The sequence below is a fragment of the Serratia rhizosphaerae genome, from assembly GCF_009817885.1.
Classification (GTDB): domain Bacteria; phylum Pseudomonadota; class Gammaproteobacteria; order Enterobacterales; family Enterobacteriaceae; genus Serratia_B; species Serratia_B rhizosphaerae.
The window spans coordinates 1,890,938-2,121,623 of record NZ_CP041764.1; the positions used below are offsets into that span (position 1 = coordinate 1,890,938).

At 59.6% G+C, this 230,686-nt stretch carries 179 protein-coding genes, 6 tRNA genes, 1 other RNA gene and 5 pseudogenes (2 of these 191 cut by a window edge); 58 read left to right on the plus strand and 133 right to left on the minus strand.

What is annotated here, in order from left to right:
- The 4 genes from rpoH to ftsY all read right to left on the minus strand — a co-directional run.
- Positions 1–618, minus strand: partial view of an RNA polymerase sigma factor RpoH gene (gene rpoH / locus FO014_RS08905; protein WP_105229375.1) — the 5' portion only. It extends 240 nt beyond the left edge of the window; the window shows 618 of its 858 coding nt (coding positions 1–618); the start codon lies at positions 616–618; its stop codon lies off the left edge, out of view.
- 393 nt (positions 619–1,011) lie between these two features.
- Positions 1,012–1,965, minus strand: coding sequence for a permease-like cell division protein FtsX (gene ftsX, locus FO014_RS08910; protein WP_160029087.1), 954 nt, complete (start codon positions 1,963–1,965; stop codon positions 1,012–1,014).
- Positions 1,955–2,626: a cell division ATP-binding protein FtsE gene (gene ftsE, locus FO014_RS08915; RefSeq protein ID WP_105229373.1), complete on the minus strand. Its 672-nt coding sequence runs from the start codon at positions 2,624–2,626 to the stop codon at positions 1,955–1,957. The genes ftsX and ftsE overlap by 11 nt, the downstream gene beginning before the upstream one ends.
- Positions 2,627–2,631: 5 nt before the next feature.
- On the minus strand, positions 2,632–4,398 hold the full coding sequence (gene ftsY / locus FO014_RS08920) for a signal recognition particle-docking protein FtsY (protein WP_160029089.1): 1,767 nt from the start codon (positions 4,396–4,398) through the stop codon (positions 2,632–2,634).
- A gap of 254 nt (positions 4,399–4,652) precedes the next feature.
- Here ftsY and rsmD point away from each other — a divergent pair, with 254 nt between their 5' ends.
- Positions 4,653–5,276, plus strand: coding sequence for a 16S rRNA (guanine(966)-N(2))-methyltransferase (gene rsmD, locus FO014_RS08925; protein ID WP_160029091.1), 624 nt, complete (start codon positions 4,653–4,655; stop codon positions 5,274–5,276).
- On the plus strand, positions 5,266–5,538 hold the full coding sequence (locus FO014_RS08930) for a DUF1145 family protein (protein ID WP_105229370.1): 273 nt from the start codon (positions 5,266–5,268) through the stop codon (positions 5,536–5,538). The genes rsmD and FO014_RS08930 overlap by 11 nt, the downstream gene beginning before the upstream one ends.
- Before the next feature lie 10 nt (positions 5,539–5,548).
- Here FO014_RS08930 and FO014_RS08935 read toward each other — a convergent pair whose 3' ends face one another.
- Positions 5,549–5,905, minus strand: a complete 357-nt coding sequence (locus tag FO014_RS08935) for a DUF2500 domain-containing protein (RefSeq protein ID WP_160029093.1) — start codon at positions 5,903–5,905, stop codon at positions 5,549–5,551.
- 197 nt (positions 5,906–6,102) lie between these two features.
- On the opposite strand from FO014_RS08935, the gene FO014_RS08940 reads away from it, so the two are divergent.
- Positions 6,103–6,729: a lysoplasmalogenase gene (locus FO014_RS08940; protein WP_160029095.1), complete on the plus strand. Its 627-nt coding sequence runs from the start codon at positions 6,103–6,105 to the stop codon at positions 6,727–6,729.
- Between the two features lie 31 nt (positions 6,730–6,760).
- On the opposite strand, the gene FO014_RS08945 is transcribed toward FO014_RS08940, so the two are convergent.
- Together FO014_RS08945 and FO014_RS08950 are read right to left on the minus strand one after the other, a co-directional pair.
- Positions 6,761–7,075, minus strand: coding sequence for an AprI/Inh family metalloprotease inhibitor (locus FO014_RS08945; RefSeq protein ID WP_232251578.1), 315 nt, complete (start codon positions 7,073–7,075; stop codon positions 6,761–6,763).
- 158 nt (positions 7,076–7,233) lie between these two features.
- Positions 7,234–8,676 (minus strand): serralysin family metalloprotease, encoded by a 1,443-nt coding sequence (locus FO014_RS08950; protein WP_160029097.1) that lies wholly within the window; start codon positions 8,674–8,676, stop codon positions 7,234–7,236.
- A 668-nt stretch (positions 8,677–9,344) separates the two neighbouring features.
- On the opposite strand from FO014_RS08950, the gene FO014_RS08955 reads away from it, so the two are divergent.
- The 4 genes from FO014_RS08955 (at position 9,345) to FO014_RS08970 (ending at position 15,140) form a co-directional block, all read left to right on the plus strand.
- On the plus strand, positions 9,345–11,660 hold the full coding sequence (locus FO014_RS08955; RefSeq protein ID WP_160029099.1) for a zinc/cadmium/mercury/lead-transporting ATPase: 2,316 nt from the start codon (positions 9,345–9,347) through the stop codon (positions 11,658–11,660).
- Positions 11,661–11,803: 143 nt separating this feature from the next.
- Positions 11,804–12,892: a hypothetical protein gene (locus tag FO014_RS08960; protein ID WP_160031385.1), complete on the plus strand. Its 1,089-nt coding sequence runs from the start codon at positions 11,804–11,806 to the stop codon at positions 12,890–12,892.
- The gene (locus FO014_RS08965) at positions 12,892–14,019 is read left to right on the plus strand and encodes a BamA/TamA family outer membrane protein (RefSeq protein ID WP_160029101.1); all 1,128 of its coding nucleotides are present in this window, start codon (positions 12,892–12,894) and stop codon (positions 14,017–14,019) included. Before FO014_RS08960 ends, FO014_RS08965 begins: the two co-directional genes overlap by 1 nt.
- Before the next feature lie 26 nt (positions 14,020–14,045).
- Positions 14,046–15,140, plus strand: coding sequence for a DUF4056 domain-containing protein (locus FO014_RS08970; protein WP_246168104.1), 1,095 nt, complete (start codon positions 14,046–14,048; stop codon positions 15,138–15,140).
- Positions 15,141–15,157: 17 nt separating this feature from the next.
- Here the strand turns inward: FO014_RS08970 and tusA are convergent, their stop codons facing one another.
- On the minus strand, positions 15,158–15,412 hold the full coding sequence (gene tusA / locus FO014_RS08975) for a sulfurtransferase TusA (protein WP_015344163.1): 255 nt from the start codon (positions 15,410–15,412) through the stop codon (positions 15,158–15,160).
- Positions 15,413–15,680: 268 nt separating this feature from the next.
- On the opposite strand from tusA, the gene FO014_RS08980 reads away from it, so the two are divergent.
- From FO014_RS08980 to FO014_RS08990, 3 genes are all read left to right on the plus strand, one after another.
- Entirely contained in the window at positions 15,681–16,346 is a 666-nt protein-coding gene (locus FO014_RS08980) for a 7-cyano-7-deazaguanine/7-aminomethyl-7-deazaguanine transporter (protein ID WP_160029105.1), read from the plus strand.
- A 39-nt stretch (positions 16,347–16,385) separates the two neighbouring features.
- Positions 16,386–16,817 (plus strand): GNAT family N-acetyltransferase, encoded by a 432-nt coding sequence (locus FO014_RS08985; RefSeq protein WP_160029107.1) that lies wholly within the window; start codon positions 16,386–16,388, stop codon positions 16,815–16,817.
- A 156-nt stretch (positions 16,818–16,973) separates the two neighbouring features.
- Entirely contained in the window at positions 16,974–17,537 is a 564-nt protein-coding gene (locus FO014_RS08990) for a DcrB family lipoprotein (RefSeq protein WP_160029109.1), read from the plus strand.
- A gap of 40 nt (positions 17,538–17,577) precedes the next feature.
- Here FO014_RS08990 and glpC read toward each other — a convergent pair whose 3' ends face one another.
- Genes glpC through glpA form a run of 3 tightly spaced genes read right to left on the minus strand, consistent with a single transcriptional unit; the run spans position 17,578 to position 21,684 of the window.
- The gene (gene glpC / locus FO014_RS08995) at positions 17,578–18,777 is read right to left on the minus strand and encodes an anaerobic glycerol-3-phosphate dehydrogenase subunit GlpC (RefSeq protein ID WP_160029111.1); all 1,200 of its coding nucleotides are present in this window, start codon (positions 18,775–18,777) and stop codon (positions 17,578–17,580) included.
- A complete protein-coding gene (gene glpB, locus FO014_RS09000; protein WP_160031386.1) occupies positions 18,774–20,045 on the minus strand; it encodes a glycerol-3-phosphate dehydrogenase subunit GlpB in 1,272 nt (423 codons plus the stop codon). The genes glpC and glpB overlap by 4 nt, the downstream gene beginning before the upstream one ends.
- Positions 20,035–21,684: an anaerobic glycerol-3-phosphate dehydrogenase subunit A gene (glpA, locus tag FO014_RS09005; protein WP_160029113.1), complete on the minus strand. Its 1,650-nt coding sequence runs from the start codon at positions 21,682–21,684 to the stop codon at positions 20,035–20,037. The genes glpB and glpA overlap by 11 nt, the downstream gene beginning before the upstream one ends.
- A gap of 360 nt (positions 21,685–22,044) precedes the next feature.
- On the opposite strand from glpA, the gene glpT reads away from it, so the two are divergent.
- Together glpT and glpQ are read left to right on the plus strand one after the other, a co-directional pair.
- The gene (gene glpT, locus FO014_RS09010; RefSeq protein WP_160029115.1) at positions 22,045–23,397 is read left to right on the plus strand and encodes a glycerol-3-phosphate transporter; all 1,353 of its coding nucleotides are present in this window, start codon (positions 22,045–22,047) and stop codon (positions 23,395–23,397) included.
- A gap of 235 nt (positions 23,398–23,632) precedes the next feature.
- On the plus strand, positions 23,633–24,712 hold the full coding sequence (gene glpQ, locus FO014_RS09015) for a glycerophosphodiester phosphodiesterase (protein ID WP_160029117.1): 1,080 nt from the start codon (positions 23,633–23,635) through the stop codon (positions 24,710–24,712).
- Positions 24,713–24,779: 67 nt separating this feature from the next.
- Here glpQ and yigL read toward each other — a convergent pair whose 3' ends face one another.
- From yigL to pldA, 5 genes are all read right to left on the minus strand, one after another.
- Positions 24,780–25,580, minus strand: coding sequence for a sugar/pyridoxal phosphate phosphatase YigL (gene yigL / locus FO014_RS09020; RefSeq protein WP_160029119.1), 801 nt, complete (start codon positions 25,578–25,580; stop codon positions 24,780–24,782).
- An 8-nt stretch (positions 25,581–25,588) separates the two neighbouring features.
- On the minus strand, positions 25,589–26,629 hold the full coding sequence (gene pldB, locus FO014_RS09025; RefSeq protein WP_160029121.1) for a lysophospholipase L2: 1,041 nt from the start codon (positions 26,627–26,629) through the stop codon (positions 25,589–25,591).
- A 31-nt stretch (positions 26,630–26,660) separates the two neighbouring features.
- Positions 26,661–27,290, minus strand: a complete 630-nt coding sequence (gene rhtC, locus FO014_RS09030; protein WP_105229356.1) for a threonine export protein RhtC — start codon at positions 27,288–27,290, stop codon at positions 26,661–26,663.
- 2 nt (positions 27,291–27,292) lie between these two features.
- A complete protein-coding gene (gene recQ / locus FO014_RS09035; protein ID WP_160029123.1) occupies positions 27,293–29,125 on the minus strand; it encodes an ATP-dependent DNA helicase RecQ in 1,833 nt (610 codons plus the stop codon).
- A gap of 85 nt (positions 29,126–29,210) precedes the next feature.
- A complete protein-coding gene (gene pldA / locus FO014_RS09040) occupies positions 29,211–30,089 on the minus strand; it encodes a phospholipase A (protein ID WP_105229354.1) in 879 nt (292 codons plus the stop codon).
- A gap of 202 nt (positions 30,090–30,291) precedes the next feature.
- On the opposite strand from pldA, the gene FO014_RS09045 reads away from it, so the two are divergent.
- Both FO014_RS09045 and rarD read left to right on the plus strand, forming a co-directional pair.
- Positions 30,292–30,762, plus strand: a complete 471-nt coding sequence (locus FO014_RS09045; protein WP_160029125.1) for a thioesterase family protein — start codon at positions 30,292–30,294, stop codon at positions 30,760–30,762.
- Between the two features lie 63 nt (positions 30,763–30,825).
- The gene (gene rarD / locus FO014_RS09050) at positions 30,826–31,713 is read left to right on the plus strand and encodes an EamA family transporter RarD (protein ID WP_105229352.1); all 888 of its coding nucleotides are present in this window, start codon (positions 30,826–30,828) and stop codon (positions 31,711–31,713) included.
- Here rarD and FO014_RS09055 read toward each other — a convergent pair.
- A complete protein-coding gene (locus FO014_RS09055; RefSeq protein WP_160029127.1) occupies positions 31,705–32,769 on the minus strand; it encodes an AbrB family transcriptional regulator in 1,065 nt (354 codons plus the stop codon). The genes rarD and FO014_RS09055 overlap by 9 nt on opposite strands.
- A 131-nt stretch (positions 32,770–32,900) precedes the next feature.
- Complete coding sequence (corA, locus tag FO014_RS09060) at positions 32,901–33,851, minus strand: magnesium/cobalt transporter CorA (RefSeq protein WP_160029129.1); 951 nt, start codon at positions 33,849–33,851, stop codon at positions 32,901–32,903.
- A gap of 512 nt (positions 33,852–34,363) precedes the next feature.
- Here corA and FO014_RS09065 point away from each other — a divergent pair.
- Positions 34,364–34,837 carry a WbuC family cupin fold metalloprotein gene (locus FO014_RS09065; RefSeq protein WP_160029131.1) on the plus strand — a complete coding sequence of 158 codons (474 nt, stop codon included), beginning with the start codon at positions 34,364–34,366 and terminating at the stop codon, positions 34,835–34,837.
- 19 nt (positions 34,838–34,856) lie between these two features.
- Here FO014_RS09065 and uvrD read toward each other — a convergent pair whose 3' ends face one another.
- The 6 genes from uvrD to lptM form a co-directional block, all read right to left on the minus strand.
- Positions 34,857–37,019 (minus strand): DNA helicase II, encoded by a 2,163-nt coding sequence (uvrD, locus tag FO014_RS09070; protein ID WP_105229347.1) that lies wholly within the window; start codon positions 37,017–37,019, stop codon positions 34,857–34,859.
- A 75-nt stretch (positions 37,020–37,094) separates the two neighbouring features.
- Positions 37,095–37,811, minus strand: coding sequence for a 5-amino-6-(5-phospho-D-ribitylamino)uracil phosphatase YigB (gene yigB / locus FO014_RS09075; RefSeq protein WP_160029133.1), 717 nt, complete (start codon positions 37,809–37,811; stop codon positions 37,095–37,097).
- Entirely contained in the window at positions 37,811–38,722 is a 912-nt protein-coding gene (gene xerC / locus FO014_RS09080) for a tyrosine recombinase XerC (protein WP_160029135.1), read from the minus strand. The genes yigB and xerC overlap by 1 nt, the downstream gene beginning before the upstream one ends.
- The gene (locus tag FO014_RS09085) at positions 38,719–39,423 is read right to left on the minus strand and encodes a DUF484 domain-containing protein (protein ID WP_105229344.1); all 705 of its coding nucleotides are present in this window, start codon (positions 39,421–39,423) and stop codon (positions 38,719–38,721) included. Before FO014_RS09085 ends, xerC begins: the two co-directional genes overlap by 4 nt.
- Positions 39,420–40,244 carry a diaminopimelate epimerase gene (dapF, locus tag FO014_RS09090; RefSeq protein ID WP_105229343.1) on the minus strand — a complete coding sequence of 275 codons (825 nt, stop codon included), beginning with the start codon at positions 40,242–40,244 and terminating at the stop codon, positions 39,420–39,422. Before dapF ends, FO014_RS09085 begins: the two co-directional genes overlap by 4 nt.
- 72 nt (positions 40,245–40,316) lie before the next feature.
- On the minus strand, positions 40,317–40,517 hold the full coding sequence (gene lptM / locus FO014_RS09095; RefSeq protein WP_281354970.1) for an LPS translocon maturation chaperone LptM: 201 nt from the start codon (positions 40,515–40,517) through the stop codon (positions 40,317–40,319).
- 127 nt (positions 40,518–40,644) lie between these two features.
- On the opposite strand from lptM, the gene cyaY reads away from it, so the two are divergent.
- The gene (gene cyaY, locus FO014_RS09100) at positions 40,645–40,965 is read left to right on the plus strand and encodes an iron donor protein CyaY (protein WP_160029137.1); all 321 of its coding nucleotides are present in this window, start codon (positions 40,645–40,647) and stop codon (positions 40,963–40,965) included.
- Between the two features lie 37 nt (positions 40,966–41,002).
- Here the strand turns inward: cyaY and FO014_RS09105 are convergent, their stop codons facing one another.
- Positions 41,003–43,558, minus strand: coding sequence for a class I adenylate cyclase (locus FO014_RS09105; protein ID WP_160029139.1), 2,556 nt, complete (start codon positions 43,556–43,558; stop codon positions 41,003–41,005).
- Between the two features lie 316 nt (positions 43,559–43,874).
- On the opposite strand from FO014_RS09105, the gene hemC reads away from it, so the two are divergent.
- Genes hemC through hemY form a run of 4 tightly spaced genes read left to right on the plus strand, consistent with a single transcriptional unit; the run spans position 43,875 to position 47,901 of the window.
- The gene (hemC, locus tag FO014_RS09110; RefSeq protein ID WP_160029141.1) at positions 43,875–44,816 is read left to right on the plus strand and encodes a hydroxymethylbilane synthase; all 942 of its coding nucleotides are present in this window, start codon (positions 43,875–43,877) and stop codon (positions 44,814–44,816) included.
- On the plus strand, positions 44,813–45,553 hold the full coding sequence (gene hemD, locus FO014_RS09115; RefSeq protein WP_160029143.1) for a uroporphyrinogen-III synthase: 741 nt from the start codon (positions 44,813–44,815) through the stop codon (positions 45,551–45,553). Before hemC ends, hemD begins: the two co-directional genes overlap by 4 nt.
- 23 nt (positions 45,554–45,576) lie before the next feature.
- Entirely contained in the window at positions 45,577–46,704 is a 1,128-nt protein-coding gene (gene hemX, locus FO014_RS09120) for a uroporphyrinogen-III C-methyltransferase (RefSeq protein ID WP_160029145.1), read from the plus strand.
- 3 nt (positions 46,705–46,707) lie between these two features.
- Positions 46,708–47,901 (plus strand): protoheme IX biogenesis protein HemY, encoded by a 1,194-nt coding sequence (hemY, locus tag FO014_RS09125; protein WP_105229335.1) that lies wholly within the window; start codon positions 46,708–46,710, stop codon positions 47,899–47,901.
- A gap of 836 nt (positions 47,902–48,737) precedes the next feature.
- On the opposite strand, the gene FO014_RS09130 is transcribed toward hemY, so the two are convergent.
- The 18 genes and pseudogenes from FO014_RS09130 to trxA form a co-directional block, all read right to left on the minus strand.
- Positions 48,738–48,866: non-coding RNA, RtT sRNA (locus FO014_RS09130), on the minus strand.
- 35 nt (positions 48,867–48,901) lie between these two features.
- Positions 48,902–48,978, minus strand: a tRNA-Pro gene (locus FO014_RS09135).
- Positions 48,979–49,053: 75 nt separating this feature from the next.
- A tRNA-Leu gene (locus tag FO014_RS09140) sits at positions 49,054–49,140 on the minus strand.
- Positions 49,141–49,188: 48 nt separating this feature from the next.
- A tRNA-His gene (locus tag FO014_RS09145) sits at positions 49,189–49,264 on the minus strand.
- 59 nt (positions 49,265–49,323) lie between these two features.
- Positions 49,324–49,400 (minus strand) — tRNA-Arg (locus FO014_RS09150).
- A gap of 135 nt (positions 49,401–49,535) precedes the next feature.
- Positions 49,536–50,939, minus strand: a complete 1,404-nt coding sequence (gene thrP / locus FO014_RS09155; RefSeq protein WP_160029147.1) for a bifunctional threonine/serine APC transporter ThrP — start codon at positions 50,937–50,939, stop codon at positions 49,536–49,538.
- Between the two features lie 359 nt (positions 50,940–51,298).
- Positions 51,299–52,039: a lipopolysaccharide N-acetylmannosaminouronosyltransferase gene (gene wecG / locus FO014_RS09160; protein WP_160029149.1), complete on the minus strand. Its 741-nt coding sequence runs from the start codon at positions 52,037–52,039 to the stop codon at positions 51,299–51,301.
- Positions 52,040–52,047: 8 nt separating this feature from the next.
- Positions 52,048–53,429: pseudogene (gene wzyE / locus FO014_RS09165) on the minus strand (ECA oligosaccharide polymerase).
- Positions 53,426–54,511: a TDP-N-acetylfucosamine:lipid II N-acetylfucosaminyltransferase gene (locus FO014_RS09170; protein WP_160029151.1), complete on the minus strand. Its 1,086-nt coding sequence runs from the start codon at positions 54,509–54,511 to the stop codon at positions 53,426–53,428. The pseudogene wzyE and the gene FO014_RS09170 overlap by 4 nt, the downstream one beginning before the upstream one ends.
- Complete coding sequence (wzxE, locus tag FO014_RS09175; protein WP_160029153.1) at positions 54,508–55,758, minus strand: lipid III flippase WzxE; 1,251 nt, start codon at positions 55,756–55,758, stop codon at positions 54,508–54,510. Before wzxE ends, FO014_RS09170 begins: the two co-directional genes overlap by 4 nt.
- Position 55,759: 1 nt before the next feature.
- Positions 55,760–56,890 (minus strand): dTDP-4-amino-4,6-dideoxygalactose transaminase, encoded by a 1,131-nt coding sequence (gene rffA / locus FO014_RS09180; RefSeq protein ID WP_160029155.1) that lies wholly within the window; start codon positions 56,888–56,890, stop codon positions 55,760–55,762.
- Entirely contained in the window at positions 56,877–57,599 is a 723-nt protein-coding gene (gene rffC / locus FO014_RS09185) for a dTDP-4-amino-4,6-dideoxy-D-galactose acyltransferase (protein ID WP_160029157.1), read from the minus strand. Before rffC ends, rffA begins: the two co-directional genes overlap by 14 nt.
- An 85-nt stretch (positions 57,600–57,684) precedes the next feature.
- Complete coding sequence (gene wecC / locus FO014_RS09190) at positions 57,685–58,947, minus strand: UDP-N-acetyl-D-mannosamine dehydrogenase (RefSeq protein ID WP_160029159.1); 1,263 nt, start codon at positions 58,945–58,947, stop codon at positions 57,685–57,687.
- Entirely contained in the window at positions 58,944–60,074 is a 1,131-nt protein-coding gene (gene wecB, locus FO014_RS09195) for a non-hydrolyzing UDP-N-acetylglucosamine 2-epimerase (protein WP_160029161.1), read from the minus strand. The genes wecC and wecB overlap by 4 nt, the downstream gene beginning before the upstream one ends.
- Before the next feature lie 84 nt (positions 60,075–60,158).
- Positions 60,159–61,211, minus strand: coding sequence for an ECA polysaccharide chain length modulation protein (wzzE, locus tag FO014_RS09200; RefSeq protein ID WP_160029163.1), 1,053 nt, complete (start codon positions 61,209–61,211; stop codon positions 60,159–60,161).
- Positions 61,212–61,232: 21 nt separating this feature from the next.
- Positions 61,233–62,315, minus strand: a complete 1,083-nt coding sequence (wecA, locus tag FO014_RS09205) for a UDP-N-acetylglucosamine--undecaprenyl-phosphate N-acetylglucosaminephosphotransferase (RefSeq protein WP_160029165.1) — start codon at positions 62,313–62,315, stop codon at positions 61,233–61,235.
- A 304-nt stretch (positions 62,316–62,619) separates the two neighbouring features.
- Entirely contained in the window at positions 62,620–63,879 is a 1,260-nt protein-coding gene (gene rho / locus FO014_RS09210; RefSeq protein WP_015344121.1) for a transcription termination factor Rho, read from the minus strand.
- A 539-nt stretch (positions 63,880–64,418) separates the two neighbouring features.
- Positions 64,419–64,745, minus strand: coding sequence for a thioredoxin TrxA (gene trxA, locus FO014_RS09215; RefSeq protein WP_105229322.1), 327 nt, complete (start codon positions 64,743–64,745; stop codon positions 64,419–64,421).
- A gap of 132 nt (positions 64,746–64,877) precedes the next feature.
- Here trxA and rhlB point away from each other — a divergent pair, with 132 nt between their 5' ends.
- Together rhlB and ppx are read left to right on the plus strand one after the other, a co-directional pair.
- A complete protein-coding gene (rhlB, locus tag FO014_RS09220; RefSeq protein WP_105229321.1) occupies positions 64,878–66,167 on the plus strand; it encodes an ATP-dependent RNA helicase RhlB in 1,290 nt (429 codons plus the stop codon).
- 4 nt (positions 66,168–66,171) lie between these two features.
- The gene (gene ppx / locus FO014_RS09225; RefSeq protein WP_160029167.1) at positions 66,172–67,671 is read left to right on the plus strand and encodes an exopolyphosphatase; all 1,500 of its coding nucleotides are present in this window, start codon (positions 66,172–66,174) and stop codon (positions 67,669–67,671) included.
- Positions 67,672–67,721: 50 nt separating this feature from the next.
- On the opposite strand, the gene rep is transcribed toward ppx, so the two are convergent.
- On the minus strand, positions 67,722–69,746 hold the full coding sequence (gene rep / locus FO014_RS09230) for a DNA helicase Rep (RefSeq protein ID WP_160029169.1): 2,025 nt from the start codon (positions 69,744–69,746) through the stop codon (positions 67,722–67,724).
- Between the two features lie 146 nt (positions 69,747–69,892).
- Here rep and ppiC point away from each other — a divergent pair, with 146 nt between their 5' ends.
- Positions 69,893–70,174 (plus strand): peptidylprolyl isomerase PpiC, encoded by a 282-nt coding sequence (ppiC, locus tag FO014_RS09235; protein WP_160029171.1) that lies wholly within the window; start codon positions 69,893–69,895, stop codon positions 70,172–70,174.
- Between the two features lie 36 nt (positions 70,175–70,210).
- Here the strand turns inward: ppiC and FO014_RS09240 are convergent, their stop codons facing one another.
- From FO014_RS09240 to bcsR, 10 genes are all read right to left on the minus strand, one after another.
- Positions 70,211–71,698: a M16 family metallopeptidase gene (locus FO014_RS09240; protein WP_160029173.1), complete on the minus strand. Its 1,488-nt coding sequence runs from the start codon at positions 71,696–71,698 to the stop codon at positions 70,211–70,213.
- Between the two features lie 253 nt (positions 71,699–71,951).
- Positions 71,952–73,244, minus strand: coding sequence for a dicarboxylate/amino acid:cation symporter (locus FO014_RS09245; protein WP_105229316.1), 1,293 nt, complete (start codon positions 73,242–73,244; stop codon positions 71,952–71,954).
- A gap of 277 nt (positions 73,245–73,521) precedes the next feature.
- Positions 73,522–74,901, minus strand: a complete 1,380-nt coding sequence (locus tag FO014_RS09250) for an SLC13 family permease (protein WP_160029175.1) — start codon at positions 74,899–74,901, stop codon at positions 73,522–73,524.
- A 156-nt stretch (positions 74,902–75,057) separates the two neighbouring features.
- On the minus strand, positions 75,058–77,067 hold the full coding sequence (gene hmsP, locus FO014_RS09255) for a biofilm formation regulator HmsP (protein WP_160029177.1): 2,010 nt from the start codon (positions 77,065–77,067) through the stop codon (positions 75,058–75,060).
- Positions 77,068–77,357: 290 nt separating this feature from the next.
- Positions 77,358–80,828 carry a cellulose synthase complex outer membrane protein BcsC gene (bcsC, locus tag FO014_RS09260; RefSeq protein ID WP_160029179.1) on the minus strand — a complete coding sequence of 1,157 codons (3,471 nt, stop codon included), beginning with the start codon at positions 80,826–80,828 and terminating at the stop codon, positions 77,358–77,360.
- The gene (bcsZ, locus tag FO014_RS09265; protein WP_160029181.1) at positions 80,810–81,919 is read right to left on the minus strand and encodes a cellulose synthase complex periplasmic endoglucanase BcsZ; all 1,110 of its coding nucleotides are present in this window, start codon (positions 81,917–81,919) and stop codon (positions 80,810–80,812) included. The genes bcsC and bcsZ overlap by 19 nt, the downstream gene beginning before the upstream one ends.
- Before the next feature lie 4 nt (positions 81,920–81,923).
- Positions 81,924–84,221 carry a cellulose biosynthesis cyclic di-GMP-binding regulatory protein BcsB gene (gene bcsB / locus FO014_RS09270; RefSeq protein WP_160029183.1) on the minus strand — a complete coding sequence of 766 codons (2,298 nt, stop codon included), beginning with the start codon at positions 84,219–84,221 and terminating at the stop codon, positions 81,924–81,926.
- 57 nt (positions 84,222–84,278) lie between these two features.
- Positions 84,279–86,882 (minus strand): UDP-forming cellulose synthase catalytic subunit, encoded by a 2,604-nt coding sequence (bcsA, locus tag FO014_RS09275; protein ID WP_160029185.1) that lies wholly within the window; start codon positions 86,880–86,882, stop codon positions 84,279–84,281.
- Positions 86,879–87,604 (minus strand): cellulose biosynthesis protein BcsQ, encoded by a 726-nt coding sequence (gene bcsQ / locus FO014_RS09280; RefSeq protein ID WP_160029187.1) that lies wholly within the window; start codon positions 87,602–87,604, stop codon positions 86,879–86,881. Before bcsQ ends, bcsA begins: the two co-directional genes overlap by 4 nt.
- A gap of 3 nt (positions 87,605–87,607) precedes the next feature.
- Positions 87,608–87,799 carry a cellulose biosynthesis protein BcsR gene (gene bcsR, locus FO014_RS09285; RefSeq protein ID WP_105229309.1) on the minus strand — a complete coding sequence of 64 codons (192 nt, stop codon included), beginning with the start codon at positions 87,797–87,799 and terminating at the stop codon, positions 87,608–87,610.
- Between the two features lie 202 nt (positions 87,800–88,001).
- Here bcsR and bcsE point away from each other — a divergent pair, with 202 nt between their 5' ends.
- Genes bcsE through bcsG form a run of 3 tightly spaced genes read left to right on the plus strand, consistent with a single transcriptional unit; the run spans position 88,002 to position 91,416 of the window.
- On the plus strand, positions 88,002–89,558 hold the full coding sequence (bcsE, locus tag FO014_RS09290) for a cellulose biosynthesis protein BcsE (protein WP_160029189.1): 1,557 nt from the start codon (positions 88,002–88,004) through the stop codon (positions 89,556–89,558).
- Entirely contained in the window at positions 89,555–89,758 is a 204-nt protein-coding gene (gene bcsF / locus FO014_RS09295) for a cellulose biosynthesis protein BcsF (RefSeq protein WP_160029191.1), read from the plus strand. The genes bcsE and bcsF overlap by 4 nt, the downstream gene beginning before the upstream one ends.
- Positions 89,755–91,416 carry a cellulose biosynthesis protein BcsG gene (bcsG, locus tag FO014_RS09300; RefSeq protein ID WP_160029193.1) on the plus strand — a complete coding sequence of 554 codons (1,662 nt, stop codon included), beginning with the start codon at positions 89,755–89,757 and terminating at the stop codon, positions 91,414–91,416. The genes bcsF and bcsG overlap by 4 nt, the downstream gene beginning before the upstream one ends.
- 306 nt (positions 91,417–91,722) lie before the next feature.
- Here bcsG and dppF read toward each other — a convergent pair whose 3' ends face one another.
- From dppF to FO014_RS09345, 9 genes are all read right to left on the minus strand, one after another.
- Entirely contained in the window at positions 91,723–92,709 is a 987-nt protein-coding gene (dppF, locus tag FO014_RS09305; protein WP_105229305.1) for a dipeptide ABC transporter ATP-binding subunit DppF, read from the minus strand.
- Positions 92,706–93,686, minus strand: coding sequence for a dipeptide ABC transporter ATP-binding protein (gene dppD / locus FO014_RS09310; RefSeq protein ID WP_105229304.1), 981 nt, complete (start codon positions 93,684–93,686; stop codon positions 92,706–92,708). Before dppD ends, dppF begins: the two co-directional genes overlap by 4 nt.
- A gap of 14 nt (positions 93,687–93,700) precedes the next feature.
- Positions 93,701–94,603, minus strand: a complete 903-nt coding sequence (gene dppC / locus FO014_RS09315; RefSeq protein WP_111736199.1) for a dipeptide ABC transporter permease DppC — start codon at positions 94,601–94,603, stop codon at positions 93,701–93,703.
- Positions 94,604–94,614: 11 nt separating this feature from the next.
- Positions 94,615–95,634, minus strand: a complete 1,020-nt coding sequence (gene dppB, locus FO014_RS09320; protein ID WP_105229302.1) for a dipeptide ABC transporter permease DppB — start codon at positions 95,632–95,634, stop codon at positions 94,615–94,617.
- A 176-nt stretch (positions 95,635–95,810) separates the two neighbouring features.
- Positions 95,811–97,418 carry a dipeptide ABC transporter periplasmic-binding protein DppA gene (gene dppA / locus FO014_RS09325; protein WP_160029195.1) on the minus strand — a complete coding sequence of 536 codons (1,608 nt, stop codon included), beginning with the start codon at positions 97,416–97,418 and terminating at the stop codon, positions 95,811–95,813.
- Between the two features lie 738 nt (positions 97,419–98,156).
- A tRNA-Pro gene (locus FO014_RS09330) sits at positions 98,157–98,233 on the minus strand.
- A 123-nt stretch (positions 98,234–98,356) separates the two neighbouring features.
- Complete coding sequence (gene eptB / locus FO014_RS09335) at positions 98,357–100,096, minus strand: kdo(2)-lipid A phosphoethanolamine 7''-transferase (RefSeq protein ID WP_105229300.1); 1,740 nt, start codon at positions 100,094–100,096, stop codon at positions 98,357–98,359.
- Positions 100,097–100,316: 220 nt separating this feature from the next.
- Positions 100,317–100,742, minus strand: coding sequence for an organic hydroperoxide resistance protein (locus FO014_RS09340; protein ID WP_105229299.1), 426 nt, complete (start codon positions 100,740–100,742; stop codon positions 100,317–100,319).
- A gap of 158 nt (positions 100,743–100,900) precedes the next feature.
- Positions 100,901–101,359 carry a MarR family winged helix-turn-helix transcriptional regulator gene (locus tag FO014_RS09345; protein WP_105229298.1) on the minus strand — a complete coding sequence of 153 codons (459 nt, stop codon included), beginning with the start codon at positions 101,357–101,359 and terminating at the stop codon, positions 100,901–100,903.
- 111 nt (positions 101,360–101,470) lie between these two features.
- On the opposite strand from FO014_RS09345, the gene FO014_RS09350 reads away from it, so the two are divergent.
- Both FO014_RS09350 and FO014_RS09355 read left to right on the plus strand, forming a co-directional pair.
- On the plus strand, positions 101,471–102,076 hold the full coding sequence (locus tag FO014_RS09350) for an HD domain-containing protein (protein ID WP_105229297.1): 606 nt from the start codon (positions 101,471–101,473) through the stop codon (positions 102,074–102,076).
- Between the two features lie 301 nt (positions 102,077–102,377).
- A complete protein-coding gene (locus FO014_RS09355; RefSeq protein WP_105229296.1) occupies positions 102,378–103,127 on the plus strand; it encodes an NAD-dependent epimerase/dehydratase family protein in 750 nt (249 codons plus the stop codon).
- A gap of 7 nt (positions 103,128–103,134) precedes the next feature.
- Here the strand turns inward: FO014_RS09355 and FO014_RS09360 are convergent, their stop codons facing one another.
- Together FO014_RS09360 and FO014_RS09365 are read right to left on the minus strand one after the other, a co-directional pair.
- Positions 103,135–103,758, minus strand: coding sequence for a histidine phosphatase family protein (locus FO014_RS09360; RefSeq protein ID WP_105229295.1), 624 nt, complete (start codon positions 103,756–103,758; stop codon positions 103,135–103,137).
- 119 nt (positions 103,759–103,877) lie between these two features.
- A complete protein-coding gene (locus tag FO014_RS09365; RefSeq protein WP_105229294.1) occupies positions 103,878–104,486 on the minus strand; it encodes a helix-turn-helix domain-containing protein in 609 nt (202 codons plus the stop codon).
- A gap of 43 nt (positions 104,487–104,529) precedes the next feature.
- Here FO014_RS09365 and FO014_RS09370 point away from each other — a divergent pair, with 43 nt between their 5' ends.
- Positions 104,530–105,222 carry a B3/B4 domain-containing protein gene (locus tag FO014_RS09370; RefSeq protein WP_160029198.1) on the plus strand — a complete coding sequence of 231 codons (693 nt, stop codon included), beginning with the start codon at positions 104,530–104,532 and terminating at the stop codon, positions 105,220–105,222.
- 72 nt (positions 105,223–105,294) lie between these two features.
- Positions 105,295–105,897 carry a hypothetical protein gene (locus FO014_RS23935; protein WP_246168162.1) on the plus strand — a complete coding sequence of 201 codons (603 nt, stop codon included), beginning with the start codon at positions 105,295–105,297 and terminating at the stop codon, positions 105,895–105,897.
- A 44-nt stretch (positions 105,898–105,941) separates the two neighbouring features.
- On the opposite strand, the pseudogene FO014_RS23940 reads toward FO014_RS23935, so the two are convergent.
- A pseudogene (locus FO014_RS23940) lies at positions 105,942–105,992 on the minus strand (hypothetical protein); the annotation flags it as partial.
- A gap of 127 nt (positions 105,993–106,119) precedes the next feature.
- On the opposite strand from FO014_RS23940, the pseudogene FO014_RS09380 reads away from it, so the two are divergent.
- A pseudogene (locus FO014_RS09380) lies at positions 106,120–107,208 on the plus strand (IS3 family transposase).
- A gap of 16 nt (positions 107,209–107,224) precedes the next feature.
- Here FO014_RS09380 and FO014_RS24270 read toward each other — a convergent pair.
- From FO014_RS24270 to FO014_RS09430, 9 genes and pseudogenes are all read right to left on the minus strand, one after another.
- Positions 107,225–107,398 (minus strand): annotated as a pseudogene (locus tag FO014_RS24270) (hemagglutinin repeat-containing protein); the annotation flags it as partial.
- A gap of 205 nt (positions 107,399–107,603) precedes the next feature.
- Positions 107,604–107,882, minus strand: coding sequence for a hypothetical protein (locus FO014_RS09395; RefSeq protein ID WP_246168108.1), 279 nt, complete (start codon positions 107,880–107,882; stop codon positions 107,604–107,606).
- A gap of 14 nt (positions 107,883–107,896) precedes the next feature.
- Positions 107,897–109,942 (minus strand): annotated as a pseudogene (locus tag FO014_RS09400) (VENN motif pre-toxin domain-containing protein); the annotation flags it as partial.
- A gap of 91 nt (positions 109,943–110,033) precedes the next feature.
- The gene (locus FO014_RS09405; RefSeq protein ID WP_160029206.1) at positions 110,034–110,396 is read right to left on the minus strand and encodes a hypothetical protein; all 363 of its coding nucleotides are present in this window, start codon (positions 110,394–110,396) and stop codon (positions 110,034–110,036) included.
- A gap of 9 nt (positions 110,397–110,405) precedes the next feature.
- Positions 110,406–120,410: a hemagglutinin repeat-containing protein gene (locus tag FO014_RS23950; RefSeq protein ID WP_160029208.1), complete on the minus strand. Its 10,005-nt coding sequence runs from the start codon at positions 120,408–120,410 to the stop codon at positions 110,406–110,408.
- Between the two features lie 56 nt (positions 120,411–120,466).
- On the minus strand, positions 120,467–122,200 hold the full coding sequence (locus tag FO014_RS09415) for a ShlB/FhaC/HecB family hemolysin secretion/activation protein (protein ID WP_160029210.1): 1,734 nt from the start codon (positions 122,198–122,200) through the stop codon (positions 120,467–120,469).
- A 369-nt stretch (positions 122,201–122,569) separates the two neighbouring features.
- Entirely contained in the window at positions 122,570–123,811 is a 1,242-nt protein-coding gene (locus FO014_RS09420) for an O-antigen ligase family protein (protein ID WP_160029212.1), read from the minus strand.
- Positions 123,812–123,884: 73 nt separating this feature from the next.
- Positions 123,885–125,048, minus strand: coding sequence for a putative lipopolysaccharide heptosyltransferase III (gene rfaQ, locus FO014_RS09425; RefSeq protein ID WP_160029214.1), 1,164 nt, complete (start codon positions 125,046–125,048; stop codon positions 123,885–123,887).
- Positions 125,049–125,572: 524 nt separating this feature from the next.
- Positions 125,573–126,478, minus strand: coding sequence for a LysR family transcriptional regulator (locus tag FO014_RS09430; protein ID WP_160031389.1), 906 nt, complete (start codon positions 126,476–126,478; stop codon positions 125,573–125,575).
- 151 nt (positions 126,479–126,629) lie between these two features.
- Between FO014_RS09430 and FO014_RS09435 the strand changes: the two genes are divergently transcribed.
- A complete protein-coding gene (locus tag FO014_RS09435; protein WP_160031388.1) occupies positions 126,630–127,631 on the plus strand; it encodes a zinc-binding alcohol dehydrogenase family protein in 1,002 nt (333 codons plus the stop codon).
- A 216-nt stretch (positions 127,632–127,847) separates the two neighbouring features.
- Here the strand turns inward: FO014_RS09435 and FO014_RS09440 are convergent, their stop codons facing one another.
- Together FO014_RS09440 and FO014_RS09445 are read right to left on the minus strand one after the other, a co-directional pair.
- Entirely contained in the window at positions 127,848–129,341 is a 1,494-nt protein-coding gene (locus FO014_RS09440) for an alanine/glycine:cation symporter family protein (RefSeq protein WP_160029216.1), read from the minus strand.
- A 690-nt stretch (positions 129,342–130,031) separates the two neighbouring features.
- A complete protein-coding gene (locus FO014_RS09445) occupies positions 130,032–130,799 on the minus strand; it encodes an AraC family transcriptional regulator (protein WP_160029218.1) in 768 nt (255 codons plus the stop codon).
- A 100-nt stretch (positions 130,800–130,899) separates the two neighbouring features.
- Here FO014_RS09445 and FO014_RS09450 point away from each other — a divergent pair, with 100 nt between their 5' ends.
- Complete coding sequence (locus tag FO014_RS09450; RefSeq protein ID WP_128144051.1) at positions 130,900–132,063, plus strand: multidrug effflux MFS transporter; 1,164 nt, start codon at positions 130,900–130,902, stop codon at positions 132,061–132,063.
- Between the two features lie 3 nt (positions 132,064–132,066).
- Here FO014_RS09450 and FO014_RS09455 read toward each other — a convergent pair whose 3' ends face one another.
- The 6 genes from FO014_RS09455 to FO014_RS09480 all read right to left on the minus strand — a co-directional run bounded on the left by FO014_RS09455 (position 132,067) and on the right by FO014_RS09480 (position 141,441).
- Entirely contained in the window at positions 132,067–132,834 is a 768-nt protein-coding gene (locus FO014_RS09455) for a thioesterase II family protein (RefSeq protein WP_160029220.1), read from the minus strand.
- Positions 132,835–132,899: 65 nt separating this feature from the next.
- Positions 132,900–133,637 carry a tryptophan 2,3-dioxygenase family protein gene (locus FO014_RS09460; RefSeq protein ID WP_061321754.1) on the minus strand — a complete coding sequence of 246 codons (738 nt, stop codon included), beginning with the start codon at positions 133,635–133,637 and terminating at the stop codon, positions 132,900–132,902.
- Positions 133,634–134,446 (minus strand): cyclase family protein, encoded by an 813-nt coding sequence (locus FO014_RS09465; protein ID WP_160029222.1) that lies wholly within the window; start codon positions 134,444–134,446, stop codon positions 133,634–133,636. Before FO014_RS09465 ends, FO014_RS09460 begins: the two co-directional genes overlap by 4 nt.
- On the minus strand, positions 134,433–140,141 hold the full coding sequence (locus tag FO014_RS09470) for a non-ribosomal peptide synthetase (RefSeq protein WP_160029224.1): 5,709 nt from the start codon (positions 140,139–140,141) through the stop codon (positions 134,433–134,435). Before FO014_RS09470 ends, FO014_RS09465 begins: the two co-directional genes overlap by 14 nt.
- A gap of 67 nt (positions 140,142–140,208) precedes the next feature.
- Positions 140,209–141,144, minus strand: a complete 936-nt coding sequence (locus FO014_RS09475; protein ID WP_160029226.1) for a diiron oxygenase — start codon at positions 141,142–141,144, stop codon at positions 140,209–140,211.
- A gap of 12 nt (positions 141,145–141,156) precedes the next feature.
- Complete coding sequence (locus FO014_RS09480) at positions 141,157–141,441, minus strand: 2Fe-2S iron-sulfur cluster-binding protein (RefSeq protein WP_160029228.1); 285 nt, start codon at positions 141,439–141,441, stop codon at positions 141,157–141,159.
- 355 nt (positions 141,442–141,796) lie between these two features.
- Here FO014_RS09480 and dacB point away from each other — a divergent pair, with 355 nt between their 5' ends.
- Positions 141,797–143,263 (plus strand): D-alanyl-D-alanine carboxypeptidase/D-alanyl-D-alanine endopeptidase, encoded by a 1,467-nt coding sequence (gene dacB, locus FO014_RS09485; RefSeq protein ID WP_160029230.1) that lies wholly within the window; start codon positions 141,797–141,799, stop codon positions 143,261–143,263.
- 135 nt (positions 143,264–143,398) lie between these two features.
- Here the strand turns inward: dacB and FO014_RS09490 are convergent.
- The 11 genes from FO014_RS09490 to FO014_RS09540 form a co-directional block, all read right to left on the minus strand.
- A tRNA-Sec gene (locus FO014_RS09490) sits at positions 143,399–143,493 on the minus strand.
- A gap of 76 nt (positions 143,494–143,569) precedes the next feature.
- Positions 143,570–144,202, minus strand: coding sequence for a LuxR family transcriptional regulator (locus FO014_RS09495; protein WP_160029232.1), 633 nt, complete (start codon positions 144,200–144,202; stop codon positions 143,570–143,572).
- 39 nt (positions 144,203–144,241) lie between these two features.
- Positions 144,242–145,471 carry an FKBP-type peptidyl-prolyl cis-trans isomerase N-terminal domain-containing protein gene (locus FO014_RS09500; RefSeq protein ID WP_160029234.1) on the minus strand — a complete coding sequence of 410 codons (1,230 nt, stop codon included), beginning with the start codon at positions 145,469–145,471 and terminating at the stop codon, positions 144,242–144,244.
- A complete protein-coding gene (locus FO014_RS09505) occupies positions 145,468–145,875 on the minus strand; it encodes a hypothetical protein (RefSeq protein ID WP_160029236.1) in 408 nt (135 codons plus the stop codon). Before FO014_RS09505 ends, FO014_RS09500 begins: the two co-directional genes overlap by 4 nt.
- Positions 145,865–147,631 (minus strand): PglL family O-oligosaccharyltransferase, encoded by a 1,767-nt coding sequence (locus FO014_RS09510; protein ID WP_343039576.1) that lies wholly within the window; start codon positions 147,629–147,631, stop codon positions 145,865–145,867. The genes FO014_RS09505 and FO014_RS09510 overlap by 11 nt, the downstream gene beginning before the upstream one ends.
- Positions 147,597–148,148, minus strand: a complete 552-nt coding sequence (locus tag FO014_RS09515; protein ID WP_160029238.1) for a fimbrial protein — start codon at positions 148,146–148,148, stop codon at positions 147,597–147,599. The genes FO014_RS09510 and FO014_RS09515 overlap by 35 nt, the downstream gene beginning before the upstream one ends.
- A gap of 52 nt (positions 148,149–148,200) precedes the next feature.
- Positions 148,201–148,857 carry a fimbrial protein gene (locus FO014_RS09520; protein ID WP_160029240.1) on the minus strand — a complete coding sequence of 219 codons (657 nt, stop codon included), beginning with the start codon at positions 148,855–148,857 and terminating at the stop codon, positions 148,201–148,203.
- 32 nt (positions 148,858–148,889) lie between these two features.
- On the minus strand, positions 148,890–149,651 hold the full coding sequence (locus tag FO014_RS09525; RefSeq protein ID WP_160031391.1) for a fimbria/pilus periplasmic chaperone: 762 nt from the start codon (positions 149,649–149,651) through the stop codon (positions 148,890–148,892).
- Positions 149,652–149,676: 25 nt separating this feature from the next.
- Entirely contained in the window at positions 149,677–152,241 is a 2,565-nt protein-coding gene (locus tag FO014_RS09530; protein WP_160029242.1) for an outer membrane usher protein, read from the minus strand.
- A gap of 46 nt (positions 152,242–152,287) precedes the next feature.
- Entirely contained in the window at positions 152,288–152,833 is a 546-nt protein-coding gene (locus FO014_RS09535) for a fimbrial protein (protein WP_160029244.1), read from the minus strand.
- 63 nt (positions 152,834–152,896) lie between these two features.
- A complete protein-coding gene (locus FO014_RS09540; protein ID WP_160029246.1) occupies positions 152,897–153,418 on the minus strand; it encodes a fimbrial protein in 522 nt (173 codons plus the stop codon).
- 653 nt (positions 153,419–154,071) lie between these two features.
- On the opposite strand from FO014_RS09540, the gene FO014_RS09545 reads away from it, so the two are divergent.
- From FO014_RS09545 to FO014_RS09555, 3 genes are read left to right on the plus strand one after another with little or no spacing between them, the layout of a single operon-like run.
- On the plus strand, positions 154,072–154,392 hold the full coding sequence (locus FO014_RS09545; RefSeq protein WP_160029248.1) for a hypothetical protein: 321 nt from the start codon (positions 154,072–154,074) through the stop codon (positions 154,390–154,392).
- A 24-nt stretch (positions 154,393–154,416) separates the two neighbouring features.
- The gene (locus FO014_RS09550) at positions 154,417–155,376 is read left to right on the plus strand and encodes a fimbrial protein (protein WP_246168110.1); all 960 of its coding nucleotides are present in this window, start codon (positions 154,417–154,419) and stop codon (positions 155,374–155,376) included.
- Between the two features lie 13 nt (positions 155,377–155,389).
- Positions 155,390–155,884, plus strand: coding sequence for a fimbrial protein (locus FO014_RS09555; RefSeq protein WP_160029250.1), 495 nt, complete (start codon positions 155,390–155,392; stop codon positions 155,882–155,884).
- Positions 155,885–155,904: 20 nt separating this feature from the next.
- Here the strand turns inward: FO014_RS09555 and FO014_RS09560 are convergent, their stop codons facing one another.
- Entirely contained in the window at positions 155,905–157,245 is a 1,341-nt protein-coding gene (locus tag FO014_RS09560; protein WP_160031393.1) for an esterase-like activity of phytase family protein, read from the minus strand.
- Positions 157,246–157,336: 91 nt separating this feature from the next.
- Positions 157,337–158,449: a cyanate transporter gene (locus FO014_RS09565; protein ID WP_281354974.1), complete on the minus strand. Its 1,113-nt coding sequence runs from the start codon at positions 158,447–158,449 to the stop codon at positions 157,337–157,339.
- Positions 158,450–158,667: 218 nt separating this feature from the next.
- Here FO014_RS09565 and FO014_RS09570 point away from each other — a divergent pair, with 218 nt between their 5' ends.
- Complete coding sequence (locus FO014_RS09570) at positions 158,668–159,522, plus strand: LysR family transcriptional regulator (RefSeq protein ID WP_160029254.1); 855 nt, start codon at positions 158,668–158,670, stop codon at positions 159,520–159,522.
- A 6-nt stretch (positions 159,523–159,528) separates the two neighbouring features.
- Here the strand turns inward: FO014_RS09570 and xylR are convergent, their stop codons facing one another.
- The 4 genes from xylR to xylF all read right to left on the minus strand — a co-directional run bounded on the left by xylR (position 159,529) and on the right by xylF (position 164,521).
- Positions 159,529–160,707: a D-xylose utilization transcriptional activator XylR gene (gene xylR / locus FO014_RS09575; RefSeq protein ID WP_160029256.1), complete on the minus strand. Its 1,179-nt coding sequence runs from the start codon at positions 160,705–160,707 to the stop codon at positions 159,529–159,531.
- Between the two features lie 89 nt (positions 160,708–160,796).
- Positions 160,797–161,981 carry a xylose ABC transporter permease XylH gene (gene xylH / locus FO014_RS09580; protein ID WP_160029258.1) on the minus strand — a complete coding sequence of 395 codons (1,185 nt, stop codon included), beginning with the start codon at positions 161,979–161,981 and terminating at the stop codon, positions 160,797–160,799.
- Positions 161,959–163,500: a xylose ABC transporter ATP-binding protein gene (locus tag FO014_RS09585; RefSeq protein WP_160029260.1), complete on the minus strand. Its 1,542-nt coding sequence runs from the start codon at positions 163,498–163,500 to the stop codon at positions 161,959–161,961. Before FO014_RS09585 ends, xylH begins: the two co-directional genes overlap by 23 nt.
- Before the next feature lie 22 nt (positions 163,501–163,522).
- Positions 163,523–164,521, minus strand: coding sequence for a D-xylose ABC transporter substrate-binding protein (xylF, locus tag FO014_RS09590; protein WP_160029262.1), 999 nt, complete (start codon positions 164,519–164,521; stop codon positions 163,523–163,525).
- Positions 164,522–164,895: 374 nt separating this feature from the next.
- On the opposite strand from xylF, the gene xylA reads away from it, so the two are divergent.
- Together xylA and xylB are read left to right on the plus strand one after the other, a co-directional pair.
- Complete coding sequence (xylA, locus tag FO014_RS09595; protein WP_160029264.1) at positions 164,896–166,215, plus strand: xylose isomerase; 1,320 nt, start codon at positions 164,896–164,898, stop codon at positions 166,213–166,215.
- A 70-nt stretch (positions 166,216–166,285) separates the two neighbouring features.
- Entirely contained in the window at positions 166,286–167,737 is a 1,452-nt protein-coding gene (gene xylB, locus FO014_RS09600) for a xylulokinase (protein WP_160029266.1), read from the plus strand.
- 150 nt (positions 167,738–167,887) lie between these two features.
- Here xylB and FO014_RS09605 read toward each other — a convergent pair whose 3' ends face one another.
- The 3 genes from FO014_RS09605 to FO014_RS09615 all read right to left on the minus strand — a co-directional run bounded on the left by FO014_RS09605 (position 167,888) and on the right by FO014_RS09615 (position 172,480).
- The gene (locus tag FO014_RS09605) at positions 167,888–169,246 is read right to left on the minus strand and encodes an amino acid permease (RefSeq protein WP_160029268.1); all 1,359 of its coding nucleotides are present in this window, start codon (positions 169,244–169,246) and stop codon (positions 167,888–167,890) included.
- A 76-nt stretch (positions 169,247–169,322) separates the two neighbouring features.
- Entirely contained in the window at positions 169,323–171,668 is a 2,346-nt protein-coding gene (locus tag FO014_RS09610; protein ID WP_160029270.1) for an Orn/Lys/Arg family decarboxylase, read from the minus strand.
- A 119-nt stretch (positions 171,669–171,787) separates the two neighbouring features.
- Positions 171,788–172,480, minus strand: coding sequence for a helix-turn-helix transcriptional regulator (locus tag FO014_RS09615; protein ID WP_160029272.1), 693 nt, complete (start codon positions 172,478–172,480; stop codon positions 171,788–171,790).
- Positions 172,481–173,008: 528 nt separating this feature from the next.
- Here FO014_RS09615 and FO014_RS09620 point away from each other — a divergent pair.
- On the plus strand, positions 173,009–174,406 hold the full coding sequence (locus FO014_RS09620; protein ID WP_160029274.1) for an amidohydrolase family protein: 1,398 nt from the start codon (positions 173,009–173,011) through the stop codon (positions 174,404–174,406).
- Positions 174,407–174,443: 37 nt separating this feature from the next.
- Here FO014_RS09620 and FO014_RS09625 read toward each other — a convergent pair whose 3' ends face one another.
- The 11 genes from FO014_RS09625 to fdnG all read right to left on the minus strand — a co-directional run bounded on the left by FO014_RS09625 (position 174,444) and on the right by fdnG (position 188,693).
- Positions 174,444–175,436, minus strand: coding sequence for an acyltransferase (locus FO014_RS09625; protein ID WP_105229244.1), 993 nt, complete (start codon positions 175,434–175,436; stop codon positions 174,444–174,446).
- 98 nt (positions 175,437–175,534) lie between these two features.
- On the minus strand, positions 175,535–175,864 hold the full coding sequence (locus FO014_RS09630; RefSeq protein ID WP_105229243.1) for a hypothetical protein: 330 nt from the start codon (positions 175,862–175,864) through the stop codon (positions 175,535–175,537).
- Positions 175,865–175,875: 11 nt separating this feature from the next.
- Entirely contained in the window at positions 175,876–178,185 is a 2,310-nt protein-coding gene (locus tag FO014_RS09635; RefSeq protein WP_160029276.1) for a type VI secretion system Vgr family protein, read from the minus strand.
- Between the two features lie 257 nt (positions 178,186–178,442).
- Complete coding sequence (gene selB / locus FO014_RS09640; RefSeq protein WP_105229241.1) at positions 178,443–180,284, minus strand: selenocysteine-specific translation elongation factor; 1,842 nt, start codon at positions 180,282–180,284, stop codon at positions 178,443–178,445.
- A complete protein-coding gene (gene selA, locus FO014_RS09645) occupies positions 180,281–181,672 on the minus strand; it encodes an L-seryl-tRNA(Sec) selenium transferase (protein WP_105229240.1) in 1,392 nt (463 codons plus the stop codon). Before selA ends, selB begins: the two co-directional genes overlap by 4 nt.
- Positions 181,673–181,746: 74 nt before the next feature.
- Positions 181,747–182,352, minus strand: a complete 606-nt coding sequence (locus FO014_RS09650; RefSeq protein WP_105229239.1) for a glutathione S-transferase — start codon at positions 182,350–182,352, stop codon at positions 181,747–181,749.
- Positions 182,353–182,387: 35 nt separating this feature from the next.
- Positions 182,388–183,023 carry a DcrB-related protein gene (locus tag FO014_RS09655; protein ID WP_160031394.1) on the minus strand — a complete coding sequence of 212 codons (636 nt, stop codon included), beginning with the start codon at positions 183,021–183,023 and terminating at the stop codon, positions 182,388–182,390.
- Positions 183,024–183,166: 143 nt separating this feature from the next.
- A complete protein-coding gene (gene fdhE / locus FO014_RS09660) occupies positions 183,167–184,096 on the minus strand; it encodes a formate dehydrogenase accessory protein FdhE (protein WP_160029278.1) in 930 nt (309 codons plus the stop codon).
- Positions 184,096–184,731: a formate dehydrogenase cytochrome b556 subunit gene (fdoI, locus tag FO014_RS09665; RefSeq protein ID WP_160029279.1), complete on the minus strand. Its 636-nt coding sequence runs from the start codon at positions 184,729–184,731 to the stop codon at positions 184,096–184,098. The genes fdhE and fdoI overlap by 1 nt, the downstream gene beginning before the upstream one ends.
- Positions 184,728–185,633, minus strand: coding sequence for a formate dehydrogenase subunit beta (gene fdxH, locus FO014_RS09670; protein ID WP_160029280.1), 906 nt, complete (start codon positions 185,631–185,633; stop codon positions 184,728–184,730). The genes fdoI and fdxH overlap by 4 nt, the downstream gene beginning before the upstream one ends.
- A 12-nt stretch (positions 185,634–185,645) precedes the next feature.
- Positions 185,646–188,693: a formate dehydrogenase-N subunit alpha gene (gene fdnG, locus FO014_RS09675; protein WP_160029281.1), complete on the minus strand. Its 3,048-nt coding sequence runs from the start codon at positions 188,691–188,693 to the stop codon at positions 185,646–185,648.
- A gap of 345 nt (positions 188,694–189,038) precedes the next feature.
- On the opposite strand from fdnG, the gene sodA reads away from it, so the two are divergent.
- The 3 genes from sodA to yiiM all read left to right on the plus strand — a co-directional run bounded on the left by sodA (position 189,039) and on the right by yiiM (position 192,475).
- The gene (gene sodA / locus FO014_RS09680) at positions 189,039–189,662 is read left to right on the plus strand and encodes a superoxide dismutase [Mn] (protein WP_105229234.1); all 624 of its coding nucleotides are present in this window, start codon (positions 189,039–189,041) and stop codon (positions 189,660–189,662) included.
- Between the two features lie 121 nt (positions 189,663–189,783).
- Positions 189,784–191,712 (plus strand): methyl-accepting chemotaxis protein, encoded by a 1,929-nt coding sequence (locus FO014_RS09685; RefSeq protein WP_160029282.1) that lies wholly within the window; start codon positions 189,784–189,786, stop codon positions 191,710–191,712.
- 91 nt (positions 191,713–191,803) lie between these two features.
- Positions 191,804–192,475, plus strand: a complete 672-nt coding sequence (gene yiiM, locus FO014_RS09690; protein ID WP_160029283.1) for a 6-hydroxyaminopurine reductase — start codon at positions 191,804–191,806, stop codon at positions 192,473–192,475.
- Between the two features lie 69 nt (positions 192,476–192,544).
- On the opposite strand, the gene FO014_RS09695 is transcribed toward yiiM, so the two are convergent.
- The 4 genes from FO014_RS09695 to FO014_RS09710 form a co-directional block, all read right to left on the minus strand.
- Entirely contained in the window at positions 192,545–192,907 is a 363-nt protein-coding gene (locus tag FO014_RS09695) for a YibL family ribosome-associated protein (RefSeq protein WP_160029284.1), read from the minus strand.
- 99 nt (positions 192,908–193,006) lie between these two features.
- Positions 193,007–193,558 carry an MltR family transcriptional regulator gene (locus tag FO014_RS09700; RefSeq protein WP_234008661.1) on the minus strand — a complete coding sequence of 184 codons (552 nt, stop codon included), beginning with the start codon at positions 193,556–193,558 and terminating at the stop codon, positions 193,007–193,009.
- A 93-nt stretch (positions 193,559–193,651) separates the two neighbouring features.
- Positions 193,652–194,803: a mannitol-1-phosphate 5-dehydrogenase gene (locus tag FO014_RS09705; protein ID WP_160029285.1), complete on the minus strand. Its 1,152-nt coding sequence runs from the start codon at positions 194,801–194,803 to the stop codon at positions 193,652–193,654.
- Between the two features lie 58 nt (positions 194,804–194,861).
- Positions 194,862–196,781, minus strand: a complete 1,920-nt coding sequence (locus FO014_RS09710; protein ID WP_160029286.1) for a PTS mannitol transporter subunit IICBA — start codon at positions 196,779–196,781, stop codon at positions 194,862–194,864.
- A gap of 1,134 nt (positions 196,782–197,915) precedes the next feature.
- On the opposite strand from FO014_RS09710, the gene adhE reads away from it, so the two are divergent.
- Entirely contained in the window at positions 197,916–200,588 is a 2,673-nt protein-coding gene (gene adhE, locus FO014_RS09715) for a bifunctional acetaldehyde-CoA/alcohol dehydrogenase (protein WP_160029287.1), read from the plus strand.
- A 42-nt stretch (positions 200,589–200,630) separates the two neighbouring features.
- Here the strand turns inward: adhE and FO014_RS09720 are convergent, their stop codons facing one another.
- The 3 genes from FO014_RS09720 to glyQ form a co-directional block, all read right to left on the minus strand.
- On the minus strand, positions 200,631–201,350 hold the full coding sequence (locus tag FO014_RS09720; protein ID WP_160029289.1) for a DUF3053 domain-containing protein: 720 nt from the start codon (positions 201,348–201,350) through the stop codon (positions 200,631–200,633).
- A gap of 177 nt (positions 201,351–201,527) precedes the next feature.
- Positions 201,528–203,597: a glycine--tRNA ligase subunit beta gene (gene glyS / locus FO014_RS09725; RefSeq protein WP_160029290.1), complete on the minus strand. Its 2,070-nt coding sequence runs from the start codon at positions 203,595–203,597 to the stop codon at positions 201,528–201,530.
- A 9-nt stretch (positions 203,598–203,606) separates the two neighbouring features.
- The gene (gene glyQ, locus FO014_RS09730; protein ID WP_015344023.1) at positions 203,607–204,521 is read right to left on the minus strand and encodes a glycine--tRNA ligase subunit alpha; all 915 of its coding nucleotides are present in this window, start codon (positions 204,519–204,521) and stop codon (positions 203,607–203,609) included.
- A gap of 277 nt (positions 204,522–204,798) precedes the next feature.
- Here glyQ and FO014_RS09735 point away from each other — a divergent pair, with 277 nt between their 5' ends.
- Positions 204,799–206,124, plus strand: coding sequence for an MFS transporter (locus FO014_RS09735; RefSeq protein ID WP_160029292.1), 1,326 nt, complete (start codon positions 204,799–204,801; stop codon positions 206,122–206,124).
- Positions 206,125–206,160: 36 nt separating this feature from the next.
- On the opposite strand, the gene FO014_RS09740 is transcribed toward FO014_RS09735, so the two are convergent.
- Complete coding sequence (locus FO014_RS09740) at positions 206,161–208,149, minus strand: autotransporter outer membrane beta-barrel domain-containing protein (protein WP_160029294.1); 1,989 nt, start codon at positions 208,147–208,149, stop codon at positions 206,161–206,163.
- 199 nt (positions 208,150–208,348) lie between these two features.
- On the opposite strand from FO014_RS09740, the gene FO014_RS09745 reads away from it, so the two are divergent.
- The 8 genes from FO014_RS09745 to FO014_RS09780 all read left to right on the plus strand — a co-directional run bounded on the left by FO014_RS09745 (position 208,349) and on the right by FO014_RS09780 (position 216,822).
- Complete coding sequence (locus FO014_RS09745; protein ID WP_160029296.1) at positions 208,349–208,915, plus strand: DNA-3-methyladenine glycosylase I; 567 nt, start codon at positions 208,349–208,351, stop codon at positions 208,913–208,915.
- 247 nt (positions 208,916–209,162) lie between these two features.
- Positions 209,163–209,825 (plus strand): OmpA family lipoprotein, encoded by a 663-nt coding sequence (locus FO014_RS09750; RefSeq protein ID WP_105229222.1) that lies wholly within the window; start codon positions 209,163–209,165, stop codon positions 209,823–209,825.
- A 148-nt stretch (positions 209,826–209,973) separates the two neighbouring features.
- Positions 209,974–211,011, plus strand: a complete 1,038-nt coding sequence (locus tag FO014_RS09755; RefSeq protein WP_105229221.1) for a LacI family DNA-binding transcriptional regulator — start codon at positions 209,974–209,976, stop codon at positions 211,009–211,011.
- Positions 211,012–211,164: 153 nt separating this feature from the next.
- Complete coding sequence (locus FO014_RS09760; RefSeq protein WP_160029298.1) at positions 211,165–211,917, plus strand: sugar phosphate isomerase/epimerase family protein; 753 nt, start codon at positions 211,165–211,167, stop codon at positions 211,915–211,917.
- Between the two features lie 5 nt (positions 211,918–211,922).
- The gene (locus tag FO014_RS09765; protein WP_105229219.1) at positions 211,923–212,882 is read left to right on the plus strand and encodes a sugar kinase; all 960 of its coding nucleotides are present in this window, start codon (positions 211,923–211,925) and stop codon (positions 212,880–212,882) included.
- 187 nt (positions 212,883–213,069) lie between these two features.
- Positions 213,070–214,338 carry an MFS transporter gene (locus FO014_RS09770; RefSeq protein WP_105229218.1) on the plus strand — a complete coding sequence of 423 codons (1,269 nt, stop codon included), beginning with the start codon at positions 213,070–213,072 and terminating at the stop codon, positions 214,336–214,338.
- 87 nt (positions 214,339–214,425) lie between these two features.
- The gene (gene ghrB, locus FO014_RS09775; protein WP_111736165.1) at positions 214,426–215,400 is read left to right on the plus strand and encodes a glyoxylate/hydroxypyruvate reductase GhrB; all 975 of its coding nucleotides are present in this window, start codon (positions 214,426–214,428) and stop codon (positions 215,398–215,400) included.
- A gap of 168 nt (positions 215,401–215,568) precedes the next feature.
- The gene (locus FO014_RS09780; protein WP_160029300.1) at positions 215,569–216,822 is read left to right on the plus strand and encodes a valine--pyruvate transaminase; all 1,254 of its coding nucleotides are present in this window, start codon (positions 215,569–215,571) and stop codon (positions 216,820–216,822) included.
- Positions 216,823–216,895: 73 nt separating this feature from the next.
- Here the strand turns inward: FO014_RS09780 and ibpB are convergent, their stop codons facing one another.
- Entirely contained in the window at positions 216,896–217,324 is a 429-nt protein-coding gene (gene ibpB, locus FO014_RS09785; protein ID WP_105229215.1) for a small heat shock chaperone IbpB, read from the minus strand.
- 103 nt (positions 217,325–217,427) lie between these two features.
- Positions 217,428–217,838, minus strand: a complete 411-nt coding sequence (gene ibpA, locus FO014_RS09790; protein ID WP_160029302.1) for a small heat shock chaperone IbpA — start codon at positions 217,836–217,838, stop codon at positions 217,428–217,430.
- A 302-nt stretch (positions 217,839–218,140) separates the two neighbouring features.
- Between ibpA and FO014_RS09795 the strand changes: the two genes are divergently transcribed.
- On the plus strand, positions 218,141–218,479 hold the full coding sequence (locus FO014_RS09795; protein WP_160029304.1) for a YceK/YidQ family lipoprotein: 339 nt from the start codon (positions 218,141–218,143) through the stop codon (positions 218,477–218,479).
- Positions 218,480–218,514: 35 nt separating this feature from the next.
- On the opposite strand, the gene FO014_RS09800 is transcribed toward FO014_RS09795, so the two are convergent.
- From FO014_RS09800 to dgoR, 7 genes are all read right to left on the minus strand, one after another.
- Positions 218,515–219,795 carry a YidR family protein gene (locus tag FO014_RS09800; RefSeq protein ID WP_160029306.1) on the minus strand — a complete coding sequence of 427 codons (1,281 nt, stop codon included), beginning with the start codon at positions 219,793–219,795 and terminating at the stop codon, positions 218,515–218,517.
- 46 nt (positions 219,796–219,841) lie between these two features.
- Complete coding sequence (locus FO014_RS09805) at positions 219,842–221,134, minus strand: MFS transporter (RefSeq protein WP_160029308.1); 1,293 nt, start codon at positions 221,132–221,134, stop codon at positions 219,842–219,844.
- A gap of 74 nt (positions 221,135–221,208) precedes the next feature.
- Positions 221,209–222,525 carry an MFS transporter gene (locus FO014_RS09810; RefSeq protein ID WP_160029310.1) on the minus strand — a complete coding sequence of 439 codons (1,317 nt, stop codon included), beginning with the start codon at positions 222,523–222,525 and terminating at the stop codon, positions 221,209–221,211.
- Positions 222,526–222,643: 118 nt separating this feature from the next.
- Positions 222,644–223,792 carry a galactonate dehydratase gene (dgoD, locus tag FO014_RS09815; protein WP_160029312.1) on the minus strand — a complete coding sequence of 383 codons (1,149 nt, stop codon included), beginning with the start codon at positions 223,790–223,792 and terminating at the stop codon, positions 222,644–222,646.
- Positions 223,789–224,406, minus strand: a complete 618-nt coding sequence (locus tag FO014_RS09820; RefSeq protein ID WP_160029314.1) for a 2-dehydro-3-deoxy-6-phosphogalactonate aldolase — start codon at positions 224,404–224,406, stop codon at positions 223,789–223,791. The genes dgoD and FO014_RS09820 overlap by 4 nt, the downstream gene beginning before the upstream one ends.
- Entirely contained in the window at positions 224,390–225,283 is an 894-nt protein-coding gene (locus tag FO014_RS09825) for a 2-dehydro-3-deoxygalactonokinase (RefSeq protein WP_160029316.1), read from the minus strand. Before FO014_RS09825 ends, FO014_RS09820 begins: the two co-directional genes overlap by 17 nt.
- A complete protein-coding gene (gene dgoR, locus FO014_RS09830) occupies positions 225,280–225,975 on the minus strand; it encodes a D-galactonate utilization transcriptional regulator DgoR (RefSeq protein WP_160029318.1) in 696 nt (231 codons plus the stop codon). The genes FO014_RS09825 and dgoR overlap by 4 nt, the downstream gene beginning before the upstream one ends.
- 253 nt (positions 225,976–226,228) lie before the next feature.
- On the opposite strand from dgoR, the gene FO014_RS09835 reads away from it, so the two are divergent.
- The 3 genes from FO014_RS09835 to FO014_RS09845 are packed head-to-tail and all read left to right on the plus strand — an operon-like array spanning position 226,229 to position 228,727.
- The gene (locus FO014_RS09835; RefSeq protein WP_160029320.1) at positions 226,229–226,834 is read left to right on the plus strand and encodes a helix-turn-helix transcriptional regulator; all 606 of its coding nucleotides are present in this window, start codon (positions 226,229–226,231) and stop codon (positions 226,832–226,834) included.
- Positions 226,831–227,799: a threonine/serine dehydratase gene (locus FO014_RS09840; protein ID WP_160029322.1), complete on the plus strand. Its 969-nt coding sequence runs from the start codon at positions 226,831–226,833 to the stop codon at positions 227,797–227,799. The genes FO014_RS09835 and FO014_RS09840 overlap by 4 nt, the downstream gene beginning before the upstream one ends.
- Entirely contained in the window at positions 227,786–228,727 is a 942-nt protein-coding gene (locus FO014_RS09845) for an ornithine cyclodeaminase family protein (RefSeq protein ID WP_160029324.1), read from the plus strand. Before FO014_RS09840 ends, FO014_RS09845 begins: the two co-directional genes overlap by 14 nt.
- A 25-nt stretch (positions 228,728–228,752) precedes the next feature.
- On the opposite strand, the gene yidA is transcribed toward FO014_RS09845, so the two are convergent.
- Together yidA and gyrB are read right to left on the minus strand one after the other, a co-directional pair.
- Positions 228,753–229,568, minus strand: coding sequence for a sugar-phosphatase (yidA, locus tag FO014_RS09850; RefSeq protein WP_160029326.1), 816 nt, complete (start codon positions 229,566–229,568; stop codon positions 228,753–228,755).
- Between the two features lie 121 nt (positions 229,569–229,689).
- Positions 229,690–230,686 carry the 3' end of a DNA topoisomerase (ATP-hydrolyzing) subunit B gene (gene gyrB / locus FO014_RS09855; RefSeq protein ID WP_160029328.1) on the minus strand. The gene runs 1,418 nt beyond the window's last position, so the window shows 997 of its 2,415 coding nt (coding positions 1,419–2,415); its start codon lies beyond the right edge, outside the window — the gene reads right to left on this strand; its stop codon occupies positions 229,690–229,692.

A 230,686-nucleotide genomic window follows, 5' to 3' on the forward strand; every position in this document is an offset into this window, starting at 1 on the left:
CGTTTTGTCCTGCAGGTACAGCACCGGCGCCATCGACTGGCCGTCGCGCGCTTCGTCGTCCGGCGTCGGGTCGAAGGTCATGTCCTGCGCCGCCATGCGGGATTCCATCTCGCGCACGTCTTTGCTGGATACGCCCAGCTCACGCGCCACCAGCTCGACTTCGTCCTGGTTGAACCAGCCCAGACGCTGCTTGGTTTTACGCAGGTTAAAGAACAGCTTGCGCTGCGCCTTGGTAGTAGCGACTTTGACGATACGCCAGTTACGCAGTACGTATTCGTGAATTTCTGCCTTGATCCAATGCACCGCAAAGGAAACCAGACGCACGCCAACTTCCGGATTAAAACGGCGCACAGCTTTCATCAGGCCGATATTACCTTCCTGGATCAGGTCCGCCTGCGGCAGGCCGTAACCCGAGTAATTACGGGCAATATGAGCGACAAAGCGCAGGTGAGACAGGATCAGCTGCTTGGCCGCATCCAAATCGCCCTGGTAATGCAGCCGTTCAGCCAGCTCCCGCTCTTCCTCTGCCGTAAGCATCGGATAGGCGTTGGCGGCCCGAACATAGGCTTCCAAGCTGCCTTGGGGTACTAAGGCTAAAGTTTGCATTTCTTTGGTCATTCAAACCCTCTCTCTAATAAAACCGATCGTACAGGTGACGATACTGCTGCTGCACATCACAACGCTGTTGCTGCCAAGCCTCTGTAAGGAGGTTTGTCGGTTGCCGATTGAGCCTGTTGAGTATCTGTTTGGCGGGGAGTCATTGATTTACGGTGATCATTGCAAAACGGTTCCACACGCCGGGCACCTTAACATTTGCTGCAATTTTTGACCGTGCTCTACCCTAAAAGTTCACCGTTTTTCGATCGCAATGTTCATGACAATACGCGATGAACTGACGGCCAGATAGGGAATTCGTGCGCTTGAGCAGAGGCGGGATCCCAGAAGATCCGAGATGGCTCTTCTCCTGCAACACGGCAAACGCAGCAGGAGAAGAGTATATCAAAAAATTTTTTACTGTGGTGTAAATCGGCGTAAATGTTGCACGGTGGCCAACCAGGCGGCAATCCAGCCGATCATCGCAGAGATGATCAACAGCAGTAATGCCTCGTCCCAACCCAGCCCGTGCAGCGTAAAGGTGGTGCCGAACACCTTCGCCACGCCGGCCACCACCGACTCCAGCTGCCACACCAGCGCGCCGGACAGAATCAGCGACAGCAGCGCGCCGAAGAAGCCCAGCATCGCGCCGCCGTTAAGAAACGGCCGCAGAATAAAGCCGTCGGTCGCGCCGATAAGCTTCATCACGTTGATGGTGTCGCGCCGGCTGAAGATGCTCAGACGCACGCTGTTGCCGATCACCAGGAACACCGCCACCACCATCAGAATGCCGATAATGGCCGCCACCTGACCCACCAGCCCGGTCAACGCCGCCAGGCGGGCAAACCAGCTGTCGTCCATACGCACTTCATCCACGCCCTGCACCGCCGTTACGCGCTCGCGCAGCGTATTCAGGGTGTCTGAACTCTGGAAGTCCATTTTCGGCGTGATAATCGCCACCGCCGGCAGCGGGTTCTCTTCCAGCATATCCAGCGCCCCGCCGAAGCCGGACCAGTTGCGGAACTCGCCGAGCGCTTCTTCGCGCGACAGGTAGTTCACCTTCTCGACGCCCGCTTCGGCCTTGATGGCGTCCAGCACCTTGACCGCAGCGTCATCGTCGAGCGATTTATCGAGATACACCGTCAGCTGCGGTGTCGGATACCATTGGGTTGCCGCCGTGCTGACGTTTTTCCACACGATGTAGCACACGCTCGGCAGCGTCAGAGAGATGGCGATCACCATCACCGTCAGCAACGTCGCCAGCGGCTGACGCAGCATGTCTTTGATCGCATTCATCCACGCATAGCGCCACTGTTCGCGCCAGCCGCCGCGCAGCGCCTTGCTCTTGGCGGTTTTTTTACTATTCGCCATGCTGCGCTCCTCCTATCATGCGGCCCTGGCTGAGCGTCAGAATACGGTAATTACGGCGGGCGATCAGCCCGGTGTCGTGGGTCGCCATCAGGACGGTTACCCCAACGCGGTTAAACTCTTCAAACAGGCGTAGGATGCCTTCCGACAGCGCGTCGTCCAGGTTGCCGGTCGGTTCATCCGCCAGCAGCACCGCCGGTTTGTTCACCACCGCACGGGCGATGCCCACGCGCTGCTGTTCACCGCCGGACAGCTGGATCGGAAAGTTCTTCGCTTTGTCCAGCAGGCCTACCTTGTCCAGCGCCGCCGACACGCGACGGCGGATATCTTCGCTGCTGGCGCCGGCGATAATCAGCGGCATCGCCACGTTGTCATACACCGTGCGGTCCAGCAGCAGATGGTGATCCTGGAAAATCATGCCGATCTGGCGGCGCAGGAACGGCACCTCGCTGTTTCTCAGCCGGCTGATGTCATGACCGGCGAACCAGATATGGCCGGCGCTCGGCCGTTCGATGCCGCATATCAGCTTCAGCAGGGTACTCTTACCCGCCCCGGAATGGCCGGTCAGAAACGCCATTTCTGCCGGGCGCAGATGAAAATCCACCCCCTGCAACGCCTGACGCCCGCCCAGATAAGCTTTACTGACCTGTTCAAAGCGAATCATCCGTATTAATCCTCTCGGGCAAAAAGTGCCTCAATAAAATCGTCAGCCTTAAACGGCCGCAAATCTTCGATGCCTTCGCCAACGCCGATATAGCGAATCGGAATGCCGAACTGATCGGCAATGGCGAAGATCACCCCGCCCTTGGCGGTACCGTCCAGTTTAGTCAGCGTGATGCCGGTTAACCCTACGGCTTCATTAAATAATTTCGCCTGGCTGACCGCATTTTGACCGGTACTGGCGTCCAGCGTCAGCATAACCTCATGGGGGGCGTCCTCGTCCAGTTTTTTCATTACCCGGACGATCTTCTTCAACTCTTCCATCAGGTGGGCTTTATTCTGCAAACGTCCGGCGGTATCGGCAATCAGTACGTCGACGCCGCGCGCCTTGGCCGCCTGCACCGCATCGAAAATCACCGAGGCGGAATCAGCGCCGGTATGCTGCGCCACCACCGGAATGTGATTACGTTCGCCCCACACCTGCAGCTGCTCTACCGCTGCGGCGCGGAAGGTATCCCCCGCCGCCAGCATCACCGATTTACCCTCGGCCTGGAACTGACGCGCCAGTTTACCGATAGTGGTGGTTTTGCCGACGCCGTTAACACCCACCATCAGAATGACATACGGCGTTTTACCACCGACATCCAGCGGTTGATCAACCTTGGCCAGAATTTCGGACATTTCCTCCTTCAGCTTGCCGTACAGCGCTTCAGCGTCTTTCAGCTGTTTACGGCTGGCGTGCTGAGTGAGGGAACTGATGATTTTACTGGTGGTTTCCACGCCAACGTCGGCGATCAGCAGCTGTTCTTCCAGCTCTTCAAACAGATCGTCGTCGATCTTCTTGCCGCGGAACAGGCCGACAAAACCGGACCCTAGGTTCTGTTTGGTCTTAACCAGGCTGCGTTTCAAGCGGGCGAAGAAGCCTTCTTTGGTCGGCCGCTCCTGTTCCTGCGACGCCGCCGGCGCTACCGCCACGACCTCCGGTTCAGCTTCCGCAACCGGTTCAACTTCGACAACCGGCTCAGCTTCCGCAACCGGCTCAGCTTCCGCAACCGGCTCAGCTTCCGCAACCGGCTCAGCTTCCGCAACCGGCTCAGCTTCCGCAACCGGCTCGGCTTCCGCAACCGGTTCAGCTTCTACAACCGGTTCAGCTTCTACAACCGGTTCAGCTTCTGCAACCGGTTCAGCTTCCGCAACCGGTTCAACTTCCGCAACCGGCTCAGCTTCCGCAACCGGTTCAACTTCTGCAACCGGCTCAGCTTCCGCTTCCGGTATGGCGCGTTCGGGCTGCGGCGCATGTTCCGGCGCAGCGTCCTTCTTCACCAGCAGCTCGGCGATGTCCGGCGCGGCCGTGTCGATGCTCTCGGCAGGTTTGGCATCGCTTGCCGTCATATCATCGACCTGCGGCGCATCCGCTTCCGCCTGCGGCATCACCGCCTCAACGATCTCGTCCTGCGTATACACCGGCGCGGCGCTTTCCGACGCCGCCTCGGCGTCTTCTTCCTGCGCTTCTGCCGCCGGCGTAGCGTGCGCCGTGATATCCGGCACATTTTCGGCAACCTGTTCGGTGCTGCCGTCCCATTCACCCGGCAGATCGACAGAAGCAGCAGGCTCGGACTCCTGCGCGGGGAGCTTATCATCCAGCGTGGTCGCCGGCGCAGGTTCTACCGCCGGCGCTTCAGATTCGGCCTGTTCTGCCTGCGGTTCCGGCTGTTTCTCTTCTTTTTGGCCGAAACCCAGCCAGGAGAAAAACCCACGTTTCTTTTCTTTTGCCATGCTGTGACCCTAACTCCGTACCAATGGCTGAATAACGAAAATAATTTAACCCCCGAGTCTATCACTTTCCCTCGCGGAGCAACACGCATCCGGCAGGTGAAAATCCGCCAATGGCCGTTGTTCGACGCCTCTTCGCCGGCACATCCCGCCGCATAAACCGCAAATTGCCAGACAGCGCGCTATTTCCCCGGGGCGTTCTCCCCGTTAGAATAGCGTTAACTTTTCTCGATCTGCGAAATACATTAAGACTTTTTATGGCAAGACTATCGTCGCGGCCCGCGCCCCGCAAAGCACAGGCGGCGGCTGCCGGACAAATCCGCATTATCGGCGGCCAGTGGCGCGGACGTAAATTACCGGTGCCGAACAGCGCCGGGCTGCGGCCTACCACCGATCGGGTGCGTGAGACGCTGTTTAACTGGCTGGCGCCGGTGATTCAGGGCGCGCGCTGCCTGGACTGTTTTGCCGGCAGCGGCGCGCTGGGGCTGGAAGCGCTGTCACGCTACGCCGGCAGCGCCACGCTGCTGGAATTCGAACGCCCGGTTGCCCAACAGCTGGAAAAAAATCTGGCACTGCTTAACGGCAACGGCCAGGTGATCAATACCAATGCGCTGAGCTGGCTGGCCAACGCCGGCGCAGCCTATGACGTCGTATTCCTCGATCCGCCGTTCCGCAAGGGGCTGCTGGCGCAAACCGTCACCCTGCTGGAGCAGCAAGGCTGGCTGGCCGATGAGGCCTGGGTATACGTGGAGGCCGAGGCCGAAAGCGCCGCGGCCGACGTGCCGGCCAACTGGGCGCTGCACCGTGAAAAGGTCGCCGGACAGGTGGCCTATCGTCTTTATATTCGTTCCGCCAAAGAGAAAACTGAAAATGCTGATTAATCTGGGTCGCCTGCTGATGTTATGCGTATGGGGCTTCCTGCTGACCAACCTGATTCACCCGTTCCCCAAGCCGCTGAAGTACTTTATCGACGTGGCGCTGTTCTTTATGGTGATAATGCACGGGTTTCAGGTGATGCTGTTGAAATCCACCCAGCCGAAGGATCAGCCCATCAGCTACTGGCAGGAAGCCAAAATCTTTATTTTCGGCGTGTTTGAGCTGCTGGCCTGGCAGAAAAAACAGCCGCCGCTGAAGAAGAAGTAACCTTCCGCATTTACCGCTGCGCGGTAAAAGAGATAAAGCGCGTGCCCTGCATCTTCAGGGTGCCGTGCGCACCGGGCGTTATCGGGTCATACTGCGGCTGCTTCAGCCGCACCACAATATTTTCACCACCGCGCTGCGGCTGAAAGGTCACCTCATAGCGCATCGCCTCATTGACGATATGCTCACGCTGGCGCGAGCGGTTGGTGCTGGCCGCAAAGGCGCGCTTGTCGCCCACCACAACCTGTGTGGCGCGCACCGGCTCGCGGTCGTTCGCCGCCTCCTGCTTACGCTGGCTGAAGTAACGCTGCGTTGCCAGTATGGCAATCAGCGCCACCACGGCGATAAAAATCAGCGGTGGTTTACTCATCTCTTTCCCATTCCCTTCGCTGCTAAAAGCGGGTAAACATAGCACTCAGTGAAAAACCTTACCGCACCGCAACGTGCTTCTCTATAGCCGGACAAATAACATCGCGGTCCTGATTCCAGGTATACACTGAAGAAGTGACGCAGGTGACATTTTTCGCGCCGCCCGATTATGGCGCTGATGACTAATAAGGAAGATATATGAGTTGGCCATTCCTTGCCGTATTCTTTTCCGGTTGGTTATACGTTGACGCCGCCTATCGCGGCCCGGGCTGGCAGCGCTGGGTGTTCAAACCCGTCACGCTGCTGCTATTGCTGCTGCTCGCCTGGCAGGCGCCGGTGCTCGGCGCCGCCGGTTATCTGATCGTCTTTGGCCTGCTGGCAACCCTGGCGGGCGATGCCTTGCTGCAGTTGCCCCGCCAGCAGATACTGTACGCCCTGGGCGCATTCTTCCTTGCTCATCTGTTGTATGCCCTCAGCTTCGCCAGCCAGATGACCTTCAGCCTGTTCTGGCCACTGCCGCTGGCGCTGCTGATTATCGGCGTACTGCTGCTGGCGGCGCTGTGGACGCGCATTACCGAACAGCGCTGGGCGGTCGTTGCCTACGTCGGCATGACGCTGCTGATGGTCTGGCTGGCCGGGGAACAATATTTCCTGCGCAGCACCGACTACGGTTTCTCGTTGCTGACCGGCACCTCGTTACTGCTGCTGGCAAGCATTGTCTGGCTGGTGAGCCATTATCGCACCAAGTTTCGCGCCGCCGACGCTATCGTCGCCTTCTGTTATTTTGTCGGCCACTTCCTGATCGTGCGTTCGCTCTATCTGTAAGCTTACGGGTTCGCAGCCGCGAACCCGCCATTCAGTCCAGCGCCTTCAGCGTCAGGCCGTCCTCATCGCCGATGCGGTGGCGATAAATATCGCCGTCACGTGAAAAAAACGCCAGCGTGCTGCCGTCGGCCTGCAGCAGCGCGATACCGTCCGGTGCGGGACGCCAGCCGGCCGCCGGCGCGCTCAGCAGCGTCTGCAGACACTGCTGCGCATCCTGCAGCTGATAACCGTTGGCAGCCGGCTGTTTGTCCGCCCGCAACGCAACCCGGCACTGTGTGTCGCCCTTGGCGACCTGCCACTCACCCGCCAGCGACTGCGCGGAAGGAAGAACCAAACTGCTGGCCATAGCGGCTCCTGTCGTTATGCAATATGTCATCATCGCGGCCACCACCAGGGTGGCGCGCATCCGTCGTTTGCTCATGGTCTGTTCACCGTAAACGTGGCGGGCGCGGCACAAGGGCCGCACCCGTCCTGCCGGTCAACCGGCAACTGCCTGATTACTGCCTAGACGATAAAATCGGTGGCGACATCCGCCTGCCCAACGATTTTCACCAGGAAATCCGGCGTGCTATGCCCGCCGAAGTCCACCGCCAAATCGCTGACATTGTTGGCGGCATCATAAGTCAGCAGAGCCTCACCCGCCGCGCCGCTGAACTGGTCGACAAAGTGAATCGCATCACCGCCCTTGTTAAAGTATGACAGATCGATTTTATCGATACCCTTCTGGAAGTCACGGATCCAGTCCGGCGCATCCGAGGTGGAGTCACCGACGGCAGAGAACACAAAGGTGTCATTGCCGGCGCCGCCCCACAGTTCATCGGCACCGCCGCCGCCGAACAGCACGTCATTGCCCGCACCGCCTTTCAGCACGTTGTCGGCTTGGTTGCCGACCAGCACGTCGTTGCCGGAGCCGCCGATGGCGTTCTCAATGGTCACGCCGGCCGCAATCGACACGTTGCCCTTCAGCCCGCCAACGTCGGAGAATGACGTCTCGTTCAGGTTGATGCGCTGGTCAGCGCTATAGCCGGAGAAGTCAAAGGTATCGTTACCGCCGGCATCCCACACGGAGAAGATCACTTTTTCCGCGTTGCTGCTGGTGCTGAAAAAGTCGCGATCGGTGTTGGAGTTAAAGCCGTATACCGTATCACCAGTGCGGGTGCTCATATTGGCGCCGTACAGGTGCTGGATCGCCGAAATGTCATCCAGCAGCGGCCCGGCGGCATAATGGCCGCCGTTGTCGCCGCCGGTGTTGCTTTCGCTCCAGTAGCTCATCAGGCTGAACATGCGGCTGTCTTCCGCATAGCTGGCGTCGCGATAGGAAGGGTTGCCCTGGCCGGCATTGTAGTCGCCAGGGTGGCTCAGCCCTAAGGCATGACCGATTTCATGGGTAAAGGTCTGACGGCCGTAATCTTCAGAGGCCGGATGCTGAATATTGGACTGGTTAATGTTGTACCAGCTTTGACCAGAGACGCTGCCGGAGCCCGGCAGCCAGGCGTAGGCCTGGGTGTCATAGTCGGTCTGGCCGTACTGATCCTGGCTGTAGTTGCCGAAGGTAATGTTGGCTTTCTGCGTGCCGGACACCTCGGTAAAAGTGATATTGGCCACATCAGACCAGGACTGCAGCGACAGTTTGGCCTGCTGCTGCTGTTCAGCGCTGAACTTGCTTAACCCGCGATCGCCGCCGTCATTGGCGGAATTGAACTGATAGTCGGGAAATGAGAAAGTCAGTTTTACCGGGGTATCAAATACGCCTTTTCCATTCCAGGTTTGGTTAGTTCGGGTAATATATAACCCGGCCTCTTCAGTAGAAAATGAGTCCTTGCCATTAACTTGAATTCCATTACCGCGTTGGTGATAATGCAGTAAATCATTAACGGCATCATAACCAGTTTTGGTCGCCGCCAGGCTGGATTCATTCACTTCTATCGCTTTTTTCTTCGATTGCATTGGTTCGATTCCACGCATTATTTGATCGTTAACGATCAAATAGATAAACATAACCTTCCCTGTTACTGCGTAAGTACATCCCGCAGATCTCTGGGAAGACGCGTATGCGCCAGTGATGGCTTGAATAGATAAGGAATTAATACATAACAATCAGTAAATAAGATCACCATCCCAAATGGTAATCGTTTCCAAGTATAGATAGCGATATTGAATGAATCGCAGAATTAAAAACTTTTTAAAATGATTTCGAAAGTATTTTTATCTAAAAAAACAGGAAACATACACATATGAAACACAAAAATCACAACAAGAAAGAGATAAAGCCCAATAGGAACGCCACATTGGGCGACGAGTGTTTCATGCTGGTACTTTTAATATTGCCTGAAGTTTTATTTCATCAAATGATAAATTGATCACAAATATTATTTTGAACACAAATTAAATAGCCGCAGCGAACATATTCGACGTGATTAAAATTAAATATAGAAAGCGAAATAATGACTAAATCAATAATAAAAACCTCTGGGTTGAGTTTCATATTATTAGCATGCTAAACAAACCCGACCTGATTAATTAATCACTCGCCGATTGTATTTCCCTTGACTCTGGAGTTGGCTCCAAGGTGTAAAGTTTGCCACGATAATGATCGTTAACTGCCTGGGGGCGTTATGCATACTCATCAAGAACATCAGCACCACGAACACAACCACCATGACGGCGGCTGCGGTTGCAACCACAGCCACGCCAAAACCCAACACGGCTGCAGCAGTGAAAAACCGGCTGACGCCGCTGGTCACGCCTGCGGCGACGGGCACCAGCATCAGCACGGCGCAAGCTGCTGCGACAGCGGCGACCCGGATGAGGAAAGCGATAGGTTAACCGCCGCTCCCCCAGCCGGCAGCCAGCGTTTTAGTTGGAAGGTCAACGGCATGGATTGCCCAAGCTGCGCCAAAAAAATCGAGAATGCCGTCACCGCCATTCCCGGTGTCAACAACGCGCGCGTACTGTTCGCCACCGAGAAATTAGTGGTGGATGCGCAGAGCGATATCAGACAACGCGTTCAGGATGCGGTCGCGCAGGCCGGCTTTACTCTGCTTGGCATCGGCGGCCCGCCGCAGCCGGCGTCGGAAAGCGAATCGCGCTTTGCGCCCTACTATCCTTTACTTCTGCTGACGGCGCTGATGCTCCTCAGTGTGGTGCTAGACCGCATCAACCCGCAATGGGGCAACATCGCCTTTATCGCCACCACGCTGGTCGGGCTCGCACCGATCGCGCGCAAAGCGCTGCGTTTAATCCGTTCCGGTACGCCGTTCGCCATTGAAACCCTGATGAGCGTCGCCGCCATCGGCGCGCTGTTTATCGGCGCCACCGCCGAAGCGGCCATGGTGCTGTTGCTGTTTATGGTCGGCGAACTGCTGGAATCCTACGCCGCCAACCGGGCGCGACGCGGCGTCACCGCGCTGATGGCGCTGGTGCCGGAAGAGGCGGTGCTGCTGAACGGCAGCCAGCGCCGGCGTGTACCGGTCAGCAGCCTGCGGCCGGGCGATGTGATTGAAATCGCCCCCGGCGCCCGGCTGCCGGCCGATGCCGAGCTGATCGACCCGTTCGCCAGCTTTGACGAAAGTGCACTGACCGGCGAGTCCGTACCGGTGGAACGCCAGCAGGGAGAAAAAGTGGCGGCGGGCAGCCTGTCGGTCGATCAGTCGGTGCAGATGAAAGTGGTCTCCGAGCCGGGCAAGAATGCCATCGACCGCATCCTGCAGCTGATTGAAGAGGCGGAAGAACGCCGCGCGCCGATTGAGCGCTTCCTTGACCGCTTCAGCCGCTACTACACGCCGGCGATCATGCTGCTGTCGCTGGCCGTCATTCTGCTGCCGCCGCTGCTGTTTGCCCAGCCATGGGAAACCTGGATTTATCGTGGCCTGACGCTGTTACTGATCGGTTGCCCGTGCGCGCTGGTGATTTCAACGCCGGCGGCCATCACCTCCGGCCTGGCGGCGGCCACCCGCCGCGGCTCATTGATTAAAGGCGGCGCCGCCCTGGAACAGTTGGGACAGGTGCAAACCATCGCGTTTGATAAAACCGGCACCTTGACCGAAGGTAAACCCACGGTCACCGACGTGCTGCCAATCGGCGCACTGAGCGAACAGCAACTGCTGACGCTGGCGGCCGCGGTCGAGGCCGGTTCGCATCATCCGCTAGCGCAGGCGATCGTTCGTCGGGCCGAACAATATGGTGCACCGCTGCCGCTGGCCGACAACCGTCGCGCGCTGGCCGGCGTGGGCATCGAGGGGCAGCTTGACGGCAAAACGGTGCGCATCAGCGCACCGGCCAAACTGACGCCGGGGCTGCTGGACATTACCTGGCAAACGCGTCTGGAACAGTTGGAAAGCGAAGGGAAAACCGTAGTGGTTGCGCTGGAGGATAATCAGCCCGTCGGCCTGCTGGCCCTGCGCGATACGCTGCGCAGCGATGCGCGACAGGCGATAGCCGCGCTCAGCCAAATGGGCATTAGCGGCGTCATGCTGACCGGCGATAACCCACGCGCGGCGGCCGCCATCGCCCGTGAGCTGGGCATCGACTACCGCGCCGGGCTGCTGCCGGAAGATAAGGTCACGGCGGTGACGGAACTGAGCCGGCAACGGCCGACGGCGATGCTCGGCGACGGCATCAACGATGCGCCGGCAATGAAAGCCGCCAGCATCGGTATTGCCATGGGCAGCGGCACCGACGTCGCGCTGGAGACCGCCGATGCGGCGCTGACGCACAACCGCCTGCTGGGTATCGCCGAAATGGTGCACATCTCGCGCGCCACCCACGCCAATATCCGGCAAAACATCACCATTGCGCTGGGGCTGAAAGGGATATTCCTGATTACCAGCCTGCTGGGCATCACCGGCCTGTGGCTGGCGGTGCTGGCCGACTCCGGCGCCACCGCGCTGGTGACGCTGAATGCAATCCGACTGTTAAAAGTCCGTCAGTGATCTTATTGTGCTCCGCGCGCAGCGCGGAGCACAATAGGCGCATTAAATGTGCGTACACCCTTGCTTTATTTATTATACCCTTACGCTCTTACCATAAGAATACTCCGCTTTTTTCGCGTATTCCCATGCAAAGAGCCTGAATGATGAAACCCTTTAACTATAAAAACGTTATTTTCGTTCCCGTAGCGCTGTTTTCAGCGGTAACATTTGCGCAACAACCCACTACTGAAGACACCGAGCGGCTGATTGACAACGCCCAGCGCCCCGCTTTTTCCCAAGGCGCATTGCCGGCGGCCAGCCAGCAGGACGTCACGCCGGCGCTGGCCGAACCCGCCGCCGCGCCACTGTCACAGTCACAACACCACATGCTGCCTTTCTGGGGCGATGAAGCGCGCGCGCGCGGCTACGATCTGCCGGAAACCTTCGGTATCGGCATTAACCATATGAATATGCGGCAGAATATTGAGGTCAGCAGTATCGCCTTCTCCGGGTTGGGTTGGGACACCTTCCAGATGCCGGGCGATCTGTTTAATATCAAAGCCGAAAACAGCCGCGAGAAAAGTAAAACCGAAACGATGCGTCTCGACGCCTGGGTGTTACCGTTCCTGAACGTCTACGGCATCGTCGGCCATACCCGTGGCAGCTCCCATTCGATCGTTTCCGTCGATGCCGACCCAAGCCAATACACCGGTCTGATGGAAAGGATCATCGCCTCAGCCGTGCACCAAATGAACAAAAGCGGTCAGCTGAAAGATCTGGATTTTAATCTGGATTTTAAGGGCACCACCTACGGTGCCGGCTTTACGCTGGCCGGCGGCTATGAAAACTGGTTCACCACACTGGACACCAACTACACCCGCACCGACTTCAACATTCTCGACGGGCAAATTTCGGCGCTCACCGTGACGCCGCGCGTCGGCTATCGTTTCCAGATGCCGGGCATCAGCGGCACCAGCCATCTGAACCTGTGGGTCGGCAGCATGTATCAGGACGTACAGCAAGAGTTTAAAGGCAGCCTGGGAGATCTGAATATGCCGGCCGCTCTGCAGCCGCTGATCGCTATCGCCAACCAGCGCGGTGAAGGGCGCTTCCGGGTCAAGCAACACCTGCAGTCACCGTGGAACGTGCTGGTCGGCGCGCAATATGAGATCACCCGGAACTTCAACGTGATGACGGAAATCGGCTTTAGCGAGCGCAACAGTGCGATGGTTTCCGCTGAATATCGCTTCTGATGTTACGCTGGCTTCCCCTTCTGCTGTTGACGGTGCAAACGGCGGCCTGCGCCGTGCTGCCCAGCCGGCAGCAGATTGACGACCTGCTGCGCCCGCTGGGCGCAGACAACCATTTTGACCACCGTAAGACCATCGACTGGGGCGTACTGCCGGGGCCGTTCTATACCCCGGAACTGGGCCTGGGCATTGGCACTGCCGTGGTCGGCATGTATCGCCCGGACAGCAGCGACAGCGTCAGTCAAAACTCTACGCTGGCGCTCAAAGGCTTTTTCAGTTCGACCGGCGCATTCGGCATGGGTTTTGAAAACTACAGCTTCTTCGCCAACGACCAATGGCGCTTTTTCACCACCGGCAGCATGAAAAATATGCCCACCTATTACTGGGGCACCGGCTATCAGGCCGGCCGGCATGATAGCAACAAGGAAAAATATACCCAGCAGTCGCTGCAGGTCGCGCCTGTCGTGATGTACCGCATTGCCGATGCTACCTACCTGGGACTCGGCTGGGATTTCTCCTCGACCCACGCCGACGATCCGGACAACGGCGACCACAGCCTGTTTCTGTCGGAAGCGGCCGGGCCGTCTTCGATCAGTTCCGGCGTCAGCGCGCATTTCAGTTACGATACGCGGGACTTTGTCGCCAACGCCAGTCGCGGACAGTACTTCAACCTGACCTACACCCATTTCGCCCCTGAGCTAGGCAGCGACAGCCGGTTCGAAACGCTGGAATCGCAGTACAATCTGTACCATAGTCTGAGCGCCAAAAGCGTACTGGCGCTCGATCTCTACGGCCGTTTTGCCAGCGGCGAAGTGCCATGGGATCGCCTGTCGGAGTTGGGCAACGATAACCGTATGCGTGGTTACTATCAGGGGCGCTACCGCGATCGCAACGCCTTCAGCGGACAGATCGAATACCGCCGCAAGCTCAACTGGCGGCATGGCTATGTGCTGTGGGCCGGCACCGGCACCATGAGCCGCAGCGCCGGCGATCTGGGGAGCGGCAACTGGCTGCCGACCGTCGGCGCCGGCTACCGTTTTGAGTTTAAACCGCGGATGAACGTACGCCTCGACTTCGGCGTCGGACGTCAGAGCAGCGGGTTCTATTTTCAAGTGGGAGAAGCTTTTTAATGCGTTATAGTGCGCTGATATTCATCATGTTTCTGAATACGGCACAGGCCGTCGCGGCGACGGAAACCACTATCACAGCACAGCCGACCCGCGCCACGCGCATCGCCTGGCCGGTGGCGCCCCCGCTGTCCGCGCCGGACGGGCTGCGCCCGTGCTGCGCCTTTGGCTTCGATCTCAAGGTACAGGCGCTGGGCATTCCGGTGCCCTTTTACCAATTAGGCAACGTGGTGGACGCCAATCAGCTTGGCCACCACCGCTATAACGACAGCGCCTTCGGCGCCGTCAGCAATGTGCTGGGGCTGAGCAGCGAGCGGGACGGTCTGCTGTACACCCGCCGCGGCGGGTTTATTGATATCGCCCACGTACGCGACACCGCCGACAACACCCTGTACCTCTTCAGCCAGATCCTGCCACGGCTCGGCCAACGCTGGCAGCTCTCCCTGGGGGAGGAGCTGGCGCAGCGGCGGATTCAGCTCAACGCCTTTACGCCGCCGGCAGACGCGGCGCAGCGCTATACGCTGGCGGCCTATCTGGCAGGGAAACTGGCATACCAGCTGGCCGCCTGGCATGAAATCGCCCAGTGGTACGGTTACCAGTCCGTACCCGGTTTTTCCGAGGAGATCTCCGCCTTTTCGCCGGAAGATCTCTACTCCAACCTGCTGGGCGCGCGGCTGGCGATCGATGTAATTTTACAGGGCGGCGCGGTTTCGGTCGGCAGCTATAACCGGGCGATGGAAAGCCTGCTGCCTGCGGCGCTTAATCAGCTTGGCGCGGTATCCGCCACGCAGACCCGGCGGCAACTGGCCGCTATCGACGGCGACTGGTGGGACAGCCACCGGCGGGTGCCGGAAAAGTTTTTGGTGTTGAAACGCAACTATGACACCGGCGACAACCGTCTGCCGACGCCGGTGCCGTTCGAACGCACCGCGCCGCAGCGTCTGATGCTGCCGCAGCAGCGCTACGGCATTCCGTTGGATGATATCGGAGAGTTACAGCTCTGGCCGGGCAGTTCCCCGCGTCATCTGCTGCCGCCGTCGCCCTACTATACGGCGAAAGACTTCAGCGCCCTGGCGCTGCACGCCCGGGCCGAAGACGCCCGGCAGATACTGGAAAAGCGTTGACGGACGGCGCGCCGGCCTCAGGCAGCAGCGGTGCCCTTACGCAGCAAATAGCGGTAAGGGGTCTGCTCAGTCTCCTGCGCCACCAGCGTATGCTCCATAAAACGGCAGAAGCCGGGGATATCGCGGGTGGTGGCCGGATCGTCGGCAATGATCAGCAGCGTTTGGCCATTGTCCATATGGCGTACGGTTTTACGCACCATCATCACCGGTTCTGGACAGCGCAGGCCAAGCGCATCGAGCGTTTGGTCTGCCTGGGAAAAGATGTCACTCATGTTATTTATCTCGATCAACTACGATCGGCGAACGCTCGCCGGATCTCATAACGGCATAGTTTACGCCGGTGGTTTTTCTGTGCAACATGCGTTAACGTTTGCGTGTATTTTAACCGCACCGTTGATTGCATTGGTTGCGCAAACGCGTATCATGCGCCGCGCGGCTGACAAAAAAAGCGGCCGTACAATTTATTGATCGCCCCGCACACTGCAGGGTGAACATCGTCGGTATGGGTTCCCTCACCCCATTGATTCAAAAAGGTCATTTATGTACGCTTTTACTCCGCAACAGCGCACCGGCGCGTTGCTTTGGCTGTCGCTGTTCCACATCCTCATCATTACCTCCAGCAACTATCTGGTGCAGCTGCCGATTACCATTTTCGGCTTCCACACCACCTGGGGCGCTTTTACCTTTCCGTTTATTTTTCTGGCCACCGATCTGACCGTGCGCATTTTCGGCGCGCCGCTGGCGAGAAAGATCATTCTGGCGGTGATGGTGCCGGCGCTGTTTATCTCCTACGTGATTTCCACCGTGACGTTTCAGGGTGAATGGCAGGGGCTGGCGGCGCTGGGTCAGTTCAATCTGTTTGTCGCACGCATCGCCGTCGCCAGCTTTATGGCCTACGTGCTCGGCCAGATCCTCGACGTGCACGTATTTAACCGCCTGCGCCAGCGCAGCGCCTGGTGGGTCGCACCCGCCGCTGCGATGTTCCTCGGCAATATCAGCGATACGCTGTCGTTCTTCTTTATCGCCTTCTACCGGAGCAGCGATCCGTTTATGGCCGCCAACTGGGTGGAAATCGCCCTGGTGGATTACAGCTTCAAGGTGATGATCTGCCTGCTGTTCTTCCTGCCGATGTACGGCGTGCTGCTGAACATGCTGTTGAAATACCTTGCCGGCCGTCATCAGAACGGCGCGCTGCAGACGAGTTAGGTTATGATGGCGGCCTGCGCAACGACGGAGGCCGCCCAGATGTTAACCACCCGCCCTGCCACGCTGGCACAAATCCGGCAGCTCTATCAGCATATCCCCGAATTCGCCGCAGCACACCGCCTGCAGGATCTGCAGCTGCGTATCGGCAACGCCGTGCATCACGCGCTGATTGCCGAACTGGACGGCCAGCCGGTCGGTTTCAAGCTGGGCTATCAAACCGATGACGATACCTTCTACAGCTGGCTGGGCGGCGTGCTGCCCGCCTTCCGCCGCCGCGGCGTCGCCGGACAACTGCTGGAAGAACAGGAACGCTGGGCGCGTACGCAGGGCTTCAGCCGGCTGACGGTGAAAACGCGCAATCAGTTTCGCGGTATGCTGATGTTGCTGGTCAGCCGTCACTATCAGATTATTGCGCTGGAAAAGAAGGGCGAAGTGGCTGATTATCGGCTATTACTGGAAAAAAGGGTGTGACAAAATCCACCTTGCATTTCGCTACACAATAGGTTGCGATCGAGCAAAGAGACACGCTATCCGTCATACTTCAGGTAACAGGAACCTTAGCGTTATACGCTGCCCTGCATTCGCATGATTCAGGGTATAACCCGTGAAGAAAAGGAAGAAAGCCCAATGCGTAAAGTAGCAAAATTAATGGGTATCAGCCTGCTGGTACTTGGCCTGGCAGCCTGCGACGGCGACACCAAAGACGCCCAGGCGCCGGCCGGCGACACCGCCAGCAGCAGTGCGGCCGCGCAGCAGGTGAGTTTGCTGGACGGTAAACTGGCCTTTACCCTGCCGACCGGCATGTCTGACCAAAGCGGCAAGCTGGGCAATCAGGCCAACAATATGCACGTGTATGCCGACAGCACCGGCCAGCGCGCGGTGATCGTCATTCTGGGCGATAAAACCAGCGAGAGCCTGGAAACGCTGGCACAGCGTCTGGAAACCACGCAGCGCGCGCGCGACGCCAACCTGCAGGTAGTGACCAATAAAGCCATCGAAGTCGACGGCATCCCGCTGCGCCAGCTGGACAGCATCCTCAGCAGCGGCGGCGAGAAAGCCTACTCGTCTATCCTGATCGGCACGCTGGACAACCACCTGCTGACCATTCAGGTGACGCTGCCGGCGGATAATCAGCAGCAGGCGCAGACCGACGCCTCCGCGATTATCAATACGCTGAAGCTCAAACAGTAATCCTCCGCGGGCCGGCGCTGCCGGCCCCGTTCTCTCCCGCTCAGGCCAGTGCCTGCGCCAGCAGCGTGATCGGATGTTCACAGCGCTTGCTGGTCGACATTTCAATCTGCCATTTACAGGTTTCACAGTCGGTAATCACCCAATCAACGCCGCTCTGCTCAATCTGCCGGAACAGCGATGCGCCGATGCCCTGCGAGGTGGCGTAATTCTCCGATTTAAAACCGTACGTGCCGGCAATGCCGCAGCACTGCGAATCCAGCACCACCAGCTCCAGCCCGGGGATCTGCCGCAGCAGTTCCAGGGTGTAGGCCGTCCAGCCCATTTTCTCCATATGGCACGGCGTATGGTAGGCCACGCGCAGCGGCGTATGGCGCAGCGGCAGCGTCCGCCCTTCGCTCAGCAGACGGTAGAGGTAACGCGTCGCCAGCTCCACGCGGTCACGCACCGCCATGGTGTCCACGCCTAACAGGTGCGGATACTCATCGCGCAGGGTAAAGGTGCAGCTCGACGAGGTCGCCACCACCGGCACGCCCTGCTCCAGCACCGTCTGGCGCAGGGATTCGGCGTTCACCGTCGCCTGTTTTTTCGCCTGTTCGATAAAACCGTTGGCGATCAACGGCACGCCGCAGCATTTTTCCCGCTGCAGCAGCTGAACGCCGATCCCCATGGCGTTAAACACGCGGATCAGATCCTTGCCCAGCTGCGGATGGTTGTAGTTAACAAAGCAGCCGTGGAAAAACGCCACCTGCTCGGCATAGCCCCGCTGCTGCTGCGCCTGCTGACGATACCAGCGGCGGAAGGTGCCGAACGAGTACTTCGGCAACGTGCGGCGATGGTCAATTTTCAGCGCCTTATCCAGCAGTTTGCGCACCGGTTTCAGTCCGGTGGCGGCATTGACGATCGGCGCGAACGGCGTCGACAGCGACCCCATAATGTCGGTATGGCTGAGGAGGGCGTCGCGCAGGCTCGGTTTGCTCTGGCTCAGATCGGCACGCGCCCGCTGAATAATATCGCCGATTTTGACCTCCGACGGGCAGGCCACTTCGCAGCGTTTGCAGTTAGTGCAGTACTTCAGCGCTTCGTCATACAGCGCCGGGTCCTTCAGCCGCAGACGCTCGCCGTCCGGTCCCGCCTGCTTCGGCCCCGGATAGAGCGGATTCACCTTGGCCACCGGACAATAGGTGGTGCAGACGGTGCATTTGATGCAGCTTTCAAAGCTGTTATCGCTCGTCAGGCTCATGCGTCCCCTCCCTGTTCAACAATATGTCGGGCGACATGCAGCGCCCCCAACAACGACACGCCGGCGCCGCACCCCTGCTGCAGCGGATCGTAGCCGCCGGTCACCGCGCCGATGGCGTACAGGTTATCCAGCGCCTGCCCCTGCCTGACGGCTCGCAGTTGCGCGTCGGTGCGCACGCCGAACTGCAGATAGGGTTGCGGCGCGAACAGGTCGCGCTGACACCAGTCGGCACGCTCGGCGCGGTCGTAAACATCCAGCCCGAAGACCGGCTCGCGGATGCCGTTGATATCCGAACTGAGGCCGTTACTGAAGAAACTGCCGCCGGCCAACACCAGCTGCGGCGCCCGCAGCGGAATATCGCCGTGGTTACGGGTATACAGCGCCGTCACCCGTCCGCCGTCAAACTCGGCGCGCAGCGCGCGATCGCCGGGCATCAGCACACCGCCCAGCTGCACCAGACGCTGACGCAGCGCCTGGTGCAGGCGCATGCCCAATACCGAAGGCGGCAAGGTCGGCAACAGCATTACCGGCTTGCCCAGCCGCTGCTGCAGCGCCTGCAGCGCGCGGTCATCCTCCAGTCCCAGACAGGCCGGCAGGAATACGGCCTCCGCCTCGTCCGCCAGCCGCCGGATTTCCTCCGCCAGCGCGGCGTGTTGTTCCGGCATATCCAACACCCGGGCGATATTGACCGCGCGAAATTCGCTGGGGTTATTGCGCAGACGGTCGAGCGCCGGCAGATGCAGATAGCCGACAAGAACGTCAACGCCCTGCTGGCGCTGCAGCGAGCTGGCCGCCAACTGCGGCTGGAAATCCAGAAAGCCTTCGATGCCCAGCAGCGCGATGCTGCGCCACGGCAGCGGCGCGTCCAGCGGCGTGGTCGGCACCGCTTGCGGACTGAGCCAGGTCGCCCGCCGCGTGCCCAGCGGCGTAACGCGCAGATGGTTCATCCGGCTGTCGCCCTGCATCGCCAGGCCGCAGCGCTGCAGCAGCTGCTGCGCCTCGTTCGCCAGCGCGGCCACCTGCGACGCGCCCATCAGGCTGTAAGGGTGCTGCGGCGCCTGTTGCGCCAACGCGGGCAGCGCGTCGAGCGGCGCCGCCACCGGCGTGCCGTCCGGCAACTGCGCCAGCAGATCCAGCGAACCGGAGGCAAAATAGAGCGCACTCTGCCCGTTGCTCACCACCGCGCAGCGCCGGCCCTGCTCGCTCAAACGCAGCGCGCAGCTCAAGCCCGCCAGCCCGCCGCCGATCACTACGACGTCAAATTGCATCATCCGCCTCCTGTTTGCCGTCGCCGCACGCATCCAGCCCGCACAGTCCCTGATAGACCCAACTGGTGAACTCGCTTTCGCGCAGCGCATCGCCCCAGGCGATCGGCCGCACGCCTTTCCAGCGTTCGTTCAGGAAGTGGGAGAGCTGGGTGATGGACTGCTGCGGCGTGCTGACATTAAAACGGGACAGCAGGCCGGCGGCGCGGCAGGCGCACAGTTCGCCCTGACAGGTGCCCATTCCCACGCGGGTGCGGCGGCGTAAATCCACCAGGTTATTGACCGTCAGCGACTCTACCGCGTAGCGTACTTCGCCGGCGGTCACCGCTTCGCATTCGCACACCAGACTGGTATCGAGGCGATTCTCGGCCGGCACCAATCCGGCGCGGTCGCCGTGGCGATACACCGCCGAACCGCGGATGCTGGCCGGCAGCGACACCACGCGGCGCACGGTTTCTTCCGCCGACTGACGCGAGCCGGGCAGCGCCTGTTCCGCGGTGGTGCAGCGGGCGTTGACGGCGAGTTTTTCGCACACCAGGTCGGTGGCCCACTCCGCCATCAGCCGGTAAGTCATCAGCTTGCCGCCGGTGATGGTGATAAAGCCTTCCAGGCCGTCGCGCTGCGCATGGTCGAGCAGCACAATGCCGCGGCTGACGTTACGCCCGGACGGGTCGTCATCGCTGGCCACCAGCGGCCGCACGCCGGCATAGGCGCGCAGAATACGGGTCTGCGCCATCGCGGGCGCCAGCAGCGCCCCTTCGCGCATCAGCGTATCCACTTCCTGCGGCGTCACCAGCATGTTGTCGATCTGGTCGTAATCAATGTGCGTCGAGGTGGTGCCGATCAGCGAGATGGTGTCGCCCGGCACCAGAATGTCGGCGTCCGCCGGTTTACGGCAGCGGTTGATCACCATGTTGTTAATGCGATGGCCGAGGATCAGCAGCGCCCCCTTCGCCGGGAACATGCGTACGCGCAGATCGGCGTATTCGGCAATTTGCTGGCCCCAGATGCCGGCGGCGTTGACCACCACCTCGGCATGAATTTCATACTGACGCCGCTGCTGATGGTCGTAAACGCGCACGCCGCGCACGCGATCGCCCACGCGCAACAGCCCCACCACCTGATGGTAGGTCAGGATCTGCGCGCCCTGTTCGCGCGCGTCCAGCATATTGGCGGCGGTCAGCCGGAAAGGATCGACCGTGCCGTCCGGCACCCGCACGGCGCCGATCAGCGCCGGGTTGGCCGCCGGCTCCAGGCGCAGCGCCTGCTGCGGATCAATCGCCTGTGCGTCAATGCCGGCCTGCCGACAGGCCTGGATAAACTGTTGCTGATACGCCAGCGAATCCTGCGGCAGCGTGATGAACAGGCCATCGGTGCGCTCGATGCAGTGATGCGCAATACGTTTCAGAATGCGGTTTTCTTCAATGCACTCGCGGGCGGATTCGCCGTCGGTCACCGCATAACGCGCGCCGCTGTGCAGCAGGCCGTGGTTGCGCCCGGTGGCGCCGGTGGCGATATCGTGACGCTCCAGCAGCAGGCAGCGTAAGCCGCGGCGCGCGCAGTCGCGGGCAATGCCGGCGCCGGTCGCGCCGCCGCCTATAATGATGACATCCGTTTCAGTTACCGGTGAAGCGTGGCTCATTTCCACCCCCAATGACGCTGATTATGGGGCTATTGATCCATAGTTAGTGTGGAATTTGTTTGATAAGGAACAATAACGAACATAAAACGAAAGAGAAATGTCTATAAAAATCCACTTATGTGATCGTCATCACGACTTTTTTGGCTTTGTCTATTTCATAACGTTAACGAATCGCTCAAAATTCGCCGTTGTTTTATAAAAATGTAACAAATGCGCCATCCATCACAGAGCCAACCAGGGGTTTTGTCTAGCATGGCGCTCGTTATAGAACAAAAAGCAACACTTTAGATATCCGCTCAAACACGACTCAGAACGCCTGCTCTGAGCGTGTCATACTGATAAAGCCAATCGGAGGCGCTCATGTTGAGTATTTTTAAGCCAGCCGCACACACTTCTCGTGTGCCGGTCGACAAGGTAGATCCGCTCTATCGCCGACTGCGCTGGCAAATTTTTATGGGAATTTTCTTCGGCTACGCCGCGTACTATCTGGTACGTAAAAACTTCACCCTGGCGATGCCGTATCTGATCGAGGAAGGCTTCAGCCGCGGCGACCTGGGCTTCGCCCTGTCAGGGATCTCCATCGCTTACGGTTTCTCCAAATTTATCATGGGCTCGGTGTCCGACCGCTCTAACCCGCGCGTCTTCCTGCCCGCCGGTCTGATTCTGGCCGCCTGCGTCATGCTGTTTATGGGCTTTGTTCCGTGGGCCACCTCCAGCATCGCCGTGATGTTCGTGCTGCTGTTCCTGTGCGGCTGGTTCCAGGGCATGGGCTGGCCGCCGTGCGGCCGTACCATGGTGCACTGGTGGTCGCAGAAAGAACGCGGCCAGATCGTCTCCATCTGGAACTGCGCACATAACGTCGGCGGCGGCCTGCCGCCGCTGCTGTTCCTGCTCGGCATGGCCTGGTTCAACGACTGGCACGCCGCGCTGTACATGCCGGCCTTCGGCGCCATTCTGGTGGCCCTGATCGCCTTTGGTCTGATGCGCGATACGCCGCAGTCCTGCGGCCTGCCGCCGGTGGAAGAGTACAAAAACGACTACCCGGACGATTACAGCGAAAAAGCGGAAGAAGAACTGACCGCCAAGCAGATCTTCATGCAGTACATCCTGCCGAACAAACTGCTGTGGTATATCGCGGTCGCCAACGTGTTCGTTTACCTGCTGCGCTACGGCATTCTGGACTGGTCGCCGACCTACCTGAAAGAAGTGAAGCACTTCGCGCTGGATAAGTCCTCCTGGGCCTACTTCCTGTACGAATATGCCGGTATCCCAGGCACCCTGCTGTGCGGCTGGATGTCAGATAAAGTGTTTAAAGGCAACCGCGGCGCCACCGGCGTCTTCTTTATGACGCTGGTCACCATCGCCACCATCGTCTTCTGGATGAACCCGGCGGGCAACCCGACGATCGATATGCTCTGTATGCTGGTCATCGGCTTCCTGATTTACGGCCCGGTGATGCTGATCGGCCTGCACGCGCTGGAACTGGTGCCGAAGAAGGCCGCAGGCACCGCCGCCGGCTTCACCGGTTTGTTCGGTTATCTGGGCGGCTCGGTCGCCGCCAGCGCCATCGTCGGCTACACCGTGGACTTCTTCGGCTGGGACGGCGGCTTTATGGTGATGATCGGCGGCAGCATCGCCGCAGTCTTCCTGCTGCTGCTGACCATGCTGAACGAGAAGAAACATCACGCAGACATTGCGGCGAAACGCGGCTAATCGTCACGAAAACCACGCACTATACCCGAAACAACTCGGGTGACAGGAAGGCGGCAAGAGAAGGTATCCCGATGAGCTTACTCAGGTAAGCGATTCGGGTGACTGAGCGCCGCCAACACACCGGTCACTTGGCGTATGACGGGTATATACCCAAAGGCCGCACCGCGGCCTTTTTATTCCCCACCCACTGGCAACGATGCCGCCTGCGGCTGCCCTGCCACTTAAGGAGAAGACTATGCGGACTCACGTTAAAGCCCTGCTGTCAGGGATTATTCTGGCGACTACCCTCAGCAGCGCCGCCTTCGCCGCCGACAAGGTGGTGATCGCCCACCGCGGCGCCAGCGGCTACCTGCCGGAACACACGCTGCCGGCCAAGGCCATGGCCTACGCGCAGGGCGCGGATTTCCTCGAGCAGGATCTGGTGATGACCAAGGACGACGAACTGGTGGTGCTGCACGATCACTACCTGGACCGCGTCACCGACGTCGCCCAACGCTTCCCGGATCGCGCACGCAAAGACGGCCGCTACTACGCCATCGACTTTACCCTGGCCGAGATCAAATCGCTGAAGTTCACCGAAGGCTTTGATATCAAAGACGGCAAGCAGGTGCAGAGCTACCCGGGCCGCTTCCCGATGGGTAAATCCGATTTCCGCGTCCACACCTTCCAGGAAGAGATTGAGTTCGTGCAGGGCCTGAACCACTCAACCGGCAAGAACATCGGCATCTATCCGGAAATCAAGGCGCCGTGGTTCCACCAGCAGGAAGGGAAAGATATTTCCAGCAAGGTGCTGGCGGTGCTGAAGCAGTACGGCTATACCGGTAAAAATGACAATGTGTACCTGCAGTGCTTCGACGCCAACGAGCTGAAACGCATCAAAACCCAGTTGGAGCCGAAGCTGGGCATGGACCTGAAGCTGGTGCAGCTGATCGCCTATAACGACTGGAATGAAACCTACGAGCAGAACGCCGACGGTAAGTGGGTCAATTACGACTACGACTGGATGTTCAAGCCGGGTGCGATGAAGCAGATCGCCCAGTATGCCGACGGCATCGGGCCTGATTACCATATGCTGGTGGCAGCCGAGAAATCCAAACCGGGCCACATCGTACTGACTGATATGGTGAAAGAAGCGCACGCCAACAAGCTGGCGGTACATCCGTTTACCATCCGCGCCGACGCGCTGCCGAAGTACGTCACCGACGTCAATCAGCTGTACGACGTGATTTATAACCAGGCCGGCGTTGACGGGGTATTCACCGACTTCCCGGACAAAGGCGTGCAGTTCCTGCAAAAACAGGGGCAACACCGGTAATACACGCGGCTGGCCGGCAGGCCAGCGACGTTGTCAATGCGGGCGGGGGCGTCCCCGCCTGCATCACTCAGGAGAGGAACATCTCGCGCAGATAATGCGGCACCGCGTTATCCACGTTGGAGCCAATCACCTCCAGCTCCGGCAGTTTGTCCTTCAGGCGCTGATGCGCGTCACGCATAATGCAGCCCTTGCCCGCCATCGCCAGCATTTCCAGATCGTTCATGCCGTCGCCGAACGCGATGCACTCTTTCAGCGAATAGCCGATGATTTTCGCCACCTCTTCCAGCGCATGCCCCTTCGACACGCCGCCGGCCATCACCTCCAGACAGGTCGGGAACGAGAAGCTGACGTTCACCCGGTCGCCCCAGCGCGCGTTAATCGCCTCTTCCAGCGGCAGCAACTGCTCGTGGTCGTCGCAGGTGAAGTACACCTTGCAGACGCCGTCAGTTTCCAGCAAGCCCGGCTCAAACAGCTGATATTTAAACACCGACTCGCGGAAAAACTCCTTCTGCTCCGGGCTTTCGCGGTTGATAAACCAGTCATCGTCGCGGTAGACATTGGTGGTGATATCCGGGCTGTTATGGACGATGCCGTACAGATCGCGGGCAATATCGCCGTCCAGGTTATGGCTGAAGATCAGTTCGCCGGCGGTGTTGTGCACCCGCGCGCCGTTGGAGGTGATCATAAACGCGCTGATGCCGAGATTATCGCGGATTTGTCCCACATCGATATGGTGACGTCCGGTGGCGAACACAAAGTGCACGCCGCGCTGCGTCAGCAGCTGCAGCGTCTCCTTGGCATAAGGCGACAAAGTATGGTCAGGGGACAGCAGGGTGCCATCCAGGTCGGAAGCAACAACATGATACATAAATACGTTCAACCTCTAATGGAGTTGTCGGCGGCATCAGCGCCGCTGAAAGCGTGTTGGGCATAAAAACGCAGGATTGCGTTCAACGCTTCGGCGCGCATAGCGTCCCGCTCAAACAGGATCTCATGGCGCGCGCCCTGGATAACCCACGGTTCGCCCCCTTCACAAGGGTGTCCCGCGTCTGACAGTGCCTGACAAAAAGCCTGGTGCGAACGGTTATCAACCACCCGTTCCTCACCGGCCTGCAATAACAAGATTGGCGTGGTGATGTCCTTCGCCTCGGCAATCGCCTGTTGCCCGGCCTGAATACTTTCCCGCACCCAGTGGTAGGTCGGTCCGCCCACCTGCAGCTCCGGGTAGTCGGCATAATAACGCACCGAGCGCCGGTAGCGTTCACGGCTGTGGGTCAGTACGTTGACCACATACGGCAGCGGCCGCCATTGTCCGGTGCCCACCGCGTAGTAATCACGCACATTCGGCCGCTTTTCCGCCCAGTTCAGGATACGCTGCGCCATCCAGTCAGGCATCGGTAAAAAGATGCCGAACATCGGCGCGCACAGCGCGGCGGCGGCAAACGCCTGCGGCTGCCGGGCGAGGAACTGCGCCAGAATCGCGCCGCCCATCGAGTGCGCCAGGGCGAAATGCTGGCGATACCCCAGCGGCAGCACCGCCTGCTGATAAAAACGCGTAAAGTCTTCGACGTAATCGGCAAAGTTCACCACGTGACCGCGATGGCTGTCCGCCAGCAGACGCCCGGAACGTCCCTGCCCGCGGTGATCGATAATCATCACGTCGTAGCCGCACTGAAACAGATCGTAGGCGACTTCCGGATATTTCACATAGCTTTCGATGCGGCCGGGGCTTATCACCACCACCCGCTGGTGCTGCGGCGCGCTAAAGCGCACGTAGCGGATCGGCACATCGTCGACGCCGCTGAACTCGCCCTCCTGACGCTGACGCCAGAAATCCAGCAGTGGCCCGGTGGCAAAGGCCGCAAACTGGGTTTCACGCGTGAGCCATTCATCGGGGCTGAGTATAAACGCCGTCATGACATGCTTTCCTTCCGCTGCCGTCGCCCGTTTAACGAGTAAAAATCAGGTGCAAACCGAAACCGGTGAACAGGACGCCCGCCAGGCCGTCGATCCATTTCGCCAGCCGCTGATAGCCGCGGCGCATCGCCGGCAGGGCGAAAATCATCGCCACCAGGCTGAACCAGGCAAAAGTTTCCGCCACGATCAGCAGAAACAGCCCCCAGCGCGCGCCGGCGCCGACGCTGTCGCCGACAAACAGCGAAAACACGCTGCCGAAGTAGATCACCGCTTTCGGGTTGGACAAATTGGTGAGAAAACCGCGGATAAAACTGCGGCCCGGCTTGGCCAGCGCCACCTGCGCCTCATCAGGCTGCGCCGCCGGCTGCCCGCGCCTGGCGCGCGCCGAACGCAGCAGTTGCCAGCCCATCCAGCACAGATAGATGCCGCCGCCGACCATAATGATCTGATGCAGCCAGGCCATCTTCGCCAGAATCAGGTGCAGCCCCATCAGCGCCACGCCGGCCCACACCACGATCCCCAGGGCGATGCCCAGCACGCCCATCATCGCCTCGCGGCGCGATCGGCTGGCGGCGGTCTGTGACACAAAGAAGAAATCAGGCCCCGGACTCATCAGGGCGATCAGGTGCACCAGCGCGACGGTCAGAAACAGCATCAGCATGATTAATCCTCATCGTTATCCATATGGTCGCGGATCATCGCCATAAACGGCGCGCCGAAACGTTCAAGTTTACGCTGGCCGACGCCGTTGACGCTCAGCAGTTCGCTGGCCCGGATCGGCATCTGTTCCGCCATTTCCAGCAGCGTCGAGTCGTTAAACACCACGTACGGCGGAATATTTTCTTCATCGGCGATCGATTTACGCAGCTTGCGCAGCTTGGCGAACAGTTTGCGGTCGTAGTTGCCGCCGTAGGATTTCTGCGCCGCGCCGCCGCGCGCCTTCAGGCTCTGAATACGCGGCACCGCCAGCTGCAGCTCCACTTCGCCGCGCAGTACCGGACGTGCGGCTTCAGTCAGCTGCAGCGCCGAGTGCATGGCGACGTTCTGGGTAATAAAGCCCAGATGGATCAGCTGGCGCAGCACGCTGATCCAATGTTCGGTGGTGTGATCGCGACCGATGCCGTATACAGGCAGTTTGTCGTGGCCGAACTCGCGGATGCGCTGATTATTGGAGCCGCGCAGCACTTCCACCACGTAGCCGATACCGAAACGCTGGCCGACGCGGCCAATCGCCGACAGCGCCTTGCGCGCGTCCTCCAGCCCGTCATAGCGCTTCGGCGGGTCGAGGCAGATATCGCAGTTGCCGCAGGCCTGTTGTTTGCCTTCGCCAAAGTAGTTGAGCAGCACCAGACGCCGGCAGGTTTGCGCTTCAGCAAAGGCGCCCATGGCGTTGAGCTTATGACGCTCGATATCCAACTGCTGCCCGGCGGGCTTCTCCTCCAGACAGCGGCGCAGCCAGGCCATATCGGCCGGGTCATACAGCAGAATCGCCTCCGCCGGCAGGCCGTCACGGCCGGCGCGGCCGGTTTCCTGATAGTAGGACTCAATGTTGCGCGGAATATCGAAGTGCACCACGAAACGAACGTTGGGCTTGTTGATCCCCATGCCGAACGCCACCGTGGCCACCACCACCTGCAGATCGTCGCGCTGGAAGGCTTCCTGCACCTGTGCGCGCCGCGCGTTGTCGAGGCCGGCGTGGTATGCCCCCACGCTCAGGCCGCGGCTCTGCAGACGGGCGGCGGTGTCTTCCACCTTGGCGCGGCTGTTGCAGTAGATAATGCCGCTTTTACCGCGCTGGTCCTGCACAAAGCGCCACAGCTGATCGAGCGGTTTAAACTTCTCCACCAGCGTATAACGGATGTTCGGCCGGTCGAAGCTGCTGACCTGAATCAGCGGATCCTGCAGCGCCAGCAGGCGCGAAATGTCATTGCGCGTGGTCTCGTCAGCGGTCGCCGTCAGCGCGACCACCGGCATCGCCGGGAAGCGCTGCTTCAGCTGGCCAAGCGCGCTGTATTCCGGCCGGAAATCGTGGCCCCACTGGGAAATACAGTGCGCCTCGTCCACCGCCAGCATCGCCGGCGGGCAGCTGTCGAGCAGCGACAGGAAGCTGTCCATCATCAGGCGTTCAGGGGCGATATACAGCATTTTAATCGCGCCGCTGCGGCAACCGGCCATCACTTCCAACTGCTGTTCGCGCGTTTGCGTCGAGTTGTAGCAGGCCGCCGCCACGCCGTTGGCCAGCAGTTGATCCACCTGATCCTTCATCAGGGAGATCAGCGGGGAGACCACCAGGGTCAGTCCCTCCAGCATCAGCGCCGGGATTTGATAGCACAACGATTTGCCGCCGCCGGTCGGCATCACCACCAGGCAGTCTTGGCCGCGGGTCGCCGCGTCGATAATCGTTTGTTGTCCCGGACGGAATTGTTGATAGCCAAAGGTGTCGCGTAACACCTGCTCTGCCAGCAATTCGCTGTTTATCACTGCTGCGGTAGACACACACTTCCCCATGTTAAATTCTGAGTACCCCGATAAATGAGGCCGCCGCCAGATTTGCGGCGGCCTCAGGGACGCGGGGATATGATTACATAATATCGTTCAGCATGACACCAACGCCGACGCGTGTCTGCCGGAAGTTGTAATCAATCATCGATTCACCGTAGCCGCTGAATACCTGGGTATAGAAGCGGACATGCTTGGTGATCGGATAGCTCCAGCCCAGTTCCGCTCCGCCGAAGCCGGTATTCCAGTTGTAGTGGCCGTCCACGCTGAAGACGCTCTCGCCCCAGGTATAACCGACTTTCAGGCGGTAGTAGCCCATATATTTGGTGATATCCGGGTTGTCGTCGCTGCTGGCGCTTTCAGAGAAACGCAGCCAGGGTTTGACATCGACCTGCCAGTTGCCGTTCTGCGCCATCAGGCGCGCGTAGGCGCGGTTCCAGCTGCGCGAGGTCGGCTCCGAACGGCCGTTCGACTGGTGGTTAAGCCCCACCTCGATGTCGCGCAATGTCCAGCCGGCAAAGGTGTAATCCGTTGCCCAACCGAGGAAAATCTGCGGCTCATAGTTGGTTTCACGGAACGGCGAGGACTGACCGCTGTTGGAGAGCTGCCACCAGGAACGCTGAGTATAGGACGCGCCGAGCACCGAGTTTTCACCAACAATGCCGCGCCACAGCGGAAACGCCAGGCTGAGCTGGAATTTCACTTCGTCTTTGCGCGCATGGTTCGCCCAGCTGTAGCTGTCGATCGCCTCTTTATTGAGATCGCTGGTGTAGCTATACAGTATGTAGTTAGGTTCGTACGGGTAGAGCGTAAACGGGTTATCGTGGGACTGCAGCATATTGGCGATAATGCTGCCGTTAACCGCCGGTTTATCATGTATTTCTTGTTGTTTCGCTTCTTCGGCCTGAACCAGCGCCGGGGCCAGCAGCGTTGCCATTACGGCCCCTGACAGAATACGCATAATTCTCATCACTCCAGCAAATAAAAACACACCCTGAAATAAAAACAGGCCATTTTACACACAAAGCAGCGTTTACAGCAGTCCGGGGCGCTTTTATTGGAATAGTCTGGAAAGCAACAAAGGTTAAGCATAAAATCAACAAGTCATTAACCTGGACTGACCAGTATCTTAAACCCATCTATCAATAAGAAGAATCACCATTATGTCGACCCTGCCTCTTACAACGGAAGCCGCTCGCCAGAAAATTGGCGAAATCTTTGTTTATCACATGCCGTTTAACCGCGAACTGGGATTGGAACTGCGCCATTTTGACGACGACGGCGTCGAACTGACCTTTACCAATCAGCACAAACTGGTAGGCAACGCCGCGCAGAAGATCCTGCACGGCGGCGTGATCGCCTCGGTGCTGGACGTCGCCGCCGGGTTGGCATGCGTCGGCAGCGTGCTGATGCGTCAGGAATCGCTGATTGAAGAGGAGCTGGCGGCGCGCCTGTCGCGCATGGGCACCATCGACCTGCGCGTCGACTATCTGCGCCCCGGCCGCGGCGAACATTTCATCGCCTCCGCCTCGGTGCTGCGCAGCGGCAACAAGGTGGCCGTCGCCCGCGTCGAGCTGCATAACAACGACGGCCTGCATATCGCCAGCGCCACCGCCACCTATCTGGTTGGCTGATTGTGCCCGGTGAGCGTCTTCAGTACACTCACCGTATCCGAACCCTTACCTCCAGGTCACGTCATGGACGCACAGCAAACGCGTCAGGGCATCTTCTTTGCCCTGGCCGCCTATTTTATTTGGGGCATCGCCCCGGCCTATTTCAAACTTATCCAGCAGGTACCGGCCGACGAAATCCTTACCCACCGGATTATCTGGTCGTTTTTCTTTATGCTGGCGCTGGTGACGCTGGGGCGTAACTGGCCGAAGGTGCGCGCCGCCTGCGCCAACCGCAAGCGCCTGCTGCTGCTGGCGCTCACCGCGCTGCTGGTCGGCGGCAACTGGCTGCTATTTATCTGGGCGGTGAATAACCACCATATGCTGGAAGCCAGCCTGGGCTACTTCATCAACCCGCTGGTGAACGTATTGCTGGGGGTGCTGTTTCTCGGCGAGCGTTTCCGCCGGATGCAGTGGGTGGCGGTCGCCCTGGCGTTTACCGGCGTGCTGGTGCAGCTGTGGCAGTTCGGCTCATTGCCGGTTATCGGGCTGGGGCTGGCGTTCAGCTTTGCGTTTTACGGCCTGCTGCGCAAGAAAATCGCCATCGACGCGCAGACCGGTATGCTGATTGAGACGCTGTGGCTGCTGCCGGTCGCCGCCGTTTATCTGTTCTTTATCGCCGACAGCGCCACCAGCCATCTCGGCGCCAACCCCTGGTCGCTGAACCTGCTGCTGGTCGCCGCCGGCATTGTCACCACCGTGCCGCTGCTGTTCTTCACCGCCGCCGCCACCCGTCTGCGCCTGTCGACGCTGGGCTTTTTCCAGTATCTCGGCCCGACGCTGATGTTCCTGCTGGCGGTCACCTTCTACGGGGAAACCGTCGGTCAGGATAAACTGGTGACCTTCGGCTTTATCTGGGCGGCGCTGGTGCTGTTTACCCTCGACGCCCTGTACACCCAGCGCAAGCTACGATGAGCTGGAGGCCGGCGTCGCGTGGTTGGAAATAAAACGCGCGATCGCCGGCCCGGTCAGCAGGATGGTGAACAGCCGCAGCGTCTGCAGCGCCATCACAAATGACATATCCACCCGACTGCCGGCGGCGATAATCGCCACCGTATCCAGCCCGCCGGGACTGGTGGCCAGGTAGGCGGTCATCATGTCTACCGGCAGGAAACAGGTCAGCATCCACGCCAGCAGGCCGCAAAACAGCATCAGCGCGGCGATGGACACCAGCATCTGCGGCAGCGTACGCATCGCCAGCAACAGGATCGGCCGGGTGAAACGCAACCCCACGCTCCAGCCAATCAGCGTATAGGCCAGCGCCAGCAGCCATTCCGGGATCTGCAGCGCCATCGCGCCGCTGGAGTGCAGCGCGGCGCCGATAATCATCGGCAGCAGCAGCGCTCCCGAAGGAATACGCAGCCGCGGCCCCAGCCAGGCGCCTGCGGCCGCCACCGCCAGCGTCGCCAGAAAGCGCCAGTCCAGCGGCGGGAACCAGACCAATGCGGCGCTGCTCTGCCCCGCTTCATCCCCCAGACCGATACGCGCCACCGCCGCCGCCGCCGTGGCGACAAACAGTACGCGCAGATACTGCATAAACGCCACCAAACGCACGTCGGCGCCGAAGTCGCCGGCCATGGCGACCATCGCCGAGGCGCCGCCGGGCGACGCGCCCCAGGCGCCGGTCGGGCCGGGCAGATCGCTAAAGCGCACCAGACACCAGCCGGAGATGGCGCTGGCCAGCAGCGTCGCCAGCAATACCAGTAAAATCAGCGGCCAGTCGGCCAGCAGCGGCGTCAGAATGGAAGGGGATAGGCTTTGGGCGATCATGCAGCCCAGCACGGCCTGCGCGCCGATAAACAGCGGTTTAGGAATGCGTACCGACGCGCCCAGCAGCCCCATGGTCACGCCAACGATCATCGGCCCCAGCAACAGGGCGGCGGGAATATGGAACGCCAGCAGGGCGAAGCCCAGCGCCAGCGACGCCAGCAGCAGGATCAGCCATTGCAGTACCGCGGGGAACCTCTCCATGGGAAGGATTGCCTTCAAATAATTTTGCAGGGAATTATCTTAGCAGGCTAACGGCGTGAAATCACGATGCGGCAGGCGCTACGCCGCCCCGGCCTGCGGCTTGACGCCGGCAGGCCGGGAAGCGCGCCGGCTTATAGCCAGTTCTTACGCTTAAAGTACAGGTACGGCGCCAGGCCCGCCAGAATCATCAGGCTGATCGCCCCCGGATAGCCAAACGACCACTTCAGCTCCGGCATAAATTCGAAGTTCATGCCGTAGCTGGAGGCCACCAGCGTCGGCGGCAGGAACACCACCGACACCACCGAGAAGATCTTGATGATGCGGTTCTGTTCGATATTGATAAAGCCCATCGCCGCCTGCATCAGGAAGTTTACCTTCTGGAACAGCGACTCATTGTGCGGCAGCAGGGATTCGATATCGCGCAGCACCTCGCGCGCCTGCTCCAGCTGGCCGGTCGGCAGCCGCGCCTTACGCACCAGGAAATTCAGCGCGCGCTGGGTATCCATCAGACACAGGCGCACCTTCCAGCCGATGTCTTCCAGCTCCGCCAGCGTCGACAGCGCCTCGTCGTACTCATCGCCCTGATGCCCTTCCATTATCACCCGGCTGAGCTTTTCCAGATCGCTGTAAATATTCTCAATTTCGTCCGCCAGCTGTTCAATTTTGGTTTCAAACAGATCCAGCAGCAGTTCATAGGCGTTGCCATCCACCATCATCTGATTACGGGCGCGCATGCGGTACAGGCGAAACGCCGGCAGCTCGCGCTCGCGCAGCGTATACAACCTGCCGTCACGGATGGTGAACGCCACGGTGGAGTTGCCGGCGTGATCTTCCGCATCTTCGAAATAGAAGAAGGAGTGGATGTGCAGACCGTCTTCGTCTTCAAAAAAACGCGCCGAGGCCTCGATGTCGTCCAGTTCCGGACGGGTGGCCAGGCTTTGCCCCAGCTCATGTTGCACACGGTCGCGCTCGCTTTCTTCCGGCTCGACCAGGTCTACCCACAGTGAGGTGGTCAGGTCTTCGGCCTCATCCAGCTCAAGGCGGGACAAGCGGCTGTTATCTAATCTGAAAGCGCTTAGCATGTGCTAAAACTCCCTAATGGTGAGGGGATACCCTGCATTCATTGGAATTGCATCATCCCGGGCGACAGAACGCCCAAACCCACTGATGCAACTCACATCATTTTAGGCAGACAACGCGTTGAAGCACAGAAACGGGGAGGCACACAGGCCATGCTCGTTTCAGACCATAAAGAGATCTGACTCAGAGCGACGCACGGAGGGGTCGCCGACAACCACGAAGGCTATCAGCGTAATGGGATAGCCTTAGAAGTTGTACCTGTTGGGATCCAGGTCAGTGAGCCAGCATCTACTGGGTGTGTCCAAGGCGAATGTCCTCATTGATAATCGTGCGCGCATGTTACGCCGAGAGGAAAAAGCCTGTCAACACGTTAAACAGGATAAATACCCAACAATTCACCATGATGACAAGGCCATAAAAATCCGCGCGCCGGCGCAAAGAAATGACCGCGCGCAGCGCCCCGCGCCGGGAAAGTTGCTAGACTCTCTTTATCGATAGCTTGCGGATTTCCTTAATGAAATTGATAACCCAACAACAGATGAACACCATGGGCGAGCAGGCCGCCCAACTGCCGCGCCTGCGCACCCACCACCTGCTGCATGACGATATCAATGAGCCGGTGCAGAGAATGACCATCGCCATGGAGCCGGGCACCTATATTCGCCCGCACCGCCACCCGCAAAGCTGGGAGCTGCTGACGCCGCTGCGCGGCCGCTTTGTGGTGCTGCAGTTTGACGACCACGGCGCGGTGACCCGGCGTATTGTGCTGGGCGAAGAGAACCGGCTGCTGGAAATGCCCGTCAACGTCTGGCATACCGTGCTGTCGGTCGACGCCGGCGGGGTGCTGTTCGAGGTGAAGCCGGGGCCGTATCAGCCGTTAACGGCGGAAGACTGCATGCGCTGGGCGCCGCCCGAAGGCGGCGACGGCATTGAGGCGGTGTTGCGCTGGTACGCGACCGCGCAGGAAGGCGACCGCTACCCGGGTTGAGGCGCCGGGCGCCGGGGGATTACGGCGTCTCCAGCTTGGCGTAGGCCGCCACCAGCCATTTGATGCCTTCACCCTGGAAAGCAATCTGCAGCCGACTGTGCTCGCCGCTGCCTTCCAAGTTGACGATGGTGCCTTCGCCGAACTTCGGATGGCGCACCCGCTGACCCAGTTTGTAGCCGGTATCGTTCTCGCTGATTGGCGTGCCCATACGCTGGTGTTTCACCGGCCGCGACACGCTGGCGCGCAGCCGCACTTCCTCCACGCACTCCTCCGGGATCTCGCCGATAAAGCGTGATGGCCGATGGTACACTTCCTTGCCGTACAGCCGGCGCGTCTCGGCGTAGGTCAGCGTCAGCTTTTCCATCGCCCGCGTCAGGCCGACATAGGCCAGGCGACGCTCCTCTTCCAGCCGGCCGCCCTCTTCCAGCGACATCTGGCTGGGGAACATGCCCTCTTCCACGCCGACGATAAACACCTGGCGGAACTCCAGCCCTTTGGCCGAGTGCAGCGTCATCAGCTGCACCGCGTCCTGATAGGCGTCGGCCTGCCCTTCGCCGGCCTCCAGCGCCGCGTGCGATAAAAACGCCTGCAGCGGCATTAAATCCTGATCTTCATCCTGATAGCTGAACTGGCGCGTCGCCGTCACCAGTTCCTCCAGGTTTTCGATCCGCGCCTGGCCCTTTTCACCCTTTTCCTGCTCATACATGAGGAACAGGCCGGAGTCGCGGATCACCCGGTCGGTCTGCACGTGCAGCGGCATATCCGCGGTTTCATGCGCCAGCGAATCCACCAGCTCGGTGAAGCGCTGCAGGGCGGAGGCGGCGCGTCCGGCCAGGACTTTGTCCTGCAGCAGCGCGCGCGTGGCCTGCCACAGCGTCAGCTGACGATCGCGCGCCGTCTGGCGCACCACGTCCAGCGTGCGGTCGCCGATGCCGCGCGTCGGCGTGTTCACCACGCGCTCAAACGCCGCATCGTCGTTACGGTTGGCGATCAGACGCAGGTAGGCCAGCGCATCTTTGATCTCCTGCCGCTCGAAGAAGCGCATGCCGCCGTAAATGCGGTACGGCATGGCGGTTTGCAGCAGCGCCTCTTCCAGCACGCGCGACTGGGCGTTACTGCGGTAGAGGATTGCGCAGTCGTTCAGCGCGCCGCCGTTTTCCTGCCAGGTTTTGATGCGGTTGACCACAAAGCGGGCTTCATCCAGCTCGTTGAACGCGCAGTACAGCGAAATCGGCTCCCCTTCCGCCCCTTCGGTCCACAGGTTTTTCCCCATGCGGCCGTCGTTATTGGCGATCAGCGTGTTGGCGGCCTTGAGGATATTGCTGGTCGAACGGTAGTTCTGCTCCAGACGGATGGTTTCGGCGCCCGGAAAGTCTTTCAGGAAGCGCTGAATATTCTCCACCTGCGCGCCGCGCCAGCCGTAGATCGACTGATCGTCGTCGCCGACGATCATCACATTGGCCCGGTCGCCCGCCAGCAGGCGGATCCAGGCGTACTGAATACGGTTGGTATCCTGGAATTCGTCCACCAGAATGTTAGTGAAGCGATCGCGGTAATGGTTGAGGATGTGCGGCTTGTTCAGCCACAGCTCGTGGGCGCGCAGCAGCAGTTCAGCAAAGTCCACCAGCCCGGCGCGATCGCAGGCCTCCTGATAGGCCTGATAGATGCGCAGCCAAGTGGCTTCCACCGGATTGCCATAGCTTTCAATATGCTGCGGACGCAGGCCGTCATCTTTTTTGCCGTTGATGTACCACATCGCCTGACGCGGCGGCCACTGTTTCTCGTCCACGTTCAGCGCGCGGATAATGCGTTTGAGCAACCGCAGCTGATCCTCACTGTCGAGAATCTGGAAGTCCTGCGGCAGGTTGGCGTCCATATGGTGGGCGCGCAGCAGACGGTGCGCCAGGCCGTGGAAGGTGCCGATCCACATGCCGCCCTGGCTGGTGCCGATCAGTTGCTCGATACGATGGCGCATCTCCGCTGCCGCCTTGTTGGTGAAGGTGACCGCCATAATCGAATACGGCGAGCAATTCTCCACCGCCAGCAGCCAGGCGATGCGATGCACCAGCACCCGGGTTTTGCCGCTTCCCGCGCCCGCCAGCACCAACAGGTTACTGCGTGGCGCCGCCACGGCTTCACGTTGTTTGTCATTCATGCTGTTGAGCAGGTCGGAAACGTCCATAGGCACCATTACGTGGTAAGGGAAAACCGCGCCGGCGCGGCTTTCACTGTGAATTTATACAGAGTTATGGAGGGATTATAACAACGCTGTCAGCGATGCCAACTGCGAAACCTCAATATGTGGCAGCAAACGGCTGTCGGCGGCCTGCATCAGGCTGCGCCGGCGGTCATTGATCCAGCAGGCCTGAAAACCGGCGCGCAGCGCTCCCGCTACGTCGGTGGTCAGGTCATCGCCCACGTGCAAAATATGCGCGGGCGCGATCGCCAGCCGCTCGGCGGCCAGCTGATACATATCCTGATAGGGTTTGGCGCGGCCGTCCGGCCCGGAACGCAACACAAAGCGGAAGTAGCCGTCCAGGCCGCAGCGCGCCGGATCGACGTTGCCGTTGGTGATCGCCACCAGCGGGTAACGCGCCCCCAGCGCCTTCAGCGTGGCGTGGGTGGCCGCCGGCACCTCAATGCGGCTGCGCCAGTCGGCAAAGTGCCGCATGGCGGCGTCGGCCCCTTCCGCCGCGTCGTCCTCCGTCAGCCCCTGCCGGCTCAGCGCCAGGTGGATGGCCCGCCAGCGCCAGCGGGTGACGTCATGGTAAATTTCCGGCTCGCGCGCGCGCAGCGCCTGCCGCAGGCGGTGAAAATCCGCCGACTGAAAGTCTTTCAGCCCCGGATGGTAATCTTGTAAAAAGGCCACCGACTGCCGCTCCGTCTCAACGATCACCGGGCGGTTGTCGTACAGCGTATCATCCAGATCGAACGTCAGCGCCGCCAGCGGGCGCAGCGGCCGGTAAAAATGCATCAGGATTTCCCCCGTTTGGCGCGTGGATGCGCCGCATCGTACACGTTGGCCAGGTGTTGAAAGTCGAGGTGGGTATAGATTTGCGTGGTGGTCAGGTTGGCATGCCCCAGCAGTTCCTGCACCGCGCGCAGATCGCCGCTGGATTCCAGCACGTGGGTGGCAAAGGAGTGGCGCAGCTTGTGCGGGTGAATGTGGCTGCTGACGCCCTGTTTGACGCCCCACTCGGCAAAGCGCTTTTGCACATTGCGCGTGGAGATGCGCTTGCCCTGATTGGAGAGAAATACCGCATCGTCGCCCGGCGCGAACAGATCGCGCATCGCCAGCCAGCGTTCCAGCCAGGTGACGGCGGTGCGGCCGATCGGCAGCTTGCGCTCCTTGCTGCCTTTCCCCATCACCCAGATCTCGCCGGCGGCCAGATCGAGGTGCCGGCAGTCCAGCCCCACCAGCTCCGCCAGACGCAGCCCGGCACCGTACATCACTTCCAGCATCGCGCGGTCGCGCACCGCCAGCGGGTCGTTGACGTCGATCTCCAGCAGTTGGCTCACTTCGTCGACGTCGATATTTTTCGGCAAATGGCGGCCGCTGCGCGGCGTGCGGATGCCCTTCGCCGGGTTGGCGGGCAGTTGCCCCTGGCTCACCTGCCAGTCGAGAAAACTGCGCAGCGCGGAGAGACGCAGCGCCAGGCTGGCGGCATGCAGCCCCGCCCGCTTGCTGCGGGCCACCAGTTGCCGCACCAGCGCCGCATCCAGCTGCGACCAGGCGCTGACGCCCAGCCCGCCGGCCAACGTGCACAGCGCCTGCAGCTGGCGGGAGTAGTTAATCTGGGTCAGCGGACTGAGCTGGCGCTCCACTTTCAGATAGCGCAAAAAAGCGTCCACCGGCGGTTGCAGGCCGGCCGCTGGCCCCGTCATGCGCGTTCGATCCAGCGTTCCAGCAGTTCCGGCAGCATGCGCGCCAGCTGGGCCAGCATTACGGTGCCCATACCCGGCTGATAGTGCTGCGTGTCGCGGCTGCTGAAGATCACCATGCCCAAATCGCCGTCCTCGCCCAGCAGCGACAGCGCCACCGAACCAACCTGCTTGGCCTGCGGCAACAGCAGCAGCAGTTCCGGGCCGTTCAGGCTGCCGAGGAAGTGATGATCATCCCCCAGGCGCTGAATGCGCAGCGGTTCAAATGCCGAGCGCGCAATGCCCAAGTGGGTAAAGTCCGACGGCGCGCCGATCTGCCAGCGGTCGCTGAACAGGCGGATGTTGGCGCCGGCCAGCCCGAAGCCGCGCGCCCAGCGCTGCAGGCGATTGAGCATATCCTGCAGGCTGTCGGCGGTGGCCAGGTTGGCCTGCAGATGCAGCAGCCGGCCAAACAGGTTTTCATTGGCGCTGGCCTGCTCCATCAGCAGCGTAATCTCTTCTTCCAGCCGGTCAATATGGTTACGCTGCCGCGCCAGATGCCACTCCACCAGCGATACGGTGCCGCGCACCGGGTGGGGCACGCGCATCTGCTCAACCTGGCGCGCATTGCGCATAAAGAAATCCGGGTTCTGCTGCAGGTACTGCATTACGGCGTCGTCATCAAGCGCAATGGCTGCGACGGCCTGGTCCTCAACGCTTTTCATAGATGAATAAATCCGTCATAAACATGGGTTGCCGGGCCGGTCATAAACAGCGGCGTGCCCGGCCCTTTCCAGCGTATATGCAGACTGCCGCCCGGCAGTTCCACATGCACCTCTTCTGACAGCAATTCCTGTTGAATCCCTACTGCCACGGCGGCGCAGGCGCCGCTGCCGCAAGCCTGCGTTTCACCGGCGCCGCGCTCGTAAACGCGCAGCTTGATATGCTCGCGGCTGACCACCTGCATAAAGCCGATATTGGCGCGCTCCGGAAAACGTTCGTGGTTTTCCAGCACCGGGCCAAGCAGTTCCACTTTGGCGGTTTTTACATCATCCACCTGCAAAACACAATGCGGGTTGCCCATCGACACCACGCCGGCCAGCACCGTGTGCTCGGCCGCCCGCATGATATAGGTCTTCTCCGCCTTGGCGGCGCGGAACGGCACCGCCTGCGGTTCAAAGTTAGGCTCGCCCATATTGACGCATACCCGATCGTCGTCGGTCACGCTGAGCACCATGCGGCCGGTTTGGGTGCTGACGCGGATATCGCGCTTATTGGTCAGCCCTTTCAACCGCACAAAACGGGCAAAGCAGCGCGCGCCGTTGCCGCACTGCGCCACTTCGCTGCCGTCGGCGTTGAAGATGCGATAATGGAAATCCAGTTCCGGATCGTAAGGCGGCTCCACCACCAGCATCTGGTCAAAACCGATGCCCAGATGCCGATCAGACAGCCGGCGAATCAGCTCCGGGGAAAAATAGACATTCTGTGTCACGGCATCGACCACCATAAAGTCGTTGCCCAGACCGTGCATTTTGGAGAACTGCATATCATACTCCGCTTTCTGGACGCGCTCGCCGTCGGTCATTCACGACGACGCTCGCCTCCGCCGTGCAGCGCGTTATTCGGCGCTCATCGACGGTTTTTGCTGAGAGCCGGCGGCTTCCTGCTGATTTTTCTGCACTTGATCGCCGGTTTGTACCGGCTGCGCCGTTTTCTCGCCTTTCGCGTCATCAGGGAAGTACAGCGGGCCTTTCAGACCGCAACCAGAGAGACCGGCGACCAGAACCGCCAGCAGCGCATAGCGTAGTTGTTTTTTCATTTGCATTAATGCCTGTAATTTATGCGTCCGAGCCTGCCATAGCCAAAATAATCGGCGTTGCAGCAAGGCGGCAAGTATGAAGGGTATATAATCGCAGGTGGATCATGAAAAGCAATAGGAATCGAATATGAACGACAGTGAGTTTCACCAGTTGGCCGACCAGCTGATGCAGGATATTGAACAAACGCTGGATAATTTTGACGGCGATGCGGACATCGATTACGAAACCAACGCCGGCGTGATGACGCTGACCTTCGAGAACGGCAGTAAGATCGTCATTAACCGTCAGGAGCCGCTGCACCAGGTCTGGTTGGCGACCAAATCCGGCGGCTATCACTTCGACTACCGCGACGGCGTTTGGCTGTGCGACCGCAGCGGCTGGTCATTCTCCCAACTGTTGAGCGAGGCGGCAACGCAGCAGGCCGGCGAGACGATCGAATTCGCCTGACCGTCATCACGGGTGCGAAGGAGCGCGCCTGACGTTATCAGTGCAGTTGATATTGTTGCTTCAGCGGCTGCGCGGCGGCGCCGTCGCTGACGGTAACGCACAGGCTGGACAGTGCGTTGCTGCGAAACGGGATCACCTGTGTGCGATCGTCGATCTGCACGATCTGATAGAACTGCGGCAGGTTGAAGTTGATAAAGCTGGAGCCATAGGTGAAACGGTCGTGCGAGGAGGAGTAGAAACGGCTGACGTCGCGTACCAGTTCTTCCTTGCTGCCTTCGCAGTGGTGATACACCTCAACGCGGTTCGACTCATCCAGAATGTAGATATTAAAGCCCTGATCGTCCTTGGCGTCCTCAAAGAAGAACTGAATAATCCCTTCGCTGGCGAAACCGTCCACTACCGGCGGCAGATGCACCTGATCGGTTTCCACCTTGATCGACAGGCCGTGCAGCTTGTTGTTGGAGATCGCGCCGTAAAATTCCACCGCGTTTTCCAGCTTCTGCACCGAGACGCTCAGACGTTCGAAGAACAGGCCCCAGGTCTGGCCGGCCACGCGCACCGCCTTGAAGCGGCCCGGCTCCAGCCGCGTGCTGGACAGGCGCAGCTCGATGCATTCGGAGACCAGTTGCTGAATACGGGTGCGGATCAGCCCGCGCAGATGCTGACTGTAGCAGAACACTTCCACCGACTCCGGCGGCGACGCATCCTGGTGCATTTTGCCCAGAATGGTTTTCAGCGCTTCCAGCACTGACTGTTCACCGCTGAAATGCAGCGTACGCACTTCGTTCCACGAGTTGCGGTACAGCAGATCGATACTGCCGACCAGACACTGCTGCTGCTGGCCGAAGCTGAAGACGTCCAGCTTGCGGAAATCAAAGTGCACCACCTGATTGCGGAAGGCGGCGGTCGGGTCGTTTTCCAGATTGACGATAATCGCCAGATGGCGGATTTCACACGGGCTGTACAACGCTTTCGGCGTTGGCGCCGGCAGGCGCAGCGGGAAGCTGTGCGACACGTCGGCCACCAGCTCCTGCAGTTTTGCGCTGTCGCACAGGTTGGCGCTCTTGATATGCAGCCGGGTGCGCGACGTCAGCAGGCCGTTGAAATAGGCCCAGGCCACCAGCTTGTTCAGGTAGCGGTTATACTCCAGCGGCTGATGGCTGACGATGGAATCCATCGCCGGCGCCTGATTGTACAGGTACCAGCCGGTGCGGTTGGCGCGGCCAATCGGCACGTGGATAAAGGTGAGATCGCCTTCCGACAGGTCCGGCGAAATCTGCGGGTTCACCAGCGTCACCTTGCCCGGCAGCGCCTCAAAGGCGGCGTACAGCTTGCGCGTCAGCACGCCGATGTCCTGCGGGCTGGCGCTGACGCTGAGGTTGTTGCGGCGCGCAAAGCGGATCAGGTTGCGGTAGCTTTGCATCATCGCATCCAGCAGCTCGTTATGCGCCTCGCGCACCCGTTCGATCTTCCAGTTGGCGCGGTTATCCAGCATCGCCAGCCGTTCCTGGTCCCAGCCCCACTCGCTCACCAGTTGGCTGAGGATCTCCCGCCGCCAGCCGACGCTGGCCTGAGGATGGGACAGTTTTTCACACACTTTCAGGTAGAAGCAGCGGCGCACCAGATCGAGACGGGTGGTGTCGTTAATCTGCGTCAGATAGCGGGTGACGCGCTCCAGCATCATACAGTAGGCGTCCAGACCGAAGCAGACGATCTCGCCTGCATGCAGACGCTGTTTGATACTCGTCGCCAACAGCTGCGTGTTCGGGTATTCCCAGGAGTAGGCCTCCAGCAGCAGGGTCTTCAGCACCGCCTTGTACGGCGAGTCAATGCTCTTATACAGCTGCCACAGGCTGGCGCCAAAGTACTCTTCCGCCGACAGCGTGCCGAGCCCGCCGAGGTCTAACCACTCGTTCGGCGTCAGCGCGCCCTGCGCGTACAGCGACAGTACATATTCATCGTAATGCGCTTCTTCTTCGCACGGCACCATATTCCACAGGATGCGTTTGCCGGCCAGGCGCACCGCGGTGCGGTAAAACTCGTCCAGCAGCAAAATATGCTGCGTGGAGCCGCAGTCTTCGCCGCCCAGACTGCCGCTTTCGTTATGGCGGAAGCGGTTTTCGTCGATCAGGAAGAAGCTGACTTCCACGCCCATCGAGGCCGCCCACTTCTCCAGCAGGCTGCATTTTTGCTGCAGACGATTGCGCTCTTCGTTATCAAGCCAGGATTGGTGACACACCCAGATATCCAGATCCGAACTGCAGCTCTGCCCGATCGAGGAGGTGCTGCCCATGGAGTAAACGCCGGTGATCGGCAGTTCGCCGCTGGCCAGCGTTTCTAACGGGCTGCCCCACTTGTCTTCCAGATCGTGCAGATAAGATTGTTGGTTTTCATCAGGCGTGTAGAGGCAGATGCCATGGGGAACGTTACCATTCAGGTAACCCGGCATCAGCGGGTGGTGGTGGTGCAGTAAGGTAGGCAGCAGACTGTATACCCGTTGAAAGGCAGGTTTCATGGCCGCCAGGGCGCGATCGACACGTAGTTGGTTGATCGCATCCAGTCTCTGCTTCAATGTCTCGATATAAAGGTACAAGACGTCTCGCCTGATTATCCCGGTGCTTAGAAAAAAACCCGTATTCCATAAGCGTCGTTAAGTTAGGAAGAGTATTTGACGACTTATTGCTGGAAACGTGATCAATTTAACACCTTGCCGATTGACCGTAAAGGAAGTAACGCGACACACTTATTATCGCCTCACCCTAAACGGCGTATCCGCGGTGTTAACTGCCCAAAACACATCACACGTCCTGTTGATTCCGTTGTCCTTTTCTGGCCCCCTTCCTTCTTGCACTGACAGTTTTCGTCCTCAGTGGTAGGATGGCTGGCGAAATATAAAAACGGTAACAAGCATGTTAGACAAAATTATTCGAATTGCCACCCGACAAAGCCCTCTGGCGCTCTGGCAGGCACACTATGTGCAGCAACGTCTGATGGACAGCCACCCCGGTCTGCAGGTGGAGCTGGTGCCGATGGTGACGCGCGGCGACATCATTCTGGATACGCCGCTGGCGAAAGTCGGCGGTAAGGGCTTGTTTGTCAAAGAACTTGAGCTGGCGCTGCTGGAAGGCCGCGCCGATATCGCCGTGCACTCGATGAAAGACGTGCCGGTAGAATTCCCGCAGGGGCTGGGTTTGGTGACTATTTGCGAGCGTGACGATCCACGCGATGCATTTGTATCAAACCGTTTCGAATCTCTCGACCAACTGCCGCAGGGCAGCGTGGTTGGCACTTCCAGCCTGCGTCGCCAGTGTCAGCTGCGTCAGCGTCGTCCCGATCTGATCGTACGCGATCTGCGCGGCAACGTCGGCACCCGCCTGTCCAAACTGGATAACGGCGAGTATGACGCCATTATTCTGGCGGTCGCCGGCCTGAAGCGGCTGGGGCTGGAGCAGCGCATCCGCAGCGCGATGAGTCCGGAAGAATCCCTGCCGGCCGTCGGCCAGGGCGCCGTCGGCATCGAATGCCGGTTGGACGACGAGGTGACCCGCGCGCTGCTGGCGCCGCTGAACGATGAGGCGACCGCCCTGCGCGTCAGCGCCGAACGCGCCATGAACACCCGCCTGGAAGGCGGGTGTCAGGTGCCGATCGGCAGCTATGCCGAGCTGGACGGCGACACGCTGTGGCTACGCGCACTGGTCGGCGCGCCGGACGGCAGCCAGATGGTGCGCGGTGAACGCCGCGGTCCGTCGGCGCAGGCGCAGCAAATGGGCGTCTCGCTGGCGGAAGAGCTGCTGGCCAACGGCGCCCGTGAAATCCTGCAGGACGTGTATCAGGGGAATCCGCCGGCATGACGATTTTGGTAACCCGCCCTTCCCCGTCCGGGGAGCAACTGGTCAGCCGGCTGCGCGCGCTCGGCCGGGTTGCCTATCATGCCCCGCTGATCGATTTCGCTCCCGGCGCCGATCTGCCTCGCCTGGCGTCGGCGCTGCACAACCTGAACGCCGGCGATTTGGTGTTCGTCCTGTCGCAGCACACGGTGAATTACGCCGATTCGGTGATGGGACGCGCGGACATCGCCTGGCCGGCCCAGCCCGCCTATTACGCTATCGGGCGCACCACTGCGCTGGCGCTGCACCGCATCACCAGCCTGCCGGTGGACTATCCGCACGAGCGCGAAATCAGCGAAACGCTACTATTATTACCCGCGCTGCAAAAACTGACGGGCAAGCAGGCGCTGATCCTGCGCGGCAACGGCGGACGCGAGCTGCTCGGCGAAACGCTGCGCGAGCGCGGCGCCAACGTCAGCTATTATGAATGTTACCAGCGCAGTCCCGTCCATTACGACGGCGCGGAACAGAGCGCCCACTGGCAACGCGTGGGTATTGATACGCTGGTGGTCACCAGCGGTGAAATGTTACAACAGTTGTATACTTTAGTTCCTGATTACTACCGTTCTATATGGCTGCTGCGTTGCCGCCTGGTGGTGGTCAGCGAACGTCTGGCTACCCTGGCCCGGGAACTGGGCTGGAGCAGCATTCGGGTAGCTGAAAATGCCGATAATGACGCGCTGCTACGCGCGCTACAATAAACCTGACAATGGGATGCGCCACTATGACGGAACAAAATACCCCATCCGCACCGGTTGAAGAGAGCAACCAGGCGGTTGAGAGTCCCCAACAGCCAGAAACCGGCAGCCGTAAAAGTAAAAACAGCGGCCCGGTGCTCGGCGCGATCGCCATCGTGCTGGTTATTGCGCTGGCCGCCGGCGGTTACTACCACACGCACCGCCAAGCGCAGCAGCTGATTGCGGCAAACCAGTCCCTGCAGCAGCAGCTGGCGGATCTCAAGCAGAGCCAGCAGCAGGAAAAGAGCGCGCTGGAAGGGTTGCTGCAGCAGCAGGGGAAAACCCTCGACGCCGCTGACCGCGAACAGACCTCGCTGGCGCGTCAGCTCAGCGAACTGCAGGAAAAAGTCGCTACCATTTCCGGCAGCGACGCCAAAACCTGGCTGTTGGCGCAGGCCGACTTCCTGGTCAAAATGGCCGGCCGCAAGCTGTGGAGCGATCAGGACGTCACCACCGCCGCCACCCTGCTGAAAAGCGCCGACGCCAGCCTGGCGGATATGAACGATCCGAGCCTGATGAACGTGCGTCGCGCGATTACCGAAGATATCAGCGGGCTGTCCACCCTGTCCCAGGTCGATTTTGACGGCATCATTCTGAAAGTGAACCAGCTGTCCAACCAGGTCGATAACCTGCGCCTGGCGGATAACGACAGCGATGAAACGCCGATGGACGAAGACAATGGCGAACTGTCCGCCTCGCTGAGCGAATGGCGACAGAACCTGACCAAGTCCTGGCATAACTTTATGGCCAACTTTATTACCATCCGCCGCCGCGACACCGGTGCCGAGCCGCTGCTGGCGCCGAATCAGGACATCTATCTGCGCGAAAATATCCGCTCCCGTCTGCTGGTCGCCGCCCAGGCGGTGCCGCGCCATCAGAACGAGGTGTATAAGCAGTCGCTGGAAACCATCTCCACCTGGGTGCGCGCCTATTTCGATACCAGCGATCCGGCCACCAAAGCCTTCCTGGAAGAGCTGGACGGCCTGAGCCAGCAATCCGTGACGATGGACGTACCGGACCAGCTGAAGAGCCAGCCGCTGCTGGAAAAACTGATGCAGACCCGGGTACGCAATCTGCTGGCGCAAGGCGCTGCCGCCACTCACCAGGAGGGATAAGCCATGTTACGCGTGTTATTCCTGTTTCTGGTGCTGATCGCCAGCGTGGTGCTCGGACCGATGCTGGCCGGTCATCAGGGCTATGTCCTGATCCAGACCGACAACTACAACATTGAAACCAGCGTCACCGGCCTGGTGATCATGGGTATTTTGCTGTTTGTGGCACTGTTTATTATCGAATGGATCCTGCGCCGCATTTTCCGTACCGGCGCCCGCACCCGCGGCTGGTTCCTCGGCCGTAAACGCAGCCGCGCACGCGCGCAAACCAAAGCGGCACTGATTAAGCTGGCGGAAGGCGATCATAAACAGGTCGAACAGCTGCTGACGCGCAATGCCGACCACGCCGAACAGCCGGTAGTGAACTACCTGCTGGCGGCAGAAGCGGCGCAGCAGCGCGGCGACGAGTTCCGCACCAATCAGTATCTGGAGCGCGCCGCCGAAGCGGCAGACACCGATCAGCTGCCGGTCGACATTACCCGCGTACGCATTCAGCTGGCGCAGGGCGAAGTGCATGCCGCGCGCCACGGGGTCGATCGTCTGCTGAACCAGGCGCCGCGTCATCCGGAAGTGCTGCGTCTGGCGGAGCAGGCCTACCTGCGCACCGGCGCTTACGCTTCCCTGCTGGAAATCCTGCCGTCGATGAGCAAAATCAAGCTGCATGACGAGGAAAAACTGCAGGCGCTGCAGCAGCAGGCCTATCTCGGCCTGATGAATCAGGCAATGGCGGAGGAAGGCAGCGACGGCCTGAAACGCTGGTGGAAGAATCAAAGCCGCAAAGTACGCCATGAAGTGCCGCTGCAGATCGCCATGGTGGAGCACCTGATCGAATGCAACGATCATGAAATGGCGCAGGAGATCGTCCTCGACGGCCTGAAACGCCAGTATGACGAACGTCTGGTGCTGCTTATCCCGCGCATCAAATCCGGCAATCCGGAGCAGCTGGAGAAAGCGCTGCGTCAGCAGATCAAACAGCATGGCGCCACGCCGCTGCTTAACAGCACGCTGGGCCAGCTGCTGATGAAGCACGGCGAATGGCAACAGGCCAACGACGCCTTCAAGGAAGCCCTGAAGCAGCGTCCGGACGCCTATGACTATGCCTGGCTGGCCGACGTACTGGAAAAGCTGCACCGCTCCGAGGAGGCGGCGCAAATGCGCCGTGAAGGTCTGATGCTGACTCTGCGGCAAAACGGCGAATAACGCCGGATAAACCGCTGACCAAAGCGTGGCTACGGCCACGCTTTTTTTTCGCCCGCGTCCCTTTACGCGGCAACATACCCTAAATAATTCAAGTTGCAGGAAGGCGGCAAGGGAAGGAATCCCGATGAGCTGACTCTGGTCAGTGATTCGGGTGACAGAGCGCGGCCAACGCACCTGCAGCTTGAAGTATGACGGGTATGGGCAAAAAAAAACACTTGCCGGTCCGGCAAGTGTATAAAGAAGCAATCAGGTCTAGGACAACAGGGGTGGTGCCTCACTCAACGTTGTGCCCGCAGTGTGATGTCGGCGTCGCAAGCGAGGCTTTCATCGTTCTGGTGGGCAATAGGCACCCTAAATCGGCTCTGCATCATTCCCAGGGTTTATGAGGCCTAGGGCGAACATAAGAAGTGGAATGAGCATCTACGCTATAGATATTGCACTTCGCGTGCCAACTCTCCCACCTCGGCGTCAGTCTTGTAAAAAATAAATTTAATCCTCTGAATTTAAATGGTTTATTTTTAATCTTCCCATCCCCCTGCGGCCGGCGCCTATCCATCCCGACACCGCCAGCCATCGGCCTGCCTGTCGCCAAAAAACGACGACTTAAGGTAAAGTTATTTTTTACATTATTTTTCAATACATTGCGTGTCTCTTACCGGCGACAGACGGCCCTTCTGTTGTCGCCAAAAACCAACGGCAGACAAATAGCGGGCATGCCCACGGGCTAGACGGCGGATGGATGCGGCGAATGCGGCGGATGGACACGGAAAAGATGGCAGACGGAGGATAAACTACAGACGAAAAAAAACCTGCTTTAAAAAGCAGGTTTTTCGAATTGGTCGGCGAGAGAGGATTATGCGCATCAAAGATGCGCCCCCTTCGGGCGTTGCTGCGCAACGTGGTCTCGCTGCGCTCGGCTCAAACCTCCTTCGGAGGTTCTTCATCCTCTATCCGCTACAGACGAAAAAAACCTGCTTTAAAAAGCAGGTTTTTCGAATGGTGGTCGGCGAGAGAGGATTCGAACCTCCGACCCACTGGTCCCAAACCAGTTGCGCTACCAAGCTGCGCTACTCGCCGATTCTGTGGTGCTGATACTACAAGATTTTAAAGCCCATGTCCATGTAATCGTTAAGATTTACATGACGTTTTGTGTGGTGCGAAGAGAGGGACTTGAACCCTCACGTCCGTAAGAACACTAACACCTGAAGCTAGCGCGTCTACCAATTCCGCCACCTTCGCACGGTCACAAAACAGCTTTTTATCTTCTACTCTACCCCTGGGGTAAAGTGGGGTGGCTAATGGGACTCGAACCCACGACAACTGGAATCACAATCCAGGGCTCTACCAACTGAGCTATAGCCACCATTTCTTTACTACTTCACGCGGTAATCATACCACCGCAGCTCTTGCGCACAAACTAAATGGCGCGCCCGACAGGATTCGAACCTGAGACCTCTGCCTCCGGAGGGCAGCGCTCTATCCAGCTGAGCTACGGGCGCGTAGCGCCGTTGCGGGTGGGGATACTACGGATTTAAAGCGATCCTGTCTAGTGCTTTTTCGCAGAAATGTTGCGTTTGATTACGCTTTGCTCACTCCTGCGCATAAAAGCGCAATCCGCAGCCCTTTTTTCACCTTTACTGCTGGTTTTTTATCCCAATTTCAGCCTGATGCTGTTTTTTGTGCATCCCGCAGGCGAAGTAGCACAGGCTGACCGCCGCCAGGAAAATCGCCCCGACCAGCAGAGAAATACGCGTATCCGGGTTAATGCCCATGCCAACCAGTACACACGCCAGAAAAGCAATGGTCAGGTAGTTCACATACGGGAACATTATCGATTTAAAACCGTGGCTTTTGATCGCCTCTTTATGTTCGCGACGGAAGTAGAGCTGGCTAATCAGCACCACAAACCACGGCACCATGCCCGGCAGTACGCTGGCGCTGTAGACATACACAAACACCTGCTGCGGGTTAGGGATAAGGTAATTCAGCGCCGACCCGGCCAGCAAACAGGCGATGGTCATGGCGATGCAGTTTACCGGCACGCCGCTGGCGGACAGTTTAGTGAACGTAGACGGCAACTGGCGGTTCTTTGCCAGCGCATACAGCATGCGTCCGCCGCTGTACATACCGCTGTTGCAGCCGGACAGCGCCGCGGTCAGCACCACAAAGTTAATGATGCCGGCGGCGGCCACGATGCCGATTTTGGCAAAGGTCAGCACAAACGGGCTGCCCGCGGTGCCGATGCCGTTCCACGGGAAGATGGTAACGATAACGAAAATAGCACCGACGTAGAAAATCAGGATGCGCCACAGAATATTATTGATGGCGCGCTTCAGGGTGACCTGCGGATTCTTCGCCTCACCGGCGGTAATGCCCACCAATTCCACGCCCTGATAAGAGGCCACCACGATACACAGCGCAAACAGGAAGCCTTTCCAGCCGCCGGCGAAGAAGCCGCCGTGCTGCGTCAGGTTGGCGAACCCGGTCGGCACGCCGCCGTTACCGAAGCCAAAGAAGATCACCCCCAATCCCACCAGAATCATCACGATAATGGTGGTCACCTTAATCATCGCAAACCAGAACTCCAGTTCGCCGTACAGCCGCACCGCCGCCAGGTTGGCGACCGCCACCATCGCCACCGCCAGCAGCGCCGGCAGCCACTGCGGGATTTCCGGGAACCAGAACTGCACATACACGCCGATGGCGGTAATTTCCGAAATCCCGACCGCAATCCACATAAACCAGTAGCCCCAGGCCGTCAGGTAGCCAAAATAAGGGCCCATGTACTTATGGGCATAGACCGCGAACGAGCCGGCCACCGGCTCCAGAAACAGCATCTCGCCCATCGAACGCATAATAAAGAACACAAACAGCCCGGCGATAATGTATGCCAGCAACACCGAAGGCCCTGCCCATTTCAGGGTGCTGGCCGAGCCCATAAACAGGCCGACGCCGATCGTGCCGCCAAGCGCAATCAGTTCAATGTGCCGGGCTTCCAGCCCGCGATGTAGTCCTTGCGGTGTATCTTTAGTTGGCATAAATCCTCAGTCGTTATGTCTGCGTCGTGCGTGCATTGACCGGCAACGGCCTTATTGTTTTAAACAGAAAGCGGCATCACTCCGCCGGCGCGACCGACCGCCAGCAAGGATGAGGGCAAATTGACAGCGAAAAATAGGGTATTCAGCACTGCGATTAGCGGCATCGGCGGCCTGGGGTGATTTCCGGACGGTATCGTTCCGTATTTTGCTGCTATAAGCAAACCGCGAATTAAAACTTTATGGAATAAATGAAGGGATAATTCTTAGATGAGGTTATAGTTGTGCGGCGATTTTATACACCTGCCGCACAATGACGGCGACCTGCCGTGCCGGGGCAGCAGATACCCCGGCCGGTCAATTTACAGTTTGCCGCCGTAATAGTAGCCGACGAAACGCAGCAGTTTGATCTGCCGGCGGATGCGGCTTGGCTGCGACAGCAGGCGATACAGCCACTCCAGCCCGAGGTTCTGCCACACCTTCGGCGCCCGCTTCACATGGCCGGTAAACACGTCATAGGTGCCGCCTACGCCCATATACAGCGCCTGCGGATGCACCTTGCGGCAGTCGCGCATCAGAATTTCCTGCTTCGGCGACCCCATCGCTACGGTCACGATCGCCGCGCCGCTGGTATGAATCCGTTCAAACAGCGCGTCGCGCTGCTGCGCCGTGAAGTAACCGTCCTGGCTGCCGACGATGTTGACGTTCCACTGGCGGCGCAGCTTTTCTTCGGTTTCCGCCAGTACCGACGGCTTGCCGCCGACCAGAAAGACCGGCGTGCCCTCCTGCCCGGCGCGCTGCATCAACGCCTCCCACAGGTCGGCGCCCGCCACGCGCGAGACATCGGCCCCCGGGTATTTGCGCCGCATTGCACGCACCATACTGATGCCGTCAGCGTATTTAAATTCGCAGCCGTCCAGCAGCGCCCGCAGGTTGGCGTCCTGCTCCGCCGCCAGCATTTTCTCGGCGTTCATCGCCACCAGCGTCCCCTGTTTCATCTTGCCGCCGTCAAACAGGAAATCCAGGCAGTGCGCCATATTGCGAAACCCCCAGAGCTTAATGCCACGCAGCGCGTATTCGGGAGCCGAAACCTTTGTATCCATTTTTCTCATTACCTTTGCAGTAGGCTGTCGGACTCCGAGGCGGCGGCCGGTTGCGCCGCGTGCGGGCGGGCGCCCATACGCGTCTTGATCAGGCCTGCCGTATCAAACAGCCAGTACAGCAACTTTGCCAGCACCAGACAGGCGCCGAAAATCAAACAGAAAAACACCACGCGCGAAACGAATGAGTCCAACCCTTCACGCGTCAAAACAATGATGTTAAACACCGCGCCAAAACAGAAGCCCTGCAAAATGGCCGCTTTATAGCGGTTTGGCTCATGGCGGCCCAGCTCATACAGCCAGTCGAACCATTTGATGATAAGCCCGACCACCACCGCGCCAAGCGGAATAAACAGCGCGCCCCCCATTACCACCAGCGAACCGATCAGCGTTGGCGAAATCGCCAGCCCGGAATTATTCTCCAGCACTTCCCAGGTAAAGTAGTTGGCGGTATTGAGCACCACATCCGGCCGCCCCGGCCACAGCCAGCCGGGGATAAAGACATAGAAGTCGCGGACAATCGGCGCCAGCCCCTGGAAGTCGATTTTGTCGTAGTTCTGCAGCAGCAGCGCCAGGTTCTCCCAGGGGAGAAGGTGTCGCGGGTTAAATACAGGAAGGTGTAAAATGCCTCATCGCCGCTGACGTCCAGGCCGTAGCGCTTCAGCGCCAGCCAGAACATGCCGACAATGCTCATTACCCCCGCCACCGCCAGCATCCACAGCGTGATCCAGCCGCGCACAATGCCGATAAACAGGAACAGAGCAAACGCGATAATGATATTGGCGCGCGTACCGCCGACGATCACATAGGTCAGCAGGCCAAACGACACCGTCGCCACCAGGAAAAAGAACCAGGCGCGCAGACTCTGTCTGAGGAAGAACACCACCAGCATCGCCGGGATAAAGAAGTAGAAGAAGCGTTTAAGCGCCACGCCGGACACGTCGCTGGAAAAGATCTGGCTGTAGGAATTCAGTTTAAACAGCAGGAAGCCGTTCTGCATAAAGAACAGCCCCACCGTACCGATGGCCACCAGCGCCAGCAATATCCAGGTCAGGTTGGTTTCCACCCGGTTCATGCTGAACAGCGGCTGATGCGGTTCGCCGCTGCGCTTACGCAGCCGGGTCTTATAGGTGACGTAATAGATGGCATAGAAACAGGTGGCAGAGAGCATCGCATACAGCAGAAACTCCACCGGCACGATAGCCACGTCAAAGCGGAACACCAGCAGACAGCTGAGCGGAAAGCCGAAATAAAACGTCAGCAGAAACAGCAGAGAAAAGAAGACGTTAAAGTTAAACCGAACGCGCCGGAACTCCTGATAGGTCACCGTCAAAATAAAAGTGACGCTAATCAGGTAAACCACCAGCAAACCGCCAAATTGGGCCAGCGTCATGCCGTTTCTCCCGCCGCCAGCGCCAACGCCTGCCGCCAGCCGTCAACATAATTGGGATTAAAGAAGGCAATATCCTGCTTGTCCACCGACGCCAGCTGGCGCTGCGCTTCGCGCACCACCGCCTCATCCAGCGTATCGCCGTAAAACAGCACCGGTAGACGCTGCTCGGCCAGGTCCTGCCAGAACGGATTCTGCCGGCTGAGCACAAACGGCACGCCAAACTGAATCAGCAGGCAGAGCGTGCCGATGCCCTGCTGGCGATCAAAGATAAAGTAGCCGAGGTCGCACTCGCGCAGAATATTCAGGTAATCGTCAAACGCCACCTGCCGGGTCAGCAGCTGCAGATTTCTTTCGCTGAACAGCCGCAGGCCGGCGCTGCGCACCTGCTCGATATAGTCGTCGTTATTGGCCGGATAACCCATCGGCACAATCACCCGCACATTCTCGCCGAACTGCTGATGAATCGCGCTCAGCGCTTCGATATGGCGGTTGGTGCGGTCGCCAGAGTTGCCCACCAGAATGGTCATCGGCCCGGCGACGTTTTTCTCAACCTCAACGCCGGTCAGCGCCGGATCCATACGCGTCGGGAAGTAGAGCAGCGACGCCGGCACCCGCGCATGGCGCTGCTGATAGTGAATCAGATCGCCGCGCGTGGCGAACACGTGCCCGACCCGCCCTTGCGCCACCCGGCGCAGCAGATAGAACAGACGGAATTTCCAGTCGGTGGCGTTTTCATACAGATCGGCCCCCCAGATATGCCAGCTGACCTGTTGCGGCTTGATTTTACCGCTCAGCAGCGCCAGCCACAGCGTCGGGTTAAACTGCCCGTGCCAGAAAAAGCGGCGGCTGCGGTCAGCTTTGGCGCAGGCGATCACCGCCTCCGCAAGGCTCTTCTTATCCGGGTAGCTGTCGATCGTCAGCGCCGGGAACGCTCCCAGCGCGGCCACGTCTTTGGCGGCAACCATAAACCGGCTCACCTGCTGCGACGGCAGCTGATTGGCCAGCACGTCGTTGAAGAAGCGCAGCACCGTCTGATTATGGTGCGGGATATCAGATCCCAATACGTGAATCAGTGTGGTCATACTCGTCTACGGTAAAGAATAAATACGCAGCTACACAGTGTGAAATAGACTATGTAGGTTGCCATATAGGCCTGAGCCGCCCCCAATGCCCCATGCAACGGGATTAGCCAGTGCGAGAACAGCGTCAGCAGCAGGAACTGACTGACTTCAGTCATAATATAAAAGCGCAGCGACGCCTTGGCGATCACCAGGTAGCCGAACACATAGGCGCCCACTTTCAGCACATCGCCCACCAACTGCCAGGCAAACAGATCGCGCATGGCGACAAACTTGTCCGAGAACAGCAGCCAGATGGCAAAATCGCGCAGCAGCCATACGGTAAAACTGGCCGCCGCCACCGCCGGCAGCACAAACTTCAGCGCGCGGACGATTTCACGGCTAATCGCCGCCTTATCGCTCAGGCGCGACAGCGTCGGCAGCAGATACACGGTGAAAGAGGCGGTAATAAACTGCAGATAGGCGTCGGAAATACTGCTGACGCCCTGCCAAATCCCCACCTCATCCCAGCTATAGTGCGCCGCCAGCAGGTTACGCATCATGACATACGCCACCGGTAAGGTCACGGAGGTGATCAACGCCATAATGGTAAACTTGCCCAGGTGGCTGGCCAACGCCTTGTCCCACGCCAGCGCCAGATAGCGCAGCGGCAACGTTTTACGCCGCCACAGTAGAGTACCGGCCGGCAACGCCACCAGCGCCGGCACCAGCGCCAGCCCCGCCAGCGCGCCTTCATAACCACCCAGCTTAAAGCACAACACAAAGGCAGCCAGACCTATCAGGCTGCCGCCAATCACCGCCAGCGCGTTGCCCATGGCGTCGCGATAGCCTTTCAGGATCGCCAGAAACAGGTTGGCGTAGGCAATGCCCATTTGCATAAACGCCAGCGCGCGCACCACGTTGACATAGCGCGTATGGCCAAACAGCCCCTGGCTTATCGGCTCGGCGGCAAACAGAAACACCAGCGCCAACAGGGTAGAAAAGCCCAGCACAATGCTGGAGCCGGTGCCGACCGCCAGGCGTAAACGCTGCGGATCCTGATGATATTCCGCGACATACTTGGTGATACCGTTGAAGATGCCGGCGCCGGACAGCACGCCCAGCACGGTGATCAGCTGGCGAAAGTTGCCGGCCTGCCCCACACCGCTCGGCCCGAACGCCACCGCCAGCAGTTTCACTACCAGCAGCCCCACGCCAATTTTGACCAGCGTGGAGCCGGCGGTCCAGATGGATGCTTTTGCCAGAGACATATCAGGCGAGGAAGCTCAAAATAGTGTGAATCACCGTGCGTTGGTTAACATCAGACATGTTGTAATACAGCGGCAGACGCACCAGACGCGCGCTCTCGCTGCTGGTGAAGCGGTCCTCACCGGCAAAATGGCCGAACTTCTCGCCCGCAGGGCACTCATGCAGCGGAATATAGTGGAATACTGCCATAATTTCCGCTTCTTTCAGGTAGTTGATAAACGCCGTGCGATCCTGCACATCTTTCAGCTTGATGTAGAACATATGGGCGTTATGGCGGCAGTCCTTCGGCACTACCGGCAGCTCAATGCGTCCGGCGTCGGCCTGCGGCTTCAGCGCGTCGTAATAGTTCTGCCACAGCTTCAGACGCCGCTGGTTAATGCGTTCCGCCGCTTCCAGCTGCGCCCACAGGTAGGCCGCCTGCAAATCGGCCATCAGATAGCTGGAGCCGATATCGCGCCAGGTATATTTATCCACCTGGCCGCGGAAAAACTGGCTGCGGTTGGTGCCTTTCTCGCGAATGATTTCGGCCCGGTCAATCAGCGCCGGATCGTTGATCAGCGTCGCGCCGCCTTCGCCGCCCGCGGTATAGTTTTTGGTTTCATGGAAGCTGAACGCGCCGATATGGCCGATGGTGCCCAGCGCCTTGCCCTTGTAGGTCGACATCACGCCCTGCGCGGCGTCTTCCACCACGAACAGGTTGTACTTTTTCGCCAACGCCATAATGGCGTCCATTTCACAGGCAACGCCGGCGTAGTGCACCGGTACGATCGCGCGGGTTTTCTCGGTGATGGCCGCTTCGATTTTACTTTCATCGATATTCATCGTATCCGGACGTACGTCGACAAACACGATGGTGGCGCCGCGCAGCACAAAGGCGTTGGCGGTGGAAACAAAGGTAAAGCTTGGCATGATCACTTCATCGCCCGGCTGGATGTTCAGCAAAATCGCCGCCATCTCCAGCGATGCAGTGCAGGACGGCGTCAGCAGCACTTTGTGCGCGCCAAAGTGCTGCTCCATCCACTGCTGACAGCGGCGGGTAAAACCGCCGTCGCCGCACAGCTTCCCGCTGCTCATGGCAGCCTGCATATAGTCGATTTCCGTGCCAACAACCGGTGGTGCGTTAAATGGAATCATGTGAACCTCTGTATAACCAATACGCGGTGCTGTCGATAACGGCACCGTGCCGTTGATAGAGCCGTAGCGCGGCAATATTACTTATCTGTGTCGCCACCCGCAGGCGCTGTAATTGTTGTTGCTGACACCAGCCGACGGCCGCGGCCATCAGCCGGGCGCCAATACCCTTACCGCCTGCGCCGGGGAACGCGGCCAGCAGGCCGATGCGCGCCTCATCACCGCCGATATCGCGCAGGCTGACAAATCCTTCCGGCTGTCCGCGGCGATCGAGCGCCAGCAGGCAAAGATGGTCAAACGTGCCGAGCACCGCTTTCTCAATCCAGGTAGCGTAAAACCGTCCGCTGTCCGCCGGCGGATACCATGGCGCGCGAAAACGGCTGGCGGCAAACGCCTGCGCGGCGGCCGCCTGTAAAACGGGAATATCGCCGGCCGTCGCCGGCCGTACGTCAGATGCCGGAGTATAAGCACATTCCATGCCAAGATTAATGACCAGATCGATTTCGCCCTCCACCAGCCGGAAGTCCAACCTGGTCAGTACATCGGCGATATCAAGGCGGTGAGAAGGGATTTTGGCCTGAACCAGCGTAAAGCGATCCAGTTCGGCGGCGGTCAGCGGCGGCGCTGACTCGGCAATATTCAGCCTGGCGCTGTTAATGCGGAAATAGTCGCTTTCCCAGGTTAACGGGTCGACGGTAGCGCGGAGAATCATAGCGTTATCCATTCAGTTTATGACCGACGTCTGCGCCAGAGTATGAGGAACAAACTCCGCCCCGGTGACGAGGCGGAGGCGGCGCTTAACGCCAGACGCCTTTGGTATCGACGATCCAGTTTTGCTTAACGGCTTCCGGCGCGATAGCCTTGAACTCGTTGTGATCCACCAGCATCACCAGCACATCGGCCTGCTGCAGCGCATCGCTGAGGCTTTTCAACGTGACCTGGCCGGCCAGCGCTTTCGGCAGTTGCTCCACGTTCGGCTCCACTGCCAACGTTTCACCCTGATGCCACTCGGCAATCAGTTGCGTGACTTCGACCGCCGGGCTTTCACGCAGGTCATCGATATTGGGTTTGAAGGCCAGACCGAAGCAGGCGATTTTCAGCTCGGACGCCCGCTTGTCGGTGGCTGCCAGGCAATCTGCCACCGCCGCTTTCACGCGGTCGACCACCCACAGCGGCTTGCCGTCGTTGACCAGCCGCGCCGTATGGATCAAACGCGCCTGCTGCGGGTTCTGCGCCACGATAAACCATGGATCGACGGCGATACAGTGGCCGCCGACACCCGGGCCGGGCTGCAGGATATTGACGCGCGGATGGCGGTTGGCCAGACGAATCAGCTCCCAGACGTTGATCCCCTGATCGGCGCAGATCAGCGACAGTTCATTGGCGAAGGCGATATTGACGTCACGGTAGCTATTTTCCGTCAGCTTGCACATTTCCGCGGTGCGCGAGTTGGTGATCACGCATTCGCCTTCCAGGAAAATTTTATACAGCGCGCTGGCGCGCTCGGAGCATTTTGGCGTCATGCCGCCGATGACGCGGTCATTCTGAATCAGTTCCACCATCACCTGCCCCGGTAATACGCGCTCCGGGCAGTAGGCGATGTTGATGTCCGCCTCTTCGCCGGCGTCCTGCGGGAAGCTCAGATCGCTGCGCGCCTGCGCCAGCCACGCGGCCATCTGTTCGGTGGCGCCTACCGGCGACGTCGATTCCAGAATCACCAGATCGCCCTTTTTCAGCACCGGCGCCAGCGATTTGGCGGCGGACTCCACAAAGGCCAGATCCGGCTCGTGATCGCCCTTGAACGGCGTCGGCACCGCGATCAGGAAGGCATCCGCCGCTACCGGCTTGTTCACCGCCTGCAGATAGCCGCCGTCGACCGCCTCCTTCACGACTTTATCCAGATCCGGTTCAACGATGTGAATTTCACCACGGTTAATGGTTGCCACCGCGTGCGCATTGACATCAACGCCAATGACGTTCTTCTTGCGTGAGGCAAACGCTGCCGCCGTCGGCAGACCGATATACCCCAGGCCGATAACTGAAATCGTGTCAAAACTCATAATGTCACCTGATAATTCTTTAACGCTTCGAGGATACGCTGGCAGGCATGACCATCGCCGTAAGGGTTATGCGCCCGGCTCATTGCATGATATTCGTTTTCATCCGTCAGCAGGCGACCCACCGCAGCGACAATGGTCGCCACGTCGGTGCCAACCAGACGCACAGTGCCGGCGTCAACCGCTTCCGGGCGTTCGGTGGTTTCACGCATCACCAATACCGGTTTGCCAAGCGATGGCGCTTCCTCTTGAATACCACCGGAGTCCGTCAGAATAATGGTCGATTTGGCCATCAGATAAACGAACGGCAGGTAATCCTGCGGATCAATCAGCATGATGTTGTCGATGCCTTTCAGAATGCGGTTAACCGGTTCACTGACGTTCGGGTTCAGGTGCACCGGGTACACCACCTGCACATCAGGGTGCTGACGAGCGATTTCCGCCAGCGCGCTGCAGATTCGCTCAAAACCGCCGCCGAAGCTCTCGCGGCGATGGCCGGTAACCAGAATCAGTTTTTTATCGTCATCAAGGAAAGGATAACGCTGCGCCAGTGCCTCACGCTGCCGCGCATCGCTCATCACGCGGTCGCGCACCCAGAATAACGCGTCAATCACCGAGTTGCCGGTGACAAAAATCTGGCTGTCCGGTACCCGTTCACGCAACAGATTCTGGCGTGAATTCTCCGTCGGCGCAAAATGGAACATCGCCAGGTGACCGGTCAGCGTGCGGTTGGCCTCTTCCGGCCAGGGGGAATAGAGATCGCCGGTACGCAGCCCCGCTTCGACATGGCCGACCGGAATACGCTGGTAAAACGCCGCCAGGCTGGTGGCCAGCGTGGTGGTGGTATCGCCGTGCACCAGCACCACGTCCGGTTTAAACGCTTCCAGAACGCCCTTCAGCCCTTCCAGGATACGACAGGTGATTTCGGTCAGCCCCTGCCCCGGCTGCATGATATTGAGATCGTAATCGGGAACAATTTCAAATAAGCGCAAGACCTGGTCCAACATCTCGCGATGCTGCGCGGTCACACAGACTCTTGCTTCAAAGGCTTCGTCCTGAGCCAAGGCATGTACCAACGGCGCCATTTTAATGGCTTCAGGTCGGGTGCCGAAAACGGTCAACACTTTCACAGCGGATCTCTTTTGGTCAGTTAGTCGCAGACAAACCTGCAAAGAGGGCGCTTACGCGCCCATCAACGAATTATTATAATATTTTCAATTGCGCGGACGACGAACCAAGGCCACCCCGGCGCCGGCCATCGCACCGATAGCGCCCCACAGGATCAGCCAAAATACTCTTCTTGGACTATCACGTTTTACCGGTTCTTCCGGCGTACGCAAATAGCGGTAAGTCTGAAACTGCTTATCCAGCGTCGGCCCGACATTCAGCGTCGCCAGCATGGCGCGGTTCTGATCGTAGTCCAAATCATAGCTCGGACCGGAGGCTTGTAAACCTTCCAGACGCGCCTGCAGCATCGGCTTGCCCAGCAGGAACAGATCGGAATCCGGCAGCTGTTCGGCCGGCGTGTCGGTCTGCGTACGGGCGATACCCTGTCGTTCGGCGATTTTCAGCGCCTGCTGCACCGAGTTCAGCTGACGCTTATAAATCGCGTCCGCCACCGCCTCCTGCCGTTTAACCTGTGCTTTCATTGAGGTGGTGCGCGCCGCCCAGGCGCCCTGAATCTCTTCGTTCAGGTGCAGCGCCGCGCGATGGCTGGCGAACAGCACATACTCACGGAGTAAACGATTGGCATCCAGCGCCGTTTCAGCCGTCAGTTTAACCCCGTCGTTCGGCGATTTTTTGTCATCACGCGGCGTAAATTGAATATTGGCGATCAATTCGTCGAGTAACGCGGCATCGGCGCGCTCATCACCTTCCTGCCGCTGCTTGTAGTAATCACTCTGCAGCCAGAAATCGCGCCGGGTATCGTAGGCCGCCAGCTGCATAATGAACTCTTGGTAGGCTTCGTCGGCAATGCTCGGCTGTTCGGCTGGCACGGCCGGGGTGGTGCGCACATCCAGATTACGCAGGAACTGCTGTTGGGAGTAATATCCCCCCAGCGCATTGACCGTCGGCCGATCGGTAATCGCCGTTGCGCTCCACTCCTGCTTGACCAGGTAGGAGACCGCCAGCGCGACCGCTGCAAACAAGACGGCGATACCGATAATCCAGGCTTTGCCGCGCCATAAAGTGCGACACAATCCACGAATATCGAGTTCGTTATCAACCGCCGGGTGGTTCTTGTCTGACGTTGTATCTGGAATCATCACTGCCCAAAAGCCTCTGGTTTAAGGTACTTGCTTATTATCCATCGAGCGACGCATACGACGTTTGATGCGCTTGATGTAACGCGCAACGCGCCAGGCTCGCTTAATGCAATAACCGTAGAACAGAAATGCAAGCAAGAACAATGCCAACATGAACCATTCCGGGATAAATGTTAACCATTCGCCCAGTACGCCGATCGCCGCCAACAGGGCGGCAGCCAGGGTTATCAGCACAAACGCCTGCCGCGGCGTAAAGCCGGCGCGCATAATCAGGTGGTGGATATGCTGCCGATCGGGGGAGAACGGGCTCATGCCTTTGCGCAAACGACGATACATAATGGCGATCATATCCATCAGCGGAATCGCGATAATCCACAGCGCGGTTACCGGGCGAATCGCCGGCGTCTGGCCTTGTGAACTTTGCAGCAGCAGCCAGATCGCGGTAAAGCCGATCAGCGTGCTGCCGGCGTCACCCATAAACACTTTATAGCGACGACCGAGAATGCCCAGGTTCAGCAAGATATAGGGAACGATGGCGGCAATCATGGCAAAACACCAGAACGCCAGCTCAGCATGCCCGCTGAAGTACAGCAGCACGCCCAACGCGCCGAACGACACGCAGGACAAACCGCCCAGCAAGCCGTCGATACCATCTACCATATTGAAGGCGTTAATCGCCGCCCACACCGCAAACAGCGTCAGCAGATAACCGAACGGCCCCAGCTGCATTTCCCATCCGCCCAGGATATAACCAAAGCTGTGCAGATACAGGCCGGCAAATACCATCATCACCACGCCGACCAGCGCCTGAACAAAGGCGCGGATTTTTACGCTGATGTCAAAACGGTCATCCAGAGCGCCGACAAATACCAACAAACCGGCGCAGGCGAGATATAACTGACTGTGTGCAATCGTTTGGTCAGAGATCAGGAAGGCGAAACACAACCCGGCATAAACCGAAATCCCCCCGACCAACGGAATTAACCCCTGATGTCGTTTACGGTAATTAGGCTTATCAACCAAACCAACCCGCTTTGCCACCTTGCGGGCAACAAATAAAAACGCCAAGGAGAATAAAAAAACAAATAGAATTTCAGTACTCATGTGAGTAGTTCACTGTTAACAGATCTCTGAGAAGATAGGGCAGCTTAACACCGGATAAACCTAGCACCAGATGTCTCCGCTTCCTTTCAGTCATTTCCTATGACAAACGCGATTGAGTTTCATTACACGATTTGTCATTCCCCACTTTGGACCTTAAGCATCACCAATGGACAAGTATACAAATCCGATCAAACACGCCGCAGCCGAAAAAGTAAATTAAATTTCTATTTCTGCCGCGTATCCTATCTGCCAAAAGCAAAAAACGCCACGGCTTGGCGTGGCGTTAGTTAAATTTTTTACGTAATTATGAGCGCTTCATCATATCGAAGAACTCATCATTGGTTTTCGTCATCGCCAATTTATTAATGAGGAACTCCATCGCATCGATCTCCCCCATCGGGTGGATAATCTTGCGCAGGATCCACATCTTCTGCAGCTCTTCAGAACTGGTGAGCAGCTCTTCCTTACGGGTACCGGAGCGGTTGTAATCAATCGCCGGGAAGACACGTTTTTCCGCAATTTTACGCGACAGGTGCAGTTCCATGTTACCGGTGCCCTTGAACTCTTCGTAAATCACTTCGTCCATCTTCGAACCGGTATCCACCAGCGCAGTAGCGATAATGGTCAGGCTGCCGCCCTCTTCCACATTACGCGCCGCGCCGAAGAAGCGCTTCGGACGGTGCAGGGCGTTGGCATCCACACCACCGGTCAGCACCTTGCCGGAGGCCGGCACCACGGTGTTGTAGGCACGCGCCAGACGGGTGATGGAGTCAAGCAGGATAATGACGTCCTTCTTGTGCTCAACCAGACGTTTAGCCTTTTCAATCACCATTTCCGCAACCTGCACGTGGCGGGAAGCCGGTTCATCGAAGGTAGAGGCGATCACTTCACCCTTCACCAGACGCTGCATCTCGGTCACTTCTTCCGGACGTTCGTCGATCAGCAGCACCATCAGCACACAATCCGGATGGTTGTAGGCGATGCTCTGGGCAATGTTCTGCAGCAGCATGGTCTTACCGGCTTTCGGCGGCGCGACGATCAGGCCGCGCTGGCCGCGACCGATCGGCGATGCCAGATCCAGTACGCGAGCGGTCAGGTCTTCGGTTGAACCGTTGCCGCGCTCCATACGCAGACGCGAGTTGGCGTGCAGCGGCGTCAGGTTTTCGAACAGAATTTTGCTGCGGGCGTTTTCCGGTTTGTCGTAGTTGACTTCGTTAACCTTCAGCAGGGCAAAGTAACGTTCGCCTTCTTTTGGCGGACGAATCTTACCGGAAATGGTGTCACCTGTACGGAGGTTGAAGCGGCGGATTTGGCTAGGGGATACGTAGATGTCGTCGGGGCCTGCGAGGTAGGAACTGTCTCCGGAACGGAGGAAACCAAATCCATCCTGCAATATCTCCAGCACGCCATCACCGAAAATATCCTCTCCGCTTTTCGCATGCTGCTTGAGAATGGAAAAGATAATGTCCTGCTTACGCATGCGGGCCAGGTTTTCCAGCCCCATATTTTCGCCGAGTGTGATCAGGTCAGAAACCGGCGTGTTCTTTAATTCGGTAAGATTCATAGTGGTGGGTTCTTAAAATCGGGGTATGTCTCGAACTTTAACGTGAATAGTATGGCAGCGTGATGTTCCCGCATCGGGATTTTCGTGCCTGTTTACTGGACGTTCAATCACCGGGCCGCTTAGCCGTCGTGGTAAGAGATGGCTTACATTGGACGCGCACGCTGGCGGTTTAGGATCGAAGGTGCCTTAAAACTGATTTTTGCAAAACCATTGATTGTCAACGCGCGGGCCAAGTCCAAGTATGAAGACAACGCCGATGCTATGACACAGAGTAACGCTTTAGATTCAAACTCTTTAGACTTAAAACTTCGGGCAAGTTCTATATGCAGTGTGATTAAACTTAACACGCTTCTCGGCGGGCGTCTATAGCCGCCGCAAGCAAACTGCATCTTTAGTCGCAGACGCGCCATGTTTACCCACATCGCCGTGCGGAGCCTGCCTGGAGAGCCGCGGACATTGCCGCCGAAAACCGGAAAAATTGGGCCGGCGCCGATGCGAAGACTCGCGACCGGACGCCAGACCCGGGGCATCCCGCCCGGTTACAGATTGGCGGTCAGGAAATCTTTCAGCTGACCTTTGGACAGTGCGCCCACTTTGGTCGCCGCCACTTCACCGTTCTTGAACAGCAACAGCGTTGGGATGCCGCGGATACCGTACTTAGGTGCGGTAGCCGGGTTCTCGTCGATGTTCAGTTTGCTGATAGTCAATTTGCCGTCGAACTCTTCGGCAATTTCATTAAGAATCGGAGCAATCATCTTGCACGGACCACACCACTCAGCCCAGAAGTCGACCAGGATTGGCCCTTCGGCATTCAGCACCTCTGTAGCAAAGCTGTCGTCAGTCAGGTGAATAATTTTATCGCTCATGTTCTACTCCACAGGATTATGTCTACCTTGTTGGTGTAGCATTAAACCAACTCAAGGTGATTTTATTTCACCGCGTTTATTTCAACGGATGTGCTTTCGTAAAGCAATAGTTAGCTGATATTCTACCACACTATGAGCAAAACACACTTGACTGAACAGAAGTTTTCCGACTTCGCCCTGCACCCGTTAGTCCTTGAAGCCCTTGAAAAAAAAGGGTTTCACAACTGCACGCCTATCCAGGCGTTGGCATTACCGCTCACGCTCTCCGGGCGTGACGTTGCAGGTCAGGCGCAAACCGGTACCGGAAAGACGTTGGCATTTCTGACGTCTACTTTTCACTATTTACTCTCCCACCCGGCGAAACAGGATCGCCAGACCAACCAACCGCGCGCCTTGATCATGGCGCCTACGCGCGAGCTGGCGGTGCAGATCCACGCCGATGCGGAAATGCTGTCGCAGTCCACCGGGCTGAAGCTGGGCCTGGCCTACGGCGGCGACGGTTATGACAAACAGCTGAAAGTGCTGGAAAAGGGCGTAGATATTCTGATCGGCACCACCGGCCGACTGATTGACTACGCAAAACAAAACTATATCGACCTGAGCGCCATTCAGGTGGTGGTGCTGGATGAAGCCGATCGCATGTACGATCTGGGCTTTATCAAAGATATCCGCTGGCTGTTCCGCCGCATGCCGTCGGCCGATCAGCGTCTGAACATGCTGTTCTCCGCCACCCTCTCCTACCGCGTACGCGAGCTGGCGTTCGAGCAGATGAACAATGCCGAATATGTGGAAGTCGAACCGGAACAGAAAACCGGCCACCGCATCAAAGAAGAGCTGTTCTACCCGTCCAACGAAGAGAAAATGCGCCTGCTGCAGACGTTGATCGAAGAAGAGTGGCCGGATCGCGCCATCGTCTTCGCCAACACCAAGCACCGCTGCGAGGACATCTGGGGCCATCTGGCCGCTGACGGTCACCGCGTGGGCCTGCTGACCGGCGACGTCGCCCAGAAAAAGCGTCTGCGCATTCTGGAAGACTTCACCAAAGGCAGCCTGGATATTCTGGTGGCCACCGACGTTGCGGCGCGCGGCCTGCATATTCCTGCGGTTACCCACGTCTTCAACTACGATCTGCCTGACGACTGCGAGGACTACGTTCACCGCATCGGCCGTACCGGCCGCGCCGGCGCCAGCGGGCACTCCATCAGCCTGGCCTGTGAAGAATACGCGCTTAACCTGCCGGCGATCGAAGCCTACACCGGGCACAGCATCCCGGTCAGCAAATACAACAGCGACGCACTGCTGGACGATTTGCCGGCGCCGAAACGCCTGTCGCGCCCGCGCGGCGGCAACAATTCGCGCCGTAATTCGTCGCAACGCCGCAGCGGCGGCGCGCCGCGCAACAACCGTAAACGTTCAGGCTGACCCGATGCTCAGTTCCAGCACGCTGTATGCCGCCATCGATCTGGGGTCCAACAGTTTCCATATGTTGGTGGTGCGTGAGGTCGCCGGCAGTATTCAGACGCTGGCGCGCATCAAACGCAAAGTCCGCCTGGCGGCCGGGCTGGATCGGGACAATAACCTGTCGCATGACGCCATGCAGCGCGGCTGGCAATGCCTGCGGCTGTTTTCCGAACGTCTGCAGGATATTCCGCGCGAACAGATCCGCGTGGTGGCGACCGCCACGCTGCGCCTGGCGCAGAACGCCGATGAATTCCTGCATACCGCGCAGCAGATTCTGGGCTGCCCGGTACAGGTGATCAGCGGCGAAGAAGAGGCACGCCTGATTTACCACGGCGTGGCGCATACCACCGGCGGCCCCGATCGGCGTCTGGTGGTCGACATCGGCGGCGGCAGCACCGAACTGGTGACCGGCACCGGCGCCCAGGCCGCACAGCTGTACAGCCTGTCGATGGGCTGCGTCACCTGGCTGGAGCGCTTCTTCAGCGACCGCAACCTCGGACGCGACAACTTTGACCGCGCCGAACTGGCCGCGCGCGAAATGGTGCGGCCGATTGCCTCCGCCTTGCGTGAACACGGCTGGCAGATCTGCGTCGGCGCCTCCGGCACCGTACAGGCGCTGCAGGAAATCATGGTGGCGCAGGGTATGGACGAACGCATTACCCTGCCGAAACTGCGCCAGCTCAAACAGCGCGCCATCCAGTGCGGCAAGCTGGAAGAGTTGGAAATTGAAGGCCTGACGCTGGAGCGCGCGCTGGTGTTCCCCAGCGGGCTGTCGATTCTGCTGGCGATCTTCCAGGAGCTGGGCATCGAAAGCATGCTGCTTTCCGGCGGCGCTCTGCGCGAAGGGTTGGTGTACGGCATGCTGCATCTGCCGGTGGAGCAGGATATCCGCCATCGCACCATTCGCAATCTGCAGCGGCGCTACCTGCTGGATACCGAGCAAGCGGCCCGCGTTGCCCAGTTGGCGAGTAACTTCTCACAGCAGGTAGCCAATGAGTGGCAGCTGGATACCCGCAGCCGTGAACTGCTGCACGCCGCCTGTCTGATTCATGAAATCGGTCTGAGCGTCGACTTCAAACAGGCGCCCCAGCACGCCGCCTATCTGATTCGCCATCTGGCGCTGCCCGGTTTTACCCCGGCGCAGAAAAAACTGCTGGCCGCCCTGCTGCAAAACCAGAGCAACACGCTCGATCTCACGCTGCTCAGCCAGCAAAACGCCGTGCCGCCGCGTATCGCCCAGCATTTATGCCGCCTGCTGCGCCTGGCTATTATCTTCGCCAGCCGCCGCCGCGATGACACGCTGCCGGCGGTCAGACTGCGCGCCCAGCATAACGATGACGCGCTGTACGTGATTGTGCCGCACGGCTGGCTGGAACAGCACCCTCTGCGCGGCGAAGAGCTGGAGCAGGAGAGCCACTGGCAGAGCTACGTGCACTGGCCGCTGCTGCTGGAAGAACAGGCGTAACTCCACCGGATACGGGTTCGCCCAGGCGAACCCCTCTTTTTCCCCGCGACTCAGCCGCCGCCCTTGGCCTTCGCCAGCATGGCGCGGATATTGGCGACGTTGCTCTGCCCTTTTTGCATCCGCTCCTGCGGGCTGATCACCTTACGCTCCGTTTCCCACGCCAAATCATCCTGCGGCAGTTCCAGCAGGAAACGGCTCGGTTCCGGGCGCACCAATTCGCCGTACTGCCGGCGCTCACGGCACAGGGTGAAAATCAGCTCTTTTTGGGCGCGGGTTATCCCTACATAGGCCAGACGTCGCTCTTCCTCGACATTATCTTCATCAATACTGCTCTGATGCGGCAGTAAACCTTCCTCCATCCCCACCAGGAACACATAGGGGAACTCCAGACCCTTGGAGGCGTGCAACGTCATCAGCTGCACCTGGTCCAGCTCTTCCTCGCTTTCGCCCCGCTCCATCATGTCGCGCAGCGTGAAACGGGTGACCACCTGCGTCAGCGTCATCGGCTCTTCCAGATCGCTGCCTTCCAGCATTTCCGTCATCCAACCGAACAGCGTATTGACGTTTTTCATGCGCATTTCCGCCGCCTTCGGACTGGCGGAGGTTTCGAACAGCCAGCTTTCGTAGTCGACGCCGCGAATCAGGTCGCGCACCGCCGCCACCGGCTCGCGCTCGGCCTGCTGGGCAATGCCGTCCATCCACTGGGTAAAACGCTGCAGCGACTCCAGGCCGCGGCCGGTAAGGTGCTGGCCCAGCCCCACGTCGAAGCTGGCGGCAAACAGGCTCTTATTGCGCAGATTGGCCCACTCTCCCAGCTTTTGCAGCGTCGCCGGGCCGATTTCCCGCTTCGGCGTATTGACGATGCGCAGAAAGGCGCTGTCGTCGTCCGGATTGGTCAACACCCGCAGGTAGGCCAGCAGATCCTTGATTTCAGGGCGGGAGAAGAACGAGGTGCCGCCGGAGATCTTGTACGGGATGCGGTTCTGCATCAGCATTTTTTCGAACACCCGCGACTGGTGGTTGCCGCGGTATAAAATGGCGTAATCGCCATAGTTGGTCTTTTTCACAAAGTGATGGGCGATCAGTTCGCCGACCACCCGCTCGGCCTCGTGATCTTCGTTATTGGCGGTCACCACTTTCAGCTCTTCGCCATATCCCAGCTCGGAAAACAGCCGTTTCTCAAACACGTGCGGGTTATTGGCGATCAAAATGTTGGCCGCTTTCAGAATACGCTCGCTGGAGCGGTAGTTCTGTTCCAGCTTAATCACCTGCAGTGCCGGAAAGTCCTCTTTCAGCAGCACCAGGTTTTGCGGCCGCGCGCCGCGCCAGGAGTAGATTGACTGGTCATCATCGCCCACCACGGTAAAACGGGCGCGGTTGCCCACCAGCAGCTTCACCAGTTCATATTGGCTGGTGTTGGTATCCTGATACTCATCCACCAGCAGATAGCGCAGACGGTTTTGCCAGCGTTCACGCACCTCTTCGTTGCGCTGCAGCAGCAGCGTCGGCAGCAGGATCAAATCGTCGAAATCCAGCACGTTACAGGCGCGCATATGCGCATGGTACAGACCGTAGCAGTGGGCAAACAGCTTGTCGCGCTCGGAGCGCGCCAGCTCGGCCGCACGCTGGGGGTCCACCAGATCGTTCTTCCAGTTGGAAATGGTGGAGATCAGCTGCGCCACCAGCGTTTTGTCATTTTCCAGCCATTTTTCCGTCAGCTCTTTCAGCAGCGCCAGCTGATCCTGGTCGTCAAACAGCGAGAAGTTGGACTTCATCTCCAGCGCTTTATATTCGCGCTTGATGATCTCCAGCCCCAGCGTATGGAAGGTCGAAATCATCAGGCCACGCGCCTCTTTCCGCCCCAGCGTCTGCGACACGCGCTCTTTCATCTCACGCGCCGCCTTGTTGGTAAAGGTCACCGCGGCGATATGCCGCGCCTGATAGCCGCAATGGTGGATCAGATGAGCGATTTTATTGGTGATTACGCGCGTCTTGCCCGAGCCGGCGCCGGCCAGAACCAGGCAGGGACCGGTAACGAATTCAACGGCTTGTTGTTGGCTGGGGTTTAATCGCATGGGACTTTATGGCTCGACAATCTTAACGTGGGACAGGCAGTGTAGCAGAAAGCGCCGGCAAGATTGATACCCGTCGCGTCAATGCCGCCCTGCCCGGATAAAACGGGTATAATGCGTCCTCCACCGTAAGCACACAGGGTAATACCATGGCGAAGAGCGCATGCGCACTGCATATTTTGGTTGATAACGAGAAGCTGGCCAATGAATTGCTGGCCAAACTCAAGCGCGGCGTCAGCTTCGACACGCTGGCGCGCAAATACTCGACCTGCCCGTCGAAACGTAACGGCGGCTCACTGGGCGAATTCAACAAGGGCGCGATGGTGCCGGCATTTGATAAAGCGGTGTTCAGCATTCCGCTGCTCAAGCCGTACGGGCCGGTGAAAACCCAGTTCGGCTACCACATTATCAAGGTGCTGTACCGCAACTGACCGGCGGCGCTCCACAGAAAGAGCGCCGCCCGTGCGTTATTGCGCGCTGCCGTCCGGCGTCGCCGCATCGCCTTCCGGCTTCGGCGCTTCACTCACCACCGCCGGTGGCGGCGCCATAATGCCGTTATAGACGTCCTGCAGCTGCTTCATATTGGTTTCCGCTTCGCCTTTCGGCTGCTGCAGCACCAGCGTAGCGTCCTGCGACAGTTGCAGTTTCAGCGCCTGGTGCAACGACTCCGGCGTCAGCGACGCCAGAAACGCCTGACGCAGCTTCTGATACATCTCCGGGGAAATGTCCACCACGCCGCTCTGCTGCGAACGCAGACGCTGGCTCATCAGCACGTCGGTATCGGTACGGGCATAGGTGGCGAACAGCTTGCTCAGCTGATCGTGCTTCTGCGCCAGCAAATCATCAAACTCCTGCTGGCTGAGTCCGTTGTCGCGCACCGCCGCCATCTCCGTCGCCACAAACTCCAGCGCAGACTTCAGGTTGGCGTTACTGGTGTTGAGATGAATGGCGCACTGCGAACGCTGATACTGCACCCGACAGTCAAAGCCCAGCTGCGCACCCTTCTGCGGGCTCTTTTCCAGCGCGCGCTGCAGGTGCCAGAACAGCGCCTCGCGCGCCAGATCGCTGCGCCAGTAGCGGCTCAGCTGCTGGGAGTCGCGAATCGGCTGCCACGGCGTATCCCACATAATGGACAGCATATCCTGCTGGATTGCTTCATTCATCAGGCTGACCGGCTGCGGCGGCAGCGGCGCCAGGGTCGGCATAGTAGCCGGCGTTTCCCGTTTGCCGCTCAGCGTCGAAAAGGTTTTGTTGATCTGTTCGCTCAGGCTGCGGCTGTCCACCCGGCCGACCACGTACAAGGTCATTACGTCCGGGGTGTACCACTGCTGGTAAAAATCTTTCAGCTGTTCAAGATTGACCGGCCGCTTCACCGCCTGGCCCGGGTCGTGCGCCAGCAGCGTGGAGCCTTTCAGCCGGTAACGCCACCAGGCATCCTGGGTATTGGCGGGGAACAGGCCGATCGGATCGGCGCCGGAATTCACCACCTTATGCACCGTCTGCTCGTCGATCGGCAGCTTGCCGCTGGTTTCCGCCAGCCAGCTCAGCGCCTCTTTCAGCAGATCCGGGCGGTTATTCGGCAAACTCAGGTTATAGAGGGTGAAATCATACGAGCTAACGGCCGGCGGCAGCGGCTGTTCGTCGTCCACGCCCTGCTGCCACAGCGAACGCAGCTGCGGCGAACTTTCGTTGCGCGCCATCGCCAGGCGCGGCAGCAGGTGGGCGAAACCGATCTGCTGGGAAGATTCGACCAGCGATCCGGTATTCACCAGCAGCCGCAGTTCAATGCGGTCGCTTGGCCGCTGCGGCGTATCCAGCACCTGCCAGGAAAACCCGTTGTCCAATTTTCCCTGCTGCCAGGCGGGATCGGGTTGTAGCGCTTCAGCCTGCACGCCGCCGCTGGCGGCCGCCAACAACAGCCCACCCACAAGAAGATGAATTCTGGTGCCCTGCATGTGAACCCCTACTTAATGGCTATCCAATTTATCTTTGATACACGTATTCCATTCACTGGAATCATAAAAGCACGCCCTGAGTTTCACAGTGGGGCGGAAAGTAGAAAGTGTACCATTGTGTTGGACCGCGCGCCTTGTTCGATGTTACCCAATGCGGCGAAAAATAGTCATTGAGGGAGTTTTACAAGCGGAAAAGGTGGAAAACGCCATCGGCCGCCACAACAGCCGATGGCTTGACTTCAACAACCGGCCGTCACGTCGAGCGTTGGCTCTCGTCCGCCACGCCGGCAGGCCGTTTGTTATTCAGCGTATCTTTCAGCTGCTGGCTGTCCAGCTGGTTGCACCATTTGGCCACCACCACCGTCGCCACGCCGTTGCCCACCAGGTTGGTCAGCGCACGCGCCTCCGACATAAAGCGGTCGATGCCGAGAATCAGCGCCAGCCCCGCCACCGGCAGATGGCCCACGGCGGAAAGGGTCGCCGCCAGCACGATAAAGCCGCTGCCGGTCACCCCCGCCGCCCCTTTCGAGGAGAGCAGCAGCACTATCAACAGCGTAATCTGATGCATGATGTCCATATGGGCATTGGTGGCCTGGGCGATAAACACCGCCGCCATGGTCAGATAAATCGAGGTGCCGTCCAGGTTGAAGGAGTAACCGGTCGGGATCACCAGCCCCACCACCGATTTCTTGCAGCCCAGCCGCTCCATCTTGTCCAGCATGCGCGGCAGCGCGGATTCGGACGACGAGGTGCCCAGCACGATCAGCAACTCTTCTTTGATGTAGTTAACAAACTTGAAGATGCTGAAGCCGTTGGCGCGGGCAATCGCCCCCAACACCACCACCACGAACAGGATACAGGTGAGATAGAAGCACAAAATCAGCTGCCCCAACTGCACCAGGGTGCCCACGCCGTATTTGCCGATGGTGAACGCCATCGCGCCGAAGGCGCCCAGCGGCGCCAGACGCATAATCATATTGATGATGCCGAAAATCACGTTGGAGAAGCTTTCGATCACATTAAAGATCAACTGCCCCTTTTCCCCCAGGCGATGCAGCGCAAAGCCGAACAGCACCGCAAACAGCAGTACCTGCAGGATATTGCCGCTGGCGAAGGCGCCGATCACACTGCCGGGAATAATATCCAACAGGAACGGAATAATCCCCTGCTGCGAGGCCTGTTCGGCATATACCGCCACGGCCTTGGCATCCAGCGTCGCCGGATCGACATTCATCCCCGCCCCCGGCTGTACCACGTTCACCACCACCAGGCCGATAATCAGCGCGATGGTGCTGACTATCTCAAAATACAGCAGCGCAATGGCGCCGGTGCGGCCGACGGCCTTCATGCTCTCCATGCCTGCGATGCCGGTTACCACGGTACAGAAGATCACCGGCGCGATAATCATTTTGATTAACTTAACAAATCCATCACCCAGAGGTTTCATCTGAGTGCCGAGGTCAGGGTAGAAATGGCCGAGTAGCACACCCAGCGTAATGGCCATAAGCACCTGGAAATAAAGGCTCTTAAAGATATTTTTTTTCATATGAACATCCTTTGAAGGGGACGCGGACAGGCGGTTATCGGTACTTTTCATGCCTGCTCAACGCCTGCGCGAAAATAACACCCGATTAACAAGATGGGAACAGTTTGCTGAGATCGCGCCTGTCGTTGATATGAATTTAAGAGCTGAAACGGTACAGCTGAAATGAAACGAAAAAACAGCGTAAAACCGGGTTTACGCGCGTTTTTTACAGAAGATTGTATTGCGGCCCCGCAGAGCAAGCGGGGCGCAGAGATAGGCAGCCTGCCGGCGGCAGGCATCAGCGCCAGATAAACCAGGCGAACAGCGACACCACCAACACGCAGAGAATATTCAGCCAAAAGCCGACTTTCACCATCTCGCTCTGGCGGATCTCGCCGGTGCCGTAAACAATGGCGTTCGGCGGCGTCGCCACCGGCAGCATAAAGGCGCAGGACGCGCCAATGCCGATCACGATGGTCAGCAGCGCCGGCGGCATGCCCAGCGCTTCCGCCACCGTAGCGAACACCGGCACCAGCAGCGCGGCGCTGGCGGTGTTGCTGGTGAATTCGGTCAGGAAAATAATAAACGCCGCCACCGCCAGAATAATCACAAACCAGTGGCTGGCGCCAAACAGCGACGCCATGCCTTCAGCCATCACCGCACTGGCGCCGGAGTCTTTAAGGATCACGCTCAGCGTCAGGCCGCCGCCGAACAGCATCAGTACGCCCCACTCGGTATTCTGCTGAATCTGCGCCCAGCTGGCCACGCCGCTGATGCCGATCAGCACCGCCGCGCCTACCGCCACCAGCGTGTCGAACTGCTTCACGCCGCCGAGCAGCGCGCTGATCTGGCTGCTGAGGATCCAGCAAAAGACCGTCAGCAGGAAAATACCCAGCGTAATCCAACGCGGCCGCGTCCACGGGAAGTTTTCCAGCGTGATGTCAAAGCGGTGCTTCAGATTCGGCCGCATCATCAGATACAGCGTGCCGACCATCAGCGGCAGCAGCACGATCATCACCGGCACGCCGAACTTCATCCAGCCGACGAAATCCAACCCCAGCTGCGCCGCGGCAATGGCGTTCGGCGGGCTGCCGACCATGGTGCCCAGGCCGCCGATACTGGCGCTGTAGGCGATGCCCAGCAGCAGGAAGACATAGGTATTGTGATCGCGTTCGCGGTCAAGGTTGCTCAGGATCCCCATCGCCAGCGGCAGCATCATCGCCGCCGTCGCGGTATTGCTGATCCACATCGACAACACCGCCGTCGCGCCAAACAGCATCAACGCCGCCAGCAGCATTTTACCGCCCGCCAGCAACAGCAGCCGGTTGGCGATCAGCCGGTCCAGCTTTTGGATATGCAGCGCCGTCGCCAGCGCAAAGCCGCCGAAGAACAGGAAGATGGTCGGGTTGGCGAACGACGCCAGCGCCTTATCAACGTTCATCATTCCGAGCGCTACTGCCATCACCGGCACCAGCAGCGCCGTCACGGTGACGTGGATCGCCTCAGTCAGCCAGAGAATACCGACAAACGCCAACAGCGCCAGGCCGGTATTTTCCTGCGGGGAAAAAGGCAGCGTGTAGAGCAAAACCGCAAAGAGCACACAGTCGGCCGCCAGAATCAGCAGCCCGCGCCGTGTCGCCGGCGAAGAGGTCGAGGGTGTCAGAGGAGTATCAGCCATGAATTTCACATCCCTTGGTCATCAAATGTGGCAGCTTGTAACAAAATGTGCCAACCAAGACGCCAGCATAAGGGTTGTTTACGGCCTTGTTGAGAAAAAGTTTCTATTTATGCGAGCAGTAACACACCGATAACCACAGCTGGACGCCATAACGGCCTATTTATCGCCGCCGGCAATAAATAGGCGTTCAAACTCGTCGCGCGGCAGCGGGGCCGAGAACAGGAAGCCCTGGCCGTGTTCGATACCGTGTTGCAGCAGCCAGTCGCGCTGCGCCGCCGTCTCCACCCCTTCCGCCAGCACCGGCAACTGCAGCACCTGCGAAATCTGGCCGATAATGCGCGCCATGGCATCATCCGCCGGCAGGCTGCAGATGAAGCTTTTATCGATCTTGATCTGATCGACCGGTAGGCTCTTGAGGCGGTTGAGGTAATGCAGATTGGAATAACCCATGCCGAAATCGTCCAGTGAGATAGACAAACCCAGCTCATGCAGCTCGCGCAGCTTCGCCAGCAGGTGATCGAAGTCGTCAATACGCACCGTTTCGGTGATTTCCAGCTGCAGCTGACGCGGGTCGATCTGGTGCTGCGCCAGCAGCTGTTTCAGGTGGGGGATAAACCCGGCGTCTCGCATCTGCAGCGGTGAAATATTTACCGCCAGCGGCAGGCCGATGCCCCGCGCCCTCCAGTCGGCCAGCATGCGGCAGGCCTCTTCCAGCACCCAGTTGCCCAGCGGCACCATCACCCCCAGCTCTTCCGCCAGCGGGATGACATCCGCCGGCAGGCTGAAGCTGCCGTCATACTGTTGCCAGCGCAGCAGGGCTTCCGCGCCGATCGGCGCGTTGCTGCGCATCGCCATCTGCGGCTGCAGGAACAGGGCGAACTGGTTATGTTCGATACCGTGCAGAATTTCGCTTTCCTGCGTCAGGCGCTTTTGCGTGCGTTCCGTCAGCCGCGGCTCAAAGAACAGAATGCGGTTCTTGCCGTCGCGGTGGGCCGACATCATCGCCGACATGGCGCTGCGCAGCAGCTGTTCAGCGTTCTCCCCCGGCTGGAGGTAATGGGCGATGCCGATGCTGGCGCTCGGCCGCAATGACAGCGCCTCAACGTTCAGCGGCGCGTTGATCTGCCGCATAATACGCTGCGCCAGCTGCATGGCGTGAAACGGCCGTTCAATGCCCTTCGCCAAAATGGCGAATTCGGCATTGCTCAGCTGCGCCAGCAGCGAATCCTTATCCAGGCACTGGCGCAGCGTTTCCGTCAGCGCCAGCAGCAGGCTTTCCCGCTGCCGCGGCGACAGCACGCCGGTGGCCTCATGCAGCGTTTCAATACCGATCACCAACAGGTTAAAACGCTGGGGACGCAGGGACGAGGCGATATGTTGCTCCAACAGGGCGGTCAGCAATACCTGATTCGGCAGCCCGGTGACCGAGTTGCGCGTACTGAGGCGGCTCATATCCGCATACGCCCGCGCCAGCCGCTGCTGATTGCGGTTGTAGTTGCGCACCAGCAGGCCCAGTTCATCGTCCTGATGCAGCGTCGGCAGCATCAGCTGATGATACGGCGCATCCTCTTCGGAGATATTTTCCAGCTCTTTCGCCATCGCGCGCAGCGGATAGACCATCAGCCGGTTCATGCACCAGGTGATGGCGATCGACAGAATCAGCGCCAGCAGCAGATAGGTCGACAGCATGGTCGACAGCGCGCTGAGGATAAATTTGTACATGCGGTAGGAGTCGGCCTGCAGCACCAGATAGGCCAGCGGCTGCGGATTGGCCGGCACGCGCTCCAGCGAATAGAGCGGCACCGAGATGCGCACCGGCAGGTCGAACAGCCGCGCAATCGCCGCCGGCACCGGACGTTCCGGCGGAAAATTGGCGTGCAGCGCCTGCAGTTCATTCGGCAAGACGATATCCGCCTGCGTTAGAATGCCGACCGGCAGCAGCGAGTTCAGCACGCGTTTGCTTTCCCGCATATCCATGCGCAGCACCGCGTCCGCCAGCGGCTGACGCACCGAATGGGCGATATTCTCCAGCTGTTGGGCGTAGTCATCCCTGCGCTGCTGCACAAAATGGAACAACTGAATCACGATAAAAATACAGATCGTCACCAGCGCCACGCCGGACACCGTCGCCATCTGCTTAATCGTTAATGAACGCCTGACGCGCAAATCTGCTCTCCGTTAATCGGACTGAAAGAATGATCAGGGATGGGAGTCACGCCACGCCCTTTTGAACCGGTTCGAGTATACGCGATCGCTGCGTGTTTTTATCTTGCCATTGTTATGGAAGAACTTAGAAATACGCGGGTTTCAGTCTTTTCCTAGCCTGAACACAGGGTAGCAAAACTACCCTGTGGGCGACACTCTGAATCTGTCTGATTCTTTCCAAGGGCGTGCGGGGGTGAAAAGAGGCCGGCGCGCCGCTATTCCCGGAAGGGAACCCCGCGCCGGCCGGTGCGTTACTTGAAGTCGGCGTACGGCGTTAACGGCTGCGGCGGCAGATCCAGATCGCCCTGCCAGCCTTCCTGCGAATAGCGCAGATAAATCAGCGCATGGCTTGGCGTGTAGTCTTTCGCCTGCTGAATATCCACACCGGCACCGAGCGTCCAGTGCGACGTCAGACGGCGCTCGACGATGGCGCGCAGCGTATAGCCGACCCCGGTGGAGGAGCTGCCGCTTTCGACGGCCTGTTTATCCGGCAGCGAATCCGGGATCAGCCCCTGCAGCGGATAACGCCGCTGGCTGTCGGTTTTCGAGTGGGACAGCGACACCGAACCGCCCACCTCAAACGACCAGTTCTCGGTGCGCTGGCGATAGTTGACCGGCAGCGCCAGCGACATATAGCGCTGCGGGCTGTAGTAACCGCCCTGCCCCAGCGAATAGCCGCTCAGATCCTTCTGGTAGTGCCACAGCATAGTGTTGAGGCCGATCGTCGCCCGCCGGTTATCCTCGTTGATCAGCTTGTAGTAATAACCGGCCATCAGACGTTCACGCTGGTTATCCGCCACGTTTTTACCGGTTAGCTGATGGGCGCTGAGATCGGCCCAGACGCCGTGCGCCTCGCCGCGGTCGTAGCTGGCGCTCAGGCTGACGCCGGTGGCACGTACGCCGCCCCAGGTTTTACCGGTGTTGGGATCGCGGGTGCCGCCGTAGGCCAGCAGCGAGCTGGAGATCGGCCGCTTTGATGCGCCGAGCGTCCAGCCGATATGCCGCCAGTCGCCGCTGTAGGCCAGGCCGCCGACCCAGTCGACCACCTCGAAGCCCATCGGCGTCGTGCCGATATCCGCCTGCCAGCGGTCGTTCTTCCAGCCCGCCGCCACGCTGGTGCCGTTGGTTTTTTGCCGCTCATCGCCGCTGCAGCCCACATCATGGCAGGTGCCGAAGGTTTCGTACGATTTGCCGTCGCGGGTCGAGAAACGCCCGGCGTTCAGCTGGACGGTATCGGTGCGCAGGAAGGCGCGCCCGTCGTACAGCGGCAGGTCCACCTGCAGCATGGTGTCATGCGCCCGATAGTCCGACACCCCGCCGGTGCCGCTGGAGCCCCAATAATCGTGGTCCAGCGTCACATTCACATCCTGCTGACGGTACAGATCCGCCGCGTCGGCGCGGATGCCGCGTTTGAGCCAGTCATCGCCCGGCGTATTGCGCGTCAGACGAGTATAGTCGTCATTATTCTGCGGGATGTCCGCCGTGATGCCGCCGGCCACCATCGCCTGCTGATAATCCTGCCGCGCCAGATCCGGTTGCCGCTGTTCGCGCTCCAGCCTGGCCGCATCACGGTAAATCAGCGCCTTGCCCTGACCGTTCTCTTCCTGCGCCGCCGCCGTCTTCAGCTGGCTGAAGATCTCACCCGCCTTCTGCCGCTCGCCCACCGCATGCCAGGCGTTAGCCTCGCGGCGCCGGCCGTTAAGCGACGTCTCCTGCGCCGATGATGCGCTCTGCAGCCGCTGACGCGCTGCCGGCAGATCGCCCTGCGCCACATAGGCTTCAATCTCGCCCAGCCGCGCATCCGGATTGTTCGGTTCGCGCGCCCGCACGCGCCGGTAATCCGCCAGCGCGCTCTGGTAGTCGCCGTTCGCCAGCGCCCAGTCGGCCAGCGTCAGATCGATACGCGTGGCCGTCGGCTGCCGCTTCAGGTAGGCGATCGCCGCCGCCTCATCGCCGCCGCTGCGCAGCTGTTCGGCATGGTCCAGCGTCGCCTGCAGCCGCAGCCGCTGCGCCAGCTGGCGGATATCATCATTCCAACGCGCCTTGGGCAGCGTATCCAGCTGCGCCAGCGCCTGCCGGTCGCGATCGCTGCCGGAGAGATACAGCGCGTAGGCATACGCCTGCTGCGGGCTGTCGGGCTGCCGCTGCGCCAGAGAACGGAACAGCTCGTCGGCCTGCTGCGGCTGTCCGGCCTGGCGCAACGCCTGCGCATAACGGTAGGTCAGCCACACATCGTCCGGATCCTGCCGCTGCGCCTGACGGTATTTCTCCGCCGCCTGGTGCCACTGCTGCCGTTGCGCCAGCGCCTCGGCGTCCTGCTTCAGCATATCGAGCCGCAGGCCGTCGAGCGTACTGCGCATTTGGCTCTGCTGCGCGCGCGGCAGGCTATTGAGATAGGCCAGCGCCTTCTGCGGCGACTGACGCTGATAAATATTCGCCAGCCCGCGCACCGCACTGCCGCTGTTGCGGTCAAGACGCAACGCCTGCTGGTAATAACGTTCCGCCGCGGCGTCGTCATGACGCGCCACCGCCACGTCGGCGAGGCCGATCAAGGCATCGCTGTCGCTGGCGTCGACCTGCCGCGCCCGCAGGTACTGCTGCTGCGCTCGCGCCAGATTGCCCGCCTTCAGCGCCCGGTCGCCTTCGGCAACCGCCAGCCAGTAACTGTTGGTTTTGATCAGGCTCTGCCATTTGCCGCCGTCATAGCCGTTCTTGTCGGCCTGTTGCGCCTGACGAAACAGCGCGATGGCCTGCGCGCGGTTGCCGGCGCGCGCATAGGCCAGCCCCAGCGCCCCCAGCACTTCCGGATCGTCCGGGGAGGCGGCCAGCGCTTTTTTCAGTTCCGGGATCGCGGCGCGGCCGCCGCCCTTGCCGACCTGCGCCAGTCCGCGCGCCCGCGCCTGATAGGCCGGATCCGCCAGCAGCGTCTGCTGCCGCGCCAGCTCCTGCCGGGCTCCGGCGGCCTGATCGCCACTGCTGAACACGCCGAGGAAACGGTTAAGCGCCGCCACACTGTCGTTGCTGACCGGCATCGCCTTCACCTTATCCAGCCACAGATCGGCGGCTTCACCCCGACCGGCGCTATCCGCCGCCACCTGTTGCAGCAGCGCGTAGGCCTGCGCGTCCTTATTCTGACTGAACAGCATACGCGCCAGCGCCATGCGCAGCGGTACGCTGCCGGGATACTGTTTATCCAACGCCTGCAGTTTGCTCGCCGCCGCCGCTTCCTGCCCCGGCAGCCGGGCCACCAGCCGCCAATATTCGATCGCCAGATCGAGCGTCGGCGGCTCGCCCTTGAACAGCGCGTCGTAGGCGGCCTTCGCTTCCGGCAGCCGTCCCGCCGTCGCCATCAGCCGCGCCTGCTGCAGCTGCTGCCGCGTTTCCGGCTGGGTCAACAGCATATTCATCTGTGCCTGCCGGTAGGCCCCCGACTGCGGCGCAACGCCCTTTAATTTCTCCAGCTGCTGCCGCGCCAGCTCGTGGTTGCCCTGACGCAGCGCCAGACGCATCCGCGCCGAAATCACCTCGGGATTATCCGGATCCATCAGCTCCAACCGGTGCAGAGACTGGCGCACCAGCTCGTCTTTATGGCTGGCTTCGCCAACCCGCACCTGCTCCAGCAGCCACTGCTCGGGCGATACGGCATCTGCCCCCAGCACCGGCGGCATCAGGGCCAGACTCAGGGGAAACAGCCCCAGCCAATTTATTCTGAAGTTGCGCATTGACGATCCCAGGCAGGGTGCAGTTCACCCTGACGGTTAAAACGGTAACGTTGTTCATCCCAGCCCTGGCCAAACAGCGTCAGCGATGCGCTGAAGTAGGCGTCGTTGCCCGGCGGGTGGTCGATTATTTTCTGCCTCTGCGCCGCCAACGCCTCAGGCTGCTCTGCCAGCAGCGGCAGCAGGGCGGCGGAAAAGCCCACCGGGCCGCTGCCATGGGTTTTGCCGCTGGCGGTATCGGTTTTTTCCGGCGGCACGCCCTGCTGTGCGGTCAGCTGCGCCATCGGCTGAAAGCGCCGCACCAGCGCGGCCTTGAGCGGATCGTCGTTCGCCAGCATGCCCGCCCACAGGTAAACGCGGATGGCGTCATAACTGCCGACGTTTGGCTTGGCCTCATCGGGGTGCCAGCCCTGCGCTTTGCGCCATACCACCCAGTCCGGCGAGAAGCCGTGCGGCGCAGTCTCCAGCCACAGGCGCTGATTGGACTCGCGCATCGCCTGCCACGGCCCGCGCAGCGCGGCAAAACGCGCCAGCAGCTGCGGCGGCAGGTAGCTCGGGTTGAGCCGCCAGCCGTCGTCCTTCACAAAACCGACTTTACCGGGCAGCAGCATCGGCCCCAACCCGGGAATATCAGCCACCTCTTCGCGCGCGATGCGCTGCAGCAGCAGAGTGCCCAGCGTCTGATAGCGGCGGCTGTCCCACAGGCGGCCGGCCTCCAGCAGACTGTAGGCAATCCACAGATCGGAATCGGATGCCGAGTTGTCATCCAGCACCGTCCACGTTTTCTGCTCATTTTCGCCCCACAGCCAGGCCGGCAGGCGGGCGCTGAGATCGCCCTGCGCCAGATTGTCTTCGGTCCAGCCCAGCAGGCGGTCAAAAGTCGGGCGATCGCCGGCCACCAACGCGAAGAACAGGCCGTAGCTCTGCCCTTCCGAGGTGGTGATGCGGTTGGGCGAACTCGGGTCGATCACCCGGCCGCCCTCGCTGATGTAGTCCTGCTTATAACGCTGCCAGGCCGGCCAGTCGCAGCCTGCCGTCGCGCCGAACGCGCACAGCAGCAGCAGGCTCAGGGAGTATTTCAGCAGTACGCCCATGGCGTTAATCCCGATCTTCCGGCGCCAGACGACGGCGGCTGTAGGCTTTCAGAGCGCGCCACAACATCAGCGCCAGGATCACCACCACAATCACCGCCAGCACCGCCAGCAGCACCGGATGGGTCGACAACGCATGCCAGACGCGCTCCCACCACGGCAGGTGGCCGACGTAATAAATATCGCCCACGCGCAGGCTGTTGACGCCGGATTCGCGGATCACCGCCACCGAACCGAACATCGCGGCGCGCTTGCCGCTGTCCAGCAGCGCGTTGTTCAGCAGTTCATAGCCGCGCGGGCTGTCGGCCAGCAGCGCCACCATGCTGCGCTGTTTATCGAACGGCGACTGCACGCCGATAATCGCCGACAACGCCCCTTCCGAACGTACGCTGGTTTTGCTGTCGGCCTGCGCATCTTCCGCCTGCACGTCCGCCATCGGCAGCGTCGGCTGGCGACGCGGCTGTTTCACCCAGCTCTGCGTCGCATCCACCAGCAGGCTGACTTTCTTATCGTCACGCAACTCCGGCGGGATAGCGCCGATCAGCAGCAGATCGCTGTCCGCGTCTTTGGCCTGCCCCCAGTCGTCGCTCAGTTTGACCGCCAGCGCCGGGTAGCCGGTTTGCGCGCCGATATTACCCAGCGCGTTCAGCATCGCGCTGACCTGCGCCGGCTGCTGCTGTTTATTCACCAGCACCAGCGTCTGCGACAGATCCGCCAGGCGGCTGAACGGGAACGCGGCGTTGGCGAAGGCGCGCAGATCCGGCATCGCCATAAAGTGGCGGTAGCCGGAGAAGTCGATGGTCGAACTGCCGTCGATCACCGCGTGGTTTTGCGTAAAGGAGTAAGCTTCACAGCGCCCTTCCGCACCGCTGGCCAGCAGCGTGGTGTAATCGAAATCGAAGCGCAGCTGGTTGATCGCCCCCAGCCGCAGCGCCGGGATATTGACGTCCTTATCCGAGTCGATCAGTCCCTGCGTCAGCGGCAGACGCAGCAACTGCGAACCTTGCTCATGCTCCGGCAGCAGTGAATACGCCTGCATAAACTGGTTGTTCAGGCTGACGTTCAGCCGCGAACCGTCCTGAATACGCGGCGGGGTATAGCGATATTTCAGGCGCATATCGATGCCGGTGCTGCGGATCAGATACAGATCCGGCGGCAGATTCATGGTCAGCGAAATCGGGCCGGGCTGAATGCCGCTGGTTTGCAGCTGCTCGGCATACTGCTGCAGTTCGGTAAAGGTCATCGGCCGATCGGTGCGCACCCAGTTCGGCGCGTCGTACGGCTGCCGCGGCTGCAGCTGCTCCACCTTGTCCACCAGCACATTCTGGCCGCGGAACAGAATATTGCCTTGGGCGATGCCCTTCACCGCCGTTACCAGATCGTTGTCATCGCGGCCCTGAATCAGCAGCAGCTTGACGTAAGGATTATCCGGATGGCTGATCATCTCCACCGTCGGGCCTTTCACCGCCGGGTAATCGCGCAGGAAATCCGGCCGCCGATCGTTGGTGGCGAACACCACCGCGTGGCGTTCAGGCAGCTGATTAAACAGCGTCGGGAAGGACTGCCCGCGCCACTGCGCCTTGCTGCCGAACCAGGAAGCCAAAATACCGGCGGCGCGCTGCTGGGTGATATCCGGCTGGCCGGCAAACACCATCGGCAGCGTCAGCGGACGGTTGTCGCGGCTGTCGAAGAACGGCTCCGGGAAGTGCGACAGCTCATTTTTCAGCGGCAGCGTCTGGTAGCGCAGCTTCAGCGAGCTGCCCTTGCCGACGTCGAGCCACAGCGCGCTGCTGGCCGGGTTTTCACAGATGTTCTGATAGTGGCCGACAAACACCAGCTTCACGCGGTTAAAATCGGTGATATAGCGCGGATCGATCGCCATCTGGACACGATTAGGCTTACCCAGCTGCTCTTTGGTCAGGGTGGTGACGCCCATCAGTTCGTCGTTAAGGTACACTTTGACGTGCGATTCTACCGGGATCAGCGCCGGCGACGGGGTAAACTCCAGGTCCAGCATCGCCTGCGACACCACCTCGTCGCTGCGCACGCCGAACTCAATCTGCCCGTCAGGATGAGTGCCGCGCAGGGTAAAAGTGCCCGGCGGCGGCGCAATCTGCGCAAACGGCAGCTGTACGTCGCGCACCGGCGCGTTCGGATCCTGCGGCACGGCCGGGTTGAGCGGCGCGACAAGCGGCGCATCGGCGTTCGCCGGCGGCGTCACCTCCGGCGCGGTGGCGGGTGCGGCCTGCGACAACGTACTGATGCCTAAGGCCAGCGCGGTTAACCAGGTAATTTTTCTCGTCATCGTATCATCATCAAAGTTAGCGCCGGCGCGGAAGCCCGCCGGCTGTTGTTACACGGCCTACACCACGGTTTCTTTCTGGCTGAACGTCGCGCTGCGCCCGACGCCGTGCGGGATAAACGACAGCAGCCAGCTCAGCAGCGACATCGCGCCGACCAGCACGCCGCGCACCAGCGGCGGCGCATAGTCCGCCATCCGCAGATAGCCGCGGAAGCCCAGCGCCAGCACGTCCCGCAGGCTGTCAATCGGCTTGTCTTCAGGGAAGCCGTCCTGCCACAGCGCCCAGGTATCGGCGCGGGCAAACGTGCACTGAATAAAATCAATGTGCTGGCGGGTGGTCAGTGCCACCATGCGCAGCCCGATCTTGGCGCCGAAGGCGCGCGTCACCACGCAGGGGAAGCTGTATTCCTGCCGGCCGCGTTTGAGCAGCAGCCCGACCTTGTCGCCCTCTTGCAGCCGATCCGGCAGGCGCATTTCCACCCCGACGCCGCCGTCGGAGTAATCGCGCAGCGTGCAGGGATACAGGTGGCCGTCTGCGCACGACAGCGCGGCCGGCATGGCGATTTCCACCCGGTGCGACTGACGCACCTGTTTGGCTTCCACCGCCACCGCCACCGCCCCGCCGAGAATGGTCATGTTGTACAGCACCCACACCAGGCTGACGATCACCGTCATGATTTCATCCGCCGGGCCGTACATCATGCGCCAGACGCCGAAGCACAGGCCGGCCAGATTCAGCAGCACCAGCACCATATATGGCCGGGTAATCACCCAGTCGACGTGTTCCTCTTCCACCAGGCCGCCCTTGGCGGTGACGTTAAATTTACCCTTGTGCGGGTTGAGCAGCGCCACGGTGGTCGGCCGGGCGATATACCACGCCAGCACCGTTTCGTAGATTTCGCTCCAGAACGAGTGGCGGTATTTGCCCTGAATGCGCGAGTTGGTCAGGCTGGAGTGGATCATATGCGGCAGCACGTACAGCGCGATGGCCAACGCCGGTGCGAAGATGATATAGGCGTGCAGCAGCAGAAACGCCAGCGGCGCGGTCAGGAAGATCAGCCGCGGGATGCCCGACAAGAAGTGCAGCATGGCGTTGGCGTAGCACAGTCGCTGCGCCAGCTTCAGCCCCTTGCCGAACAGCGGGTTGTCCAGGCGGAAGATTTGCACCATGCCGCGCGCCCAGCGTATGCGCTGACCGATATGCGCCGACAGGCTCTCGGTCGCCAGTCCGGCCGCCTGCGGAATGCGGATATAGGCCGAGGTGTAGCCCAGACGGTGCAGGCGCAGCGAGGTATGCGCGTCTTCCGTGACGGTTTCCACCGCGATGCCGCCAATTTCATCCAGCGCCGAACGCCGTAAAATAGCGCAGGAGCCGCAGAAGAAGGTGGCGTCCCACATATCGTTGCCGTCCTGCACCAGCCCGTAGAACAGCGTGCCTTCGTTCGGCGTCTGGCGGAAGCGGCCCAGGTTGCGCTCAAACGGATCCGGCGAGAAGAAGTGGTGCGGCGTCTGCAGCATCGCCAGTTTGCGGTCTTTAAAGAACCAGCCCATGGTCAGCTGCAGGAAAGAGCGCGTCGGCACGTGGTCACAGTCGAAGATCGCCACGAATTCGCCGCTGGCGTGCTGCAGCGCGTGGTTGATATTACCGGCCTTGGCGTGCTCGTGCGTGGCGCGCGCAATATACTTCACCCCCACCTCTTCGGCGAAAGCGCGAAACTCCGGGCGGTTGCCGTCGTCCAGAATAAAGATATTCAGCTTGTCGCGCGGCCAGTCGATGCCCAGCGCGGCATAGATGGTCGGTTTCACCACGCTGAGATCTTCGTTATAGGTCGGTACCATCAGATCGACCGTCGGCCACTGGCGGCTGTCCGGCGGCATCTCAACCGGCTGACGGTTCAGCGGCCACACCGTCTGGAAATAGCCCAGCACCAGCACCACCCAGGCGTAGGTTTCCGCCACCAGCAGCAACAGGCCGCAGATCAGGCTGAGCGGGTCATCCCAGTTCAGCGTGGCGGTATAGCGCCACCACAGATAGCGGCAGGAGACGGTCAGCGACAGCACGATCAGCATCAGCGCCGGCAGACGCCCCGGCACCCGCCGCACCACCAGCGCAATGCCCCACAGCAGCAGCACAAACACAAACTGCGCGGACAGATCGAACGGCTGGGAGATGCACAGCAGCGCCAGGATCGCCGCCAGCACGCCGGCAAAGATAAACAGGATACGGCGCAGATGGCGGTTCATCCGCCCCAGGCGCGCCGTGGTCTGCTGCTCGACGCCGGCGTCCGCCAGCCGGTGCGGCAAACGCTGCATCCAGTTGAGGTAGCGCAGGCGCAGCGTGCGCCAGCCGCTGAAGGTAAAACGCGTGCGCGACCCGCGCCCGCTGCGAAACAGCAGCAGCCACAGCGCCTGCAGCAGATAGCGCAGCGCGTCGGCCGGACGCGGCCGGGTAGAGGAAAGATGCGGGAACCAGTAGGTCCGGCCGGCGCGAATGCGCTGCCAGGACGGTGATTCAAAGCGCAGCAGCGCCCAGCCGCAGGCAATCAGCAGCGTGGTCAGCAGGGCAGTCAGCGCTGACGAACCGTTGCGCCGGTAGCCGCGATAGCGCGTCTGCACCGCCTGATAGACCGGCGGCATCAGCAGCAGATTCATCACCCGGCTCATGCGGCGCTGTCCTGCAGATGCAGCAGGCACCAGTTGGCCAGCGTCAGAATCTCATCCGCCGCCAGGCTCTCCGGGCGGTATTCCCCCAGCGGCTGTTTCATCGCCGGCGCCTCCGCCAGCGCCTCGTCGCGATGCACCGTCACCGGCAGCAGGTTATGCAGGCTCTGCAGCCACAGCTGATGCAGATCCTGCTGCAGCTGACTGTGCGGGTTGTAAGCGTTGACCAGAAAATGGCCGTGCTCCGGCAACGGCTGCTGATGCAGGCGCGCATGGCAGTTGGCGTCCGGCGTCAGCAGCACAAACGCCCGGTCGGCGGCGTCGAGCGCCTGCCGTGCCGGCGCATCGTCACCCGCCGGGACGTCCAGCAGGATCCAGCGATAGCGCCCGGCGTCCTGCAGCTGACGGATCTTTTCTCGCCACGGCGTAGGGCTTTGCTGCAGATTGCGGCGTTCCGCATCGCTCAGCCGGCCAAACGGCAGAAAGTCGAGGTTTTCGCTGTAGCGCATCGCCCCTTGCCGCCAGTCGCCGCCGTCCAGCTCCGCGCGCGCCCAGCCGCGCGCCAGCGCGAACGGCGTGTTGAAATGCAGGCGCAGTAAATTATCCGCCGAACAGTCGATCGCCAGCACCGATTCACCCAGTTGCTGAAATGCCCAGGCCAACGCCGCCGTGACCGACGTCGTTCCTATTCCGCCCCGCATCCCCTGCAGCGCAATTACCGGCATAAATTAGTGACTCCCTGATTCTTTGGACAATTCATCCAGCAGCGGCCAACGCGTCATCATTTGCATTAAACGTTCCTGCTGCAAAATATCGATATAACGTAATGGGGGTAAGGAGAAAGCGTGACGCAGCGCCTGCAGGTCATCCGGCGTTTCTGACGATAAATCCGCATCGGAGCGTATTAATTGATTATCCATCCTGCGGTCTCTGAAAATAGGCTAATATTACATAACTATAGCAATGATATGGAAAGAAATATCCAATAAGACAAATCCTAACGGATATTATTACTCAGGTGGCGAATTTGTTATTATTGATGACAATGTTACAATCGTTTATTAATTTAATCCAGTTGCCAGTTATTGACCCGCGACGCTTTCAACGAAAGTAGAAAAACCTATGGCGCACTCTTTCTCATTAGGAATACGACAGATTTGGGAAGAACTTTCTGTCATGCAGTCCCCTGGATTTTATTGGATTAACTGCGACCGCCAACCCGACGCCAACCTGCTTTGCCGTCAAATCATCGCCGCGCTATCCGCCGACAGCCGCGGCGCCTTGATCTGCAGCGGCGACAAACCCGACGCGCTGCTGAGCGAACTGGCGGCGCCGGCGCTGCGCAAACTGCCGCTGTACACCCTGCCGGAAAAAAAGGCCGCGCTGCTCAGCCTCAGCGACGATCTGACCCGCGCCCTGAAGCCACGCAACCGCCTGCTGATTCTGTTGGCCCACGCCAGCCTGTGGCAAACCTTCACCCGCGACGAAATCCACGCCTGGCTGCGCGAGCTGGTCCATTGGCTGCGCCGCCGGCAGTGCACCCTGGTGGTGCTCAGCCACGGCAACGGCGTCAATAAACTGCGCGGCCAACTGGCGGCGCAGCACCGCGTACTGGACGGGCTGGCCAGCCTGCAGTGGCAACAGGACAGCGCACAGTATCTGGTGAACTGGTGGGGCACGGCAAACGGCGTCAACGCCAACCAGCTGCTGACGCTGTACGCCGCGCAGCAAGGCTGGCAGGGGGAAGACGACCAGAAACCCGTCCCCAGCGCCGCGCGCAACGACGACCACCTCTATCTGGCGGAACAGCGCGTGCTGGAAGGCGCACCGCCGCTGTCCGCCAACTGGCAACTGCTGGAAAACAACGCCCAGCTGGCGCAGCAGGGCATGCTGATGCTGTCTGCCACGCTGGTGTTCGCCCTGTACCACAGCGAGGAAATCGATACGCTGGCGCAGCAGATCCACAGCCTGCGCCGGCAGCGCGGCAACGGTCTGAAAATCGTGGTGCGCGAAATGCGCGCCAGCCTGCGCTACAGCGATGAACGCCTGCTGCTGGCCTGCGGCGCCAACCTGATTGTGCCGCACGTCGCGCCGCTGTCGCGCTTTCTCACCATGCTGGAGGGCATCCAGGGGCAGCGCTTCTCACGCCACGTGCCGGCAGATATCGACGTGCTGCTGTCCGGCCTGCGCCCGCTGCAGCTGAAAGGCTATCTGCGCCCTGAGGCGTTTACGACGGCGGTGCGCTCGCTGATGGGCAATACCCTGCTGCCGGAAGACGGCAAAGGCGTGATGGTGGCGCTGCGTCCGGCGCCGGGGCTGCGCGCCGAACAGGCGATGACGCTGTGCCAGCTGCGCCGCTTCGGCGACGTGATGACCGTGGCGCAGGGACGGCTGCTGCTGTTTCTCTCCACCTGCCGCATCAACGATCTGGACACCGCGCTGCGGCACATCCTGCGCCTGCCGGTGGAGGAGGCGTTCAGCAACCGCGTAGTATGGTATCAGGACGTCGATATCAACTCGGAAATCAAGCGTATGGCGCAGGGCGTCGCTACCCCCGCCGCCCGGCAGGAAACGCCGATCGCTGCCAAAACGGCGGAGAAAAACGCGGACGCCGCGCCGCCCGCGCGCCGCCAGCCGGTGGCCATCACCCTGCCCGCCGCTCAGGAGAAACAGGCATGATCAATCTGGACGACATCGTACAGCTGGTGCTGCTGTGCGCGATTATCTTTCTCCCGCTGGGCTATGGACTGCACCGCCGCTTCCCCCACGGCTGGCGCAATATAAAAAACCGTTTTCTTTCACCGCGTTATCTGCAGTCGGCCGGATTGTGGTCGCGCGATGGTTCCACCTCTCAGATTAAGCGTAAGAAACCGCAATGAACGATAAAAACACGACGCACACCACGCACGCGCTGTGGCGCTACTGGCGCGGTCTCGGCGGCTGGAACTACTATTTTCTGATTAAATTCGGCCTGCTGTGGTTCGGCTATCTGAACTTCCACCCGCTGGCCAACCTGGTGTTTATGGCCTTCCTGCTGATGCCGATCCCCGCGCTGCGGCTGCACCGCTGGCGCCACTGGCTGGCGATTCCGATAGGTATCGCGCTGTTCTATCACGACACCTGGCTACCGGGTATCAGCAGCATTCTCAGCCAGGGCTCGCAGCTCACCGGCTTCAGCGCCGACTACCTGCTGGAACTGGTAACGCGCTTTATCAACTGGCAAATGGTCGGCGCGGCCTTTGTGGCGCTGATCGGCTACCTGTTCCTGTCGCAGTGGATCCGCGTGACGGTGTTTACCGTCGCAGCGCTGGTCTGGCTCAACCTGCTGGCCATCGGCGGCCCGGCGTTTTCCCTGCTGCCGTCCGCCCCCAGCACCGCGGCGACGCCGGGGCCAGCCGCTACGCCGGCGTCCGCTGACGATACCGCCAACGGCCAGTTGCCCGCCGCCAGCGGGCCGCCGACCAGCGCCAATCTGACGGCCTACCTCGATCGGTTCTATCAGCAGGAGAAAAAGCGCGCCACCGCCTTCCCGGCATCGCTGCCGGCCGATGCCCAGCCGTTCGACCTGCTGGTGATCAATATCTGCTCGCTGGCCTGGTCGGACATTGAGGCCTCCGGGCTGCAGAACCACCCGCTGTGGGCGAAAATGGACATTATGTTCGACAACTTCAACTCGGCGACCGCCTACAGCGGCCCGGCGTCGATTCGTCTGCTGCGCGCCAGCTGCGGCCAGACGTCGCACCGCGACCTGTACCAGCCGGTGAATAATCAGTGCTATCTGTTTGATAACCTGGCGAAACTTGGTTTCAAAGAGCAGTTGATGATGGACCATTCCGGCGTGTTCGGCAATTACCTGAAAGAACTGCGCGAGGAAGGTGATATGCAGGCGCCGCTGATGTCGCAGGCCGGCATCGGCAATGAGCTGGCCTCGTTTGACGGCGAACCGATTTACAACGACCTGCAGCTGCTGAACCGCTGGCTGGAGCAGCAGAAAAACGGCGGCGAAGCGCGCACCGCGACCTTCTTCAACCTGATTCCGCTGCACGACGGCAACCGCGCCGTCGGTTCGAAAAAGACCGCCGACTATGCGCCACGGGCGCAGCAGCTGTTCGATCAGTTGAACACCTTCCTTGACCAGTTGGAGAAGTCCGGCCGTAAAGTGATGGTGGTCATCGTGCCGGAACACGGCGCGGCGCTGGTCGGCGACAAAATGCAGATGTCCGGCCTGCGCGATATTCCCAGCCCGAGCATCACCCACATTCCGGTCGGCGTTAAGCTGGTCGGCATGACAGCGGCACACCCGGGCAGCCCGCTGCAGGTGAAAACGCCGAGCAGCTATCTGGCGATTTCCGAACTGGTGGCGCGCCTGGTTGACGGCAAAGCCTTTAGCGCCGACCAGGTAGACTGGCAGACGCTGACTCAGGGCCTGCCGCAGACCGCGCCAATCTCTGAAAATGATAATGCGGTGGTGATGCAATATCAGGGTAAAACCTATATTCGCCTTAACGGCGGCGACTGGGTGCCCTACCCGCAATAACAAGGATGGCGGATAGCAAACGGGCGCATAAAATATGCGCCCGTTTTATTTTAATCATGTCAACATTTTGACTAGGAACATTCTGAATACAAATGCGATTCTTGTTTTTAACCGCGATAAGAAATAATTACCCTGCTAGTCATTCTGCATACTTTCGCTATTTTATGACATAAAAAGGCGACGCTATTTAACCTTTCCGACATAAGGGAAAATGGCCATATTCCTTATCCGCTCGTCGCCGGCGACTTTATTTCTGCCTGGCTGAATAACAGGGGCCGCCGCTACGGCCCCTGCTCCCCCAGCGGGTTATCCGCGCTCCTCATCCTGATCGACGGCAAAACACGCCACCATCTGCTCGCCATACTGGCGCAGCTGCGGCTGGCGCTGCGTACAGGCGCCGAACGCCCGGCGGCAGCGGGCGTTAAATGCGCAGCCCGGCGGCGGGTTCATCGGGCTGGGCAGCTCGCCGCTCAGCTTGATGCGCTCCCGACGCATATCCGGGTTCAGGCGCGGCGTCGCCGACAGCAGCGCCTGAGTGTACGGATGGCGCGGATTGTTGAATATGGCGTCCTTACTGCCCTTCTCCACGCAGCGCCCCAGATACATCACCATCACCTCGTCGGCGATATGCTCCACCACCGACAGGTCGTGCGAAATAAACACGTAGGACAGCCCCAGCTCCTGCTGCAGGTCCATCATCAGGTTAAGTACCTGCGCCCGCACCGACACGTCAAGCGCGGAGACCGGCTCATCGGCGATCACCACGTCCGGATTCAGCATCAGACCGCGGGCGATGGCGATACGCTGCCGCTGGCCGCCGGAGAACATATGCGGATAGCGGTCGTAATGCTCGGTTTTCAGCCCGACTTTGGCCATCATCGCCAGCGCCTTCTCCCGCCGCTCGGCGGCGCTGAGCGAGGTGTTGATCAGCAGCGGCTCCTCAAGGATCTGCCCGACCTTCTTGCGCGGGTTGAGCGATCCATAGGGATTCTGGAACACAATCTGGATCTTCTGTCGGCGCAGCTTTTCCGCCGTGACGTCCGGCTTCAGCAGATCCTGCCCCTGATAGTACAGCTCGCCGTCGGTCGGCGTCTCAATCATGGTCAGCAGGCGGCCCAGCGTGGACTTGCCGCAGCCGGATTCCCCCACCACCGCCAGCGTCTTGCCGCGCTCCAGGGTGAAAGAGACGCCGTCCAGCGCTTTCACCAGCCGCTCCGGCGCAAACAGGCCTTTCTTCACCGGATAATACTTCTTCAGCCCGGTGGCCTGCAGTAAAGGTTGATTCTGGCTCATACGGTCGGCCTCCCCGCATCATCCAGCGGTGTGTGACATTTAACCTGACGGCCGGGAATGCTGCGCAGTTCCGGCTCCTCATTGCGACAGCGCTCGGTGGCGTACGGGCAGCGCGGGTTGAGCAGACAGCCGCCCGGGCGGTCATACTTGCCCGGCACCACGCCCGGCAGCGACGCCAGGCGCGCCTTGTCGGCGGCAAACTCCGGCAGCGCGCGCAACAGCGCCTGGGTATACGGATGGCGCGGCGCGCGGAAGATTTCCGACGCCTTGCCGGACTCCACCACCTGACCGGCGTACATCACGATAATGTGCTGCGCCGCTTCCGACACCAGCGCCAGGTCGTGGGTAATCAGCACCAGCGCCATGTTTTCACGCTGCTGCAGCTCCAGCAGCAGCTCGATGATCTGCGCCTGGATGGTGACATCCAGCGCGGTGGTCGGCTCATCGGCAATCAGCAGCTTGGGCCGGCAGGCGATCGCCATGGCGATCATCACGCGCTGGCTCATACCGCCGGACAGCTGATGCGGGTAGACGTCCAGCCGCGACGCCGGGTCGGGAATCCCCACCTGCGTCAGCAGATCGACCGCGCGCTGACGCCGGGTGCGGCGGCTGCCGCCCTGGTGCACCTTCAGCGCTTCCATAATCTGAAAACCGACGGTGTAGCACGGGTTCAGACTGGTCATCGGATCCTGGAAAATCATCGCCACTTCGGCGCCCACCAGCTGGCGGCGCTCTTTCTCTGACAGTTTCTGCAAATCCTGGCCGTTGAACGCCAGGTTATCGGCCATCACCCGGCCGGGATAATCAATCAGCCCCATAATCGCCAGCGAACTGACGGACTTGCCGGAGCCGGATTCGCCGACAATGCCCACTACCTGCCCCTGCTCCACGCTGTAGCTGATGCGATCAACCGCGCGGAACGGCGCGCCTTCGTCACCAAAGTGCACCGAAAGCTTATCTACATTTAATAACGCCATGATCCATTCCTCAGTTACTGCTTGAGTTTGGGGTCGAGAGCATCGCGCAAACCGTCCCCCATCAGGTTAAACGCCAGCACCGTCAGCAGAATCGCCAGCCCCGGGAAGGTCACTACCCACCAGGCGCTTTGCGCGAACTGCAGTACGTCGGAGAGCATCGTGCCCCATTCCGGCGTCGGCGGCTGTGCGCCCATACCGAGGAAACCCAGCGCGGCCATATCGAGAATGGCATTGGAAAAACCGAGCGACGCCTGCACGATCAGCGGCGCCAGACAGTTAGGCAGAATATTGACGAACATCTGGCGCAGCGCCCCGGCGCCTGCCACCCGTGAGGCGGTGACGTAGTCGCGGTTGACCTCCACCAGCACCGCCGCGCGGGTGAGGCGCACGTAGTGCGGCAGGGCGACGAAGGTCAGCGCCAGTGACGCATTGACGATCGACGGCCCGAATACCGCCACCAGCACCAGCGCCAGCAGCAGGCTCGGCAGCGCCAGCATAATATCGACGACGCGCATGATGACGGCGTCCACCACGCCGCCGCAGTAGCCGGCCAGCAGGCCGAACACCACGCCCATAATCAACGACAGCGCCACCACCAGACAGCCGACCAGCAGCGACAGGCGTGCGCCGAACATCAGCCGCGACAGCACGTCGCGGCCCACGTCGTCGGTGCCGAGAATAAACTGCCAGCTGCCGCCCTCCTGCCAGACCGGCGGTTTGAGCAGCGCGTCGCGGAACTGTTCCGCCGGCGCATGCGGCGCCAGGAAACCGGCGCCCAGCGCGATAACCAGCATAATGATGATATAGACCAGGCCGACCACGGCCCCTTTATTGCGCTTGAAGTAGTGCCAAAACTCCTGCAGCGGCGTCATGGGCTTCGGCGCGCCGGTGGCTACCGGCTCAGTTACTTGAGTCATTACGGCGCCCCTTATTTCTTGTGACGAATACGTGGGTTAACCACGCCGTAGAGCACGTCTACCAGCAGGTTAACCAGGATGATCATACAGGCGACCAGCAGCACCCCACCCTGCACCACCGGGTAGTCGCGCCGCTGCAGCGCTTCAATCAGCCAGCGGCCAAGGCCCGGCCAGGAGAAGATGGTTTCGGTCAGAATGGCGCCCGCCAGCAGCGTGCCGACCTGCAGACCAATCACCGTCACCACCGGCAGCAGCGCGTTGCGCAGCGCATGCACCACAATCACCCGCATGCGGCTGACGCCCTTGGCGCGCGCGGTGCGGATATAGTCCTCCCCCAGCACTTCCAGCATCGACGAACGGGTCATACGCACGATCACCGCCAGCGGAATGGTGCCCAGCACTACCGCCGGCAAAATCATATGCATCACCGCATCGACAAAATCGCCGGGCTCGCCCCAGAATAAGGTGTCGATCAGCATAAAGCCGGTCAGCGGCAGAGTATCGTCAAGGAACACCGTATCGCTGATCCTGCCGGAGACCGGCGTCAGGTTCAGCTGCACCGATACCAGCATGATCAGCATCATTCCCCACCAGAAAATCGGCATCGAATAGCCGGTCAGCGAGATGCCCACCGCGGTATGGTCAAAAATCGATCCCCGCCTCACCGCCGCCAGCACGCCGACCGGAATGCCCACCAGCACGGCGAATATCATCGCGCAGATGCCCAGCTCCAGCGTCGCCTTAAAGCGCGGCACGAACTCGTCCCAGACGGAAATACGGCTCTTGAGGGACGTACCCAAGTCGCCCTGCAGCACATTGGATACGTAAGTGAAATATTGCTGATACAGCGGCTTGTCCAGCCCCATTTCCGCCATGATCTGCGCATGGCGCTCTGCGGAGATCCCGCGCTCCCCGGCCATGATCGTCACCGGATCGCCGGGGATCATGTGCACAAAGACAAAAGTCAGCAAAGTAATGCCGATAAACGTTGGGATAACTAACCCCAAACGTCGGAGTATGAACTGCAACATATCCCGAACTCTCTGTATAGGCGCCCGACAGCTCATCGTCCGCCGGGCTTATTAAGCTCACATCTTCTGAAAAGATCCTGGCGGGGACGGGCAGCCGCAGGCGCAACGCGTTGTGCCTGCGGCTGATGCGCCATCCCCGGCTTGTCAGGGCCGGGTAAACCCGGCCCGGTTAAGCATTAATCCAGGGATACGTTCTCGAAGTGATGTTTACCCAGCGGATCCACCACGTAGCCTTTGACTTCTTTACGCACAGGCTCGTAAACGGTGGAGTGGGCGATGATCAGCGCCGGCGCCTGGTCGTGCATCACCACCTGCGCCTGCTTGTAGAGTTCGATGCGCTTGTTATGGTCAGAGGCGGCACGCGCCGGCTGAATCAGCGCTTCGAACGACTTGTCGCACCAGCGTGAATAGTTGGAACCGTCCTTCGCCGCCGCGCAGCTGAACAGCGTGGCGAAGAAGTTATCCGGATCCCCGTTGTCGCCGGTCCAGCCCATCATCACCGTCTGGTGCTCGCCGTCTTTGGCGCGCTTGAGGTATTCACCCCACTCATAGGAAACGATTTTGGCCTTGACGCCGATCTTCGCCCAGTCGGACTGAATCATCTCCGCCATACGGCGGGCGTTCGGGTTGTACGGACGCTGTACCGGCATCGCCCACAGGTCGATGGTGAAGCCTTCCGCCATGCCGGCCTCTTTCAGCAGCGCCTTCGCTTTTTCAGGGTCGTAGGCGTAATCCTTCACCGCGTCGTTGTAGCCCCACATGGTCGGCGGGATCAGGTTTTTCGCCGCCTGACCGGCACCCTGATAGACCGCATCGATAATGGCCTGCTTGTTGACCGCCATGGTCAGCGCCTGACGCACCTTCACATTATCCAGCGGCTTTTTCTCGACGTTAAACGACACATAGCCGACGTTCAGCCCCGGCTGTTCCATCAGGTTGATCGTTTTGTCCTGCTTCATACGCGCCAGGTCGGCCGGGTTCGGGTACGGCATCACCTGACATTCGTTTTTCTGCAGCTTGGCGTAACGCACGGAGGCGTCCGGCGTGATGGAGAACACCAGACGGTCGATCTTCGGCTTGGTGCCCCAGTAGCCGTCGAACGCTTTATACAGGATGCGCGAGTCTTTCTGGTACTGCAGCAGCTGGAACGGACCGGTGCCGACCGGGTTGAGGTCCACTTTTTCCGGCGTGCCGGCTTTCATCATGTTGTCCGCATATTCCGCCGACAGAATCGAGGCGAAATCCATGCCCAAATCGGCCAGGAACGGCGCTTCCGGACGGGTCAGCACAAAGCGCACGGTGTGATCGTCCACCTTCTCCACCTTGGCGATCAAATCCTGCATGCCCATGCCCTGGAAGTACTCATAGCTGCCGCCGGAGACCTTGTGGTACGGGTGTTTGGCATCCTGCTGGCGTTCGAAGGAGTAGACCACGTCGTCGGCGTTGAAATCGCGCGTCGGCTTAAAGATTTTGCTGCTTTGCCACTTCACGCCTTTACGCAGGTGGAAGGTGTAGGTTTTGCCGTCTTCACTGACGTCCCATTTTTCGGCCAGGCTCGGCTCGATTTCGGTGGTGCCGAGTTTGAACTCCACCAGACGGTTATAGATTGGCACCGAGCTGGCGTCATAGGTGGTGCCGGAGGTGAACAGCTGCGGGTTAAAGCCTTCCGGCGAACCTTCAGAACAGTAAACCAGCGTTTTCGCCTGTACGCTGGCGGCGACGGTCAGCGCCACCAGTCCTATACCGAATTTCAGCATCCCCGATTTGGTCAAGGAACTCGTCATCGTTAGTGCTCCATTTGTGATGTGATGTGTGTATACCCGTCACGTTTCCGCTGGCCGGTGCGACGGCGGCCCTTACCTGGCCCACTGCCAAGGCAGTGCGCCGTTCTGGGGTGCCGCTTTCCTGCAGCATGAAATCGTGGGGGTTAATGTCCGCCAGACCTGTATTTTTTTATTGCGCGGTCTGTGCGGCGGCCAGGGTCAGAAATGAGCCGGATGGAACGCATCCGGAAATAGGCGTTTAAGCGGGTGGTCGCCACTCAAACAGCTCTCGCTCTAACCCCTAAGGCTATCAAATTGCCAACTGTTGAGGGTGGCGTCAATATAACCAGTGGGGTTTTACGCAGACTGTGAGAAACAGCAAACAAACATAAAAAAAACCATTTGTTAACATATACAGCATGAAATTTATGCTATACGACAATTTATCAGTGTGATTCCCTGAGTAACAAAATCTAACCAGCGTTAAACTCCGGGAAAAAACTAAAAAAGTTTGTTGTTAAATGCTGAAAATCTGAACGGTTATTTTTACGATTGGCTGCAAAAACAGAACGAAATGCTGACGAATACCCCGAAAGAGTGAGTCCGATGAGCGCTTTTTTCGCGCCGCTCGGCAACTATCTGCGCGCAGGGAAAAAAGTTGAGCGGGTCTGTGGCGGCGTCTCTCCATCCTCACGGCTACGGTATGGCCGATCGACAGACGAAAAAAAACCTGCTTTAAAAAGCAGGTTTTTCGAATGGTGGTCGGCGAGAGAGGATTCGAACCTCCGACCCACTGGTCCCAAACCAGTTGCGCTACCAAGCTGCGCTACTCGCCGATGCGGGGCGCATCTTACTGCTGGCGCACAGGGGCGTCAATCACTTTTTCGCCCCGCCGTTGCAAACGGCGATAAAAGCGCCGGATCAGCCAAAAAATCAGCGACGGCGCCTGGTTAGTCAGATTACGGCTTGGCGACCGCGCCGGCGGCCGGCGCCGAAGGAGCAGGCGTCGCCTTGGCCGATACCGGTGCCGCATTAGGGTTGTTGCACCAGTTATTCTTGGCGACGATACCGCCGTCCGGCGAGGTATAGCCCAGGCAGCCGAGAATGGTGTCAAACAGCTCAACGTGACGGTGGGATTTGCCCACCCGCTGCTGCGCCTGCAGACGCTCAAACGCGCTGCGGTTGTGGTCGTCCGCCAGATATTTGTCCGAGGCCCAGACGATCATCGGCACGCGGAACTGCTCCGGCGGCGCCATCTCACGCGGCGTACCGTGCAGGTGTGAGTTCTCGCCGATCGATTCACCATGATCGGCAGCATAGAACACGATGGCTTTCTTATCGCGCACCTGGTCGATCACCTTATCGATAAAGCTGTCGGTATACAGCACGGTGTTGTCATAGGCGTTGATCAGCTGATCTTTGGAACAGAAATCATCCACCCCCATGCACTCCGGCTGATAGCGCGCATAGCTGCGCGGGTAGCGCTGCGAGTACAGGTAGTGCGAGCCTTTGGTATGCAGCACCACCAGGTGCTTGCCCTTCGGATAGCGCGCCAGCGACTCTTTCATCTCATCCACCAGCAGCATATCGTCGACCGATTTACCGTCATTGCGCTTCTCAGAGGCAATCATCTCGCGGAAGGAGTAATTATTCACGTCGGTGTTGTTGTAGAACCACACCTCGCTCTGCATGGCAAACAGCTCGGAGGTAAAGCCCAGCTCTTTCAGCACCGCAAAAATATTCTGCTCTTTCAGCGTACGCTGCGGGTTGTCCGAGGTGCCGCCTTCGCGCACAAACATGCAGCGCAGCGACAGCTTGGTCGAGGTATCGCAGGACTCGCCGCGGAACGCCACCAGGTTTTTCTCTTTCGACAGCTTCGGCGTGGTGTCACGCTCATAGCCCAGCATGCCCATATGGTCCCAGCGGGTGGTTTCGCCGATGATAAACACCACATAGGTATCATCGAGGCCGTCCGGCGCCACGTAGGTAAAGTGCTGCGCCGGGTCGAACATATTGGCGGCGTCCTGGCTTTCATCGTAGCGGGTATAGGCAAACAGCCCCAGCGCCGACAGCCAGTTGGACGGCAGGTAAGAGTGCGCCACCACGCCGCCATAGCTCGGCAGGTCGATATTGGTGATTTTCTCCTGCGCGGTCTGCTCTTTATCCAGCGTGCGCAGCGGCAGCCACACCAGCGCAACCACCGCCAGCAGCACCAGCAGCGGCTTCAGCCGCCGGCCCGGCGTTTTCAGCTGTTCAATCAGCGTATCACGCAGGTCGTTGCGCCAGATCAGCAGCAGCGGCAGCGCACTGACCACCAGCATCCACACCACAAAGTGCATGCCGACCACTTCTCTCGACAGATCGATATCCGTGGTCATCACCGACACGATAATGCCGTAGCCGATCACCACGTTGAAGAAGGTCATGTAATAGCTGGCCGCCACCGAGATCAATACCAGCAGCGAGGCGACGATGCGGTAAAACAACCGGCCGCCCAGCGATATCAGACGCATGATAAAGAAGGTGAACAGAACGATAGCAACAACTTCCGTTATTGCGGAAACAACCTTAATCCCCTGAATGCCGTGCGCAAATGAATCAAAACGACGATAAAAAACGGAAAGGTTTAAAAAGATGCCGATATAGATCGCTAACAATAACGATAAATTCTGCTGTGATAGCGATTTAACTTTGTTCATGCAACGCGGTAACTCCGGGGGACTTTTAAACTGTTCTGAAACCATTCAGACACTCAATGCGTCGGCAGGTTCAGCCGATCGACAATAAGCCCTATTTTTTAGTCGAGAATCAGGATGATTCTTAAGCAATGGGCGTGTTGCCGCTTCAGGACGCGGGGCGAGGCAGGAGAAAAAACAAAAAATGGAGGGTTTCCCCTCCATTGATCAGCGCTCGAACGCGTTATTTCACGTTTAATATAACATCAATATTGCCACGGGTGGCATTGGAATATGGGCAAACCACGTGCGCTTTCTGCACCAGATCTTCCGCCACGCTGCGCTCAACCCCCGGCAGACTGATATCCAACTGCACTTCAATGCCGAAACCGTTCGGGATTTCTCCGATGCCCACCGTGCCCTCAATGGCGGCATCGGCAGGAATTTTGACCTTTTCCTTCGCCGCGACGAACTTCAGCGCGCCGAGAAAACAGGCGGAATACCCTGCGGCAAACAGCTGTTCCGGGTTGGTGACCTCGCCGCCGGCGCCGCCCATCTCTTTCGGCACGCCCAGTTTCACGTCCAGTACGCCGTCAGATGAGGTAGCACGACCATCACGGCCGCCGGTGGCTTTTGCATGAGCGCGGTACACAACTTTTTCAATAGACATCTTTGCTTCCTTTTTTCGAGTGGGCCAACAGGCGTCGCCCGTCATAGATGCCGCGGCGCCAGATGAGCTCGCGATTAAATCGCACGCTATATACTTAACAGACTCATTTTCAGTTTAGCGCACGATCGACGATCGTGCGTGCTGCCCGCCACCCAGCGTTACACCTGTCCGAGCAGGTTGCCGCGCAGCGTTTCCAGCTGCTGCTTCAGGCTCTGTACGTCCTCCAGGCTACAGGCAGAAGCACACATCACCGCTTCCGGCACCGACTGCGCCTTGGCGCGCAGCGCACGGCCGGCGTCGGTCAGCGCAATAATCACCTGCCGCTCGTCGGCGGCGGCACGATAGCGCACCAACAGCCCGGCGGCCTCCAGACGTTTCAGCAGCGGCGTCAGCGTGGCGGAGTCCAGAAACAGCCGCTCGCCAATATCGGATACGGTGATCTCATCCCGCTCCCACAGCACCAGCATCACCAGATATTGCGGATAGGTCAGCTCCAGCTGGCTGAGCAGTTTGCGATACACCTTATGCAGCGCCAGGTTGGCCGAGTAGAGCGCGAAACACATCTGTTGATCGAGCTGCAGCGCGTTTTTTTCGTTGAATGTATTGTTATCTTTCATTGTTTAAACATATATAGCACACGATAAAATAGCAAGCTAACACCCGACGATTGTGCTATTTTTTTATTTACAGGAACGCATTTGCGTGCCACAGGACGGGAGGGAACAGCCATGAGCGCAACGCTGGTAGAACGTGCGCGCCGCTATGCCACCAAGGCGCATGCGGCCATCGATCAACGCCGTAAATACACCAATGATCCCTATATTGTGCATCCGCAGGCGGTGATGGAGCTGGTCCGCAGCGTTCCCCATACCGACGAAATGCTGGCGGCGGCCTGGCTGCACGACACGGTGGAAGACACGCCAACCACGCTGGCCGACCTGGAAAGCCGCTTTGGCCCGCAGGTGGCGGAACTGGTCGGCATGCTGACCAACGTCAGCACGCCCGGCAGCGGCAACCGTTACCAGCGTAAGAATGACGACCGACGCCACAGCGCGCAGGCCTCACCGCAGGCAAAAACCATCAAGCTGGCGGATTTGATCGACAACACCCGCTCGCTGCTGACCTACGACAGCCACTTCGCCCGCACCTATCTGATTGAAAAACAGCGCCTGCTGGAAGTGCTCACCGAAGGGGATCGCCAACTCTGGCAGCAGGCCCACCATATCGTCGAACAGGGGCTGGCGGCGCTGCTGCTGCCTCCGCACAGCGTACCCGCCAGTTGGTTTGAGCATGCGCGTCAGCGCTACCGCGACAGTGAACGCGCATCCGCCTGAGCGCCGGACAACACCCGCCAATAGATAAGATTAACTAACTAAATAATCTACCACCAGGCGTGCGCTGCCGGCGGTGGCGGAGAAATAACCGGGTGAAAACTCGGTATTTATATCCATACCCTGACGTAAAATAGCGTTATTTTCAGCCGTCTGTATGTAAAATATTTTACATCAGCGCGTTACCTATCCCTTCAGCGGTCTTACCAACAATAACCATCAGAATTATTAATATTATTCTGGACAAAAATACTTCATGGGATTATTACTGGACCAGCGTAATTTGCTTTAGGGATTAAAAGCCATGACGTTGCGTAATGAGATAGGACGTATCCTGATTACCGGCGCCGGAGGCCGGGTGGCCACCGTCTATCGACGGGCTATCGCCGGACGCCATGCGCTGCGGCTGGCGGAGCGCGATACCGCCCTCCTGACCGATATCGGCGCGCATGATGAAATCATCGCCTGCGACATCCGCGATCTGCAGGCCTGCCGCCGCGCCTGCGACGGCATCGACACCGTGCTGCACCTGGCCGCCGACCCCTCGCCCGACGCCGATTTTTGCGGCTCGCTCAAAGACAACAATATCCTCGGCACCTTTAATATCTTCCGCGCCGCCAAAGACGCCGGCTGCCGGCGCGTGGTGTTCGCCAGCAGCGCGCAGGCGGTGGAAGGCTATCCGCTGGATTATCAGGTGCGGCCGGACGACGCGCCGCGACCGAAAAACCTGTACGGTGCCAGCAAGGCGTTCGGCGAAGGCATCGCCGCCTATTTTGCCTATCAGGAGGGATTATCCGCGCTGTCGGTGCGTCTCGCCAACTTCTGCACGCTGGAGCCGGGCCAGCAGGTCAGCGCCCGCGATATGAGCGCCTTCCTCAGCCACCGCGACGCTGCCGACCTGCTGGACCGCTGTATTCGCGTCGATGGTGTGCATTATGCGGTAGTGCACGGCATCTCCGACAACCGCTACAAACGGCTGTCGCTGGAGGAAACCTCCCGCCTGCTGGATTATCACCCGCAGGATGATGCTTTCCGTTTATTGGGGTTTGTCTGAGCGTTGCTCAGATCGGCGAGCGGCGCAACGCGCGTAAATGGCTGGCGATGCCCCAGTGCTGCAGCGTCAGCCCCTGACTGCCGGCTTCAACAATCGAATAGCTGCCGCTCAGATGGCCGTACTTGCTGGTTTCTTCTTTGGGGTTGGCGCCCTGTAACTGCCAGATCAGCGCCTGAATGGCATGGCCGTGCGTCACCACCCCGGCGGTGCCGCAGGAGCCGGCGGGGAAACTGCGGAAAAAAGACATCAGCCGCTGTACCACCTGCAGCGCCGACTCGCCCTGCGGCGCAGTCGCCGTCGGTTCGCCGGCAAAAATACGGGCGAAACCGCTTGGGTCGCTGGAGATGGCCTGATGGTAGGATTGGCCCTGATAACAGCCGAAATGTTGTTCATAGAGGCGCTCATCGCTGCGCACAACGCACTTGCAGTGCGCCGCCAGCGCCTGCGCGGTGGTCATTGCCCGGCCGGAAGGAGAACTGAAAATCTGCGTCAGCGTGGTGTCTTTCAGCGCCGCCATCAGTGCTGCGATCTGGCGATAGCCATCGGCCGTCACCGGGCTGTCATGCTGTCCCTGAATGATCCCTTCGCGACTTCCCTGTGATTCTGCATGCCTGATGACGATAAAGCGCATAGCTCCCCCTCCGTGATGAAGGTTAACTATAGTTCATCGTGATAAAAGTGCTGGCTCACATATCACCAAATGTTTTACAAGCGGTAAATCACGGCAACGGCCGCTATCACGTTATCAGGCTACTGATAAATATGGCGTTCCATCACCGTCATGGTGAACACCAGCACATCCGCGCCCTGATTGCGGTAGGCGTGCGGCACATCGGTTTTGGCGACGGCGGAGCTGCCCGCCGGCACCGTCAGCGACACATCGCCGACCTGCACAGTCAGACTACCGCTTTCAACATGCAGCAGTTCCGTGGTGCCTGCCGGATGCCCCTCTGAGGCAAAATCTTCACCGGGCTGCATGTCCCAGCGCCAAAGCTCCAGCATATCCGGGCCGCTGGTGCCGGCCAGCAGCCGGGCGCTGCCGCCCTGCGGTCCGTGCCACAGCGTGGGAATGTCCTGCTGTGAGATCAGGTGCGCCTGCGGTTTACTGGCGACATCGACAATATCGGCGACGGACAGCCCCATCGCGGCGGCGATTTTGCACAAAATGGCGATGCTGGGGTTAGCCTGCGCTTTCTCCACCTCCACCAGCATGCCTTTGCTGATGCCGGCGCGGCGCGACAGTTCGTCGAGCGACAGCTTCTGCTGACGGCGAAACTCCCGGATACGCCCGGCGACGGCGGCGCTTACCGAGACGACATCGGCCCCCGCTTCGGTCGTTTTATTGACTTTTTTGGTCATTGGTCGCTAGTATGCAATAAATTGGTCATTACAGGATTATTCTATGCCTAGCGTCACCCCGTCAATCGATCCGCAGATTACCCGCCTTGCGCCAGCCTTCCGGGCGCTGAGCATTCTGGTGGAACCCGCGCCGGTACGCCACCCTGACGTCGGGGAAACCGCGCTGCAGCAGGCCTGCCAGGCGGTGATGGCCGGCGAGCCGACGTGGGCGGACGCGCATCTGGCGGCCTGGGATAACGTGTTCAAGGCATTCGGCGCCAAACCCAAACGCACCCCCTGTTCGGCACTGGCGCTGCGCAAACGCGTACAGCGCGACGGCATGATGCCCGCCATCGACCCGGTGGTGGATCTCTACAACGCGGTCAGCCTGCGCTATGCGGTGCCGGTCGGCGGCGAGAACCTGGCCGCCTACGCCGGTCAGCCGCGGCTGGTCATCGCCGACGGCACAGAGCTGTTCGACACCATCAAAGAGGGGCAGCCGGCCCACGAAGCGCCGGAAGCGGGGGAAGTGGTATGGCGTGATGATACCGGCGTCACCTGCCGGCGCTGGAACTGGCGTCAGGGCGTCAGAACCCGCCTGAGCGTGGAAAGCCCGCTGATGTGGTTTATCCTCGAAAGCCTGCCGGAGATGCCGCTCGAGGCGCTGCAGCAGGCCGGCGACGCGCTGATCCAGGGGCTGGAGGCGATGATGCCCGGCGCGGCAGTCCAGCGGCAGTTGATCGGGCCGGGAGCGTAGTCAGGAATCCCCTCTCTGGCGCTGCTACACTTTTGTGGCGCCGAGATATTTTTCAATGAGAGGGAACGCCGCATGCCTTACCGACAATCAGCCAACAGTAATAAATTGTTCGGGAAACTGGCCGGAGTGCTGCTCGGCATCGCCGCCTGCCTGCCGGCCTTTTCCAACGCCGCCCCGATAGCGCTGACGCCGGACAGACAAGACGCCTTTCGCTCCGCGTTTTATCAGGCCTATAGCGACAGCATGGAAAAAGGCGGTTGGACCAACGTCATCAAGGAAGGGCGAAAACCCAAATTACACATCGTCGATTGCGCCAACGATCTGTGCGTGGTCAATCTGATTGTCGACGCCGGGTTTGATGAACAGCCTTATCTGGTGCGCATCGGGGCCAACGAGACGTTCTCAGGCATGACGGCCGTGCGCTATTACGGCAGGACGCTCGGCAAGGCCGCTTTCGTCACGGTTAACAACCGGCCTGCGATTTATGTCACCTCCAAAACGCATATGGGCACCCAGGCCGAGCAGCTGTTTGCCGTTGACGGCGAAAAAGTCGGCAAGATGCTGGCGCTGCGTACTTTCTCCGGGGGAAAAACCGAAAGCGAGCAAGGCGATCGGCACGCCTTGCAGCGGGCGGCCACGTTGAGCCGGCAAACTGTGCCGCCGGTGGTTTTTTGATGTCGCAGTAAGGATAACGCGCTGGCCGACGCTGCCCTCTTGCTGCTGTTTTTACCAGTCAGGAACTCGTTGTTCTTCGCTGACACCAGGTTCACATCCCGCGCCGCTTCCAGACTGACGTCCTTGCCCGCCTGCAGCTGGCTGTGTAAGCATCCCTGCAAAACGAACCATTCACTTTTAGAGATCTTCCGACATACTGATTATGTCCCTGAGGAGATCACCATGCGTAAAGCCCGATTTACCGAGCACCAGATCATCACTGTTCTGAAGTCTGTTGAAGCCGGACGTACCGTCAAAGATGTCTGCCGCGAAGCGGGAATATCTGAGGCTTCGTACTATAACTGGAAAGCGAAGTATGGCGGCATGGAAGCCTCTGATATCAAAAAGATGAAGGATCTTGAGGACGAAAACCGCCGTCTCAAACAGATGTTTGCCGACCTGAGTCTGGAAAATCGCGCGTTAAAAGACGTCATTGAAAAAAAGCTTTAAAACCAGCGATAAAGCGTGAGCTCGTCAGCTATGTGAAAGAGATGTTTTCGATGAGCGTACGCCAGGCATGCAGGACGTTATCGCTGAGCAGGACGGTGTATTTTTACCAGCCCGATACCCGGCGCGATGAGCCGGTGATCCAGGCGCTGACTGAACTGGCGGAGCGCTATCCGCGATACGGCTTTAAGAAGCTGTTCCAGTTGCTGCGCAGGCAGGGCAACAGGTGGAACCATAAACGCGTTCACCGGATTTACTGCCTGCTGAAACTGAATTTTCGCCGTAAGGGAAAGCAACGTCTGCCGGTGCGCAATCCGGCTCCTCTGGCGACGCCGGAAGCACTTAACCAGAGCTGGTCGATAGATTTTATGCATGATGCGCTGGTGTGTGGCAGACGCTTCCGGACCTTCAATGTGGTGGATGATTTTAACCGTGAAGCGCTGGCGATAGAAATTGACCTGAATATCCCGGCGCAACGCGTCGTGAGAGTGCTGGACAGGATAGTGGCAAACCGCGGCTATCCGGCCAGAACTGGTCTCACTGGCACTGGCGCAATGGGCCGAAGAACATGGTGTGTTGCTGGAATTCATCAAGCCGGGAAAGCCGACGCAGAATGCGTTTATCGAGCGTTTTAACCGGACATACCGGACAGAGATACTGGATTTTTATCTGTTCAGAACCCTGAATGAAGCGCGGGAAATTACGGAGTGCTGGCTGGCTGAATATAACAGCGAGCGGCCTCATGAATCCCTGAACAACCTGACGCCAGAAGAGTACCGGTTGATGGCTGAAAAACCGGAAATCTCAAAAAGTGCCTGGAACTAAAACCGGTGTGCTTACAGTAATTGCTGTGCAGTTTGTCGCGGCTGGCGCTCAGGTTCGCTGAACCACTGCCCGCACCGATCGGCACGCTCACCCCGCCGCTGACGCTGGTCTGCTTCGCGTCATAGCGATCGCTGTCCTGCTGGCTCTGCAACGTCAGGTTGCGCCCGACCTCCGCGCTCACCTGCGCGCCCCAGCAACGGCAAGATTTGGGAGCGGATTGGGTACGGGAGAACGGCCAACTGATCATCGGTAGCGACTGGCTCACCGCATCCGGCATTACCAGCGCGGAACAACTGGAACTCACCGCCGCACCCGGTGTGATCCGGTTGCAGCAGCGGGAAGTGGGAGATTTTAGGGCATAACAGCAAAGATCCCGGCCAATTGGCCGGGATTACTTAATACTCAGAATGGTAAATAATATTATAACTATCCCCAAGCTCTTCCTGAAGAAGAAGAGCCAGTTTATAACCATCATCAATAAATTGTTTTTCTTCCCTTTCATTTTTGAAACCAGACGACATCGGATCATCCATATTAAGTATGGCATCATACCGCTCAGCCCATTTCCTGAGATTGTGTTTTAACTCCGATGATATCGGCAGCTCTTCAGGAGATATATCACCCAAGTCTTCCGGAGTTGTTCCCCATAATGGGTGACAATGATAATCAGCCATCAATTTTATTGTCTTCACTTGACTGAACCTCGCAAGTTAGCACCTACAATAAATCCGTTATTACCTACAGTGACGGCTATATTGTACTTCTTACCATTTATCATAGTTTCATATATTGGCCGACCAGTGCCAGTCCCTTGATAACCAACTATTTTACCATCAGTGACGGCCTTCATTACCACATCAGGAATACGCGCCTCTGGTACACCTATTTGCGAAAATTGACTACCATGTTCTTTGACAATATGTTGTAGTCCTGCTTTAGAATTACCCTTCTCAAGGAAAATAATTTTTCCACTACTATCTCTTGCTGCTCCAACAACATTTTCAGGTGTAAATTTAATACCTTGAGCCGTCATTTCTTTAAATAAAGATTTTGTCACAACGGTATTTTTTGCTATCGAAACAAGGTCTTTACCTAACATCCCCAAAGATGCTACCGCTGCCTGATTTTCCGGGTCAGATGCGAACGCTGCAAACTTCGTCCAGTCAGGACTGTTTACATCAATATTCGCCAGATCCTGGCCGTTCCACTCCCGAACGTAAGCCTTTGCCTCATCGCTGGTCATTACATCCACTTCTGGGATCTTACCCAGCCAGCCCGGACGCTCTGCCATATCAACACCGCCCTGAGCCACTTCCTTATCAACAACCTGTGCTTCAAGTGGGTTATCTTTCAGCTTCTGATCGGTTTCAGCACTTTGCTTATCACTGATGTTCTTCCATTTATCAATGACGCCCTGACAGTTACCCCCACCTTTCCGGCATTCCGACAGTTCTTTATCGAAGGCTAGCGATTGATCCGCATTCAGCGCATTATTCTCAACCGCATTCTTCCCGGTCTGTGCCGCCGTCACGCCACCTGCAGTATCGCCCGTCACCAGCCCGCCCGCAAGTCCTGCCGCCAACTGGCTCAGCGCGCTCACCTGCTGCTTCTCACTTTCACTCAGCTCGCTTACCTTCTTGCCCGGGAACAGCTGGCCGGCAATATACCGCGCCGCCAGTTCACCACCGCCGGCTCCCAACCCGCCGGCTACCGCCGACTGGTTGTTCAACTGCGCGGTCACCGCCCCCAGCACCGCGTGCGCCATCGCATTCGCCGCAACATTCACTTCACCGGTCAGCGGATTGGTCGTCAGCTTCTTGATTTCCGTCGCCAGATACGGCGACGCGCCGCTTGCCAGCGCACCCGCCAGGTTATTACCCGCCAGCGCCGTCAGCGCACCGGTCAGCGCCTGCGCCGCCTTATGCAGGTCGCTGCCCGTGCCGTACTCCTTCATCGCCGCCTGGTACTCTTTCGTCTCCCGCAGCTCATCCGCACTCCATCCCGGATGTTTCTCCTTCGCCGCCTTCAGGCCGTTTAGATCGCCCTGCGTGCTGATGACGTCCATCGCCATGCCGCCAATCTCGCCAATCAGCTGCGCTTCCCGCAGCCGGTTCTGCTCCTTCTCTTTATCGAAGATCGGCCCGATGCTCCCGTTGGCATTCTCCGTATCCCGGCTCAGCTCCGCCACGTCCTGCTGCTGTTTATCCTGCTCGCGAATGACAATCGTCCCCTCGCTCACCGCCGCCTGGGTGGTGCCTTCCGCATGGCCGCTGTTATTGGCACCCGACAGCATGCCGCCCGCCATATTGGTCAGCAGATCTTTACCCACCGGGCCGCCGGTGCTCAGCGAACCGCCGCTGTGTTCGGCCTTGAAGTCCGCCTGATTGTGAATATCCTTAAAGCCCAGCGTCCCCGTCTCCAGCCGGTTCTTCTCCTTGTCCGCCGTACTGGCCAGCACTGCCCCGTCCAGCTGGGTGTGCTCGCCCACCTTGACGTCAAAACCGCCCTTGCCGGCAAAGATCCCCGTCTGTTCCTGCACGCTGTCGTAATTGCTGTGCAGTTTGTCGCGGCTGGCGCTCAGGTTCACTGAACCACTGCCCGCACCGATCGGCACGCTCACCCCGCCGCTGACGCTGGTCTGCTTCGCGTCATAGCGATCGCTGTCCTGCTGGCTCTGCAACGTCAGGTTGCGCCCGACGTCCGCACTCACCTGCTCGCCGCTCACCGCTGCACCCGGTGTGATCCGGTTGCAGCTGCGGGAATATGAGGCTTTCAAGGCGTAGAAGCAAAGATCCCGGCCAGTTGGCCGGGATTCATCACAAGGTCTAGATTAGATCTTCGCCATTTAAAAGCACAATGATATTTCCTTCCCCTAACTCTTGCCTGAACACATCTGCTATTTCAGAAGTATTCAACTCAGGGAAGGATTTATCATTCACAGCTATAAAAAAATAAGACTTTGGCTCTTTTAGTCCAAATTCTTCAGCAATTAATAACTTAGTCTCTTGATTGTATTTTTCAACACGATCATCAATCAGCGCAAGCTGTTGGCGATTTAAAATTATATGTGGATCAAACATAAGATACGGGCCATCAAAGAGATGGTCGTACTTTGCTCTCACCACACTTAACCTTTCCCTCAGCTCATCAATACTTATTGACGTGTAACATGCTATATCAATTGACATTTTTTCACCTTACTTAATTCGGATTGGCTTTCCTGACTGGTCGATAATGATAACCTTATCTAATCCTTTGATTGGCCAATCACTAAATTGTTTTTGCAAATCACTAACGCTTGCTTTTGTATCTGCCAAGTTGATAACAACATTGTTTGTTTGACCACTATTCACTTTTTCTAAAGCTCGGTCATAAATATTACGAACTGAGTTTGTTTTAGGGGCGATATTATCGAACACCTCACCATTAATTTTATAATCTGGATTTTTAACCCCCGGAGTTACAGGATTCTGCTCAACATGATAACCATTTTGAGACAGGATCGCAGCCCCCTCATTTTCTCGTTGCAGTGAACGTATATTTTCTGCTGAGGCATTCGGTGGCAGTTTAGTTGGCTGGCCACTTAAAGAACCCGTTGTACCCTTTCCAACATTCTTAGCAGCATTAGCCGCCACAGCTTCAGCCTTAGCCGCCGTCGCCTCTGCCGCTGTCTTGCCGATACCTACCGCACCGCCAGCCCCAACACCGCCCGGCACGATGGCTTCCGACATCTGGATACCGGCATTATTCAGGCACAACACCACATTACCTGCACACGCCTGTATTGCTGCTCTTGCAGCCACTGCTATTTCAGGGGTAGCCGCTGCCAGTAAACCACCTCCAAGACCCGCCGGAAGCGCCACCATCAGCGCATCGTTCATCGCCAGCCCTTTCTGACAGGATGCTGAGCTTGGGTCAGTGCTGCAAGACGCGATATTCTTGCCATGTTCCTGCACGAACTTGGTCTGGGTCTCTTCATTTCCACCCAGAAGATTATTCTCAACCGCATTCTTCCCGGTCTGCGCCGCCGTCACGCCACCTGCAGTATCGCCCGTCGTCAGTCCGCCCGCAAGTCCTGCCGCCAACTGGCTCAGCGCGCTCACCTGCTGCTTCTCACTTTCACTCAGCTCGCTTGCCTTCTTGCCCGGGAACAGCTGGCCGGCAATATACCGCGCCGCCAGTTCACCACCGCCGGCTCCCAACCCGCCGGCTACCGCCGACTGGTTGTTCAACTGCGCGGTCACCGCCCCCAGCACCGCGTGCGCCATCGCATTCGCCGCAACATTCACTTCACCGGTCAGCGGATTGGTCGTCAGCTTCTTGATTTCCGTTGCCAGATACGGCGACGCGCCGCTTGCCAGCGCACCCGCCAGGTTATTACCCGCCAGCGCCGTCAGCGCCCCGGTCAGCGCCTGCGCCGCCTTATGCAGATCGCTGCCCGTGCCGTACTCCTTCATCGCCGCCTGGTACTCTTTCGTCTCCCGCAGCTCATCCGCACTCAGTCCCTGATGCTTTTCCTTCGCCGCCTTCAGCCCGATAAGATCGCCCTGCGTGCTGATGACGTCCATCGCCATACCGCCAATCTCGCCAATCAGCTGCGCTTCCCGCAGCCGGTTCTGCTCCTTCTCTTTATCAAAGATCGGCCCGATGCTGCCGTTGGCATTCTCCGTATCCCGGCTCAGTTCCGCCACGTCCTGCTGCTGTTTATCCTGCTCGCGAATGGCAATCGTCCCCTCGCTCACCGCCGCCTGGGTGGTGCCTTCCGCATGGCCGCTGTTATTAGCACCCGACAGCATACCGCCCGCCATATTGGTCAGCAGATCTTTACCCACCGGGCCGCCGGTGCTCAGCGAACCGCCGCTGTGCTCGGCCTTAAAGTCCGCCTTGTTGTGGATGTCGCTCCACCCCAGCGTCCCCGTCTCCAGCCGGTTCTTCTCCTTGTCCGCCGTACTGGCCAGCACTGCCCCGTCCAGCTGGGTGTGCTCGCCCACCTTGACGTCAAAACCGCCCTTGCCGGCAAAGATCCCCGTCTGCTCCTGCACGCTGTCGTAGTTGCTGTGCAGTTTGTCGCGGCTGGCGCTCAGGTTCGCTGAACCGCTGCCCGCACCGATCGGCACGCTCACCCCGCCGCTGACGCTGGTCTGCTTCGCGTCATAGCGATCGCTGTCCTGCTGGCTCTGCAACGTCAGGTTGCGCCCGACGTCCGCACTCACCTGCTCGCCGCTCACCTGCGCGCCCTTCAGCGTGGTGTCGCGCCCGCTGTGCAACGTGACCTTGTTGCCGCTGTCTATAGTGGTCTCGTTCCAGCTGGTGCCATCACCGTGTTCCGAACCCTTGCTCGAGTTGGCGTTGGCGAAGATGCTCAGGCCGCTGTTCTTGCCCACGCCCAGGCTCATCCCCACACTGCCGCCGCTGCTCTTGTTGCTGCCCTCGGTCTTCTGCATGTTCGCCGCGCCGCTCAGCAGCAGATCGCGCTGGGCGTCCAGCGTCACGTCACCCCCGGCCTTCAGCTGGCTGCCGCCGATAGCAATATCGCCGCTGCCCGCCTCGCCGTGTTTGCCCGTGGCGGTCACCGTCAGGTTATTACCGGCATTCAGCGTTGAGCCGCTGGCCATGCTCTGTTCCTGCTTCTGCGTCGACGAAGACTTCTGGCTGCCGAGCGATACGCTCACCGCAAAGCCGCTGCCTTTTTCACCGTCTTCCAGTCCGACCCGCTCATTGGCCTGCATCGCCTGTACGCCGGACAGCGCCGCCTTGGTGCCCTGCAGCGCCTGCAGCCGGCCGCTGCTCTCTTTGCGCGCCTGCTGGGCGGTGCTCACCGCCGTATTCAGCGCGCTGCCCACCGCGCCCGACAGCGCCACGCTCAGCCCGCTCTGTTTGGTCTCGAAGGTTTCCGTGCGGGTGCGCTGGTCGTAGCCCGGGTCGATCTGCACGCTGTCGCCGCTCAGGGTCATATCCTTGCCGGCCACCAGATCGGCGCCGCCGATATGCAGCTGCTTGCCCGCCGTGATGTTCACGTTGCCCTGATTGCTGCCCACCGTGCTGACGCTCTGGCTCTGGGTGGTGCCCTTCTCGTCAATCTGATGCCGGCTGGACTGGCTGCCGATGGTGAAGCCCAGCCCGCCGCCGCTCAGCAGCCCTTTCTTTTTCTTCTCTTCCAGCAGGTAGTGCGCGTCGGTCTCGGTGGCGGCGGAAATATCGACGTTGTTGCCCGCCTGCAGGTTGACGTCATGGTCTGCGACAACCGCCGAGCCGCTCACCGTCAGATCGTTGCCGGCGCTGATGCTGACGCTGTCGCCGCTCAGCAGGCTGCCCTTCTCGCGCGTCACCCGGTCGTTTTTCACCGTGCGGCTGCTCTGCTTCTTCAGGAAGCCTTTCTTCTCGGAGCGCTCTTCCGAGTACATCGCCTCGCTTTCGGTGGCGCTGTTGAGCATGACGTCATTTTTCGCCTGCAGGGCGATCGCCCCGTCGTCGCTGTGCAGCGTGCTGCCGGTGACCGTCACATCCCCGTCGCGCGCCACCACCGTCACGCCGTTCTGGCCGCTGAAGGTGCTGCCCAGCGCCTCGCTGCGCGAACTCTCTTCCTCGCGCCGGCTCTTGGTCTTGCCGACCCGTTTGTTCTCGCTGTCGCGGTCGTTAACCTGCTGCCGCGCCTCTTTGATGGTCACGTTCTGCCCGCTCAGGCCGATGTGTCCCTCCTGGCTGTCAACCTGCGCGCCCTCCGCCAGCAGGTTGTTGCCCGCCGTCAGCGTCACGCCCTGGTCGCCGCTCAGGGTGCTGAGCAGCAGACGCTCTTCCTCACGGCTGTTGTTCACCGACGAGGTGCGGCTGTCAGCCTTCAGGTTGGTGCGGTTGGTGGTGCTCTCCGCCAGCAGCTTAACGTCGCCGCCCGCTTGTACACCGAGCTGGCCGCCGGCCTTGGCCTGGCTGCCCTGCAGCGTAATATCCTGCCCGGCCTTCAGCGTCAGGTTGTTGCCGGCGCTGAGCGTGCTGCCCAGCGCCTGCTGCCACTCGCCGCTGACCTGCGCCATCCGCGAGCCGGCTTCTTCCAGCCCGCCGCTGGTGCGGTTGCCCATCGCGCCGGAAATCACCTGCAGATCCGCCGTGTGGCTGCTTCTGGCGGCACCGATCTCCAGGTTGTTGCGCGCGCTCAGGCTCAGGTTGTGCGTCGCGTCCAGCTTCGCACCCTGCAGGCGGATATCGCCGCCGATCAGGCTGATGTCATTGGCGCTCATCGACGCCTGGCGCAGCGCGTCCTGCAGGTTGGTGCTCATGGTCAGGCTGTCTGCCTGCACGTTGATGCGGTCGGCGCGGATATCGCCGCTTTGATGCATAAACTGGCCGGCGTCGATGGTCAGCGCCTGATCGGCAAACAGGTTGCCGGCGTTGTGGATGCTGTCTGCCGACAGCTGCAGCTCGCCGCCGGCGATCAGCGCGCCGTCGCCGTTCAGGCGCAGCGTGTTATTGGCCAGATAAACCTTCGGCACCCATACCGTCTGCGGGCCACTGGCGGTCTGCACCGTCTCACTCACCAGCCAGACGATATCCTGCGTCAGCGCCGCAATCTGTTCAGGACGCAGCGCCACGCCCGGCACCAGTTGGAAGTCCTGCGCCACCTTGATGCCGTTGTTCATCAGGCGCTGGTACTGCGCCATCGCGTCTTCACCACGCACCGACGGCCGGCCGGTCAGCTTCAGCATCTGCTCGCGCACCAGGCGCTGCTCATAGAAGCCGTCCCCCAGGCGCTTATGCACCTGCGCCGGATCGTAACCCACCCGCTGCAGCATATAATCGCTGCTGATAAACTTGCTGCGGCTGGTGAAACGCTCGTCGGTCACTACCAGATACGGGCTGTCCGCTTCCAGATGCTGGCGGAACAGGCCGTTGTCCGGGATTGAGGTCGCCACGTCACCCAGATGCTGCTTGTCGGTCAACGCCAATTCGCCCGGCGTTAACGGCCGGCCGCCGGGGATCAGCTGCGTATCGCCGGACTGCCACTCCACGCCGTCAACCGTTACCGCCAGCGGATTGCGCTCCAGCTCCGCGCGTTCGGCCTCCGCCGCCTTCTGCGCCGCCTCCACGCTGCCGATCTGCGCCTGATTGACCGTGGTGTTCTCAATGCTGGCGCCGCGAATGGCGACGCTGCCGTTGCCGCTGATGATGCCGTCAATGGTGGTCAGCGCCGTGGTCTCGTCGCGGTTAAACGTCGGATACCAGTGATGGGTGTCCTTGTCATAGTGGTCGACGATATATTCCTGACGCCGCTCATTAACCGAATAGCCGCGGTTGATCACCTTGCCGTCGCCGTCAATCGTCAGGTTGCCGTTGGCGGCGATGGTGCTGGCGTCGTTCAACAGCTGGCTGGCGATACGCAGCACCATATTGCCGCCCGCCAGGATCTGCCCGCCGATGCCGGCGGAAACCAGCCGGTCGCGCGTGACCGTGCCGGTGGCGGTGCGCTCGCGGAAGTTGTTGTAATCGGTGACAAAAGGCGCGTTGACGATATCGAGGTGTTTCTCCGGATCCCACTGCTCCAGACGCCCGCGATCGTGCTCGCGCCACACCGTATTGTGGTACGGCGTCGGCACGTAGTTCTGCCGGAAGCCGCGCGTCTCGTAGAAGGTCATGGCGTAGCCGCCGTCGTCGTTCTGCTTCAGCGCCAGGTAGTTCACCCAGAGGTCCAGCATCTCTCCCTTCGCGCTTTTTACCCGCACCTGCGCGCGCTTGCCCGCCGGGTCAATCGCCAACAGGGTGCCGTACGGGTTGTTTGCCGCCGCCGCGTCATCGCGGAACGTCAGATTCTGCGTGGTCGGCGCCATGGGCTCTTTATCGGGGTTAACCGGTGAGTCGTAAGAGCGCCAGTAGTAGTTGTAACGGTGCCACTTGTAGTCGCTGCTTTCCGCCTCGCGCTCAATCTCCAGCCCTTCGCGCAGGTTGTCCAGCCGCTTGGCCTCCACCGTCACGTCACCGTCCGCCTCGATGTTGCTCGCCCGGTTCTCGATCAGATCGCCGCTGCCCAGATGCAGGCTGCCGGCGCTGTAGATCAGGCTGCCGTCGCGGTTGCTCAGGCGTTCGCCGGCCTGCAGCTGCAGCCGCTCGGTGGCGGCGATCACCGCATCGCGCCCGTGGTTGTCGATGGTTTTGCCGCGCAGCGTGATGTCATCGCCCATCACCGTCGCCAGGTTATCCAGCGTGTCGGTGTCGACCGTCATGCTGTCGGCTTCCAGCCGCCCCTTGTTCAATAGCGCGCCGGTCGTCAGCCGCAGCGTTTTCCCCACCAGCGAACCCAGGTTAGTGATATGCGTGCTGTTGACGGTCAGGCTGCCCGGCAGCAGCCACTCTGTCAGGTTGGTCAGGCCGCCGGCCAGCGTCAGCGTCAGCGCTTCATTGCTGCTGAGCGTATCGCCGGCGCGCTGGGTGTAATCCTGCTGCAGCGAGAGCGTCAACGCCTGCTGGCTCAGCAGCGTGCCGCCCTGGTTGTCCAGCGTGCCGGCGTCCACCGCCAGCGTGGCGCCGCTCTGGATCAGCCCGCCCTGGTTCAGCAGCTTCAGGACGGAGACGGCGCGCTGTTCGCCGTTAATCGCCAGCGCGCCGTTGGCCAGTACGCGCCCCTGCTGGTTGTTCAGCGTATCAAGCAGCGACAGCGTCAGCGAACCGGCGCTTTGCAGGCGGCCGCCGCCGTTATCCAGCGTCTGCGCGCTCACCTCGGTGTGCGTCGTGCCCATCAGCAGGCCGCCGTCGCGGTTGTTAACGCCGCTGCTGTGCAGCGTCAGCCGCTCCTGACTGGTGACGACGCCGCCGCGGTTATCCATCTGCGCCAACTCCAGCCGCTGGGCGCCGGTGGAAACCAGCTGTCCGCCCTGATTGTTCAGCTGCTGGCCGCGCAGCGTCAGCGTCTGGCCGCTGTGAATCTTGCCCTGCTGGTTATTCAGCGTGTCGATACGGTAGTCGCCGTCGCCCTGACCGATCAGCGTGCCGTTCAGGTTATCCAGCCGTCCGGCGCGCAGCGCCAGCGATCCGCGGCTGCTGAACACGCCTTCGCGGTTCTCCACCTGCTGGGCCGTAACCTGCTGCGCACCGTTGCTTCTGATCGCGCCACGGGTATTGTCGAGCAGCCCCAGAATGCGCAATGCCACCTGCTGCTGGCCATCCAGCGTGCCGCCTTCATTGAGCAGCGACTGCGCGTCGAGCTGCATCTGCTCCCCGCTCTGCAGCTGCCCCTGGCGGTTATCCAGCGCGCCGTTCAGGTTCAGCCGCATCGCCCTCTGGCTGTAGAGCAGGCCGCCCTGCCGGTTGTCCAGGCGCTGCGCCGCCACGCTGAGCGCGCCACCGGCCAACAGTTGGCCCGCCGCGTTCTGCAGCGTGCCGACGGCGTCGCCCGCTTTTGCGCCGCGCACCTCCAACCGCCCCTGCGCGCTGAGCTTGCCGCCGCGGTTATCCACATCCCGATCGATATGCAGCGCCAGCGCCCCCGCCGACTGAATGCTGCCGCGCTGATTGTCCAACGCGTCGCTTGCCAGCTGCGCATCCTGCTGGCTTTGTACGCTGCCGTCCCGGTTGTCAAAACGCCGGGCGACGGCGGACCAGCCGCCCTGGCTGCCCATCCAGCCGTGATGGTTCAGCAGCTCTTCCGCCTGCAGGGTCTGCGACAGCTGACTGAAAATCTTGCCGTTGCCGTTATCCAACTGGCGGGTGAACTGCATATCCAGCGCGTCCAGCGACTGCACCGCGCCGCCGGCGTTCAGCAGGCTGCCGGCGCGCACCCGCGTCATCCCGCCGCCAAGCAGCGTGCCGTCCCGGTTATCCCAGCCGCCGTCCAGGCCCAGCGTCAGCGCCTGTCGGCTCTGCATCAGTCCCTGCTGCCGGTTGCTCAGGCTGCCGCCCTGCAGTGACAGATCGCCGTCGCTGAGCACCTTGCCGCCGTCGTTGTTCAACAGGCTGCCTTCACCGCCCTGCCAGCTCAGCCCCTGTTGCGCGGTTAATAACCCGTCCTGATTGCTGACGTTGCCGGTACTGCTGAGCGTCAGCGCGCCGCCGGACTGCAGTTTACCGCCGTCGTTATTGATCTGGCGGACGGCAACGGTCGCCCGTTTTCCGCCGGTAGCGCGACCGTCGCGGTTATCCCAGTCGCCCGCGCTGTTAACCGTTAATTCTTCGCCCGCTTCCAGCAGCCCCTGCCGGTTGTCCAGCCCTTCGTGTGCCGTTAGCTGCAGCCCGCGCTGGCTGACCAGCCGACCCTGCGCGTTGTTCAGGCTGTGCGCCGTCAGCCGCACCCCTGCAGCGTTGATATCGCCGTCGCGGTTGCTCAGCGCACCGCCGGCGTTCAACATCAGCTGCCGGCCGGCCAGCAGCTGACCGCGATCGTTGTCGATCCCCGCCGCCGAGGTAAGATCCAGCGCCGACTGGCTCTGCACCACGCCGGCCTGGTTATGCAGTTCACCCGCCGTCAGCGTCAGACTGCCGTTGCCGCCCAATACGCCGCTGCGGTTATCCAGCAAGCCGCCGATCTGCCAGCGCTGAGCTGCGTCATCCAGCGCCACCAAACGCCCGCGCTGATTATTCAGAGACGCCGCATCCAGCTGCAGCCGTCGGGCCTCGATGCTGCCGTCGCTGTTGTCCAATGTGCCGCCCAGCGCGAAACGGCTGTCGCCGTCCCCGCTCTGCGACCAGATCGCTCCTTGTCCGAACAGGTTATTGCCGCTGACGTCCCAGCGCCCAGCCTTGATGTGCGCCTGCTGCGCGTCAATATCGCCCGACGTGCTGAGCGCCAGTTCCCGGCTGTCCACCGTGGTCTGCCGCAGCGCCACGCCGCCTGCCGTAGCGCTGACTTCCGCACGGCGCGCGCTGAGCGTCGCCTGGCTGAGATCGGCCTGCCGGCCGCTGACCTTCAGCGTTTTCTTACTCAGTAATTGACCGCTTGCCTGCACCTCGCCCTGGCTGGCCAGCGTCAGATCCGCCTCGCGCACCAGTTGGCTGTTAATGTCGCTGCCGGCCAGCAGGTTGCCGCTGCTGCGGATGCCGCGTGCGGCGTTCAGGCGCACGTCGCCGGCCGCCGCCAGCGTACCGGACTGGCGCAGCTCGCCGTCACGGCTCTGCACCGAGAGCGTGCCGCCGCTGTGCAGCTTGCCGTGGTAGTCGATATCATCGCGGGCGGCCAGCTGGATATCGCCGCCGGTCTGAGTGACCGCCTCCTGCTGCGCCGGCTGCCAGCTCAGTTTGCCTTCGCTGCTGACGGTCAGCGTTTTACTCGCCTGCAGGTGGCCGCCCTGGTTGCGCACGCCGACGCCCGCTTCGGTGCCGATCATCTGGATATAGCCGCTGTACATGCCGCCCATCTGGCCCATATCGATCGCCAGTTCCGGTTTTTTATCGTCGGCAGCCAGCGGCGTCGCCGTGTTGCCGTCGGCGCTGACGCGGTTGCGTCCGGCCACCACCTTCAGTCCCTGTTTGGCCCATACGCCGGCGTTCACTTCCACCGCGCGCGCCAGAATATCGACATATTCAGTGTCATGCCGGGCGTCACCGTTCAGGCCGCCGCCCTCGATGCGCACCATGCCGCGCTCCACCTGATAACCGCCCAGACTGCCGTCGGCGTTCAGCTGCGGTTTGCCGGTGGTCAGCGTCATGCGCCCGGCGTTGATGGTGCCGCAGCCGTTACAGACGATCCCCGCCGGGTTGGCGACGATCACCTGCGCCCGGCCGCCGGCCACTTCCAGGAAGCCGCGCAGCTGGCTGGGGTTATTGCTGTTGACTTCGTTCAGGATCACCCGCGCCGGCGCGCCGTTGGGGTTCAGGTTCGGGTTGCCCTGGATCATGCCCCCCAGTTGGGTTGAGGTCATCGTCGCCGAGTTATTGAGAATCGCGCCCTGCCGATCGACGTCGAACTGTTGGTATTTGTTATGCGACACCCCGGCCTGGTTGGGCGCGGTGATATTGACCTGCGGCAGTCCGTTCTGGGTGGCGATCACCTCAGGGCGCTGCCCCGCCGGGCCATCGGCCACGATGCCGCCCGCCCAGGCCGGGCCGGTGAACAATGCCAGCCCCAGCAGCCACACCGCCCGGCGCACCGTCACCCACAGGCGCGGCGCATGCCCGCCGCGGCTCTGGCCGGGCTCGGCGCTGCAGCTGCGCGCCAGTTCGGAAACCACCCGCAGCTCCCCGTGGGTGCGGCTAAAAATCAGGCGATAGCAATGTTTATTCATGAGTCACGTCCGTGTAAAAGATCCATCCAGTGAACAGCCCGTGGCCATCCGGCAGATTAAATTTCCAGATTGACGCTGAAGCCGGCGGTGGCGCCCGAGGTGTGGAACGCATCCGGCTTGCTCAGCGGTACGCCGGCGAACAGGTCATAGCTGAAGCGCCGCCACAGCGCGCCGCGCACGCCCAGCGCCGCCCCCGTCAGCTGTTTGCCGACCAGCCGACGCGCGCTGGGGCCGCCCACGCGGCCGTAGTCCAGCGCGGTATACAGTTCATGGCCTCGCGACTGTACGTTCCACGCCAGTTCGTTGCGCCACACCATGCCGCGCTCGCCGGACAGCGATAATTCACCGTCGAAGCCGCGTACGGTGTAGCGGCCGCCGATCGCCATCCGCTCCTGCGGCGTCAGGGCATTGGCGCTCCACTGACCGCGCAGGCTGGTGTAATAGCGCCAGGGCTGCTGCCCCAGGGCGAATGGCTGGTTCAGGCTGACATCCCCCATGGCGAAGCCGACGCGGGCGCTGCCGCTGTGCATTGCCTCTTCCGGCGCCGGTTTGGCGCCGAAGGCCCCGGTGCCGCGGTGCCAGTTGAGGTTGGCGTCCAGCGTGGCGCTGCCGAGGTAACTGCGCTGGTTGAGGCCAAGTTCCCAACCGGCGGTGCGACGCTCCTGGTTATCAATGTTGTAGCCGTCGACCGCATTGGTGGCATGACGACGATAGGCGCGCATATTGAGCGTCAGCTTATGGGACTGGTTACGAAACAGCAGGCGGGACAGCGTCAGCTGCAGGTTTTCGCTTTTACCGCTGTAGCTCAGCACTTCGTTGGCGTTGGGGATATTCTGGTGATAGGTGTAATCGTTATAGTTGGCGGCCAGGCTCCAGTAGCCGATCGGGAAAACGTAGTTCAGCGTATGTGAGCGGTTGCCGAACGGCCCGTGTTCGAACAGGTTTTTGCCGATATTGGCGTAGAACAGATCGTTTTGGGCAAAGGGCGCGTCAATCGCCAGCGTGGCGGACCCCAGATAACGGCCGGTGCTTTTCGAGCCGCTGTCGTCCAGCCCCAGGCTCAGACGCACCGGGCGTCCCTCTTTCCAGCTCACCAGCAGGTCGCTGGTCGCCTCCTGGTCGCCCGGGGCGATTTTAATATCGGCCTCGACGCTGGGCACACGCTTAAAGTTCTCCAGCCCCTGCTCAATCGCGCGCAGGTTGAGGATATCGCCGGCCGACGCCGGCAGCGCATTCCACAGCCGTCCGCGCCAGGAGACACCCTCCTCAAAACGCACGCGGGCAATGCGGCCGGGCTGCAGCGTCAGCGTCAGCACGCCGCGGGTCAAATCCTGCTCCTGCGCCATCACCCGGGTGGTGACATAACCTGCGGCCAGAATGCGGTTCTGCACCTTATTGATTGCCAGCACGATGCCCTGCTGGCCCAGACAGCGGCCTTCGGCATCTTTCGCCGCGTCCAGCGCCCACTGAAAGCGTCCGGCCGCTTCGCCGACCAATTGCAGGCGGCTGATGGTAAAACAGGGGTGTTCATCAGACGGGTAATCGGGCAACGCGACGTCGGGGCGACTCAGGCGTACGTCGCTCTGCGGCGCATTCTGCTGCTGCAGCGCGCGTTCACGCTCCTGCTGGCGCTGCTGCTCCTGCGCATCCCGCGCGGCAGCATTTTGTAATACGCTGTCTGGCGCCGGCGCGCTATGTGCCGGCATAGAAAACGTCAATAATAAACCGGCGGCCACCAGCGGAGCAGGCAGCGGCAGCCGCCATAACAGCGAGGATAAATTCCCTTTCATGCTATGAATTCCATTTCATAAATTTATATTCGACGCATTATCCTCCCAGCTTATCAAAAAGCAAGCCATGCCTTAGCAATAGGCATCCATTCAGCAGCTCGTGCTTTTATTCTTCACGTTTTCAGTGAATTACCACATACACCCCTCAGGGCCAATCAGACAATAAATATAAATAATCTTAAATTTCATTTCGCATCGGATAGTCAGAAGAATTCATTCGCCAATCAATTATTCTATTTATTTACTATTAAGCACTACTTATTTTCGTCTATTAAAATATGGCGTCCCCGCTCATGCTTTCTCCGCAGAGAGAGGCGTAAGCGGGCCATTGTTCCTCACGGTTTATAAATGCGGGACAGCATGGCGAAACTAGCCCTCCTTATTCGCAGGATGACTATTCTTATCCGTCATCTCCCGCGGCGTCACCGCCCACCCCGCCAGCAATGCCGCAATCACCACGAACAGGTGCCCCTCGGAGGAATCCAGCAGGAACGAGTTGAACAGGTGGCAGGCCATATAGCTGCACAGCACCGCAACCAGCAGGTTACGCCGCTGCACCGGCTGTCGCCAGGCCACACGATAGCAGCACCACATCCAGCCAATAAATAACGCCAGGCCCAACAGGCCGTTTTGCACCGTTTCCAGCAGATACTCATTGTGCGGATTATGCACGCTGTAGCCGGTCTCCGCGTTGCCGTACCAGAAACTGCCAGCGCCGTTGCCCAGCAGCGGCGCCTGCTGAATCAGCCGCCACGATTCACGGGCAAAAGCGGTACGTTGTCCCATGGAGTTGTCGCAGGCCTGATAAGCCGTCTCGGCAGAGGCCAGTACGCAATGCCGCACTTGCTGAACGCCCAGCGCCAGCCGCTCCATGGCGAGATTCGGGATCAGCATCAGCATCGCGACGGCCAGCACGCCGCAGGCGATAACGGCCACCCGCTGCCGGCGGCGCAGCGTCAGCAGCAGCCAGATCCCCATGCCGACCACCAGCGCCACGTAGCCGGTTCGCCCCTGCACCATCAGCAATACATTGGCCGCCGCCAGCAACGCCAGCGCACCGTACAGCCAGCGGCGCGCGCGATGGCCGGCAACGGCGCGCGTCAGCCAGACCAGCGCGGCCAACGCCATAAAGACATTCTGGGTAATTTGCAGCTTAAACACCGTCGGGTTTTCAGGAGGGATGCCCCAGCGTGTCGCCAGTCCGGCGCCGCCGGCCAGGCTGATGACCAGTATCAGCGCATTGGCCCACAGAAAACCGCGGAGAAAGTGCGCCGCCAGACGGCGATCGGCCAAAAAAAACAGCGCCAGCGGCAGCACATACAGTAACTTTTTATACTTGCCGACCATCTGTGCCCCATACGCATGGCTTTGCGTCAGCAGCGACAGCGCCAACAGCGCAAAGATCAGCGCCGGCAGCCATACCAGAGGATGAGCCGCCACAGCCTTCCACTGACGACAATCCCGCTGCCACAGCAGGCAGACCACCGCCAGCCCCAGAGCGACATTCATCAGAAAGTTGGAAGTCGGCAACGATGCGCCAAGTAACAAGGCCGTAAAGGCGAATACTCGCTGCCGGAGCAGCAGAGCGGAACTAGCAGGAGCAGATACCATCGTGAAATACTCATCGCAAGGGAATAAAAACGCGGCGCAAGCGCCATAGAGAAACGACGACGCACCAGCGTCATCAACCCACAGAAGCGGGCGCATCCGACGACGCCAAACGCCGGTCGACCGCCCGTATCACATCGCCGGGCGGGATCGCGGCCAGATAGCGTTCCGCCGTCGCGGTGTCCACCGCTTCCGGCGGCGGCAGCGGCCGGTAATCACCGGCCCACAGCAGCGTGTGCGATGCCTGCCACGGCGCCCACTGCGCCAGATTGCTGGGGCCGAACAGCACCACGGACGGCGTCTGCAGCGCGGCGGCCATATGCATCGGCACCGAATCCACGCCGATAAACAGCCTGGCGCGGGAAATCAGTAGCGCCAGTTCCGGCAAGTCCAGCCGCCCCGCCAGATTAATCACCCGCTGCGGCGAGATGCAGCCGGCCAGAATGGCGTCGATCATCGCCGCCTCTTCGGCCGAGCGCCCGCCGGTGAGCACCACCGTCTCCCCTCTGGCGGTCAGGTGATTGATCACCTCGCTGAAGCCGGCCGCCGTCCAGGTTTTGAACGCCCAGCGCGCCGCCGGTTGGATCAGGACAAAATTCCTGAGCCGATAATGGCGGCCAAGCCGCTCCACGTCATCGATATCGCACTGTCGCCAGGATTGCGTCACGCGCGTGACCTGCGTCGGCAGCGCCAGCGGCGCCAAAATGCTGAGGTTATTGAGCACGGTATGTTGCCGCTCATGCCCCTCGGTATCGACCAACAGAGAATGACAACGCCGCCACAACCGGTTATTACGCTTCGGATAGGTGAACCCAAGGCTGAAAGTAGGTTTGAGGAAGCGGCAGTACAGCGCCGCACGCCACTGATCGGAGAGGTTGATGACCAAATCATAATGCCCGGTGCGCAAACTGTTCCACAGCGCGTACTCGCCACGGTATTGCGCCTTCAGCCCCTGATGTTTGAGGCTGCGGTCCACGGTATAGGCCAGATAGACATCGCGGTTGCCGGCCAGCATGGCCTCGGTACCGTCATACACCAGCACATCAATCAGCGCGTTGGGATAATTCGCCCGCAGCGTACTGAGCAGCGGCGTCGTCAGTAATACGTCGCCAAAGTGCCGCAGTTTAATCACCAATATGCGCTGCACCCGTTCACGGTGTAATAAAACATTGGGGAGACGACTATCGGGCAATAACGCCTTATGAGGAGAGTTAAATACGGCGTGGGGGTGACTGCTCATAATTCGTCGTCTCAGGAAAAATGCCACGGGCTTTACTTTCGCACCTATGTCGAAAGAGCGAATACACAAGAAAAATTAACACCGAATAAACAACGATGCCGGCACGCCGGGAAGGATCGTCAGCAAAAAAATAGCGGCAAAGCCCTACAGCGGCGATCCGCTCCGATCTTAACCGTGTAAAAAGCGCAAAGATAATTGGTTGTGCAGATCAATGTGATCTGATTGATCGCTGAAAACGATCAATCCACGACAAAATAAAAGATTATTACTTAGGGTATTATTTAAATAATCAATTAATATTTAAAATAAATTGATTTTTAAGTGCGCAGAAATTGAATGGAAACAGCGATTCAATAACCTGCCGCAGTAAGATTAATGCTGTAGAGCCGGGCGGTTATATATACTTTATGAGTAGTAGATTAGGATTTATCATCCGTAATATGAATAAGAAAAAACCTATAAAATGACGCCTTAAGGGAAACAGACGCCATTCGCAACGGGGGAAGACCTTCATATCGGCGCGGCTACCGTCGCCCGGCGATATCGCTCAGCGCCTGATGCAGCTGCCGGTACAGTTCGCGAATCGCCGGCGAAAACTGGCGCCGGTGCGGGCAGATAAAGTTAAGCGGAGCCGCCTGGCCCGGGATCTGCGGCAGCAACACTTCCAGCCTGCCGGCGGCGATATCCGGATAGAGATCGATCCACGACTTATAGACAATGCCCATGCCGTCCACCGCCCAACGCCGGGCAACGTCGGCATCATCGCTGATCAGCCGCCCGTAAACCTTCAGCTCCCGGCTCCCCTCCTCGGGATAAAACGGCCAGCGGTCCCAGGCGTGACCGTTGATGGTGAACAAAATACAGTGATGATCCGCCAGCGCGTCCAGCGTCTCAGGCCGGCCGTGGCGCGCCAGATAGTCCGGCGAGGCGGCCAGCACCCGCCGGTTATTGTCCGCCAGCGGCAGCGCCACATAGCTGCTGTCGTTCAGCACGCCGTAGCGAATCGCCACGTCCACCGGATCGCGGAACACATCGCTTACCTGATCGGAGACCGACAGGCGCAGCGCCAGCTTCGGGTGTTGCCGACAGAAGGCATTGAGCAGCGGCAGCAGCAGATTGCGGCCGGTGTCAGAAGGCACGGCGATTTTCAGCTCGCCGCTGAATTCATGATCCGTATTGTGCAGACTTTCCGCCCCCGCCTGCACGATCGCCAGCATCTCCAGCGCGTAGGGCAGATATTTTTCCCCTTCCGCCGTCAGGCGCAGGCTGCGGGTGGAACGGGCAAACAGCCGCTTATCCAGATCCCGTTCCAGGCGCTGCACCGCCGCGCTCACCTGGCCGGGCAGCAGGCCCGCTTCCCTGGCGGCGTTGGAAAAACTGCCCAGCGCGGCGGAGCGGACAAACAGCGTCACGTCCTCCAGACGAATCATCATCTATCCTCATTATTTGAAATCTGACGCTATAACTGTAAATGATTTTCACTGCAGGAGTGAAAGTCCTGCTCTTTATTCGGCATTTTTCGCCAGCCGGCCAGCGTTTAGCATGTGGGTATTCTTCGCCGTATTAATAAGGAACCGCATGATGAAAGCCATTGTTTACAGCCAGAACGGTTTACCCATCGCCGACCCGCAGTCGCTGTATGAAACCGAGCTGCCCAAGCCGCAGCCCGGCCCGCGCGATCTGCTGGTAAAAATCCGCGCCATCTCCGTCAATCCGGTGGATACCAAGGTACGTAACGGTGCGCCGACCGATGCGCCGCGCATCCTGGGCTGGGACGCCGTCGGCGAAGTGGAAGCCGTCGGGGCAGAGGTCAGCCTGTTTAAACCGGGCGACGAGGTGTTTTACGCCGGCTCCATCGTGCGCCCCGGCGCTTATGCCGAGTATGGTCTGGTGGACGAGCGCATCGCCGGCCGCAAGCCGCAGTCGCTGAGCGATGCCGACGCGGCGGCGCTGCCGTTAACCTCGCTGACCGCCTGGGAACTGCTGTTTGACCGGCTGGAAGTGAAGCCAGACGAAGACGCGGCGCTGCTGATCGTCGGCGCCGGCGGCGGCGTCGGTTCCATCATGACCCAGCTGGCGCGCAAGCTGACCGGGCTGACGGTGATTGGCACCGCCTCGCGGCCGGAAACCGCCGAATGGGTGAAATCACTCGGCGCGCACCACGTCATTGACCACAGCCGGCCGTTGACGGAGGAACTGAAAAAAATCGGTATCGATCAGGTGCGCTATGTCGCCAGCCTGACCCACACCGATAAACACTTCGGCCAGATTATCGAAGCGCTGGAGCCGCAGGGGAAAATGGGCGTTATCGACGATCCGCAGACCCTCGACGTGATGCCGCTCAAACGCAAGGCTATCTCACTGCACTGGGAACTGATGTTTACCCGCGCCATCTTCGAGACCGCCGATATGCAACGCCAGCACGAGATTTTGCAAAACGTCAGCCGCCTGATCGACGACGGCACCCTGCGCTCGACGCTGGGCGATCACTACGGGCCGATCACCGCAGACAACCTGCGCAAAGCGCATGCCCTGATCGAAAGCGGCAAAGCGCGCGGCAAAATCGTGCTGGCCGGGTTTTAACGAACAATTTTAGGCTTTATGGTAAGGAAAGGATGCGCGCTCTGGCCGGCGAAAAATGTCCCGCGCCGGCGCCCATGCGTTGACCCTATCTCCCGCTGCCTGTGGCTGCGGGAGATAGGGTGGGTTGTTGAATAAATCGAACTGAACCGCAGGCCGATAAACCGGTCTGCGCCGGTTTATCGGGACATCATCAGCAACTCTTGTCCTTATGATGCGCTAGCTGGAAGAACCTGCATTCTCATTAATGTTGCCTGTCGACTCACGGATCTGGTTTACCTCAGCGCGGTTGTTAATCCAGTAGTCCGCCCGCTCAATGCCCAGCTTCTCCGGATGGAACACGGGATCGACGCCTTCAGCCAGTTGCTTCTCATAATCCTTCAGACAGGTGAACGCCGTCTTGCGCAGCAGCAAAATGGCGATGATGTTCAGCCAGGCCATCAGCCCCACGCCAATGTCCCCCATCCCCCATGCCAGATCCGCCGTTTTCACCGTGCCGTAGACGGCCGATGCCATCAGCCCGATTTTCAGCACCAGGGTGAGCCATGGACGATGTATTTTACGGTTGAGGTAAGCGACGTTGGTTTCCGCGATGTAGTAGTAAGCCACGATGGTGGTGAAGGCAAAGAAGAACAGCGCGATGGCGACGAAGTAACTGCCAAAGCCCGGCATCATGCTTTCCATCGCGGTTTGCACATAGCCGGGGCCGGCGGCAACGCCGGCAATCCCCGTATAGAGGGCGGCCCCCTCCGGCCCCTGAACGTTGTACAGCCCGGTAATCAACAGCATGAACCCGGTGGCGGAGCACACGAACAAGGTGTCGATATAAACCGAAAACGCCTGCACCAGCCCCTGCTTGGCCGGGTGGCTGACGGCGGCGGCGGAAGACGCGTGCGGGCCTGTTCCCTGCGCGGCTTCGTTGGAATACACCCCGCGCTTCACGCCCCACATGATCGCCAGCCCTAAAATAGCGCCAAAGCCGGCATCAAGGCCGAATGCACTCTTCCAGACCAGCAAAATGACGCCGGGCAGTTGGTCAATATTGAGCGCCACGATCACGCAGGCCACGATGATGTAGCCGAGCGCCATAAACGGCACCACGGTACCGGCGAAGCTCGCAATGCGCTTCACGCCGCCGAAGATGATGAACCCCAGCAGCACGGCGATGATCGCCGCCGTCACGTTCGGGCTGATGCCGAACGCGATATCCAGGCTGGCGCCGATGGAATTGGCCTGCACGCCCGGCAATAACACGCCGCAGGAGAAGATGGTGGCGATGGCAAAAATCCAGGCATACCACTTCATGCCCAGCCCTTTTTCGATATAGAAGGCCGGGCCGCCGCGATACTCGCCATCCAGCTTCTCTTTATAAACCTGGCCTAACGTCGATTCCACAAAGGCTGAACTGGCGCCGAGAAACGCGACCGTCCACATCCAGAACAAGGCCCCCGGGCCACCGAAGGTGATGGCGGTGGCTACCCCGGCAATATTACCGGTGCCTACCCGTCCGGCCAGCGTCATGGATAACGCCTGGAAAGAAGAGACCCCGGCGGCATTCGCTTTCCCCTGGAAGATCAGACGCACCATCCCCTTCAGGTGACGCAGTTGCAAAAATCGGGTACGTAAAGAAAAGTACAGGCCGGTGCCCAAACAGAGATAAATGAGCGCCTGGCTCCAGATCACGCCGTTGACGGCATTGACAAGTTCATTCATGCAATCCAACTCCTTCGTTGATACCCTGGTAACATTGGCAGTTCACCTGCCTAACACCGGGCTGTGCCGTCGAGCGTGAGAGTTATTTTTTTATCAGGTGACATAGTTACTTTACGTAACTAATTAACACTTATGTAACCTGTCGTAAAACGCCGATCTTTGCAAGCCTCTCGGTGTGGAGTACTTCCCATATTTAAACAATTTTTCTGAGCGATAAGCACGACGACGGCGTAAGAAAAACCGACTGACGCCTGGAAAAATCGGTCGGTTAGCCGGCAGGTCGCGCTCATGCCGAGAGGCTCTCAACGCATTGAACATGCGGAGCTGATTGCCGGTCGCAAGCTGCAAACCCTCGTTATGCTGCTGATTTATCAAATATCGCATAACCTTTGTCGCCGGTGTCATACTGTTTACGAATGGAACTGGATGCTGGGACAGGCGTGGAGCGCCATCGAAAAGGGAAAGGTTTTTCCGGCAATTTGCTGTGTTGAGCTCATATCCCGAGAGCTATTGCCAGATTTTTATTCATCCTGCTTGGCATTTCTCAATGCTCCCAAGCATGCGCAAAAGCAATTCCTGGCCATTCTCTGGTGCGAAATCATGACACTATCGCGCTTTGAATTCACACCGGGTAATACATGCGCTTCGCCCTCAACGTTTTCTGTCAGCGTTGCTGTTTTAGCCGGCACCTTACTTTCTTCTCTTCATATACGCCCTCGGGGGGCAGCCCACCATGCTCTTGAAAAAAGTAGCGAAGGCGCTGTCGCTGGAAAACGCCAGCCGGCCGGCGACCTCGGATTGGTTGAGCCCTGCGGCCAGCATCTCTATCGCTTTAATCAGGCGCCATTGCTGACGCCACTGTTGGTAACTGAGACCGGTTTCACGGCGGAAAATCCGGCTGATGGTTTTCTCGGAAGCGCCGCTATAGCGCGATAGCTGATGCAGCGGCGGAAGCATATCCAGGTCGGCCAGATGACGCAGACGCCGGTCGCTGGGCAGCGGCAGCAACGTCAGTTCGCGCGGCGCGGCGGCGATCTCGTCCAGGCAGACCGCCAGAATATTGGCGTAAGCCCCATGCCGCCAGTCGGTGTCGAATGCGGCGAGTGCGATGCGTTCCAACACCTCGCGCAGCAGCGGTGAAGCTGTCAGTACGGCAAGCTGCGCAGGCAGACAGGCATAGCGATCGGCATCGAGATAAAGTGAACGGTAACCGACTACGCCGTTGACCTGAACGCGATGCGCCACTTGCGGTGGGATCCAGGCGACTCTGCCCGGCGGCAGCATGCAAATGCTTTGGTTGAGCGTGATACGCATGCTGCCTTGCTGACAGAACAGCAACTGCCCCTTGTCGTGCCAATGCGTGCCCGAGTCGTGCTGCGCCAGTTCGGCGGCGATGCCGAGCACGCTGTTGTCGAGCGTATCCGGATTAAAGCTGTCCTGTGCCTGAAGCCACGCCATAGTATGTCCGATTTTGTAAATTTATTGTCTTTTATATTGTAATTGACAGCATGGAGCAGATGCTACCGTGTGCAGCTTATTCTTGGCTACAGGATCTGTTATGCAACGTAAACTGACTCTGACATTGGCGACGTCGATGATGATGTTTCCCCAGGTGGTGGAAACCATATACAGCCCGGCATTAACACACATTGCGCACGGATTCCGGGTGAGTGCAGAAATGGCGGCGCAAACGCTCTCTTGTTACTTTTTCGCCTTTGCGCTGGGCGTCGTGGTATGGGGAAGGATGTGCGACGTCATCGGACGCCGTCCGACCATATTGGCCGGGCTGACGCTCTACCTGCTGGCTTCGCTCGTCGCGCTGTTCAGCGGCAGCTTCAGCGTGTTGTTGGCGGCACGGGTGCTGGCCGCCTTTGGCGCGGCGGTTGGTTCGGTAGGAACGCAAACGGCGATTCGCGATCGCTTCGATGGTTATGAGTTAGCGCGGGTGTTCTCAGTGATGGGAATCGCCATGGCGATCAGCCCGGCGGTTGGCGTGTTAAGCGGCGCAGTACTGACTCACTATTGGGGGTATCAGGGCGTGTTCGGCGGTTTGGCGCTGCTGGCGGCTCTGTTGCTGGGTTATGCCGGCTGGCAACTACCGGAAACGCGTCCGCAACAGGTGATGAAGAATTCATTTTTCGGCACGCTGGGACGGATGATTAAGGACGGAGATATTTGGCTTAGTGCGCTGTTGGTGGCGTTGTTCAATATTTGCATGTTCAGCTATTACCAACTGGCGCCATTCCACTTCTCGGCGTTGGAACTGCCGGCGCAGTGGTTCGGTTATACCGGCTTGGTGTTGGCGGCCGGGGTCGGCATCGGTGCGGCGATCAACAAGTTTCTGATCGGCAAACACTGGCTGTTTCCTGCGTTGCTGACGCTGGCTTGCACCTTGTCGCTGACCGGCGGCCTACTGGTGTTGCTGCTGGAAAAGAGTCTGTGGTTCGTTCTGCCGATGATGCTAGTAGTGATGGCGTACGGCATCGCCATTCCCAATATTCTGGCGCGCGCGCTGCGCCATTATAAAGACTGTATGGGCACGGCCGGCGCCATCCTTGGTCTGATGTATTACCTGATGCTCGGCGGTGGCCTGGTGCTGGCCGGACTGTCGCAGCACCTGGGCGCCGTGCTGTCGCTCTGCAGCCTTTGCGTGTTGCTGTTGGCGTGGCGGGTCGTGCGCAACGAGCGTCGTCTGGCGCTGCCTGAGGGTGAAAACGCCTGAGTGCTAAATGCTGGCAGGGTCACTCAGGTGGCCTGCCAGCAACTGGTGAATGCCCGCTATCACGGCGTCGCGTTGCGTAGCGATATACATATGTCCGCCTGCAAAAGCGCGCTGCTGAAAATCACCTTGCGCGATCCGACGCCAGTCGAGCAAATCCTGACGATCGATCAATTCGTCGTTTTCACCATAAAACATCGCCAGCGGGGCGTGATAGCCAGGCTGTACCGGAAAAAGCAGCTGGCTGGACAGCAACAGATCGGCGCGGATCAGCGGCAAATAGTAATCTACCAACGCACTATCGCCGATGAGCGACTCATCCAGCCCCTCGCCGGCACAGAGTGCGTTCAACAAAGCAACACGCGGCATTCTCAGTAGCTGACTGTGGCGCGCCAGAAAGGGGGATGAACTGGCGGAAATAATCAACTGCAGCGGCGGCTGAGGCAGCGCCATCGCTAACGCCAGCGCAACTCGGCCGCCAAGACTATGGCCGAAAAAGATCAGCGGCTTATCCTGCAGTGGCTGCAGTACCGGCATCAGTTGATTGATGAGCGATTGAGGTTGGCAAAGCGGTGCTTCATGCGCCCGCTCTTCTCGACCGGGATATTGCACGGCATAGAGTTCGATCTCCTGATGCAACCCGGCGCTCCAGCGCTGGAAAGCCGCGGCGCCGCCGCCAGCGTGGGGAAAAACGATAAGCCGCAGACTGCCCTGGCGTCCCGGCGTCAACGGTTTCAGACCGCGGGAGGCGGCGGGAAAGTTAGTGCAATTCATGGCGAAAATCCGTATTTTCAAGCGGCCAGGGAAGCCTGAGCTTCCCTGGCATTAAGGGAAGGCGCTCAGTTGATGGCGTTCCACAATTCATCAAAGATTGGCGTGAACAGCGTCGATTTCAGATAGTCCGAACCCGATGAACCGCCGGTACCTTTCCTCTGCCCGATAGTACGCTCCACCAGTTTCACATGGCGGTAACGCCACTCTTGCAGCAGTGAATCCAGGTCCAGCAGTTGATTGAGCAGCAGCGACTCGCAGCTCGAACGCGTCAGCGATTGCCTGACGATGTCGTCAAAGCTGTGCGCCGTCTGATTGGGCTGATCATGGAGCCGCATCAGATGACAGCGTACCGCCTGCCATAGGGAAACGGGTTGGATGATCGCCGCCAGTCGACGCTGAGCCTCTTCATCATCTTGATACTGCATTAATTTTTTTTGGTTTGCCTTGCCAAGCAGCGCTTCTATACCGGCGAACTGGTAGGATTGAAAACCACTGGCGCTGCCGAGATAGCTGCGAAAACGCTGGAATTCATGAAACTTCAGCGTGCAAATCACGGCAATCTGATTCACCACGGTTTGGGTAATGGCATTGACACGCGTCATCGTCTCGATAGCCGCCGGTATATTCCCCTCTTCGATCAGCGCGATCGCCAGATGAAGCTCATCGATCAACTGTTTGAACCAGAGCTCGTAGGTTTGATGAGTGATGATAAACAAATTTTCATTGCGGTGTTCGTCAGACGGCGAGGCCGGCTGTTGCAGTGACAGCAGCTGGTTCAGCTGCAGATAGCTGGCATAGTTCATGATGTCACTTTCCCTGTAGAAAACGAAAATAGGATTGGCCGGCTGGGAAGAGCATCCCCGGCCAGATCCGGCAGTTGAATGGTCAGAAAATAGTGCCCCGCAGCGGCATGCGTAGGAACCTGAATCAGTTCGGTCACGGAGGCGTGCCGGCGTGCTGTTTGTCGCCTGTCTGGGACATCAAGCCCCCAAAAACAGCGATGGTTGTCCATACGTCCGCCGTCGTATAAACGGTCGATCGACGGTATATCCACCAGCAGATGCTGAACGCCGAGTTCAACGATGCGCGCCATGGCCTGATGGCTGAAATAGGGGGCGCAGGCCGACGCAGGGAACTCGCTCCCCGCGTTGGTCCCTATCACCAAAGCCTGCAGATAGTCACCGGACAACGGCGTCAACGCGTCATCGAGAGCCGACCGGGTAATCAGCCAATCTTCAGAGCTAGCGCTGGCGTTATAACTCTCCGTGGTCGTGTCCGCTCGCTGCGGTGCGACGCGAATCAGGGTGGCGGCAATGAAAGGTTCAAGCTGCAGATCCGCCACGTTGTGCGCGTCGGGAAGAATATGGCCGATGCATTCAGTGTGTGTGCCGTGGCAGTGCGCCACCAGACTGATGCGCTCGGCGTTGCAGGCCCCGCCCTGACGCACGCTGGCGACGGCATCGCCGTAACTCAGCGGCGCCGAGTCAGCGGGCGCCACACCATAAAGGTTGGTTGGGTTATCGGCGAAGTTCAGTCTGGCCGAGAGCCGCAGCGGCTCTCGGTGGTCAATATGATGGCAACGTCCGCGATGGTGCACCTCAATGCGTTTCATCGGCGACCTCGGCATTTTTGCTCAGCGCCAGCGCGGTGAGTTCGCGGATCTGACTGTGCATGATGAACTCGCGGATAGTCAGCGAGACGCCCATCTGCTGACGAATGGCATGCAGTAACTGCGGGATCTGCAGTGAATTCCCCCCCAGGCTGAAGAAACTGTCGCTGACGCTGACCTGCGTCAGCGACAATACTTGCTGCCAGATGTGCTGCATGGCGCTTTCCGCCGCGTTGGCCGGAGGCGTGTAGTCCGCTTCGGAGGCGGAGTAGCCGGTTTCCGGCGCAGGTAGCCGACGAATGTCGATTTTGTTGTTGTTGGTGAGCGGGAAGGCCGACAGCACCACAAAACCGGACGGAATCATGATATTCGGCAATCGGGCTTTCAGCGTTGCGCGCACCGCTTTTTCATTCAGTTCTTCTCCCGGCGTTAACTGCAGATAGCTGACGATGCGGGCCTGCTGGCCTTCACCGACGATTAAGCTGAGTGCCCGCTCGATATTGTCGATAGACGATAGACTGAGATCGATTTCGCTCAGTTCTATGCGGTGGCCGCGAATTTTGACCTGGTGATCGTTCCGGCCGAGATATTCCAGCTGCCCCTGACGATTAAAACGCACAATGTCGCCGGTGCGATACATATAGCGCTCGGCGCCGAACAGCTGACGTCGTAGAAAGACCTTGTCGCTCAGCATCGGATTACGCCAATACCCCGGCGATACCCCTGCGCCGCCCAGCCACAGCTCACCAAATGCGCCGCTTGGCATCGGGTTGCCGGCCTGATCCATGACCAGAACGTCGGTCGACTGGATCGGCGTGCCGATGCAGTCGCTTGCGCCTTCGTGAGTCAGATCGGCGCAGGTCGACCAGATCGTGGTTTCCGTTGGACCATAAACCTGCAGCACCCGTGTCGCGATGCGCCGCAATTGCGTCAACAAGGACGCCGGCATCTTCTCACCGCCGCATAGCACGGTCAGGGGGCGCTGGCCCGCCGCCGGCAGATGGTGGACGATAGTGCTCCAGACGGTAGGTGTCGCTTGGATCACACTGGGTTGCTGCCGCTCGATAAAGTGATACAGCTTGACCGGATCCATGGCGGTTTCTCGTGGACACAGCGCTACATGCGCGCCGCCGGCCAGCGAGCAGAACAGCTCCAGCCCAAAAATATCGAAGCTGATGCTGGTCAGACTGAGCACCTTATCACGCGCATTCAGCTTCAGCCGCCCGACGAAATCGTTGGTGAAATTGTTCAGGTTACCGTGAGTGATCATCACGCCTTTGGGGTTACCGGTTGACCCTGAGGTATACATGATGTAGGCCAGCGTATCGTCGACTGGGATCGACAATGCGTCGGCTGTCGCAGAACGAGAAACCAGTGAGTCGAAACCGACGGCGGGGCTGGCCCAACATTGTTCGGGCTGACCATCGGTCACCAGCAACCGGGCTTGCGCGTTCTCGATCATGTAGCTCACGCGGTCAGCCGGGTAGTGTACGTCAATCGGCACATAGTGTTTGCCGGCTCTCAGCACGCCGAGCAGCAGCACGGCGACGTGGCAGCTTTTCTCCATCATGACGCCGACCGAGAAAGGCTGGCTGTCGATGTCCAGCAGTGCATGCGCGACGCATTCAGACTGCGCCCACAGCTGGCGGTAGCTGTACCGTTGCCGTTCGCAGCTGACGGCAAGGCTTTCAGGCTGGGTATGCGCCAACCGGCCAATGTGCATCAGCAGCGAGTCGCGTGAACCCGTGTCCGGGCCGCTGGCCAATTGTTGCAGCCAATGTTGTTCCCGTTCGCACAGCGGATTGAGGGCATGCTGCGCCGTATCGGCCGGCAAGGTGAGCAGTTGACGCAGCGTTTGCTGATAATTGTCCAGCAGCATCTGCATGCTGGCGGGATAGAACAGTTCGCTGGCGTAATCGAGTTCGATGGCGACGGCGTCCTGTTCCACGCTGAAGTTCCAGGTCATATCAAACATCGAGAAACCGGACGAGAGTGGCAGGCGATGCAGCGTACAGTCGCGCAGGTTTTGTTGGCATACGTCACCGGCGTTCTGCAGGATCGCCATGATCTGGAATAACGGATTTTTGTTCGTCATCCGCTCGTATTCGATTTGGTGCAAAATGCGGTCGAAGGAGAGCTGCTGATGCTGATAGGCGCCGATGCAGGTTTCCATCACGTTATCGATCAGTCCAGCCAGGGTGTCCTGTTCACTCAGTCGGATACGCAGTGGTACGGTATTGACATGGAAGCCGCTGACCTGCGCCTGATCCAGATTGTCCCGCGCTGCGATGGCGGTGCCGATGACGATATCCTGCTGCTGGGTATAACGGCTTAGCAGCAAACTTAATGCCGCGGTAAGCAAGGCGAAAGGCGTGGCGCCCAATGCTTTGCTCCGTGACGCCAGCAGGCGGGAGAGATCGGGCTGCAGTCGATAATGGATACGTTCGCCGGCGTGCGTTGGCATCAGCGGGCGCGGCTTATCCAGCGGGAAGTCCAGTTCGCGACAGGCTTGCAGTTGCTGTTGCCAGTAAGCGACATCCGCCGGCGTAGGTGACGCGATGCCGCTGTTGACGATATCGATGGTTTGGATCTGCGGCTGCGGCGCCTCGAAGCCATGGCGATCGTCGGGCTCATTATAGCGGCGCCACAGATCGTTAAGGATCAGTTGTTCACTCCAGGCGTCAGTAATAATGTTGTGTTTTACCCAAATCAAAACATGGTGCTGCTGGTGATACTGCACCAGCCGCAGCGCCAGCGGCGGCCGAACGGTGATGTCGAAAGGCGTAGCGCACAGTTGACGCGCCAACTTTTCTGCCGGCAGCGTTTGGCCGTCCACCCAGTGATCGGTAAGGCGAATCGGCGTATGCGGTTCTGCCTGCTGATAGGCAACACCGTCGGTTTCGCCGAAGCGGGTGCGCAGGCTTTCATGTTTTTCATAGATAAAATTGATCGCCCGCTCAAAGCGCGTCAGGTCAAGCGGGCCATGAATATCTATCGCCAGCGGCAGGTTGTAGCTACAGTCGTCAGGATTCAATGCGCTCAGGTACCAGAGCAGGTTCTGCTGCGGGCTGAGCGGCGCGCGACGTTCGTCGCAGATCGCGATAGCGCGCTCAGCGGCAACGGCCTTATTCTCAATATATTCGGCCAGTTTGCGCACCGTATTGTGGCGGAACAGATCGGCGATGCTCAGGTGGCAGCATAAATCGCGTGCGACGAGCGCGACGATTTTGCTCATCGTCAACGAGTGCGCGCCCAGATTGATGAATTCCTGTGTAACGTCGGCTTGCGGACAGCCGATGGCGTTGGCCACAATGCGCTCGAGGATGGCCTCCGTTTCGGTTTCCGGCGGCGTCAGACGCGCATTCCGTTCATCCAGCGGCCAGCTTTCCAACTGTTGACGGGCAATCTTGCCGTTGATGGTCAACGGCAGCGCCGGCAAGAAAATAAAAACGCTGGGAATCGCTGCGGGATGGAGTTGCGTGACCAACGCGTGGCGCAGCGCGTCGGTGGTCAGCGCAGGCGAAGCAGGCTGTACGAAGGCGGCGAGGATTTTACCCGAGGGTTGACTGCGAGCGACCACGCAGGCGCTTTCAACCAGTTGGTGGCTGCGGATGGCGCTTTCCACTTCACCTATCTCAATGCGTACACCGCGTATTTTCACCTGATGATCGCGGCGGCCGACGAAAATAATGTTGCCCTGCTCGTCCCATTTGGCGATATCGCCGGTTTGGTACAGGCGCTCTTCGGCCGCCATATACGGCAGACGCCGCATAATGAACTTCTCTGCGCTCAGCGCCTCTTGATGCAAGTAACCGTGCGCCAGACCACAGCCGGCGATGTACAGTTCGCCCTCAAAGCCGACCGGCAGTGGATTATGGTGGGGATCAAGGATGTGGCAACGGTAGTTTTTCAGCGGTTTGCCAATGCAGTTCCAGGGAACGCCGGGACGGTACTCGCACAGCGAAGTGGCAATCGAGGCCTCAGTCGGTCCATAGCCGTTGCACAGTCGGGTGCGCTCGGCCCACCAGGTGACGACGTCTGCAGGAGGTGCGTCTCCCATGACGATCATTGTCCGCAGCCCGGGCCAAACTTCGCGGGGCAACAGTTCCAGAATCGCCGGTGTAATGGTGATATGGCCGATATCGTGTTGAGTCAGATAGTCGTGCAACGCGCCAACATCGGTATGCAGCTCCGAGGGCGCCAGATAAAGCGTCGCGCCGCTGACCAGCGCGCCATAGACATCCCAGCCGAAGGCGTCGAAACCCAGCGAGGCGATGGCCAGCACGCGGCTGCCTTGCGCCAGACCAATGAAATCACGGTGGTTTTGCGCCACGTTGCTCAGGCCCTCACGCCCGATCATCACGCCTTTGGGCTTGCCGGTCGTCCCGGAGGTATAGCAGACGTAGGCCAGCGCGTCCCGCGATTTGGGGAGTTGTTCCGCACGGATGTTCAGCGAGCGGTAATCGATGCTTGATGGCGCAATACACGGCGCGTCACCGGACTGCAGCGGCAAGTCGGCCAGAATCAGCGCTGGCTGCACATCGTCAAGAATGTTTTGATTGCGCGCCGCTGGCGCCTGCGGATCGAGCAGTACATAGGTTTTATTACTTTTCAGTATCCCCAACAGCAAGATCAGCAGCGTCGCTGATTTATCCAGCGAGACGGCGATGACCGAGCTGGCGCCGCCGCTGTATTCAAGCAGCCAACAGGCAAACTGATCCGAGGCGCGATCGATTTCGCCGTAGCTATATGTCTGACCATCGGCATGCAGCGCGGCCTGTTGCGGGTGCGCGGCAGCGGCATGACGGAACAAGGCGATGACGTCGTGCGCCAGAAGTTCGGCATCGTCGGTTGCGTTAAATTGGCTCAGGCGATGCAATACCTGAGGTTGAGTAACAATAGGTGCAGCGGCGGGATCGGCCGGCTCGGCCAACAGCGCGTCAAGATAGTCGGTGAACGTGTCGAAACGCATGTCGTCGCCATATAGGGTGAGCTGAGTGCCGTCTCCGCAGGCCGCTACGTTGACCATCACCCGTGGCTGGGCATAGCGCCCCTGTTTGAGCGCGCCGGTTTCATTAAAGAAAAAATGCTGTAACTGTGCCGGAGACGTGATGTCCGCCACCGGCAGCGTATGGAAATCGGTGCCGGGTTGCCAGGTGAGATGACAGAAATCACTGCCGCAGCGTCCCTGCATCTGATCGCCAAGGCGTTCCATCAGCAGTGCGGTCAACTCGCGCATGCGCGCCGGGGGCTCAGCGAAGTATTTGCACGCCAGACGGTGGGGAAGTTCTTGAACCGGCGGTAAGCCGCCACGCGACAGCTCGACCACAATGTCGACAAGTTTATCCTGCAGCAAGGGAAGTTGAACGCCAGCGGCCGTATCGGACAGCGTGCTGCAGAGATAAGCGGCCTGACCGGCGGAGCTAAAGTACAGAGAAAAGAGTTCTTGGTTATGCAGGGTGTCAATATCGCTAATGATTTTTTTATTGGTTGCGATCGTCAGCAGATTTTTTCCCTGCTGTTGCAGCCGTCGTATTATTTCAGCGTTATTGTTGGTGTTGATAATAAGATCGAATTTTTCGATTGGCCGGCGGTCGAGGTTAATAATGCTAACCTGATGACCGTATTCTTGGATTTCTTCGGTTAATAAACTACCGCAGGCGCTGTCGCCAAAATAGCCTATATTAAGTAATTCCATTATTGTTTCCTAAGAATAATGACTTCCCTTACGGAATATCAAAGGTCCTGGTTTTTATGCCCGTCAATTAGACTTTTTCATGCAACGCATCGGCGATAGGCAAATCGGCCAGAATACCCGATTTATTCAACGCCACCAGCATTTGCTCCGTGACGATATTATTGGTTTCCCAAGGTTTAACATGCGTCGCTGGATAAGTGTCTGCGATGATGTCGGTAATTGCCGTCTCGTCGAGTCCGAGCTGGCGCAACATGCAGGCGCTGAAATCCTTGGCGATGGCGTCGGTTGCATAACCTTCCAGGAAGGCCAACATCGGTTGTTGCAACGCTTGTTTGGTCGCCGCGTCGCTGTGGCGCCAGATATAGCTGAGCACCTGCTGTGAAAAGCGGGCATGACGGCCTTCATCCGCTACGTGATCTTTCATCACCAGATAAAAGGTCGGAAAAATATCTTCATTATTGATCACGTCGATCAGATCGGTCGTCAGCGCCTGCTCTGACAGAGAAACGCAGACCAGTCGCAGCAGTTCGCGCAGCCGCTCGTCTCCCATTGCCAACGCTTGCGCCAGGGCATAGGAAGCCTCGGTGTCTTTTGGCATCGGCAACGGCGCGATGGACGTCATCTGCTCTACCTGATTGATCAAATCCAGCGCCACCAGGGCGTGATAGGACTCATCCACTACCACGGTCAAAGCGTCTAAACGCATTTCAAGCGGAAAGTCTACGCCGACCGCGTTTTTGTACAGTTTGTAGCTGGAATCATTAATGATATCCAACTCAATGTTGGCGATACCGTGCAGGTATTGATAGAGGGTTTGTACCTGAATATAGCGCAGCGCTTGTTCACCCAGCGCGGCAACCTGCGGATGCAGGCACAGCGGCAGGCGTTCGAGGGGGAAGAAAAGGGTTGATTGGCTGTCCTGTTCGTTGAGAAGGCGGCGAGGACGGGAGCGAACAATCGCGGCGCGATCCCATTTTTTCAACGTAGTTTCAATGAGGCTCATCGGCAATCCTTATTAATAAAGTTCGATTTCAATATCCGATTGTGAATAGGCGCAGCAGGCCAGAATAATATTATCCTCTAACTCCTCCTCGCACAGCGCACTCTGTTTTTCATGGCGAACATTTCCGCTGATTAAAAGTAATTTGCAACAGCCGCACTTCCCTTTCCGGCATAGGTTGGGAATATCTATATTTAATCTTTCAAAGTTTTCCAGCAGCGACGTTTCAGGACAAAAGTCACCGATTCCCGCGCCATCAAAAATAACTTGATGACTACCGGGCCCTGTTTGTTCAGACATGGCGAATTATTCCCTATGGAAGTTAGTGAGTGAGATCACATTTCAAAATGCATCTAATTAAACTGTTATTAATAATAGAGTGTGGGTTTTAATGGGGAGTAACGATAGCTTTGGCTTTGTTTATTGTCAACACGACACATTAAAAATATTAACATTAAATTAAAGGTTATTTCACAAAAAATAGTTCACATTCAAATATTATTATCTGGATTATTTTGTGGTTCTTATTATTGTTTTTTTTATTATATCGACGAGCGAAGATCGTTGTTCCGTGCAGGGAAAACAGGACGTCTTCGTCTTCCAATGATAGCCTGAGCGACAATTGGGTTTTAATAGCGCAAAACAGGGAGATGACATGTTGAAAACCGCAGGCTGGCTGCTGCCCGCCATCGTGGCGCTGGTCGGGTGTTCGTCATCCGGCGCACGCCATGGACAAACCCTCAGCCAGGCGCTGGCGGCCATCGGCCATGACAAGGCGCTTGCCGGGGCGTCGAGCGGCGTGATGGTACGCGACGCCGACAGCGGCAACCTGCTGTATCAGGCGCACGCGGATCGGCGACTGGTGCCGGCCTCCAACATGAAAATGTTCACCTCTCTGGCGGCGTTCGACATACTGGGGGCGGATTACCGCTTTGCAACCCGGCTGCTAACCACCGGCAAACAGCGCGGCGACACGCTGCAGGGGGATCTCTATCTGCAGGGCAGCGGCGACCCGACCTTGCATCCGGACGATCTCGATACCTTCGCCGCGGCGCTGGCGCAGCGCGGCATCCGCCATATACAGGGGCGGATGTTACTGGACACCAGTGCGTTCGATAAGACGCCATTCGGTGCCGGCTGGAGCTGGGACGATGAACCCTTCGCCTTCGCTGCGCCAATCTCAGCGCTGAACTACGCCTTTACCCCCGGCGGCGATATCAACGTGGTGCGGGTGGATGTACTGCCGGGCGCCCGCGCCGGCGCGCCAGGACGGGCAAGCTTCTATCCCGCCAATGACTCGGTGACGCTGGTCAACCACACCACCACTGGCGGCGATACCGCGCTGACGTTAGAGCGCCGGCCGGGCAGCAACCGGATCGTGGTCAGCGGCACTATCGCCGCGCAGGCGGAGACCAGCTCGCGGTTGACGACCGTCGATCAACCGGCCTTCGTCGTCGGCGCCTTATTGCAAAATGCACTGCGCGCGCACGGCATCACCCTGCGCGGCGGTATTGAAGAGGCAGTGACTCCCGCCGGTGCACAACTGCTGGCCGAAAAGACCTCGCCATCGCTCTCCCGGCTGATTGTCACCTTCCTGAAAGTGTCCAACAACGGCTACGGCGAGATATTGACCAAAGCAATGGGCCACAAGACGCAGGGCAAAGGAGATTGGGCCAGTGGTCTGCGGGCGATAAGCCATTTTGTGCAAAACCAGGGCATTGAGGCAGGCGCATATCGCCAGGTGGACGGTTCCGGGCTGTCGCGCATGAACCAGATCACGCCGCAGCAGCTGACGACGCTACTGCTGGCGGCCAGAAAACAGCCGTGGTTCGCCGACTGGTACCACGCCTTGCCCGTCGCGGGCGAGCCAGAATTGCTGGTGGGCGGCACGCTGCGCAACCGCATGGAGAAAAGCGCGGCGGCGGGGCGCGCCCATGCCAAGAGCGGTTCCATGACCGGGGTATCGTCGCTCAGCGGCTATGTCGATTCGGCGACCGGGCGGCCGCTGGTGTTCGCTATCATCAGCAATAACTATCTGGTGCCCGGTGCGGAGGTGAAAGCGCTGGAAGACCGCCTGGTGGAGACGCTGGCGGCCTGTGACGCCACGGTGATATGCCGCTGAGAACGCGGCGTCAGTCGCGTGTGGCGATGTCGGCGGAGACGCCGGACGGCCGACAACACATACGGACGGAAAGATAGGCAACTAACTGATTTTACTTGTTTTAATGGATTTCACAGGAACAGCCTAGACAAGCTTTGGCGGAAGATCACAGGAGTCGAACCTGCCCGGGACCGCTGGCGGCCCCAACCGGATTTGAAGTCCGGCCGCCCCACCGGGGACGATGATCTTCCGTAGACATCGCAGCAAGGGGGCGGATTATAGCGCGAATTGCGGCCGCGCGCTAAGCGGCAATTTGTGGCCGCCGCGTCAGCTCAGACGCTCGTCAAACGGCCGCTCGCCGATAAACCCCTGCCGCAGCCAGTCATACAGCTCAGCATTGCGCTGAAACCCCATTTTATGCATCACGTTGATCTTATGCTGGCTGGCGGTTTTAACGCTGATCGCCAGCCGCCGGGCGATCTCCGTGATTCGCATCTCCTGGCGCAGGCAGAGCATGATTTCCCGCTCGCGAACGGTCAGCGCATAGCGCTGGCAAGGGCAATGCTCTATCACATACGGCCGCACCGGCGGCGCGATACGCCGCTGCAGCAGCGCGTTTTCCACCTGCCGCAGCGCGGCGTCGATCGGCATATTCTGCACGATCACCCCGGCCTGCAGGCGGCAGTCGGGCCGCACATCGGCGTGGCCGTAGCCCTGCGGCTGCCGCACGGCAAAATAGAGCGACAATGCCGACGGCCGCTTTGCCGCATACTGGCAAAAACAGCTCGGGCTGCCGGGCGGAAAATAGTGGAACAGCAGGTCAGCCAGATACGCCTGCGGCCCCTCCAGCACGCGGGTTTCCACGCCGGCGGCGTAAAAACGCGCGGTCAGCGCTTTTTGCAGCCCGGCGGCAAAATAGCGGTTGTCGTCCAGTACGGCCAGTGTCGTTACGACATTCATCTCTGCTCTCCTGCGGTTTGCTTCCCGTTTTGCACACCCTTAGTCATCCGCCACCGACTGTGGCGCCCGCACCCGGCTGTTGTCGATGCGCAGCTCGTACACCATGGTGGCATTCGGCGGCACCTTCGGCGGATAGCCGGTCTCGCCGTAGGCCAGCGCCGGCGGCACCACCATGGTGATGCTGCCGTGGTCGCGCAGCTGGCCGATCGCCTCACGGAACAACGGCGGAAAACCGGACAGCGGCAGCGACAGCACTTTGCCGTTCAGATCCATATCCTGGATCACCGTGCCGTCCGTCAGTTTTTCCTTTACCACCACGTCGATCACCGCATCCTGCGGTAACGCCCGGTCGCCGGCATAATCCACCCGGTACCAAAAACCCGTCGGCGAACGCTGTACGCCCGGCCGTTTGCTGAACTGCGCCACATAGGCCCGATCCCGCTGCTGCTGCGCGTTGACGATACGCTCCCGCGCTGCGCCAGCCGTCTCATCGGCCTTGGCCATCAGCGCATTCAGCTCCTGCTGTGGCAGCCGTTCACGCCCTGTCAGGTTATCCAGCACGCCGGCCAGCAGGCTGCGTCGATCCACCGGCACACCCCAGCTCTGGCGCTCCGTCAGCATGGTCTGAATATCGCGCCCCAGCGCGCTGCCCGCCGCGTAGGACAGGCGGTTATTCTCGTCCTGCAGCTGCTCTGGCGTAATGCTCCACTGCGCCTGCGTCTGCTGCTGTTGCCGCCATGCGCCACTCTCTTTGGCAAAGCGTTGTTCCTGTTCCCGCCGCTTCTGCGCCTCCTGCGCCACCTGCTGCTGCGCCTGCTTGACCAGCTCAGCGGCACGCCGGCTATCCGGCGTGCCCTGCCAGGCGCGCCGCAGCCCGGCCAGCCACTGCTGCAGCGGAGTGAGATCGGGCAGCGCCGCCGGGGCCGGCGTCTCATGCGCTGCGGCGCGCAACGCGGCGTTCTCCTGCCGCAATACCTGCAGCTCCAGCCGCTGTCGGGCCAGTTGCTCATCACGTTCCAGCAGGCTGCGGCGCGGCCTCAGCGTCACGGCGGCAGGGGGTGCGGGTTTTACGCTAGCGGTGGTTTTCGCCTTATGCGGCGATGACGCGGGCGGTGTTTTCCGCGCCGCATCCGGCGTCGTATCGCTGCGCTGTTGATACTGCTCGGCAAACTGCAGCAGGGCGGGAATGCCGTCATCGGCCAGGGCGTGCCGGGGCAGCGCACAGGCCGCCAACGCCAGCCACGCCGCCACGGACACTCGGCGCGTCATTTAACCTGCTCCCCGCGTTCAGCCAGCCCGATCAGCACCGCCTGTTCGATCTCCGCACACAGCCGACTGACCTTATAGCGATACAGCGCATCCACCGTCTCCTGCGTATCGTCGTTCACCCGGGTACGCAGGCCGGCGTACTGCGACGCGCCGCTCATCAGGCTGTCGAAAGCACGCTGGTTGTCCTGATAGCGTTCAGGGGTGATTTTTTGCAGCGCCGCCAGTTCTTGCTGGCACTGTTGTAAACGCGTTGCCTCGCGCTGCTGACGCTGTGTCTCTACGGACGGAGCCGGTTGTGGCTTGTCGGCCGCTTTGGGTTTGACGTTCTGGCAGGCCGTAGCGCCTAACAGCGCCAGTATCAGAATGCCCGCCCGGACGCCCAGGCGCACAGAGTTATCGGTCATGGTTGTTTTGCTTCCTTTCATGGTTAAACGTAACCTGCCGCGGGCCGGAAAAACGCCGGTCGGCGGGGAACAACAGCGCGGCGGCGGTGCGGTATTGCTCGGCCTCGGCGTCGTGTCGCTGGTAACGTAAAATGGCGATCAGGTTGGCGTAGACATTGGCGTCGATACGTACCTTCAGATAGCGCCTGGCCCAGTCGCGGTACCGCGCCAGTTCGCGCTCATCGCGCATCTGGTTGTAGGCCAGCAGGCGGTGCGTCTGTAAATCAAACTCCCGCCGCGGCTGCTGGCTCCAGGCGACAACGGGCGACATCTCACGCAGCGGACGCACATCGCGCAGCCCGCCACGTTCCGCCTGCGTCAACAGCCAACCCGCGCGCAGCGCCGCCAGCATCAGCACCAGTCCGCCCACGCACAGCAGCGTAATACTGAGACGCAGCGGCACAGTGCGGCGTATCGTCAGCGCGACGCGGCTGCTGCTCAGGCGATCCAGCTGCGCCAGCAGCAGCGTAAACAGCAGCCAGTGCAGGGCCGAAAGATAAAACGGGTACTCCAGCTGGCTGTGCAGCAGCATCGGCAGCAGCGCCAGACACAGCGCCGTCGCCTCGCCGGCATGGCGACGGCGGCAGGAGAAAGCACGACGGTCAACGCGTAGCGCCTGCCGCAACAGACGCGCGCCGCCCAGCAACAGCAGACCGATGCCCGCCAGCGCCACCAGACCGCCCTCCACCCACCACAGCAGGATCTCATTGTGCGGATGACCGGCAATCTCCAGCACCGGCGTCGGCGGCAGCTGGGCAATACGAAAGTGCTGAAACGCATACTCAAACTGGCCGTAGCCCCAGCCGAACCCGGGCTTAGCGGCGATCATTTTCAGCGTGTCCTGCAGCATGGCGATCCGCGCCTGATTCGACAGCGCATGAGACACATAACGCACCCCACCCGCATCGCCCAGCCACAGCAGCACCGCCGTACCGAGTGCCCCGCCCAGCAGCACCGCCAGCCCTGCCCGGAGCAGCCGGGCGGCGCAGACGCGGCGGAACGCCAGCCAGAACCCCACCAGCACCAGCATCCCCCCCAGCCAGCCAGCGCGCGACTGCACCCACACCAGCAAAGCGGCCAGCAGGACCAGCAGCATCGCCAGCCCCGTTTGTCTGGCGCGCTCCGCCCGCGCCGAGCGCAGCACATAGCCCGGCAGTACCGCCAGCATCAGCGCCAGCGCCAGGCCGGTGGCGATAAAACTGCCCAGCACGTTCGGCTGCTGGAAGATGCCGAAGACGCGTCTGCCGCGCAGCGGCACCCAGCTCCAGGCGGGCCAGAACAGCTGCAGCAGCGCAATCAGGCTCTGGCCGATGACCAGCGCCAGCAGCAACGCAATCAGCGCCGTACGCCAGCGGAAGGCAAGGCGCACCTGCAGCCAGCCGCAGTACCAGGCCCCGCCGGCCAGCAGCGCACTCACCCGCCATGTGGCAGCGGCGTAACCGTCCGGCGGCGCATAGGCCAGCGGCAACGCCAACAGCGCGATGCCCGGCAAAAAATACGCCGCGCTGCGGCTCAGACGCCATGTCCGGCGGGCGGGCTGCCGCCAGCAAATCAGCAGCAGCATCGTCGCCATCAGCGCGTAGGCCAGCGCATTAAGCGGAAGCTTCAGCCCGCTGCCGCCCATATTGGGCAGATAGCACAGCGAGGCGGCCAGCAGGGCGAGAAAACCCGCCGCCAGCGCGTTATTCGTATTCCAGACTAAAGGTGGCCGTCGCACTGAATTCCCCGCGTCCGATGGTTTTGTCGGCAATCGCCTGTGGTTCGCCCCGCACATAGGCCTGCAGCGCAATCAGGTTGCTGCCCGCAGCCAGGCGATATTTTTTACTGGCGTCATTGAGCGGCAGCGCCGTACCGTCGAGGTTTTCCAGCCCGATGGCGACGCCGGAGGCGCTGCTGCCGCCGTCCAGCGCCAGCAGCCCCGGCAGCCTGGCGTTCTCGGTGCCGCTGAAGGTCACCGCCACCGTATTGCCCAGGCTAAGATCGCACTCCGCCAGATGCAGAGAAAACGGCTGGCTGAGCGTCCGGCCGTTCAGATACAGGTACTTGTCGACAATGGTGCCGAAATCGAGCCGAATCAGCTCCTCGCCCGGCGGGATCACGCAAGGTTCCGCCACCAGCGTGCCCTCAAAACGCATGTTCTCATCCGCCGCCGCCGGCCTGGCCGCCAGCCCGCCCAACATCAGCACGCCGGCCGCCAGCAGCGCGCCGCGCCGTCTTCCCACGGTGGTACTCATGGTCGCCTCCCTTAATTGGCATAACACCGCACCGCCTTGCGCACGATGCATATCAGTCGTAATACAGGCGAAAATCGATGGTGGCGCGATAGGCGCCGACGCCCAGCGTCGCCGGCGTACGCACCGGCGTGACGGTATAGGTCAGCGTGTTTTGCCCCGGCGTCAGCAGCCGCGGTGTGTTGCGCGCCCCCAGCCGCACCGGCGCGCCGGCATCGTCCGCCAGCCGCAGCGCCAGCCCGCTGACGCCGCTCACCCCGATCAGCGACGGCGCATCCGCATCGGCAGGCGCGGTAAAACTGACCGACACCGCCGGCTGGCTGCCGCTCCAGGCCAGCGCGCCACCCCACGGATCGCGATTGCTGGCCGGCGCGCGCAGGCAGTCCTTCAGCCGCAGCTGAAAAGCCACCGGCGTGCCCCGGTCGCCCGGGTGCTGAAAACCGGCGCTGCCCAGATCGCCCAGCCAGACCTCCTGCCGCGCCGTCTCCATCTCCAGACTGCAGGCGCTTTCACTCAGCGCGCCGTGCACGTGCAGCACGCCGCTTGCCCCCTCGACGTCCCAGTTATCCACCGCCTGCACCGAGGGCATCAGCAGCACCATCACACCCGCCGTCAGCGGCAGCATCATCGCCGCCGCCACCGTCAGGCCAATCAGCCGCCGCTGGTAGCGGATAAAAGCCTGGCCGGACAACTTCTGGCTCTTGCGTCGCATTGTTATTGTCTCCGCTGTATTGAAAACGCCGGTTACTGCTTGTCCGCCACCGTCAGGCAAAGGTTGCCCGTACAGCGGAAGACCAGCTGCGGACGGCCGCCGTAGTCATTGATATAGGTCAGTACCGGGCTGGTGCCGATCGCCGAAGCGGACACGCCGAGGGGCGCGCTGCCTTTCGGCGCCACCATCACCGGCTCAAAACCGGCGACGCTCTTACCGCCCTTGCGCGTCGCGCCGTCCACCAGCGTCACGTAGTAAGGCGTCGGGTTTTTCACCACATACTTGTCGCCCTGACGAGTCAGCGTCAGCAACTGCTGACTGGGCGCCGCATTCTTCTGCGGCGCGACGGCCGCCGGGCGGTAGAACATTTTGATCCGCGTCTGCAGCGCGATCTGCAGGGTATTGGGCTTGTTGCTGCGCGGCGGTATCTCACGCAGGTTGAAGTAGTAAAGCGTCTCGCGATCCTGCGGCAGCAGTTTGGCCGCCGGCAGCGCCTGAATCTTCACCTGGCTGGGCTTGCCCGGCTCAACCCGCTGTACCGGCGGCAGCACCGTAAACGGCGATTGAATCTTGTTGCCCTGCTCATCCTCGATCCAGCCCTGGGCCAGATAAGGCAGTTGTTTGTTCTGATTGCTGATATTCAGGCTGACCGTCTTCTGGTCGCCGTCAAAAATCACCCGCGTGCGATCCAGCGCAATCGCGCCCTGCGCCGGCGCGGCCGCCAGCAGCGCGGCAATCACAAGCGGTGCGCCCAATACGGCGATATTCAGTCTGGTTGGAGTCTGGTTAAGCATTGTTTTCACAGTTATCAGTCCGTTATCAGTGACCGTGCGCCGCAGCGCCGGTCTGGTCATCGGGTCGAGGGGTATCCTGTGCGCCGACAGGGCGGCAAGGCAGCAGCAGGTTATTCATCAACATATCGGCCGGCAGCGGCATCGGCAGATGCACCTCGCACTGCGCCGCGCCGTTCCAGTGCACCGTCATCGCCTCTCCCGGATTAATCCCGGACAGGTAAACGCTGCCGCCGTCGTTGACGATGCCGGTTTCCTGCTGACGCGCATTCATCACCGTGGCGCCGAACGGCGGTTCGCTGCCGTCCGCCAGTTTGATAATCGCCATCGCTTTCTCACCGGCGATCACCGCAAAACGCCGGTAGCCGATGGCGCCTTCGGTCAGGGTGGCCTGCACCACCGAACGCGTCGCCTCCACCTTGTCGCCCAGCGCGTTGAGATCGATGCTGGCCTTATTGCGGTAATAGCTGTTTACATCCGTCACCACGGCCTGACCAAAGCGGTTGGTCGCCACCGTGCTGCCGTAGCCACGCACCGGCACATCGGGCACCCCGTCGGTATCCAGCAGCAGCCGGGTGCCGCCCGGCGTCGCGATGCGGTGCAGCGCCGCGCCTTCCGCCGTGATCGTCATCCCGCCCTGCGCGGCCAGGCCGACGGCGCTGTAGCGGCCGGCCTGGTAGCTGGCATTGGCGTTCACCTGCGCCATATCGCCTTCGTGGCTGTAGTAGCCGCTGAGCGTCGCCCCGCTGCGCCCGGCGCCGGCGCTCAGCTGATAGTTGTCGTGTTCATTCACCCGGTCGTAGTAACCGACGCGGTGCGTGTTGTCGTTCCGGTCGATCGTGGTGTTGTAGCTGATCGTGCCGCTGCTGCCCCACGGCACCGACAGCGACAGGTACATGCCGTCGTCATTGCGCGCGTTATAGCGGTTGCGGTAGGCCGACAGCGACAGGCTCAGGTTTTTAAACTCGCCCAGATCGAAATAGCGCGACAGCATCAGGTTGTAGCGGTCGTTCGCCGCCCGATCCCAGTAGGTCTGATGGCTGTAGTTGAGGTAGGCGCTCAACCCCAGATCGCGAAACTGTTTATTGAAAGAGAGGGTGTACATCTCCTTGCTCTTGCCGTTGCGATCCCCCTGATAGCGGACGTCCAGGTACTCCCCCATGCTCATAAAGTCTTCCTGGGAGAAGCGGTAACCGGCGAAGGTGACCTGGCTGTCATACTCATCAAAGTTTTTCGAATAGCTCAGGCGGTAAGAGCCGCCGCTTTTGACCCCTTCCTGCGGCAGTCTGGCCCGCGACTGGGTGACGTCGAAGGAGAGCGCCCCCAGCAGCATCAGATCGCGTCCCAGCCCCAGCGACAGCGCGTTGTAGTCCCCGCCGCCGATGGCGCCGCCGTACAGCGACCAGCCGTTGCTGATCCCCCAGGAAAACTCGCCGGTGCCGAACAGCGGCCCGCGCAGATGGTGCCCCCACTCCGTCGGTTTGCCGGCGGCCAGCTTGTAGCGCACCCTGCCCGGCCGCGTCAGATACGGAATGCTGGCGGTATTCATCTTGAACTGCTGCACGCTGCCGTCCTGCTCTTCCACCCGCACGTCCAGCTCGCCGGACACCGCATCATTAATGTCCTGAATGAGGAACGGGCCGGCGGCCACCTGGGTTTCATACAGCACGCGCCCCTGCTGGCTGACCACCACCTTGGCGTTGGTTTTCGCTACGCCGCTGATTTCCGGCGCGTAACCGCGCAGATTCGGCGGCAGCATATTGTCGTCCGAACGCAGGCTGGCGCCGGTAAAGCGCAGGCTGTCGAACAGATCGGAATTCAGATAGTCCTCCCCCATCGTCAGGCGGGAGCGCAGCGCCGGTATCGCCCGGTAGGCGTAATAGCGGCTCCAGTCGAACTGCTTGTCGCTCGCCTTGCCCGAGCCGGTCTGGTGGTTAACGCTGGCCTGCCAGTCGGCGCGCAGGCGCCAGGCGCCCAGGTTGCCGCCGGCGGTGCCGTTGCCGCTCAGGCTGTAACCGTTGCCGCCCGCCTTCAGGTTCTTTTGCGTTTGCGCATTGAGGTTGTAATCCAGCAGCAGCCCCGGAATACCGTCATCCCAGCGCGACGGCGGATCCCAGTTTTCCGAGCTGTATTCCAGATAGGCCTGAGGAATGTTGAGATACAGCGACGAAGAGCCTAAATCGCCGCGCGCCTCCATACCGGCCAGACTGCGTAAATCCAGACACTGCCCGCCGTGTGTCCAGCGCAGCGTACTTTCCAGCTTTTCTTTTACGCCCAGCTGTTTGACCAATGCCGGCGACAGGCACACTTCACTGCCTTTGGCATTATTTTCTGGTGCGACAAAAACGATCGGCTGCTCCGGCAGATCGTTTTTATTTACGTGAACCGCCATGGTGTAATTACCCGGCATAATGTAACCGCTGCGGGTAAACTGGCTCAGATCGATATTCTGACGATCGTTAACATCTAATACATCGGTATTAAACTGAATTTCTTCAGCGGCAAACAACCACGTTACGGGGCTGCCAAACGCCAAAGCAACGCACAGCCTCAGTGTTTGCAGGCGAAATAACTTCCCTGCCGGTGAAAGCATAATAAACATCCCTTCAACATGTATTAACCGTCAGTACGACAAGAAATCAAAAGTAATCCAGCTTAAAACGCACTGTGGAAAAATATGCTCCCGCCTTCAGTGGCTGGTGATTCGGCATTAATGTCATTGAATATTTCAGCACGCGGTTTCCCGGCGTTACGCTTTCCTGCGCCAGAGGTTCTCCGGGGATCACCACATTGCCGTTGCTATCATCAATTTTTAACGCGACGCCCCGGGCTTCGCCCTGCACGCCGAATAGCGTGCCGTCCGCATGGCCGTCGAACGTCACCTGAAAAAACTTCCAGTCAGGTTTATTTCCCGGCCTCTCTACGACGCAATTCACCAATTCGATACTGAACGTTTTCGTTATTCCCCGACCGTCGCGCATCATCTGCCCCAGTGGCACCGTCTCCATATCGATGGTCTGATCGCGGCTGCCGGCGGCAATCGCACAAGCGGTATCGATAATGGCGCCGTGCATATTGACCTGGCCCCGGCCCTGCTCGGCAGGCGCGGCGCGGCCCATGGCGGAAAACAGCGCGCAGCTGGCCAGCAAAACAAATGCGCCGGCCTGGTTCCGTTGTGACAACATCGCGGCATTCCTTTGACGGGAGATAACGGCCGGGCATGGTGACATGCCCGGCGACGCTATGACTTACTGATAAGCCAGGGTGAAATCGGCCACGGCAGAGAAATCGCCCGGAACCACGGCGGCGGAAGCGCCTTCACCTTGCAGGTAGGCAGCAAAATGCAAGGTGTTATTACCTTCATTCAGCTTCTGCGCCGTAGTGGCTTTACCCAGCTCAACGGCTTTACCGCCGTAAGTGATGGCAACGCCGGCACCGCTGGCGGTACCCGTAATGCCCAGCAAATCTTTATTGGTCGGCGACGCTGAGCCGGTAAAGGTGGTGGTGACGCTCTTCAGCGTGGCGATATCGCACTGCTCCAGCTTGATATCAAACGAACGCGGATTGGAAGAGCCGCCGTTTTTCAGCGCCACGTTGGACACCTGGCCCAGGTCAACGGTCTGGTCGAGAGATTCAGGGGCGATGGAGCAAGGCGCATCAATAATGGAACCAATAAAGTTAACTTTACCGTGCCCCTGATCGGCAGCGTGAGCGAAAGAGGTTGCGCCAATTGCCATCACCGCGGCCAGCATGATTTTATTAAGTTTCATAGAACCTATATTCCTTATAAGAAGAGAATGCACATATCCAATAAATAAAGAGCAGACCACGCCGGAAATTTACCGAAAGATAAATAACGCGCTCTGATTCTTTAGCATTTTATGAGTAGTCAACGTACCTAAACCAAAGGTATAACGGAAAAACATTACCGCTGCATAAAAGGTAAAAAAGTGAAGAAAACCCGCTGTGACTTCATAAAATTCACATTAAATTACAATTCAACTTTACCCGGCAGCCCCTTATGGCTGGTGACGATTATTCTGGCAAATAGCCCACATTAAAAAAAGTGTTTTCTAGTTAAACCGCAATATTCGCAATATATTTCCTTTATCCGGTAAAATTATTGTTATTTTTAGCGCCATAGATCGTAAATTATATAAAACTAGAATAATATCCTGTTTTTTATTATTTCGCGAACAATGAGATCTAAAATGCGGCCATTTTGAATATAATAAACCAAAAATTGGCTTTATCTGATGCTTTGCGCGGGTCTTTCCCCGTCGCAACGCGATCGCTAACGCCATAAATAATCGCCATTACATACCGTTAATCTTTTGCTTTAACTGGGTTTTATCCTATACACAGCATATAGATAAGCACCGCCATACCCGGGTAAAGCTATAAAGAAGTCCGAGGAGATACTATGGAAGTGTTATCGCCCAAAAAGAAGGAAATACGGCAGCTAAAACAGCGGCTGTTGTATGCATTATTGACGTTATCTCCCCCGTTAACTCAGGAGAACGAACTGCCTCCACAGCATGAATGGCTATCTACTCGGCAACTGGCGGAATATATAAATGAAGGTGTGTACAGAGCCAGGAATTTATTACTGGAAATGGTCGCTAATGGCGACGCCATTGTCAGCCACGGTTCGGTAAAAAACTCGCTGAGATGGTATCCCGCCGCCACGGAGCAACAAAGGATGGTTGCCGCACGCCGCAAAAACGGCGCGCGTACTTTTTAATGACTAAACATTTGGGATACAACAGTGAAAATTTTTGTTTTTTTATTATGCTGCCTGGCGCCGTTGCTGCTGGTCGGCAAGGCGCAGGCGTTTACCTGCCGGACTTCCGACGGCGGTTATATTCTCCCGGGCGGCTCGACAGCGCCCGTTGATGTACGGGTGCGCATCGGGCCGCAGCTGTCGTACGGTAAAAACGAGATCGTCAACGTCAGCCAGGTCACCTGTAAAAACGACACGGCCAGTTGGATCGACTATCTAAAAACCGACAGCCCGGCGTTAACCATGAACAACGCAATTTTTGGCGGCATCAGCAACGGCACCACCATTAACGGCGCCGACTATAACTCGCCGGTGCCGGCGGGCATTAGCGTGATGGAGCTGACCAACCTGAACCAGCAGACGGTGAATATCCGGGTTTATATCGTGCTGAGCCGCTTCCCCACCCCGGATATTAAAATCAACAAAGGGGACATCATCGGCCAAATCAATTTCAGGCAGACCAACGACCGGCCGAACTGTCCGAAATGCGGCCCCTACCGCTGGCGCCTGATTGCCGATAACGACGCCTACTTCGTGACTACCAGCTGCACCATTAACAACGGCCAGCAGATTAACGTCGACTTTAATCAGATACGTCAGGACTTTCTGACGCAGAACGTCACGGATGCGCAAATCAAGCAGGACAAGGCGATCAGCTATCAGTGCGACGATCACAGCGCCACTCAGGATGTGCTGATCAGACTGGTCAGCGACGCCACCGGGTTTTCGCCGGACTTTATCAAAACCAGCAACGCCAACGTGGGCGTCGCCATGGTGTATAAAGACGCGGTGATCAAACCCAACAATGCTTTCCGCACCCGGATCGTCAACGGCATGGGCAGCGACACCCTCACCTTTGTGCCGGTAAAAAATAATGTGCCTTATACCAGCATCGCCACCGGGCCGCTGTCCGGTTCAGCAACGCTGATTTTCAGCGCGCCTTGAGGACGCTCCCGCCATGACATGCATTGGAAGAACATTGGCCGCCGGCCTGCTGAGCGCGCTATCCGGCTACGGCGCTTTCGCCGCCGATCAGGGGACGCGGGTCAGCATCACCGCCACGGTGGTGGCGCCGCCGCCCTGTGAGATTAACGACGGACGCACCATCGACGTGGACTTCGGCAAGGTCGGCGTAAACCGCATCGACGGCAGCCGCTATATGCAGCGGCTGAGCTACAGCGTGCACTGTGAGTTCCTCGACCCCGCCAGACAGCTGAAGATGAAAATCGTCGGCACCGGCGCGGCATTTGACGCCAACGTGCTGCACACCAGCATCAACGGTCTCGGCATTAAACTGCTGGCGGATGGCAAGCCGTTTAACCTCAACAGCGCGCTCAATATTGATTACACCACGCTGCCTGTGCTGGACGCCGTGCCGGTCAAATCCGCTGCCGCCACGCTGACGGAAGGGAAATTCACCAGCGGCGCCACCATGCAGATCGACTATTTTTAACGGCGCGCGCCGGCCGTAATTTATGGCGTTAGCAGTTGCGGTACGTCCAGCAGGATAAACTCACTGTCGTCCGCCTTATTCGGCTGGCGGCTGGAGGAAAACGGGAAGTTGTTATCGTTGCCGACGATGATATGGCGCTCGTCCACCACATCGACGTTTTCAATGGTAAAGAACGGGAAGGTCAGCACGCCGTTATTCAGCGGCTTGCGCGCCAGCTTGTTCGGGTCCTGGATCTTCAGCAGGTCGATATAGGCCTGCTTCTCCACCGGTTTGCCGACGTTGGCGTCAGAAAACGCGATGCGGTACACCCGTTTGAACTTCGCCACCTGGCTGAAACAGTTCTCCGTCGGCGCGCCGACGGCGCAGGCCTGGTCCGCCGTGCCTTCGCCGTTATCTCGTTCAATCACCAGCCCGTGCGTGGCGTCGATCATATTAAAATCGCCGATCGCATGGGCGTTATCCTCCAGCACGTACTGCCAGCTGCGCCCGCTCCACTGTTGCCGCTTAACGTCAAACTCCAGCACCCGCAGATAGCGTTTGCCGTCGACCTGTTCGAAATCTTCGCCGTCCCACAGCGCCCCTTCCAGCAGCGGGTACAGCTTGCTGCCGTCTTTAGACAGCGCCATACCTTCAAACCCCTTGGAGCGCGCCACCTGGAAGTTCTGTTTGCCGTCCGGCGCGCCCGGCAGCGTCAGGGTCGGGTTGTCCGGCGATTTCACCACCTTGCCGCTCACCTGGGTGTCGAACACCGCCAGAATCTTACCGTCCAGCGTGGCCTTGATCAGATAGGGGCCGAACTCATCGCCGATCCATAGCGCATTATCGGCGAACTGGAAGCCTTCCGGATCGAAATCGCTGCCGGTCAGATAGCGCGTGTCGGTGCTTTCGTTAACGATATGAAACGGCACTTTCTTGTCCGGATCGTGCAGAAATACCGTGTTTAACGGCTCCACCGCGCCGGTTTTAAAATCGATGCGGTAGTGGCTGAGATACAGCATCGCGTCCGGTGAGTTGGCCTTGCTGCCGAAGCCGTTATCGGTCAGCACCCAGTAACTGCCGTCCGGCATATGTTTAATGCCGGAGTGCCCCTGACGCGGCTGGCCGTCGATCGGCAGGCCGATGCCGGTAGGACGATCGGCCGACAGGCCGGCAACGCTGCCCGGCGCGCTGACCCGCTGGCCGCTGGTGTATTTGCCGCTCTGGCGCAGGTCCGCCGGCGCGTCGTCCGGCGGCGTCACCGTGCTGCTGACCGGCAGCAGCGCATGGCCGGCCAGCTGCGCATCGACCTCCTGCTGCGCCCACAGCGTCGTGCTGCACAACATACTGGCGAACAGGCATGCCAGAGGCGTGGTTTTCATCATTGTTTTCATTGTCATTTTCCGTCTCCCTGATGAGGTGGTCTACCCGGAGGTAAAGGCACCGTCACTATAGGCAGCCGCAATGACAGAAATATTACCCGCCGCCACTCTGCCGGTAGCTGCGCGGATGGAAGCGCGCCGTCAGCGCCATCAGCAGCAGCACCAACAGCGTATGCAGCTGCCAGTCGAGCAGGAAACCGCCGCTGTAGTCACGCAGCAGGCCGGAAATATACGGCGCAACGCCCGCCAGCAAAAAGCCGATGCCCTGCATAAAGGCCACCAGCCGCCCGGCCGCCGCCGGCTGCGGCAGGTGATCCAGCGCCAGCACCAGACACAGCGGAAACGCCCCGCCGAGGCCGACGCCGGCCAGCAGCGCCCACAGCCACGGCGTCTGCAGCGGCCAGCCGATCAGGCCGATAAACCCGACCAGCTGCATGATCAGCGCCGCCCACAGCAGCGGACGACGATCGTGACCACGCGCCAGCGCCGGCAGCGCCAGCGCGCCCGCCACCTGTCCCAGCGTCATCAGCGCCAGCAATACGCCGCTGGCCTGCGGCTGCCAGCCAAGCTGCATATAGTACGGCGGCAGCCAGGCGATCAGGCTGGCGTAGCCGCCGTTAATCAGGCCGAAGTAAATCCCCAGCAGCCAGGCGCGCGGGCTGCGGAACAGGCTGCCCGCCTGCCTGCCCGCCGGCGACGTCAGCCGCCCCAGACCGCGGCTCGCCCACAGCCAGACCACCAGGGCCGCCAGCGCCGGCAGCGCCCACCAGGCCAGCGCGCTGTGCCAGTCGTGGCCGCGGTTCAGCCACGGCGTCACCGCCGCCCCCAGCCCGCCGCCGCCCATTAATGCCGCCGACCATAAGCCGGCCACCAGCGCCATCCGCTTGAGAAAATGGTGTTTGATAATGCCCGGCATCACCGCCTGTATCACGCCGATACCCAGCCCGCCCAGCACCGCGCTGAGCAGCAGCTGCACGCTGTCCGGCGCCAGTTCGCGCCACAACGCCCCCAGCGCAATCGCCAGCAGGCTCAGCAATACGCTGGCGCGTTCGCTCAGCAGGCGGTTGACCCACCCGCCGGCCAGCGCCATCAAGCCCATCATCAGCACCGGCAGCGCGGTCAGCAATGCGGCGCCGCCAAAGCTCAGGCCGGTGGCCTGACGCAGCGTGGGCAGCAGCGGGCCGACGGAGGTTAACAGCGGACGCATGTTGAGGCCGATCAGCACCAGCGCCCATAACAAAGGATGAAACCAGCGGCGCGCGACTGGCGCCTGATCCGCCGGCTGAGAGTGATTTTCCACCATGGATTCCAGTCTGTGAATACGGAAGGAGGGCCGTCACAACGCGGTGACGGCAACGTTGCCTCACTGTAGAAAATGCCGTTAGTATTTGGAAATTAAATAATGGAATGGTCAGCAGTGACAAAATGAATCGTTATCCGATGTTCAACCCGCAGCTGCTGCTCAGCTTCGTTGCCGTATGCGACAGCAGCAGCTTTACCCGCGCCGCCGAGCGGGTATGCCTGTCGCAGTCGACCGTCAGCCAGCAGGTGCGCCGGCTGGAAGAGATGCTCGGCAAGCCGCTGTTTGAACGCTCCTCCCATCAGGTACTGCTGACCGAAGAGGGCGTAAAACTGCTCAGCTACGCCCGGCGCATTATCGCACTGAACGAAGAGGCGCACGATGCGCTGACCGGCATCTGGCGCGACGGCGTACTGCGCCTCGGGGTGCCGGAGGACTTCGCCGCCTCCACCACCGAGCTGCTGGCCGACTTCAGCCGCGAGCACCCGCACCTGCGGCTGGACGTCACCAGCGGTCTGAGCGCCGATCTGCACCATGCCTACGGCCGTGAAGAACTGGACCTGATTCTGGTGAAACAACGCCGCAGCCAGCCGCCGCACGCCGCGCGGCCGGAGCCGCTGCTGTGGCTGGACAGCCTGGCCTTTCCCGCCATTGAGCAGTCGCCGGTGCCGCTGGCGGTGTTTCCACTCAACGGGCTGTACCGCGACCAGCTGTGTCAGGCGCTGGACAACCTCGGCAGACGTTGGCGCATCGGCTACAGCAGCGCCAGCCTGGCGGCGCTGACCGCCGCGTCCGCCGCCGGACTGGGCGTCACCCTGCTTCCCGCCGGCTGCCGGCTGCCGAGCCACCGCGTGCTGGGTGAGGCTGAAGGGCTACCGCCGGTGAATGATTTCGAGCTGGCGCTGTATTACCGCGACAGCGCCCCCGCCGCCGCCGGCGCGCTGGCGCAGCGGCTGACGACGTTTTGCCGGCTGGCGTAAGCGGCATCAGCAGGCCGTTTCGGCGTATTTTTCCCGGTACTCTTTCGGCGTCATAGCGTCGCCCTTGCGGAACACCGAATAAAAATATTGCAGCGACGGGTAGCCGCACATCTGTGAAATCTCATTGATCGATAACGCGGTCGTCGCCAGCAGGTTACGCGCCCGCTCCAGTTTCTCGGCGTGGATCGCATGGTGAATCGTCTGGCCGGTTTCCTCTTTAAAACGCTTCTCCAGATTGGAGCGCGACAGCCCCACCGCATCCAGCACCTGTTCCACCTTGATGCCACGGCAGGCATGATGGCGGATATAGTGCATCGCCTGAATCACCGCCGGATCGCGCAGCGAGCGGTAATCCGTCGAGCGCCGTTCGATCACTTTCAGCGGCGGCACCAAAATGCGCTGCAGCGGCAGCTCACGCTGTTGTAACAGGCGGTGCAGCAGCTTGGCGGCGTGGTAGCCCATCTGCCGCGACCCCTGCGCCACCGAAGAGAGCGCCACGCGCGACAGATAACGCGTCAGTTCTTCGTTATCGATGCCGATCACGCTCAACTTCTCCGGCACCGGAATCGCCAGATGTTCGCACACCTGCAGCAGATGGCGGGCGCGCGCATCGGTCACCGCAATAATGCCGGTCTGCTGCGGCAGGGTCTGCACCCAGTCCGCCAGCCGGTTCTGCGCGTACTGCCAGTTTTCCGGCGCGGTCGACATCCCCTGATACACCACCCCCTGATACTGTTCCTGCGCCACCAGCCGGCGAAAGGCATGCTCGCGCTCCTGCGCCCAGCGTTTGCCGCCTTCGGGCGGCAGGCCGTAAAACGCAAAGCGGTTCAACCCCTTTTCCTTCAGGTGCATAAACGCCGCTTCCACCAGCGCATGATTGTCGGTGGCGATGTAGTGCACCGGCGGGTAGTCGTCGTCACGGTGATAGGAGCCGCCGACGCCGACAATCGGCACCTGAACGTTATCCAGCAGCCGTTCAATCTCGCGGTCGTCAAAATCGGCGATCACCCCGTCGCCCAGCCACTCTTTAATGTTGTCGATGCGGCAGCGGAAATCTTCTTCAATAAAAATATCCCAGTCGCACTGCGACGCCTGTAAATATTCGCCCACCCCTTCCACCACCTGGCGGTCATACACCTTATTCGCGTTAAATAACAATGTAATACGGTAGCGTTTTTCGAACATGTGATATCCCCGGAAAACAAACCACTCCCTGAATAGCACAGCCGTTCAGAGAGCAGTAAAAATGCGGCGAGATTTGTGAGGTAAAACGTCTACGCGCGCCGCTTGGTGGCGGAATCCATCCACACCGCCAGCAGCAGGATCGCCCCTTTGACGATATACTGCCAGAAGGTGGGCACGTCCAACATGCTCATGCCGTTATCCAGCGATGCCATGATAAACGCCCCCAGCACCGCGCCGGCAACGCTGCCGACGCCGCCCGCCAGGCTGGTGCCGCCAATCACGCAGGCGGCGATGGCGTCCAGCTCGGCAATATTGCCCGCCGATGGCGAGCCGGCCCCCAGCCGGGAACTGAGGATCAGCCCGGCGATCGCCACCATCAGGCCGTTAATGGCGAACACCGCCAGCTTGGTGCGCTCCACATTCACCCCCGACAGCCGCGCCGCGTCGATATTGCCGCCGATGGCGTAGATGCGCCGGCCAAACGCGGTGCGGGTAGCCATAAATATCCCCGCCAGCATCAGCGCCGTCAGAATCAGCACCGGCGTCGGCACCCCGCGATAATCATTCAGCAGGTAGATAGCCCCGAGCACCACCACCGCCATAATGCTCTGCCGGGCGACGGCGCCGCCGGCCGCCGGCAACGGCAGCCCGAGCTGCGCGCGTCTGCTGCGTCGCCGCCACTGCCAGATGACGAACAGCGCCAGCCCCAGCGCGCCGACGCCGAACCCCAGGCCGCCGGGCAGATAGCTCTGACCAATCTGCGACATCGCGCCGCTGGTCGGCGCAACGGTGGTGCCGTTGGTAATGCCGACCAGAATACCGCGGAACGCCAGCATGCCTGCCAGCGTAACGATAAAGGAGGGTACTTTACGGTAGGCTACCCACCAGCCGTTCCACGCACCGAGCAGCAAGCCGGCGAGCAGCGTCACCGCGACGGTCAGCGGCAGCGGCCAGCCGAGCCAGACGTCAAAAATCGCCGCCGCGCCGCCCAGCAGCCCCATCATCGAACCGACCGACAGATCGATTTCCGCCGAGATAATCACAAACACCATGCCGACCGCCAGAATGCCGGTAATCGCCGTCTGGCGCAGCAGGTTGGAAATATTGCGCGCGCTGAGATACGCCCCTTCGGTGGTGAAGGTAAAGAACAGCAGAATGACGGCGATCGCCGCCAGCATCACCAGCACCTGCAGGTTCAGTGACCTCAGCGGCAGCAGCGCCTTTTTGGCGGGCGCAGACGGCAGGCTTGCCTCAGACAGCGTGTTTTTCGACATGTTTTTCACTCCTCAACGCGGCTTCCATCACCTGTTCCTGGGTCAGATTGCGGTTTTCCAGCGAGGCTTTGATTTTCCCCTGGTGCATCACCAGCACGCGATCGCTCAGGCCCAGCACTTCCGGCAATTCGGATGACACGACGATCACCGCAATGCCCTGCTGCACCAGCTGATTGATTAATTTGTAGATTTCGTATTTTGCGCCGATATCGATACCGCGCGTCGGTTCATCCAGAATCAGGATTTTCGGGTTCAACAACAGGCACTTGGCGAGGATCGCTTTTTGCTGGTTGCCGCCGCTCAGGCGACCGATGGCCAGCTCCGCCGATGCGGTTTTCACCTTCAGCCGCGCCAGCGACTGTTCAATGGTCACCTGTTCCCGCGCCTCGTCCAGCGCCGACAGCGGGCCGCTGAAGTCACCCAGCGCCGCCAGCGTCATATTCGCACCGACCCCCATCACCGGCACGATGCCGTCGCGTTTGCGGTCTTCCGGCACCATGGCGATACCGTAGCGCATCGCCTGACGGCAGTTGCCAATCGTCGCCGCCTGCCCCTCGATCGTAATGTTCCCCTGCCAGCGCCCGGGATAGGCGCCGAACAGGCACTGCATGGTTTCGGTACGCCCGGAGCCGACCAGCCCGGCGACGCCGAGAATTTCCCCGCGCCGCAGCGTAAACGACACGTCGTCAACCCGGCGGATATGCCGGTTAACCGGGTGCCAGGCGGTCAGATTATCAACCTGCAGCACCACTTCGCCGATCGTGTGCGGCGCCTGCGGATACAGCTCGGTCAGTTCGCGGCCGACCATCATGGCGATAATCTCCTCCTCGCTCATGTCGGCTGCCGGACGGGTGCCGATGTGCCTGCCGTCGCGGATCACGCAGATCAGATCCGAGATCGCCTTCACTTCGTTCAATTTATGGGAAATATAAATACAGGCGATGCCGCGATCGCGCAGATCGCGCACGATCGTCAGCAGCGTGGCGGTTTCGCTTTCGGTCAGCGAGGCGGTCGGCTCATCCAGCACCAGCAGGCGCACCTGCTTGTTCAGCGCCTTGGCGATCTCCACCAGCTGCTGCTGGCCCAGCCCCAGTTCGCCGATGCGGGTATCCGGGTCCACCGCCAGCTTGACCTGCGCCAGCAGGCGCTGGCAGCGCTGATACATGGCGTCATAATCCATCAGGCCATAGCGCCCCCACTCGCTGCCGAGAAACATGTTCTCCAGCACCGTCATCTGTTTGACCAGCGCCAGCTCCTGATGAATGATGGCGATACCCTTTTTCTCGGTATCGCGAATGGTTTTCGCCGTTATTAACTGGCCGGAAAAATAAATATCGCCCTGATAACTACCGTGCGGATATATTCCGCACAGCACCTTCATCAAGGTGGACTTCCCCGACCCATTTTCACCGCACAATGATAAAACCTGGCCGGATTCAAGTTGCAGACTGATATTATCCACCGCTTTTACCGCGCCAAATTGCTTCGTGATTTCCTTCATTTTCAATAAACAGGACATAACGACCTCCGTACGGCGGCGTTTATTTACCCAGATCGGATTTTTTATGGAAACCATCGGCGACTATCGTGCTGTCGATATTCGATTTATCGACGGAAATAGGCGTCAATAGCCAGGCCGGCACGTCTTTAGTACCGTTATTTAATTTGGCGTTGGATTTCGGCTGTTCGCCACGGCCCATTTGCACCGCAATATTGGCGGCCTCATCGGCCAATTTACTGATAGGTTTGTACACCGTCATGGTCTGGCTGCCGGCGATAATACGTTTGACCGCCGCCAGGTCAGCATCCTGCCCGGAGATCGCCACCTTACCCGCCAGCCCCTGCGCAGCCAGCGCCTGGATCGCGCCGCCGGCGGTCGCATCATTGGACGCCACCACCGCATCGATATGGTTGTTATTGGCCGTCAGGGCGTTCTCCATGATTTTCAAGGCGTTTTCCGGCAGCCAGGCGTCCACCCACTGATCGCCGACCACGTTGATTTTGCCGCCGTCAATCAACGGTTTCAGCACGTTCATCTGCCCCTGACGGAACAGTTTGGCGTTATTGTCCACCGGCGAGCCGCCCATCAGGAAGTAATTGCCCTGCGGCACGCGCTGCACCAGGCTCTGCGCCTGCAGTTCGCCCACTTTCTCATTATCAAACGAGATATAAAAATCGATGTCCGCATTATTAATCATGCGGTCGTAGGCCAGGACTTTGATCCCTTCGCGCTTCGCTTCGCCGATGACGTTGCTCAGCACCTGCCCGTTATAAGGAATGATCACCAGCACATCGACGCCGCGGTTGATCATGTTTTCAATCTGCGCCATCTGGGTTTCTTCATTACCGTTGGCGGACTGCACAAACACTTTCGCTCCCTGCGATTCGGCTTTTTTGACAAAAATATCGCGGTCTTTCTGCCAGCGCTCCAGGCGCAGATCGTCAATCGCCATACCAATCTTAACGTCTTTACTGAACCCCGGCTGGCTGGCCAGCGCCAGCATGGCGCAGGCGGAGAGGAATAAGTGCTTAAATTTCATCTTATATACCTTCTTTATTGAAATTGTAGGGTAATAATTGAAACGAGTTTTTATGGCACAACGTCCCGGGAATTGTTGTCGCTTACCTATCGCTCAGCAATTACTGATTTTTACCGGCGAATTACGTTTTTTGGTTTAATGTTGTTTTTATGATGGCGATCATGTTTTAACCTTGTGAAAATTTGTCGGCGACAATAAAAATGTCTAACGCCGCCACCGGGCAGATCGGGTAATTAAATGTGCAATATGAGATCCGACGCACATTTAATAATTATCTGAATTTGAGTGTGAAATAACATAATTGAGGCAATCATCACGAACTCCGAAGATTAAGGCATCCCGTAAAGCCGGGTTCTGTTACCAAGGAGTTGAGAATGCAATCTTATTTTGATCAGCTTGAACAAGTTCGTTACGAAGGCATCGACAGCAATAACCCGCTGGCATTCCGCCACTACAACCCGGATGAAATCGTATTGGGCAAACGCATGGCCGACCACCTGCGCTTTGCCGCCTGTTACTGGCACACCTTCTGCTGGAACGGCGCGGACATGTTCGGCAGCGGCGCGTTCGAACGCCCCTGGCAGCAGGCAGGTGATGCGCTGGATCTGGCGCGGCGCAAGGCGGACGTCGCCTTTGAGTTTTTCCACAAACTCAACGTCCCCTTCTATTGCTTCCACGACGTCGACGTGGCGCCGGAAGGGAATTCACTGCAAGAGTATCTGCATAATTTTGCCGTGATGACCGACGTACTGGCCGAAAAACAGCAGAGCAGCGGCGTTAAACTGCTGTGGGGCACCGCTAACTGTTTCACCAATCCGCGCTTCGGCGCCGGTGCCGCTACCAGCCCGGATCCGGAAATCTTCAGCTGGGCAGCGACGCAGGTATGCAGCGCCATGAACGCCACCAAACAGCTCGGCGGCGAAAACTATGTGCTGTGGGGCGGCCGCGAAGGGTACGAAACGCTGCTGAACACCGACCTGCGGCAGGAACGCGAACAGATTGGCCGCTTTATGCAAATGGTGGTGGAACACAAACATAAAATCGGCTTCCAGGGCACGCTGCTGATCGAGCCGAAACCGCAGGAACCGACCAAGCATCAGTACGATTACGACGTCGCCACGGTCTACGGCTTCCTGAAACAGTTCGGGCTGGAAAAAGAGATCAAGGTCAATATTGAAGCCAACCACGCCACGCTGGCCGGCCACTCGTTCCACCACGAAATCGCCAGCGCCATCGCGCTCGGCATCTTCGGTTCAGTGGACGCCAACCGCGGCGATCCGCAGCTCGGCTGGGATACAGACCAGTTCCCGAACAGCGTCGAGGAGAACGCGCTGGTGATGTTCGAAATCCTCAAGGCCGGTGGCTTCACCACCGGCGGCCTGAACTTCGACGCCAAGGTGCGCCGCCAAAGCACCGATAAATATGACCTGTTCTACGGCCATATCGGCGCAATGGATACCATGGCGCTGGCGCTGAAAGTGGCGGCCAGGATGGTCGAGGACGGGCAGCTGGATCGGCTGGTCGCCAAACGCTATGCCGGCTGGAACGGCGAACTGGGCCAGCAGATTCTGCAGGGAAAACTGTCGCTGGAAGCGCTGGCCAAGTACGCTGAACAGCATAATCTGGCACCGCAACACCACAGCGGCCATCAGGAAAAATATGAGAATCTGATCAACCGTTATCTGTTCGGTTAACCCTGTCAGGGGCGGATGCGTCCGCCCCGCAGCCGCGTTAATCCAGATATGCCACTTAAAGGGACCTTCTATGTATATCGGCATCGATCTTGGCACCTCCGGCGTGAAGGCCATTCTGCTGGATGAGCAGGGGCAGTTGCTGGCCAGCCACACTGAAAAGCTGACCCTCTCCCGCCCGCAGCCGCTGTGGTCCGAACAGGACCCGCAGGCCTGGTGGCAGGCGGCCGATCGCGCCATGCTGGCACTCGGCCGGCAGCATAGCCTGCGGCAGGTGCAGGCCATCGGCCTGACTGGCCAGATGCACGGCGCCGTGCTGCTGGATAGCCGACAGCAGGTGCTGCGCCCCGCCATGCTATGGAACGACGGCCGCAGCTTTGAACAGTGCCGCCAGCTGGAGCAGGCGGTGCCGCGCTCGCGCGCCATTACCGGCAACTTGATGATGCCCGGCTTTACCGCGCCGAAAGTGCAGTGGGTGCGACAACATGAGCCGCACATCTTCCGTCAGCTCGATAAGGTGCTGCTGCCGAAAGATTACCTGCGCTGGCGCCTGTGCGGCGTATTCGCCAGCGATATGTCGGACGCCGCCGGCACCCTGTGGCTGGACGTCGCCCGGCGCGACTGGAGCGACGAGATGCTGGCCGCCTGCGGCCTGACGCGCAGCCAGATGCCGACGCTGTTTGAAGGCAGCCAGCTCACCGGCCGGCTGCACGCCGAGCTGGCGCAGCGCTGGGATATGCCGCAGGCGTCGGTGGCGGCGGGCGGCGGCGACAATGCGGCCGGCGCGATCGGCGTCGGGCTGTATCAGCCCGGGCAGGCGATGCTGTCGCTTGGCACCTCCGGGGTTTATTTCGCCGTCAGCGACGGCTTCCTCAGCAATCCGGGCAGCGCCGTCCACAGCTTTTGCCATGCGCTGCCCGATACCTGGCACCTGATGTCGGTGATGCTCAGCGCCGCCTCCTGTCTGGATTGGGTATGCCGGCTGACCAACGTTGACGACGTTGCGACGCTGCTTCGCAACGTCGAGCAGGCCAGGCCGGCGGATGCGCCGCTGTGGTTCCTGCCTTACCTGTCCGGCGAACGTACGCCGCACAATAATCCGAACGCCAAAGGCGTGTTTTGGGGGCTGACCCATCAGCACGGGCCGAACGATCTGGCGCGCGCGGTGCTGGAAGGCGTGGGATTTGCGCTGGCCGACGGCATGGATGCGCTGCACGCCAGCGGCCTGCATCCTGACAGCATTACGCTGATTGGCGGCGGCGCACGCAGCCCGTTCTGGCGGCAGATGCTGGCGGATATCAGCGGCCAGCCGCTGGAATACCGCACCGGCGGCGACGTCGGACCGGCGCTGGGGGCGGCGCGGTTGGCGCAGATCGCGCTCAACCCTCAGCGCCCGCTGGCCGAACTGCTGCCCGCCTTGCCGCTGGAGCAGATGCACACGCCGGATGCCGAACGCCATCAGGCCTACGCCGCCCGCCGTGCCACCTTCCGCGAGCTGTACCGCTGCCTGCTGCCGTTGATGTGAACAAAAGGGGCCAACCCGCGTTGGCCCGATGAAAATCCACAGGACGGCGAATCCGGCAAATTCATCACCTGACGGAGGGGGGAAGCAATACCTATAATCTCCGCATACCTATCACGCCATGATGATATTTATGATTGGTGCGCATAATGATTACGAATCGCCATCATTATCAAGGTATAGCGTCTTTATTCCGGCCTTACTCCGTTTTGCGGCAACTAAAGCATATAAAGGAATCGTGAACATCATCATTAATACGCCCCAAAACATTGCATTGCTGCCGGATCCGAACAGCGCAAATAAACTGTATAACACCCCAATCACTGCCAGCGTGCAATAGATGAAAAATGCCCCGCCGGTATTTAATGATTTCGACACCATAATAATTGGCAAGGCAACCAACGCATAAATATAAGGCAGCAAAGAGGCGAACACTGACATCAATATAATCACCTGAAACTGTTTCGCCAAATCAGGCGATGCCGTGGTGAGTAATATGACGGTCATCAGCACGCCGGTAAACACCAGTCCTTTCATCGGCACATCGTTTTTATTGACCGCTGCAAAAAACTTAGGGAATAACCCTTGTTTTGCCCCGGCTCTGGGGGCCTCAGACTGCAAAATCAGCCAGCCGGAAATGGAGCCAAAGCAGGCAATGACGCTCAAGGCAGACACCACTTCCCCGGCGAACTCGCCAAACATATAACGAGCCGCATCGGCAAACGGAGCGGCAGACTTCACCAATTCACTGTGCGGCACCAGCCCCATGATCACCGAACAACTGGTGACATAACAGACTGCGGCAATCAATAGCCCGAACACCGTCGCTTTGGGCACGGTAGACTCCGGATTTTCTACCTGACCGCTCGACACCACGGCAGATTCCACACCCAGAAAGCCCCATAAAGCTAAAGAGGCGGCTGAAAATATTGCCGACACATCGCTGCCGCCGGTGCCGTTATACACCTCGGTAAACAGTACAGGTTTAAACCAGAACCAGCCAATAAAGCCGATGCCTAATACCACAACCAGCATACAACAGGCGGTAAATGACTGCGATCGGCCGGCAACTTTCGCGCCTAATGATGCCAGCGCGATAAACCCCCACAGGATCACGATAGCGCTGATAGAACTGATCAACGGATCTTTAAGGATGGGGAAAAAGTAACTCAAATAGCCTACCCCAGCGACCAGTAATGCCACATTCCCCACCCAGGCGCTGATCCAATAACAAATCGTGGTTTGAAAACCAATAAAAGGGCCGAAAGCGTCACTGGCATACGCAATGATGCCACCATCGCGCGGTGTCACCATGCTGTTTTTAGCAAACACCAAAGCAAGGGCTATGACACCCACGATCGTTATAATCCAACCAAATAAAGAAATAGAACCGATACCCGCCAGATTGGTTGGCAGCATAAAAACACCCGACCCCATCATATTTGATGCAGTCACCAGCGTCAGCGCAGCCAGCCCCATTTTTTTTATGGAGCCAGTATTATTTGAAGTCATCACAGTCCCTGCCATTTAAAAGAGAATTAGGTTCTTAATGGATGCCAATGCATCCATTAAGGATTGTTAAAACCGATTAACACTCTGAACAAGACACAGGCATAACGCCGGACACACTTTTCCGGGTGAGTGGCTCTTCTTTAATACACCTCACCCAATAAAATCCGTCGTCATCAACGTCTACGCCCTGTAACTCATGTTCAAACCCGGGAAAGCGCTGGCCGAATGTTTGTAATGCCGTCAAATAATCGATAATCGGCCGTGATTCTTCCGTTACCTTTTCGCCAGGCATAATAAGCGGAATACCTGGAGGATAAGGGGTAATCATGACCCCGAGGGTACGGTTGTACATGTCTTCAATCTTGACGAGTTCGGTTTGATTCGCAATCAGGCATTCATAGGCTTGTGACGGCGCCAAAACCGGAATCGCTTCTACCGTACAGGCCAGCTCTAACAGCTCGGCAACTTTCAGTTCAATATTGGCATAGTGGATAGCCCGGCATAAATCACCGAGGCCCATCCCCTGATAACACGCATAGCGGGCAGATATATCCGGGAGAATCTCGGCTAACGGCGTATTGGTGTCATGGTGATATTTAAACATCATCAACGTATCAATCAGGGTATTCCATTTGCCCTGCGTCGATCCCAGAGCAAAGAGCACCAGAATGGTGTAATCTCCGTTTCTTGCCGGAATAATGCGCTGCGTATCGAGATATTTCACGACAACCGGGGCTGGGATACCAAAATCACTCGTTACGCCCTGTGAATCCAAACCGGGGCAGGTAATCGTGACCTTGATAGGATCAAGCATCGCATAACCTTCAGGCAAATCCTCAAAGCCATGCCAGGCATCGCCGGCCCGCAGATACCAGCATTCTTGCCTTGTCGCCAAAATATCATCGTCAACCAGCGCGAAAGGGACCTGTTCGCCGTCCACCGGCACGGAGGCCGGCTGCCAGACATCAAAAAACCAATCGCCCTCTTCTGCATCAAGTTTCTCCGATACTGTAACCAGCGTCTTACGAAAACTGATGGCATCATGAATGGCTTCATCCACTAATGATTTACCGCTTTCTCCCTCCATCATTGCCGTTGCCACATCCATTGAGGCGATAATCGGGTAAAACGGCGATGTGGTACCGTGCATCATAAATGACTGATTAAATGCATCATAATCCACCGGAGCACGGGCTGAATTGCGGATATGGACCATAGAAGCCGAAGACAGGGCGGCCAACATTTTATGCGTCGACTGCACGGCGTAGATCGTAGGGCCGTTTTTCTTGTCTTTTGGCACCCCCATGGCGAAACGTCCCTGATAGAGCGGATGAAACTTCGCATAGGCATACCAGGCTTCATCAAACTTAATGCGCGGCACCACCTTGCCCAGCTTCTTGGCCAGGGTCGTCACATCATAGATCAGGCCATCATAAGTACAGTTGGTGATAATGGCGTAGGCGGGATCCTGGTCTTCGATCGAGTAAGTCAGCACGCTGTCAGTAATTTTTTTTTCGATCGCGCCGCGCGTAAACTGGTTGGGAGAAATCAAACCAATAATGCCCAGCCCGTTGCGAGAAGGTTGAAAATAAACGGGCTTTGCCCGGGTGATGGTCAACTCGTGGTTCACTGATTTGTGGCAGTTCCGGTCAAGAAGAATGACTTTATCTTTTAAATCAATTGAGTGGCCGACTATCTGATTAGACTGCGACGATCCCCCCGTCACAAAGAAGGTCCTGTCTGCGCCAAACACTTTCGCCGCGCGTTTTTCTGCCTCACCCGGCACACCTTTATGCTCTAACCAGTCCCCCAGCTCCGGCGTTGAAATTCCGATATCCGCGCGCATCAGGTTTTCACCGAAAAAGTTGATAAACTCCCGGCCTACCGGGTGCTTTAAGTAGGCTACGCCGCCCTGATGCCCCGGGCAGTCCCAGTAGTAAGGGCTGTCCAGCGCATAATTTTTAAGCGCAGCAAAATAGGGCGGAAGCAGATTTGAAATATACTGTTCCACCGCCAGATGGATACGCCCGGCAATAAATTTTGGCGTATCTTCATAGACATTGATGTATTCATGTAATTCTTTGATCACTTCCGTCGGTAAGCGCCCCAGCATGGAGGAAATGGAGGAGAAGAATATCGGTACGCCGTGGTTTCTGGCACGAACAGACCTGATTATATGCTTAAGGAATAACTCATTGTCATCGCGCTTTGAGTGGTCGTCGTCATGAATAATGATGCAACCGATACCCAATTGGTTACGGAGCATCGCCAACGCGGATTTTTGATTATACGCATAGATAAAATGATGGTTATCGCGTTCCAGCATCTCCTGAACTCGATACAGTGGATGATCACTATTTAATTGGCCACCACCGTCTGAAATAATCAAAACTGGAAAGTTAAAATTATTTGAATAACTCATTTACAACCTCTCATCTGTTTATCTGTCTAGGGTATCGCTTGGCATGCCAAGTGATACAGATGAGCATATAGGATGAGCACCATGAATAAACTGTACCTCAGGTACAGTTTATTAAAAACTCAACCTCTAATAATATAGCAAGGGTTTGAGAATAACGGTGGTATATACAAATCCCACTTCTTACCCCTGGACTCACTGATAAATTCACGCGTGGTTTCACAATGCGACTTTGCCAGGATGTTATTTTTATGGAACTTGATGGTTCTGACTGTTCTATGAACAGTGTCTGCAATATCTTTTTCCGGCATTCCCTGTAAAATAAGAAATATCACCTCCCACTCTTTTTTTGAAAAAAGCGTTGTAGGACAATTTGTTGTCAGGCACCCCATTTCTTCGCCGGAAATGAAAAATCGGGGAGTGAATATACTTAACGGCTTTATATGGCTGATAATACCCGACAGATGCGCATGGTGATCATAGTAAGGCATTCTTTCACAATAAAAAACGCTGAGTGTCTTATGTGTATTAACCGGGAGGATACCAACCGCCTCAATCTTACGCAGCTCTTCAATAACACGCCGATCATGCAGGGTTATAAAAGGTTTAAATGGAGAGAGAATGGAGGAGGAGCCTTGATTTCCCCGCACCATCAGCTGGCTGTATTCAGCATTCGCATAAATAGGCATGCTATTCTCATCCTTTAAAAACCAGGCATCGTCACTCGACTCCCAAGAGATCAACATTTCCACAGGAACGTCGGGTGACAATGCATGTAGTCTTTCAATAACATCCTCTGTAATTACACGCTTCATATTCTCGCCTTCTAATTATCATTGGGGAAAGAAAAATTTAACGTGAGTGTAAAGTGCAGAAAACGTCAAAACAAAAAACAACCATGAACAAGTGTGTACTTTAATTATTAAAATGAAACAATTACACATTAATATCTATTATTTTACAGTTCCTTATGTTTATCACCTAATCTATTCCATATCGTCGCCCCATGATGAAAAGATCGTTGTGGTTTATATGTTCTATTTTATGAGTTTTATTTATTTAATGTTATTTATGACGTTTTATAAAAAATCCGGGCTGCTAACCGTCATCAGATGCCAGTATCAGCCGGTGACCCCATGTAATCGTTATACTTTCATCCATTTTATGCTATTAAATCATACGATAGATTCAACAGATAAATGATATGTCGGCGCTCGTCGCCCATCACACTGCCTATCATTGCCAAATCGAATAATCACCAGTGGCAAATGTCGCTGCCAACCCCGGCGCGACTTTTTTAGGTTAATGGCTGCAACACAACACCTCTGGATAAGGAACCGATTGTGGAAAACAGCCAACAACAAAGCCGCAGAACCTTTCTCAGCCAAACCGGCAAGCTGACCACCGCCTGCGCGGTGCTCGGCCTCAGCGGCGGCGTGGCGCAGGCGGCCACGCCCGACAATAGCGCCCCCTGCGCCGCGCCGGCATCGCCGATGACCCTCACCGACCGCCACTACCTGCTGAGCGACGTCCTGCTGGAAGAGGGCTTCGAATACGATGGCGACACGGTGATCGGCACCCGCACCGCGCGCTACACGCTGGAGATTAAAGACGGCAACATCGCGGCGCTGCACCCGGCCGGCGCCACGCCGCCCGCCGCTCTGCCGCGCTATTCGGCAGGCGGCCAGCTGCTGCTGCCCGGCACGCGCGATATGCATATCCACCTGGATAAAACCTTCTACGGCGGCCCGTGGCAGGCGCCGCGCCCGCGCCAGGGCAAAACCATTATGGATATGATTGCGCTGGAGCAGACGCTGATCCCCAAACTGCTGCCGACCTCGCAGCAGCGCGCCGAAGGGTTGATCGCCCTGCTGCAGTCCAAAGGCAGTACGGTGGCGCGCAGCCACTGCAATATCGACCCGGTCAGCGGGCTGAAAAGTCTGGAGCACCTGCAGCGTGCGCTGGAAAATCAGCGCGCCGGCTTCAACTGCGAGATCGTCGCCTTCCCGCAGCACGGCCTGCTGCATTCAAAGGTGGATGCGCTGATGCGCGAAGCGATGCAGATGGGAGTGCAGTACGTCGGCGGCCTCGACCCGACCAACGTCGACGGCGCAATGGAAAAATCGCTCGACGCCATGTTCCAGATAGCGCTCGACAGCGGCAAGGGCGTGGATATTCACCTGCATGAAACCAGCCCGGCGGGCGTCGCGGCCATCGACTATATGATCGCCACCGTCGAGAAAAGTCCGGCGCTGCGCGGCAAGGTCACTATCAGTCACGCCTTCGCGCTCAGTACGTTGGATGAAGGACGCGTAGCGGACACCGCCGAACGGCTGGCGGCGCAGCAGATAACCATCGCCTCGACGGTGCCGATCGGCAGCCTGATGATGCCGCTGCCGCAGCTGAGTGAAAAAGGGGTCTTTGTGATGACCGGCACCGACAGCGTGATCGACCACTGGTCGCCGTTCGGCAGCGGCGATATGCTGGAAAAGGCCAACCTTTATGCCCAGCTGTACCGGGGATCGGACGAGTTCCACCTGTCGCGTTCCCTGGCCATTGCCACCGGCAACGTGCTGCCGCTGAACGATAAAGGCCAACGCGTGTGGCCGCAGGCCGGCGACGACGCCGGCTTTATGCTGGTCGACGCCAGCTGTTCGGCCGAGGCGGTGGCGCGCATATCGCCGCGCCGCGCCACTTTCCATCAGGGGCGTCTGGTGTACGGCAGCGTCACCAGAGCCTGAGGCGAATAACGGCTGCGGCGGCCATGCCGCAGCCCGTTCAGGACACCAGCCGGCGGCGGTCGATTTTCTGCAGCCCGGCGGACAGCAGCAGGCTCAGCCCCAGCGCCAGGCCGAACACCCAGAAAATATCCAGCAGCGGATGGCCGCCGAGATCCCAGCCCTGATGGCGCACCAGATTAACAATCAGGGCGTGCAGGCCGTAGATCGCCAGCGAATGGCGGGAGAATACCGCCAGCCAGCCCACCGGCTGCGCCAGGCAGTTTTTAAACCACACCAGCAGCGACACCGCCGCGATAAACACCAGCGGGTTGGCGTACAGGTAGTAGGTGGCGGCAAAATTGCCGTTAATCAGCGACTGATGCCGGGTGCCGATGATAATCAACGCCACGCTGCCGACAAAGGCCAGCGCCGCCAGCAGGCTGACGCCGCGTCGTCCGGTGTCCATCATGCCGATCGCCCGCCCGGCCAGCGCATACAGCAGGTAGTAGAAGGTATCGCCGGCGATATACAGGTTAACCGGCAGCAGGTGCACGCCGTCGATGGCGAACTTATCGGTATTCGGGTTGGCCATCACCGCCAGAATCAGCAGCGCCGCCGCCAGATAGCGGCCGGATACCGGCTTGACGTTGATCAGCGGCGACAGCAGATAAACCACCACGATGGCGTAGAAAAACCACAGGTGATAGAACACCGGTTTTTGCAGCAGCGTGCGCAATGAAGGCCAGAAGCCAATCTTGGTGAAGAAGGCGATATACGCCAGCGCCACGGCGCTGTAGAACAAAATACAGCAGCCGATCCGCACAAAGTGTTTGCGGTTGGCGCTGCGCTCGCCGAAGAACAGGTAGCCGGAGATCATAAAGAACAGCGGCACCGCCGCGCGGGACAGGGCATTGAGCAGGTTGGCCGCATCCCAGGCGAGGCTGCCCAGTTTCTCCGGCGTGGTCAGCAGCGCGGTGGTGGCGTGGATCATCACCACCATCAGGCACGCTACGGCGCGTAAGTTATCTATCCAGCCAATTTTATTGCTCATCCACGCCCTTGCATGTCACTTATCGTTAACGAAGTTACAGCGCAGGGTATAGCGTGCGGATTTGGGCGACAAGCCCAACGCGCACTATCAGATTCGGCCTAGCGGTCTTTATCAAACACAAACGCGATATGGTCGTCGTCCAGATAGCGGATCGTCACTTCACTGCCTTTTTGCACCTTCGACGAATAGAAGGCCGGGATGGTCTCCCTGCCCTCCACCTGTTTGGTGCCGCCGCCTTCCGGCCACGACAGCCGGTAGCGGATATTGACGCTGCCGGTATCGTTGGCGCTGCGGTAATGCACTTCCTCCACGCGCGCCAGCAGCTCCCGTCCCTGGGCGTCTATCTTGTGGTCGCGGTAAAACAGGTGGGCGATATATGCAAAAAAACCCGCAAAAATAATCACGGAAATAATGATAGCGAACTTCATAACTATATCCCTCAGCCTATGATTGTCAGGCCGTTAAACTGCGACATGATCTGCCCAACCTGCACCATTGCCTGACCAAACTCCACCCGCCCCTCTTTGGTCGAGAGATCAAAACCGGTCTTGTCGAATTTCATCGTTGCCAGACCGAGTTTTCCGCCGACGGTAATGGTGGTGGAATAGCCCTCCGTCACCACCTTCGCCGCCGTGAAATCGAACGAGAACATCGACATAGTCTCTTTATGGTCCTTGTACTCCAGCGCCGCCGGGGTTTTGATACTGACCTTAACCTTACTGTCGATGGTAATCATCTGATCTGAGGTCAGCGTCATGCCCTCTTTGGCATCCTGCTTCCAATTACCGAGAATTTTGGTGTCGACATTTTTGGTGATCGTTTGGTTCAGGTTGCTCTGGTACTCGTCGGTAACGTCATCGGTCACGATAACATGACGTTCGCCCGTTATTTGGTCATAACGTTTGCCGTCCAGATAAAAATCCATACCATCGTTATAACGCCGGGTCACCTTTTTCGACACAATCTGCTCTTCGGTACCCACCGTCTCTACCCTGCGTTCGCCGGTAATCTTCAGCTTTTCGCCGCCGCTGGCGATCTCCGAGTTGCGGCCGTTGGTGATGGTGACCTTTTCGCCGTCCTCAAACGTTTTCGTCTCTTTCTTGGTTACCGTGGTGGTGCGCGTACCGTGGTAGATAAAGGTCGCGTCGCCGATCACCTCATCTTTCTGTTTTTTCTGAATGGTGGTGGTGCGGCTGCCGTCAATGGCCACCGTTTTATCGTTCTCCACCGAGATATTCATATCCTTTTCGGCGTGCAGCTGCACCATCTCCGAGCCGGCCTTGTCCTCAAAGAACAGATGGCTGGAGTTGTCGCTGTGGCCGTCTTTGGAGCGGGTCATAAAGCCCATCATGGTGGCGCCGGCGGGCAGCGCCCACGGCGGCATGCTGGCCTCGTTATACACCCGGCCGGTGACCATCGGCCGGTCCGGATCGCCGTTGATAAAGTCGATCACCACCTCGTCGCCGACGCGCGGGATCTGCACGCCGCCGAAACCCTGACCGGCCCAGGCGCTGGAGACGCGCACCCAGCCGGAGCTGGTTTCGTCACCCTTGGCCTGCCGGTCCCAATGGAATTTCACCTTCACCCGGCCGTACTTATCGGTCCAGATCGATTCGCCCTGCGGCCCCACCACCCGCGCGGTCTGCGGGCCGTGGGTGCGCGGCCACGGCGTACGCTGCGGCGAACGGTACGGCGTATCGGCGGGGATCACCGTCATCTCGATGCGGTGTACCGCCTCCTCGCCGCCGCTGGCGTAGCTGTTTTCCTCCAGATCGTAGCGGGCGCTCAGCACCAGATACTCACCGTTGTCGCTGGCAAACGGCGGGTTGAGCAACGTAAAGGTGCAGCCCGGTACGATGCCCAGCGCGGTGGCGGTGGCGTTAATACGCTGGTGCCCCGCCTGCCACTCCTCCTGCCGCACCCGGGCGTAGAATTCACCGTCGCCGTGTTCGACAAAATGTCCCGGCCAGTCGTAGTAGTCAATCTGCCCCGGCTGCGGCGAGCTGGGGTTCTGCCGCGCCTGGAACAGCCAGGCGTTGGGCTTGCGGAAGTCATAGTCGTCGATGCTGTAGATCCCCGGCGTCACCCGCTCGGAGATCGCCCACTGGCCAATCCCCTGTTCGCCGGTGCTGCCGCCGGACGGCGTGGCGTGATAGGGAATCACCTCATAACCGCTGAACGGCTGGTGCTGCTGCGGCGCATCGTGCAGCACCAGCGTGTGTTTGTCCGCCTCGTGGCGGAAAAAGAAGTAAATCCCCTCCAGCTCCATCAGCCGGGAGATAAAGTCGTAGCTGCTCTCCTGATACTGCACGCAGTACTCCCAGCTGCGGTAGCTGCCGGAAAGCTGCTCCTCCACCTGTACGCCGTACTCGCCGAGCACCGTTCTGACGATATCTGGCACGCGCTGGTTCTGGAAGATGCGCTGGTTGCGGTCCCGCTTCAGCGGCCACAGGTCAGATTCCATCGTCAGGGTGTAAACGGCGTAGCGCGCGCCGTTAATATCGGCGCTGTGCACGTTGACCGAGGTGACCTTGCCGTTGAGATAGCGCGGTGCGGACAGCACGCCCTGCGTCGGAATGGTCAAAGTGATCGGCTGGCCCAGCATCGCCCGGCGGTCCAGGCGGGCATCGGTGCTGAGCAGCATCACCTGCAGTTCGAACGAACTGGAAACCTCTTCCACCCCGCTGAGCTTCCAGAACTTCAGCGCACCGGCGCCCGCCGGCGTTGTCACAGTAATACGGTCAAACATGACTGCTTCTCCCTAAAACCAAGACGATCTTTGCTGACGATGAGCGGGATGCCAGCCTCAGCGAGAGCAGCACCATTGCTACGATACAGTTACTCTATTGTTAACACATTGCTTATAAAACAATGTGACGGAAGCCGGTTGATGCACAAAAAATCAGCATATTCTTAGATGAAAACCGCACACCAAGGCGAGAAAACGCGAAGCGCTCAGCCAGGGAAAGCCCGGCTGAGCGCGCAGGAAGACAGAAAACGGGGAGATCAGGCGTCGAACAGCCCGCGGTCGCGCAGCAGGTGCTGATTGCCTTTACGGCGGGTAAAACCGCTGCGGTCAAAGAACTCCAGCACCTGGATCGCCAGCTTGCGCCCGACGCCCAGCCGATCGCGAAAATCAGCGGCGCTGGCGCCGCCCTGGCCGTCGTGCAGTTCGCGGATCAGCGCGGCGAACTGCGCCACACGCTGGCTGAGATAGTAGCGGTCGACCACCACCGCGGTCACATGTCCCAACTGCGCCGCCTTGCGCAGCGTGGCGCGCACCTCGGCCTCATCGGCCGCCAGCTCTGCCGCCAGATCGCGCACCCACCATGGCGCATCGCCGAACAGCGGCGCGATGCGCTGCCACAGCGCCTGCTCCTGTTCGCTAAAGGCCAGGCCATGTTCCGGCAGATGCAGCCAGCCGCGGCTGTTGCGCAGCGCGCCGGCCGCCAGCAGCCGTTCGATAAGTAAAAACGCCAGCGCCTCATCCAGCGTCGGCAGCGCCATGCGCCGCAGGCGCGCCCGCCCGAGGCCCAGCTGATCGCCATGCTGCTGGTGATACTCTGCCAGCACCTGCAGCAGGCGCTGCTCCGCCTGACGGGCGTTTTCCAGCGACAGCGCCCTGCCGCCGGCCGCCAGCACCTCGTGCTCCTCCAGCAGCTGCGTCAGCCGCTCATCGCTCAGCTGGCGCGCCCAGCCAAAGGCCGCCACGTCCAGCGGCCCCTGCTGCAGCTGCAGCATCAGCCGCTGCGCATCATCCTGCGCCTGCGCCGTCTGCGTCAGCCAGTGCAGATACGCCGGCTGGCGTTTGCCGCGCTTCGGCGCCGTCAGCGCCAGTACGCGCGCTGCGCCCAGCGTTTCACGCGCGGCGATATCGCGCAGCACCAGCCGATCGTCTTCCGCCAGCCACAGCGGCCGGTCGAGGATCAGTTCCGCCAGTGAATCCTGCAGCAGCGACACCCGGCCGGTGATATGGCTGGCCGCATGGTGAATATGCAGCGGCTGCCAGTGCTTCAGAGGCTGGTCCTGCTCCAGGGTCACCAGAATGCGTTCCGCCTGCAGCGCCGGCCGCTGCGCCAGCAGCCAGTCGCCGCGCGTCACGTCGCTTTTACTGACATCACCGCTGATATTCAGCGCGATACGCTGCCCGGCCTGCGCCTGCTGGGCCGACTGGTTCTGCGCATGCAGCCCGCGCACCCGCACCGGCACGTTCTGGCCGCTCAGCCACAGGGTGTCGCCCACCTTGACGCTGCCGCCCAGCGCGGTGCCGGTCACCACCAGCCCGCTGCCCTTCACGCTGAAGGCGCGATCGACCGCCAGACGGAAACGGCGCGTCAGCGCATGCGCCGCCGGCTCAAGCGCCAGCAGATGCGCACGCAGCGCCTCAATGCCCAGATTCTGCGCCGCAGCGGTAATAAACAGCGGCGCGTCGGGCCATCCCTGCCGCGCCAGTTCGGCCTGCACCTGCGCTTCGACTTCCGCCAGCCGCTCGGCGTCGACGCGATCGGCCTTGGTCAGCGCCACCGTCAGCGCCGGACGGCCGCTCAGGCGCAGGATCGCCAGATGCTCACGGGTTTGCGGCATCACGCCGTCGTCACAGGCCACCACCAGCAGCGCGTGATCGATGCCGCCGATGCCCGCCAGCATATTGGCGAGAAATTTTTCGTGCCCCGGCACGTCGATAAAGCCCAACACCCGTCCGTCCGGCTGCGGCCAGTAGGCGTAGCCGAGATCGATGGTCATGCCGCGGCGTTTCTCCTCCGGCAGGCGATCGGCGTTGATCCCGCTGATCCCCTGCAGCAGCGTGGTTTTGCCATGGTCGACATGGCCGGCGGTGGCGATAATCATGACAAAAGCGCCTCCGCCAATGCCGCTTCCTGCGTCAGACAGCGCAGGTCGAGCCACAGTTTGCCGTCGTTAATGCGGCCGATTACCGGCTGCGGCAGCGCGCGCCACGCCTGCGCCAGACGCTCCAGGGTAGCGCCGCGGCCGTCCAGCGGCGCGAAGGTCAGCGCATAGCTCGGCAGGCGATCGACCGGCAGCGAACCGCTGCCGATTTGCGACCAGCAGGGTTCGGCACCCAGTGCAAAACGGCCTGCATAGTGCGGAGACAGCTGCGCCAGCAGACGCTCGGCGGCGGTCTGCATCTCCTGCTGCGGCCGGGTCAGCATGCGCAGCGTCGGCAGCTGCTGCGCCAGCAGCTCCGGCTGTTGGTACAGGCGCAGCGTGGCCTCCAGCGCCGCCAGCGTCATTTTGCCGACGCGCAGCGCGCGTTTCAGCGGGTGCTGCTGCAGCTGCGCGATCAGCGCTTTTTTGCCGACGATAATCCCGGCCTGCGGCCCGCCCAGCAGCTTGTCGCCGGAGAAGGTCACCAGATCGACGCCGTCGGCCAGCAGCCGCTGCGGCATCGGTTCCGCCGGCAGGCCGTACTGCGTCATATCAATCAGCGAACCGCTGCCCAGATCGGTGGCGGTCACCAGGCCGTGCTGCCGGCCAAGCTGCGCCAGCTGCGCCTCATCAACCGCTGCGGTAAAGCCCTGCACGCTGTAGTTGCTGGTGTGCACCTTCATCAACAGCCCGGTCTGCTCGGTAATCGCCTGCTGATAATCTTTCAGATGAGTGCGGTTGGTGGTGCCCACCTCCACCAGCTGACAGCCCGCCTGGCGCATCACGTCCGGGATACGGAACGCCCCGCCAATCTCCACCAGCTCGCCGCGCGACACCACTACCTGCTTGCCCGGCGCCACCGCCGCCAGCATCAGCAGCACCGCCGCAGCGTTATTGTTGACGATGCAGGCGTCTTCCGCACCGGTCAGCTGACACAGCATATCGGCCACCGCACGGTCGCGATGGCCGCGGCCGGCGCCGTCCAGATCGTACTCCAGCGTCACCGCCGCGCCCATTACCCGGCCAATCGCCGCGATCGCCGGCTGCGCCAACTGGGCGCGCCCCAGGTTGGTGTGCAAAACGGTGCCGCTGAGATTGAACACCGTCTTCAGGCGCGGCTGCTGCTGTTGCGCCAGCCGCGCCTGCAGCGCCTGCGGCCAGTCGCCGCACCACTCCGGCAGGCATCCCTGCCGTTTAATCGCCTCGCGGGCCTGCGCCTGCATCTGTCGCAGCAGTTCGCCAATCAGCGTCTGGCCGTGGCTGGCCAACAACGGTTCTATCGCCGGGTCGCGCAGCAGGCGGTCAATCGCCGGCAGCTGACTGTAAAGAGAATGGGCTTCAGTGCTCATGGTCGCTCGGTGTCAGGTGTGTTCAGGGTTGTATTCAGCAAAAACGGGGCACGTCCGGCGCGCCCGTCAGTTCATCAGGGAGGCGAGGTGCGGGCAAAACTTTCGCGGGCGAACAGACGCTCGGCCAGTTTGACCAGCGCCGGACGCCCCACGCACCAGTTGGGCAGGATACGGCGGAAGTTGAGATAACCCAGCGCGCAGCCGGCGGCGATATCCGCCAGCGTCAACTGCTCGCCGTTCAGCAGCGCTTTCTCTTGCGCCAGCGCTTCCAGCGCGTCCAATCCCTGTTGCAGCTTGTCGCGCTGCCGCAGCATCCACGCTTCATCCTGTTTGCCCGCGGCGCGCAGGCTCTCGCGATACAACAGCGACGCCGCATCGGTCACGCCGTCCGCCAGCGCTTCGCTGCGCCGCACCCGCAGCGCCAGCGCGCGGTCGTCCGGCAGGAAGCGCGGCCCAGCAGGCAGCAGATCCAGATATTCGGCGATCACCCGCGAGTCATAGAATGCCTCGCCGTGCTCATCGATCAGTACCGGCACCTTGGCCAGCGGGTTGTGCTCGCCTACCCGCGTCTGTGCCTCATAGGGCGGATCGTTGACGAATTCAAACGCCAGCCCCTTTTCCAGCAGCAGCACGGAAATCTTGCGGACAAAAGGGCTGGTATAACTGCCGATCAGTTTCATCTTCCCTCCCGTTGGCTGCGGGTAGGCCGCGCCGTTTATTTCACCGTCAGCGTATCAACAATGCGCTGCACCAGCGCCTGGTGCACCTCCAACTCCTTCGCCGGCGACAGCATCTGCAGCGTAATCACGCGTTTATTGAACACCGTCAGGACAATGGTGGAAACCACTTTTTGCCCGTTGACGCTCTGTTCGGTATCCAGACGACGGAATTTCTGCTTACCGACGGTAAAGTTCTCTTCTTTGGTCTTTTCAATCTGCTTATAGCGGCCGGAAAGTTCGGTAAGCATGCTCTGCATCAGCTCACTGAGCATTTTGTCGCTGCCGTTCAGCTTCATTCCCGCCGGCGGAATCACCTCGGAGGAGACGGCGCTCTGCCGCGACTTGCCATTCAGGAAACGCTGAATGGTCGACGTATGGTCGTTAATGATGCCGCTGTTTTCCGTTTGATCGCTAAAGCCGGACGGCAGCTCAAAGGTCAGCTTGCCTTGCTGCAGCGAGACGCTCAGCCCCGGCAGCGGCGCAGGCTTCTCCGGCTGCGCCGCGGGTTGGGCGGCGGTCGGTTTCGGCGCGGGCTTCGGCACCGTCGGCTGTTTGGTGTCCGAGTCATCGCAGGCGCTCAGGCCGGCGATCAGGGCCGCTACGGCGGCGAATTTCACTATCTTTTTGAACATCATCCCTTTCCTTTCGCTTTACGCGCTATGGCGTAAACGTAGCAAGACGCTCCGGCGAATGCCAGATAAGACACGGGAAATAACCGAGACGCATGAAAAATCATGCGTCGCCCCGGGCCGCAGCGCCTGCCGCCGGTTCCCGCCTACTCGCCCGGGAACAGGAATGGGTTGATACTGCTGCGGGCAAATCCCTCGTCTTCCATTTTAGCGTCGAGGATCAGGCTCGCCAGATCGTCGGCCACCGCTTCCACCTGCGGATCCTTCTCCTGATAGAGAATTTTCATATAGGTGCCGCAGTCGCCGCAGCTTTCCGCCTTCACCGCCGCCTGTTCGCTGTCCAGCGACCAGTAGTTCAGATCGCGCGTCTGCTCGCAGTTGCTGCACTTCACGCGCACCACGTGCCATTCGCTCTCGCACAGGTTGCAGTGCAGATAGCGCAGGCCGTTGACGGTGCCGATATGCACCATGCTGGAGACCGGGATGCTGCCGCACACCGGGCAGAACTGGCGGTGTTCGCCGTATTCGGCGCGCGCCTTGCCGGGGATCTGGCTGGCCATCTGCGCCCAGTACAGCGACAGCGCCGCCCAGATAAAGGGCGCGTTTTCACTGCCCACCTGCGCGAACTCGCGGTTGAGCAAGGCGGTCGCCATCTGCTCCAGCTCCTGCTCGGAGGCCTTCTCCAGGTTATCCAGCACCGCCAGCACGTGCTGCGGCGCCTGCGGGCGCAGCTCGGCGATCAGCGCCGTCAGCAGCGTACGCCAGTGCGCGCTGCGCGGATAAACGCTGAGGTCGAGCGGCGGTTTGCCGCGTTCGGCGCCCTGACGCAGCGCGTCGGACAGGTCCAGCTGCAGCGGGTGGTCATGCTGCGCGTGCTGCTGCGCCTCGGCAATGGCGGCGGCGAAGTGGAGGTAATCCCCCAGCGGGTGATCGGCCGCCAGCTGACGCAGGCGTTCAGCGCGGCGGGTGTACAGGCTTTTCAGATTCGCGAAAAGTAACGGCGGAATTGCTTCCGCCGTGTGTGGCTTTTCACGCTGTGCCCCTAACTGCTCTTTAGGAACAATGCGGATACTCATCAGGGTTTGTTTTCCTGTCGTTTTTCGCGGACCTCACGGTACCAGCGCGGGTGGTGTTTCTTGGCCCAGGCGGCCGGCACCCAGCCTTCGACCATCGCGGTAAGGGTGCCTTTCACCCACAGGGCGGCGTACACGTGCACCATAATCACGATAATCAGCCCCACCGCCGCCAGCGAATGCACCAGCAGCGCGATGCGGATCAACGGAATAGGGAAGGCCGGCGCAAAGTAAGGCCGCCAGATGACGATGCCGCTGGCCAGCAGCAACAGCAGGCTGATAATCGCCGCCCAGAAGACGCACTTCTGGCCGAAATTATAGCGCCCGGTGTCGCCGACTTCCTCGTTCATCGCAATCTTGTGGATGTTCCTGGCCCAGAGGATATCTTCACGGTTGATCAGATTATGCTTCCAGTAGCGCAGGAACATCAGCATAAACGCGGCAAACATGATCACCCCGGCGAAGGGGTGCAGAATGCGCGCCAGCTGCGGCGTGCCGAAGATATTCATCAGCCAGTTAAAGGACGGGAAAAAGAACCCCAGCCCGCTGATGGCCGCCAGAATAAAGCAGAACGCCACGATCCAGTGGTTAATCCGCTCCGGCGCGCTGTAGCGCTGAATTGGCTTTTCCTTCCTCATTTGCGCGTCTCCTCATCGTGCAGCTCGTCGTTCTCATCCTCTTCGACGCGGTTCGGGCCGACGCCGACATAGTGGAAGATACTGGCTGCGAAGGTGGCGGCAAAGCCGATGGCCGCCAGCGGTTTCCACACGCCTTTCCAGAACGTCACCGCCGGACTTATCGACGGGTTGTCCGGCAGGCCGTGATACAGCTGCGGCTTGTCGGCATGGTGCAGCACGTACATCACGTGCGTGCCGCCGACGCCGGCCGGATCGTACAGCCCGGCGTTCTGGTAGCCGCGCGTCTGCAGTTCGCCCACCCGCTCGGCGGCGACGCTTTTCATCGCCTCTTTGGTGCCGAAGTGAATGGCGCCGGTCGGGCAGGTTTTCACGCAGGCCGGTTCCTGGCCGACATCAACGCGGTCGACGCACAGGGTGCATTTGTACACCCGGTTGTCGTCCTTGTTCATGCGCGGCACGTCGAACGGACAGCCGGCGATGCAGTAGCCGCAGCCGATGCAGTGCTCCGACTGGAAGTCGACGATGCCGTTGGCGTACTGGATGATCGCCCCTTCCGACGGGCAGGCCTTCAGGCAGCCCGGATCGGCGCAGTGCATGCAGCCGTCCTTGCGGATCAGCCACTCCAGTTTGCCACTGTCGTCCATCTCCACTTCGGAGAAACGCATCACCGTCCAGGATTTGGCGGTCAGATCGGCGGGGTTGTCGTACACCCCGACATTGTGACCGACCTCATCACGGATGTCGTTCCACTCGGAACAGGCCACCTGACAGGCTTTACAGCCGATACAGGTGGTGACGTCGATCAGCTTCGCTACTTCCGCTTTGTCGTCACGGGCGCGCGGCGCCGGCGTCAGGCCGTTGGTGGCGGATTTACGAATGATGTCCTGAGATTGCATTGCCATAACTCGTCTCCGTTACACCTTTTCCACGTTGACCAGGAACGCCTTGAACTCCGGCGTCTGCGTATTGGCGTCGCCGACAAACGGCGTCAGGGTATTGGCCAGGAAGCCTTTTTTCGCCACCCCGGTATAGCCCCAGTGGATCGGGATGCCGATAGTGTCGACCTCCTGACCGTTCACCTGCAACGTGCGGATACGCTTGGTCACCACCGCCTTGGCCTTGATATAGCCGCGGTTGGAGCTGACTTTTACCGTATCGCCCTGCTTGATGCCTTTCTTCTGCGCCAGTTTCTCGCCGATCTCCACAAACTGCTCCGGCTGCGCGATGGCGTTGAGCCGCGCGTGCTTGGTCCAGTAGTGGAAGTGCTCGGTCAGACGGTAGGTGGTGCCGACGTACGGGAACTTGTCGGATTTGCCCATCGTCGCCAGATCGTCTTTAAACACGCGCGCCGCCGGGTTGGACACCACCTTCGGATGCAGCGGGTTGGTGCCGAGCGGCGTTTCAAACGGCTCGTAGTGTTCCGGGAACGGCCCTTCCGCCATTTTATCGATGGCGAACAGACGCCCCATGCCTTCCGGCTGCATGATAAACGGCCCGACGTCGCTGTCCGGCGCGGCGGTGCTGTAGTCCGGCACGTCCATCCCGGTCCACTTGGCGCCGTCCCACTCCAGCATCTGGCGTTTCGGATCCCACGGTTTGCCGGACGGATCGGCCGAGGCGCGGTTGTACAGAATGCGGCGGTTAAGCGGCCACGCCCAGGCCCAGTCCAGCGTGTTGCCGAGACCGGACGGGTCGGCGTTGTCGCGGCGCGCCATCTGGTTGCCGTCCGGCGTCCAGCTGCCGGCGAAGATCCAGCAGCCGCTGGCGGTGGTGCCGTCGTCGCGCAGATGGGCAAAGGTGCTCAACTGCTGGCCTTTTTTCACCAGAACCTTGCCGTCGGCGTCGAGGATATCCGCCAGCGCCTTACCGTTGCTCTCCTGCGCCACCTCTTCCGGCGACGGGTTGTCCGGCGTCAGGTAGTCCCAGGTCATGTTCAGCACAGGCTCCGGCGCGGCACCGCCGTCGCGCGCGTACATCTCGCGCAGACGCGTAAAGATGCCCGACAGAATTTCACCGTCGTTCATCGCTTCGCCCGGGCCGTCGGCGCCCTTCCAGTGCCACTGCAGCCAGCGCGCGGAGTTGACGATCGAACCGTTCTCCTCGGCGAAGCAGGTCGATGGCAGACGGAAGACCTCGGTCTGAATCTGCGACGGATCCACGTCGTTAAACTCGCCGTGGTTCTGCCAGAAGTTGGCGGTTTCGGTATTCAGCGGGTCAATGGTCACCAGGAACTTCAGCTTGGACAGCGAGGCCACCACCTTGTTTTTGTTCGGGAACGACGCCACCGGGTTAAAGCCCTGGCAGAAGTAGCCGTTGACCTTGCCCTGCGACATCATCTCGAAGTACTGCAGCACGTCGTAGCCTTTGTCCCACTTCGGCAGCCAGTCAAAGCCCCAGTCGTTCTCTTTCTGCGCCTTGTCGCCGTAGAAGCTCTTCATCAGGCTGACGAAGAATTTCGGGTAGTTGCTCCAGTAGTTGACCTGCCCCGGCAGCAGCGCCTTCGGCGTGTTGGCGCTCAGGTAGCTGGTCAGATCGGTCTGCTGTTCGGACGGCAGGGTCAGGTAGCCCGGCAGGCTCTGCGATAGCAGGCCCAGGTCGGTCAGCCCCTGGATATTGGAGTGGCCGCGCAGCGCGTTGACGCCGCCGCCGGCCATGCCCATATTGCCGAGCAGCAGCTGGATCATCGCCATGGTGCGGATGTTCTGCGCCCCGACCGAGTGCTGCGTCCAGCCCAACGCATACAGGAACGACGCGGTGCGGTCGTGAGCGCTGGTTTCGGCGATATATTCACACACCTGCAGGAAGTCGGCCTTCGGCGTACCGCAGATATTCTCCACCACTTCCGGCGTGTAGCGGCTGACGTGCTCTTTCAGCATGTTCCACACGCAGCGCGGATCCTGCAGCGTGACGTCGCGCTTGGCGTAGCCGTTTTCGTCCAGCTGGTAGTTCCAGGTGGTTTTGTCGTACTTGTGGTTGTCGGCGTCGTAACCGCTGAACAAGCCGTCTTCAAAGGCAAAGTCTTCCCGCACCAGCAGGCTGGCGTTGGTGTAGGCCTCGACGTACTCGCGGTTGATTTTGTTATTGGTGATCAGGTACAGCAGGACGCCCGACAGGAAAGCAATGTCGGTGCCGGAACGGATTGGCGTATAGAAATCCGCCACCGATGCCGTACGGGTAAAGCGCGGATCGATCACAATCAGCTTGGCTTTATTGTGAATTTTGGCTTCCATCGCCCAGCGGAACCCCACCGGATGCGCTTCTGCCGCATTACCGCCCATCACGACGATCAAATTCGCGTTCTTAATATCCACCCAGTGGTTGGTCATCGCACCGCGACCAAATGTTGGAGCAAGACTTGCTACCGTTGGTCCGTGTCAGACGCGCGCCTGGTTGTCTACGGCCAGCATGCCGAGAGCGCGGGTGAATTTCTGTGTTAAATAGCCGGTTTCATTACTGGCGCCTGATGCGCACAGCATGCCGGTGGACAGCCAGCGGTTAACGGTGGCGCCCTGTTCATTAGCGGCGATAAAGTTGGCGTCGCGGTCTTCTTTCATCAGCTTGGCGATGCGGGTAAAGGCGTCATCCCAGCTGAGGCGCTGCCATTTGTCGGAGCCTGGCGCGCGGTATTCAGGGTACTGCAGCCGGCCTTCGCTGTGGATGAAATCCACCAGACCTGCGCCTTTCGGGCAAAGCGCGCCGCGGCTGACCGGATGATCCGGATCCCCTTCGATATGGAAAATGCTCTCTTTTGCGTTCTTGGCGCCGTCGCCAAGGCTGTACATCAACAACCCACAGCCGACGGAACAGTATGTACAGTTGTTACGGGTTTCACGGGCGCGCAGCAGTTTGTACTGCCGGGTTTCCGCTAACGCCGCCTCGGGGGTGAACCCCAGCGCGGCCACCGTCGTCCCTGCCATACCGCCAGCGCAGATCTTAAAGAACTGCCTTCTGCTGACCTGCATGGGGGGTCTCCTTCATCGCGTAGTCACATTGTTTCGAATGCGCTTGCCTCACGCCAGGCGTGGAAGCGCTAATAATGATCGTTGTTATAGTGGTAACGTTATAACGCCCGTATATTACCATAGCGATACAGGGGTTGTTATAAAGCCGTGCTGTCTCAGTGAATAATATAGACACAAAATGACACAAAAGTGAGACATTGATCACAGTCATGGGTTGCGCAAAAACCGCACAAAGCACAGGGCATTGATAATCATTTTCAATATCATTTAATTAACTATAATGATCCGACTGCTTACGCGGTGCTTACATCCTTGCGCCGCCCTATCACACTGGAGACGATGATCATGAGTTATTCACTGCCATCACTGCCGTACGCCTATGACGCGCTGGAACCGCACTTTGACAAGCAGACGATGGAGATCCATCACACCAAACACCATCAGACCTACGTCAACAACGCCAACACCGTGCTGGAAGCCTACCCGGAACTGGCGTCGCTGAGCGTTGAAGAGCTGATCAAAGACCTGGATAAAGTCCCGGCCGACAAGCGTACCTTTATGCGCAACAACGCCGGCGGGCACGCCAACCACAGCTTCTTCTGGAAAAACCTGAAAACCGGCACCTCCCTGTCCGGCGATCTGAAAGCCGCCATCGAGCGCGACTTCGGCAGCGTGGAGAAATTCCAGGAAGAGTTCGAGAAAGCCGCCGCCACCCGCTTCGGCTCCGGCTGGGCCTGGCTGGTGCTGAAAGACGACGGCAAACTGGCGGTGGTCTCTACCGCCAACCAGGACAGCCCGCTGATGGGCGAAGCCGTTGCCGGCGCATCCGGTTTCCCGATTATCGGCCTGGACGTGTGGGAACACGCTTACTACCTGAAATATCAGAACAAACGTCCGGACTACATCAAAGCATTCTGGAACGTGGTGAACTGGGACGAAGCCGCCGCGCGTTTCGCCGCCAAGAAGTAATCTTCGCCTCACCGCATAATGCCCGCCTCCCGCGGGCATTTTTTGTTTAAAAACCCGCTAAAGTTTATCCCTGCAATGCCGATGGTTTTTCCCATCACATCGCTTAAAAAAGGGACAAATCATGGCGGTACTACACACATTGACCAGCAGGTATATTCACCTTGGCGTAGGGAAAAAACTCACTCTCGGCTTCATCCTGATGCTGCTGTTGGCGGCCATCATCGCCGGCACCGGCATCCACTACCTCACCATTATTGAATCCCGCTCCGATCGTATTGATTTTAGCGATCAATTGAATAATGAGATCACCCAGGCCCGCTATAATCGGGCAATGTACGCGCAAAATTACAGTAAGGAGTATCTGGATAAAAACTACGCCAATATCAGCAATGTAGAAAAACTGATCGCCCGCGGAAAAAATCTGGACTGGGATCCGCAAAGTCGTAAGGATTTGCAGCGCCTGGTCACCATGATCGACGAATACCAGCTGCAACAGCAAAAATTCCTCGATGCGGTCGCCGCCAAAAACGCCGTGCGCGAAAGCTGGAACATGTCTGACATTCAGCAGCAGCTTGCGCAGGCCGAACAGCAGTTCAGCAACGACGAATTTAAGATGTCATTCATTGAGCTCAGCAAAAAACTGACGCAAACGCGCTATCTCTCGCGCGGCCTGCTGCTGGACCTCAACCGCGACGCCGAAGCGCCGTTGCTCGCCGCCATCGACGACGCCCGTCGCAGCGCGCATGCGCTCCACCAGAAGCTGTCTGACAGCCAAAAACCGCTGCTGCAACCCTTGTTGAACGGGCTGGAGAGCTACGAGGGCCGCATCAAAGCCTATATGCCGGCCTACGAGCACGAACAGGCGCTAAATAACGCCCTGAGCGACAGCGCCGCAGATATCGGCACGCTGGTCAGAGCCTTTTTGAAAGACGAACTGACGCAAACCAACAACGATATTCAGAGCGCACAGCTCCGCATGGGCCTGACTACGCTGGCGGCGATCATCATTGGTCTGGTGGTTTCATGGCGCATTACCTTGCAAATCACCCGGCCGCTGAACAATACGCTGGCCATCGCTCAACGCATCGCCACCGGCGACCTGCGGCAGATAGAAGTCACCCATCGCCGCGATGAACTGGGCAGACTGCTGGACGCCATGGCCGCCATGAACCAAAACCTGCGCGACATGATTGAAAAAATCCAGCAGGGGGTCGGCCAGGTTTACACCGCCGCCAGTGAAATCTCCGCCGGCAATACCGACCTCTCCTCGCGCACCGAACAGCAGGCCGCCGCCGTGGAGGAAACCGCCGCCAGCATGGAACAGCTGACTGCCACCGTGAAGCAGAATGCGGACAACGCGCATCACGCCAACCAACTGGCAACCGACGCGTCCCAGACCGCACAGCAGGGCGGCAAGCTGGTGGGCAGCGTGGTCGCCACCATGCGCGATATTTCCAGTAGTTCGCAACGTATTGCCGAAATTACCACCCTGATCAACGGCATTGCCTTCCAGACCAATATTCTGGCGCTGAATGCCGCCGTCGAGGCGGCGCGCGCCGGTGAACAGGGGCGTGGTTTCTCGGTGGTGGCCAGCGAAGTGCGCAGCCTGGCGCAGCGCTGCGCCCAGGCGGCTAAAGAGATTGAGGGGCTGATTAATGAATCGGTCAGCCGCGTACAGAGCGGCACCTCGCTGGTGGAAGATACCGGCAATACGATGGAGAAAATCGTGCTCGCCGTCAGCCACGTGCGCGATATCATGGCGGAGATCGCCTCCGCCTCCGATGAACAGACGCGCGGCATCGACCAGATAGGTCAGGCGATTGCCGAAATGGATCAGACCACGCAGCAAAACGCCGCCCTGGTGGAACAGTCCGCCGCTGCCGCCGACTCGCTGGAGGAGCAGGCGGAAATCCTGCAGCAAAGCGTGGCGGTGTTTCAACTGGAAGATGCGCCGTCACACGGCGTCACGGCCGCCGATATACCGACGCCGCGACCGGTCAAACCGGCAGCGTCCGCCCAGAGCGAACAGGATAACTGGACCACGTTTTAACCGTATCGCCGCGCCGTTTTCGGGGCGGCGTCTCTGTTCCTCCCGGCGCACACGGGCTATGCTAGAACCAGTCCTGAGCCAGGAGGCGCCTATGACCAATCCCGCCGTTTATATCGGCCACATTCAGAGTTATCCCGGCGGACGCCCGAGCGCGATAGCCAAACGGCAGGTCGACGGCGCCCTGCCGCTGACCCCGCTCGGCCTGGAGGGCGATCAGCAGGCGGAAAAAAGCTATCACGGCGGCCCCGATCGCGCGCTGTGCCACTACCCGAGCGAACATTATGAACACTGGCGACAGCAGTTTCCGGCGCAGGCCGAACTGTTCAGCGCGCCGGCATTCGGCGAAAACCTCTCAACCCGCGGGCTGACCGAGCACAACGTGTTTATCGGCGATATTTTCCGCTGGGGCGACGCGTTGATTCAGGTGACGCAGCCGCGCTCACCGTGCTTCAAGCTCAACTATCATTTCGACATCGACGATCTGTCGCTGCTGATGCAGCAAAGCGGCCGCTGCGGCTGGCTGTACCGGGTGATCTCTCCCGGGCAGGTCAGCGGTGACCAGCCGCTGCTGCTGGCGACGCGCTGCAGCGACGTCTCGCTGGCCGAGGCGATAAGCATCGCCTGGCACATGCCGTTCGATGAGGAGCAGTATCGTCGTCTGTTGTCGGCGGCCGGGCTGTCCGCCAGCTGGAGTAAAACCATGCTGTTGCGTATTACCCGCGGCAAAATCGAAGATTTTAATCGCCGTTTGCTGGGGCGCTGACGCCGGGCGGCGAAAGAAGAAGGACGACGGGGCAGGCAGGCGGGGCGCACACGTCGCCCCGTCCGGACATCAAAACGCTTTTTTCGCGTAGCCGGTTACCGCTTTCAGGCCCATTTCACGGCCCAGTGCGGTCATCGGGTGCACCACCACCAGCCCGCGCACGCTTTTTTTCAGCGCGCCCATATCGGCCTGCTCTTTTTTGGTGATTTCACGGCTGAACGGCAGTTTTTGCAGTTTCTGCGCTTCGTCGCTCAGCTTTTCCGTACGCACGTTTTTCAGACGCTCGATCTCCGTCGCCAGTTTCTCTTTTTCCTTGCTGTGCTGCGCAATCAGTTCCGGGTTGCCCTGCTGGATTACCTGGACATCTTTATGGTTCAGCGCGTCCAGCTGGTCGCTCAGGCGCTTAATCTCTGCCTTTTCTTTCTCTTTCATTTCTCTGACCTGAAGTGCCGAACCGGCACGTTTAAAGGAGGGTTTGCTGCATTGTAGCAAAATGCGCGGCCGGTTACCCGGCGGGATACATGGACGCCATTACGCGCGTCCGAGCGGGGAGAGGCGGGACGGCTGCTTGGCGCCGATGCCGGCAATCAGCGCGGTCACCGACAACACCATGGTGGAGCGCACCATCTGCTGGTAGCGCTGCTGCTGCATCGCCAGCAGCGCTTCATCCGCCTCGCCGGGCGGCAACAGCGCCGGCGGCGGCGGCAGCGCGCTGACGCAGTGCAGTTCGCCGAACGGCCCGAGAATTTCATCATCGACAAAGCGATACTCGGCACCGTCGTGGTTCAGCTCCTCACGCAGCGCCATCAGCAGTTCGGCGTCTTCATACTCATGACGCGCGATCACCCCAAGGCCATACATCAGCTTCAGCCGCACCGACAGTTCCCCCAGGGGGCCGGCGCCGGACAACAGCGGCTCGACGGCATATTTCACCGCATAGTCGTCCTTGCGGAACACCTGCACCACCAATACGTTCAGCGCTTCCGCCAGCAGCTCTACCGCCGCAATCAGGAAACTGCGTACCGTTTTGCCGGCGTTCAGCTTTTCCAGAACCTGGTTTTCAAATGCCTGTGCTTCTTCCATCGTCGCTGTTCGAAAGGCGTAAGGGAGGCCGTCAATGGCGAACTCGGGCTGCAGGAGCGCAGCAGGCTGCGCCCGTGTGTTCATCATCACGCGCTACTTTTGCATGGCGTTATACACAGCTACGGCCTGTTCCACAACCTCGCCGTCTTCCGGCAGACCGGAAATTTGCGCCAGCGCGGCTTTCGGCCCGCGTTCGCTCAGCAGCTGCGCCAGTTCCTGCGCCTGCGGATCCTGGGCGCTGCGGTAATGCATGGCGGCGGCAACGCCCTGAATCAGGTTGGCGTGCGGCAGAGCATACTCCAGCGTGCCCAGCAGCGGCTTGATCAGGCGGTCGCCGGCGCTCAGTTTACGCAACGGCTGGCGCCCCACGCGCTCGACGTCGTCGTGCAGGTAGGGGTTTTCAAACCGGCTGAGGATTTTCTCGATATAGGCCGCGTGTTTTGCCGGCTCAAAGCCGTAGCGCTTGATCAGCACCGCGCCGCTCTCCGCCATCGCCCCCTTCACCACCTGGCGCACCGCCGGGTCGAGAATTGCGTCGCGGATGGTCTGCAGCCCGGCCTGCTGGCCCAGATAGGCGGTAATCGCGTGGCCGGTATTGAGCGTGAACAGTTTACGTTCGACAAACGCCATCAGGTTATCGGTCAGCTCCATGCCGGCAATCGCCGGCGGCGCGCCCTTGAACTGGGTCTGGTCGACGATCCATTCGCTGAAGGTCTCCACCGTTACCGCCAGCGGATCGTCGCTGCCCGCTTCCGCCGGCGGCACGATGCGATCCACAGCGGAATCGACGAAGCCGACATGCTGCTCCGCCCACGCCTGCTCTTCCGCCGACAGTTCGGCGAAGACGTGCTGTTTCAGCTGGCTGGTGCCGCGCACCATGTTCTCGCAGGCGATAATATTCAGTGGTTGCTCATTGCCCTGGCGGCGGCGTTCGCTTAGCCCTTTAGCGATCGTGCCGGCAATTTTGGCCAGAATCTGCGGGCCGACGGCGGTGGTGACAATATCAGCGTCGGCGATCAGCGCCACCGCGTCATCGCTGCCGCTGTTGACCGCGTTGACGTTATTCACCGTTTCCGTGCGTTCTTGCTCGCCGACGACGCGCACCGGGTAGCTATGGCGTTGATTGAGCGCGTCCAGCACCGTCTGGTTAACGTCGGCGAAAGTCAGTTCGGCATGCGCATCGGCCAGCAGTTTGCCGATAAAGCCGCGGCCGATATTACCGGCGCCAAAATGTAATGCTTTCATAGTGATAACCTTCTTAAATATGACAAGGGCGCAGCCTGTCGCCGCGCCCTTATGGGATTTAGTCTTTCTTGCCGCTGAGCAGCTCCAGCACTTCCTGCACGCTTGTCGTATTCGCCAGGCGCTCGATCACCGTATCGTCGTCCAGCGCATTGGTCAGGCTGGTAATCACCTGAATATGTTCGTTATTGCGCGCGGCGATGCCGATCACCAGGCGGGCCACCTCATCCTCTTCCTCGCCGAAGCGCACGCCCTGCGGGTACTGGCAGAACACCACCCCGGTGCGCAGCACGCGGTCTTTCGCCTCAATGGTGCCGTGCGGCACGGCGATGGATTCCCCCAGATAGGTGGAGGTGAGCTTTTCACGCTCCAGCATCGCCGGCACGTATTCCGCCTCGACGTAGCCGCCTTTCACCAGTTGCTCGCCGGCAAAGCGGATCGCCTGCTCTTTATCGCTGGCCTCCAGGCCGAGGAACACGTTGCCCTCGCCCAGTTTGAACAGCGTCGGTTCGTCGTCGGCGGCGCTCTCTTCCGGCGCGGCGGCCGCCGGCTGCGGCTGCTGAGACGCGCCGTCGTTGGCGGCCAGCAGACGCGCGGTCAAGTCGCTGTACAGGTTGCTGTCGAGGAAGTTGGTCAGCGAGATATGCTGCGCCTGTGGCGCATGACGCATCGCGCGCTCCGTCAGGTCGCGGTGGGTGATCACCAGATCCACGTCGTCCGGCAGGTTGTTGATGGCGCTGTTGGTGACCGAAATGCTGCTCAGCCCGGCGTCGGCCACTTTCTTGCGCAGCACCCCGGCGCCCATGGCGCTGGAGCCCATGCCCGCATCGCAGGCCACGATGATTTTACGCACGGTGCTCAGGTCGCCGTCCAGCGCGGCGCCGGCCGGTTGGCCGCCTTTCGCCTGCGATTTCATGTCGCGCATCCGGCGGGTTGCTTCTTCCAGATCGTCCTCTTCTTTCACTTTTGAGGTTTTCAGCAGGAAGCCGGCAACCACAAAGGAGACCACAAAGGCTGCGAAGATTGCCGCCAGGTTGGCGAAATAGGCGCCCTTCGGCGTCATCGCCAGCACCGCCAGAATCGAGCCGGGCGACGCCGGAGACACCAGCCCGCCGTTCAGCATCGTCAGCGTAAACACGCCGGTCATGCCGCCGAGGATCACCGCCAGAATCAGGCGCGGGTTCATCAGCACATACGGGAAGTAGATTTCGTGAATTCCGCCGAAGAAGTGGATGATCGCTGCGCCGCCGGCGGACTGCTTGGCATTGCCGCGGCCGAAGAACATATACGCCAGCAGCACGCCAAGCCCCGGGCCGGGGTTGGCTTCAATCAGGAAGAACACGGATTTGCCGGCTTCGGTCGCCTGCTGAATGCCCAGCGGCGAGAAGATGCCGTGGTTGATAGCGTTATTCAGGAACAGGATTTTCGCCGGTTCGACAAAGATCGAGGTCAACGGCAGCAGGTTATGCACCACCATCACGTGGACGCCCGCCGCCAGCAGTTTGGACAGCGCTTCCACCAGCGGCCCGATGCCGAGGAAGGCCAGAATCGCCAGCAGCATGCCGATAATGCCTGCGGAGAAGTTATTCACCAGCATTTCGAAGCCGCTTTTGATCTTGCCGTCCACCCAGCGGTCAAAATGCTTGATGGCCCAGCCGCCCAGCGGGCCGGCGATCATTGAGCCGAGGAACATCGGCATATCAGCGCCGACGATCACCCCCATGGTGGTGATGGCGCCGACCACGCCGCCGCGCTCGCCGCCCACCAGTTTACCGCCGGTGTAGCCAATCAGCAGCGGCAGCAGGTAGGTGATCATCGGGCCGACCAGCTTGCCCAGCGTTTCGTTCGGCAGCCAGCCGGTTGGAATAAACAGTGCGGTAATGATGCCCCAGGCGATAAACGCGCCGATGTTCGGCATCACCATATTGCTGAGGAAACGGCCAAAGTTCTGCACTTTAACCTTAATGTCTGGTGAAAGCATAAAACACACCCCTATTGTGAAGCGGTAATAGCATTACGCGCCGGCGAATAAGAGCGCGCATTATTGTTGTTACGATCCAGCCGCTTGGTGCTGTCTGTGAGGCGGACTCTAGCACGCTCGGTTGACAACGCGTACCTCACGGAAATTTTGTGACACAAGTCACCAAAATGACCGCAAAACACCACCCTACACAGTGATCATAGTCACATTTTTGTCGTGTAAAAAAGCAACACCGCGGCAATTCCGACCGAAACACGCCCTTTTATGTGACTTAAATCACATTTAGTCTTTTGTTGTTTGTTTTTATATTGTGATGTTAGTCACAATTTATTTTCACTGCGCTAACGCCTGGCGGCAAATGTTGCGGTCATCCCGTGCCGGCAGGCGACATCGTGGAGAAACAGGGCGTCTGCCCGTAAGAAAGTTACAACGCGGAATTATCGTGAAGTGTAGTACAGAAACCACCCGGCGCTGTGTATCCTGCCAGGTTCCTCGCGGACGCTTTAGCGCCATTCTTGTCCGTTTGCCCCCCTCACCCCATCTCTTTTGTTCTTTATCCCGTAGGATATCGTCATCAAAATCCACCAAAGGTCACATACCGATGAAAGACGTTATTATTCTTTGTGTTAATTAAAAAACGAAAAATCCATCACCGTAGTGAGAAAAATAATCTCATCAAACCATAACATGGCCTACTGCAGCCTGACGAAAACTGCCAGAAGGCATCTTTTCGCGCCTAAAGACACACTTGGTTTTATATTCACCCACTTACTCAAAAAATAAAAAACAAAATCACAAAAAGAAATAAAACCTTAAAACCCACAACAATAAAAAACGAAAAAACAAACAAAAAAAACATATTAAACAATCGATTACAAAAAACAAAAACAACAAATAGAAAATAAAACAAATGCGGCACTATCAGCATGCAAATAATTCAAATAGCAATATATAGTCATTGATAATTACGTCATAACCATTCGATATGCATATTAAAAAAATATTTATCCATCCTAATTATCCAGTTAGGATTTTTTTTACCCTTCCGCTAGAAAGCCGCCACGGGCTACCTATACTTTCTCTCTACCTTACTATTTTGTTTTTTATTTATTGCATTTTTTACGGGAGAGAAATATGCCACACATCACGACGTCGAATTTAAACAAGTTAATTACGCGTGTCAGAAAAGCCCAGGCGATATTCGCCGACTATTCTCAAGCGCAGGTTGACAGAATTTTTCATGCCGCGGCCCTGGCGGCGGCTGATGCCCGCATCCCACTGGCGCAGCTGGCGGTTGACGAGTCAGGCATGGGGATCGTTGAAGATAAAGTCATGAAGAATCAATTTGCTTCCGAGCATGTCTATCATGCCTACAAGGATGAGGTGACCTGCGGTATTCTGGCGGAAGATGACGCCTTCGGCACCCTGACCATCGCCGAGCCGATCGGGGTTATTTGCGGGATCGTCCCCGCCACCAACCCGACGTCGACGGTCATTTTCAAGGCGCTGATCAGCCTGAAAACCCGTAACGGCATTATTTTTTCTCCTCACCCCAGAGCCAGCAAGGCCGCCAATAAGGCGGCGGAAGTGATCTTGCGCGCTGCGGTAGACGCCGGCGCGCCGCCCGATATTATCGGCTGGCTGGACAGCCCCACCGTCGAGATGGCGGATCGGTTGATTCACCATCCGCAGGTGGATCTGATCCTGGCGACCGGCGGCCCCGGCCGCGTAAAAGCCTCATACAGCTCCGGCAAACCCGCCATCGGCGTAGGCGCCGGCAATACGCCGGTCGTGGTCGATGAAACGGCGGATATCAAACGCATGGTCGCCTCCGTGTTGATGTCCAAAACCTTCGATAACGGCATGATTTGCGCCTCCGAACAGTCGGTGATCGTCGTCGACGCCGTGTATGACGAGGTTCGTGCACGCTTTGCCGCCAACGGCGGCTATCTGCTGCCGGAAGCGCAGCGGCAGGCGGTGCGCGACATCATTGTGAAAAATGGCCGCATCAATGCCGACATCGTCGGTCAATCCGCATTGAGAATCGCCGAAATGGCGGGTATTGAGGTGCCGCCCAACACCAAAGTGCTGATTGGCGAGGCAACCGAGATAGGCGAGAGCGAACCGTTCTCCGGCGAGAAACTCTCCCCGCTGCTGGGCATGTATCGCGCACAGCACTTCGATGACGCCATCAATAAAGCCGTCGCCCTGGCCGCGTTTGGCGGCGCCGGCCACACCTCTTGTCTGTATACCGATCAGGATAATCAGAAGGCGCGCATCGCCTGCTTCGGCAGCCGGCTAAAAACGTCGCGCATTCTGATCAACACGCCGGCATCCCAAGGCGGCATCGGCGATCTGTATAACTTTAAACTGCCTCCGTCCATGACGCTGGGCTGCGGCTCCTGGGGCGGTAACTCCGTTTCAGAAAATATCGGTCCCAAACACCTGCTCAATCGTAAAACCGTGGCCAAGCGCGCGGAAAACATGCTGTGGCACAAACTGCCGCAGGCCATCTACTTCCGCCGCGGCGCCTTATCCTCCGCACTGAAGGAGGTCGCCGTACAGGGCAAAGCCAGACGCGCGTTTATCGTCACCGGCCCGTATCTGTTCAGCCAGGGGTTCGTCAAGCCGGTGCTGGCCATTCTGCATGCGCAAGGCGTGGAAACCGATGTATTCGCCGAGGTGGGCGCGGAGCCAACCCTGACGATGGTTAACGCCGGCGCCCAGCGCATGCAGCAATTTAAACCGGACGTGATTATCGCGCTCGGCGGCGGTTCGCCGATGGATGCCGCCAAGGTGATGTGGATGATGTATGAGCATCCCGACGTCAAATTCAGCGATCTCGCCCTGCGTTTTCATGACATCCGCAAACGCATTTACACTTACCCCAACACCCGGATAAAAGCCCGGCTGATCGCCATCCCCACCACCTCCGGCACCGGTTCGGAGGTCTCGCCGTTCGCCGTCGTCACCGACGAGGCCAGCGGACAAAAATACCCGCTGGCCGACTATGCGCTGACGCCCGATATGGCGATCGTCGATGCCGATCTGGTAATGAATATGCCCAAAACCCTGTGCGCCTACGGCGGTATGGATGCCATCACCCATGCCGTGGAAGCCTATGTCTCGGTGCAGGCCAACGAATATGCCGACGGGCAGGCGCTGCAGGCACTGAAGCTGCTGAAGGAGAGCCTGCTGCTCAGCTATCAGGCCGGCGCGCAAAACCCGCGGGCGCGGGAACGGGTGCACAATGCCGCCACCATCGCCGGCATCGCCTTCTCCAATGCGTTTCTCGGCATCTGCCACTCCCTGGCGCACAAGCTGGGGGCGGAATTTCCCATCGCCCACGGGCTGGCCAACGCCATGCTGCTGACCAACGTCATTCGTTACAACGCTAATGACGGCCCTGCCAAGCAGACGGCCTTCAGCCAGTACGATCGCCCGCAGGCCCGCTGCCGCTATGGCGAAATCGCCGATCATCTGGGGCTGGCCGCCGCCGGCGACAGCGCAGAGCAAAAGGTCGAGAACCTGCTGACGTGGCTGGAGGGATTAAAGGCGGAACTGGCGATCCCGGCTTCGCTGCAGGAAGCCGGCGTCGATGAAACGCATTTTCTGTCGGTACTGGATAAGCTGGCGGTTGACGCCTTCGATGACCAGTGCACCGGCACCAATCCGCGCTATCCGCTGATTAAGGATCTTCGGCAGCTCCTGCTGGACTGTTTTTACGGCCGCTATTACAGCGATGCGCCCGACGTCGAGCGCCAGCGCGCGGTGAAAGAAAAAGAGGCCGTCAAAGTCACGGACTAACGCTAAATGCGCCCTGCTGGTCAGGGCGCATGTCCGGCAGGCTTAACGTACCACCTCATTGATGGCTTTCTGTGCGTTCTGCAGATCCTGCTGCTTCGCCGCCAGATTGGTCATCATGGCGTTATACTGCGCCACCTGCTGCTGATTGCGGAACTGCACGCCGCCGTTGTTAAAGCTGACCTGATTGCCCTGCGCCTGCAGGAAATCCCCTACCTGCACCAGTTCCTGGATAAAGCCGGCCGCTGCCGGAATGGTCGGCATCAGCGCGTTGGCCGGTGCGGTGACGATTTTGTCATAGGCCTGGTTATACACTGCCTTCAGATCGTCCGGCTGCTTCAGCGCCGTACGGGCGCTGTCCGCCTGCGACTTGGCGGTCTGTATCTGCTGCCCCAGCAGATTGAGCGTGCCTATCGACTGCTGCAGCCCGTCGCGCTTGCTGATGTAATCCTGCGCGGTGCGGATCTGGCTCACCTGATCGATCGCCGGTGTCAGACTGGCGTCAACGGATTTGGTTAACTGCTGTGAAAATGCGACTAAAATTGCGTAATCGCCGGCATAGTTGCCAAACTTCTGCTTTTGGTCTTCGCTCAGCGTCGGTATTTTCACGCCGCTGCGCATTACGGTGTTTTGCAGATAGTCGATAAATGCCTTGCGCTGCTCCGGCTCTTTATCGCCGCAGGCGGTCAGCTGCATCACCACCAACAACGCCACAATCGGCGCCAACCAGCGCATTACGCCTTTGCTCTGAATCCCTACCGCCATGTGAAATAACTCCCGTGATAAACGTGTCTTTTCATCAGCTTCCTGCCTTTTTCGCTCTCCCTGCGCCTATAAGAATAGAACAACTGATGCGGGTTAGATACGCGATTTACCGATCGCCGCGGCAAAAAGGCGTAAAAAAAGGCGCCCGCAGGCGCCTTCGTTCCTCACCACGCAGACTTACTGCAGCACGGAGATATCCGCCACCTGCAGGAACAGCTCGCGCAGTTTGCTCAGCAGCGTCAGGCGGTTAACGCGCACTTCTTCATCTTCCGCCATCACCATCACGCTTTCGAAGAACTCGTCGACGGTTTCACGCAGCGCCGCCAGCTCCACCAGCGCTTCCTGGTAGCGGCCTTCGGCGAAGTACGGCTGCAGCTTGTCGCGCAGCACCACCAGGTGCGTCGCCAGCTTCAGCTCCGCCGGCTCTTTCAGCACCGACGCGCGCACCTGTTCGAACAGGGTGTCGGTGGATTTGGCCAGAATGTTGGAGACGCGCTTGTTCGCCGCCGCCAGCGCCGCCGCTTCGTCCAGCGTGCGGAAGTGGCTCACCGCTTTCACCCGGGCGTCAAAGTCCGCCGGCTTGGTCGGACGACGCGCCAGCACCGCCTGAATGGTGTCGACCGCGTGGCCTTCTTCCTGATACCAGGCGCGGAAACGGCCCAGCATAAAGTCCACTACCTCATCCACCACCTTGGCGTTGGTCAGCTTGCTGCCGTACAGGCGCACCGCTTCTTCCGTCAGGGTCTGCAGGTCCAGCGGCAGGTTCTTCTCAACGATGATACGCAGCACGCCCAGCGCCGCACGGCGCAGCGCAAACGGGTCTTTGTCGCCTTTCGGGTGCTGGCCGATGCCGAAGATGCCCGCCAGGGTGTCCATCTTGTCGGCGATCGCCAACGAACAGGCGACCAGCGACTGCGGCAGCGCATCGCCGGCAAAGCGCGGCTGATACTGCTCGTTCAGCGCGACGGCCACGTCTTCCGCTTCGCCGTCGTGACGCGCATAGTGCATGCCCATCACGCCCTGGGTGTCGGTAAATTCGAACACCATGTTGGTCATCAGGTCGCACTTCGACAGCAGGCCGGCGCGGGTGGCGTGGTTGACGTCGGCGCCGATCTGGCCGGCAATCCAGCCCGCCAGCGCCTGAATGCGGTCGGTTTTGTCACGCAGGGTGCCCAGTTGCTTCTGGAACAGGACGCTCTCCAGCCGCGACAGGTTGTCTTCCAGACGCTGCTTGCGGTCGGTGTCGAAGAAGAACTCGGCGTCAGCCAGACGCGGGCGCACCACCTTCTCGTTACCGGAGATGATTTGCTGCGGATCTTTCGATTCAATATTGGCGACGAAGATAAAGTTCGGCAGCAGTTTGCCCGCGGCGTCGTACACCGGGAAGTACTTCTGGTCGCCCTTCATGGTGTACACCAGCGCTTCCGCCGGCACCGCCAGGAATTTCTCTTCAAACTTCGCCGTCAACACCACCGGCCATTCCACCAGCGACGCCACTTCTTCCAGCAGGCTGTCGCTCAGATCGGCCTTGCCGCCAATCTTTTGCGCCGCCAGCTCGGCGTCGCGCTTGATGATCGCCTTACGCGCTTCATAATCCGCCACCACTTTGCCGCGTTCCAGCAGGATTTGCGGATACTGGTCGGCGTTATCCAGGGTGAATTCCGGCTCGCCCATAAAGCGGTGGCCGCGCACGGTGCGCGCCGACTCGATGCCCAGCACGGTGCCCGGGATAAGCTCATCGCCCAGCAGCATGGTCACGGTATGCACCGGACGCACGAACTGAGTCTCCTGGTCGCCCCAGCGCATCAGTTTCGGAATCGGCAGCTTCGCCAACGCGGCGCTGACCATCTCCGCCAGCAGCTGCTGCGCGGACTGGCCTTTGACCAGCGCGCGGTACAGCAGCCACTCGCCTTTGTCGGTTTTCAGACGCTCGGCCTGATCGACGCTGATGCCGCAGCCGCGCGCCCAGCCTTCGGCCGCTTTGCTCGGCTTGCCTTCGGCGTCAAACGCCTGCGCAATCGCCGGGCCGCGTTTTTCAACTTCGCGATCGGCCTGCGCCGCGCTCAGGTTCGCCACTTTCAGCGCCAGACGGCGCGGCGCGGCGAACCAGCTGACATCGCCGTGCTCAAGGTTGGCGTTGTCCAGCTCGGCGCTGAAGTTGGCGGCAAAGGATTCCGCCAGGGAACGAAGAGCCTTCGGCGGCAGCTCTTCCGTGCCGATTTCCACCAGGAAAGTCTGTTGAGTCATGGCTGCCTCTTAGTTCTCGTTCTTTTTACACATCGGGAAGCCTAACGCCTCGCGGGACGCGTAGTAGGCTTCCGCCACGGCTTTGGTCAGCGTGCGGATGCGCAGAATATAGCGCTGACGCTCGGTGACGGAGATCGCCTTGCGCGCGTCCAGCAGGTTGAAGGTGTGTCCGGCCTTCAGAATGCGCTCATACGCCGGCAGCGGCAGCGGTTTTTCCAGCGCCAGCAACTGCTGCGCTTCTTTCTCGTACTGCTCGAAGCAGCTGAACAGGAAATCCACGTCGGCGTATTCAAAGTTGTAGGTCGACTGCTCCACTTCGTTCTGATGGAACACGTCGCCGTAGGTGGTTACGCCCAGCGGGCCGTTGCTCCATACCAGATCGTAGACGCTGTCCACGCCCTGGATATACATCGCCAGACGCTCCAGGCCGTAGGTGATCTCGCCGGTCACCGGCTTGCACTCCAGGCCGCCGACCTGCTGGAAGTAGGTGAACTGGGTCACTTCCATGCCGTTCAACCACACTTCCCAGCCCAGGCCCCAGGCGCCGAGCGTCGGGTTTTCCCAGTTGTCTTCCACGAAGCGGATGTCGTGGATGGTCGGATCCAGACCCAGCTCTTTCAGCGAGCCCAGGTACAGTTCCTGAATATTGTCCGGTGAAGGCTTAATCACCACCTGGAACTGGTAGTAGTGTTGCAGGCGGTTCGGGTTTTCACCGTAGCGGCCGTCGGTCGGACGGCGGGACGGCTGCACATAGGCGGAGGCCATCGGCTCTGGGCCCAGCGCACGCAGGCAGGTCATCGGGTGAGAGGTTCCCGCGCCGACTTCCATGTCCAATGGTTGAACAATGGTGCAGCCCTGGCGCGCCCAATAGTCCTGCAGTGTCAGGATCAGGCCCTGAAAGGTCTTGGTATCAAACTTTTGCATGTTAGATTCGCACGCGATACAAGTGGATTTAGATGGAATGGGCCAGTATACCCGTTGACCGTAAGATATACAGCCAGAATCCGGCCTCCGGTGTAAATCAGCGTGCAAAAAAAACGTTTTGCGCACCAGCGCGGCGCATCGGCACGCCGAAAGCGCATGTTCTGCTGCCGCCTGGCCTCTCCGCCGCCGCGGCCGGCGCGCGCTGCGCCGTTTATCGCCGCGGCTGGCACCAATCTTGCTCGCTGCCTGAGGTTCCCCACGCTCAGGAGGTTGTTTCATGCAGGCAGACAGTCGTTATCGCTACCGCATTTTCGCCATGATGTTTTTTATCGCGCTGATTAACTATGTCGATCGCGGCGCGCTGTCGTTCGCCGCCAACGACATCGCCCGCGAGTTCGGTTTCAACAAGACGCAGCTGGGGGCGGTGCTGGGCTACTTCGGCTTCGGCTATCTGTTCGGCTCGCTGTGCGGCGGCATCCTCGCCGACCGCGTCGGCAGCAAAAAAGTCTGGCTGCTGGCCGGCGCGCTGTGGTCGCTGCTGGAGATCGCCACCGCCTGGGCGGGCGAATTGGGCGTTGCGCTGTTCGGCGGCTCCGCGCTGATGGGCTTCGCCGCCCTGCGCATCCTGTTCGGCTTTGCCGAAGGCCCGGCCTACGCGCTGATGAATAAAACCATCGGCCACTGGTCGCCGCGCAAAGAGCGCGGCTTCGCGCTGGGCATCGGGCTGCTGAGCACGCAGATCGGCTCGCTGCTGACCGCGCCGCTGGCGGTCGGGCTGCTGCTGCTGACCGACGACTGGCGCAGTATGTTTATGCTGCTCGGGCTGTTCTCGCTGCTGGCGATTCTGCTGTTCGCCGCCTGCTTTACCGATACGCCGGCGCAGCACCCGAAGGTTAACGCCGCCGAACTGGCGGCAATTGGCGGCGATCGGGAGAAAAATGACGAGCATCAGGCGCCGCTGCCGTGGCGGGCGTTCTTCACCAACCGCACCCTGGTGTTCAACGCGCTCGGCTACTTTTCCTTTCTGTATGTCACCTTTGTGCTGGTCACCTGGGGACCGAAATATCTGCAGGACAGCTTCCATTACGACCTGCATGCGCTGTGGTATGTGGCGATGATCCCGTGGAGCGGCGCCTGCTTCACCGTACTGCTCGGCGGACGCATCACCGATGCGCTGCTGGCGCGCAGCGGTAACCTGCGTGTGGCGCGCAACCTGTTCGCCGCCGTCACGCTGCTGCTGACCGCCGGCTGCTTCCTGCTGATCCCGTTTATGCAGTCGCCCGCCGCGATCATTGCGCTGATGACGCTGGGCAACGCGCTGAACGCGCTGGTGAATAACGTGTATTGGTCGGTGGTGCTGGACGTGACGCCGAAAGCGTCGGTCGGGGCGTACAGCGGCATTACGCTGGCCATCGCCAACCTGGCGTCCATCAGCGCGCCGATGCTCAGCGGCTGGCTGGCGCAGCAGCACGGCTACAGCGCGATGTTCTTCGCCACCGCGCTGGTCTCTTTCTGCAGCATGCTGTGCATGACCCGGCTGCAGCCGGAAAAGAAAATTACCGCCCGCGCTGCCGCCGCCGGCATTGCGCGCCATCCAGCCTAATACGCGCCGGGCGTAGGAAAACGCCCGGCAGGCTCATCAAAAGCGGGCGCTGACGCCGACGTTGTACATCACCTGTTCGCCGCTGCTCAGGCCGCCGGTTTGCGATACGCTGGCGAACGCCGCCACCCGGTCGGTCAGCGGCATATTGGCGCCGAGCGTCACATCGACCCAGTTTTTATCCTGGCCGGCGGCGTCACGGGTAAACGAGGTTTGCGTCGACTTCAGACCGCCGCCGGCGCGATATACGTCGTCGCCGAACTGATGTTGATAGCTGATTTCAGCGTACGGATTAACCACGCCGAGATCGCTGTCCAGCCGCCAGCCCAGCGCACCGATCTGCGAATGGTAGGTTTGATCGTTAAAGCGCATCGCGGTGCTGTCATTACCGTCTTCGCTATAGCCGGAAACGTTGCTGTAGTCCCAGGCAAACTGCGCCATCGGTCCGGTGGTCAGGCTGGCGGTCAGCGGGAAGTCATAGCCGGCGGTAACGCGCGCGCCCCACTGTTTGCCGGAGGTCGAACCGGTTTCGCTGCGCGTCAGCGGGCCAAGCTGCACGCTGCGGCGAATATCGTCGTAATCCAGTCTGGCGTAGTGCAGATCGGCGTTCACCCAGCCGTGTTCAAACACATCCAGCGAGGTAAAGGCGGAGAACAGCATGCCGCGCGCCTTGTAGTCATAGCGGCTGGAGGGCTGCTGATCGTCATTGGCGCCGGCGATCAGCGCGCCGATCAGCCAGCGGTCCGTCAGTTGGTAATCCACTCCCAGCGTCAGATTATGGGTGGTGGCGTTGCCGTCGCCGGCCGCTTTATTGGCGGCATAATCATAATGTTGCCCGGCATAGCCGCCGAATACCCCCAGCGCCCCCTGCGGGTTGCCGCCGCTGCGCAGCTGCTGGAAACGGCTGTCGAGGGTGGCGCGGCTGTCGCGTGCCATCGCCGCTGTCGCCTGCGGCAGCGCCGCCGCCTGCGCCGGGCCGTCCAGCACCGCCTGGATGTAATCGGCAATCAACAGGTGCGCCTGCGGGCTGGGGTGGAAATGGTCGGCAAACAGGAAGGCCTGGCCGTCGTTAAAGCCGGGCGCGGCGGAACGACATACCGCCGAAGAAACGCCGGCCGGACACGCCATGCCGGCGGTATTGGTGAAGCCAAACTGCTGCGGATTGGCGATCACCTCGCCAAACAGCTGGTTCACGTCGGCGCGTACGATATTGCCGCCGCCCTGCGCCAGCAGCTGGTCCTCACTGCGGTTATAAAAATCGGTCAGTTGGCCCGCCTGCGCGCTCAGGCTGTCATAGGCGGCGATCAGCTGCGCGGCGATCGCCTGCTGCATCTGCGGATCGCTGCTGCCCTGCTGGGCCGCCGCGCTCAGCGCCCGGTGAATCGCCTGCTGCCGCGAGGCGGCGTCCGGCGTCGCCACCGCGTTCAGCGCCGCATAGGCCGCCTGCAGTGCGGCGGCCTGCACCGGCGCCAGCGCCTGTTGCACAATCGCTTCCATCAGCTGCGGGGTAAAGCCGATGTTCGGCACCGTCGGCACGATCACCATACCGGCACCGGCATCCAGCAGGGAGCGTACCTGCAGCGCCGCCGCTGCCGCGCTGTTATAGCTGACCCGCGGCGCAGTGGCCGGATTTAACGCCGCAGCAGCCAGATCGTTGCCGCCGATCCAGTGAATATACAGGCCGTTGCCGTCGGCGCGGCCGTTGTTCTGCCCCAGATAGCGCTGCACCTGCTCCTGGGTATTGTCCACCGGGTTGAGCGCCGGCACCGCCACCGCGCCGCCGGCCGCATAGTTGTCGCCGCCGAGATCGGACGCCAGCAGCGCCGCGCCGATACGCTGCGCCAGCGCTTCGTTGTACAGCGGATGCTGGTCGCCGTCGTAGGTATAGCGTCCATTGTTGCCGGTGTCGCTCAGGCTGTCGCCAAACACATAAACCTGTTCGGCGGCCGCTGTGGACGCCGCCAATCCCAGAGCTAAAGCCACAGCCAGCGCGGCCCTGCCGGGAGCATACATTATTTTTAGAGGCATGAATTGACTCCTGGGAGTCTGCAAATATAAGGAAAGAAACCGCGTATTTTTTTTAACCATTTTTAAAACGGCGCTGTATTAAATATCACCGGCTTTTCCCTCACGTCAAGGCGGCAGATAATAAAACAATCAGAGACTTGCCAGATACGCCGTTTAGGGCAATGATGGCTGTAAATATATACAGCAAAAGGAGCCTTGTATGACTGACCAACGCTGCGGCTGGGTCACCGCCGATCCGTTGTATCTGGCGTATCACGATCATGAATGGGGCGTGCCGACCACCGACGCGCGCGAACTGTTTGAAATGCTGTGTCTGGAAGGGCAGCAGGCGGGGCTTTCCTGGATCACCGTGCTGAAAAAGCGCGAAAACTACCGCCGCGCCTTCCATAACTTCGATCCGGTGCGGGTCGCCGCCATGAACGAACAGGACGTGGAGCGGCTGCTGCAGGACGCCGGCATAATCCGCCACCGCGGCAAAATCGAAGCGATCATCGCCAATGCCCGCGCCTATCTGGCAATGCAGACCGCCGGCGAAGAGTTCGTCACCTTTATCTGGCGTTTTGTCGACGGCCGGCCGCAGCTTAACCACTGGCGCGAACTGGCACAGATACCGGCAAAGACCGAAGTCTCCGACGCCATGTCAAAAGCGCTGAAAAAACGCGGCTTCAAATTTATCGGCTCCACCGTCTGCTACGCCTTTATGCAGGCCAGCGGCCTGGTGAACGATCATCTCACCGATTGTCTCTGTTACCCCAAAACGCCGTAAATAACGTTCAGCAATGCGCTTTCAGAATTCTGGACATAGCCATCACCCGCGTTTTGCCGGATAACAGAGGCGCCTGAAAAGGAACAAAAAAAGCGTTTGTCGCGCCTGGCCGGAACTGCCGGCCGGAAAAGACGTCATACTAGCGCGCCACATGGAGTCTTCACGCTGGCGCGGGCCCAATGGCTATTTTTAAGCGCTTCCCGATTGGAAATATGCGCACAGATTTTGATGCACAAAAGGAAATAACATGAAAAAACGCGTTGCGATTATCGCCGCCGCCGTGGCGATGACCATGGCTCTGTCGGCCTGTACCACCAACCCTTACACCGGCGAGTCTCAGGCAGGTAAATCCGGCGTCGGCGCCGGCCTGGGCGCGGCGCTGGGCGCTGGCATCGGCGCACTGTCGTCATCGAAGAAAGACCGCGGTAAAGGCGCGCTGATCGGCGCAGCGGCCGGTGCGGCCCTCGGCGGCGGCGCAGGCTACTACATGGACGTGCAGGAAGCGAAACTGCGCGACAAAATGCGCGGCACCGGCGTCAGCGTTACCCGTCAGGGCGACAACATCGTGCTGAACATGCCGAATAACGTCACCTTCGACACCGACAGCAGCACGCTGAAACCGGCGGGCGCCAACACCCTGACCGGCGTGGCGATGGTGCTGAAAGAGTACCCGAAAACCGCGGTTAACGTTGTCGGCTACACCGACAGCACCGGCGCGCGCGCCCACAATATGAAGCTGTCGCAGCAGCGTGCCGACGGCGTCAGCAGCGCGCTGATCACCCAGGGCGTGGCCGCCAACCGCATCCGCAGCGTCGGCGCCGGCCCGGACAACCCGATTGCCTCCAACAGCACCACCGAAGGCAAGGCGCAAAACCGTCGCGTGGAAATCACCCTCAGCCCGCTGCAGTAACCGGCGGCTGTTGACGGGGCCGGGCAACGTCCGGCCCCGGTGCGCGACCGCCCTACTTCAGCGCCGGTCCCATCAGGCTCTTCGTCAGTAGGAAGAGCGCCGCGCACTATGTTAGTCTCCTTGGCAATAAATCTACGGGGGATTGATTGTGAGCAGTGTGAAAGCTTCACGTGCAACCGGGCGCGCCACCATCAGCGACGTGGCGAAAATGGCCAAAACCGGCAAAACCAGCGTGTCGCGCTATCTCAACGGTGAACAGCACCTGCTTTCCGCCCCGCTCAAACAGCGTATCGAACAGGCGATTTTGCAGCTCGACTATCGCCCCAGCCAGATGGCCCGCAGCCTGAAAGGCGGACAAACGCGCCTGATCGGCCTGATCATCGCCGATATCACCAATCCCTACTCCGTCGACGTGATGCGCGGCATCGAAGCCGCCTGCCGTCAGCACGGTTTTACCCTGCTGGTGTGCAACACCAATAACGAAGTCAACCAGGAACAGCACTACCTGCAGCTGCTCAGCAGTTACCGGGTGGAAGGCATTGTGGTGAACGCCGTCGGCATGCGGGAGGAAGCCTTGTCGCAACTGCAGCAGTCGCAGCTGCCGATGGTGCTGATCGACCGCAAGATCCCCGACTTTGCCTGCGACGTGGTCGGCCTGAACAACCACGAGGCCACCGTGATCGCCACCGAGCACCTGGTGCAGCAGGGGTTTGAGGCGATTTTATTCCTCAGCGAGCCGGTCGGCACGGTCAATACCCGCCTCGAACGTCTGCACGCCTTCCGCCAGATTATGACGCAGCAGCACCCAGACCTGATCGCCGAGCAGACGGAAACCCCGCTGAACGACGCCGCGCAGCTGGAGCAGACGCTGCGCGATTTCCACACCCGCCGCCGCGGCATGCGCAAGGCGGTGTTGTCGGCCAACGGCGCCCTGACGCTGCAGGTGGCGCGCGCGATGCGCCGACTGGGCATCCACTGGGGCAGCGACATCGGCCTGCTGGGCTTTGACGAACTGGAATGGGCCGAGCTGGCCGGCGTCGGCATCACCACGCTGAAGCAGCCGACCTACCAGATCGGCCATGCTGCACTGGAACAGCTGGTGCAACGCATCAAAGGCCGCGACGCGCCGCCTGACGAGCGTGTGTTCTCCGGTGAACTGATCGTACGCGGCTCCACCACCCGTTAATTCCGGCGTTTATCACGCCCCGCCCCGCGTCTTTGCTGCATTGTCGTGATTGCGATCATATTTTTACATTCTGAGGCTTTTATATGGAACCGGTTCCATTTAACGTGCCATTAACAGCAGCGGTGGAGATTTCGCCACCTCAGGAGTAAAAATATGAAAAGAGAAGTTATCGTGGTGACCGGCGCTTACGGCACGGATACCGTTCAGCAGCGGGGCGGACAGGCCGCCATGCTGCCGATCATTGCCGATGCCGGCGCGGACGGCGTGGAAATCCGCCGGGAACTGTTCAGCCCGGCCGAACTGGATAACCTGCCGCAGCTGGCGCAGGAGATCGCACGTCAGCAGCTGTTCGCGGTGTATTCCGCCCCGGAGCCGCTTTTCACTCCCGATCATCACGTTAACCCTAAACTGCCCGCTCTGCTGGCGGAGGCCCAGGCGCTGAAAGCGCGCCGTCTGAAACTCTCTTTGGGCCATTACCAGCCCGGCTTTGATTTCACCGAACTGAAAGTGGACCTGATGCAACATCCGGTTCAGCTGGTGGTGGAAAACGACCAGACCGCCGACTGCGGGATTTTGTCGCCGATGAACGCCTTCCTGCACGCGGCGGAAGATAGCCAGCTGCCGATCGGCATGACCTTCGATATGGCCAACTGGCTCTGGGTGGGGCAAGACCCCCACGCCGCAGCCGAACGCCTGGCGCGTCACGTCGGTTATATCCACGTCAAAGCGGCGGTGCAGGGGCCGCGCGGCTGGCGCGCCATTGCGCTGGACGATGCCGGCGACGAGTGGCGCCGGCTTCTGGCCCAACTGCCGGCGGACGTGCCGCGCGGCATTGAATTCCCCCTGCAGGGCGACGACCTTGAGGCCGTTACCCGTCACTACGTCAACCTGTTACGCGCGGAGTAATCACCATGAGCATACTGACAGCACAGCGCAATACCTCTCTGGATGTCGTCACGCTGGGCGAAGCCATGGCGATGTTCGTCGCGGCGGAAACCGGCGATCTGGCGGAGGTGGAACACTTCACCAAACGCATCGCCGGGGCGGAGCTGAACGTCGCCATCGGCCTGGCGCGCCTCGGCCTGCAGGTCGGCTGGGTCAGCCGGGTGGGCAACGACACCTTCGGCCGCTTCACTCTGCAGCAGCTGAAGAAAGAAGGCATTAACTATCAGCAGGTGACGGTCGACGGCCAGTATCCGACCGGGTTCCAGATCAAATCCAAGAACACAGATGGAACCGATCCCACCGTGGAGTACTTCCGCAAAGGCTCCGCCGCCAGTCATCTGTCAACCGCCGACTTCAACCGCGACTACTTCGGCGCGGCGCGTCACCTGCATCTGAGCGGCGTCGCCGCTGCGCTCTCCGGCCAGTCGCTGGAGTTGAGCCACTTCGCCGCGCATGAAATGCGCGCGATGGGCAAAACCATTTCCTTCGATCCCAACCTGCGCCCGGTGCTGTGGTCCAGCCAGCAGGTGATGATCGAACAGCTGAACAAACTGGCGTTCGCCGCCGACTGGGTGCTGCCGGGGTTGAAAGAGGGGCAAATCCTCACCGGTCAGTCAACGCCGGAAGGCATTGCCGATTTCTATCTGGAGCGCGGCGTGCAGGCGGTGATCATCAAAACCGGCCCGGACGGCGCCTGGTTTAAAACCGCCGCCGGCGACTGTGCGGCGGTGCCGGCAATTAAAGTCAGCAACGTGGTGGATACCGTTGGTGCAGGAGACGGCTTTGCCGTCGGGACCCTTAGCGCCCTGCTGGAAGGCAAAACGCTAAAACAGGCGGTGCAGCGCGGCAACAAGATCGGCTCGCTGGCCATTCAGGCCATCGGCGACAGCGAAGGATTGCCAACCCGCGCGGCGCTGGCGGAGTGATCCCGCCGTGGTCAGACGCGGCCGCAGGCCGTACCTGACCGCCACGGGCCAACAAAAAAACATAATCGGCTAACCGCCGGCTCCCAAGACGCCCCTCTGGCCCTACACCCAGACAACGTCGGGAGAACCGCTTCCGCGGGATTGGCAGCCCGTCTGCGCGGAAACGACACCACTGAGGAATCTGAACATGAATAAAGCAACCGTTGCGGCTAAACGCTGGTGGTACATCATGCCCATCGTGTTTATCACCTACAGTCTGGCTTATCTCGACCGCGCCAACTTCAGCTTCGCCTCGGCCGCCGGCATCAACGACGACCTCGGCATCACCAAAGGCATGTCCTCGCTGCTGGGCGCGCTGTTTTTCCTGGGTTACTTCTTTTTCCAAATTCCCGGCGCTATCTACGCCGAGCGCCGCAGCGTTAAAAAGCTGATCTTCTGGTGCCTGATCCTGTGGGGCGGCTGCGCCTCCCTGACCGGCGTGGTCAGCAATATCCCGATGCTGGCGGCCATCCGCTTTGTGCTTGGCGTGGTGGAAGCGGCGGTGATGCCGGCGATGCTGATCTATATCAGCAACTGGTTTACCAAATCCGAACGTTCACGCGCCAACACCTTCCTGATCCTCGGCAACCCGGTGACCGTCCTGTGGATGTCGGTGGTGTCCGGCTACCTGATTCACGCCTTCGGCTGGCGTGAAATGTTTATCATCGAGGGCATTCCAGCAGTAATCTGGGCCTTCTGCTGGTGGGCGCTGGTGAAAGACAAACCGTCTCAGGTCGGCTGGCTGAACGCAGAAGAAAAACAGGCGCTGCAGGCGCAGCTGGAAGCCGAGCAGCAGGGCATCAAGGCTGTGCGCAACTACGGCGAGGCGTTCCGTTCGCGCAACGTGATCCTGCTGTGCGTCCAGTACTTTGCCTGGAGCATCGGCGTGTACGGTTTCGTGCTGTGGCTGCCGTCGATTCTGCGCAGCGGCATGAATATGGGCATGGTAGAGGCCGGCTGGCTGTCCGCAGTGCCATATCTGGCGGCGACCATCGCCATGATCGTGGTCTCCTGGGCCTCTGATAAGATGCAAAACCGCAAACTGTTCGTCTGGCCGCTGTTGCTGGTCGGCGCGCTGGCGTTCTTCGGCTCTTATGCGGTAGGCGCCGATCATTTCTGGGTGTCTTACGGTCTGCTGGTGGTGGCCGGCGCGGCCATGTACGCCCCTTACGGCCCGTTCTTCGCCATCATTCCGGAAATGCTGCCGAAAAACGTGGCCGGCGGCGCCATGGCGCTGATCAACAGCATGGGCGCTCTGGGATCGTTCTTCGGTTCCTGGTTCGTCGGCTACCTGAACGGCGCCACCGGCACGCCGGCGGCCTCCTATATGTTTATGGCCGTCGCGCTGGTGGTGGCGGTGGTGGTGACACTGGTGGTCAAGCCCCCGCGTAACGACGCGCAGCCGCAACTGGCGTAATTAGCTACACTTTCTGTTTTCAAAACGAGTCCGTCCCGCGGGTCAAAGCACAGCGCTTTGGCCCCGCGGGGCCAACTGGAGTTCAAGATGAAGCCTTCGATCGTACTGTACAAAAAACTCCCCGCCGCCCTGCGTGAACGCCTGGAACAACATTTCACCGTACATGCCTTCAACGGCCTGAATCCTGACAATGCCGATGAATTCAAACGGGCGCTGCAACAGGCCGAGGGGATCATCGGTTCCGGCGGCAAGGTTGATGAGGCCTTTCTGCAGCAGGCGCCGAAACTGCGTGCGGCATCCACCGTCTCCGTCGGCTATGACAACTTCGACGTCGAGGCGCTTAACGCCCGCAATATCGTGCTGATGCACACGCCGACGGTGCTGACGGAAACCGTGGCCGATACCATCATGAGCCTGGTGCTGGCGACGGCGCGCCGCGTGGTGGAAGTGGCCGAGCGGGTGAAGGCCGGCGAGTGGCAGGGCAGCATCGGCCCGGACTGGTTCGGCGTCGACGTGCACCATAAAACGCTGGGCGTTCTCGGCATGGGCCGCATCGGCCTGGCGCTGGCCCAGCGCGCCCACTTTGGCTTCGGCATGCCGATTCTGTACAACGCGCGTCGCCCGCATCAGGAAGCGGAGCAGCGCTTTGGCGCGCGTCACTGCGACCTGGATACCCTGCTGGCCGAGTCGGACTTTGTCTGTATTACCCTGCCGCTGACCGAGCAGACCTTCCACCTGATCGGTCGCGAGCAGCTGGCGAAGATGAAGCAAAGCGGCATTCTGATCAACGCCGGCCGCGGGCCGGTGGTCGACGAGCAGGCGCTGATTGAGGCGCTGCAAAACGGCACTATCCACGCCGCCGGGCTGGACGTGTTCGAAAAAGAGCCGCTGCCGGTCTCCTCGCCGCTGCTGAAAATGCCGAACGTGGTCGCCCTGCCGCATATTGGCTCCGCCACCCATGAAACCCGCTACGGCATGGCCGAGTGCGCGGTGGATAACCTGATCGCCGCGCTGACCGGCACGGTGACGGAAAACTGCGTTAACCCACAGGTGCTGAAATAGCGCTCTGTACCGGGCGGGATCACCCGCCCTTACCCCTCAGAACAAAAACCCAACATTACACCTATAATTAAAATTTAACGCTAATGCGGGTTTTATCCTGCGCATTGCGCCCGCAATTATCTGGCGGTATGGTGGGCGACTCCCTGCAAAAACCAATATGCTGCACCTATGACTTTTTCACTTTTCGGCGACAAATTTACCCGTTACTCGGGCATCACCCGCTTAATGGACGACCTGAACCAAGGCCTGCGCACCCCGGGCGCCATCATGCTCGGCGGCGGTAATCCGGCGCAAATCCCAGAGATGGAGCACTACTTCAAACAGCTGTGTCAGGAGATGCTCGACCAGGGCAAACTGACCGAAGCGCTGTGCAACTATGACGGCCCGCAAGGGAAGAATACGCTGCTTAAAGCGCTGGCTACCCTGCTGAGTGAAGAGCTGGGCTGGCAGATCGAACCACAGAACATTGCACTGACAAACGGCAGTCAGAGCGCGTTTTTCTACTTATTCAATCTGTTCGCCGGCCGCTGCGCCGACGGCAACCGGCGTCGCGTGCTGTTTCCGCTGGCGCCGGAGTATATCGGCTACGCCGACGCCGGCCTGGACGAAGGGCTGTTTGTCTCCGCCAAGCCGAATATCGAGCTGCTGCCGGAAGGCCAGTTCAAGTATCACGTCGATTTCGACAACCTGACTATCGGCGACGATATCGGCATGATCTGCGTGTCGCGCCCCACCAACCCGACCGGTAACGTCATCACCGATGACGAGCTGATCCAGCTTGACGCGCTGGCGCAGCAGCACGATGTTCCGCTGGTGATCGATAACGCCTACGGCGTGCCGTTCCCGGGCATTATCTTCAGCGACGCCACGCCGCTGTGGAACCCGAACATCATCCTGTGCATGAGCCTGTCTAAACTGGGCCTGCCGGGGTCGCGCTGCGGCATCGTGATCGCCGATGAGAAAACCATCACCGCGCTGACCAATATGAACGGCATTATCAGCCTGTCACCGGGCAGCATCGGCCCGGCAATCGCGGCGGAAATGATTGAACGCGGCGACCTGCTGCGCCTGTCGAATAACGTGATTAAGCCGTTCTACCAGCAGAGGGTGACGCAGACCATCGCCACCATCCGCCGTTATCTGCCGGAAGAACGCTGCCTGATCCATAAACCGGAAGGCGCGATTTTCCTCTGGCTGTGGTTTAAAGATCTGCCGATCAGCACCGAGCTGCTGTACCAGCGCCTGAAGCAGCGCGGCGTACTGATGGTGCCGGGGCACTACTTCTTCCCGGGGCTGGAGCACGAGTGGCCGCATACCCATCAGTGCATGCGCATGAACTACGTGCCGGAGCCGGATAAAATCGAACGCGGCATCGCCATTCTGGCGGAGGAAGTGGAGCGGGCGCACCGCGAAGCGCAGTAACGCCGCCGGCCATAAACGCAACGGGGGAAGTCCGTCAGGACTTCCCCCGTTTTTTTACCGCGTCAGCGGCCGGTTATTTTTCTTCCAGCCCCGGCGTACTGCCGATGGCGATGCGCTGCGGCTGCAACGCTTCCGGCACCTGCCGCACCAAATCGATGTGCAGCAGGCCGTTCTCAAACTGGGCCTCGGCCACGTGCAGATGTTCAGCCAGCGTAAAGCTCAGGCTGAACTCTTTGCAGACCAGCCCCTGATGCAGGTACTCCACCGGTTTCTCCGCCGGCGTCGGTTTACCGCGCACCGTCAGGCGCGGGCCTTCCACCTCGATATCCAGCTCGCTTTGCCTGAATCCGGCCAGCGCCAGGGAAATGCGATAATGGTTATCATCACTTTTTTCAATATTGTAGGGAGGGAATCCCTGAGGTTCCTGTCCACCCATTGAACTGGCTAATTTATCAAAACCGATCCATTGGCGAAGCAGCGGGGATAAGTCGTAGTTACGCATAATAGTTACTCCTTCTATGAAGCGAGAGACACTTATAACGCCCCCTGTCGGCGGGCATCAGATATTTCCTCTGAAAATAATTAATCAGGGGAAATAATAATGATTATTTAATTTCGATACGGCGTGGCTTTAACGTTTCCGGCACAATACGTTGCATGTCGATATACAACAAACCGTGTTCCAGTTTGGCGCCTTTAATGTGGATATGTTCGGCAAGCTGGAATTTACGCTCGAAGTTTCTTTCAGCAATACCCTGATACAGATAGGTTTTTTCTGCCGCTTCGCCGCTGTGCGCGCCGCGCACCGTCAGCAGGTTATCGTGCGAGGTGATCTCCAGTTCTTGCTCGGTAAAGCCGGCAACCGCAATGGCAATGCGATAATGATTCTCGTCAACCAGCTCAACATTATAGGGAGGGTAACCATTTCCCTGGCTCTGTCCGGTTTCCAGCGCGTTAAATAAACGGTCGAAACCAATCGCGGAGCGGTAGAGCGGGGACAGATCGAAATTACGCATAACATAGCCTCCTAAGGCGCTTTAGCGAGGTTTAAAAAACAGGTCTTCCATCATGGACAGACGCAATGGCCGGAATTCCCTGACGGCGAATTCTTAATTTGGCCTTGTAGATTAAATGGGGTTTGCTTTTTCCCTTTCAAGCGCCCAAGATAAAAAAATGCCAATGAAGGCAGCGAAAGTTTTTTTATCACATACAATAAAGAGTGAGATAACCGCCACAGAGCGGCGTTTTGCTCCTTTAAAAGCATCTGCCGGATGTGATAAATCAGCAATTCAGGGGAACAGCACCCTTCAGGATGGAAATGATGATGAAAAGATTGATGGCGACCAGTTGCCTGCTGTTGGCGACCAGCGGTTGCTCCAGCGTAATGAGCCACAGCGGCCCCGATATGGGCTACTATCCCGGCACGCGCGCCAGTATGAACATGTTGAAAGACAATGAGACCGGCTGGGCAATGAAGCCGCTGGTGGCGCTGGATCTGCCGTTCTCTGCGGTGATGGATACCGTGTTGCTGCCTTACGACTACCTGCGTGCCGACAGCGACAAAACCGCCGACTCGCCAAGAGAGCGTATTCTGCGCAGCGAGCAGCAGAATCTGGCCTCTACCGGCAACCCGGGACAAGGCCCCGTCGCACACTGACGTGATACGGGTCGCACGCCGACCCGCCCTCTTTGCTAGACCTCGACGATAAATATCTGGCTAAAGCCCGCCACGTCCCGCATAAACGCCACCCGTTTGCCATCGGGGGAAAACACCACCGCATCGCCGCTGGGCGGCTGCTCGCTACGCGGCGTCAGGCGACGCAGCGCGCCGGTCGCCATATTGCACAACATCACGCTGTTATCACAGACCAGCGCAATATGCCCGCCCTGCGGGTGCCAGCTAAACGCCGACTGCACCGCATGTTTGCCCTGCGTCACCTGCCGCGGCGCACCGCCGTTGGGGGAAACCGTCCACAGCTGCGCCACGCCGTTATCATCTTTCATCAAAAAAGCGATCTGACTGCCGTCCGGCGCGCTGCGCAGCCAGTGGCGCGGCGCTGTCGCCACGCCGGGGTTGCGTCGTGCGCCGGTAAAGGTCAGCCGCCGCTGTCGCACGCCGCGCGGCGGCGCCGGCAGGCGAGTTTCGCTGCCCTGCAGCGGCTCATCGCCGGCCTTTGCATAGTCGGCGTCGTTTTCCGGCAGATCGACGATAAACACCTCCGGCAGTTTCTCACCGTTTTCCGCCAGCGTGTCGCCGATAAACGCCAGCGCCCAGCGCTGCCGGCTGCCGTCCGGCTTTAGGTAGCCGTGATTACCGACCCAGCCCTCTTCATACGCCCGGTTAATCTCATCGCTTCCCGGACGCGGCTGCGGCGTGGTGCGGCTGACCAGCACGCAGAAGTGGCTGCCGTCATATTCGCGCGGATGCTGCTTCGGCGGATTAACGCCGCGCAGCGGCAGCGCGACGCCGACGTTGCGCAGGTCCAGCGCCGGATCGCGCTCATGCATCACGTGATCGTTATAGGTAAAACTGAGCCGGCTGCCGTCGGGGCTGAACACATGAACATGGCTGCCGCCGCGCAGCGCGCCCGGCGTGTAGGGGGCGGTGATATCCAACGCGTCGAGCGTCACCGCCAGTTCGCGGTCCGGCTCGCTGACTATCACGCCGCGACGGTGATGAAAATCATAATGCCAGTGGCTGTCCGGGTGCTCCGGCCCGTGGATAAACGCATAGCGCGCCGGCGCGTCCGGGCTGACGGTCACCACGCCGACGTGCGCGCCGTGTTCGGCGCGGTACACCACCTGCACCTCGCCGCTAGCCACGTTGACCCGCTCGATGGTCAGCCCGGTGAACGATGCGCCACTCGGGCGCACGTCATACGCCAGCCACTGGCTGCACGGCGTCCAGACGTTGATATTGGTTAACTGATGGCCCCGTTGATCGAACGTAAGCTGTGTGTCCCGTTGACTCATGGCGGCTCCCCTGCGCATGCTGGCATTGAGCCGCCAGTTTAGCGGATTACCCCACCCGTTTCACATCGCCCACCAGCAACAAATAGGACAATGCGCCAATCAGCGCCACGGCGGAAATATAAATCAGCGACGGGGCGAAGCCGTAGTCCTGCGCCAGATAGCCGACTACCAGCGGTACGGTAATTCCGCCTAATCCGCCAACAAAGTTAAACAAACCGCCGGTCAGGCCAATCAGGCGCACCGGCGCTAACGATGACACCAGCGACCAGGTTATCGAGGCAAAACCATTACCAAAGAACGCCAGCGCCATCAGCACCATAATCCAGAACGGATCGTCGGTGTAGTTCGCGCCCATGATGCAGGTAGAGAGCAGCAGCCCACAGATGATCGGCGTTTTACGTGCAAAACCTATCGATTTCCCGCTACGCAGCAAGCGATCGGCGACAAATCCTGACAGTAGTACGCCGAAAAATGCCGCCAAAAATGGTACGGTGGTCATAAAGCCGGCGGTCAGCGCAGCAATGTGTTTTTCTTGCGTCAGGTAGTTAGGGAACCAGGTGAGGAAAAACCACAGGGTCGAGGTAATGGCAAACTGGCCGATGTATACCCCCAGCAGCTTGCGGTGGAACACCAACTTCCAGTCCGCCGCTGTCAGGGCGACACGCGCCTTTTTCTCTTCGGGAACATCGCCGTCCACCATGCCGCCGCCGGCCTGGATATACGCCAGCTCCGCTTCATTCACGCCTTTGCTTTTCCGCGGCGACTGATACGCGAAGTGCCAAATCAGCGCCCAGACGATGCCGACGCCTCCGGTGATAATAAACACCCAGTGCCAGCTCAGCAGCTCCTGCACCCAAATCAACAGCGGCGTTAAAAACGCCAGACCGACAAACTGGCCGGAAGTATAAAAACCGACGGCCGATGCACGTTCCTGTTCCGGGAACCAGCTGGTCACAATACGGTTGTTCGTCGGAAATGCCGGCGCTTCAAACAGCCCGGTGACCGCCCGTAAGCCGATCAACGCGCTTAACCCGTTGGCGAACCCCTGCAGCAATGTCGCAATCGACCAGCCCATAATGGCGATAAAGTAGGTCAGTTTGGAACCTAAGCGATCGAGGAACCAGCCGCCGGGGATTTGGCACAGCGTGTACGTCCAGGCAAAGGCAGAAAAGATATAGCCCATCTGCGCCTTGCTGATGCCAAACTCCTGCTGAATATGCGCCGACGCCACCGCTAAATTGGCGCGATCGACATAACAAATCACCACGGTGACAAATATCATTAATAATGTCAGGTAGCGACGCTTGGTTTTTGGTGTTGCGGTTAATGTCATTTCCATTATCGTATTCCGTTATTTTTCGGATTTTAATAATGGCGAAATACGTTGTAGGGTACGATTTCGCCGGATAAATACTAGTAACGAGAGGAAATACTGGTTTCTTTTTTAGCAACGGATGACATGTTTTTCCGGCCAATTTTCAAACCGATGGCACCACCAATAATTAATGTCAGAGCGACAATAATCAGAGCGCTATTATAGCTATCGGTCATATCCTTTATTCTTCCCATCACCGGCGGGAAAATCAGGCCGGCAATATTCGCTACGGCATTAATCAACGCAATAGAGGCGGCGCCGGCAGCACCCACGACGGTTTCGGTGGTCACCGCCCAGAAAATAGGCGTAATGGCCCAGTTAAGGCCAACGGTCAATACCAGCAACACGTACGCCAGCAGCAGATTCTGGCTGTAGATCGCCAGCAACAGCAGCGCACCGGCGACCATCAGTGGCAAACCGAGATGCCAGGCGCGCTCCTTGGTCAGATCGGAATGGCGGCCATTCACATACATAAAAATACAGGCGAACAGAAACGGGACGGCGGACAGCACACTGACCATAAAATTGCTCTGCTGCGCCGCCACGCCTTTCACGATCAGCGGGAGAAACAGGGTGATGCCAATGGTGCCGAACGCCTGCAGCAGCCATAACAGGCTCAGCGCCCAGACGCGCCGGGTTTTCAACGCTGTGCGCCAGTCATGATGATGACCGATCGCCGTCTGCGCATTTTCACTGGCCAGTTGCTCACTCAGCCAGCTACGCTGTGCCGTAGTTAGCCAACGCGCTTTTTCCGGCGCATCATCCAGATAGAAATACACCACGATCCCCAACATAAACGCCGGGATGCCTTCCAACAGGAATAACCAACGCCAGCCTTCAATACCGAAAAAACCGTGCAGATTGAGAATAGAGCCGGAAAGGGGCAAACCGATCACCGAAGCCAGCGCCGCGCCGATATAAAACAGGGACATAGCGCGTGCACGCTCGCTGCGCGGATACCAACAGGAGAGATAATAAATAATGCCGGGAGTAAAGCCGGCTTCGGCGACGCCCAGCAGGAAACGCATGATGTACAGCTGCATCGGCGTTTGCACCAGGCTCATGCCGGCCGCGATAACGCCCCAGGTGACCATAATCCGCGCAATCCATAGTTTTGCGCCAACACGGGTCAGGATAACATTGCTCGGAACTTCAAATATAATATAGGAAATATAAAATATACCGGCGGCAATACCGTACATTTCGGCCGTCATGGCCAAATCGGCATTCATCTGTAACGCCGCCACCGAAATATTAGATCGATCGATATAAGCAATTAAATACAGAACCATAATAAAAGGAATAATCCTGACATTCATTTTATTGATGGTTGAGGAGTACAGATCGTTATTCATCACTTACCCCCGAGCTATCTATTTGCAGATGTGCACCCGGCCAGGAAAAACCCTCAGCCTGGCGCTGTTTAATATATATACTTCCCTATTAGGTTTGATTATTTTGACTAACGCACGCTTACCATTCAGCAACGGCACCATCGGCATGGCGCCAGATCGGATTGCGCCAGTCGGCAGCCTGTTTGCTACGTTCAACCACCAGCTCTTCGTTAACCTCAACCCCTAACCCTGGTTTACACGGCGGATAGAAATGGCCGTCGTCCATGGCGAAATCATCTTTGTTAAGCACGTAATCCAACAGTTCCGCCCCCTGGTTATAGTGAATCCCCATACTCTGTTCCTGGAACACCGCGTTGCGCGCCACAAAGTCAACGTGCAGGCAAGAAGCCAGCGCGATCGGCCCCAGAGGACAGTGCGGCGCTAACGATACGTCGTAAGATTCCGCCATCGCCGCAATCTTAAAACATTCGGTGATGCCGCCCGCGTGTGAAAGATCCGGCTGCACGATCGCTAGGCCGCCATCAGCCAGAACGCGTTTAAAATCAAAGCGTGAATACATACGCTCCCCCGCGGCGATAGGAATATGGGTTTGCGCCGCCAGACGCGGGTAATATTCGGCCTGCTCCGCCAATACCGGCTCTTCAATAAACAGCGGACGGTAAGGCTCCAGCTCTTTAATTAAGACCTTCGCCATAGGCGCAGCGACACGGCCGTGAAAATCGAGGCCAAACTCAATCTTGTTGCCAAACGCTTCGCGAATCTGCGCCACCACCGCCACCGCGGCATCGATTTTGCGCGAGCTATCAATGATGCCCATCTCTTCGCAGCCGTTCAGCTTGAAAGTGTCGAAGCCAATCTGCGTCAGTTTTTCTATGCCGGCGATCACCTCTGCCGGCCGATCGCCACCGACCCAGCTATACGCTTTGATTTTATCGCGCACCAACCCCCCTAAAAGCTGGTACACCGGCACCCCCAGCGCTTTGCCTTTGATATCCCACAATGCCTGGTCGATGCCGGCGATCGCGCTCATCAGCACCGGCCCGCCGCGATAAAAACCCCCGCGATACAGCGTTTGCCAAATATCATTGATGCGTGCCGGATCCTGCCCAACCACGTATTCGGACAGCTCATGCACTGCGGCTTCAACGCTGCGCGCCCGTCCTTCAATTACCGGCTCGCCCCAGCCGATAATGCCTTCATCGGTTTCTACTTTCAGGAACATCCAGCGCGGTGGCAGCCGATAGGTGGTCAGTTTGGTGATTTTCATGATGTGGCTTCCTTATAGGCTTGGACAAAAGCAGCGGCCCGCTGCGCGGTACGTTCCGGCGACTGACCGGCGCGATATAAATCGCTGCCTAATCCTGCGCCAACGCAACCTGCGGCCAAATACTGGTGCACATTTTCCGGCGTGATGCCACCAACGGCGAAGACCGGCACCTGCGGCGGCAATACGGCCTTCAGCGCTTTGATATAAGACGGGCCGAACGACGTGGACGGGAAAATTTTCAACGCTTGCGCACCGGCATCCAGCGCGTTGAATGCTTCGGTCGCCGTCGCACAGCCGGCGCACACCGTCATGCCCAGCGCAACCGCACGGCTGATAACCGCCGGCTGCGTATTGGGCGTCACCACCAGCCGGCTGCCCAGTGCCGCCAGGCGTTCTACCTGCTGCGTCTGCAATACCGTGCCGGCGCCAATCAACGCGCGATCGCCAAAACGCTGCGCCGCATCACCGATGCTCTCCTCCCACTCCGGCGAGTTCAGCGGGATTTCTATCGCATCAAAACCCGCTGCCAGCAGCGCCTCTATATGTTCACCTGCCTCCGGCCGCGTGATGCCGCGCAGAATAGCGATCAACGGCAATTTAGTATTCCAACTCATTGACTATACTCCTGATGCCTAATTGAAAAACGTCATCGCCATCCAATACGCTGTGAGCCATGTCAGCCATGCTCAGCGCCCGGGCATAACGCGCCGTCAGTTTTGGGTTGCCGATTACCGTTAACGCATCCTGCGCCGGTAACGCAAATTCCTGCTGCATCTGCGCCACTTCATTGCCGATCAGCAGGCCGGACAGCCAGTCGCTGACCGCGCTCTTTTCCAACTTGCCAAGCAAATGGGCAGCGCGGGTTTCAAACAGCCGACGGACGATATGCCGTTCGCTCAGCCCTATCGCCAACCCGCGTTCAAACGCCCGTTCATCACTCAGCTGTTCGCCCAGGCCGGCGCCAACCAGTGAATGAGCCAGCAGTAAATGGTGCAGTTCGCCGGTCATCACGGTGCGAAAATCCACCAGCGCATCCCCGTCCATCCGCACCCATTTGCTGTGAGTACCCGGCATGACGTACAGCGGCGACGGCCGCGCGGCATAGGCTCCGACCAGCTGTGTTTCCTCGCCGCGCATCACATTACAGTTATCTTCGTTAGCAACGCATATTCCCGGGATAATCCAGGCGTGATACGGCGCGGCTTGCTCTATCGTGGTCAACTGGGCGGCGATGCCGGTCAGGCGGGTCGGACAAGACAAATACGGCGCCTGAATCCAGCCGGCATTGCTGCCAATCATCCCCGCCATCACCACCGGCAGCGGCTCCGCCCAACGGGCCATCAGCTCGCCAAATACCTGCTGCGGCAAACGCTCGCCGAGGCGGGTGACTCCGGCTTCGGACTGCACGCTGTCGACGCATACGCCCCGTTCATAACGCCAGGCGCGCAAGTTGGTGGAACCCCAGTCAATCGCGATAAAGCTGTCACTCATAGCATGTCCTTTAACCTTTTTGTCGAACTGGCGATCATCGTCAGCGCAGCGCGCTCTGCCGCATCCGCATCCTGATGACGTATCGCGTCATACAGATCCTGATGCTCACGCAGCGTGCGCGGCATATTGTCCTCATCCGGCATATAAGTACGCTCAAACACTGCGCGCTGCAGTGAACTTATCGCCACACTGAGCTGTTGCAATACCGGGTTATGCACCGACGCCAACACCGCTTCGTGGTAGCGAATATCCGCCTCATTAAACAACTCGCGCTGCTGGTGATGGGCGAGCATGTCGTTCAATGCCGCCTCTATCACCGCCAACTCGCTGGACGTGGCACGCTCCGCCGCCCAGCGGGCGATGGTCGGCTCCACCAGGTTGCGTACCTCGCTCATTGCCGCAATCAGGCGCGGATCATAATCCTGCTCCAGCGCCCAGTTCAGGACATCGGTATCCAGGTAGTTCCACTGATTACGCAGGGTGACGAAGGCACCGCGGTATCGCTTCATCTCCACCAGCCGTTTGGCCATTAACGCCCGTAACACTTCGCGGATGATATTGCGCGAAGTAGCAAACTCTTCACACAGCTCCGCTTCTGACGGCAGCGCTGCACCAGGAACATACTTACCGCCGACGATCTGCCGGCCAATCTCAATAATGATGCGGTCAGTTTTACCGATCTGCTGCTTCATGGTTTCCCCACTGTGTTCACCTGCTGGACAGGCTTTAACTTTACTCCGCCAGCGTTGGTAATACCTGTGATTGCAGCACAATCTTTATTGACTCACCGTTACCCGCCACATGATTGTAGTACCATAAATAAACCTCGTACTACAATCTGGGTCACAAAACAAACACATCAATCACCTGACACCAATTTTGTTTTACAAATTGGAATAAAAAGTACAATGTAGACTTTTAAGTCTATTCGGAGTACCTCCGCCCATGTTGAACCGCTATCACGCCATCGCCGATGCCATCGCGCTGCTGTTTACCCCCTATGCCGAAGTAGCGATCCACGATCTGGCCAGTCAGAAGCTGGTGTATATCGCCAATAACCGTTCGCAGCGTGAACTGGGCGAAGATTCCAACCTGAACGACCTGCAGGACAACCTGGATCTGCAGGTGCTCGGCCCCTATCAGAAGCGCAACTGGGACGGCGGCCAAATGCGCTCTATCAGCGCAGTGCTGCGTGACGACAACCAGCGCCCGATCGGCCTGATGTGCATCAATCTGGATATTACGGTGCTCAGCAGCGCCAAAGCGGCGCTGGAGACTTTCCTGTCCGGCAGCACGCTCCAGCCACAGCCCGCCGTGCTGTTCCAGGACGACTGGCAGGAACGCATCAATACCTTTATTCACCAGTGGCTGCAGCAGCATCAGCAAACGCTGTCGACGCTGGGCGGCCCCGCCAGACGGGCGCTGGTGGAAGCGCTGTATCACCAGGGCGCCTTCCGGGGAAAAAATGCCGCCGGCTATGTCGCGAAAATCCTCGGTATCGGCCGCGCCACGGTTTACAACTACCTGAAAAATATTAAGGAGTCGGTATGACAGATTTATTTGCCGCCATTGAGGACGCGCACCGGCAGTTGCGGCCACAGGTGCGCGTCACGCCGCTGGAGCGCAGCATCCTGCTTTCACAGCAATTAGGCTGCGAACTATGGCTAAAGTGCGACCATTTGCAGCAAACCGGCTCCTTCAAGTTTCGCGGCGCCAGCAACAAGCTGCGCCTGCTGAGCGACGCCCAGCGCCGCAACGGCGTGATCGCCGCCTCCAGCGGCAACCACGGCCTGGCCATCGCGCAGGCGGGTAAACTGATGGGTATCGGCGTGACGGTTTATGCGCCGGAGAACGCCGCCTCGGTCAAACTGGACGCCATCCGCGCGCTCGGCGCCGATGTAACGCTGGTGCCCGGCGACGCGCTGCAGGCGGAAATCGCCGGAGAGCGCGCCGCCGCCGAACAGGGCAAGACGTATGTCTCCCCATACAATGACCCGCAGGTGATTGCCGGTCAGGGCACCTGCGGCATGGAGCTGGTCGAACAGCTCGGCGATCTGGATGCGGTATTCGTGGCGGTTGGCGGCGGCGGGTATATTGCAGGCATCGGCAGCGTACTGCAGCAGTTGTCGCCGAAAACCCGGCTGATTGGCTGCTGGCCGGAAAATGCCACCAGCATGTACAGCGCGCTGGAGGCCGGCCATATTCACCCGGTTGAGGAGCAGGAAACCCTGTCTGACGGCACCGCCGGCGGCGTCGAACCTGATGCTATCACCTTCCCGCTGTGCCAGAGCCTGATCGATCGGCGCGTACTGGTCAGCGAAGCGGAAATCCGCCGGGCAATGCGTGCTCTGGCCGCCAGCGAACGCTGGATTATCGAAGGCGCGGCCGGCGTGGCGCTGGCCGCCGCCATAAAGCTGGCGCCGGAGCTGCAGGGGAAAAAGGTCGCGGTAGTGCTGTGCGGCAAAAATATCGTGCTGGAAAAATACCTGAAGGCCATCGACCATGCGCATCCTTGACCGGCAGCAAATCCTGGCCGCTTTCGATGCTGATGCCGTCACGGCGCTGCTGAAGCAGGGCTTTATCGCCTATTCACAGCGCCGGGTTCAGCAACCGCCGGTACAGCACTTCCTGTTTGAACAGGCGACCGGCGATGGCTGTATCAAATCGGCCTGGTTGGAGGGGGATGAGTTATTCGTCGTCAAAGTGTCCACCGGCTTCTACCGCAACGCTGAACGCGGGTTGCCCAGCAACCAGGGGCTGATGATGGCATTTTCCGCCCTGACCGGTGAACCGCAGGCGCTGCTGCTGGATGAGGGATGGCTGACGGCGTTGCGCACCGCGCTGGCTGGACGCATCGCCGCCGAACTCTGCGCCCCGCCGGATATTCAGGCGATCGGCATCCTCGGCACCGGTTTGCAGGCAAGGCTGCAGCTGCAATATCTGAAGCCGGTTACCGGCTGCCGCGACCTATGGGTATGGGGCCGGAATCAGCAGGCGCTGGAGGCTTATCGTCACGATGCCGAAGCCGAAGGTTTCCGGGTGCGCACTACGCAGGATGCGGCAGAGCTGGCGGCACACTGCCGGCTGATCGTCACCACCACGCCAAGCCGTGAGCCAATTTTGCAGGCGGCGGATATCCGCCCCGGCACCCATATCACCGCGGTCGGCGCCGACGCTGACGGCAAACAGGAGCTGGCGACCGCTCTGACGGCCAAGGCAGATATTCTGTTGGTTGATGCACTGACGCAGTGTGCGGAGTATGGCGAAATAGCGGCGGCTTACCGGCAAAATATGCTGATATCGACGCCGATCGTCGAATTTGGCACCGCGTTGGCGCAGGGTGGAAAAGTCCGCAGCGGCCGGGAGCAGATCACGGTAGCCGATCTCACCGGGCTGGCGATTCAGGACCTGCAGATTGCGAAAGGGGTGTTAGCCGCCGTGTAAAGGGCGCCGCGGCGCCCCTGATTATTCAGGCATTGAGTACAAACTTCTCGATCGCCCGCGCCACGCCGTCCTCGGCGTTGCTGCTGGTGACAAACTGCGCCACCGCTTTCAGTTCGTCAATCGCATTGCCCATCGCCACGCCGACGCCGGCATACTCGATCATCGCGGTATCGTTGGCCTGATCGCCCAATGTCATCACGTTTGCCTGCGCGATGCCCAGATGTTCGGCCAGCATTTTCACCCCGGCGCCTTTATCCACCTGCTTATGCAGAATCTCCAGATAGTACGGCGAGCTTTTCAGCAGCGTATAGCGCGCCTGCGCTTCGGCGGGAATGCGCGCAATCGCCGCGTCGAGCAGCGCCGGCTCGTCGATCATCATCACTTTCGGGAAACGTATCTGGCGGTCCATCTCTTCCACGCTGCGGTATTTCAGCGGGATACCGGTCAGAGAAGCCTCATGCACGGTATATTTGCCGATGTCTTTATTCGGGGTGTACAACGTGTCGAAATCAAACGCGTGGAAGTGGACGCCCAGCTCACGCGCCAGCTGTTCGAAGTATAGATAGTCCTCAAAACCCAGCGTTTCCTGCAGGACGCAGGCGCCGTCGACCGCCTGCAGCACCAGCGCACCATTATAGGTAATGCAGTAATCGTTAGCTCCCTGAATATCCAGCTGACGCAAATAGTCCTGCACGCCAACGTAAGGCCGCCCGGTCGCCAGCACCACGTGCACTCCCTGGCGGCGCGCGGCCTCGATCGCCTGCTTTACCGCCGGCGTAATCTGGTGCTGCGGATTGAGCAGCGTGCCGTCCATATCAATTGCAATCAGTTCAATAGCCATGCGCAGTCTCCCACTGTTTTTTGTCATGCTAACGCGTTTCAGCCTGGCTTGTCAGCGTGAAAAAAGCCGAAAAAAAATCCGCGCAGGTTGCCCGGCGCGGATTTTATCGTGCTGTCGACGCTTAGATATCGATGTTCGCCGCTTTCAGGGCGTTCTCTTCGATAAAGGCGCGACGAGGTTCAACCGCATCCCCCATCAGGGTGGTGAACAGCTGGTCCGCCGCGATCGCATCTTTGACGCTGACGCGCAGCATACGGCGGTTTTCCGGATCCATGGTGGTTTCCCACAGCTGCTCGGCGTTCATCTCGCCCAGACCTTTATAGCGCTGAACCGCCAGGCCGCGGCGTGACTCTTTCACCAGCCACTCCAGCGCTTTTTCGAAGCTGTCGACCGGCTGACGACGCTCGCCGCGTTCGATAAACGCGCCCTCTTCGATCAGGCCGCGCAGCTTCTCGCCCAGCTGGCAAATCTTGCGGTATTCGCCGCCGTGGATGAAGTCGAAGTCCAGCAGATAGTCGGTATCCACGCCGTGGGTACGGATGCGCAGCGCCGGCTCGAACAGCTGACGTTCACGGTTTTCATAGATTTCAAAGCTGTAGCTGCTGCCGTGCTGCTCTTTTTCGTTCAGCAGGTTAGCCAGCGCTTCGATCCAGCCTTGCACTTTCACACGGTCGCCAAGGTCCTCTTCCGCCAGCGTCGGCTGGTAGATCAGGTTGTTCAGCAGCGCGCGCGGGTAGCGGCGCTCCATACGCGCAATCAGCTTCTGCACGCTGTTGTGCTCGGACACCAGTTTTTCCAGCGCTTCGCCCGACAGCGCCGGCGCATCAGGGTTAGTGTGCAGGGTGGCGCCGTCCAGCGCGATGGCGATTTGGTACTGGTCCATCGCGTCATCATCTTTGATGTACTGCTCCTGCTTGCCTTTCTTCACTTTGTACAGCGGCGGCTGGGCAATGAACACGTGGCCGCGCTCAATGATTTCCGGCATCTGACGGTAGAAGAAGGTCAACAGCAGCGTACGGATGTGCGAGCCGTCGACGTCGGCATCGGTCATGATGATGATGCTGTGGTAACGCAGTTTGTCCGGGTTGTACTCGTCGCGGCCGATGCCGCAGCCCAGA

Coding starts and splice junctions, on each gene's coding strand:
- ftsX (WP_160029087.1), bottom strand. CDS start 1,965: ATGGCGAATAGTAAAAAAACCGCCAAGAGCAAGGCGCTGCGCGGCGGC.
- ftsE (WP_105229373.1), bottom strand. CDS start 2,626: ATGATTCGCTTTGAACAGGTCAGTAAAGCTTATCTGGGCGGGCGTCAG.
- ftsY (WP_160029089.1), bottom strand. CDS start 4,398: ATGGCAAAAGAAAAGAAACGTGGGTTTTTCTCCTGGCTGGGTTTCGGC.
- rsmD (WP_160029091.1), top strand. CDS start 4,653: ATGGCAAGACTATCGTCGCGGCCCGCGCCCCGCAAAGCACAGGCGGCG.
- FO014_RS08930 (WP_105229370.1), top strand. CDS start 5,266: ATGCTGATTAATCTGGGTCGCCTGCTGATGTTATGCGTATGGGGCTTC.
- FO014_RS08935 (WP_160029093.1), bottom strand. CDS start 5,905: ATGAGTAAACCACCGCTGATTTTTATCGCCGTGGTGGCGCTGATTGCC.
- FO014_RS08940 (WP_160029095.1), top strand. CDS start 6,103: ATGAGTTGGCCATTCCTTGCCGTATTCTTTTCCGGTTGGTTATACGTT.
- FO014_RS08945 (WP_232251578.1), bottom strand. CDS start 7,075: ATGGCCAGCAGTTTGGTTCTTCCTTCCGCGCAGTCGCTGGCGGGTGAG.
- FO014_RS08950 (WP_160029097.1), bottom strand. CDS start 8,676: ATGCAATCGAAGAAAAAAGCGATAGAAGTGAATGAATCCAGCCTGGCG.
- FO014_RS08955 (WP_160029099.1), top strand. CDS start 9,345: ATGCATACTCATCAAGAACATCAGCACCACGAACACAACCACCATGAC.
- FO014_RS08960 (WP_160031385.1), top strand. CDS start 11,804: ATGAAACCCTTTAACTATAAAAACGTTATTTTCGTTCCCGTAGCGCTG.
- FO014_RS08965 (WP_160029101.1), top strand. CDS start 12,892: ATGTTACGCTGGCTTCCCCTTCTGCTGTTGACGGTGCAAACGGCGGCC.
- FO014_RS08970 (WP_246168104.1), top strand. CDS start 14,046: ATGTTTCTGAATACGGCACAGGCCGTCGCGGCGACGGAAACCACTATC.
- tusA (WP_015344163.1), bottom strand. CDS start 15,412: ATGAGTGACATCTTTTCCCAGGCAGACCAAACGCTCGATGCGCTTGGC.
- FO014_RS08980 (WP_160029105.1), top strand. CDS start 15,681: ATGTACGCTTTTACTCCGCAACAGCGCACCGGCGCGTTGCTTTGGCTG.
- FO014_RS08985 (WP_160029107.1), top strand. CDS start 16,386: ATGTTAACCACCCGCCCTGCCACGCTGGCACAAATCCGGCAGCTCTAT.
- FO014_RS08990 (WP_160029109.1), top strand. CDS start 16,974: ATGCGTAAAGTAGCAAAATTAATGGGTATCAGCCTGCTGGTACTTGGC.
- glpC (WP_160029111.1), bottom strand. CDS start 18,777: ATGAGCCTGACGAGCGATAACAGCTTTGAAAGCTGCATCAAATGCACC.
- glpB (WP_160031386.1), bottom strand. CDS start 20,045: ATGCAATTTGACGTCGTAGTGATCGGCGGCGGGCTGGCGGGCTTGAGC.
- glpA (WP_160029113.1), bottom strand. CDS start 21,684: ATGAGCCACGCTTCACCGGTAACTGAAACGGATGTCATCATTATAGGC.
- glpT (WP_160029115.1), top strand. CDS start 22,045: ATGTTGAGTATTTTTAAGCCAGCCGCACACACTTCTCGTGTGCCGGTC.
- glpQ (WP_160029117.1), top strand. CDS start 23,633: ATGCGGACTCACGTTAAAGCCCTGCTGTCAGGGATTATTCTGGCGACT.
- yigL (WP_160029119.1), bottom strand. CDS start 25,580: ATGTATCATGTTGTTGCTTCCGACCTGGATGGCACCCTGCTGTCCCCT.
- pldB (WP_160029121.1), bottom strand. CDS start 26,629: ATGACGGCGTTTATACTCAGCCCCGATGAATGGCTCACGCGTGAAACC.
- rhtC (WP_105229356.1), bottom strand. CDS start 27,290: ATGCTGATGCTGTTTCTGACCGTCGCGCTGGTGCACCTGATCGCCCTG.
- pldA (WP_105229354.1), bottom strand. CDS start 30,089: ATGCGTATTCTGTCAGGGGCCGTAATGGCAACGCTGCTGGCCCCGGCG.
- FO014_RS09045 (WP_160029125.1), top strand. CDS start 30,292: ATGTCGACCCTGCCTCTTACAACGGAAGCCGCTCGCCAGAAAATTGGC.
- rarD (WP_105229352.1), top strand. CDS start 30,826: ATGGACGCACAGCAAACGCGTCAGGGCATCTTCTTTGCCCTGGCCGCC.
- FO014_RS09055 (WP_160029127.1), bottom strand. CDS start 32,769: ATGGAGAGGTTCCCCGCGGTACTGCAATGGCTGATCCTGCTGCTGGCG.
- corA (WP_160029129.1), bottom strand. CDS start 33,851: ATGCTAAGCGCTTTCAGATTAGATAACAGCCGCTTGTCCCGCCTTGAG.
- FO014_RS09065 (WP_160029131.1), top strand. CDS start 34,364: ATGAAATTGATAACCCAACAACAGATGAACACCATGGGCGAGCAGGCC.
- uvrD (WP_105229347.1), bottom strand. CDS start 37,019: ATGGACGTTTCCGACCTGCTCAACAGCATGAATGACAAACAACGTGAA.
- yigB (WP_160029133.1), bottom strand. CDS start 37,811: ATGCATTTTTACCGGCCGCTGCGCCCGCTGGCGGCGCTGACGTTCGAT.
- xerC (WP_160029135.1), bottom strand. CDS start 38,722: ATGACGGGGCCAGCGGCCGGCCTGCAACCGCCGGTGGACGCTTTTTTG.
- FO014_RS09085 (WP_105229344.1), bottom strand. CDS start 39,423: ATGAAAAGCGTTGAGGACCAGGCCGTCGCAGCCATTGCGCTTGATGAC.
- dapF (WP_105229343.1), bottom strand. CDS start 40,244: ATGCAGTTCTCCAAAATGCACGGTCTGGGCAACGACTTTATGGTGGTC.
- lptM (WP_281354970.1), bottom strand. CDS start 40,517: ATGAAAAAACAACTACGCTATGCGCTGCTGGCGGTTCTGGTCGCCGGT.
- cyaY (WP_160029137.1), top strand. CDS start 40,645: ATGAACGACAGTGAGTTTCACCAGTTGGCCGACCAGCTGATGCAGGAT.
- hemC (WP_160029141.1), top strand. CDS start 43,875: ATGTTAGACAAAATTATTCGAATTGCCACCCGACAAAGCCCTCTGGCG.
- hemD (WP_160029143.1), top strand. CDS start 44,813: ATGACGATTTTGGTAACCCGCCCTTCCCCGTCCGGGGAGCAACTGGTC.
- hemX (WP_160029145.1), top strand. CDS start 45,577: ATGACGGAACAAAATACCCCATCCGCACCGGTTGAAGAGAGCAACCAG.
- hemY (WP_105229335.1), top strand. CDS start 46,708: ATGTTACGCGTGTTATTCCTGTTTCTGGTGCTGATCGCCAGCGTGGTG.
- thrP (WP_160029147.1), bottom strand. CDS start 50,939: ATGCCAACTAAAGATACACCGCAAGGACTACATCGCGGGCTGGAAGCC.
- wecG (WP_160029149.1), bottom strand. CDS start 52,039: ATGGATACAAAGGTTTCGGCTCCCGAATACGCGCTGCGTGGCATTAAG.
- FO014_RS09170 (WP_160029151.1), bottom strand. CDS start 54,511: ATGACCACACTGATTCACGTATTGGGATCTGATATCCCGCACCATAAT.
- wzxE (WP_160029153.1), bottom strand. CDS start 55,758: ATGTCTCTGGCAAAAGCATCCATCTGGACCGCCGGCTCCACGCTGGTC.
- rffA (WP_160029155.1), bottom strand. CDS start 56,890: ATGATTCCATTTAACGCACCACCGGTTGTTGGCACGGAAATCGACTAT.
- rffC (WP_160029157.1), bottom strand. CDS start 57,599: ATGATTCTCCGCGCTACCGTCGACCCGTTAACCTGGGAAAGCGACTAT.
- wecC (WP_160029159.1), bottom strand. CDS start 58,947: ATGAGTTTTGACACGATTTCAGTTATCGGCCTGGGGTATATCGGTCTG.
- wzzE (WP_160029163.1), bottom strand. CDS start 61,211: ATGATTCCAGATACAACGTCAGACAAGAACCACCCGGCGGTTGATAAC.
- wecA (WP_160029165.1), bottom strand. CDS start 62,315: ATGAGTACTGAAATTCTATTTGTTTTTTTATTCTCCTTGGCGTTTTTA.
- rho (WP_015344121.1), bottom strand. CDS start 63,879: ATGAATCTTACCGAATTAAAGAACACGCCGGTTTCTGACCTGATCACA.
- trxA (WP_105229322.1), bottom strand. CDS start 64,745: ATGAGCGATAAAATTATTCACCTGACTGACGACAGCTTTGCTACAGAG.
- rhlB (WP_105229321.1), top strand. CDS start 64,878: ATGAGCAAAACACACTTGACTGAACAGAAGTTTTCCGACTTCGCCCTG.
- ppx (WP_160029167.1), top strand. CDS start 66,172: ATGCTCAGTTCCAGCACGCTGTATGCCGCCATCGATCTGGGGTCCAAC.
- rep (WP_160029169.1), bottom strand. CDS start 69,746: ATGCGATTAAACCCCAGCCAACAACAAGCCGTTGAATTCGTTACCGGT.
- ppiC (WP_160029171.1), top strand. CDS start 69,893: ATGGCGAAGAGCGCATGCGCACTGCATATTTTGGTTGATAACGAGAAG.
- FO014_RS09240 (WP_160029173.1), bottom strand. CDS start 71,698: ATGCAGGGCACCAGAATTCATCTTCTTGTGGGTGGGCTGTTGTTGGCG.
- FO014_RS09245 (WP_105229316.1), bottom strand. CDS start 73,244: ATGAAAAAAAATATCTTTAAGAGCCTTTATTTCCAGGTGCTTATGGCC.
- FO014_RS09250 (WP_160029175.1), bottom strand. CDS start 74,901: ATGGCTGATACTCCTCTGACACCCTCGACCTCTTCGCCGGCGACACGG.
- bcsC (WP_160029179.1), bottom strand. CDS start 80,828: ATGCGCAACTTCAGAATAAATTGGCTGGGGCTGTTTCCCCTGAGTCTG.
- bcsZ (WP_160029181.1), bottom strand. CDS start 81,919: ATGGGCGTACTGCTGAAATACTCCCTGAGCCTGCTGCTGCTGTGCGCG.
- bcsB (WP_160029183.1), bottom strand. CDS start 84,221: ATGACGAGAAAAATTACCTGGTTAACCGCGCTGGCCTTAGGCATCAGT.
- bcsA (WP_160029185.1), bottom strand. CDS start 86,882: ATGAGCCGGGTGATGAATCTGCTGCTGATGCCGCCGGTCTATCAGGCG.
- bcsQ (WP_160029187.1), bottom strand. CDS start 87,604: ATGCCGGTAATTGCGCTGCAGGGGATGCGGGGCGGAATAGGAACGACG.
- bcsR (WP_105229309.1), bottom strand. CDS start 87,799: ATGGATAATCAATTAATACGCTCCGATGCGGATTTATCGTCAGAAACG.
- bcsE (WP_160029189.1), top strand. CDS start 88,002: ATGGCGCACTCTTTCTCATTAGGAATACGACAGATTTGGGAAGAACTT.
- bcsF (WP_160029191.1), top strand. CDS start 89,555: ATGATCAATCTGGACGACATCGTACAGCTGGTGCTGCTGTGCGCGATT.
- bcsG (WP_160029193.1), top strand. CDS start 89,755: ATGAACGATAAAAACACGACGCACACCACGCACGCGCTGTGGCGCTAC.
- dppF (WP_105229305.1), bottom strand. CDS start 92,709: ATGAGCCAGAATCAACCTTTACTGCAGGCCACCGGGCTGAAGAAGTAT.
- dppD (WP_105229304.1), bottom strand. CDS start 93,686: ATGGCGTTATTAAATGTAGATAAGCTTTCGGTGCACTTTGGTGACGAA.
- dppC (WP_111736199.1), bottom strand. CDS start 94,603: ATGACTCAAGTAACTGAGCCGGTAGCCACCGGCGCGCCGAAGCCCATG.
- dppB (WP_105229302.1), bottom strand. CDS start 95,634: ATGTTGCAGTTCATACTCCGACGTTTGGGGTTAGTTATCCCAACGTTT.
- dppA (WP_160029195.1), bottom strand. CDS start 97,418: ATGACGAGTTCCTTGACCAAATCGGGGATGCTGAAATTCGGTATAGGA.
- eptB (WP_105229300.1), bottom strand. CDS start 100,096: ATGAACAAAGTTAAATCGCTATCACAGCAGAATTTATCGTTATTGTTA.
- FO014_RS09340 (WP_105229299.1), bottom strand. CDS start 100,742: ATGTCTATTGAAAAAGTTGTGTACCGCGCTCATGCAAAAGCCACCGGC.
- FO014_RS09345 (WP_105229298.1), bottom strand. CDS start 101,359: ATGAAAGATAACAATACATTCAACGAAAAAAACGCGCTGCAGCTCGAT.
- FO014_RS09350 (WP_105229297.1), top strand. CDS start 101,471: ATGAGCGCAACGCTGGTAGAACGTGCGCGCCGCTATGCCACCAAGGCG.
- FO014_RS09355 (WP_105229296.1), top strand. CDS start 102,378: ATGACGTTGCGTAATGAGATAGGACGTATCCTGATTACCGGCGCCGGA.
- FO014_RS09360 (WP_105229295.1), bottom strand. CDS start 103,758: ATGCGCTTTATCGTCATCAGGCATGCAGAATCACAGGGAAGTCGCGAA.
- FO014_RS09365 (WP_105229294.1), bottom strand. CDS start 104,486: ATGACCAAAAAAGTCAATAAAACGACCGAAGCGGGGGCCGATGTCGTC.
- FO014_RS09370 (WP_160029198.1), top strand. CDS start 104,530: ATGCCTAGCGTCACCCCGTCAATCGATCCGCAGATTACCCGCCTTGCG.
- FO014_RS23935 (WP_246168162.1), top strand. CDS start 105,295: ATGCCTTACCGACAATCAGCCAACAGTAATAAATTGTTCGGGAAACTG.
- FO014_RS09395 (WP_246168108.1), bottom strand. CDS start 107,882: ATGGCTGATTATCATTGTCACCCATTATGGGGAACAACTCCGGAAGAC.
- FO014_RS09405 (WP_160029206.1), bottom strand. CDS start 110,396: ATGTCAATTGATATAGCATGTTACACGTCAATAAGTATTGATGAGCTG.
- FO014_RS23950 (WP_160029208.1), bottom strand. CDS start 120,410: ATGAATAAACATTGCTATCGCCTGATTTTTAGCCGCACCCACGGGGAG.
- FO014_RS09415 (WP_160029210.1), bottom strand. CDS start 122,200: ATGAAAGGGAATTTATCCTCGCTGTTATGGCGGCTGCCGCTGCCTGCT.
- FO014_RS09420 (WP_160029212.1), bottom strand. CDS start 123,811: ATGGTATCTGCTCCTGCTAGTTCCGCTCTGCTGCTCCGGCAGCGAGTA.
- rfaQ (WP_160029214.1), bottom strand. CDS start 125,048: ATGAGCAGTCACCCCCACGCCGTATTTAACTCTCCTCATAAGGCGTTA.
- FO014_RS09430 (WP_160031389.1), bottom strand. CDS start 126,478: ATGATTCGTCTGGAGGACGTGACGCTGTTTGTCCGCTCCGCCGCGCTG.
- FO014_RS09435 (WP_160031388.1), top strand. CDS start 126,630: ATGAAAGCCATTGTTTACAGCCAGAACGGTTTACCCATCGCCGACCCG.
- FO014_RS09440 (WP_160029216.1), bottom strand. CDS start 129,341: ATGAATGAACTTGTCAATGCCGTCAACGGCGTGATCTGGAGCCAGGCG.
- FO014_RS09445 (WP_160029218.1), bottom strand. CDS start 130,799: ATGGCGTGGCTTCAGGCACAGGACAGCTTTAATCCGGATACGCTCGAC.
- FO014_RS09450 (WP_128144051.1), top strand. CDS start 130,900: ATGCAACGTAAACTGACTCTGACATTGGCGACGTCGATGATGATGTTT.
- FO014_RS09455 (WP_160029220.1), bottom strand. CDS start 132,834: ATGAATTGCACTAACTTTCCCGCCGCCTCCCGCGGTCTGAAACCGTTG.
- FO014_RS09460 (WP_061321754.1), bottom strand. CDS start 133,637: ATGAACTATGCCAGCTATCTGCAGCTGAACCAGCTGCTGTCACTGCAA.
- FO014_RS09465 (WP_160029222.1), bottom strand. CDS start 134,446: ATGAAACGCATTGAGGTGCACCATCGCGGACGTTGCCATCATATTGAC.
- FO014_RS09470 (WP_160029224.1), bottom strand. CDS start 140,141: ATGGAATTACTTAATATAGGCTATTTTGGCGACAGCGCCTGCGGTAGT.
- FO014_RS09475 (WP_160029226.1), bottom strand. CDS start 141,144: ATGAGCCTCATTGAAACTACGTTGAAAAAATGGGATCGCGCCGCGATT.
- FO014_RS09480 (WP_160029228.1), bottom strand. CDS start 141,441: ATGTCTGAACAAACAGGGCCCGGTAGTCATCAAGTTATTTTTGATGGC.
- dacB (WP_160029230.1), top strand. CDS start 141,797: ATGTTGAAAACCGCAGGCTGGCTGCTGCCCGCCATCGTGGCGCTGGTC.
- FO014_RS09495 (WP_160029232.1), bottom strand. CDS start 144,202: ATGAATGTCGTAACGACACTGGCCGTACTGGACGACAACCGCTATTTT.
- FO014_RS09500 (WP_160029234.1), bottom strand. CDS start 145,471: ATGACGCGCCGAGTGTCCGTGGCGGCGTGGCTGGCGTTGGCGGCCTGT.
- FO014_RS09505 (WP_160029236.1), bottom strand. CDS start 145,875: ATGACCGATAACTCTGTGCGCCTGGGCGTCCGGGCGGGCATTCTGATA.
- FO014_RS09515 (WP_160029238.1), bottom strand. CDS start 148,148: ATGAGTACCACCGTGGGAAGACGGCGCGGCGCGCTGCTGGCGGCCGGC.
- FO014_RS09520 (WP_160029240.1), bottom strand. CDS start 148,857: ATGCGACGCAAGAGCCAGAAGTTGTCCGGCCAGGCTTTTATCCGCTAC.
- FO014_RS09525 (WP_160031391.1), bottom strand. CDS start 149,651: ATGCTTAACCAGACTCCAACCAGACTGAATATCGCCGTATTGGGCGCA.
- FO014_RS09530 (WP_160029242.1), bottom strand. CDS start 152,241: ATGCTTTCACCGGCAGGGAAGTTATTTCGCCTGCAAACACTGAGGCTG.
- FO014_RS09535 (WP_160029244.1), bottom strand. CDS start 152,833: ATGTTGTCACAACGGAACCAGGCCGGCGCATTTGTTTTGCTGGCCAGC.
- FO014_RS09540 (WP_160029246.1), bottom strand. CDS start 153,418: ATGAAACTTAATAAAATCATGCTGGCCGCGGTGATGGCAATTGGCGCA.
- FO014_RS09545 (WP_160029248.1), top strand. CDS start 154,072: ATGGAAGTGTTATCGCCCAAAAAGAAGGAAATACGGCAGCTAAAACAG.
- FO014_RS09555 (WP_160029250.1), top strand. CDS start 155,390: ATGACATGCATTGGAAGAACATTGGCCGCCGGCCTGCTGAGCGCGCTA.
- FO014_RS09560 (WP_160031393.1), bottom strand. CDS start 157,245: ATGATGAAAACCACGCCTCTGGCATGCCTGTTCGCCAGTATGTTGTGC.
- FO014_RS09565 (WP_281354974.1), bottom strand. CDS start 158,449: ATGCGTCCGCTGTTAACCTCCGTCGGCCCGCTGCTGCCCACGCTGCGT.
- FO014_RS09570 (WP_160029254.1), top strand. CDS start 158,668: ATGAATCGTTATCCGATGTTCAACCCGCAGCTGCTGCTCAGCTTCGTT.
- xylR (WP_160029256.1), bottom strand. CDS start 160,707: ATGTTCGAAAAACGCTACCGTATTACATTGTTATTTAACGCGAATAAG.
- xylH (WP_160029258.1), bottom strand. CDS start 161,981: ATGTCGAAAAACACGCTGTCTGAGGCAAGCCTGCCGTCTGCGCCCGCC.
- FO014_RS09585 (WP_160029260.1), bottom strand. CDS start 163,500: ATGTCCTGTTTATTGAAAATGAAGGAAATCACGAAGCAATTTGGCGCG.
- xylF (WP_160029262.1), bottom strand. CDS start 164,521: ATGAAATTTAAGCACTTATTCCTCTCCGCCTGCGCCATGCTGGCGCTG.
- xylA (WP_160029264.1), top strand. CDS start 164,896: ATGCAATCTTATTTTGATCAGCTTGAACAAGTTCGTTACGAAGGCATC.
- xylB (WP_160029266.1), top strand. CDS start 166,286: ATGTATATCGGCATCGATCTTGGCACCTCCGGCGTGAAGGCCATTCTG.
- FO014_RS09605 (WP_160029268.1), bottom strand. CDS start 169,246: ATGACTTCAAATAATACTGGCTCCATAAAAAAAATGGGGCTGGCTGCG.
- FO014_RS09610 (WP_160029270.1), bottom strand. CDS start 171,668: ATGAGTTATTCAAATAATTTTAACTTTCCAGTTTTGATTATTTCAGAC.
- FO014_RS09615 (WP_160029272.1), bottom strand. CDS start 172,480: ATGAAGCGTGTAATTACAGAGGATGTTATTGAAAGACTACATGCATTG.
- FO014_RS09625 (WP_105229244.1), bottom strand. CDS start 175,436: ATGAGCAATAAAATTGGCTGGATAGATAACTTACGCGCCGTAGCGTGC.
- FO014_RS09630 (WP_105229243.1), bottom strand. CDS start 175,864: ATGAAGTTCGCTATCATTATTTCCGTGATTATTTTTGCGGGTTTTTTT.
- FO014_RS09635 (WP_160029276.1), bottom strand. CDS start 178,185: ATGTTTGACCGTATTACTGTGACAACGCCGGCGGGCGCCGGTGCGCTG.
- selB (WP_105229241.1), bottom strand. CDS start 180,284: ATGATTATCGCCACCGCCGGCCATGTCGACCATGGCAAAACCACGCTG.
- selA (WP_105229240.1), bottom strand. CDS start 181,672: ATGAGCACTGAAGCCCATTCTCTTTACAGTCAGCTGCCGGCGATTGAC.
- FO014_RS09650 (WP_105229239.1), bottom strand. CDS start 182,352: ATGAAACTGATCGGCAGTTATACCAGCCCTTTTGTCCGCAAGATTTCC.
- FO014_RS09655 (WP_160031394.1), bottom strand. CDS start 183,023: ATGTTCAAAAAGATAGTGAAATTCGCCGCCGTAGCGGCCCTGATCGCC.
- fdhE (WP_160029278.1), bottom strand. CDS start 184,096: ATGAGTATCCGCATTGTTCCTAAAGAGCAGTTAGGGGCACAGCGTGAA.
- fdoI (WP_160029279.1), bottom strand. CDS start 184,731: ATGAGGAAGGAAAAGCCAATTCAGCGCTACAGCGCGCCGGAGCGGATT.
- fdxH (WP_160029280.1), bottom strand. CDS start 185,633: ATGGCAATGCAATCTCAGGACATCATTCGTAAATCCGCCACCAACGGC.
- sodA (WP_105229234.1), top strand. CDS start 189,039: ATGAGTTATTCACTGCCATCACTGCCGTACGCCTATGACGCGCTGGAA.
- FO014_RS09685 (WP_160029282.1), top strand. CDS start 189,784: ATGGCGGTACTACACACATTGACCAGCAGGTATATTCACCTTGGCGTA.
- yiiM (WP_160029283.1), top strand. CDS start 191,804: ATGACCAATCCCGCCGTTTATATCGGCCACATTCAGAGTTATCCCGGC.
- FO014_RS09695 (WP_160029284.1), bottom strand. CDS start 192,907: ATGAAAGAGAAAGAAAAGGCAGAGATTAAGCGCCTGAGCGACCAGCTG.
- FO014_RS09700 (WP_234008661.1), bottom strand. CDS start 193,558: ATGGAAGAAGCACAGGCATTTGAAAACCAGGTTCTGGAAAAGCTGAAC.
- FO014_RS09705 (WP_160029285.1), bottom strand. CDS start 194,803: ATGAAAGCATTACATTTTGGCGCCGGTAATATCGGCCGCGGCTTTATC.
- FO014_RS09710 (WP_160029286.1), bottom strand. CDS start 196,781: ATGCTTTCACCAGACATTAAGGTTAAAGTGCAGAACTTTGGCCGTTTC.
- adhE (WP_160029287.1), top strand. CDS start 197,916: ATGCCACACATCACGACGTCGAATTTAAACAAGTTAATTACGCGTGTC.
- FO014_RS09720 (WP_160029289.1), bottom strand. CDS start 201,350: ATGGCGGTAGGGATTCAGAGCAAAGGCGTAATGCGCTGGTTGGCGCCG.
- glyS (WP_160029290.1), bottom strand. CDS start 203,597: ATGACTCAACAGACTTTCCTGGTGGAAATCGGCACGGAAGAGCTGCCG.
- glyQ (WP_015344023.1), bottom strand. CDS start 204,521: ATGCAAAAGTTTGATACCAAGACCTTTCAGGGCCTGATCCTGACACTG.
- FO014_RS09735 (WP_160029292.1), top strand. CDS start 204,799: ATGCAGGCAGACAGTCGTTATCGCTACCGCATTTTCGCCATGATGTTT.
- FO014_RS09740 (WP_160029294.1), bottom strand. CDS start 208,149: ATGCCTCTAAAAATAATGTATGCTCCCGGCAGGGCCGCGCTGGCTGTG.
- FO014_RS09745 (WP_160029296.1), top strand. CDS start 208,349: ATGACTGACCAACGCTGCGGCTGGGTCACCGCCGATCCGTTGTATCTG.
- FO014_RS09750 (WP_105229222.1), top strand. CDS start 209,163: ATGAAAAAACGCGTTGCGATTATCGCCGCCGCCGTGGCGATGACCATG.
- FO014_RS09760 (WP_160029298.1), top strand. CDS start 211,165: ATGAAAAGAGAAGTTATCGTGGTGACCGGCGCTTACGGCACGGATACC.
- FO014_RS09765 (WP_105229219.1), top strand. CDS start 211,923: ATGAGCATACTGACAGCACAGCGCAATACCTCTCTGGATGTCGTCACG.
- FO014_RS09770 (WP_105229218.1), top strand. CDS start 213,070: ATGAATAAAGCAACCGTTGCGGCTAAACGCTGGTGGTACATCATGCCC.
- ghrB (WP_111736165.1), top strand. CDS start 214,426: ATGAAGCCTTCGATCGTACTGTACAAAAAACTCCCCGCCGCCCTGCGT.
- FO014_RS09780 (WP_160029300.1), top strand. CDS start 215,569: ATGACTTTTTCACTTTTCGGCGACAAATTTACCCGTTACTCGGGCATC.
- ibpB (WP_105229215.1), bottom strand. CDS start 217,324: ATGCGTAACTACGACTTATCCCCGCTGCTTCGCCAATGGATCGGTTTT.
- ibpA (WP_160029302.1), bottom strand. CDS start 217,838: ATGCGTAATTTCGATCTGTCCCCGCTCTACCGCTCCGCGATTGGTTTC.
- FO014_RS09795 (WP_160029304.1), top strand. CDS start 218,141: ATGATGATGAAAAGATTGATGGCGACCAGTTGCCTGCTGTTGGCGACC.
- FO014_RS09800 (WP_160029306.1), bottom strand. CDS start 219,795: ATGAGTCAACGGGACACACAGCTTACGTTCGATCAACGGGGCCATCAG.
- FO014_RS09805 (WP_160029308.1), bottom strand. CDS start 221,134: ATGGAAATGACATTAACCGCAACACCAAAAACCAAGCGTCGCTACCTG.
- FO014_RS09810 (WP_160029310.1), bottom strand. CDS start 222,525: ATGAATAACGATCTGTACTCCTCAACCATCAATAAAATGAATGTCAGG.
- dgoD (WP_160029312.1), bottom strand. CDS start 223,792: ATGAAAATCACCAAACTGACCACCTATCGGCTGCCACCGCGCTGGATG.
- FO014_RS09820 (WP_160029314.1), bottom strand. CDS start 224,406: ATGAGTTGGAATACTAAATTGCCGTTGATCGCTATTCTGCGCGGCATC.
- FO014_RS09825 (WP_160029316.1), bottom strand. CDS start 225,283: ATGAGTGACAGCTTTATCGCGATTGACTGGGGTTCCACCAACTTGCGC.
- dgoR (WP_160029318.1), bottom strand. CDS start 225,975: ATGAAGCAGCAGATCGGTAAAACTGACCGCATCATTATTGAGATTGGC.
- FO014_RS09835 (WP_160029320.1), top strand. CDS start 226,229: ATGTTGAACCGCTATCACGCCATCGCCGATGCCATCGCGCTGCTGTTT.
- FO014_RS09840 (WP_160029322.1), top strand. CDS start 226,831: ATGACAGATTTATTTGCCGCCATTGAGGACGCGCACCGGCAGTTGCGG.
- FO014_RS09845 (WP_160029324.1), top strand. CDS start 227,786: ATGCGCATCCTTGACCGGCAGCAAATCCTGGCCGCTTTCGATGCTGAT.
- yidA (WP_160029326.1), bottom strand. CDS start 229,568: ATGGCTATTGAACTGATTGCAATTGATATGGACGGCACGCTGCTCAAT.